The 230,686-nt window shown below is 30.0% G+C and carries 260 protein-coding genes, 3 tRNA genes and 2 pseudogenes (2 of these 265 only partly in view); 132 read left to right on the top strand and 133 right to left on the bottom strand.

The features are described 5' to 3' along the window. Positions 1–673: the 3' portion of a dihydropteroate synthase gene (gene folP / locus HA141_RS05230; protein WP_209117946.1), read on the top strand. 173 nt of this gene lie to the left of the window's left edge; only the last 673 of its 846 coding nucleotides appear in the window; its start codon lies beyond the left edge, outside the window; the stop codon is at positions 671–673. Between the two features lie 8 nt (positions 674–681). On the opposite strand, the gene HA141_RS05225 is transcribed toward folP, so the two are convergent. Beyond that, positions 682–4,692: a magnesium chelatase subunit H gene (locus tag HA141_RS05225; RefSeq protein ID WP_209117574.1), complete on the bottom strand. Its 4,011-nt coding sequence runs from the start codon at positions 4,690–4,692 to the stop codon at positions 682–684. Positions 4,693–4,794: 102 nt separating this feature from the next. Here HA141_RS05225 and dapB point away from each other — a divergent pair, with 102 nt between their 5' ends. Genes dapB through HA141_RS05195 form a run of 6 tightly spaced genes read left to right on the top strand, consistent with a single transcriptional unit; the run spans position 4,795 to position 8,819 of the window. Continuing rightward, the gene (gene dapB / locus HA141_RS05220) at positions 4,795–5,643 is read left to right on the top strand and encodes a 4-hydroxy-tetrahydrodipicolinate reductase (RefSeq protein WP_209117572.1); all 849 of its coding nucleotides are present in this window, start codon (positions 4,795–4,797) and stop codon (positions 5,641–5,643) included. Between the two features lies 1 nt (position 5,644). Beyond that, complete coding sequence (locus HA141_RS05215) at positions 5,645–6,286, top strand: hypothetical protein (protein WP_209117569.1); 642 nt, start codon at positions 5,645–5,647, stop codon at positions 6,284–6,286. Positions 6,287–6,305: 19 nt separating this feature from the next. Continuing rightward, positions 6,306–7,460: an FAD-dependent monooxygenase gene (locus tag HA141_RS05210; protein ID WP_209117567.1), complete on the top strand. Its 1,155-nt coding sequence runs from the start codon at positions 6,306–6,308 to the stop codon at positions 7,458–7,460. A 5-nt stretch (positions 7,461–7,465) separates the two neighbouring features. Beyond that, positions 7,466–7,657, top strand: a complete 192-nt coding sequence (locus HA141_RS05205; protein ID WP_209117565.1) for a DUF2949 domain-containing protein — start codon at positions 7,466–7,468, stop codon at positions 7,655–7,657. A 45-nt stretch (positions 7,658–7,702) separates the two neighbouring features. Beyond that, positions 7,703–8,227 carry a DUF3038 domain-containing protein gene (locus HA141_RS05200; protein WP_348535319.1) on the top strand — a complete coding sequence of 175 codons (525 nt, stop codon included), beginning with the start codon at positions 7,703–7,705 and terminating at the stop codon, positions 8,225–8,227. 4 nt (positions 8,228–8,231) lie between these two features. Continuing rightward, positions 8,232–8,819: a DUF4335 domain-containing protein gene (locus HA141_RS05195; RefSeq protein WP_209117563.1), complete on the top strand. Its 588-nt coding sequence runs from the start codon at positions 8,232–8,234 to the stop codon at positions 8,817–8,819. Positions 8,820–9,277: 458 nt separating this feature from the next. Here the strand turns inward: HA141_RS05195 and HA141_RS05190 are convergent, their stop codons facing one another. Both HA141_RS05190 and mfd read right to left on the bottom strand, forming a co-directional pair. Beyond that, positions 9,278–9,439: a hypothetical protein gene (locus HA141_RS05190; protein ID WP_209117561.1), complete on the bottom strand. Its 162-nt coding sequence runs from the start codon at positions 9,437–9,439 to the stop codon at positions 9,278–9,280. Between the two features lie 73 nt (positions 9,440–9,512). Beyond that, positions 9,513–13,025 (bottom strand): transcription-repair coupling factor, encoded by a 3,513-nt coding sequence (gene mfd, locus HA141_RS05185; protein WP_209117559.1) that lies wholly within the window; start codon positions 13,023–13,025, stop codon positions 9,513–9,515. Between the two features lie 74 nt (positions 13,026–13,099). Here mfd and HA141_RS05180 point away from each other — a divergent pair, with 74 nt between their 5' ends. Then, entirely contained in the window at positions 13,100–13,810 is a 711-nt protein-coding gene (locus tag HA141_RS05180) for a TerC family protein (protein WP_209117557.1), read from the top strand. Here the strand turns inward: HA141_RS05180 and fmt are convergent. The 10 genes from fmt to HA141_RS05130 all read right to left on the bottom strand — a co-directional run bounded on the left by fmt (position 13,807) and on the right by HA141_RS05130 (position 23,276). Continuing rightward, the gene (gene fmt / locus HA141_RS05175) at positions 13,807–14,793 is read right to left on the bottom strand and encodes a methionyl-tRNA formyltransferase (protein ID WP_209117555.1); all 987 of its coding nucleotides are present in this window, start codon (positions 14,791–14,793) and stop codon (positions 13,807–13,809) included. The two genes, HA141_RS05180 and fmt, sit on opposite strands and share 4 nt — an antisense overlap. Continuing rightward, entirely contained in the window at positions 14,790–16,142 is a 1,353-nt protein-coding gene (locus HA141_RS05170) for a TldD/PmbA family protein (protein WP_209117554.1), read from the bottom strand. Before HA141_RS05170 ends, fmt begins: the two co-directional genes overlap by 4 nt. A 3-nt stretch (positions 16,143–16,145) precedes the next feature. After that, positions 16,146–17,570, bottom strand: a complete 1,425-nt coding sequence (locus HA141_RS05165) for a TldD/PmbA family protein (protein WP_209117552.1) — start codon at positions 17,568–17,570, stop codon at positions 16,146–16,148. A gap of 31 nt (positions 17,571–17,601) precedes the next feature. Continuing rightward, positions 17,602–18,786, bottom strand: a complete 1,185-nt coding sequence (gene acsF, locus HA141_RS05160; protein WP_209117550.1) for a magnesium-protoporphyrin IX monomethyl ester (oxidative) cyclase — start codon at positions 18,784–18,786, stop codon at positions 17,602–17,604. An 80-nt stretch (positions 18,787–18,866) separates the two neighbouring features. Continuing rightward, positions 18,867–19,433, bottom strand: a complete 567-nt coding sequence (locus HA141_RS05155) for a DUF2996 domain-containing protein (protein ID WP_209117548.1) — start codon at positions 19,431–19,433, stop codon at positions 18,867–18,869. A gap of 59 nt (positions 19,434–19,492) precedes the next feature. After that, on the bottom strand, positions 19,493–19,756 hold the full coding sequence (locus HA141_RS09765) for a hypothetical protein (RefSeq protein WP_306822733.1): 264 nt from the start codon (positions 19,754–19,756) through the stop codon (positions 19,493–19,495). Positions 19,757–19,998: 242 nt separating this feature from the next. Further along, on the bottom strand, positions 19,999–22,221 hold the full coding sequence (locus HA141_RS05145) for an RNB domain-containing ribonuclease (RefSeq protein WP_209117543.1): 2,223 nt from the start codon (positions 22,219–22,221) through the stop codon (positions 19,999–20,001). Positions 22,222–22,293: 72 nt separating this feature from the next. Then, positions 22,294–22,605: a TMEM165/GDT1 family protein gene (locus tag HA141_RS05140; RefSeq protein ID WP_209117541.1), complete on the bottom strand. Its 312-nt coding sequence runs from the start codon at positions 22,603–22,605 to the stop codon at positions 22,294–22,296. Then, a complete protein-coding gene (locus tag HA141_RS05135; RefSeq protein ID WP_209117539.1) occupies positions 22,606–22,932 on the bottom strand; it encodes a TMEM165/GDT1 family protein in 327 nt (108 codons plus the stop codon). It lies immediately after the preceding gene. Beyond that, complete coding sequence (locus HA141_RS05130) at positions 22,929–23,276, bottom strand: YkgJ family cysteine cluster protein (RefSeq protein ID WP_209117537.1); 348 nt, start codon at positions 23,274–23,276, stop codon at positions 22,929–22,931. The genes HA141_RS05135 and HA141_RS05130 overlap by 4 nt, the downstream gene beginning before the upstream one ends. A 175-nt stretch (positions 23,277–23,451) precedes the next feature. On the opposite strand from HA141_RS05130, the gene HA141_RS05120 reads away from it, so the two are divergent. After that, positions 23,452–24,213 carry an HAD-IA family hydrolase gene (locus HA141_RS05120; RefSeq protein WP_209117535.1) on the top strand — a complete coding sequence of 254 codons (762 nt, stop codon included), beginning with the start codon at positions 23,452–23,454 and terminating at the stop codon, positions 24,211–24,213. Next, positions 24,200–24,526, top strand: coding sequence for a DUF565 domain-containing protein (locus HA141_RS05115; protein WP_209117533.1), 327 nt, complete (start codon positions 24,200–24,202; stop codon positions 24,524–24,526). Before HA141_RS05120 ends, HA141_RS05115 begins: the two co-directional genes overlap by 14 nt. A 3-nt stretch (positions 24,527–24,529) precedes the next feature. Here HA141_RS05115 and HA141_RS05110 read toward each other — a convergent pair whose 3' ends face one another. Next, positions 24,530–24,700 (bottom strand): 50S ribosomal protein L32, encoded by a 171-nt coding sequence (locus HA141_RS05110; RefSeq protein ID WP_209117531.1) that lies wholly within the window; start codon positions 24,698–24,700, stop codon positions 24,530–24,532. A 131-nt stretch (positions 24,701–24,831) separates the two neighbouring features. Here HA141_RS05110 and ftsH (HA141_RS05105) point away from each other — a divergent pair, with 131 nt between their 5' ends. Next, on the top strand, positions 24,832–26,586 hold the full coding sequence (gene ftsH, locus HA141_RS05105; protein ID WP_209117529.1) for an ATP-dependent zinc metalloprotease FtsH: 1,755 nt from the start codon (positions 24,832–24,834) through the stop codon (positions 26,584–26,586). Between the two features lie 806 nt (positions 26,587–27,392). Here ftsH (HA141_RS05105) and HA141_RS05100 read toward each other — a convergent pair. Continuing rightward, positions 27,393–27,977, bottom strand: coding sequence for a peroxiredoxin (locus tag HA141_RS05100; RefSeq protein WP_025881525.1), 585 nt, complete (start codon positions 27,975–27,977; stop codon positions 27,393–27,395). A 303-nt stretch (positions 27,978–28,280) separates the two neighbouring features. Between HA141_RS05100 and HA141_RS05095 the strand changes: the two genes are divergently transcribed. Then, positions 28,281–28,439, top strand: a complete 159-nt coding sequence (locus tag HA141_RS05095) for a hypothetical protein (RefSeq protein ID WP_209117527.1) — start codon at positions 28,281–28,283, stop codon at positions 28,437–28,439. Positions 28,440–28,445: 6 nt separating this feature from the next. Here the strand turns inward: HA141_RS05095 and HA141_RS05090 are convergent, their stop codons facing one another. Further along, on the bottom strand, positions 28,446–28,667 hold the full coding sequence (locus tag HA141_RS05090; RefSeq protein WP_209117525.1) for a hypothetical protein: 222 nt from the start codon (positions 28,665–28,667) through the stop codon (positions 28,446–28,448). A gap of 62 nt (positions 28,668–28,729) precedes the next feature. Further along, the gene (locus tag HA141_RS05085; RefSeq protein WP_209117522.1) at positions 28,730–28,900 is read right to left on the bottom strand and encodes a hypothetical protein; all 171 of its coding nucleotides are present in this window, start codon (positions 28,898–28,900) and stop codon (positions 28,730–28,732) included. Positions 28,901–29,092: 192 nt separating this feature from the next. Between HA141_RS05085 and HA141_RS05080 the strand changes: the two genes are divergently transcribed. Further along, entirely contained in the window at positions 29,093–29,269 is a 177-nt protein-coding gene (locus HA141_RS05080; protein WP_209117520.1) for a hypothetical protein, read from the top strand. A gap of 629 nt (positions 29,270–29,898) precedes the next feature. Here the strand turns inward: HA141_RS05080 and HA141_RS05075 are convergent. Beyond that, the gene (locus tag HA141_RS05075; protein WP_209117518.1) at positions 29,899–30,051 is read right to left on the bottom strand and encodes a hypothetical protein; all 153 of its coding nucleotides are present in this window, start codon (positions 30,049–30,051) and stop codon (positions 29,899–29,901) included. Positions 30,052–30,128: 77 nt separating this feature from the next. Between HA141_RS05075 and HA141_RS05070 the strand changes: the two genes are divergently transcribed. The 3 genes from HA141_RS05070 (at position 30,129) to HA141_RS05060 (ending at position 31,303) form a co-directional block, all read left to right on the top strand. Then, the gene (locus tag HA141_RS05070) at positions 30,129–30,494 is read left to right on the top strand and encodes a hypothetical protein (protein ID WP_209117516.1); all 366 of its coding nucleotides are present in this window, start codon (positions 30,129–30,131) and stop codon (positions 30,492–30,494) included. A 270-nt stretch (positions 30,495–30,764) separates the two neighbouring features. Further along, positions 30,765–30,917, top strand: a complete 153-nt coding sequence (locus tag HA141_RS05065; protein ID WP_209117514.1) for a hypothetical protein — start codon at positions 30,765–30,767, stop codon at positions 30,915–30,917. Continuing rightward, positions 30,914–31,303 (top strand): hypothetical protein, encoded by a 390-nt coding sequence (locus HA141_RS05060; protein WP_209117512.1) that lies wholly within the window; start codon positions 30,914–30,916, stop codon positions 31,301–31,303. The genes HA141_RS05065 and HA141_RS05060 overlap by 4 nt, the downstream gene beginning before the upstream one ends. Positions 31,304–31,326: 23 nt before the next feature. Here the strand turns inward: HA141_RS05060 and HA141_RS05055 are convergent, their stop codons facing one another. Continuing rightward, positions 31,327–31,476, bottom strand: a complete 150-nt coding sequence (locus tag HA141_RS05055) for a hypothetical protein (protein WP_209117510.1) — start codon at positions 31,474–31,476, stop codon at positions 31,327–31,329. Positions 31,477–31,707: 231 nt separating this feature from the next. On the opposite strand from HA141_RS05055, the gene HA141_RS09700 reads away from it, so the two are divergent. Beyond that, positions 31,708–31,839 carry a hypothetical protein gene (locus HA141_RS09700; protein WP_257472966.1) on the top strand — a complete coding sequence of 44 codons (132 nt, stop codon included), beginning with the start codon at positions 31,708–31,710 and terminating at the stop codon, positions 31,837–31,839. 257 nt (positions 31,840–32,096) lie between these two features. On the opposite strand, the pseudogene clpS reads toward HA141_RS09700, so the two are convergent. The 5 genes and pseudogenes from clpS to HA141_RS05025 form a co-directional block, all read right to left on the bottom strand. Continuing rightward, positions 32,097–32,383: pseudogene (gene clpS / locus HA141_RS05045) on the bottom strand (ATP-dependent Clp protease adapter ClpS). A 66-nt stretch (positions 32,384–32,449) separates the two neighbouring features. Continuing rightward, positions 32,450–32,523: transfer RNA gene (locus HA141_RS05040), tRNA-Met, on the bottom strand. Positions 32,524–32,552: 29 nt separating this feature from the next. Next, positions 32,553–33,035 carry a tRNA (cytidine(34)-2'-O)-methyltransferase gene (locus tag HA141_RS05035; protein WP_209117506.1) on the bottom strand — a complete coding sequence of 161 codons (483 nt, stop codon included), beginning with the start codon at positions 33,033–33,035 and terminating at the stop codon, positions 32,553–32,555. A 2-nt stretch (positions 33,036–33,037) separates the two neighbouring features. Next, positions 33,038–33,589, bottom strand: a complete 552-nt coding sequence (locus tag HA141_RS05030; protein ID WP_209117504.1) for a bifunctional adenosylcobinamide kinase/adenosylcobinamide-phosphate guanylyltransferase — start codon at positions 33,587–33,589, stop codon at positions 33,038–33,040. Between the two features lie 19 nt (positions 33,590–33,608). After that, entirely contained in the window at positions 33,609–33,920 is a 312-nt protein-coding gene (locus HA141_RS05025; RefSeq protein ID WP_209117502.1) for a fusion glycoprotein F0, read from the bottom strand. A gap of 111 nt (positions 33,921–34,031) precedes the next feature. On the opposite strand from HA141_RS05025, the gene HA141_RS05020 reads away from it, so the two are divergent. Next, the gene (locus tag HA141_RS05020) at positions 34,032–34,658 is read left to right on the top strand and encodes a cofactor assembly of complex C subunit B (RefSeq protein ID WP_209117500.1); all 627 of its coding nucleotides are present in this window, start codon (positions 34,032–34,034) and stop codon (positions 34,656–34,658) included. On the opposite strand, the gene lptC is transcribed toward HA141_RS05020, so the two are convergent. From lptC to rpmG, 5 genes are all read right to left on the bottom strand, one after another. Continuing rightward, on the bottom strand, positions 34,655–35,278 hold the full coding sequence (lptC, locus tag HA141_RS05015) for an LPS export ABC transporter periplasmic protein LptC (RefSeq protein ID WP_245157281.1): 624 nt from the start codon (positions 35,276–35,278) through the stop codon (positions 34,655–34,657). The two genes, HA141_RS05020 and lptC, sit on opposite strands and share 4 nt — an antisense overlap. Continuing rightward, positions 35,262–36,806 (bottom strand): methionine--tRNA ligase, encoded by a 1,545-nt coding sequence (metG, locus tag HA141_RS05010; protein ID WP_209117498.1) that lies wholly within the window; start codon positions 36,804–36,806, stop codon positions 35,262–35,264. Before metG ends, lptC begins: the two co-directional genes overlap by 17 nt. Before the next feature lie 67 nt (positions 36,807–36,873). Continuing rightward, the gene (locus HA141_RS05005) at positions 36,874–38,058 is read right to left on the bottom strand and encodes a ribonuclease catalytic domain-containing protein (RefSeq protein ID WP_209117496.1); all 1,185 of its coding nucleotides are present in this window, start codon (positions 38,056–38,058) and stop codon (positions 36,874–36,876) included. A 45-nt stretch (positions 38,059–38,103) separates the two neighbouring features. Then, entirely contained in the window at positions 38,104–38,325 is a 222-nt protein-coding gene (gene rpsR / locus HA141_RS05000) for a 30S ribosomal protein S18 (RefSeq protein ID WP_162514192.1), read from the bottom strand. Positions 38,326–38,352: 27 nt separating this feature from the next. Further along, the gene (gene rpmG, locus HA141_RS04995; RefSeq protein WP_002805540.1) at positions 38,353–38,547 is read right to left on the bottom strand and encodes a 50S ribosomal protein L33; all 195 of its coding nucleotides are present in this window, start codon (positions 38,545–38,547) and stop codon (positions 38,353–38,355) included. Positions 38,548–38,649: 102 nt separating this feature from the next. On the opposite strand from rpmG, the gene pheT reads away from it, so the two are divergent. Beyond that, on the top strand, positions 38,650–41,094 hold the full coding sequence (gene pheT / locus HA141_RS04990) for a phenylalanine--tRNA ligase subunit beta (RefSeq protein WP_209117494.1): 2,445 nt from the start codon (positions 38,650–38,652) through the stop codon (positions 41,092–41,094). 105 nt (positions 41,095–41,199) lie between these two features. After that, a complete protein-coding gene (locus HA141_RS04985) occupies positions 41,200–41,448 on the top strand; it encodes a hypothetical protein (protein WP_209117492.1) in 249 nt (82 codons plus the stop codon). A gap of 426 nt (positions 41,449–41,874) precedes the next feature. Here HA141_RS04985 and HA141_RS04980 read toward each other — a convergent pair whose 3' ends face one another. Further along, on the bottom strand, positions 41,875–42,885 hold the full coding sequence (locus tag HA141_RS04980; protein ID WP_209117490.1) for a molecular chaperone DnaJ: 1,011 nt from the start codon (positions 42,883–42,885) through the stop codon (positions 41,875–41,877). A 145-nt stretch (positions 42,886–43,030) separates the two neighbouring features. Here HA141_RS04980 and HA141_RS04975 point away from each other — a divergent pair, with 145 nt between their 5' ends. Further along, complete coding sequence (locus tag HA141_RS04975) at positions 43,031–43,207, top strand: hypothetical protein (RefSeq protein WP_209117488.1); 177 nt, start codon at positions 43,031–43,033, stop codon at positions 43,205–43,207. 3 nt (positions 43,208–43,210) lie between these two features. On the opposite strand, the gene HA141_RS04970 is transcribed toward HA141_RS04975, so the two are convergent. Beyond that, a complete protein-coding gene (locus tag HA141_RS04970; protein WP_209117486.1) occupies positions 43,211–44,041 on the bottom strand; it encodes a DUF4922 domain-containing protein in 831 nt (276 codons plus the stop codon). Positions 44,042–44,089: 48 nt separating this feature from the next. Next, positions 44,090–44,473 carry a DUF2237 family protein gene (locus tag HA141_RS04965; RefSeq protein WP_011862954.1) on the bottom strand — a complete coding sequence of 128 codons (384 nt, stop codon included), beginning with the start codon at positions 44,471–44,473 and terminating at the stop codon, positions 44,090–44,092. A gap of 99 nt (positions 44,474–44,572) precedes the next feature. Here HA141_RS04965 and HA141_RS04960 point away from each other — a divergent pair, with 99 nt between their 5' ends. Beyond that, positions 44,573–44,791: a hypothetical protein gene (locus tag HA141_RS04960; protein WP_209117484.1), complete on the top strand. Its 219-nt coding sequence runs from the start codon at positions 44,573–44,575 to the stop codon at positions 44,789–44,791. Between the two features lie 9 nt (positions 44,792–44,800). Here HA141_RS04960 and metH read toward each other — a convergent pair whose 3' ends face one another. Next, positions 44,801–48,367: a methionine synthase gene (gene metH, locus HA141_RS04955; protein ID WP_209117482.1), complete on the bottom strand. Its 3,567-nt coding sequence runs from the start codon at positions 48,365–48,367 to the stop codon at positions 44,801–44,803. A gap of 13 nt (positions 48,368–48,380) precedes the next feature. Beyond that, complete coding sequence (locus HA141_RS04950) at positions 48,381–49,295, bottom strand: branched-chain amino acid transaminase (protein ID WP_209117480.1); 915 nt, start codon at positions 49,293–49,295, stop codon at positions 48,381–48,383. Positions 49,296–49,366: 71 nt separating this feature from the next. Here HA141_RS04950 and cobN point away from each other — a divergent pair, with 71 nt between their 5' ends. Further along, positions 49,367–53,104 (top strand): cobaltochelatase subunit CobN, encoded by a 3,738-nt coding sequence (cobN, locus tag HA141_RS04945; RefSeq protein WP_209117478.1) that lies wholly within the window; start codon positions 49,367–49,369, stop codon positions 53,102–53,104. 1 nt (position 53,105) lies between these two features. Here the strand turns inward: cobN and HA141_RS04940 are convergent, their stop codons facing one another. The 4 genes from HA141_RS04940 to HA141_RS04925 form a co-directional block, all read right to left on the bottom strand. Continuing rightward, positions 53,106–53,753 (bottom strand): PHP domain-containing protein, encoded by a 648-nt coding sequence (locus HA141_RS04940; RefSeq protein WP_209117476.1) that lies wholly within the window; start codon positions 53,751–53,753, stop codon positions 53,106–53,108. Further along, positions 53,746–54,312: a protoporphyrinogen oxidase HemJ gene (gene hemJ, locus HA141_RS04935; protein WP_032518910.1), complete on the bottom strand. Its 567-nt coding sequence runs from the start codon at positions 54,310–54,312 to the stop codon at positions 53,746–53,748. Before hemJ ends, HA141_RS04940 begins: the two co-directional genes overlap by 8 nt. Before the next feature lie 88 nt (positions 54,313–54,400). After that, positions 54,401–56,359, bottom strand: a complete 1,959-nt coding sequence (gene uvrC, locus HA141_RS04930) for an excinuclease ABC subunit UvrC (protein WP_209117474.1) — start codon at positions 56,357–56,359, stop codon at positions 54,401–54,403. A 9-nt stretch (positions 56,360–56,368) separates the two neighbouring features. Further along, a complete protein-coding gene (locus tag HA141_RS04925) occupies positions 56,369–56,857 on the bottom strand; it encodes a flavin reductase family protein (protein WP_011818417.1) in 489 nt (162 codons plus the stop codon). Positions 56,858–56,916: 59 nt separating this feature from the next. On the opposite strand from HA141_RS04925, the gene coaD reads away from it, so the two are divergent. After that, positions 56,917–57,390, top strand: coding sequence for a pantetheine-phosphate adenylyltransferase (coaD, locus tag HA141_RS04920; protein WP_025938370.1), 474 nt, complete (start codon positions 56,917–56,919; stop codon positions 57,388–57,390). Positions 57,391–57,397: 7 nt separating this feature from the next. Here the strand turns inward: coaD and HA141_RS04915 are convergent, their stop codons facing one another. From HA141_RS04915 to dapF, 4 genes are read right to left on the bottom strand one after another with little or no spacing between them, the layout of a single operon-like run. Next, positions 57,398–58,615 (bottom strand): D-alanyl-D-alanine carboxypeptidase, encoded by a 1,218-nt coding sequence (locus HA141_RS04915; RefSeq protein WP_209117472.1) that lies wholly within the window; start codon positions 58,613–58,615, stop codon positions 57,398–57,400. A gap of 7 nt (positions 58,616–58,622) precedes the next feature. After that, positions 58,623–59,249 (bottom strand): DUF1995 family protein, encoded by a 627-nt coding sequence (locus tag HA141_RS04910; protein WP_209117470.1) that lies wholly within the window; start codon positions 59,247–59,249, stop codon positions 58,623–58,625. Then, positions 59,249–60,421, bottom strand: a complete 1,173-nt coding sequence (locus HA141_RS04905; protein WP_209117468.1) for a cysteine desulfurase family protein — start codon at positions 60,419–60,421, stop codon at positions 59,249–59,251. Before HA141_RS04905 ends, HA141_RS04910 begins: the two co-directional genes overlap by 1 nt. After that, positions 60,421–61,281, bottom strand: a complete 861-nt coding sequence (gene dapF, locus HA141_RS04900) for a diaminopimelate epimerase (RefSeq protein ID WP_209117466.1) — start codon at positions 61,279–61,281, stop codon at positions 60,421–60,423. Before dapF ends, HA141_RS04905 begins: the two co-directional genes overlap by 1 nt. A gap of 107 nt (positions 61,282–61,388) precedes the next feature. On the opposite strand from dapF, the gene leuS reads away from it, so the two are divergent. Next, positions 61,389–63,959 carry a leucine--tRNA ligase gene (gene leuS / locus HA141_RS04895; RefSeq protein WP_209117464.1) on the top strand — a complete coding sequence of 857 codons (2,571 nt, stop codon included), beginning with the start codon at positions 61,389–61,391 and terminating at the stop codon, positions 63,957–63,959. Here the strand turns inward: leuS and HA141_RS04890 are convergent. Continuing rightward, complete coding sequence (locus tag HA141_RS04890; protein ID WP_209117462.1) at positions 63,956–65,539, bottom strand: glucose-6-phosphate isomerase; 1,584 nt, start codon at positions 65,537–65,539, stop codon at positions 63,956–63,958. The two genes, leuS and HA141_RS04890, sit on opposite strands and share 4 nt — an antisense overlap. Before the next feature lie 176 nt (positions 65,540–65,715). On the opposite strand from HA141_RS04890, the gene purN reads away from it, so the two are divergent. Then, entirely contained in the window at positions 65,716–66,372 is a 657-nt protein-coding gene (gene purN, locus HA141_RS04885; protein ID WP_209117460.1) for a phosphoribosylglycinamide formyltransferase, read from the top strand. Here the strand turns inward: purN and argC are convergent. After that, a complete protein-coding gene (gene argC / locus HA141_RS04880) occupies positions 66,356–67,411 on the bottom strand; it encodes an N-acetyl-gamma-glutamyl-phosphate reductase (RefSeq protein WP_209117458.1) in 1,056 nt (351 codons plus the stop codon). The genes purN and argC overlap by 17 nt on opposite strands. An 88-nt stretch (positions 67,412–67,499) precedes the next feature. Between argC and ribBA the strand changes: the two genes are divergently transcribed. Then, positions 67,500–69,224 carry a bifunctional 3,4-dihydroxy-2-butanone-4-phosphate synthase/GTP cyclohydrolase II gene (gene ribBA, locus HA141_RS04875; protein ID WP_245157279.1) on the top strand — a complete coding sequence of 575 codons (1,725 nt, stop codon included), beginning with the start codon at positions 67,500–67,502 and terminating at the stop codon, positions 69,222–69,224. A gap of 4 nt (positions 69,225–69,228) precedes the next feature. On the opposite strand, the gene HA141_RS04870 is transcribed toward ribBA, so the two are convergent. The 5 genes from HA141_RS04870 to HA141_RS04850 form a co-directional block, all read right to left on the bottom strand. Further along, positions 69,229–69,666, bottom strand: coding sequence for a peptidylprolyl isomerase (locus HA141_RS04870; protein WP_209117456.1), 438 nt, complete (start codon positions 69,664–69,666; stop codon positions 69,229–69,231). Positions 69,667–69,703: 37 nt separating this feature from the next. Beyond that, complete coding sequence (locus HA141_RS04865; RefSeq protein WP_209117454.1) at positions 69,704–70,087, bottom strand: DUF3110 domain-containing protein; 384 nt, start codon at positions 70,085–70,087, stop codon at positions 69,704–69,706. 33 nt (positions 70,088–70,120) lie between these two features. Further along, positions 70,121–71,080: a DnaJ C-terminal domain-containing protein gene (locus HA141_RS04860; protein ID WP_209117451.1), complete on the bottom strand. Its 960-nt coding sequence runs from the start codon at positions 71,078–71,080 to the stop codon at positions 70,121–70,123. Continuing rightward, complete coding sequence (dnaK, locus tag HA141_RS04855) at positions 71,031–73,028, bottom strand: molecular chaperone DnaK (protein WP_209117449.1); 1,998 nt, start codon at positions 73,026–73,028, stop codon at positions 71,031–71,033. Before dnaK ends, HA141_RS04860 begins: the two co-directional genes overlap by 50 nt. Before the next feature lie 211 nt (positions 73,029–73,239). After that, positions 73,240–73,326: transfer RNA gene (locus tag HA141_RS04850), tRNA-Ser, on the bottom strand. 49 nt (positions 73,327–73,375) lie between these two features. On the opposite strand from HA141_RS04850, the gene HA141_RS04845 reads away from it, so the two are divergent. From HA141_RS04845 to psaK, 9 genes are all read left to right on the top strand, one after another. Beyond that, entirely contained in the window at positions 73,376–73,750 is a 375-nt protein-coding gene (locus HA141_RS04845; protein WP_245157278.1) for a 2Fe-2S iron-sulfur cluster-binding protein, read from the top strand. Between the two features lie 5 nt (positions 73,751–73,755). After that, entirely contained in the window at positions 73,756–74,604 is an 849-nt protein-coding gene (locus HA141_RS04840; protein ID WP_209117447.1) for an inositol monophosphatase family protein, read from the top strand. Positions 74,605–74,622: 18 nt separating this feature from the next. Continuing rightward, positions 74,623–75,774 carry an ATP phosphoribosyltransferase regulatory subunit gene (locus HA141_RS04835; protein ID WP_209117445.1) on the top strand — a complete coding sequence of 384 codons (1,152 nt, stop codon included), beginning with the start codon at positions 74,623–74,625 and terminating at the stop codon, positions 75,772–75,774. A 116-nt stretch (positions 75,775–75,890) separates the two neighbouring features. Continuing rightward, positions 75,891–77,795, top strand: a complete 1,905-nt coding sequence (gene htpG, locus HA141_RS04830; RefSeq protein ID WP_209117443.1) for a molecular chaperone HtpG — start codon at positions 75,891–75,893, stop codon at positions 77,793–77,795. A 40-nt stretch (positions 77,796–77,835) separates the two neighbouring features. Then, complete coding sequence (gene rpmB, locus HA141_RS04825; RefSeq protein ID WP_209117441.1) at positions 77,836–78,072, top strand: 50S ribosomal protein L28; 237 nt, start codon at positions 77,836–77,838, stop codon at positions 78,070–78,072. Between the two features lie 5 nt (positions 78,073–78,077). Then, entirely contained in the window at positions 78,078–78,611 is a 534-nt protein-coding gene (locus HA141_RS04820; protein ID WP_209117439.1) for a peroxiredoxin, read from the top strand. 4 nt (positions 78,612–78,615) lie between these two features. Beyond that, positions 78,616–78,918 carry a DUF2499 domain-containing protein gene (locus HA141_RS04815; RefSeq protein WP_209117437.1) on the top strand — a complete coding sequence of 101 codons (303 nt, stop codon included), beginning with the start codon at positions 78,616–78,618 and terminating at the stop codon, positions 78,916–78,918. Further along, on the top strand, positions 78,911–79,246 hold the full coding sequence (locus HA141_RS04810) for a DUF3593 domain-containing protein (protein ID WP_209117435.1): 336 nt from the start codon (positions 78,911–78,913) through the stop codon (positions 79,244–79,246). Before HA141_RS04815 ends, HA141_RS04810 begins: the two co-directional genes overlap by 8 nt. A gap of 66 nt (positions 79,247–79,312) precedes the next feature. After that, complete coding sequence (gene psaK, locus HA141_RS04805) at positions 79,313–79,573, top strand: photosystem I reaction center subunit PsaK (RefSeq protein ID WP_011818394.1); 261 nt, start codon at positions 79,313–79,315, stop codon at positions 79,571–79,573. A 19-nt stretch (positions 79,574–79,592) separates the two neighbouring features. On the opposite strand, the gene dxs is transcribed toward psaK, so the two are convergent. Beyond that, positions 79,593–81,482, bottom strand: a complete 1,890-nt coding sequence (dxs, locus tag HA141_RS04800) for a 1-deoxy-D-xylulose-5-phosphate synthase (RefSeq protein ID WP_209117433.1) — start codon at positions 81,480–81,482, stop codon at positions 79,593–79,595. Between the two features lie 116 nt (positions 81,483–81,598). On the opposite strand from dxs, the gene ilvA reads away from it, so the two are divergent. From ilvA to HA141_RS04785, 3 genes are all read left to right on the top strand, one after another. After that, on the top strand, positions 81,599–83,140 hold the full coding sequence (gene ilvA / locus HA141_RS04795; protein ID WP_209117431.1) for a threonine ammonia-lyase, biosynthetic: 1,542 nt from the start codon (positions 81,599–81,601) through the stop codon (positions 83,138–83,140). Between the two features lie 66 nt (positions 83,141–83,206). Beyond that, positions 83,207–83,713, top strand: a complete 507-nt coding sequence (gene scpB, locus HA141_RS04790) for an SMC-Scp complex subunit ScpB (RefSeq protein WP_209117936.1) — start codon at positions 83,207–83,209, stop codon at positions 83,711–83,713. 38 nt (positions 83,714–83,751) lie between these two features. Then, complete coding sequence (locus HA141_RS04785) at positions 83,752–84,030, top strand: YggT family protein (protein ID WP_209117428.1); 279 nt, start codon at positions 83,752–83,754, stop codon at positions 84,028–84,030. 2 nt (positions 84,031–84,032) lie between these two features. Here HA141_RS04785 and HA141_RS04780 read toward each other — a convergent pair whose 3' ends face one another. Further along, the gene (locus HA141_RS04780; protein ID WP_209117426.1) at positions 84,033–84,362 is read right to left on the bottom strand and encodes a nucleoside triphosphate pyrophosphohydrolase family protein; all 330 of its coding nucleotides are present in this window, start codon (positions 84,360–84,362) and stop codon (positions 84,033–84,035) included. A 61-nt stretch (positions 84,363–84,423) separates the two neighbouring features. Here HA141_RS04780 and pyk point away from each other — a divergent pair, with 61 nt between their 5' ends. Genes pyk through HA141_RS04755 form a run of 5 tightly spaced genes read left to right on the top strand, consistent with a single transcriptional unit; the run spans position 84,424 to position 89,986 of the window. After that, positions 84,424–86,217: a pyruvate kinase gene (gene pyk / locus HA141_RS04775; RefSeq protein WP_209117424.1), complete on the top strand. Its 1,794-nt coding sequence runs from the start codon at positions 84,424–84,426 to the stop codon at positions 86,215–86,217. Then, complete coding sequence (locus HA141_RS04770; protein WP_209117422.1) at positions 86,210–87,442, top strand: ABC transporter permease; 1,233 nt, start codon at positions 86,210–86,212, stop codon at positions 87,440–87,442. The genes pyk and HA141_RS04770 overlap by 8 nt, the downstream gene beginning before the upstream one ends. Before the next feature lie 48 nt (positions 87,443–87,490). Beyond that, positions 87,491–88,027 (top strand): biotin transporter BioY, encoded by a 537-nt coding sequence (locus tag HA141_RS04765; RefSeq protein ID WP_348535308.1) that lies wholly within the window; start codon positions 87,491–87,493, stop codon positions 88,025–88,027. Beyond that, the gene (lspA, locus tag HA141_RS04760; RefSeq protein WP_209117418.1) at positions 88,027–88,485 is read left to right on the top strand and encodes a signal peptidase II; all 459 of its coding nucleotides are present in this window, start codon (positions 88,027–88,029) and stop codon (positions 88,483–88,485) included. Before HA141_RS04765 ends, lspA begins: the two co-directional genes overlap by 1 nt. Before the next feature lies 1 nt (position 88,486). Next, positions 88,487–89,986, top strand: coding sequence for a GTP-binding protein (locus HA141_RS04755; protein WP_209117416.1), 1,500 nt, complete (start codon positions 88,487–88,489; stop codon positions 89,984–89,986). A gap of 133 nt (positions 89,987–90,119) precedes the next feature. Here the strand turns inward: HA141_RS04755 and HA141_RS04750 are convergent, their stop codons facing one another. Further along, positions 90,120–91,505, bottom strand: a complete 1,386-nt coding sequence (locus HA141_RS04750) for a pyridoxal phosphate-dependent decarboxylase family protein (RefSeq protein WP_209117414.1) — start codon at positions 91,503–91,505, stop codon at positions 90,120–90,122. Between the two features lie 43 nt (positions 91,506–91,548). Between HA141_RS04750 and HA141_RS04745 the strand changes: the two genes are divergently transcribed. Next, complete coding sequence (locus HA141_RS04745) at positions 91,549–92,064, top strand: nucleoside deaminase (protein WP_209117412.1); 516 nt, start codon at positions 91,549–91,551, stop codon at positions 92,062–92,064. Here HA141_RS04745 and HA141_RS04740 read toward each other — a convergent pair. Beyond that, positions 92,039–93,223 (bottom strand): annotated as a pseudogene (locus HA141_RS04740) (pyridoxal-phosphate-dependent aminotransferase family protein). The gene HA141_RS04745 and the pseudogene HA141_RS04740 sit on opposite strands and share 26 nt — an antisense overlap. Before the next feature lie 212 nt (positions 93,224–93,435). Between HA141_RS04740 and glnA the strand changes: the two are divergent. The 3 genes from glnA (at position 93,436) to HA141_RS04725 (ending at position 96,292) form a co-directional block, all read left to right on the top strand. Continuing rightward, on the top strand, positions 93,436–94,857 hold the full coding sequence (gene glnA, locus HA141_RS04735) for a type I glutamate--ammonia ligase (protein ID WP_011818380.1): 1,422 nt from the start codon (positions 93,436–93,438) through the stop codon (positions 94,855–94,857). A gap of 102 nt (positions 94,858–94,959) precedes the next feature. After that, entirely contained in the window at positions 94,960–96,015 is a 1,056-nt protein-coding gene (locus tag HA141_RS04730) for a class I SAM-dependent methyltransferase (protein WP_209117410.1), read from the top strand. Between the two features lie 13 nt (positions 96,016–96,028). Continuing rightward, on the top strand, positions 96,029–96,292 hold the full coding sequence (locus tag HA141_RS04725) for a DUF6439 family protein (protein ID WP_209110096.1): 264 nt from the start codon (positions 96,029–96,031) through the stop codon (positions 96,290–96,292). Here HA141_RS04725 and HA141_RS04720 read toward each other — a convergent pair. Together HA141_RS04720 and HA141_RS04715 are read right to left on the bottom strand one after the other, a co-directional pair. After that, positions 96,271–96,705, bottom strand: coding sequence for an ATP-binding protein (locus HA141_RS04720; RefSeq protein WP_209117408.1), 435 nt, complete (start codon positions 96,703–96,705; stop codon positions 96,271–96,273). The genes HA141_RS04725 and HA141_RS04720 overlap by 22 nt on opposite strands. A gap of 48 nt (positions 96,706–96,753) precedes the next feature. Next, positions 96,754–97,473 carry a GUN4 domain-containing protein gene (locus HA141_RS04715; protein WP_209117406.1) on the bottom strand — a complete coding sequence of 240 codons (720 nt, stop codon included), beginning with the start codon at positions 97,471–97,473 and terminating at the stop codon, positions 96,754–96,756. Positions 97,474–97,508: 35 nt separating this feature from the next. On the opposite strand from HA141_RS04715, the gene mnmH reads away from it, so the two are divergent. Genes mnmH through HA141_RS04700 form a run of 3 tightly spaced genes read left to right on the top strand, consistent with a single transcriptional unit; the run spans position 97,509 to position 100,020 of the window. Then, a complete protein-coding gene (gene mnmH, locus HA141_RS04710) occupies positions 97,509–98,549 on the top strand; it encodes a tRNA 2-selenouridine(34) synthase MnmH (RefSeq protein WP_209117404.1) in 1,041 nt (346 codons plus the stop codon). Positions 98,550–98,609: 60 nt separating this feature from the next. Beyond that, positions 98,610–98,963, top strand: a complete 354-nt coding sequence (psb28, locus tag HA141_RS04705; RefSeq protein WP_011862904.1) for a photosystem II reaction center protein Psb28 — start codon at positions 98,610–98,612, stop codon at positions 98,961–98,963. A gap of 13 nt (positions 98,964–98,976) precedes the next feature. After that, complete coding sequence (locus tag HA141_RS04700) at positions 98,977–100,020, top strand: AI-2E family transporter (protein WP_209117402.1); 1,044 nt, start codon at positions 98,977–98,979, stop codon at positions 100,018–100,020. Positions 100,021–100,224: 204 nt separating this feature from the next. On the opposite strand, the gene secF is transcribed toward HA141_RS04700, so the two are convergent. The 6 genes from secF to rsmA all read right to left on the bottom strand — a co-directional run bounded on the left by secF (position 100,225) and on the right by rsmA (position 105,895). Then, the gene (gene secF / locus HA141_RS04695; protein ID WP_209117400.1) at positions 100,225–101,139 is read right to left on the bottom strand and encodes a protein translocase subunit SecF; all 915 of its coding nucleotides are present in this window, start codon (positions 101,137–101,139) and stop codon (positions 100,225–100,227) included. 21 nt (positions 101,140–101,160) lie between these two features. Beyond that, positions 101,161–102,630 (bottom strand): protein translocase subunit SecD, encoded by a 1,470-nt coding sequence (gene secD, locus HA141_RS04690; protein WP_209117398.1) that lies wholly within the window; start codon positions 102,628–102,630, stop codon positions 101,161–101,163. Between the two features lie 3 nt (positions 102,631–102,633). Next, positions 102,634–103,617 carry a pyruvate dehydrogenase complex E1 component subunit beta gene (locus tag HA141_RS04685; protein WP_209117396.1) on the bottom strand — a complete coding sequence of 328 codons (984 nt, stop codon included), beginning with the start codon at positions 103,615–103,617 and terminating at the stop codon, positions 102,634–102,636. A gap of 179 nt (positions 103,618–103,796) precedes the next feature. Next, positions 103,797–104,099, bottom strand: a complete 303-nt coding sequence (locus HA141_RS04680) for a DUF3082 domain-containing protein (RefSeq protein ID WP_209117394.1) — start codon at positions 104,097–104,099, stop codon at positions 103,797–103,799. A 23-nt stretch (positions 104,100–104,122) separates the two neighbouring features. Then, on the bottom strand, positions 104,123–105,058 hold the full coding sequence (gene ispE, locus HA141_RS04675) for a 4-(cytidine 5'-diphospho)-2-C-methyl-D-erythritol kinase (protein ID WP_209117392.1): 936 nt from the start codon (positions 105,056–105,058) through the stop codon (positions 104,123–104,125). Positions 105,059–105,070: 12 nt separating this feature from the next. Next, a complete protein-coding gene (gene rsmA, locus HA141_RS04670; protein ID WP_209117390.1) occupies positions 105,071–105,895 on the bottom strand; it encodes a 16S rRNA (adenine(1518)-N(6)/adenine(1519)-N(6))-dimethyltransferase RsmA in 825 nt (274 codons plus the stop codon). A gap of 56 nt (positions 105,896–105,951) precedes the next feature. Between rsmA and HA141_RS04665 the strand changes: the two genes are divergently transcribed. From HA141_RS04665 to HA141_RS04645, 5 genes are all read left to right on the top strand, one after another. Next, complete coding sequence (locus tag HA141_RS04665; RefSeq protein ID WP_209117388.1) at positions 105,952–106,284, top strand: hypothetical protein; 333 nt, start codon at positions 105,952–105,954, stop codon at positions 106,282–106,284. A 19-nt stretch (positions 106,285–106,303) separates the two neighbouring features. Beyond that, positions 106,304–106,720 (top strand): 23S rRNA (pseudouridine(1915)-N(3))-methyltransferase RlmH, encoded by a 417-nt coding sequence (locus tag HA141_RS04660; RefSeq protein ID WP_209117386.1) that lies wholly within the window; start codon positions 106,304–106,306, stop codon positions 106,718–106,720. Between the two features lie 99 nt (positions 106,721–106,819). Next, entirely contained in the window at positions 106,820–107,236 is a 417-nt protein-coding gene (locus HA141_RS04655) for a LexA family protein (protein ID WP_209117384.1), read from the top strand. Further along, positions 107,233–108,519: a Y-family DNA polymerase gene (locus tag HA141_RS04650; RefSeq protein WP_209117382.1), complete on the top strand. Its 1,287-nt coding sequence runs from the start codon at positions 107,233–107,235 to the stop codon at positions 108,517–108,519. Before HA141_RS04655 ends, HA141_RS04650 begins: the two co-directional genes overlap by 4 nt. Positions 108,520–108,529: 10 nt before the next feature. Next, positions 108,530–108,997, top strand: a complete 468-nt coding sequence (locus HA141_RS04645; protein WP_209117380.1) for a serine hydroxymethyltransferase — start codon at positions 108,530–108,532, stop codon at positions 108,995–108,997. Between the two features lie 16 nt (positions 108,998–109,013). On the opposite strand, the gene dnaG is transcribed toward HA141_RS04645, so the two are convergent. After that, positions 109,014–111,047, bottom strand: coding sequence for a DNA primase (gene dnaG / locus HA141_RS04640; RefSeq protein ID WP_209117378.1), 2,034 nt, complete (start codon positions 111,045–111,047; stop codon positions 109,014–109,016). A 93-nt stretch (positions 111,048–111,140) separates the two neighbouring features. On the opposite strand from dnaG, the gene HA141_RS04635 reads away from it, so the two are divergent. The 5 genes from HA141_RS04635 to HA141_RS04615 are packed head-to-tail and all read left to right on the top strand — an operon-like array spanning position 111,141 to position 113,852. Continuing rightward, on the top strand, positions 111,141–112,031 hold the full coding sequence (locus HA141_RS04635) for a DMT family transporter (RefSeq protein ID WP_209117376.1): 891 nt from the start codon (positions 111,141–111,143) through the stop codon (positions 112,029–112,031). A 25-nt stretch (positions 112,032–112,056) separates the two neighbouring features. After that, a complete protein-coding gene (locus tag HA141_RS04630; RefSeq protein WP_209117373.1) occupies positions 112,057–112,413 on the top strand; it encodes a glycine zipper 2TM domain-containing protein in 357 nt (118 codons plus the stop codon). Beyond that, positions 112,414–113,091: a Holliday junction branch migration protein RuvA gene (ruvA, locus tag HA141_RS04625; RefSeq protein WP_209117371.1), complete on the top strand. Its 678-nt coding sequence runs from the start codon at positions 112,414–112,416 to the stop codon at positions 113,089–113,091. Positions 113,092–113,123: 32 nt separating this feature from the next. After that, the gene (gene rpsO / locus HA141_RS04620) at positions 113,124–113,393 is read left to right on the top strand and encodes a 30S ribosomal protein S15 (protein WP_209117369.1); all 270 of its coding nucleotides are present in this window, start codon (positions 113,124–113,126) and stop codon (positions 113,391–113,393) included. A gap of 9 nt (positions 113,394–113,402) precedes the next feature. After that, complete coding sequence (locus HA141_RS04615; RefSeq protein ID WP_209117367.1) at positions 113,403–113,852, top strand: PAM68 family protein; 450 nt, start codon at positions 113,403–113,405, stop codon at positions 113,850–113,852. 1 nt (position 113,853) lies between these two features. Here the strand turns inward: HA141_RS04615 and HA141_RS04610 are convergent, their stop codons facing one another. From HA141_RS04610 to HA141_RS04570, 9 genes are all read right to left on the bottom strand, one after another. Further along, the gene (locus HA141_RS04610) at positions 113,854–117,351 is read right to left on the bottom strand and encodes a DNA polymerase III subunit alpha (RefSeq protein WP_209117365.1); all 3,498 of its coding nucleotides are present in this window, start codon (positions 117,349–117,351) and stop codon (positions 113,854–113,856) included. Positions 117,352–117,435: 84 nt separating this feature from the next. Continuing rightward, complete coding sequence (gatA, locus tag HA141_RS04605; protein ID WP_209117362.1) at positions 117,436–118,884, bottom strand: Asp-tRNA(Asn)/Glu-tRNA(Gln) amidotransferase subunit GatA; 1,449 nt, start codon at positions 118,882–118,884, stop codon at positions 117,436–117,438. Between the two features lie 28 nt (positions 118,885–118,912). Further along, the gene (locus HA141_RS04600) at positions 118,913–119,128 is read right to left on the bottom strand and encodes a DUF1816 domain-containing protein (protein WP_209117360.1); all 216 of its coding nucleotides are present in this window, start codon (positions 119,126–119,128) and stop codon (positions 118,913–118,915) included. A gap of 143 nt (positions 119,129–119,271) precedes the next feature. Beyond that, positions 119,272–120,279: a 23S rRNA (guanosine(2251)-2'-O)-methyltransferase RlmB gene (gene rlmB, locus HA141_RS04595; protein ID WP_209117358.1), complete on the bottom strand. Its 1,008-nt coding sequence runs from the start codon at positions 120,277–120,279 to the stop codon at positions 119,272–119,274. A 4-nt stretch (positions 120,280–120,283) separates the two neighbouring features. Beyond that, entirely contained in the window at positions 120,284–120,682 is a 399-nt protein-coding gene (locus HA141_RS04590) for a ribonuclease III domain-containing protein (protein WP_209117356.1), read from the bottom strand. Next, the gene (locus tag HA141_RS04585) at positions 120,679–121,068 is read right to left on the bottom strand and encodes an STAS domain-containing protein (RefSeq protein ID WP_245157275.1); all 390 of its coding nucleotides are present in this window, start codon (positions 121,066–121,068) and stop codon (positions 120,679–120,681) included. The genes HA141_RS04590 and HA141_RS04585 overlap by 4 nt, the downstream gene beginning before the upstream one ends. Before the next feature lie 32 nt (positions 121,069–121,100). Further along, positions 121,101–122,240: a glutamine-hydrolyzing carbamoyl-phosphate synthase small subunit gene (gene carA, locus HA141_RS04580; protein WP_209117354.1), complete on the bottom strand. Its 1,140-nt coding sequence runs from the start codon at positions 122,238–122,240 to the stop codon at positions 121,101–121,103. Continuing rightward, positions 122,240–123,289, bottom strand: coding sequence for an anthranilate phosphoribosyltransferase (gene trpD, locus HA141_RS04575; protein ID WP_209117352.1), 1,050 nt, complete (start codon positions 123,287–123,289; stop codon positions 122,240–122,242). The genes carA and trpD overlap by 1 nt, the downstream gene beginning before the upstream one ends. 29 nt (positions 123,290–123,318) lie before the next feature. After that, complete coding sequence (locus HA141_RS04570; protein ID WP_209117350.1) at positions 123,319–123,615, bottom strand: DUF3288 family protein; 297 nt, start codon at positions 123,613–123,615, stop codon at positions 123,319–123,321. An 80-nt stretch (positions 123,616–123,695) separates the two neighbouring features. On the opposite strand from HA141_RS04570, the gene HA141_RS04565 reads away from it, so the two are divergent. The 3 genes from HA141_RS04565 to HA141_RS04555 all read left to right on the top strand — a co-directional run bounded on the left by HA141_RS04565 (position 123,696) and on the right by HA141_RS04555 (position 126,310). Next, the gene (locus HA141_RS04565) at positions 123,696–125,441 is read left to right on the top strand and encodes an ABC transporter ATP-binding protein (RefSeq protein ID WP_209117347.1); all 1,746 of its coding nucleotides are present in this window, start codon (positions 123,696–123,698) and stop codon (positions 125,439–125,441) included. Positions 125,442–125,479: 38 nt separating this feature from the next. Continuing rightward, positions 125,480–126,202, top strand: a complete 723-nt coding sequence (gene msrA / locus HA141_RS04560) for a peptide-methionine (S)-S-oxide reductase MsrA (RefSeq protein WP_209117344.1) — start codon at positions 125,480–125,482, stop codon at positions 126,200–126,202. Positions 126,203–126,236: 34 nt separating this feature from the next. Beyond that, a tRNA-Pro gene (locus HA141_RS04555) sits at positions 126,237–126,310 on the top strand. Here the strand turns inward: HA141_RS04555 and HA141_RS04550 are convergent. Both HA141_RS04550 and HA141_RS04545 read right to left on the bottom strand, forming a co-directional pair. Next, positions 126,311–126,463: a hypothetical protein gene (locus tag HA141_RS04550; RefSeq protein ID WP_209117341.1), complete on the bottom strand. Its 153-nt coding sequence runs from the start codon at positions 126,461–126,463 to the stop codon at positions 126,311–126,313. 55 nt (positions 126,464–126,518) lie between these two features. Then, positions 126,519–127,319, bottom strand: a complete 801-nt coding sequence (locus HA141_RS04545) for an undecaprenyl-diphosphate phosphatase (protein ID WP_209117338.1) — start codon at positions 127,317–127,319, stop codon at positions 126,519–126,521. Positions 127,320–127,400: 81 nt separating this feature from the next. On the opposite strand from HA141_RS04545, the gene HA141_RS04540 reads away from it, so the two are divergent. Then, positions 127,401–127,679 (top strand): hypothetical protein, encoded by a 279-nt coding sequence (locus HA141_RS04540; RefSeq protein WP_209117336.1) that lies wholly within the window; start codon positions 127,401–127,403, stop codon positions 127,677–127,679. 4 nt (positions 127,680–127,683) lie between these two features. Here the strand turns inward: HA141_RS04540 and HA141_RS09695 are convergent, their stop codons facing one another. From HA141_RS09695 to HA141_RS04520, 6 genes are all read right to left on the bottom strand, one after another. Then, entirely contained in the window at positions 127,684–127,818 is a 135-nt protein-coding gene (locus HA141_RS09695) for a hypothetical protein (protein WP_011818343.1), read from the bottom strand. A 64-nt stretch (positions 127,819–127,882) separates the two neighbouring features. Beyond that, positions 127,883–128,008 carry a hypothetical protein gene (locus HA141_RS09690; protein ID WP_257472844.1) on the bottom strand — a complete coding sequence of 42 codons (126 nt, stop codon included), beginning with the start codon at positions 128,006–128,008 and terminating at the stop codon, positions 127,883–127,885. A 97-nt stretch (positions 128,009–128,105) separates the two neighbouring features. After that, positions 128,106–128,333: a DUF1830 domain-containing protein gene (locus tag HA141_RS04535; RefSeq protein WP_209117334.1), complete on the bottom strand. Its 228-nt coding sequence runs from the start codon at positions 128,331–128,333 to the stop codon at positions 128,106–128,108. Positions 128,334–128,415: 82 nt separating this feature from the next. Then, positions 128,416–129,360 carry a kinase gene (locus tag HA141_RS04530; protein WP_209117332.1) on the bottom strand — a complete coding sequence of 315 codons (945 nt, stop codon included), beginning with the start codon at positions 129,358–129,360 and terminating at the stop codon, positions 128,416–128,418. Between the two features lie 9 nt (positions 129,361–129,369). After that, positions 129,370–130,164 (bottom strand): mannosyl-3-phosphoglycerate phosphatase-related protein YedP, encoded by a 795-nt coding sequence (gene yedP, locus HA141_RS04525; RefSeq protein ID WP_209117318.1) that lies wholly within the window; start codon positions 130,162–130,164, stop codon positions 129,370–129,372. Continuing rightward, positions 130,165–131,925, bottom strand: a complete 1,761-nt coding sequence (locus HA141_RS04520) for a sugar phosphorylase (protein WP_209117315.1) — start codon at positions 131,923–131,925, stop codon at positions 130,165–130,167. A 50-nt stretch (positions 131,926–131,975) separates the two neighbouring features. Between HA141_RS04520 and HA141_RS04515 the strand changes: the two genes are divergently transcribed. After that, on the top strand, positions 131,976–133,202 hold the full coding sequence (locus HA141_RS04515; protein WP_209117312.1) for a glycosyl transferase: 1,227 nt from the start codon (positions 131,976–131,978) through the stop codon (positions 133,200–133,202). Here the strand turns inward: HA141_RS04515 and ureC are convergent. Genes ureC through HA141_RS04495 form a run of 4 tightly spaced genes read right to left on the bottom strand, consistent with a single transcriptional unit; the run spans position 133,199 to position 136,491 of the window. Further along, entirely contained in the window at positions 133,199–134,908 is a 1,710-nt protein-coding gene (ureC, locus tag HA141_RS04510) for an urease subunit alpha (protein WP_209117310.1), read from the bottom strand. The genes HA141_RS04515 and ureC overlap by 4 nt on opposite strands. Positions 134,909–134,912: 4 nt before the next feature. Continuing rightward, on the bottom strand, positions 134,913–135,233 hold the full coding sequence (locus HA141_RS04505; protein WP_209117307.1) for an urease subunit beta: 321 nt from the start codon (positions 135,231–135,233) through the stop codon (positions 134,913–134,915). 2 nt (positions 135,234–135,235) lie between these two features. Beyond that, positions 135,236–135,538, bottom strand: coding sequence for an urease subunit gamma (locus HA141_RS04500; RefSeq protein ID WP_032518832.1), 303 nt, complete (start codon positions 135,536–135,538; stop codon positions 135,236–135,238). 50 nt (positions 135,539–135,588) lie between these two features. After that, entirely contained in the window at positions 135,589–136,491 is a 903-nt protein-coding gene (locus HA141_RS04495) for an urease accessory protein UreD (RefSeq protein WP_209117305.1), read from the bottom strand. Positions 136,492–136,539: 48 nt separating this feature from the next. Here HA141_RS04495 and ureE point away from each other — a divergent pair, with 48 nt between their 5' ends. The 8 genes from ureE (at position 136,540) to urtE (ending at position 143,513) form a co-directional block, all read left to right on the top strand. Beyond that, positions 136,540–136,989 carry an urease accessory protein UreE gene (ureE, locus tag HA141_RS04490; protein WP_209117303.1) on the top strand — a complete coding sequence of 150 codons (450 nt, stop codon included), beginning with the start codon at positions 136,540–136,542 and terminating at the stop codon, positions 136,987–136,989. Further along, complete coding sequence (locus HA141_RS04485; protein WP_209117301.1) at positions 136,982–137,668, top strand: urease accessory protein UreF; 687 nt, start codon at positions 136,982–136,984, stop codon at positions 137,666–137,668. Before ureE ends, HA141_RS04485 begins: the two co-directional genes overlap by 8 nt. Before the next feature lie 3 nt (positions 137,669–137,671). Continuing rightward, positions 137,672–138,283, top strand: coding sequence for an urease accessory protein UreG (gene ureG / locus HA141_RS04480; RefSeq protein WP_209117299.1), 612 nt, complete (start codon positions 137,672–137,674; stop codon positions 138,281–138,283). A 127-nt stretch (positions 138,284–138,410) separates the two neighbouring features. Further along, complete coding sequence (gene urtA, locus HA141_RS04475; protein ID WP_209117297.1) at positions 138,411–139,688, top strand: urea ABC transporter substrate-binding protein; 1,278 nt, start codon at positions 138,411–138,413, stop codon at positions 139,686–139,688. 85 nt (positions 139,689–139,773) lie between these two features. Next, positions 139,774–140,928, top strand: coding sequence for an urea ABC transporter permease subunit UrtB (gene urtB / locus HA141_RS04470; protein ID WP_209117295.1), 1,155 nt, complete (start codon positions 139,774–139,776; stop codon positions 140,926–140,928). Then, a complete protein-coding gene (gene urtC, locus HA141_RS04465) occupies positions 140,928–142,058 on the top strand; it encodes an urea ABC transporter permease subunit UrtC (protein WP_209117293.1) in 1,131 nt (376 codons plus the stop codon). The genes urtB and urtC overlap by 1 nt, the downstream gene beginning before the upstream one ends. Further along, a complete protein-coding gene (urtD, locus tag HA141_RS04460; protein ID WP_209117291.1) occupies positions 142,051–142,800 on the top strand; it encodes an urea ABC transporter ATP-binding protein UrtD in 750 nt (249 codons plus the stop codon). The genes urtC and urtD overlap by 8 nt, the downstream gene beginning before the upstream one ends. 2 nt (positions 142,801–142,802) lie before the next feature. Beyond that, positions 142,803–143,513 (top strand): urea ABC transporter ATP-binding subunit UrtE, encoded by a 711-nt coding sequence (urtE, locus tag HA141_RS04455; RefSeq protein WP_209117289.1) that lies wholly within the window; start codon positions 142,803–142,805, stop codon positions 143,511–143,513. A gap of 31 nt (positions 143,514–143,544) precedes the next feature. Here the strand turns inward: urtE and HA141_RS09645 are convergent, their stop codons facing one another. The 4 genes from HA141_RS09645 to HA141_RS04440 form a co-directional block, all read right to left on the bottom strand. Next, positions 143,545–143,724, bottom strand: a complete 180-nt coding sequence (locus HA141_RS09645) for a hypothetical protein (protein WP_219050200.1) — start codon at positions 143,722–143,724, stop codon at positions 143,545–143,547. Between the two features lie 255 nt (positions 143,725–143,979). After that, entirely contained in the window at positions 143,980–144,153 is a 174-nt protein-coding gene (locus HA141_RS04450) for a hypothetical protein (protein WP_209117287.1), read from the bottom strand. 399 nt (positions 144,154–144,552) lie between these two features. Beyond that, positions 144,553–144,867: a hypothetical protein gene (locus HA141_RS04445; RefSeq protein WP_209117283.1), complete on the bottom strand. Its 315-nt coding sequence runs from the start codon at positions 144,865–144,867 to the stop codon at positions 144,553–144,555. 126 nt (positions 144,868–144,993) lie between these two features. Further along, positions 144,994–145,392 carry a hypothetical protein gene (locus HA141_RS04440; RefSeq protein WP_209117281.1) on the bottom strand — a complete coding sequence of 133 codons (399 nt, stop codon included), beginning with the start codon at positions 145,390–145,392 and terminating at the stop codon, positions 144,994–144,996. 76 nt (positions 145,393–145,468) lie between these two features. On the opposite strand from HA141_RS04440, the gene HA141_RS04435 reads away from it, so the two are divergent. The 3 genes from HA141_RS04435 to HA141_RS04425 all read left to right on the top strand — a co-directional run bounded on the left by HA141_RS04435 (position 145,469) and on the right by HA141_RS04425 (position 146,520). Next, the gene (locus tag HA141_RS04435; protein ID WP_209117279.1) at positions 145,469–145,612 is read left to right on the top strand and encodes a hypothetical protein; all 144 of its coding nucleotides are present in this window, start codon (positions 145,469–145,471) and stop codon (positions 145,610–145,612) included. 93 nt (positions 145,613–145,705) lie between these two features. Then, a complete protein-coding gene (locus tag HA141_RS04430) occupies positions 145,706–146,002 on the top strand; it encodes a hypothetical protein (protein ID WP_012007619.1) in 297 nt (98 codons plus the stop codon). 335 nt (positions 146,003–146,337) lie between these two features. Further along, positions 146,338–146,520 carry a hypothetical protein gene (locus HA141_RS04425; protein WP_209117277.1) on the top strand — a complete coding sequence of 61 codons (183 nt, stop codon included), beginning with the start codon at positions 146,338–146,340 and terminating at the stop codon, positions 146,518–146,520. Positions 146,521–146,542: 22 nt separating this feature from the next. Here the strand turns inward: HA141_RS04425 and HA141_RS04420 are convergent, their stop codons facing one another. Then, complete coding sequence (locus HA141_RS04420) at positions 146,543–146,884, bottom strand: RNA-binding protein (RefSeq protein WP_209117275.1); 342 nt, start codon at positions 146,882–146,884, stop codon at positions 146,543–146,545. Positions 146,885–147,248: 364 nt separating this feature from the next. Between HA141_RS04420 and HA141_RS04415 the strand changes: the two genes are divergently transcribed. The 6 genes from HA141_RS04415 (at position 147,249) to HA141_RS04390 (ending at position 151,033) form a co-directional block, all read left to right on the top strand. Next, complete coding sequence (locus tag HA141_RS04415; protein WP_075507962.1) at positions 147,249–147,443, top strand: hypothetical protein; 195 nt, start codon at positions 147,249–147,251, stop codon at positions 147,441–147,443. A 157-nt stretch (positions 147,444–147,600) separates the two neighbouring features. Beyond that, positions 147,601–148,923, top strand: coding sequence for a Rieske 2Fe-2S domain-containing protein (locus tag HA141_RS04410; RefSeq protein WP_209117273.1), 1,323 nt, complete (start codon positions 147,601–147,603; stop codon positions 148,921–148,923). Between the two features lie 104 nt (positions 148,924–149,027). Further along, positions 149,028–149,816: an ABC transporter ATP-binding protein gene (locus HA141_RS04405; protein WP_209117271.1), complete on the top strand. Its 789-nt coding sequence runs from the start codon at positions 149,028–149,030 to the stop codon at positions 149,814–149,816. A 2-nt stretch (positions 149,817–149,818) separates the two neighbouring features. After that, on the top strand, positions 149,819–150,001 hold the full coding sequence (locus HA141_RS04400) for a hypothetical protein (RefSeq protein WP_209117269.1): 183 nt from the start codon (positions 149,819–149,821) through the stop codon (positions 149,999–150,001). Between the two features lie 149 nt (positions 150,002–150,150). Next, complete coding sequence (locus HA141_RS04395; RefSeq protein ID WP_025933439.1) at positions 150,151–150,738, top strand: Crp/Fnr family transcriptional regulator; 588 nt, start codon at positions 150,151–150,153, stop codon at positions 150,736–150,738. Positions 150,739–150,742: 4 nt separating this feature from the next. Next, positions 150,743–151,033 carry a hypothetical protein gene (locus tag HA141_RS04390; RefSeq protein ID WP_209117267.1) on the top strand — a complete coding sequence of 97 codons (291 nt, stop codon included), beginning with the start codon at positions 150,743–150,745 and terminating at the stop codon, positions 151,031–151,033. Here the strand turns inward: HA141_RS04390 and HA141_RS04385 are convergent. Next, complete coding sequence (locus HA141_RS04385) at positions 151,019–151,573, bottom strand: ferritin (RefSeq protein WP_209117265.1); 555 nt, start codon at positions 151,571–151,573, stop codon at positions 151,019–151,021. The two genes, HA141_RS04390 and HA141_RS04385, sit on opposite strands and share 15 nt — an antisense overlap. 242 nt (positions 151,574–151,815) lie before the next feature. Further along, complete coding sequence (locus HA141_RS04380; protein ID WP_209117262.1) at positions 151,816–152,874, bottom strand: ABC transporter ATP-binding protein; 1,059 nt, start codon at positions 152,872–152,874, stop codon at positions 151,816–151,818. Between the two features lie 95 nt (positions 152,875–152,969). Between HA141_RS04380 and nth the strand changes: the two genes are divergently transcribed. From nth to HA141_RS04365, 3 genes are read left to right on the top strand one after another with little or no spacing between them, the layout of a single operon-like run. After that, positions 152,970–153,623 carry an endonuclease III gene (gene nth / locus HA141_RS04375; RefSeq protein ID WP_209117260.1) on the top strand — a complete coding sequence of 218 codons (654 nt, stop codon included), beginning with the start codon at positions 152,970–152,972 and terminating at the stop codon, positions 153,621–153,623. 35 nt (positions 153,624–153,658) lie between these two features. Then, on the top strand, positions 153,659–154,318 hold the full coding sequence (locus HA141_RS04370) for an SDR family oxidoreductase (RefSeq protein WP_209117258.1): 660 nt from the start codon (positions 153,659–153,661) through the stop codon (positions 154,316–154,318). Positions 154,319–154,344: 26 nt separating this feature from the next. Further along, positions 154,345–154,533, top strand: a complete 189-nt coding sequence (locus HA141_RS04365; protein WP_209117256.1) for a hypothetical protein — start codon at positions 154,345–154,347, stop codon at positions 154,531–154,533. Between the two features lie 9 nt (positions 154,534–154,542). Here HA141_RS04365 and HA141_RS04360 read toward each other — a convergent pair whose 3' ends face one another. Continuing rightward, the gene (locus HA141_RS04360) at positions 154,543–155,154 is read right to left on the bottom strand and encodes a PCC domain-containing protein (protein WP_209117254.1); all 612 of its coding nucleotides are present in this window, start codon (positions 155,152–155,154) and stop codon (positions 154,543–154,545) included. Between the two features lie 184 nt (positions 155,155–155,338). Between HA141_RS04360 and pgsA the strand changes: the two genes are divergently transcribed. After that, positions 155,339–155,878 (top strand): CDP-diacylglycerol--glycerol-3-phosphate 3-phosphatidyltransferase, encoded by a 540-nt coding sequence (gene pgsA / locus HA141_RS04355; protein WP_209117251.1) that lies wholly within the window; start codon positions 155,339–155,341, stop codon positions 155,876–155,878. Here pgsA and HA141_RS04350 read toward each other — a convergent pair. Continuing rightward, positions 155,852–156,772, bottom strand: a complete 921-nt coding sequence (locus HA141_RS04350) for an NAD-dependent epimerase/dehydratase family protein (RefSeq protein ID WP_209117249.1) — start codon at positions 156,770–156,772, stop codon at positions 155,852–155,854. The two genes, pgsA and HA141_RS04350, sit on opposite strands and share 27 nt — an antisense overlap. Positions 156,773–156,864: 92 nt before the next feature. Here HA141_RS04350 and hisA point away from each other — a divergent pair, with 92 nt between their 5' ends. The 17 genes from hisA (at position 156,865) to fba (ending at position 172,765) form a co-directional block, all read left to right on the top strand. Continuing rightward, a complete protein-coding gene (hisA, locus tag HA141_RS04345) occupies positions 156,865–157,632 on the top strand; it encodes a 1-(5-phosphoribosyl)-5-[(5-phosphoribosylamino)methylideneamino]imidazole-4-carboxamide isomerase (RefSeq protein WP_209117247.1) in 768 nt (255 codons plus the stop codon). A gap of 79 nt (positions 157,633–157,711) precedes the next feature. Next, a complete protein-coding gene (locus tag HA141_RS04340) occupies positions 157,712–159,328 on the top strand; it encodes a DUF3685 domain-containing protein (protein ID WP_209117245.1) in 1,617 nt (538 codons plus the stop codon). A gap of 14 nt (positions 159,329–159,342) precedes the next feature. Next, positions 159,343–159,891, top strand: coding sequence for a thylakoid membrane photosystem I accumulation factor (locus tag HA141_RS04335; RefSeq protein ID WP_209117243.1), 549 nt, complete (start codon positions 159,343–159,345; stop codon positions 159,889–159,891). A gap of 8 nt (positions 159,892–159,899) precedes the next feature. Next, on the top strand, positions 159,900–161,069 hold the full coding sequence (locus HA141_RS04330; RefSeq protein WP_209117241.1) for a hypothetical protein: 1,170 nt from the start codon (positions 159,900–159,902) through the stop codon (positions 161,067–161,069). Beyond that, positions 161,066–162,121, top strand: a complete 1,056-nt coding sequence (locus HA141_RS04325) for a hypothetical protein (RefSeq protein WP_209117239.1) — start codon at positions 161,066–161,068, stop codon at positions 162,119–162,121. The genes HA141_RS04330 and HA141_RS04325 overlap by 4 nt, the downstream gene beginning before the upstream one ends. After that, positions 162,118–162,579: a Holliday junction resolvase RuvX gene (gene ruvX, locus HA141_RS04320; protein WP_209117237.1), complete on the top strand. Its 462-nt coding sequence runs from the start codon at positions 162,118–162,120 to the stop codon at positions 162,577–162,579. The genes HA141_RS04325 and ruvX overlap by 4 nt, the downstream gene beginning before the upstream one ends. Before the next feature lie 27 nt (positions 162,580–162,606). After that, positions 162,607–163,143, top strand: a complete 537-nt coding sequence (locus HA141_RS04315; RefSeq protein WP_209117235.1) for a DUF3727 domain-containing protein — start codon at positions 162,607–162,609, stop codon at positions 163,141–163,143. Between the two features lie 5 nt (positions 163,144–163,148). Further along, a complete protein-coding gene (locus tag HA141_RS04310; RefSeq protein ID WP_209117233.1) occupies positions 163,149–163,643 on the top strand; it encodes a YqeG family HAD IIIA-type phosphatase in 495 nt (164 codons plus the stop codon). Further along, positions 163,640–164,722: a glutamate 5-kinase gene (gene proB, locus HA141_RS04305; RefSeq protein ID WP_209117230.1), complete on the top strand. Its 1,083-nt coding sequence runs from the start codon at positions 163,640–163,642 to the stop codon at positions 164,720–164,722. Before HA141_RS04310 ends, proB begins: the two co-directional genes overlap by 4 nt. Before the next feature lie 20 nt (positions 164,723–164,742). Then, positions 164,743–165,777, top strand: a complete 1,035-nt coding sequence (lpxD, locus tag HA141_RS04300; protein ID WP_209117228.1) for a UDP-3-O-(3-hydroxymyristoyl)glucosamine N-acyltransferase — start codon at positions 164,743–164,745, stop codon at positions 165,775–165,777. A gap of 28 nt (positions 165,778–165,805) precedes the next feature. Then, positions 165,806–166,879 carry a 3-isopropylmalate dehydrogenase gene (gene leuB, locus HA141_RS04295; RefSeq protein WP_209117226.1) on the top strand — a complete coding sequence of 358 codons (1,074 nt, stop codon included), beginning with the start codon at positions 165,806–165,808 and terminating at the stop codon, positions 166,877–166,879. 89 nt (positions 166,880–166,968) lie between these two features. Continuing rightward, complete coding sequence (locus HA141_RS04290) at positions 166,969–167,865, top strand: phosphoribulokinase (RefSeq protein ID WP_209117224.1); 897 nt, start codon at positions 166,969–166,971, stop codon at positions 167,863–167,865. 142 nt (positions 167,866–168,007) lie between these two features. Continuing rightward, positions 168,008–168,889: an acetyl-CoA carboxylase, carboxyltransferase subunit beta gene (gene accD, locus HA141_RS04285; RefSeq protein ID WP_209117222.1), complete on the top strand. Its 882-nt coding sequence runs from the start codon at positions 168,008–168,010 to the stop codon at positions 168,887–168,889. 1 nt (position 168,890) lies between these two features. Then, positions 168,891–169,286 (top strand): hypothetical protein, encoded by a 396-nt coding sequence (locus HA141_RS04280; RefSeq protein WP_209117220.1) that lies wholly within the window; start codon positions 168,891–168,893, stop codon positions 169,284–169,286. Beyond that, the gene (locus tag HA141_RS04275) at positions 169,276–170,373 is read left to right on the top strand and encodes a Gfo/Idh/MocA family protein (RefSeq protein ID WP_209117218.1); all 1,098 of its coding nucleotides are present in this window, start codon (positions 169,276–169,278) and stop codon (positions 170,371–170,373) included. Before HA141_RS04280 ends, HA141_RS04275 begins: the two co-directional genes overlap by 11 nt. A gap of 103 nt (positions 170,374–170,476) precedes the next feature. Continuing rightward, complete coding sequence (locus tag HA141_RS04270) at positions 170,477–171,544, top strand: class I fructose-bisphosphate aldolase (RefSeq protein ID WP_209117216.1); 1,068 nt, start codon at positions 170,477–170,479, stop codon at positions 171,542–171,544. 147 nt (positions 171,545–171,691) lie between these two features. Then, the gene (gene fba / locus HA141_RS04265; RefSeq protein WP_025972053.1) at positions 171,692–172,765 is read left to right on the top strand and encodes a class II fructose-bisphosphate aldolase; all 1,074 of its coding nucleotides are present in this window, start codon (positions 171,692–171,694) and stop codon (positions 172,763–172,765) included. Positions 172,766–172,814: 49 nt separating this feature from the next. Here the strand turns inward: fba and purQ are convergent, their stop codons facing one another. The 5 genes from purQ to HA141_RS04240 form a co-directional block, all read right to left on the bottom strand. Next, positions 172,815–173,480 (bottom strand): phosphoribosylformylglycinamidine synthase subunit PurQ, encoded by a 666-nt coding sequence (purQ, locus tag HA141_RS04260; protein WP_209117214.1) that lies wholly within the window; start codon positions 173,478–173,480, stop codon positions 172,815–172,817. Between the two features lies 1 nt (position 173,481). Next, positions 173,482–173,736: a phosphoribosylformylglycinamidine synthase subunit PurS gene (purS, locus tag HA141_RS04255; RefSeq protein WP_209117212.1), complete on the bottom strand. Its 255-nt coding sequence runs from the start codon at positions 173,734–173,736 to the stop codon at positions 173,482–173,484. Positions 173,737–173,834: 98 nt separating this feature from the next. Beyond that, positions 173,835–173,999 (bottom strand): hypothetical protein, encoded by a 165-nt coding sequence (locus HA141_RS04250; protein WP_209117210.1) that lies wholly within the window; start codon positions 173,997–173,999, stop codon positions 173,835–173,837. 46 nt (positions 174,000–174,045) lie between these two features. Next, complete coding sequence (locus tag HA141_RS04245) at positions 174,046–175,110, bottom strand: GTP-binding protein (RefSeq protein WP_209117208.1); 1,065 nt, start codon at positions 175,108–175,110, stop codon at positions 174,046–174,048. Between the two features lie 6 nt (positions 175,111–175,116). Next, complete coding sequence (locus HA141_RS04240; protein WP_209117206.1) at positions 175,117–175,629, bottom strand: pentapeptide repeat-containing protein; 513 nt, start codon at positions 175,627–175,629, stop codon at positions 175,117–175,119. 63 nt (positions 175,630–175,692) lie between these two features. Here HA141_RS04240 and HA141_RS04235 point away from each other — a divergent pair, with 63 nt between their 5' ends. Genes HA141_RS04235 through ilvD form a run of 3 tightly spaced genes read left to right on the top strand, consistent with a single transcriptional unit; the run spans position 175,693 to position 178,327 of the window. Further along, on the top strand, positions 175,693–176,310 hold the full coding sequence (locus HA141_RS04235) for a uracil phosphoribosyltransferase (protein WP_209117203.1): 618 nt from the start codon (positions 175,693–175,695) through the stop codon (positions 176,308–176,310). Between the two features lie 29 nt (positions 176,311–176,339). Further along, entirely contained in the window at positions 176,340–176,630 is a 291-nt protein-coding gene (locus HA141_RS04230; RefSeq protein WP_011376338.1) for a hypothetical protein, read from the top strand. A 23-nt stretch (positions 176,631–176,653) separates the two neighbouring features. Continuing rightward, positions 176,654–178,327 carry a dihydroxy-acid dehydratase gene (gene ilvD / locus HA141_RS04225; RefSeq protein ID WP_209117201.1) on the top strand — a complete coding sequence of 558 codons (1,674 nt, stop codon included), beginning with the start codon at positions 176,654–176,656 and terminating at the stop codon, positions 178,325–178,327. A 21-nt stretch (positions 178,328–178,348) separates the two neighbouring features. Here ilvD and HA141_RS04220 read toward each other — a convergent pair whose 3' ends face one another. The 7 genes from HA141_RS04220 to glpX all read right to left on the bottom strand — a co-directional run bounded on the left by HA141_RS04220 (position 178,349) and on the right by glpX (position 185,299). Continuing rightward, the gene (locus HA141_RS04220) at positions 178,349–178,735 is read right to left on the bottom strand and encodes a coat-like protein (RefSeq protein ID WP_209117199.1); all 387 of its coding nucleotides are present in this window, start codon (positions 178,733–178,735) and stop codon (positions 178,349–178,351) included. After that, positions 178,725–179,273, bottom strand: coding sequence for a CIA30 family protein (locus HA141_RS04215; protein WP_209117197.1), 549 nt, complete (start codon positions 179,271–179,273; stop codon positions 178,725–178,727). The genes HA141_RS04220 and HA141_RS04215 overlap by 11 nt, the downstream gene beginning before the upstream one ends. A 30-nt stretch (positions 179,274–179,303) precedes the next feature. Then, positions 179,304–180,041, bottom strand: a complete 738-nt coding sequence (pgl, locus tag HA141_RS04210; protein ID WP_209117195.1) for a 6-phosphogluconolactonase — start codon at positions 180,039–180,041, stop codon at positions 179,304–179,306. Further along, on the bottom strand, positions 180,029–181,447 hold the full coding sequence (gndA, locus tag HA141_RS04205) for an NADP-dependent phosphogluconate dehydrogenase (protein WP_209117193.1): 1,419 nt from the start codon (positions 181,445–181,447) through the stop codon (positions 180,029–180,031). The genes pgl and gndA overlap by 13 nt, the downstream gene beginning before the upstream one ends. 97 nt (positions 181,448–181,544) lie before the next feature. Next, positions 181,545–182,840, bottom strand: coding sequence for a glucose-1-phosphate adenylyltransferase (locus tag HA141_RS04200; RefSeq protein ID WP_209117191.1), 1,296 nt, complete (start codon positions 182,838–182,840; stop codon positions 181,545–181,547). 128 nt (positions 182,841–182,968) lie between these two features. Beyond that, on the bottom strand, positions 182,969–184,279 hold the full coding sequence (locus HA141_RS04195; RefSeq protein ID WP_209117189.1) for a glutamyl-tRNA reductase: 1,311 nt from the start codon (positions 184,277–184,279) through the stop codon (positions 182,969–182,971). A gap of 18 nt (positions 184,280–184,297) precedes the next feature. Next, entirely contained in the window at positions 184,298–185,299 is a 1,002-nt protein-coding gene (gene glpX / locus HA141_RS04190; protein WP_209117187.1) for a class II fructose-bisphosphatase, read from the bottom strand. Between the two features lie 188 nt (positions 185,300–185,487). On the opposite strand from glpX, the gene rpe reads away from it, so the two are divergent. Continuing rightward, positions 185,488–186,243: a ribulose-phosphate 3-epimerase gene (rpe, locus tag HA141_RS04185; RefSeq protein ID WP_209117185.1), complete on the top strand. Its 756-nt coding sequence runs from the start codon at positions 185,488–185,490 to the stop codon at positions 186,241–186,243. A gap of 28 nt (positions 186,244–186,271) precedes the next feature. Here rpe and ccsB read toward each other — a convergent pair whose 3' ends face one another. From ccsB to HA141_RS04160, 5 genes are all read right to left on the bottom strand, one after another. Next, positions 186,272–187,201 carry a c-type cytochrome biogenesis protein CcsB gene (ccsB, locus tag HA141_RS04180; protein WP_209117183.1) on the bottom strand — a complete coding sequence of 310 codons (930 nt, stop codon included), beginning with the start codon at positions 187,199–187,201 and terminating at the stop codon, positions 186,272–186,274. Positions 187,202–187,313: 112 nt separating this feature from the next. Continuing rightward, on the bottom strand, positions 187,314–188,042 hold the full coding sequence (gene lptB / locus HA141_RS04175; protein WP_209117181.1) for an LPS export ABC transporter ATP-binding protein: 729 nt from the start codon (positions 188,040–188,042) through the stop codon (positions 187,314–187,316). 90 nt (positions 188,043–188,132) lie between these two features. Then, a complete protein-coding gene (locus HA141_RS04170) occupies positions 188,133–188,501 on the bottom strand; it encodes a DUF309 domain-containing protein (RefSeq protein ID WP_209117179.1) in 369 nt (122 codons plus the stop codon). 11 nt (positions 188,502–188,512) lie between these two features. Next, positions 188,513–190,309, bottom strand: coding sequence for a translational GTPase TypA (gene typA / locus HA141_RS04165; RefSeq protein WP_209117177.1), 1,797 nt, complete (start codon positions 190,307–190,309; stop codon positions 188,513–188,515). Between the two features lie 128 nt (positions 190,310–190,437). Then, positions 190,438–191,151 (bottom strand): M15 family metallopeptidase, encoded by a 714-nt coding sequence (locus HA141_RS04160; protein ID WP_209117175.1) that lies wholly within the window; start codon positions 191,149–191,151, stop codon positions 190,438–190,440. Positions 191,152–191,263: 112 nt separating this feature from the next. On the opposite strand from HA141_RS04160, the gene chlP reads away from it, so the two are divergent. Further along, positions 191,264–192,604 carry a geranylgeranyl reductase gene (gene chlP / locus HA141_RS04155; protein WP_209117173.1) on the top strand — a complete coding sequence of 447 codons (1,341 nt, stop codon included), beginning with the start codon at positions 191,264–191,266 and terminating at the stop codon, positions 192,602–192,604. Here chlP and glyS read toward each other — a convergent pair. Next, entirely contained in the window at positions 192,585–194,747 is a 2,163-nt protein-coding gene (gene glyS, locus HA141_RS04150) for a glycine--tRNA ligase subunit beta (protein WP_209117171.1), read from the bottom strand. The two genes, chlP and glyS, sit on opposite strands and share 20 nt — an antisense overlap. An 87-nt stretch (positions 194,748–194,834) precedes the next feature. Here glyS and HA141_RS04145 point away from each other — a divergent pair, with 87 nt between their 5' ends. Then, entirely contained in the window at positions 194,835–196,622 is a 1,788-nt protein-coding gene (locus tag HA141_RS04145) for an NADPH-dependent assimilatory sulfite reductase hemoprotein subunit (RefSeq protein ID WP_209117168.1), read from the top strand. 3 nt (positions 196,623–196,625) lie between these two features. Here HA141_RS04145 and HA141_RS04140 read toward each other — a convergent pair whose 3' ends face one another. From HA141_RS04140 to HA141_RS04090, 11 genes are all read right to left on the bottom strand, one after another. Then, positions 196,626–197,309, bottom strand: a complete 684-nt coding sequence (locus HA141_RS04140; RefSeq protein ID WP_209117166.1) for a M15 family metallopeptidase — start codon at positions 197,307–197,309, stop codon at positions 196,626–196,628. A gap of 57 nt (positions 197,310–197,366) precedes the next feature. Further along, complete coding sequence (recG, locus tag HA141_RS04135; protein WP_209117163.1) at positions 197,367–199,823, bottom strand: ATP-dependent DNA helicase RecG; 2,457 nt, start codon at positions 199,821–199,823, stop codon at positions 197,367–197,369. 22 nt (positions 199,824–199,845) lie between these two features. Next, positions 199,846–200,922 (bottom strand): adenylate cyclase, encoded by a 1,077-nt coding sequence (locus HA141_RS04130; protein ID WP_245157273.1) that lies wholly within the window; start codon positions 200,920–200,922, stop codon positions 199,846–199,848. A 13-nt stretch (positions 200,923–200,935) separates the two neighbouring features. Then, the gene (tsf, locus tag HA141_RS04125; RefSeq protein WP_209117159.1) at positions 200,936–201,592 is read right to left on the bottom strand and encodes a translation elongation factor Ts; all 657 of its coding nucleotides are present in this window, start codon (positions 201,590–201,592) and stop codon (positions 200,936–200,938) included. Positions 201,593–201,637: 45 nt separating this feature from the next. Next, a complete protein-coding gene (gene rpsB, locus HA141_RS04120; protein ID WP_011818259.1) occupies positions 201,638–202,342 on the bottom strand; it encodes a 30S ribosomal protein S2 in 705 nt (234 codons plus the stop codon). A 129-nt stretch (positions 202,343–202,471) separates the two neighbouring features. Further along, positions 202,472–203,383 (bottom strand): glycosyltransferase family 2 protein, encoded by a 912-nt coding sequence (locus HA141_RS04115; protein ID WP_209117157.1) that lies wholly within the window; start codon positions 203,381–203,383, stop codon positions 202,472–202,474. Positions 203,384–203,443: 60 nt separating this feature from the next. Then, a complete protein-coding gene (locus HA141_RS04110) occupies positions 203,444–203,593 on the bottom strand; it encodes a hypothetical protein (protein ID WP_209117154.1) in 150 nt (49 codons plus the stop codon). An 18-nt stretch (positions 203,594–203,611) separates the two neighbouring features. Then, positions 203,612–204,340, bottom strand: coding sequence for a DevA family ABC transporter ATP-binding protein (locus HA141_RS04105; RefSeq protein ID WP_209117152.1), 729 nt, complete (start codon positions 204,338–204,340; stop codon positions 203,612–203,614). Positions 204,341–204,353: 13 nt separating this feature from the next. Next, the gene (gene devC, locus HA141_RS04100) at positions 204,354–205,526 is read right to left on the bottom strand and encodes an ABC transporter permease DevC (RefSeq protein WP_209117150.1); all 1,173 of its coding nucleotides are present in this window, start codon (positions 205,524–205,526) and stop codon (positions 204,354–204,356) included. Further along, the gene (locus HA141_RS04095; protein ID WP_209117148.1) at positions 205,526–206,446 is read right to left on the bottom strand and encodes an HlyD family efflux transporter periplasmic adaptor subunit; all 921 of its coding nucleotides are present in this window, start codon (positions 206,444–206,446) and stop codon (positions 205,526–205,528) included. Before HA141_RS04095 ends, devC begins: the two co-directional genes overlap by 1 nt. Beyond that, positions 206,446–207,171 carry a phycocyanobilin:ferredoxin oxidoreductase gene (locus HA141_RS04090; RefSeq protein WP_209117146.1) on the bottom strand — a complete coding sequence of 242 codons (726 nt, stop codon included), beginning with the start codon at positions 207,169–207,171 and terminating at the stop codon, positions 206,446–206,448. The genes HA141_RS04095 and HA141_RS04090 overlap by 1 nt, the downstream gene beginning before the upstream one ends. A 41-nt stretch (positions 207,172–207,212) precedes the next feature. Here HA141_RS04090 and HA141_RS04085 point away from each other — a divergent pair, with 41 nt between their 5' ends. Both HA141_RS04085 and HA141_RS04080 read left to right on the top strand, forming a co-directional pair. After that, a complete protein-coding gene (locus HA141_RS04085; protein ID WP_209117143.1) occupies positions 207,213–208,475 on the top strand; it encodes a M16 family metallopeptidase in 1,263 nt (420 codons plus the stop codon). Then, positions 208,472–209,689 carry a M16 family metallopeptidase gene (locus tag HA141_RS04080; protein WP_209117141.1) on the top strand — a complete coding sequence of 406 codons (1,218 nt, stop codon included), beginning with the start codon at positions 208,472–208,474 and terminating at the stop codon, positions 209,687–209,689. Before HA141_RS04085 ends, HA141_RS04080 begins: the two co-directional genes overlap by 4 nt. A 2-nt stretch (positions 209,690–209,691) precedes the next feature. On the opposite strand, the gene HA141_RS04075 is transcribed toward HA141_RS04080, so the two are convergent. Next, positions 209,692–209,901 carry an NAD(P)H dehydrogenase assembly family protein gene (locus tag HA141_RS04075; protein ID WP_209117139.1) on the bottom strand — a complete coding sequence of 70 codons (210 nt, stop codon included), beginning with the start codon at positions 209,899–209,901 and terminating at the stop codon, positions 209,692–209,694. Between the two features lie 107 nt (positions 209,902–210,008). On the opposite strand from HA141_RS04075, the gene ftsH (HA141_RS04070) reads away from it, so the two are divergent. After that, the gene (gene ftsH, locus HA141_RS04070) at positions 210,009–211,922 is read left to right on the top strand and encodes an ATP-dependent zinc metalloprotease FtsH (RefSeq protein WP_209117137.1); all 1,914 of its coding nucleotides are present in this window, start codon (positions 210,009–210,011) and stop codon (positions 211,920–211,922) included. On the opposite strand, the gene clpP is transcribed toward ftsH (HA141_RS04070), so the two are convergent. Next, entirely contained in the window at positions 211,919–212,506 is a 588-nt protein-coding gene (gene clpP / locus HA141_RS04065; protein WP_348535318.1) for an ATP-dependent Clp endopeptidase proteolytic subunit ClpP, read from the bottom strand. The genes ftsH (HA141_RS04070) and clpP overlap by 4 nt on opposite strands. 32 nt (positions 212,507–212,538) lie before the next feature. Here clpP and psb29 point away from each other — a divergent pair, with 32 nt between their 5' ends. Then, positions 212,539–213,195, top strand: a complete 657-nt coding sequence (psb29, locus tag HA141_RS04060) for a photosystem II biogenesis protein Psp29 (RefSeq protein ID WP_209117133.1) — start codon at positions 212,539–212,541, stop codon at positions 213,193–213,195. A gap of 140 nt (positions 213,196–213,335) precedes the next feature. Here the strand turns inward: psb29 and petN are convergent, their stop codons facing one another. Then, a complete protein-coding gene (gene petN / locus HA141_RS04055) occupies positions 213,336–213,437 on the bottom strand; it encodes a cytochrome b6-f complex subunit PetN (protein ID WP_041710582.1) in 102 nt (33 codons plus the stop codon). 108 nt (positions 213,438–213,545) lie between these two features. Here petN and HA141_RS04050 point away from each other — a divergent pair, with 108 nt between their 5' ends. Next, complete coding sequence (locus tag HA141_RS04050) at positions 213,546–213,824, top strand: DUF2103 domain-containing protein (RefSeq protein WP_209117131.1); 279 nt, start codon at positions 213,546–213,548, stop codon at positions 213,822–213,824. A gap of 42 nt (positions 213,825–213,866) precedes the next feature. Further along, entirely contained in the window at positions 213,867–214,073 is a 207-nt protein-coding gene (locus HA141_RS04045) for a hypothetical protein (protein WP_209117129.1), read from the top strand. A 7-nt stretch (positions 214,074–214,080) separates the two neighbouring features. On the opposite strand, the gene HA141_RS04040 is transcribed toward HA141_RS04045, so the two are convergent. Next, a complete protein-coding gene (locus HA141_RS04040; RefSeq protein WP_245157272.1) occupies positions 214,081–214,272 on the bottom strand; it encodes a hypothetical protein in 192 nt (63 codons plus the stop codon). A 208-nt stretch (positions 214,273–214,480) separates the two neighbouring features. Between HA141_RS04040 and HA141_RS04035 the strand changes: the two genes are divergently transcribed. The 3 genes from HA141_RS04035 to HA141_RS04025 all read left to right on the top strand — a co-directional run bounded on the left by HA141_RS04035 (position 214,481) and on the right by HA141_RS04025 (position 215,560). Further along, complete coding sequence (locus tag HA141_RS04035) at positions 214,481–214,915, top strand: hypothetical protein (RefSeq protein WP_209117127.1); 435 nt, start codon at positions 214,481–214,483, stop codon at positions 214,913–214,915. 84 nt (positions 214,916–214,999) lie between these two features. Next, positions 215,000–215,176 carry a hypothetical protein gene (locus HA141_RS04030; RefSeq protein ID WP_209117125.1) on the top strand — a complete coding sequence of 59 codons (177 nt, stop codon included), beginning with the start codon at positions 215,000–215,002 and terminating at the stop codon, positions 215,174–215,176. A 33-nt stretch (positions 215,177–215,209) separates the two neighbouring features. Continuing rightward, positions 215,210–215,560 (top strand): alpha-2-macroglobulin, encoded by a 351-nt coding sequence (locus HA141_RS04025; RefSeq protein WP_209117122.1) that lies wholly within the window; start codon positions 215,210–215,212, stop codon positions 215,558–215,560. Positions 215,561–215,872: 312 nt separating this feature from the next. On the opposite strand, the gene HA141_RS04020 is transcribed toward HA141_RS04025, so the two are convergent. Then, positions 215,873–216,055 carry a hypothetical protein gene (locus HA141_RS04020; protein WP_209117120.1) on the bottom strand — a complete coding sequence of 61 codons (183 nt, stop codon included), beginning with the start codon at positions 216,053–216,055 and terminating at the stop codon, positions 215,873–215,875. Between the two features lie 139 nt (positions 216,056–216,194). Between HA141_RS04020 and HA141_RS04015 the strand changes: the two genes are divergently transcribed. Next, positions 216,195–216,389 (top strand): hypothetical protein, encoded by a 195-nt coding sequence (locus tag HA141_RS04015; RefSeq protein ID WP_209117118.1) that lies wholly within the window; start codon positions 216,195–216,197, stop codon positions 216,387–216,389. 14 nt (positions 216,390–216,403) lie between these two features. Here HA141_RS04015 and HA141_RS04010 read toward each other — a convergent pair whose 3' ends face one another. After that, positions 216,404–216,601, bottom strand: a complete 198-nt coding sequence (locus tag HA141_RS04010) for a hypothetical protein (protein ID WP_209117116.1) — start codon at positions 216,599–216,601, stop codon at positions 216,404–216,406. A 136-nt stretch (positions 216,602–216,737) separates the two neighbouring features. On the opposite strand from HA141_RS04010, the gene HA141_RS04005 reads away from it, so the two are divergent. Continuing rightward, positions 216,738–216,911: a hypothetical protein gene (locus tag HA141_RS04005; protein ID WP_209117114.1), complete on the top strand. Its 174-nt coding sequence runs from the start codon at positions 216,738–216,740 to the stop codon at positions 216,909–216,911. Between the two features lie 30 nt (positions 216,912–216,941). Here the strand turns inward: HA141_RS04005 and HA141_RS04000 are convergent, their stop codons facing one another. After that, the gene (locus HA141_RS04000; RefSeq protein ID WP_209117112.1) at positions 216,942–217,145 is read right to left on the bottom strand and encodes a hypothetical protein; all 204 of its coding nucleotides are present in this window, start codon (positions 217,143–217,145) and stop codon (positions 216,942–216,944) included. A gap of 238 nt (positions 217,146–217,383) precedes the next feature. On the opposite strand from HA141_RS04000, the gene HA141_RS03995 reads away from it, so the two are divergent. From HA141_RS03995 to HA141_RS03955, 9 genes are all read left to right on the top strand, one after another. Beyond that, the gene (locus tag HA141_RS03995) at positions 217,384–217,752 is read left to right on the top strand and encodes a CopG family transcriptional regulator (protein WP_209117110.1); all 369 of its coding nucleotides are present in this window, start codon (positions 217,384–217,386) and stop codon (positions 217,750–217,752) included. A gap of 130 nt (positions 217,753–217,882) precedes the next feature. Further along, positions 217,883–219,202: a DUF2130 domain-containing protein gene (locus tag HA141_RS03990; RefSeq protein WP_209117108.1), complete on the top strand. Its 1,320-nt coding sequence runs from the start codon at positions 217,883–217,885 to the stop codon at positions 219,200–219,202. A 97-nt stretch (positions 219,203–219,299) separates the two neighbouring features. Continuing rightward, a complete protein-coding gene (locus HA141_RS03985; protein WP_209117106.1) occupies positions 219,300–219,581 on the top strand; it encodes a translation initiation factor IF-2 N-terminal domain-containing protein in 282 nt (93 codons plus the stop codon). 84 nt (positions 219,582–219,665) lie between these two features. Next, entirely contained in the window at positions 219,666–220,079 is a 414-nt protein-coding gene (locus tag HA141_RS03980) for a competence protein ComC (protein WP_209117104.1), read from the top strand. Between the two features lie 35 nt (positions 220,080–220,114). Further along, positions 220,115–221,101 carry a ligase-associated DNA damage response exonuclease gene (locus HA141_RS03975; RefSeq protein WP_209117102.1) on the top strand — a complete coding sequence of 329 codons (987 nt, stop codon included), beginning with the start codon at positions 220,115–220,117 and terminating at the stop codon, positions 221,099–221,101. A 2-nt stretch (positions 221,102–221,103) separates the two neighbouring features. Next, positions 221,104–222,744: an ATP-dependent DNA ligase gene (locus tag HA141_RS03970; RefSeq protein WP_209117100.1), complete on the top strand. Its 1,641-nt coding sequence runs from the start codon at positions 221,104–221,106 to the stop codon at positions 222,742–222,744. Beyond that, positions 222,741–225,227: a ligase-associated DNA damage response DEXH box helicase gene (locus HA141_RS03965; RefSeq protein WP_209117098.1), complete on the top strand. Its 2,487-nt coding sequence runs from the start codon at positions 222,741–222,743 to the stop codon at positions 225,225–225,227. The genes HA141_RS03970 and HA141_RS03965 overlap by 4 nt, the downstream gene beginning before the upstream one ends. Continuing rightward, a complete protein-coding gene (gene pdeM / locus HA141_RS03960; RefSeq protein WP_209117095.1) occupies positions 225,228–225,878 on the top strand; it encodes a ligase-associated DNA damage response endonuclease PdeM in 651 nt (216 codons plus the stop codon). 204 nt (positions 225,879–226,082) lie between these two features. After that, positions 226,083–226,385: a hypothetical protein gene (locus HA141_RS03955; protein ID WP_209117093.1), complete on the top strand. Its 303-nt coding sequence runs from the start codon at positions 226,083–226,085 to the stop codon at positions 226,383–226,385. Positions 226,386–226,563: 178 nt separating this feature from the next. Here the strand turns inward: HA141_RS03955 and HA141_RS03950 are convergent, their stop codons facing one another. The 4 genes from HA141_RS03950 to pstC form a co-directional block, all read right to left on the bottom strand. Continuing rightward, positions 226,564–226,710, bottom strand: coding sequence for a hypothetical protein (locus HA141_RS03950; RefSeq protein WP_002808068.1), 147 nt, complete (start codon positions 226,708–226,710; stop codon positions 226,564–226,566). A 393-nt stretch (positions 226,711–227,103) separates the two neighbouring features. Continuing rightward, positions 227,104–227,913, bottom strand: coding sequence for a phosphate ABC transporter ATP-binding protein PstB (pstB, locus tag HA141_RS03945; RefSeq protein ID WP_209117091.1), 810 nt, complete (start codon positions 227,911–227,913; stop codon positions 227,104–227,106). After that, positions 227,914–228,807 carry a phosphate ABC transporter permease PstA gene (pstA, locus tag HA141_RS03940; protein ID WP_209117088.1) on the bottom strand — a complete coding sequence of 298 codons (894 nt, stop codon included), beginning with the start codon at positions 228,805–228,807 and terminating at the stop codon, positions 227,914–227,916. A gap of 6 nt (positions 228,808–228,813) precedes the next feature. Beyond that, positions 228,814–229,761: a phosphate ABC transporter permease subunit PstC gene (gene pstC / locus HA141_RS03935; RefSeq protein ID WP_209117086.1), complete on the bottom strand. Its 948-nt coding sequence runs from the start codon at positions 229,759–229,761 to the stop codon at positions 228,814–228,816. Between the two features lie 179 nt (positions 229,762–229,940). Here pstC and HA141_RS03930 point away from each other — a divergent pair, with 179 nt between their 5' ends. Continuing rightward, positions 229,941–230,147, top strand: coding sequence for a hypothetical protein (locus HA141_RS03930; protein WP_209117083.1), 207 nt, complete (start codon positions 229,941–229,943; stop codon positions 230,145–230,147). A gap of 18 nt (positions 230,148–230,165) precedes the next feature. On the opposite strand, the gene HA141_RS03925 is transcribed toward HA141_RS03930, so the two are convergent. Continuing rightward, entirely contained in the window at positions 230,166–230,507 is a 342-nt protein-coding gene (locus HA141_RS03925; RefSeq protein WP_348535307.1) for an ArsR/SmtB family transcription factor, read from the bottom strand. A gap of 94 nt (positions 230,508–230,601) precedes the next feature. On the opposite strand from HA141_RS03925, the gene HA141_RS03920 reads away from it, so the two are divergent. Continuing rightward, positions 230,602–230,686, top strand: the 5' portion of a protein-coding gene (locus HA141_RS03920; protein ID WP_209117927.1) for an ArsJ-associated glyceraldehyde-3-phosphate dehydrogenase. It continues 938 nt past the right edge of the window; only the first 85 of its 1,023 coding nucleotides appear in the window; the start codon lies at positions 230,602–230,604; the stop codon falls past the right edge of the window.

The raw sequence follows: 230,686 nt of genomic DNA, 5'->3' as shown, positions 1-230,686 counted from the left end.
TGATCTTGGTGCTCAAAGTACGAGACCTGGGGCTGAAGAAGTTGGGTCTAGTATAGAAATAAAAAGATTGATCCCATATCTAAAATTAATAAAATCTGAATTTCCAGATGTATTAATTTCTATTGATACTTTTAATTCTGAAGTGGCTTACGAAGCTCTTTTAAATGGTGCTAATTGGATAAATGATGTTACAGGAGGAAGAAGAGATATAAAAATTTTGGATGTTGTATCAAAATTCAACTGTCCGTTCGTCATAACTCATAGTCGTGGTAATAGTCAAAATATGAATCAACTCTCTAATTACCAGAACGTATTGACTGATGTTAAATACTCTCTTGATAATTTAATAAATAATGCTTTAGAAAAAAATATATCTAAAAGAAATATAATAGTGGATCCTGGAATTGGTTTTTCAAAGGATATCATTCATAATTTGGAAATCTTGAGAAACATAGAAGTATTTAAAAAATGGAATTTGCCAATTTTGATAGGTGCATCTAGGAAGAGATTTATAGGAGAAATTTTGAATGAGAAAAATCCAAAAGAAAGGGATATAGGAACACTTGCAATAAGTTGTCTTTGTTCTCAATTTAATATTGACATTGTGAGAGTTCACAATGTCAAACTAAATTATCAAGTCTTGAAAGTAGCTGATAGGATTTATAGAAAATAATAAATTTATTATTCTTTAACTCCTTCGATTTTATCTTCTACCTCTTGGTAAAGTTCTTTCAACTGTTCTATATTCTCATCTGAAGTTTCCCAATATCCTCTACCATTGACTTCTAGCAATGTTCCAACAATTCTTCTGAAACTATTAGGATTAAGATCCATTAATCTTTTCCTCATCTCTTCGTCATTTATAAATGTTTCATTAGTTTCTTCATATACAAAATTATCTACTTGACCGCTTGTCGCACTCCAACCAAGAGTGTAATTAAGTCTGTTAGAAAGTTCTCTAACTCCTTCGTAGCCAGATTTGAGCATACCTTCATACCACTTAGGATTTAAAAGTTTTGTTCTTGAGTCTAATCTGATAGTTTCTCCAAGTGTTCTAACTTGAGCATTAGAAGTGGTTGTATCCGCTATGTAGCTACTTGGTTCTTTCCCATCATCTCTTAATGTCTTGATCAATTTTGTTGGATCAGAATCAAAATAGTGACTTACATCTGTTAATGAAATCTCTGAAGAATCAAGGTTTTGAAATGTAACATCTGCTGTTTTCATTACTGACTCAAATACTTCTCGTTTTTGATTCATCTCACCTGGATTATCAGCATTAAAAGCATATGTTTTGCGAGATAAATACATTTCTTGCAATTCATTTTCTTCCTCCCATGTTGAATTTTCTACGGCTAAATTAACATTTGAACTGTAACTTCCACTTGCATTAGAGAATACTCTCGCTGAAGCTTCTCTGATAGATGTGCCTTCTTTTTCTGCTTGTTCTAGTGAATGTTTCCTTACAAAATTAGATTCCAATGGTTCATCAGCTTCAGCTGCTAATTTGACTGCCTGATCTATTAATGCCATTTGATTGATAAATAGATCTCTAAATACTCCTGAACAATTAACTACTACATCTATTCTTGGCCTACCTAATTCTTCTAAAGGTATTAATTCTAGTTTGTTAATTCTTCCAACAGAATCTGGTTTTGGTTTTACCCCAACAAACCATAAGATTTGTGCAAGTGATTCTCCGTAGGTTTTGATGTTATCAGTACCCCATAAAACACAAGCTATTGTTTCAGGCCATGTTCCTTGCTCTTCCTTTTGTCTTTCAATTAATTTGTCAACAACGGACTTCGCTGCAGCTACTGCTGCTGTAGTTGGAATTGATTGAGGATCAAGTGCATGGATATTTTTACCACTAGGTAATACACCTGGATTTCTTATGGGATCTCCTCCTGGTCCAGGTAAAACATAATTTCCATCTAGTGCTTTAATGAGGCTATCCATTTCTTTGTCTGCGCAGACCTGTTCCAGGCAGAAAAGTAAGTAGTCAAATAATTTATTTAATTCCTTCTGATTAACTTCATTAAATCCATTTAATCTACAGACTCTTAACCAAGGAGTAGGTAGATTTAGACCAAAAACTTTAAGTAAATCGAAAAGTTTGGATAAAAGTGATTTTTCTAAATAAACTCTGCCATCAATGATTTTTAAAGAGTTGACCATTGCAAAAATCGACTCTCTAGCTGTATTTATGATTTTTTCATTTAACTCTACAAATTTAAGTTCACCTTTGTTGTTGCCATCATAAATTTGTTCAATAGTTAGACCGATGGATTCTGCAAGTAATCCAGGAAGAGATCTTAATCCTTCTTGTTCTCTTTCTAAAGATGCAATATTTACAAGCGTAGCAACAGCTTCTTCTGCTGTTGGAGCTTCTCCAATAGTATGAAGACCGCAAGGTAACAATCTACTTTCTATCTCCATCAACTGTTTATAAACATTACCAACAAATAAATCTCTTTCATCTATCGATAGTTCTTCTACGTCTTTTGAAGGAAGCTCAACATCTTTGTCAAGGTTACATTGTTTAGAAGTCTCAACAATTGCATTAACAATTTGAATGCCCCTACTATTTTCTCTTAATTGTTGATATGAACCAACTAGTTCACTTAGTTCTTTAAGTCCTTTATAGAGTCCTGCATTTTCCGCTGGAGGAGTCAGATAACTAATAGTTGAAGCATATCCTCTTCTCTTTGCAATTGTTGCTTCAGATGGATTATTCGCAGCATAATAATACAAATTAGGCAATGATCCAATGAGAGAATCCGGATAACAAGTTTCACTCATGCCCATCTGCTTCCCAGGCATAAATTCAAGTGAACCGTGAGTTCCAAAATGAAGAACAGCATCAGCCCCCCAGATTTTTTCTACATACGTGTAATAAGCAGCAAAACCATGATGAGGACTAGCACTTCTTGAATAGAGTAATCTCATGGGATCACCTTCATAACCGAATGTAGGTTGAACTCCTATAAAAACATTTCCAAAATGTTTTCCATAGATAAGAAGGTTTTGTCCGTCACTATTAAGGTTCCCTGGAGGTTTACCCCAATTCTCTTCAAGTCTTTGAGAATATGGTGTGAACTCTTCGTATTCTTTTACTGACATCTTATGAGCAATATTTAACTCTGGAGAGCCATCCATCGCTTCAGGGTTGTTAATTACTTTTTCCATTAATTCTTTTGAATTACTTGGAAGTTCATCTATTTGATATCCTTTCGATTTCATTTCAAGAAGCACTCTATAAATTGAACCAAAAACATTCAAGTATGCTGCCGTACCAACATTTCCTTTGTCTGGTGGAAAACTAAATACTGTGATGGCTAATTTTTTATCCTTTCTTTGTTTAACTCTTAAAGTTGACCATTTTATTGCTCTTTCAGCTATTACATCAACTCGATCTTGGAGCGTATGCGCCTTACCTGTAGCATCATCACGACCTGAGAGAATAATAGGTTCAATAGCCCCATCAAGCTCTGGAATTGCAATCTGAAGTGCTACCTGAACAGGGTGTAATCCTAGATCACTATCTTCCCATTCTTGTGTGGTTTGGAAGACTAATGGAAGTGCAACCATATAGGGTCTGTTTAACCTTTTGAGGGCTTCAATAGCTTTAGGATGATCTTGTCTTGCTGGCCCACCAACTAGTGCAAATCCTGTTAGAGATACAACTCCATCTACTATAGGTTGATTGTTATTTATGGTATCAAAATAAAATTCATTAACTGGTTTAGAAAAATCAAGACCTCCACAGAAGATAGGTATTACCCTCGCGCCTCTGTATTCCAGTTCTTGAATAACAGCAACGTAATGAGCATCATCTCCCGTAACGATGTGACTCCTTTGAAGCACTAAGCCTATTGTCGGAGTTTTGTCATCTTTAGGATTTATATCTTTCCTATTATTTTCCCAATTTTGATATTCTTTAAGACTCTCAAACATACAAGGAGCAAGAGGATGCCAAATTCCTAAATCTGGAAATGTTTCAGGGTCTTGAATTTTGAATTCTTCTATTTGATCTTTTATGATCTCTGAAACAGCGTACTTCTCAGAAATCATTAACAAGAAGTTTTTTAAGTTCTCAGTGGTACCACCTAACCAGTACTGAAAACTCAGAATAAATGTTCTAGCATCTTGAGCTTTTTCTACTGGTAGATATTTAAGAATTGAAGGTAGTGTATTTAATAACTTCAACATTGAATCTTGGAAACTTGCTCCATCAGATTCTTTTTTCTTTTTTATTAAATCTCCAATAATACTTTTAGATTGACCAAGTTGGGCCATACTAAATGAACCTAGTTTATTTAATCTCATTACCTCTGGCATGGAGGGGAAAACAATTGATGCTTTAAGTTTGTCTTTAAAAGGAGAAACTGCATCAACTACTTTTTGAGCAAGGTCTTCAATGAAAATTAGCGAAGCAACAAATATATCTGCATTAGCTATATCTTCTTTAAAATCTTTAAAATTACTATCATTCCTAAGTTCTTCGATAAGATAGCCACTAAGGTCTATACCTATTGGCCCATTCATCTTATTTATTGACTTTGCAGCTTCCGTTAAGGAATTTTGGTATTGTGGCTCAAGGACAACATAAACTGCTTTTATTACAACTTTGTGTTTGTTATCCTCAACAGGAGATACTCTGCGGTTTGCTGAGCGGACCTGCGTAAACATTGATTTTCTTTAAGTATTTCTACCAGCCTACGAATGAAAAGACGTTATTGTGTGCAATATAAATAGCGTGTAACAACCTTTAAAAAAAAAATTTTTAAAAAAATGACTGAAAATTCTAAAAAACTTATACCAGTACTTGTATCCGGAGCTTTAGGCAGAATGGGAAGTGAAGTTGTTAATACTGTATTAAATTCTAAAGATTGTGAACTTGTTGCAGCAATCGACATAAACGAAAAGAACAATGGCGCAAATATTTCTGAATTACTGAAGGTAAAAAATTGTGATGTTTTTGTTTCAAATGATTTTGAAGGAACTTTATGCTCTGTTAGTCAAAATTATAGAAATGAAAAAATCAAACCTGTGCTTGTTGATTTTACTCATCCTGATTCTGTATATGAAAATACAAGATCAGCTATTGCATACGGTGTATCACCAGTAGTAGGAACTACAGGTTTAAGCCCTTCGCAAATACAAGATTTGTCTGTTTTTGCTCAGAAAGCATCGGTTGGTTGTGCAATAATTCCTAATTTTTCAGTAGGAATGGTTCTTCTTCAGCAGGCGGCATCTGTAGCTGCAAGGTTTTATGACAATATTGAACTAATAGAGATGCATCATAATCAAAAAGCTGATTCTCCTAGTGGGACATGTATAAAAACTGCAGAAATGATTGAAGAATATCCAAAGAAATTTAATCAGAATTTAGTAAAAGAGTCTGAGTCATTAAAAGGAGTACGGGGTGGGCTTAGAGATTCAGGAATCAATATACATTCTGTACGATTACCAGGATTACTTGCTCATCAGTTAGTAATTATGGGATCTCCAGGTGAAACTTACACTATTAAACATGACACTATTGATAGAAAGGCTTATATGCCAGGAGTTTTACAGGCTATTAAAAAAATTGGTAATTATGAAACTTTAGTTTACGGACTTGAAAAATTAATTTTTTAAAATGTTAATACCAATTAATTCAGGTCAAATTTCAAAACTTATTCCTGCAGTTGGTACAGGAAGTCAATTTAAGTACGCGTTGGGGAATCCGAGAAAAATTCTTCAAAGAGTAATAGTTTCTTCAATTGGTGGATTTATTACATTAATTATTAGTTCAACTGGAGATCAAACTAATAATTTCTGGTTATTCCTATGTGTAGGTTTCTTTTTGTATATCATATGGGGTCCAATTCTTGAATCAAGTAGAAAAAATTTGCAATTAAGAAAATACAAATTTTATTCTATATTTGATGGCTATATATCAGATATCTATAAAACAGAAAAAATTGAAAGTTCAAGAGAACAATCTAATAGGCAAGGTCGATTAGAAGTTATCGAAAACAAAAGGACTTGGTTAGTACTTGAATTAGAAGATGAAGATGGTTATTTGGAAAAATTAAGTTTTCCTATGGAAAATAAGCACAGTCAAATTAGGGTGGGTTCGAGTATAAGATGTCTAATAACATCTGATAACCGTAATTTTGACAGAGATTTTTATTTGACCGATGCTTGGCTTCCTGAAATTAACTTATGGGTTGGTGAGTACCCATATTTATTAAGACCAGCGTTTGAGGAAATTTGCTATATTTATTTGAATAGATAGTTGAAGCTTATACAATCTGATGAAAAATAAATTCAATTTTAAAATTGTTGGATCAGGCCCCACTGGTTTATTACTTTCAATTGCGCTTTCAAAATTTAATTGCAATATTTTTTTAACTGATTTATTAACAAAAGATAGATTAATTGATAAAGATAAAACTTATGCAATTACTCACTCAACAAGAATAATCTTATCTAAATTCAAACTTTGGGAAAAATTAGAACCATTTTTATTTGGCTTTGATACCCTTTCAATTTCAGATAGCGTAACTTCTGCTTTTACCAATTTATCAACCTCTGACTTAGATGATGATATAAGTTCTGCTGAAAATATTGGCTGGGTAGTTAAACATTCGGATCTCATGGATGTATTTTTTCAAGAGATTGATAATTATGAAAATATTTTTTTTATGACACCTCAGAGATTGTTACGTAAAAAAATATTATTTGACTATCAATTCTTTTCAACAGGAGCAAACTCACTTGATAAAAAATTCTTAGATTTTATTGATGTAAAAAAATCTTATAGTCAGTCTTGTTTAACTTTTAAAGTTTCTCTTAGAGGTCATTGTGAAAAGCGTGCTTATGAAATTTTTAGAAAAGAAGGCCCACTTGCATTATTACCTTTAGAAAAAAATTTATATCAAGTAATTTGGACTTCCAGTTCATTAAAGGCAATTGAAAGGTTAAATTCTGACAAGAATTTTTTAATGGATAATTTATCAACAATCTTGCCATATGAATTTAAGTTGGATCAAATAATTGGCGAATTTAATATTTTTCCTGTTTCATTATCCTTAAATTTACCAGTTTTAAATTTTAAAAAATTAGTTTTTGTAGGAGATGCATTTCATACATTTCATCCTGTTGGTGGTCAGGGTTTAAATACTTGCTGGAGAGATGTTAATACTATTTATGATCTTTTTAATAAAAATACTGCTATTACTAAAATGCAACTGACATTTTTTAAATTTAAGTATCTTTCAAGCAGGATTTTAGATATTATCGTCACTATTTTTATAACTGACTCATTGATATCGATTTTTGCTAATAAAAACATTTTTTCATTTCCTATAAGGAAATTTTCATTCTTACTTTTAAATAAATTTCTTTTTACAAGAAAATTAGTCCTAAATCAAATGACTAAATCTCTCATTTTCTCAAGTATTAAATAAAATTTATGAATAATTATGTATCTAGAGAAATGATAATTTATTTATTTAATGTATTAGGTTTAGATGAATCTACTATTGAACTTGGTATAAAATTATCTATTAAAAATAACACTCCATTACCAATATTATTATGGAGTTATGGAATGCTAACTATTGAAGAACTAGATAAGTTATATTCATTTTTATTTCAAAAATAGATTAATAATTCTGTTATGATTTATGTATGTTTTTATTAAAGAGCAATTACAGTTTTAACTAAAGGAAATCAGGTTTCAAGACAATCTATAGAGAAACTTGATTTATTTTTATTAATCCTAGAGACTATTGATTTAAATGGTATACAATCTCTGTACGCCATATCAAATAAACTTAATTTAAATAATGTTTTTCCGAATAAAGTTACTATTTGGAAATTAAGGAATAATAATCCTTTGAGAAAATCTTATGTTAATAACAATATAAAAATAAATGAATTTGATGCCTTAATAAAAATTACAGTTGAAATGTCAAGATATTTGTATCCTTTTATGAGAGAGTTACTTAATTCTAAAGAAGGTCCTAAAAAGAACACAGTTATCTGGGTTGAATTTAATAAAAGATTTATAGAGTTGATAAAAGAGAGATTTAATTCAGATAGTATGAGGGTAAAAAAGCTTCTTGATCAAGCTGGAAATGATGAAATTATTATAAAGTCTTTGCTTACTTTATCTTTTTGTATTTCTAATCAAGGTTATAAAAAGTTGAGGAATTTTCTATTCGACTTTTAATATTATGCAAAATAAATTATCATTTCATCAATCTTCAGTAAGTCTTGAAATAATCGGATTGCCAGATTATTCAAATAATGAAAATATCGATCAAATATCAATTATTTCTCAATGGAAATTAACCATAATTGATAAACCACTTATTGAAGGTAAAGTTGAGCATTTAGTGCCTATTATGAATGCTTTTTATATTTATTCAAATCTTTTAGTCAAAAATGAAATCCCATTATATGAGTCCAAATTAATTGATATAAAAGCTGACAATCTTTACATACATAATATTGTTCTTAAGAGTTCTAAACCAAATGTAAAGCCATTAATTTTAAAGATTGGTAATTCATTACTTACAGACACCATAAATTGTTTTGATCAGTTAAGAGAATCGCCAAAAGTAAGAATTAAAAATACTGAATTAAGTAATAATATTTCTAATAATTTAAGATTTCGATCAAATGACAAAATAAAATTTTTCAATTTCTTTTTACCGCCTCTTTTTGCAATTTGTTCTTTAATTCTAATTTCATCTTCTTTTATTTATTTTTATAATCCCATTGAAGTTCAAGAAAAAAATGAACTAATAAATCCAGAATAAAGATTCATTAGCATATTAAATACAAACACGATATTATAGATTAATTTCTTTCAGAGTAATTATTAATTTATTTTTTAGTTTTGATATATGGCAGATTTAAACATCCCAAATTTGAATATTAAGTCTGATAAATACATTTTTAAAAAAAAATTAAATTTAAGAAGAAAATCTAAAAGAAGACTATTTACAGAATCTTTCTTTTTGTTTATTTTGAGTGTTTTTTTAGTTTATATAAATTATTTAATTCCTAATAAAAATTTACTTCTGCAAAATTTACCCTCCACACTTAATAAATTTTTCTCATTAATAATTGATCTTTTCTCATATATTTATGAAATATTCTTGGTGGTATTTATTTTTGTCTCTTCTTTTACTGCTCTTATTTTAATGATAGGTTCTATTTATAGATTATTTAGGATCTCTAAGAGGAAGTCAAAACAAATAATTTATAAATAAACTCAAATAGGCTGCATTAGACCACCACTTCCAGAGTCAGAATCATCATCATCATTTTCTGTCTCTTCTCCAAATAGGGCATATATGCCAAGTAAAATTGACGAAACAATAATTGATAAAGGTAAAATAGTAGTTTGAATTCCGACGTCTATATATTCTCCCATAAAAACAAAAAAATTTTTTTAAACCTAACCGAAATCAAACTCTTTCGCGTGTTTTATACAATAATTTAATAATTTATTCTCTTTTAATAAGAAGTTCTTTATCGAAATTCTTTATTTCTCTTTCAAAAGATCCAAACCACAAGATTAGTTGATCAATTTGATTTTGAATTTCAGTTACTCCTAATCCCCTTATCGTTATGACTGATAATTGTTCTCCTTCATCAAAATTAAATTTATTTTGAACACTACTTGCTAAAGAATTTTTAAGAATTTTAAAAGTAGAATTTTTTAATTTGGTCTCTATCAAGATGTTTGGCTTTTTGAGTTTGATCTTACTAAAACCACATTTTTTTGCAAGAAGTTTTAGTCTCATGATCATAATTAAGGACTCGACTGGTTGAGGTAAGGTTCCATATCTATTAACCCAGTCCGTAGCTAATTCAGTTAATTCATTATTATTTGAACATTCAGTAGCAGATTTGTAAGCCTCAAGTTTCTCTACCCTATTTAATATCCATGTTGCAGGTATAAATGCATTTATTGGGAGATCTATTTGTGTATCGCTAACTTCAGGTATTTCTTGCCCACTTATTTCTGAAATAGCCTCATGGAGCATTTCTATGTATAAATCATATCCAATAGCATTAACCTTTCCACTTTGTTCTTCTCCAAGTAAACTTCCAACACCTCTTATTTCCATATCTTTCATTGCAAGTTCGTATCCACTTCCTAGTTCCGAAAAATCTTTTATCGCTTTCAATCTTTGTTTTGCAGCATTATTAATTTTATTTATATTTGGATAAAATAACCAAGCATGTGCTTGTACACCGCTTCTACCAACTCTTCCTCTAAGTTGGTAAAGTTGTGAAAGCCCAAATTTGTGAGAATCTTCAATAATTATTGTATTTACTTTAGGGATGTCTAATCCACTTTCAATTATTGTTGTGCATATCATTAGATCTACTTCTCCATTATTAAAGGCAATCATTGCATTTTCAAGCTCTGTTTCATTCATTTGTCCATGAGCAACAATAAATTTTAAGCTGGGAAACATATTTTTTAATTTGTTTACAGCTTGATCAATATCAGAAATTCTTGGAAGAACATAAAATATTTGACCTCCCCTATCAAGTTCTTGGTTAATTGCAGTTCTTATAACATCCATATCTATTTCAGATAAATATGTTTTTATTGATCTTCTTGATGGAGGTGGAGTATTTAGTAAACTCATTTGTCTCAGTCCAGATAAACTCATATAAAGAGTTCTTGGAATTGGAGTTGCCGAGAGAGTTAAAACATCTATGTTAGTTTTTATTTTTTTAATTTTTTCTTTTTGTCTTACTCCAAATCTTTGTTCTTCATCAATAACAAGTAGTCCTAAGTTTTTTATTTCGATTTCTTTGCCTAATATTTGGTGGGTAGCAACTACTAGATCAATTTTGTTATTTTTTAACCCTGCATAAATTTCCTTTCTCTCATTGGGAGTTTTGAATCTATTGAGTAATGAAACCTTTATTGGATAAGGTGAAAATCTATTATTTATTGTTCTCCAATGTTGCTGAGCTAAGATTGTTGTAGGTGCTAGTAATATTACCTGCTTGCCTGATGTAATTGCCTTGAATATGGCCCTAACAGCGACCTCTGTCTTACCAAATCCTACATCTCCACAAACTAACCTGTCCATTGGCTTATCGCTTTCCATATCAGATTTTATTTCTTTTACAGCAGTAATTTGATCTGGTGTTGGTTGATAAGGGAATGATTCCTCTAATTCATCTTGCCAAGGACCATCTTCTGGGTAAATGTGCCCCTTTAATTTTTCTCTTTTCGCATAAAGTTTTAAGATATCTACAGCAACTTTTTTGATTTGTTTCTTATTTCTATCTTTTATTCTTTCCCATTCTGTCCCTCCTAATTTATTTATTTTTGGTTTTATTTTTCCGCTTGATCTATATCTGTTAACACTACTGAGTTGATCAGCGGCAACACTTATCTTCCCATCTTGATACTGAATGACTAGATAATCTCTTGCGTCTCCAGTTATATTTATTTTTTCTATTTTTAAAAATTTTCCTATTCCATGATTTTTATGAACTATGAAATCACCTGGAGTAATCTTGTTAACATTTATATTTGAATTTACACTTATTTTTTTTCTTCTTATGAATACATTATTAAAAAGATATTGTTGTGAAAATAATTCTTTATCTGTTATGAGGACAACTTTCCACATAGGAAGATAAAAACCCTCAATTTCATAATTGTTCTTATTTTTTATAATTAAAGGGGTTGAGTTGTTAATTGACTTAAATGCTTCATCAATATCATCAGGATTTTTTAAGAAGTTTGTATTACATTCGTGCTCAAATAGTAAAGTCTTAGTTCTCAATGGCTGTGCTGATAATATCCATACTTTTTCTTTGTTTTTTATATTTTTATTTATATCATTTGATAATTTTCCTATATTTTTAGAGTATGAATTTAATCTTTTATCGTTTAATAAAAATCTATTTTCAATATTGTCCTTAGATTCAAATTCATATAATTTTATTAAATTAAAATTTTCTAGTGAATTTAATATTTCGTCTAACTTTAAATGCAAATTAGGTTTGGCCTCTAAATTAATATCATTATTTTTAAGGTTCTCATTTATTTCATAAGAACAATTATCAAAATTACTTTCTGAATCTAGATACCAATTATTAGCAAATTTTTTACAATCTTCTAATTCATCAATTACAAGAATTGTTTCCCTATTTATAAAATCTATTATATTTGATGGTTCTTTTTCAATTATTCCTAAATAACGATCAAGATTATTTTTTTTTATATCTTCTGAATTAAAAATACTATTCTTAGATAAATTATTTAACTTGTCTTTTATTAGCAAATCCAACCCAGCCTGTATTATTTCAATATTATTGATACTTTCTAATGTTTTCTGCGAATGGGGATCATATTCTCTTATCTTGTCAACTACATTATCAAAAAATTCTAATCTTACAGGAAACTCATTATTGACAGGATAAATATCTATTATTTCCCCTCTCCTACTCCAAAATCCTTCTGTTGAAGTTACATTTTCCTTTGTATAGCCCAGCAAAGTAAGTTTTTTTGCTAATTCTTGAATCTCGATTCGAACACCCTTTTGTAAATCTAACTTGTTTTCAATAAATAAGTTTTTATTTAATAGATGAGGTTGTAGTGATCTCTCTGTTGATATAACGATATTAAGTTCCTTTCTCTCTTTTTTTATTAATTTGGATAAAACTGTAAGCTGACTAAATTCAATCTCTTTGGATTTATTAATTGATGCGTATGGTAGATGTTCTGTTGGAGGATAATATAAAACTTTTTTATCATTTATACTTTCAAAATAACCAATCCATTTGTAGGCAATTTCTACATTAGGACAAATTAGTAATATATTTTTTTTCTCTTTTTTTGCAATACTATCTAGGATTATTGATTTTGCATATCTACTTGAACCAACAATATTTAATTCATTTTTTTTTGAAATTCTTTTTATTAATTCAGAAGTAATTTGTGAGTTCGAAATATAATCAACCAAAGTATTTAAACTCATTTATAGTTATCAATCTTGATTACAAATAACCGATCCATTATATTAGATTTTATACTGATTGTGAATAATATTCGATGGATTCAGCCGCAATAAATTCATTTATACCAACACTAGATCAGGTAGACAGTTGGTCCGAAATTTTTACACTTTTACCAATATTAATTGCTCTAGAATTATTATTGTCGGCTGATAATGCTGTCGCACTAGCTTCTCTTACTAAATCCCTCGACAGTACAGAATTAAGGTCAAGAGCCTTAAATATTGGCATAACAATATCTTTATTATTTAGAATTATTCTTATCATATTATCCAATGTTCTTCTAAAATTTATTCTTATTAGGGTTTTTGCTGGTTTTTATTTAATATACTTATTTTTCTCTAATGTTTTTTTAAATTCAGATATTGAAAACGCTGAAAACGGGTCAGATATTAATAAAAAAAATTTTAAGTTCTTAAGGGTTGTAGCGCTTCTTTCAATTACTGATTTTGCATTTTCCATTGACAGTATTACTACTGCAGTAGCTATCAGCGATCAATACATTTTAATTATTTTTGGAGCAGTAATTGGGGTATTGGCATTAAGATTTACCTCGGGGATTTTTCTAAAACTTCTCGATATATTTTCTAGATTAGAAACAGCCGGTTACGTAGCGATTTTAATTATTGGGATTAAGCTTTTACTAAATACTTTAATTAAAGAGACTATTCTTCCAGACTATTATTTTTATATTTTGATTATTTTTGCTTTTATTTGGGGATTCTCTAAAAAAGAATCTAGAACTTAGTCAGAGAGATATTCACCTACTTTTGGCTTTAACTGTTGTATCAATTGATTTTTGCTGGATATATTTTTGCCTTCAAGTTTTGCTTCTAACAAAATAATCGGATCAGTTTTAGTTGAAATTATTATTCCTTCATTTTCTATGACAGCAAGAATAATACCAGGCCTTGAATAATTGCTGATGAAAAGGGAATTTTCATTTTTAATTTTATCACTACTCAAAACTTTGATTTTAATTATTTTTAGGTTCTTACCTTTAAATGTTGTATTTGCTCGTGGGTATAAAGCTTTTATTTGTCGAGAAATTATAATTGCCTCATTACCCCAATCAACTTTAAAGTCTAATTTTTCAATCATTCTTGCGTATGTAACTTCTCTTCCAAGAGTATATTGTTTTGTTAATTGAGTATTAATTTTTTTTTTAATATTATCTTCAAGTAAAGATGTGGCATTTAAAAATAATTTTGCAGATAAATTACTAAGTTTTCCTGTAAGTGTATTTAAATTATCATTATCATCGATTTTAATTTTTTCTTCCAACAATAAGTCTCCAGTATCTAGTCCCTCATTCATTTTCATAATTCCTACTCCAGTAAATTCATCGCCTTTCATTAGGGACCATTGGATTGGAGCAGCACCACGCCATCTTGGCAGTAATGAAGCATGTGCATTCCAACAACCAAGTTTTGGAATTTCTAATATCTCTTTGGGTAAAATTTTCCCATAAGCAATAACAATAAACAAATCACAAGATAGTAATTTAAGTTCATTGATAAATTGTATATTACCCCTTATTTTTTCTGGAGTAAAAATTTTTATAGATTCTTGCTCGGCAAATCTTTTAACTGGTGAAGATATTAATTTACTTCCTCTAGATCTTTTCTTATCCGGTTGGCTAACTACTGCAATTACCTCGTGTTTAGATTTATTAAAAATATCAAGGCTCGCAAGAGAATATTCAGGTGTACCCCAGAATATAATTTTCACGCGTCGCCAGTTATTGACAATTCATCTACCCATATATGTGGAGAAATCCCACTGGTTGTTACCTCCTGTTTTGATTCGATATTTATGATATTTTTCAAAAGATATTTAATATCCCCAGCAACAGTTGCAGATTCAATTGAAATTTTTGTGCCGTTTTTATAAAGCCATCCATCAAATGGAAGTGAAAATGAGCCTTGACTTGCTCTGACACCTGCATGGATTGCATTTAGCTCTTCAATATAAACAAATTCTCCCTCATAAGTAGTGTGATCTAATGATGTTTTGAGATCAAAGTTTTCCTCTGATTTCTCAACTACTATCCAATCTGGAGATACTGAAACTTTTGATCCTAGTCCAGCGTGGCCTGTGGGGATTGTGTTAAATATTCTTGCAGTTGATTCAGAATGTATAAAATTTTCAATTTTCCCTCTGTTAATTAAACATAGTCTTTTGGTAGGGGTTCCCTCTCCATCAAATGGTGATGAAGAGATATTCTTTTCGTGAAGACCATCATCATAAATATTAAGTGCTTCTGTAGATAGCTTCTCTCCAATAGAATTTTTATTAGATAAACTCACTCCATCTAAAATGCTTCTAGCATTAAACATTGAACTAAAGGCATTTATGATAGTTAAAAATGACTCTGGGGAAAAACATATTAAATATTTATCAGTTTTAACAGATGAATAATTTAAATGAGAAATTGTTTTATTAGAAGCTTCTTTAATGCACAAATCTATATCTATATCTTCTACTCCATATCCAAGTTTTACGGAACCTGAGCTACGGGGTTTTTTATTGTTCTCTTCTGCTCTTGCATATAAATAAAGTGCAGCTTGACTTTTGGTATAACTCCGATAGGCACCATCACTATTTGCGTAAACTCTTTCATAAAAACTCTCAGATAGACCATTATATGGAACAGATTTTATAGATTCATGACTATCTAACAATTTTACTTCTGCTTCTCTTAAAAGCGTAAGTAATTTTTTAATTCCAACAGGATTTCTTTTTTTTGTGTCCTTAGCTTCAATAGGATCCTTGGCTAGTGGTGAGAATTCAGTACTTTCATTCTTGTTGCCAAAATCAGATGCAATATTTGCTTGATTAAGAGCCTTTTTAATACCAGATTCACTGATATCACTTGTTGTTGTAATACCAACTAAATTAGATTCGTTCCAAACTCTTAAAGTTAAAATTTGCTTTTGTGAAGCCTTAAGTTGTTTAGCCTCACCTTTATCTACTTGCACAGAATAATCATTAGAAAAGCTCGCACCATAATCCCATTTTTTAAGATTAAGGAAATCTGCAGCTTTAGAGATTTGAGTTGTAATTTCTCTTGAATTCATTACCTATCTTCCGCCTACTGTGATTGAATCAACCTTTATATGAGGTTGGCCAACAGTTACGTTGACACTCCCACTAATAGATCCACAGAATCCAGGAGCTAATTCGAGGTCATTTCCGCACATTGATATTTTTGGCATAACTTCTTTAGCTTCACCAATCAAAGTTGCTCCTTTTACTGGATTAGTTAATTTTCCATTTTTAATAAGATATCCTTCTTCTACCGCAAAATTAAATTGACCTGTAGCACCTACACTGCCACCACCCATTGATTTGCAGTAAAGACCATCACTAATACTATTGATTAAATCCTCTTTGGAGTGCTCACCTTTAGCTATATAGGTATTTCTCATTCTTGAAGCTGCAGCAAAAGAATAATTTTGTCTTCTTCCACTCCCTGTTCTTTTATGGCCAGTTCTTAATTCACCTGCCCTGTCTGAAATGAATTTTTTTAAAATTCCTTTTTTAATAAGAACTGATTTTTCTGGTTCCATGCCTTCATCATCTACTGATAATGAACCAAAGGATCCTTCAGATATCCCTTCATCAATTGCTGTTACAGATTCATGGGCAATTTTTTCATTTAATTTATTCTCAAATGGCGTTGTACCTCTCTCTATTTGAGTAGTTTCAAGTAAATGACCGCAGGCTTCGTGGAATATAACTCCCCCAAACTTATTAGCTAATACAACAGGCATTTGTCCCGCATCAACATAATCTGCATACAACATATTCATTGAACTTTCAAACACATCATTAGCTGCTTTTTCGTGATCCCATAATCTGAATTCATTAGGCATTCCTGAAGATCCAAATCTTCTACTTCCACTAGATTTGTATTGGGCATCACTAGCAATTACGTTTAGTCCAACTGTTTGATGCAACCTTATATCTGATGCATAGGTTCCATCGCTAGAGGCTATAATTACTTCTTGCAGATTTCTTGAGTAACTTGCTTTTCTAGTTATTATTTTATTATTCTGTTTTAATGACTTCGTACTGACTAATAGTTTTTCACTTATTTCATGAATTGATGGGACTTCATAAATCCATTTTTTTTTGGATAAAGTATAGTCCCTATGCCTATTTAAACCGTTAAATCCCCCCCTTTGTTTGTTGTCTGTAATGTCTAACATCTCTATAGCTTGAGATACTGATCTCATCAAGCCATGCTTTGTTAAATCATTTGTACTTACAAATCCATCCTTTTTTTCTTTAAAGATTCTTATACCAGCACCCTTTCCAAATGATGGACTTACACTTGTAATAAAGTCTTCTTCAGCTAACACACTTGAGTTGTCAGTATTCTCTATAAATATTTCAACAAAATCAGCACCAAGTCCAATCCCATAGAAAATAATCTCTTCTAATAAATCTTTATTGCAATTACCAAAAACGATTTCATTTGATTTGATTCGTGACGAAAGCATATGAGTCTATAAATCTTCTCTCTATTAAAGATTATCTAATCGAAGGTTGGAAATCTTTACTATCAAGAGGTTTTAATAAGTATAGTCTCAATAACTGGTAACCGTTTGATAAATATTTAGGTAATTTTTTAAAAGTTTTAGATACTGTATTTCCCTCACTGCTTGCAATATCGGAAAGAATCCTGTTATTCTCTACAATTTTATCTAATCTTCCATAAAAAGATTTATCATAAACATCTAGTACAACAGGAAAAACCCTAGCAGAAGTTTCATTTGTTTTGTTAATAACATATTGGTCGTAATCTCTAGCATCTAATCCTAAGGAAGTGTAGAAATCTTTTTTTATTCCTAAATCTCTTAGATACATAGTTGCAAAAACAGCTAATAAGAAGAATCTTGACCACAACCTATTAGTTAAAGGAAGGTTATTCAAGTAGTATCTAAATCTATGAAAATAATCAAAAATTGGATGATTTAGGGTGAAACTAAATTTAAAGATTTTTATATCGAGCTTATTACTTATTGATTGGACAGAACGAGGTTGTGCTTTAATCAAGGCATCAAAAAAGTCTCCGTGTCTGTTCTCATCTTGACACCAACGTTCAAAATAATTGAAAAGTGGAAAAATTTTGCTTTCTGGATTTTTTTCAAGATGTCTATAAATCGCTATGTATCTCCAATATCCAATTTTTTCCGATAAATATGTTGCGTAAAAAATACTTCTTGGATCAAAAAAAGTATATTCTTTGCTTTTGGTTAAGAAGCCAAGATCTAACTGTAACCCGAAATCACTCATCGATTTATTCAGGAAACCTGCATGCCTAGCTTCGTCTCTGGCCATATGGGCAAAACATTCGGCAAGAAGAGGGTTTTTGTCTTTAATCCTTTTGCTAAGTTCCTTATAGAGTAAAAATCCTGAAAATTCTGAAGTGCAACTTCCTTCTAGAAAATCTATAAAGAGTTCTCTCGTCTCAGGTTCTAATTTTTCTGCAGCACCTTCAAATTCACTATTTCTTACAAAATGATGCCTATTATAATCTTTCCTAAATTCCTCGCATATAGCCTCTAATTCCTCTTTATTAATTGAAAGATCCATATTGGCCATCGCGTCAAAGTCTGTTGTATAAAACCTTGGAGACAAAATTGTTTCCTTAGCAGGTACCTTTCCATTATTTATTTCTTTTTTATTTTTTGATTCAACAGTAGATTGAGCCATTTTTTATTTGGTTTATTAATACTATTATTTACTATGATTTGTATTTTCGAGGGAAAAGTTAACTTGGTGTTATTGTTTTTCTAGTTAACTCCTATTAACTTTTGTCCATTCAATCTTTGAAGAACTCGTGAAATAATTAATTTTAAGGTAATTCTTTTTTCGTCAATAAGAAAAGATTCAATAATACTTGGTTTTTGATTAGGTTTTGATAAAGAAATACTTTTTAATGAACTAATGTCATCCTTCTCAAAGGATAACCAAAAGTTACATGTATCTTTTATTTCACAATTTATTACCCAACATTTATCTCCAGCAATAGGTCTATTTGTGTTAGTGAGGTTAATATTGTTTATTTCTAATCCTCTTTGATTAATTTCCTCAGTAAGTGAAGGAATTAGGTGTATATTAATAAACTCTTGGAAAGGCTTTTTCTCTACTGGGAGTTCTTTTTTGGGTTTTGTTGTAGGTTCTTCGGGAGTATTAATTTCATTTTTTAGAACAACTTTAGTATCAGAATCAACATTATTTATATCCATATTGACAACTTCTTCTGATTTAGGTCCTTTTATTTCCTCAGAATTTGATTTAGTAGTGTTGTCAGATATTTCTTTATTTAATTCATTATTTTTGTTTAAATTTTCTTCCATAAAAAAAATAATTTATCCTATTATAAATTAAAAAAACATTTTTTAATTAATTTATTTTTCTACCAATCATTATCAGCATTATCCCAGTCATCTTTAATATCTTGATTTGAATAATTTCGATCTTTTTTTAAATTATTATCATTCATATTTTTAATTACTCTGTAATTGACAGAAATTGTTGGTTGAGTTTCTCTAATATCTCTTTGTGGTGGCATCTCAACGTTTGGTTCCATATCTTCATCATTACTATTAGATACAAAATCATCTTCCACATTTTCGTAATTATTTTTTCTGAAACCACTGCTAGTTATTGTTGTATTCAATAGAGTACTTATAAATAAACCAGAAAAAAATGAAATGCTGATTAATTTTCCTATTCTTACTTCTTGGAGAGTCCATTTAAAGTATCTAAATGAAGTCTTCTGATTATTATTTGTATATAATAAAATTTGAAAAATTACTATAAAAAAAAGAGTTAATAATAAATATTTTTTCTTATACATAATTCTTAAAAGTTATCTTAAATTTTTTTGGTTAATATTTTCATAATATATTTTATAAAAATTTATGTTAATTCTAAATCAATTTGATATTTAAGAATATCGACTTTTATAATTTTGACTTCTATTGCATCTCCAACTTTATATGATTTTTTAGATTTTCTTCCAATCAATAGATTTTGCCTTGATCTATATTCATACCAATCATTATTAAGAGTGCTGACATGTACTAAACCCTCTACATTTAGTTCTGATATCTCAACAAAGAAACCATATGTTTGTACTGATAATATAAACCCACTATAAATATTACCTAGAGATTTTTCTGCTTTTCTTACTTTTTTTATATTTATCATATTAGATTTATATTGGTTAACTTTGTACTTATTTTCATTAAGTTTATCTATTATAAAATTGTTAAATAATATTTCTAAATTCTTTGAAATTGATGAATTAAATATATCCCAATTTACTAAGTCTAATGAATTACTTTCCGATATATTGATCGCATTAATATTATTTTTCTTTGATTTCTTACCATTTATTATCATATTAAAAATACAGTACTGATTAATAAGATTAGAGAAGTCATATCCTGGAATTGTCCATGGAGAAATAAATAGTTTTTCTGATTCATCATTATTAGGATTTTTAGAAACCAAACTTATTTCGTTGTCCTTGAATTCATTAATTAGAAGTTTATGTAAGATTCTTTTTTTATCATCATCGCTACATAATTTAATTACTTGACTAAATGATAAATTGCCATCTTCATTAAGCTCTATTTCATTATCAATAAATTCTGAATATTTGATGATTTCATTTGCATTAACGTAATCTATTCCCTTTGAGATATATCCTGCGCTTTTTAAGCTATATTGATTTGAATGTTTGAACCATATTAAATTAGCTTCATATAGTATTGGTGAAAGGTATGTTTGGCAATCTTCTTTATTTAATGTTTGAAAATATTCTTTTGAATATTCAGCTGGATTGTGAATAAAAAATTCTTCTAATAGTTCTGTTTTGTTAATTGGAGCAGGAATTTCAACCTTACCCAACAACAGATGTTTTTGTCTGAATGAACATGATATTTCCAGTATTTTATCTAAATCTTCGATATATTCCTTTATAGGTTTTAATACCCGAGAGGTTATTCTTGTTTTACTTTTTCTAGATAGAAGGGCGTTAGTATGATCACTTGAAACAATAAGAGCACATTTCACTAAAGTAAGATGAAATGACCAATCAATTATTTCATTATCACTATTTAAATGCAAACAGAGGCTAATTGCTTCATTATTTTCATCAAATTTAAATTCAGAATCTTTTCTTATGGCTTCACTAAGGTAGTTTTGCCAATCATTTAATAAGGGAAATGATTCGAAGCCATTAAATAATATTTCTAGAGATTTTTTACTATTAAGATCTACCCTTTCTGCAACATTATTTGTATGTATCCATAACTTAGTACTTTTATTTTTTTCTTGCTCTATTTGAATCATTGGGAGCATCGGAGAATTATTAGAATTCCAACTTTTGAATAAATAAGAGTTTTTATCTGTGAGGTCTATCCTCTCCCTTTTTTCAATTTTTTTAGATTCAATATTTTTTAAATTGTATGATTTAACGATATTGCTTTTAGATAAAACAAAGTCTGTATCATTTTCCTCGTTATTGTTTAGTTTTAGTTCTTGTATCACATGACCTTGCCCTTCTTCTTGACCTATGGGAAATCTATCAATCTCAACTTTTACTATATTCTTATTGTCTGGTTTGAAAGTGTATTTTTTATTCTCTTCTGGAAGTTTTATTTTAGAAAGGATCCTATCGTCTATTGGGATAGCATATACATCATTGTTTATTGTTTCAACTTTAGAAAGAAGTATTTGATTTGATCTTTCAAGAATACAATCAACTATTCCCTCAGGTGATCTTCTTCTATAACCCTCTTTTATTATCCTTACAAAAACTTTATCTCCGTTCCATGCATAGTTAAGTAGATTTTCTTTGATGTAGATATCTTCTTTGTCTTTTCCCCTTACAGCAAAGCAATAGCCTTTGCTACTACATCTTATTTTAGCAACAAGATGATCACTATCTTTTATGAAGGTATATTCATCATCTTCATTTTTATTAATTATTTCAAGTTTTTCTAAAGCTGTTAAAGCAATACCTAATTTATCCTTATCAGATTTCTTTGTTATTTTTAATAATCTGCATAATTTTTTATATTCTAACCCTTCTGACTGATTAAGATTATCAATTATTGAAGAAGATGAGAACATGATCTAAATGAAATTATAAATTAAATTAGAGGTATACACTTTATTATTACACCTAATTATCCAAGCTTAAAACTAATTATTTTCTTTCTGATCTTTTATTTCTTTTTCGATGGTGAAAGAGTTGATAAAAAGCCTTATGCCAATTATAAAAAATGTAATAGAGGCTATTGACTTAAGAACTACTTCTGGTAAAAAACTTGAAATAGAACCGCCTGTTAAAGCTCCTAGTAAACTTGCAAACACAAGTGCTGAAGAAGATCCTAGAAAAACAGCTAATGGTTTATTTGAAGTTCCGCTTATAGTTAAAGTGGCAAGTTGAGTTTTGTCACCTAATTCGGCTATGAAAACGGTTAGAAATGTTGATAGTAATAAACTTAAAATCATTTATAAATAATTTTTGAATGTTTCATAAGCTAAAAAAATACTTATCAATATCATTAATGCTCCAGTAAATAAAGCAAATTTGCTAGGAGATATTTTTTTTGATACCCATTTACCAATAAGAACTCCTACTATACTAGAGCTTATTAATGCAAGAGAACTTCCAAGAAAAACAATTATTGGCTTGCCCGATTCAGCAGAAAGCATTAATGTGGCTATCTGAGTTTTATCGCCCAGTTCAGCAATAAAGATTGTTGTAAAAGTCGTTATAAATATAGAAAAAAAACTTTTTTCTATAATTTTTTCTTTTTCTTCTAATTTACTATTCATTTTGCTGAAACAGCAATTCTAAAAGTTTTCATCTCTTTACTTTGGTATCCATAATTTGATGAAATATGTTGTTTGCAGCAATCTATTAAAAATTTGTCGCCAGATTTCAAATATTCTTTAAATGCAGTCGAAAATTCATTTACTCGGCAAAAATGTGGCCTGGTTTCATAAATTAAGCATTTTTTATTATCTCTATCAAGGTTTTTACACCAACCGTCTTTGGCGGTCATCGAATTTATCAAAGCTATATCTTCTTTGTTAAGTTTGTCCGCCAAATCGCTTCTTTCGTTCAAGTCGAATTTACAACAAGCTCCACAATTTTCTATGCATGTCCATGATTTCATAATTTAATTCAATCTTGTAACGTATCAGTACAGTTTTGTCATTTATTTGTAAAAATAGTATCACAAAACATATTCATTATCATGGCAACACTTATTCCTTTAGCTGTAGTTGCGTTAGCAGGACCAGCAATTATTGCACTTGTATTTTACCGTAAATAAAAGAAATTCTTTTTTGGTGAAATATCTTGAGGGTGTTTATTGGGATTTAGATGGTACTATCGCAAATACAGAGTTAGAGGCTCATTTACCTGCTTTTAATAATGCTTTCAATGACCTTGGTATTAATTGGAATTGGGACACTAATAAATATATAAAGCTTTTGAAGATAAATGGAGGCAAAAATAGGATAGCTTATTATGCTAAATCGAATAATTATGATTTCTCAGAAGATTTAATTCTCAAAATTCATGAAAAAAAACAGTTTCATTATTTGGAAATTATAAAAAAAAATTGCGTTAGTTTTAAAACTGGTGTTTTTAGATTAATAAATGAACTACATAGAAAAAAAATAAGACAATTTATTGTTACTTCAAGTTCAAGAAATCAAGTTGATCTACTTGTTGAATACCTTTTTAATGGGTTCAATCCTTTTGAGTTTATTATTTCAAGTGAAGACGTTGAATTGAAGAAACCTAATCCATTACCTTATTTAAAGGCAATTCAATTAAGTGGTATAAACAAAAATAACTCAATTGTTTTCGAAGACTCAAATCCAGGATTGAAATCTTCCTTAGGAGCTAACTTACCTACCATTTTTGTTCCTTCAAATATCCCAATTGTTCTTGATGAAAATATTAGATTAGATTGTATTTTAGACAGTCTTGGAGATGAGAATAATGTGGCAAATGTAATTAAAGGCCCTAAACTAAAAAAATCATATGTTGACTGTAGCTTTCTAATTGATTATTTATTGTCTTTTAATAATGCAAAAAACTAATTTTTCAAGAATTACTTACAAGTTAAATAATTTATTTTTTGGGTTTCTAAGTGATACTTGGAGAACAAAATCTATTGGTCTAATTTCTGTTTTGACAGGTTATTTTTTGTTCGCCAATTTTCTAACAAAGTTTATATCTGAAGGTAAAAATGAGTTGATTATGGTTCCAATAATTATTGTTTTTATTGAAATCATTATAAGAATTAAGCCTTCCTCTAACTCAAATTTTTATTATGTATGGACCGTAGTTGATAAATTAAGGATAGGTGCAATTTATGCAATTGTACTTGAGGCATTTAAATTAGGATCTTAAAAGCTATTCTTCTTCTTCGTCTTCAATAGGGTAAACAAATCCTTGAGCTTTCCCAGTTAAAACTGATTTACCTAAAGATATAGCTTTTTGAGCTGCCATTGCTGCCTTCCCTTTCCAAACAGCGTGCCTTTGGTTCCTTTTGCTCTTTGATTTTTTCTTCTTTGGTACAGCCATTCTGTTTCTTTATTTCCATATATTAATATAACCCTTAACTGGTTATCTCCAAAACTTTTGAGTATATTTTGTTTATATACGTCAATTTTTCAAATAAGCATATATGCTTTATTAATCACTTGTAAAAATTAGTGTTTAGATCAAAATTCTCATATTCAAATTCTAAATCAAGTTATTCGGATCTTCTAAAGGATATAGAGACGGGAAAAATAGAATCAATATTTTTTTATCCGAGACAGAGAGAAATTGATGTTTTGTATAAAAATGGCGATAAAATTAAAATTCCTATCCTTTACAACGATCAATTAATCATTGAAAAGGCTACTGAAAATAAAGTTGATCTCACTATAAATAACAGTAGAAAAGATGCTTCAGCTGCTAACAAGTTCGCTTCAACAAGTCTTTTCCTGATTTTTATATTAGCTATAGTCTTAATCTTGAGAAGTACATCGAAATTGGCTTCCAGAGCCTTTGGTTTTTCTAAAAATCAAGCTAAATTTGTAACTATTGATGATGTAGAAACGAGATTCGATGATGTAGCTGGTGTTCCTGAAGCAGCTGAGGAATTAAAAGAAGTAATAACTTTCTTGAAAGAACCAAAAAAATTTGAAAATCTTGGAGCAAAAGTTCCTAAGGGAGTTCTTTTAATTGGTCCACCAGGAACGGGTAAAACATTATTGGCTAAAGCAATTGCCGGTGAATCAGGAGTCCCTTTTCTCTCAATATCGGCATCAGAGTTTGTAGAACTTTTTGTTGGTGTTGGAGCAAGTCGTGTGCGGGATCTATTCTCTAAGGCTAAGGAAAAATCTCCTTGTATAATTTTTATCGATGAAATTGATTCTATTGGTAGGCAAAGAGGGTCTGGTATTGGAGGTGGTAATGATGAGAGAGAACAAACTCTCAATCAACTTTTAACTGAATTAGATGGTTTTGCTGATAATTCCGGGATTATTGTTTTAGCTGCAACAAATAGACCAGATATTTTGGATGCAGCATTATTAAGACCAGGTAGATTTGATAGAAAAATTGAAGTAATGCTTCCAGATTTAGACGGAAGAAAAAAAATTCTTTCAGTTCACTCACTTTCCAAACCACTTTCAAGCGAAGTTGACTTAGGATATTGGGCTTCTAGAACAGTTGGATTTTCGGGAGCAGATCTTGCAAATTTAATGAATGAGAGTGCTATTCACTGTGCAAGAGATGAATCTAAAATAATCAGTGATCTTCATATAGAAAATGCTCTTGATAAAATTACCATTGGCCTGAGAAGTTCATTAATAACTTCTCCTAATATGAAAAAAATTATTGCTTATAACGAAGTAGGCAGAGCGATTGTATCTGCTGTGAAAAATGGAATTGAATCAGTTGATAAGATTACGATTTTACCTAGATCAGGATCTTTAGGAGGATATACAAAAATTTCCCCTGACGAAGATGTAATTTCTAGTGGCTTGATTTCAAAAAAATTATTATTTTCAAAGATTGAAATTGCTCTAGCTGGAAGAGCAGCAGAAACTATAGTTTTTGGTGAAAGTGAAATTACACAATGCTCCTTAAATGATATCTCTTATGCGACAAATATTGTAAGGGAAATGGTTACGAAATATGGATTTTCAATTATTGGTCCAATTTCAATGGATTCTGGCAATAATGAAATGTTTTTAGGAGATGGATTATTTAGAAGAAAGCCCCTCATCGCAGAAAATACTAGTTCTAGAATAGATAATGAAATCATAAATATTTCTAAAATTTCATTAAATAATTCAATAAAAATATTGAAAAATAATAGAGCTTTACTTGATAAATTAGTTGATATACTTTTAGATAAAGAAACTATAGATAAAAAAGTTTTTAAATTAACAACTTATAAATTGTTGAAAGTTTGATTTAATTGTTTTAAATTAAAAAAAAATTTAATATTTTCTTGATAATTAAAAACAATACAACGAAATTATTAGTTACATTTTCATTTTTACTTATTCTTCCATTTGTACAAAAACAATGGTTTAATTTGTATTCATTAAATATAAAAGATATTTCCTTTTATTCAATCCTTTACTATTTGAGCGGCATTATATGTCCATCTTTGGTGTGTTTAAACTCTTTAAAAAACTATACAAACTATAATTTTAACAAGAATAAACTTCATACTAAAAATATAATCAAAGGAAAAAAATTATTATTCTTAGTAGCAATAAATTTAATATTTCTCTCTTACTTTATAGCTGATTATTTATATATAAATTTTGATCTTATATTTAATTTATTTCTTGGAGGAATTAATGTACCAAAACTGGAAATTCTACAGTTAAGTCTTTTCATTTTTTTAATTTCTATTTCATTAATTTTTAAGAAATCTAGGTTTTTATTAAAAAAAATAATATTGGTAAATTTTATTTTGATTTCTCTTTATCTTTGGCATTTTCAAATTAATAATATTAGCGTTGATGATCAGTTTCATATTTATAGATATTTTGGTTTAAATGACTTAAATTTGATTAATCTATTTATCTTAGTCGCCATAGAAATTTCTTTTTTTTCGTGGTCTTTTCTATCATATAAAACTAATTTAAGCGATTGGATGGTCCCTAAACCTCAAAAAGGGGATGTTATCCCCTTTTTGAATATGTTTATTTTTTATATTTTTATAATTATTTACTACTCGATACTTACTTGAATGTTTCTAACCCTTCTATAGCGCAGAAAAATATTCCTTACTACCTTTGGGGTCCTCTAACATTGTTTTCTCCCCTGGAGTCCAGTTTGCTGGACATACTTCATCTGGGTTTGCTGCAACGTATTGATAACCTTGGAGAATCCTTAGTGTTTCATCAACATTTCTGCCTACTGGTGCTTTGTTAACAGTCGTATGCATAACTACTCCTTCGGGATTGATTAGGAATAAACCTCTATCTGCCTCTCCATCATCATTAAGAACATTGTACGCTTGGCAAATTTCTCTTTTTAAATCAGAAACTAACGGATAGTTAATATCACCTATTCCACCTTCATTTCTTGGGGTTTGTATCCAAGCCAAATGACAGTGTTTACTATCAACTGATACTCCAAGTATTTCCGTATTAAGTGCCGAGAAATCTTGGTATCTATCACTAAATGCAGTAATTTCAGTTGGACATACAAATGTAAAATCTAGTGGGTAAAAGAATAAAACAACCCATTTACCTCTTAGACCTGAAAGTGTAATCTCCTTAAACTCTTGATCATATACTGCTGTAGCACTAAAGTCTGGTGCTTCTTGGCCAACTCTTAAGCTCATGAAAAAATTTGTCCTTATTTAAATTATTTATGGTCTGAAAGACCGTAATAAGTATTATAATTTTATTAATAATGAATTAGCAAGTTTTTTTTTAATTCAATGAAATGGCATTATTCCTTTACTAAGAAATTTACAATTTTGAATCATAATAAACTTTTAAAAAATCTCAAAAAGGAGTTAATTAAATATCCCATTAACAGGCTTGACAATAATAAATCGAATTAAATGAAATTCAATTTTATTTAAGATTCCTTTAAATTCAACTCTCTATAATTAGTAAAATTCTTATCAATATTTTTAATTATGGCTAAATATATAGAAAGACTTAAGGATAAAGTTAAAATAAAAAAATTTGATTCTAATCAACCAATTGGAGCTTGGATTTTCGTAATAGTATTGAATATAGTTGGTTTTGCCGGTTATTTTTACTTAAAGGCAAATCATATACAACTAGGTAGTTAAAAAAATTTATTTTATTTCCTTTTTAATTGAGCGACAAAAATTATTTAGTCTTTCATTTCTCGTTAAGTCGGGTAAAGTCCATATTGACTCTGTTTCAGGTATTGGATCTTTGCTCCATTCTTTAAATTCTTCCATTATTGAAGCATGATTCAATTTTGAAGTAAATTTTTTTCGTTTTTTAAAATATTTTCTTATTACTGTTAGATTTGCCTCAATATATTCCCTCATAATAAATAACTATACTTACATTAATTTACCATCTAGCAAGTTCTGTTTAAAGAAAAAATTTATTATACGTTTTGTACTGCTTGAAAAAGTCCAAACGAATAACCCCCTATTAAAATCCAGCCAAGTACACTTGATATTATTGTGGATCTTCTATTGTGTCTTCTAATAGCTGATTCAATCATTTCATTAACTTCATCTCTATTAAGATATTCATTCCTATGGTTTTTTTTCATTTTTTTTCTTTTACAATAAACGAATTTATAAGAAAGTGAGCTTTAGATTTTTTCGGCAGCGAGATTTTTCTATTTAATTATTTTTATAAATGTTTTTTATTTAGCATTTAATATATTATAAAATTTTAAGAGTAATTTTTAAAACTTTAAGATAAAGTATTTGAATTTAAGTATCATATTTTTATACAAACAATGAATATTAATGATAAATCTGTTTTGGAAATGCTTAATAAACTTATTGCTATGAATAGGCTTAATAAAACTCAAATTCTTCAAATGGTTAATTTAGTTTCAATATCAAATGATATCAATGATTTAAAAGATAATTTAAAATGGGAAAATTCAAAATCATTTCATCAAGATATTTAAAATATGTAATCGCTTTATCAGAAAATTATGAATTCTTTAAATTTAAAGTATAGATAAATAATAGTTACATGAATTAATTAACAGTTTCTATAAAAAAATAATTAAAATAAGTTTTCAAATAAATTTTTGATAATAAGTTTTCTTGTATGAAACTTTCTCTTGATTACTATAATTAAGTGTTTTATTATCCTTGCTAATTGATTTAATTAATATTGTAGAAGTAATGATGATCATTAATATGATTATTAAATCTCCAACTGTAATGCCTCTCTCCTTAAGATTCATAATAGGGTATATATGTTGTTTAAATATAACCTTTTTTTTTTAAATAAATTAATTAATATAGTTTTACAAACATGCTAAAAATATATATTAAGGAAATATAAAATAAATATAAAAAATATAAGACTATAACCATTTGAGTCATATAAAAAATATAGATGAATAATTTATATGGATTTCAAAAAAAAGATTAGTAGTTCTAGCACTCCTAATTTTTTCTCTAAAGAGATGATTATCACAAAAAAATCTCTTAATGAAAATCAACTCAAATTTACTTATCAAAAACAGCTAATCTCAGATCTAGATTATAAGCACAAAGAATGGTCAAAATCTATTGACCGCGAGTTTTAAAAGCTTTCGTTGATTATATTTAGAAGTTTATTTCTTTTATTTGTATTTTTCTCTTCCCAATGAAGTGTTACTTCATCATTAATTATAGGTTTTGCTTCATAAGCCAGGTACCAAAGAATAAATCCGGCAGGAAATATTAAAATATGCATAGCAAAAATTAGTTGACTTAAATCAAATATAGTGCAACACTTGTAATGCGCAAGTGTGACACTAATTTTTTAATATTATGCCCTCTCCGAGGAAAAGAATTGGTTTTTTACCAAGTGAAGAAATTCATGAAATTATAGAAAAATTGTGCGCAGCTAATGAATTTAGTCAGTCAAAAGTCACAGGTTTATTGGTCGAAGAGGCTTTGAGGTCTCGAGGAGTATTGAATGAATCTTTTAGCTCAAATAGTCAAGAAAAAAATGAATTTACAAATCTTTTCTTTAGAAAAGAAAAATTATCAAAAAATAATAAATCTATAGGTAATTGTGACGACTATGCAGTTAATAAAAAAATATTATCTGATGATATCAAAATGATGCATGAATTTATTGAGTTTAAGTACTTTAAAAAAGTCATGAAGCAAAATAACAATATTTTAGAATAAATAGTGTCACACTTCTATTGTATAGACCATATTTTTTTAATAATATTTAGAAATTAAGCAATAATAAATATTTGAGAAACTATTGCTAATCAACTTACTTAAAGAGGTATCGTAAAATAAATTGAATCTTTAAAATTCAGCGGACTAAATCCTCGTGGAGATATGAACCTTAGCCCGCTTCAAAAAAATAGCAATAAAAAAATATAAATACAATAAAGTATGTAAATTTACTTTTGATCTAAAATTGCAATATTAAAACTCTAAATCTTAATGGCAGTAACTGAATTAAATGAAGACACACAGGATCAAATTTTTGATCTTCTTGAAAATCTTCAACAAATGGAGAAACTTAAAAATAAAGATATACGAATTTTGCTTGATAAGATAGTTAAAAAATATGGAGGAAAAGTATTAAATAAATGAAAAGCTTACTAATTCCACTCCTAGCTTTTCTTACTTTACCAAATGTTGTATTTAGTTCCCATTTGTATAATCAAAGAGAACTTATAGTCACTACAGAAAGTACAGAGGAATCTATTGAGTTAGCAAAATACCTAAATAAAAATGGTGTAGTTAAATATTCAGCATATTGGTGTCCTAATTGCCTTAATCAAAGTGAACTATTTGGTAAGCAAGCTTATAATGAACTTAATGTAGTTGAATGTGCAAGAGATGGTATAAATAGTAAAACTCAAATATGCATTGATAAAAAAATTCAAGGGTTTCCTACATGGGAAATAAATGGAAAACTAATTTTAGGTGTACTTTCACTAAAAGAATTATCAAAGTTGACTGGATTTAAGTATTAAGAAACAAGTTAAAAGTTATTTGATTAAATATTAAAAGTTAATTCATGAATCCCTTTCGTACACCCTCCTGTTGGATAATTTACTACTTTTTTTGATATTAATCCAATACTAATGGAAACTATTCCAATACATAATAAAGCTCTGGATCTTTTGCTTACCATTAGATATTTCATTAATTATCTATAATAAATTAAAAAAGTAATTATAGTATTAATTCATAGATTTTTTTGATTTAAGAGGAAATAACAAGTATCGCTAAATCTATTTTTTTTTTTTTTCAAATATACTTATGAATTTAATATAACTTAAATATCTTTAAACAATAAATTCTTATTACCTTCTTTCAGTTTTTATAGTTTTTATTTGACAGTCTTTTTATAATTAATATGAGACTATCCTTTTTTATGGAAGATAAAGGAATTAATGTAACTCAAGGAATGGCTTTGCTACTTTTGAAGCCACTAAATTTACCCGCTAATTATGTCTTAAATCTGATAATTTACATAACAAATCCTAGTAATAATATTGGTTATTAAGATTCTTTCCGAACTGGTTTTGCTCTCCTCCAACCTTGAGTGATTAACTAGTTCCATTTATATCTAGCTGTATCAACTTTGAATTCTTCTTTGTTTGACATAAGGGGTGGTTCTTTTCCTAAAACATTATTAATTCTTAAAGAGTCAATAATCATATATTCAAAAATTCATCTTTATTTTGCTAATTCTTTGAAAATCTTTTAACCCTTGAAAGGTTCAAATTTGTAACCAAAAAATTTCTGCCAATCTAATTATTTTTATGTTTTCTCGATCGGAGCCTTTTTAATCCTTTTCTGAATAGTTGCTCATGATACAACTCTGCCTGTTCAAGATTACCTCTCCAAACTTCCGCCGATCCTGTCTTGTCAATTTTGATGGTATGATCCCACGCCTTTTTTCGACTCATGCCTGGGATAATTGTCAGAAGGCAGTTCGCGACATGTTGAAAAGTATTAAAACTATCATCAAGAACTATTACTCTAGCTTCTGGATATTTTGCTTTAGATTTCTTTTTATCTAAGACTGTACTGAGTGGATTAAACATTACTTTCTGTACTAGTTTAAGTCAATTAAAAATTTCACCTAAATTCTTCAATCAAAAGTATTAAAATGTCTCGAGCGTGACTTGAACACGCGACCTGCGGGCTATGAATCCGCCGCTCTAACCAGCTGAGCTACCGAGACATGGGAATATTGTAAGGCATTGGTTGTACTTAATTAGTATATTGAAAATTTATTTGTTTATGGGCCTCATATATAGCGATACCGCATGCTACGGAAAGATTTAGACTCCTAACACCTTTTTGATCATTGTTTCTAGTTTGTAAATTTGGCATAAATATTGATATTAAAATGTCACTTTTATCAATAATGCAATCTGGTAATCCCGAATCTTCCCTCCCAAAAAGTAAAATATCATCTTTATGAAATCTAAAATCCTTTAGATATATCCCATTTTTTTTACTAAAAGAGATTATTCTTTTTTTTTCTTTCGATGCAAGGAATTTGTCAAAATTCCCATACTTATTAACAGTAACTAGAGGCCAATAATCTAATCCTGCTCTTTTTAAATATTTATCTTCTAGTTTAAAACCTAAGGGCTCTATGAGATTTAAAGGTATATTAAATGCAGCACATGACCTGGCAATATTACCAGTATTTTGAGGGATTCTAGGTTCAAAAAGAGCGACTTCCAATTTTAAGTAGGTATTTCCATGCTTATTTCATCTATTTTGATTGCTCTACCGTTTATTGTCAGCCAATTATCTTTTGATATTTTAGTTATTCTCTTTTGAAGCTCGCCGATTCTTTCAATATAGGTATTACCAATTTTATATTCAGAGACCAGACTCCAACCTACTTGTTCGCCAACAATAAATGTTATACTTTTTCTTTTCATTAAAAGATTTATAAGTAAATTCATCTTCGTTGACCATTCATTATTTTCTTTCCCAATACTTTCCATAACAAATCCGCCAATAGAATCTATTAATAATGGGCCATCTTCCTTACTTAATACATTTAATAGATCTGTAGTTTCTATTAATTTCCAATCATTGGGCCTTCTTTTTCTATGTGAATTAATTTTTTCTTGCCATTCTTTATCATCAATATTTTTTTCAGATAAGGCAATATATGATATTTGTTTTACTTTTTTTGCTAAGTGTTCTGCGAATTCACTTTTGCCACTCTTTGTTCCTCCAGTAATAAAAATAATGTTAGATATATTATCTCTGATAATTAAATCCACGGAATATTTAAAATTTCTATTATTTAGAGAAATACCACCATGTTGCGAGGGGAATAATTGTGGCAGCAATTAACAGACCAATAACTATATATGTAGCAGTTGAACTCTCAGTATCTTTTGATCTCATAGTGTTAAAGTTTGGATCCACTACAGGGTTGTCAATGGATGAAGGTTGACTTTTCTCGTAATTTATAATTGTCTTCTGTTGAGTAATACCAAAAAATTTGTTCATACCATTAATTTCTTTTGCGTATGTATTCGAGGGAATAAGAATAAAAATTAAGCCAACAAAAACAAGCGAAAGTATATATTTATTGATGTTTAAGTTCATTTTGGGGGGTTTTGGTTAATTATATATTAAAAACAATATGTTTGAGTCATTTTAAATGTACTAAACAATATAATATTTGCATAATTTAAATAGAATTAACATATTTAATATATGGAATTCAATGGGAAATCATTAATATTAATCGGTGCAATACTCTTTATTTTTCAGATAGCAAATTTCATTTCAATTGAAATAATTACTCCTGAGCTTGAAAGAGCTCAAGTATTAGCTGCAATAGGTTCATTAATTATTATTTTGATAGGTTTTTTATTTAAACAATTCGAACCTTTAGCTGGTGAGAAAGCTGATTTAAAAGGAGAAAATAAGTTTTTCTTCGATAGAAACATGCCAGATGAAGTTATTCATGAACTTGCTTGGGGCTCTGAAGCGATATTAACTTCTACAGCAGCAGCAACAATATTAATACATAATGATGGCACAAATATATTAAGAAGAGGAATTACTTCAAGTAATGAGTTTAAACCTGGAGAAACTTGTCTGAGATCAATAAAAGATATGAAATTAATATCTTTGGCTAACACTAAATTTTATCCTGGAAGAGATGAATTTTTTAATTTTTGTGCTGATATTCCATCTATCTTAGTTGTACCTATAAATAATAAGGCTTTTATATTAATAGGAGGCTGGAGCACTAAATGTTTTACTAAGTCGGATGAAAAATGGATATATAACTGGTCGAAAAAAATTAATAATATTCTTTCAAAAAATAAAATTTAAAAATAAATTATTGATTTAACTTTTTTATCTTTTGCTTTAAAACTTACTGATTCAGTATTTAAGTTGTAGTAGGCATTTTCTGAATTTATTTCATATTTATTATCGTTATTTTCATCTTTTACTATATATTTTACTGGATTGAAAAATTCAATTATGTTATCTGAACCCAATATGGCTTTTCCTGAATTTAAGATAATATTTTTGTTTTCAAATCTTATATTACCCTTTAATAGATATTTAGTCTTTTCTATATTCCAAATAAAATTATCAGCATATAAAATATCCTCATCTTTTTTAAGAGTTTTTAATTTAACGTTTCCTTTTAATTCCAAGAGTTTATTGTTGTTTGATAATGTGGATTCTTCTGAACTAATAATATATTTAGTTTTTTCCCCATTAAAAATATTTATGATAGGTTTTTTTAATTCGAATTTTAATTCAACATTGTCGTAACTTGAATTTGGACTTGTAATTGAATATATTTTATCTCCTCTTTTAGAGAAAATATTCATATTTAAACTGTCTACTTTTTGTATTAGTTTATTTTCATCATTTATATTTTGAGTACAACCAAGTATAAAAAATGGTATGAAAAATATTAATCTATAAATGTTGCTCATACTCAAGCTTATTTATTATTGGACTGGGTTTAGGAAGACTAGAGTTGCAAACTAATAATCCCCAATTTAATTGTTTTTTCCAAGGAATTTCTTCTCTGTATATAGAACCTAGTTGTTCATTAATTTTTGAAGATAAATCGGGCAATAAAGGTAGTAATAATAATCCTATTATTCGGGTACTTTCTAAGACGTTATAAATAATTTCTTTAACTAGAGGTAGATTCTCTTTCTCTTTTATTAATAGCCATGGTTGATTATCATTCAAATACAAATTTGTATTAATTGCTAGGTTAAGTACTTCATTAGCTGCTAGATCTAATTTGTAGTTATCAAAGTTATAAATATAGTTTTCGACTGCAATTTTGGTAGAGTTCTCTAATTGATTTTCACTTAAAATTTTTTCATTATTTGGCACTTTATTATCAAACCATTTTCTAGACATAGATGATGTTCTATTTAATAAATTACCAATTGTATTAGCTAAGTCATTATTGATAATGTCAACAAATCTTTTATCTTGAAAATCTCCATCATTTCCTAGTGATATGTCTTTGATGAGGTACCACCTTACAGGATCATTTCCATAATTTTTAAGCAATAAATCAGGGTCGAGTACATTTCCTAAGCTTTTACCCATTTTTTGTCCTTCTCTTGTAAGAAACCCATGCCCAAAAACTTTTTTAGGGACTTTCATTTTCGCAGAAATGAGCATTGCGGGCCAATATACAGCATGGAATCTCAGAATATCTTTACCAATTAAATGAATATCAGCTGGCCATCCTCCATTAATTGATTTGTCCAATGAATTTTCTGTCGCATCAGAACTGATGGCACTTACATATCCAAGTAAAGCATCAAACCATACATAAAAGGTATGATTATCGTAATCAGGGACAGTTATTCCCCATGTGACATTTGTTCTTGAAATTGAAAAATCCTTTAAACCTCTAGAGACGAAATTTATAATTTCATTCTTTCTTTCTATTGGCTCTATAAAAGAAGGTTCGTTGATTAATTTCTCAATTTCTTTTTGATATTTCGATAGCCTAAAAAAAAGATTCTCTTCATTTTTCCATTCTAGATTTTTTTGATGTATTGGGCACTTGTATGTTGATGAGTTTTCTGGATTATCTTTAAATTCCTCACAACCTACACAATACCAACCTTTTTGAACTCCCATGTAGATGTCATCAGATTCTTTTACTCTTTCATAAAATTCATTAACAACAAATTCATGATCTTTTGAGCTTGTCCTTATAAATTTATCAAAAGATATATTCCATTTTTTCCAATTAACATTAAAAACTTCTGAGATTTCATCACAATGTGATTTTGGTTTAATACCCTTTTCATTAGCTGTTCTTTGTATTTTTAAACCATGTTCATCTACACCAGTGATGAAAATAACATCTTCACCTATAAGCCTTTTGTACCTAGCTATTGAGTCACAAATTATTGTTGTATATACACTTCCTAAATGAGGTTTATCATTAACATAGTATAAAGGGGTAGTAATGACAAAAGTCATAAAGTTTTTTTATTAATTCTAACAGATATTTTTAAACTAATAACAACCTATTATATTTATAATATTATTAATAAATAAACTCTAAAAGATTACTATCATTTATATTATATTTAACTTTATAAATTTTATTACTATATATTTCTATTGATACAAAAAGTGTAATAAGTATTTCTAGTGAATAATCTGGGAAATAAACCAAAGCAATATTTCTTTTATGATTAATCCACTTAACGAATATTATTTTATAAAAAGGTTTATTTGCATTCTTAAAAAATATTGATAAATACTTAAATTTATTATTTTTAAAAATATTATTATTCTCTAACTGTCTATTCTTCGAATAATCAATAATCTTAGAGACTGAATTTGTACTTAAAAGTTCGTAATTATTAATTTTATTATATACTTGTCTTTGAATAATTAAATCAAGGTATCTTCTTAATGGTGAAGTACATTGTACATACATTTTAAGGCCTAATGATTCATGGACCCCGGGCTTAGTTGTTATATAGCTTCTTCCCATATATTGCTTTAATATTATATATTTAATTTCACTATCGTTGTATCTATTAAGTATTTCAGATGGGTTACAATTTAATTTCTGAATCCTAAATGCAGCCGCTAAATTATATTTATCTATAAATAAACTTGTTACATAACCCATTAATATCATTGATTCAGCAACTATAATTTGTGATATTGTTTTCTCTAATTTATTTAGTACAACTTTATCCTTATGTAATTTAACTTTACTATTAGGACTTTCAAAAATAATTGCTCCTTGTTTCTTTCTAAATGTAATACTTTTTTCTAATAAATTTTTAATCTCAATTAATTCTATTTCTTCTTTAGGTTCTAATTCTAATATTTCATTTGCATCTTCATATGTTAATTGATATTTTGGTTTTATTATTGCTTCAGTTATTTCATAATTATTTATTGATCCATCGTCACTGAATTCTATTGCTGCACTAATAGTTTCCGAAATTTTATTTTGAGCGAGGTTTGCCTTTTCAAGAATATCTTTAGGTAGCATTGGGACATATTGATCAATTAAATATAAACTGCTATTCTTCTTTCTTGCATCTAGATCAACATTGGAGTCATGCAAAAAGAGTTTGCAAGGATTACTAATATGTATCCATAAATTTTTTATATCTCCTTCTTTTATTTCTAATGAAATAGCATCATCAACCTCATGTGGATCATCAGAGTCAATAATATATGTTTTTAAATTAGTTAAATCTTTCAAATAATTGAGAAATTTATTATAGTGCCAACTATATTCAATATGTAATTAACCTTCAGGATTTACGAAGGGTAAAAGAGCAACAATTCTGGCTCTTTTTACAGCTAATGTAAGATCTCTTTGTTGCTTAGAGGTTAAACCTGTCATCCTTCTTGGTAGGATTTTTCCCCTCTCAGTTATGAATTTCTTTAGTAGATCTACATCCTTATAGTCAATAGGATCTCCAGGTTTGATAGGTGATAATTGTTTTTTAAAAATTGAGTTAGGCATGATTTAATTTGATGTGATTTGATTTAACTACTTTATTTCTTTGTGAATTGTCATTCTGTTTAAATGAGGATTAAACTTTTTAAGTTCTAATCTTTCGGTTGTATTTCTACGATTCTTTTCAGTAGTATATCTTGAAACACCATTTGATCTCTTAGGATCTGTGCTTGTCCTAGCTTCAGTACATTCCAGGGTCACTACAACTCTTGTCCCTTTTTTAGCCATTTTAATTAATACTTTATTGTATAATTTTCTATTGTACATCTTCAACAAACTTTTTTGAAGATATACTCATTTCTTTTTTCATCATAGATTAAAAAAATATTTATGAAAGTTTCTCATAATTGGTTGAAAAATTTAGTAGAAATTTCTTCTACTCCTTTAGATCTGTCTGAGAAATTGTCAATTGGTGGATTTGAGGTTGAATCATTAGAAGATTGTTCCGAAAATGTAAATGGTGTTGTTTTAGGTAAGGTCTTATCTGTTTTAAAACACGAAGGATCTGACAAACTCTCAATTTGCCAAGTCGATATTGGTATTTCAAAGAATTTACAAATTATCTGTGGTGCTCGCAATATTAAGCCAAATATTTATGTTTATGTTGCTACTGTCGGTACAAAATTAAAAGCAGTTGATTTAACTATTAAAAGAAGTGAAATTAGAGGTGTTATGAGTGAAGGAATGATATGCTCTCTGCAGGAACTAGGATTAGAAGACTCAAGCGAAGGGATAGAGATCATTGATGAAGGTTTAGCTATAAAATATGAATTGGGCACTCCAGGGTCTGAATTACTTCAATTAAATGATTTTATATATGATTTAGCTATTACTGCTAATAGACCAGACGGAATGTCTGTTGTGGGTATAGCCCGCGAAATTTCAGCCCTTTTAGAATCCACGTTACATTTTCCAAAAATAAACAGTAAATACAATATTCATTTACTTAAAGGGAATAAACTTTGCCAAGAAGCCATAACATCTGATTGCATTTATACAATAAGTTGTATTGATGGAGTAAATGGAGATATATTATCGCCAAAATGGCTTAAAGACCGTATAGAAAAATCAGGAATAAAGTCGATTAATCTTCTAGTTGACATAACAAACTATATTCTTTTAGAACAAGGACAACCTTTGCATGCATTTGATAAAGAAAAACTATCAAAATTAATTGGAAAAGAAGTTTCTCCAGAAGACTTCTCTGTACGTAAAGCCATAGATAACGAAAGCCTTGTATGTTTAGATGGTAAAAAATATGAATTAAATGAAAATATTACAGTAGTTACTTGTTGCGATAAACCTGTCGCTATTGCTGGGGTTATAGGTGGTTTAGAGACTTCCGTAACCAATACTACCTCTTCTATTTATCTTGAAGGCGCTGTTTTTAATCCAGTTACTATACGAAAATCATCAAAAGCAGTTGGAATAAGAACAGAATCTAGCAGCAGATATGAAAAAGGCATTTCATCAAAAAATACAATAAGTGCAGTTACCAGAGCAATTAATCTTTTAGAAGAATATTATTCTATTAAGTTACCAATCATAAATACTTCGAATTTAAAAAATGATGAGGATGTTTTTATTAAATTAAGGAGAAATCGAATACATAAAATTCTTGGTCCATTAATCATCAACGATCAATTTGATAAAAGAAATTTAACTGATACTGAAATAGTTGATAAATTAACACTTATAGGTTGTACTTTAAAGAGTAAAGAATATGGCTGGGATGTAGCGGTTATTCCTAATAGATCACAAGATTTAATAAGAGAGATAGATTTAATTGAGGAAATTGCGAGATTAATAGGTTATGACAGATTCGACTTGAACCTTCCTAATCCAATTAATCCTGGAAAATTGTCGTCAGAACAGTTGGCATTGAGAAAAGTAAAAAATGGTTTTACAGAAAATGGTTTTAACGAAGTACTTAGCTACTCTCTTGTTCCAGAAGATAAAGAAACACTTATAAAGATTTCTAATCCATTGTTATTAGAAACTAGCTGCCTAAGAGATAATATCTGGAAAGAACATTTGAAAATTGTAAACCGTAATATAAAAGCTGGACAAACTAGTTGTTTTTTATTTGAAATAGGAAATATTTTTCACAAGAATACTGAGTTCATTCAAGAGGAAGTGCTGAATGGTGCAATTTATGGCGATAGAAAATTTGGAAAATGGGTAAATTCGGGAAAGAGTAATGATCTTAATTATTATCAGGCTAGAGGAAAGTTAAAGGAGGCCTTATCTTGTTTGAATATAAAAATTGTTGATAAACCAACCGATTCAATAGATTTTCTACATCCGGGAAGAACTGCAAAATTAATTATTGAAGGGAAAGATGCAGGTTATTTTGGTGAAATTCATCCCGAATTAATACTAGAGAAGAAGTCATTAAAAAAAGTTTATTTATTTAGCATAAACGTAGTAAATCTTTTGGGAGCTAGTACAAGAAAAAATAATTGGATTCCAATATTTAAGCAATACCCAATTGTTCCGAAAATAGAAAGGGATATTAATTTTGTTTTCAATAAGAAATTTTTAATTAGCGATATAACATCACAAATTAGAAAAACAGGAAAAAATCTCCTAGAAGATGTAATTTTAATTGATATTTTTGAAGATTATAAACTTGGTAATGATCATGTAAGTTATACATTTAGATTAACTTATAGAGATAAAGATAAAACGTTATTGGAATCAGATATTACATCAATACATTCAAATATCATTTCTAATGTAGAAAAATGTTTTAAAACTAAATTGAGGAATTAATTGTATACTTAATCTTATATGAGACTAGAAACTAGTCTACTTATAATTCTTATATAAGATAAATAATAATCCTATAAAACTAATTAATGTTGTATTATTAAGTACATGATAAATATACTGTCACTTTTATTATCTTCAGTGCTTTGGGTACAGGTTCCCCAATGGTCAGACGATTGGTCAAAATGTTCTGTTGATGTTCCAGACGCTTCATGTCATTGGTATATAACTGCACCTGATAACACTTTTGGAGAAGGGTTTGATTGGGCTAGTGCCCCTTGGTTTGACGCAAATGGATTAAGCGATGTCCCTAGCATTGATAAACAAACTGCTATGCAAAAGCTCCAAACCAAGTAGTACTGTCTTTAAGGCAGTACGGAGGCACATAAAAAGCCGTTATAGCAAGGCTTTCTAGTCCTTATTAATTTATTGGACATTTAAAGGACATAATTTATTGATTTATTATTCAATTTTTAATTTTTCCCAGGCATTAAGCATAAGCAGTTTGGACATGATTCATTCAAATCGATTAATTTATTTATCTTACTTATCTATTTTGAGACTATATAGTAGACTAATAATAAGTCTTATTTAAGAATTGCTATACAAAGAAATTTTTATTTTTTAAAAAAAAATTTTGTCTTAATTTCATTAATACATATTTTTTGCTTACATAAATTTGAATAAAAATAATTTATTAAAATTAGAAATTTTTGCTTAACAGCTATCTTATATGAGACTATTAATTAGACTTGTAATTAGTCTTATATGGGAATTACTATACTAGTCTCTATATAGATTTTTTAGCAATTGATACGCTTCATTTAATTTTCTCATTTGATCTGTTGATCCTCCAGCATCTGGATGTGTCTCTAAGGCTATTGATTTATAGGCCTCCCTAATTTTACGGAATGTATGAGCTGATCCTGCTGATGTTGATAAATTCAATAATTTAAGTGCTCCATGTACTGTCATTGTTGAGTCCAAAGTTTCAAATGAATTTGATCTATTATTTCGCTTAAATCTACTTACAAACCTTCTCATAAGTGTTGGTATTCTATTTATCAGATCTGATGTTGCAAAAGGGTCTTCTAAAACGCCAATCATTAATAAAACAATTTCAAGTGATGGATTTTTCTTTATCCAAAATGGGCATAATTCTGACATTAATTTATTGGCTGCACTCCAAGTAAAGGGTAGATTTTCAGTCCCATCAAGATTTGGCCATATATCCCTTTCAAACCAATCTATTGAAGCTTCTACTACATGGTCATTAGGAACTGATCCATATAGTGTTTTCCAATGACTAATTAACTCAATTCGACATTTTATTAATTCAGTTTCTTTGATTGTATTAATTTGTATATCATTAATATTCTCCTTTAATTTTTCACTATTAATACTTCTTCTTAGATTCTTTACTTTTTTTTCAACGAAATTGGGAAGGCTTATATTTGAGTTGGCTGTTTCTTTATATTGATTGTTATTTGTAGATCTTTTATTTAAAGATATCTCATTAACTTCTTTTTTTACGTCTGATTTAATTAATACCAATGCAGTATCTTCATCAATATTTAAATTTTCATTAGTATTCTTATCGTTAAAGTCTATTTCTTGCTGTTGGTTTTTAGGTAGTAAATCATCTTCTTGAAGAAGTTCTTTAAGTATCTTTTCTATTACAGGTCCTCTTGCTCTAAATCCCCACTCTTTTCGTAATTGATCAAACCTGGAAATTAGTTCCTCAGGTAAATCAATTGAAATTCTTTTTGTATTTGAATTTTCAGGACTATTCAATAATATTTTCTTGAAGAGTATGGAATTTATTTAATTTTATTCAAAAAATATTGAAAGTCCATAAGGAATATTGTTTTTAAATTAAAACCAATTTATTTTTCTGTCACAAGTCAATTAAGTATCTTTTTATAATAAAAATAAAAAAATGTTTAATTGTTCCAAGTCATCTAAAGAAAAAAAGAGTTTTTATCAACACAAGAAATTAGAAATGCTCAACTATATTAAGGATTCACTTGAACGTAAAATTGCATCAGTAACAGCATCTATAGAAGTTCTAGAAAACCAAATAAGCAGGGATAAGGAAGTTGAGGTAACTAATTAGTATTCAAACAAAACTTTCTAGAAGTTTTTCAGGGCCAAATTTCTTTAAATAATTAATATTTGAATTTTCAGTTACTAGTAGATATCCTGCAAATCCTAAACCGTTAATACTGAAACCATGAATATGATCATTTTTTCTTTTTATAATAGCGATCCATTTATTAGTTATTAAAATATTGTAGGGACATATCGGTTTCTTATCACTAATAGGATCCCCAAGTCCCAATTTCTTGCATAATTCTAAGTAAAACTCAAAAAGACATGATGGATTTTCTAAAAAATTAAATTTGGATACAATAATATTTTTTTTAAGCTTACTATCTAGATCTTGATAAGAGTTCATCTCTAAAAACCACTTTTCTCTAGGGCATGATATCTCACCTTTAGATCTACGCAGAAGTTGAAAATGCCTGTGAGGTTGACTTGCTCCCGCAATTGGAGAACTATTGAAAAACCATAATCCACTAGTATCATTATTAACTTGTTGGATCGCTCTCCAATCTTTAATATCTAACCATCCATTTTGAGGTTTCCATTTATTTGTAATAAGTAAAATATGACCTTTTTGTACAGGGTACTTATTTAATATTAGTTGATGATTATCACCAATTTTATCAATTTCTAGTATCTTTTCCCAAGGACAAAACGGATTTTGCTTAGGACCATAAATTTTTTTTTTAATAAATTTTGAAGTATCGAGTTTCCTAATTATGAAGTCGTCTTTTTCATATAAATCTCTTGTAATTATATCAGTTTTGAGAGGATATAAAGATTCATCATCAATTGATAATCGAGTTTGTTCTAATGCTTTTTTCCAATATATTTCTAAACTCATTAAAAAAAATTTATCATAACCATTTTAAAAAAAAAAATAAACTTGTAATTACTTTTTATTAAATTGATATTCTTTCAATTTTTCAAGAGGTACTGATTCTAAAACTACAATATTAGTTGATTCTAATATGACTTTTGGTGCAAGACCGTCTAATAATGCTTGCTTCCACCTATCAAGACAAATACACCAATGATCACCATCCTTTAGTCCTGGGAAGGAATAAATAGGCATAGGAGTAATTAAATCATTACCTTGTGATTTACTATATTTCAGGAAATTATCATCCATCACACAACATATGGAATGATTCCCACCATCATTCTTGTCATAGTTGCAAAATCCATCCCTGAACCACCCTGTCATAGGTGCGCAACTACAAATCTCAATTTTTTCTCCAAGGACATTTAACTGATTTTGATTATTTATGTTCATAGATTTTTTTAATAATAATAAAACACCAACATTTCTTTAAAAAAGGTTGACGAGTATAGGGGGTAAGGAGGTAATAATTCTAATAAGGTTTTTTTCATTATGGATTGGGACTTTACTGAAAACATAGCATTTAAAGCTCTTTATGAAGCTTTTAAAGATAGTGATGAAACTTCCGCATTAGAATTTTTATCTAGTGATGGCGCTTCATATTATCTTGAGTTAACACAGGACGCGGCAGGTGAGGGACTTGATTTAGGTGAAAATGAAACGATGGAAGAACTTCAAGAAGAAATTATTGAGTATTTAGAAAACAACTAAAGATTTAGATTAAGCGCTGAAATATTTAGCTTTTGAGTGCAGTGAAATGATAGCTGTAGTACTTTGTTCTGGATGAAGTTGTTCAGATTCATCCATGGTCAAGCTTATTCTTTTTGCATCCAACAATGATAATTGTATGTTTGAATCAGATACTTTTGGACATGCAGGATAACCAAATGAATATCTAGCTCCTCTATATTTTTGAGCTAGTATTTCTCTATTTTTGTCTGGTTCTTCAGTCCTAAAACCACATTCAATACGAATTAATGCATGGACATACTCAGCTAGAGCTTCTGCTAATTGCACTGTAAGTCCATGGAATAATAAATAATCGCTATATTTATCTTCTTTAAATAATTTTTGAGAATATTCACTGGCAATATCGCCCATCGTTACTGCCTGCATAGGAAATATATCTATCGGTTTATCCTTTTTCAAATCACAATAAAAATCAGCTATGCATAAATTATTCCCAGATTTTTGTCTTGGGAAATTAAATTCGGAAATTTTATTTAATGATTTATCATCAAATAAGAAAATACTATTATCTTTTCTACCGCATCTGAAATATCCATAAACTGCTTTGGGTGAAATAAGTTTTTTTTCTACAATTGTCTCTAACCATCTATCTAGCAATGGTTTAGCATATGAATCCAAATAGTTATTGTATTCATCTACGCTTTGGTTTTTTCCTTTTTTTATTTGCCATTGTCCGCTAAAAAGAGCTTTTGTATCTAAATAAAAAATTAACTTATTTAAATCTATATCAATCTCGTTCAAGACTTTCGTTCCCAAGAAAGGAGCTTGAATTGGTTCTTCTTCATTTATAAATTTAGATCTTATAAAATTTTCTTTTAAATTTAATTTAGAAGTCTCTATATCTATAGATATTGATTTTTTAACAGCTTGAGAGTTGGACTTTGATGAGGCTAAATTAATATCTATTCCCTCATTATTGATGAATCCCTCTGTATTTGACCAATTTCCCTTTTTTTTATTGTCCATATATTCATTCATGAATTTAAGATCAGTGAACGCATCTTTTCCGTATAAAATTTTCCCTTTATATATTTTGCTGCAGTCCTCATTTACAAATTTTGGGGTTAAGGCTGCACCTCCTAATATTACTGGTACACTAATATCTTCATTGTTAAAAGCTTCTAAATTATCTTTCATAAAAGCAGTTGATTTAACAAGTAATCCGCTCATAGCGATGCAATCTGCATTGTGCTTTTTTTGTGCATCTATAATTGCTGAAACATCTTGCTTTATTCCAAGATTTATTACGTCATAACCATTATTTGTAAGTATTATGTCAACCAAATTTTTTCCTATATCATGAACATCGCCTTTGACTGTTGCAATTAAGAGTTTTCCATTTGATATGTTTTCTTCCACAGTTTCCATATGTGGTTCTAAAATTGAAACGGCAAATTTCATTGTTTCGGCGGATTGGAGTACAAATGGCAATTGCATTTGACCTGAGCCAAATAAATCACCAACAACTTTCATCCCATCTAGTAGAAAGGTATTAATTATTTCTAGAGGTTTATATTTTTTTAAAGCTTTATTTAGTTGATCCTCTAAACCTATTTTTTCTCCATCAATAATATGATTTTTTAGGCTTTCTTCCAGAGTTAGGTTTTTATTTTCTGAAGATGCTTTTTTGAAATCTTGAATAGATAAATCTTGAAAAGCTTTTGTTAATTCTACTAATGGATCATAAATACAAATATCATCTTCAAATTTTCTTTTGTCATATATCAAATCTAAGCAAAGCTTTTTGGTTTCTTCAGAAATTTTTGATAATGGCAAAATTTTATTTGGTGCGATGATAGCAGAATCCAATCCTGCTTTAATGCATTCATCTAAAAATATTGAATTTAGATTAATTCTGGATAATGGTGAAAGACCAAAACTAATGTTTGATATCCCAAGTATGATGTGAATCTCAGGAAAATTTTCACGAATTTTTGATATAGCAGTAATTGTTTCTTTAGCATTTAATCTATCTTCTTCTATCCCAGTAGATATTGGAAGAGCTAATGGATCAAAAAAGAGCTCATAATCAGACAAACCGCATTCCCTGGTTCTATTAATTGCTCGTTTAGCAATGTCATATTTTTTATCTGCATTCCTTGCCATTCCATCTTCATCAATAGTTCCTACAACAAGACCTGAACCATACCCCAAGGCTAAATTTAGAACTTGATCAAACCTTTCATTACCGTCTTCGTAATTGGTTGAATTTATAATACATTTACCACCCGCTGACTTTAATCCACTTTCCATTTTGTCAGCATCTGTAGAGTCAATCATTAATGGTAAATTTATATTGGTAACAAGTCTTGATGTTATTTCTTTCATATCTTTCACTCCGTCTCTCCCTACATAATCAACATTCACATCAAGAACGTGTGCATTTTCTTTTTGTTGTTGCTTGGCAATTGATACTAGTCCATCCCAATCATCGTTATTTAACAACTCCCTTACCTTTTTAGATCCACTTGCATTTAATCTTTCGCCTACAATCAAAATAGAATTGTCTTGTTTGTACGGTACAGAATTATATATTGATGATGCAGAAGGAATATAGCCACTTAAATTGTTCTTACCATTTTTATTTGGCATTTCGTTATCAATAATTTCATCTATTATTGAAGAAAGATATTTAATATGTTCGGGTGTTGTCCCACAACATCCACCTATTAATTGAACATTAAAGTCATATATAAAATTCATTAACTGCATCTTTAATTCTATTGGCTTTAATCTGTAATGAGCAACACCGCCAATATTTTCAGGAAGTCCTGCGTTGGGAATACAGCTTATAGCGAAGGGAGAATTTTCAGATAAATATTTAATATGTTCTTTCATTTGTTCTGGACCAGTAGCACAATTTAGTCCAAGGATATCTATATTAAACGGCTCTAATATTGTTAATGCAGAGGCAATGTCAGATCCAACAAGCATAGTACCTGTTGTTTCCATTGTTATAGATACCATTATAGGTATATCTATATTTTTACTATCAAGTACTTCTTTAGAAGCTAATAAGGCAGATTTTATTTGCAATACATCTTGACAAGTTTCAATTAAAAGTAGATCAACTCCTCCATCCGTAAGACCATATATCTGTTCTTTATATGATTCCTTTAATTCATCAAAATTTATATGCCCTAATGTGGGTAATTTAGTGGTTGGTCCAATTGAACCAGCAACAAATCTTGGCTTATCAACTGATGCATATTTTGCAGCAGCTTTTTTTGCTATTAGTGCAGCATTTTTATTTATCTCATAGGCCTTATTCTTAATATCATATTCATCAAGAACTATTGATGAGGCACCAAAAGTATTAGTTTCTATAACATGACAACCTGCTTCTAAGAATGAATTATGGACCTTTTCAACTATCTTTGGTGAGGATAAAACAAGGTTTTCATTACAACCCTCTAATTCTTTTCCTCCAAAGTCGTCTGCTGTAAGATTTAAGTTCTGAAATGATGTTCCAGTACCTCCGTCAAAAATTATTAATGGCTTTTCATCTCTATTTAGATAGGTTCTGAAAGATTCCATTTTTAGGTGAAAATTATTTTAGAGAAATTCTTGTCACCCAATTATCATAGTCTTGAGAACGACCTTCTGTTATTTCTATAAGCTTACTTTTTAATTTATTCATTATTGGTTTGTCACCATTTAATTCACTTGATTCAATTTTTTTAACTGGTGTAATTTTTGCTGCTGTACCAGTTAGAAAAACTTCATCTGCTATTAATAATTCTGTTTTATCAACAGGCCTTTCAATTACATTTATTCCAAATGATTTTGCTAATTCAATTACACTAGCTCTAGTAATACCCTCAAGAATATCTTGATCAACACCAGGAGTGATTAAGTCTCCATTCCTTACAATAAATAAATTCATACCACTAGCTTCGCTTACCTTACCACTTGAATTTAATAGCAGAGCTTCATCAAAACCCGATAAACTAGCTTCTGTTTTAGCTAATGAACTAGTAATATAAGCTCCACTTATTTTTCCTCTCAATGGGAGAGATCTATCTTCTTGTCTAGTCCAACTACTCATTCTACATGAAACCCCATCTGGGGATAGATAATCTCCTAGTTCAATACAATACATAAAGAAATCTGTTTCAATATTGTGTAACCTTGGAGCTATACCTAAATCGCTTGTATATACGAATGGTCTAATATAAATAGGTTTTTGTGGCTTATTTCTTTTTATAACTTCCTCTAAGGCTTTAAAAATATATTCTTCAGATATATCAGTTAAGAGTAATTTTGCACTTTGAGATAATCTTTTTATGTGTTTATCAGTTCTAAATAAAAGGAATTCTTCTTTATTTGTAGGGTTAGGTATCGCTCGCATTCCTCCAAATGCAGCCGTACCATAATGTAGTGCATGAGTAGCTATTGATATTTTTGCTTCTTTAAATGGAATACATTTACCTTCGAACCAGGCGTATGGAAGAAATTCATGCATATTCAATTTATTTAATTAAGGTAAACTTGTTTTATCCTACTTACTTATTCTAAACCTTATTTATATATAAAATGCACAGGATATTAAATGTAGCAGGAAATGAAAAGAATAATGATGATTTAATTGAGCAACCAGCGGCAGATTTTATTTTTATAACAAGTGTAAAAGCTGATTTAAATCTCATATCAAAATTATTGTTAGAAAAAGAATTTGCTTCATTAAAAAATAATATAAGAGCTTTAGAAATTTCTAATTTAAATTCATCAGCTCAAATAGATAATTATTTATTAAAAACAATTAATTATGCAAAAGTTGTCATACTAAGAATTTTTGGCGATAAAGGTACATGGAACTATGGAATTGAACAACTTTTAAATTGGCAAGCAGTCAATAAAAAAAGGAAGTTAGTAATCCTATCTGGTACCGTTGATCAGGAAGTGTCCTTAAGTGAAATAAGTAGTATAGATAAAAATATTGCATTAAATATTTCTAGATTACTGAGATCGGGAGGAATGGAGAATTATAGAAAATTTCTTAATTGTTTAAATTATCTAAAGGTAAATGAAACATTAATTCCTGATGAGTTTTTGAATATTAGTTTTTATCCAGATCCTTATTTATATGATTGGAAAATTGAAAAAGGAGAAAAGATTGGAATAATATCCTATAAATCACTTTTTTTGGCTAATGAAATTGAAGTAAACGAAAAACTTAACTTGCAGTTACGAAGATGCGGACTATCGCCTAAAACGTTATTTATTTCAACACTAAAAGATCATATTATTCAAAAGAAATTAATAGAAATTTTTAAAAAGGAAGATATTAAATTAATAATTACCACAACTTCATTTTCTTCATCTCAAATCAAAAATAACGAATTAATTGAAAATTCTACAAATATTTTTACTTCTCTTAAAATTCCAATTTTACAGCTTCTCTCTTCAAATAGATCAAGAAAAAATTGGTTAAATTCATCCATTGGAATGAATTCATCTGATTTATTGATGCAAATAATTATTCCTGAATTTGATGGAAGGATTACTACCTGTCCTTCAGCATTTAAAGAAATAATTTCTAAAAAAAATACACTCTACAGTGAAATAACCAGTTACAAAGCTGATCAAGTAGGTATTAAATGGATTTCAAAATTCGCAACAAATTATGTGAAACTTCAACAACTTAATAATTTTGAAAAAAAAATCTGTTTAATAATAAGTAATTATCCAGTAAAGAATGGAAGAATCGGTAATGGTGTTGGTCTTAATACACCATCTTCGATAATAAATATTCTTAACTGGTTAAAAGAAGAAGGTTATGATCTTGGATCTTGTAATTACCCTCAAGATTCTTCGGTATTAATGTCAATACTTATAAAAACTAGAACTAATGATATTGAATCTCAAAATAATAAACCATTAGATTACTTACCACTTAGTGAATATTTAAAATATTGGAATTATTTAGAACTTGAACCAAAAAATATTATTGTTAACCGTTGGGGCAAACCATCAGAAGCGATCGATCTTGATAATGAAGGCTTCTCAATAAATGGTATTAGATTTGGAAAAATAACATTATTGATTCAACCTCAACGAGGTTATGACTCTTTCACTGATAGAGATATTCATTCTCCCGATCTTCCACCTCCCCATAGATATTTAGCACAATATTTTTGGATTGAAAAAGTTTTTAACGCAAATGCTATTTGCCATATTGGTAAACATGGGACTGTTGAATGGTTACCTGGCAAATCTATAGGTCTCAGTAATAAATGTTTTCCAAATATTATTTGTCCAGCAATTCCAAACATATATCCTTTTATCGTAAATGATCCTGGGGAAGGATCCCAAGCTAAAAGAAGAACTGCTGCAACAATTATTGATCATTTAACCCCTCCTTTGGATAGGTCAGAATTATATGGAAAATATTCAATATTAGAAAATTATTTAGACGAATATTTTGAAGCAAAATTATTAAATTCTAATCGGATTGAAATTATAGAAAAATCCATTTTTGAATTAATTAAAAAAGATTTTAACGAAATCACTTTAAATAATAAAAATAATCAAATTGAAGAGATTGATTCTTTTCTTTGCAAAATTAAAGAATCTCAAATTAGGACAGGTTTGCATATTTTTGGTAATAGGCAGAATGACATTAATGAAATAAATTTATTCTTGTGTGTCGCTAGAGTGCCAAATGCCAATAGAATTGGGATTGTTCAATATATAGCAAAACATTTAAAACTAGATTTGGATCCTTGGACGAATATATATGATCAAAAGTTAAGTGAAAAGGATAAAAAAATATTATTGACTTTTTCCAACAAAAACATTTTAAACTTTAGAATGGCTATTGATTTTTTGGAACAACAAGCAAAGTATTTAATATATTTGTTTTTTTACAAAAAGAATATCAATATAAAAAATCTTGAGAAATATAAAAATCAGAAAATAATAGACTATTTCTTTAATGAAAAAAAACATAATAAGTATTTTTTATTATTAAAAAAAGAGATTCTATATCCAATCATTAATTCTTCATATAATGAGAAATTATCATTTATTAATTCGTTAAATGGACAATATGTAAAAAGTGGTCCATCTGGAGCCCCTACGAGAGGTAAAACTGAAGCTTTACCCACTGGTAAAAATTTCTTTTCAGTTGATTCGAGAGGACTGCCAACTGAATCAGCATGGAGTGTTGGTTGTCAATCCGCCTCACAAATACTTGATTTATACAAACAAGATAATGGAGAAGATTTAAAAAATATAGCAATATCTGTATGGGCAACATCCACAATGAGAAATGGTGGTGAAGACATTTGTCAAATACTATATTTATTAGGAGTACAGCCTATTTGGGATGGGCCCTCTAGAAGAGTAGTAGATCTAGAAATCATTCCTTTATCTGTTCTCGAAAGACCAAGGGTTGATGTTACTTTAAGGATTTCAGGAATGTTTAGAGATGCATTTCCACAGTTAGTAAAATTAACTTCTAAAGCAATAAATCTTGTTTCTAATCTTAATGAGGATGATAAATTTAACCCTCTTGCTGGGGCATCAAGGGATGGTGATTCAATTAATCGTATATTTGGTTCAGCGCCAGGTTCATATGGAGCTGGACTACAAGAACTAATTTCTAATTCTAATTGGGAAAATATTGATGATTTTGGAGAATCTTTTCTTAATTGGAGTAAGTGGATTTACAGTGATAATCTTGAACCTATAGAGGATAAAAAATCATTAGAAAATGCTCTTAAAAATGTTCAGTTAGTTGTTCATAACCAAGATAATAAGGAACATGATATTTTAGATTCTGATGATTATTATCAGTTTCAGGGTGGCTTATCTTCAGCAGTAAAAAAATTGAGCGGTAAATTTCCTGAAATGTATCATGGTGATTTATCAAAATTTGGATTATCCAAAATTTCAAAATTACAAGATGAAATTAATAAAGTTGTTATATCAAGAATACTTAACCCTAAATGGATAAATGGAATGAAGGATAATGGTTATAAAGGAGCGTTTGAATTTTCAGCTACACTAGATTACTTATATGCTTTTGATGCTTCTACTGAAGTAGTCTCAGATTGGTGTTATGATGAAGTTTATAAATCATGGTTATGTGATCTGGATCTTAGGAATTTCTTTCTAGAGAATAATCCATGGGCTTTAAGAGATATTGCACAAAGATTTCTTGAAATTGTAAATAGAAAAATGTGGAATAATTCTTCATCAGATGTCATTGAAAATTTAAAGAACATAATTATTAATACTGATTCAATAATTGAAAAAAATGAATTCTAAATTATCTACCTAATAGCGAAAGTCCATGACTATCTGTTCCGCATGTTTTTAGCATTGAATATTTATCTGCTAATTTATCTATTTCTGAACATACAAATAAACTAGGATTCCATACTTCATTAAGTTCATAATCGTACCAAACCTCTATTCCATCAATACCTTGTATTTTGGCCTCTGGAATTAATTTATAAAAGGGAATCCTGTATCTCGCTGGATGTGCAAGAAATGATAAACCACCAGCTAAATTTATTGATTTTATAACTGATTTAATATTTAAATCATTACCTATTGGAGACTCTCCAAGGATGTAGGGATTTAGGTATTTACTTTTTATATCTATTCCCAATCCAATTACATGTACTAAACATCCTAAAATCAAACAATTAATTTCTATTCCCGAAATTAATGTAAAGGAATCTTTAGGATAATTTTTGAGTATATTATTTTTTTTTATATATTCATGAGCTTTAATTGTATGATGATCGGTTATTGATAAAAATTTCAAGTTATTTTTATAAGCTTGATCTAAAAGTTCATATGGTTCTAAACTTCCATCACTAAATTTTGTATGACAGTGAAAATTAATATTATTAGGACAACTATTTTTATTAATATTGGAAGTTAATTTTACTAAGTCTTCCCTATTCATTACTTAATGAATTCTCATTTTTCTTTCTAATCTTTGCATATAATTGAATTGAAGCCAACATGAAAATAATTAGTCCAACTACGCTCCATGTAGCAATACTAGTTGGAAAATTATTTTTAAAAATAACTAAAAGTACAATTATAAATAATAATAAAGTAGGCAATTCATTTAATAATCTAAGGTTTTTTGCTGAAATGGTTGAAGTACCATTTTGTAATGAATACATTATTTTATAACAATAAGAATGATAAATTACTAATCCCAAAACAAAAGAAATTTTAATTTGCAACCACTTCTCACTTAACCAACTTGGTTGCATAATAACCATGCAAATAGCCATACTTAAAGCTAATATCATCCCGGGTGTTGTAATTATATTCGCCAGCCTTTTTTCCATCAAGGTGTATTGTTTATTAAAGGCAATTTTTAATTCATTATCCATATTTTTAGATTCTTCATGATATATAAAAAGTCTTACTAAATAAAAAAGTCCCGCAAACCAAACGATTACACCAATAATGTGAAGTGATTTAAACCAGAGATATGCTTCAGCTGCCAAATTACTAGATTAATTTAAAAATATATGTTTTTAATATAGTTATATTTAACAATATCAAGAAATCTATTTTTCAAAATTTAATTAATATTTATAACTCGTTAAAATATTCATATATATCATTAACTGAATTTTTTCCAAGTCCTTTAACTTTTGATAAATCCTCCTTACTAGCTATTCTTATCGCGTCTATTGATTTGAAATGCTCAAGCAATTCTCTTATTCTTGATGGTCCTAATCCACTGATTTGGGACAATTGAGATCTATTCATTCTTTTAGATCTTTTGTCTCTATGAAAAGATAATGCAAATCTATGTGCTTCATCTCTTACCCTTCTTAATAGAAGAACTCCTTTTTGATTTTCATCAGTATCAAGAGACTTAGTAAATCCTGGAATAAATATTTCTTCATTTTTTTTTGCCAATGAACATATAGTTACTTCTTCCTCAAGATTTAATTCTTTTAATGCTTTAATAGCTGCATTTAACTGTCCTTTTCCTCCATCAATCATTATTAAATCAGGCCAATCTGATAGAAGTTCATTGTCTAATTTACTGTTCGTTTTATCATTTAATATTGAAAAATCCCCTCCGCTTTCTTTAAATCTTGACCATTTTTTAAACCTTCTTTGTATTACTTCATATATCGAAGCAAAATCATCACTATGTCCTATAAAAACGTTTGGATCTTTAATTTTATATTTCCTATAATGCTGTTTAGAAGGAACCCCATCAATAAAAACTACTTGTGATGCTACAGGGTCACTACCTTGAATATGGCTTATATCATAGCCTTCAATTCTTTTAGGTTGTTCGCTTAATTCAAGTATTTGGGCAAGATCCTCAATTGATGATTCATTATCTTGTATCCCATTTAATATTCTATCTAATTCCAATTTCGCATTTTTTAAAACCATTTCTACAGTTTCATGTTTTTTATTTCTTTTTGGGATTAGGATTTTTACTTTCTTTTTTCTTAGCTCCGTTAACCAATCCTCTATGGTTGCTTGTTTTGGAAGGTTATATTGAATAAGAATTTCTGATGGTATTTCTACAGGTTCAACATTCATATAATGCTCTTCTAATATCTTTTGTAAAATAAGATTTTCATCTTCATTATTTAATTTTTGACTATAGCCAATTCTCCCAATGAGCTTACCTGATCTCATTTGGAAAATTTGTATACTAGCTACATTTTTTTCTGAAACTATTCCAAAGATATCTCTATTAATTGAAGAATCTGGTATTGATATTTTTTGTGATTCAGTTAATAATTTTAAACCTGAAATTTGGTCTCTTATTTTTGCTGCATTCTCATAATCTAAATCATTTGAAAATTGCAGCATTTTTTGTTGTAAAAATATTTCTAAGTCATCATTTCTTCCCTGAAATATCATAGATACTTGTTTCATTATTTTTTTATAATCGTCAGATGATATAACTTCTTGGCAAACACCTGGACATCTTCCTATTGAATAATTCAAACAAGTTCTATCTTTATAGACTGGCCTTGGTCTTTGTCTAAGTGGAAATATTTTTTTTATCGTAAATAATGTTCTCCTTAATAATCCGACATCAACATAAGGTCCATAATATCTATCTAAATTATTTCTATTTCTTCTTCTTCTTGTAATAAATATTCGAGGATATTTTTCACTCCAAGTTATACAAAGATATGGATATTTCTTATCATCCTTTAAAAGAATATTAAAATATGGTTTGTTTGTTTTAATTAAATTTGACTCTAAATTTAATGCTTCATATTCGCTATCTGTGACTATTATTTCTATTTCAGTTATTTGACGAACCATCAAACTTAATCGGGGAGTTAAATCTGAATAATTATTGAAATAACTACTTACTCTACTGCGTAGTTTTTTAGATTTACCGATATAAAGTAAGTTATTATCAATATCTTTAAAAAGATAACAACCAGATGACTTTGGAATTTCGGATAATCTTGATTTTAATAACTCCTTATTATTAATTAATTTATATTCAATTTTAAAATTATATTTGTTATTTATTTTTTCGATAGAGGAATTACTCATTTATAGTGGTTAACCTCCATAATTCCAGCCAGTTGAAGATAAATTTAGTGAGTCAACATCATTATTCAGATAAGCAGATTGCACCTCTCCTACAAAAACGGTATGGTCTCCATGCATAACACTTCCAACAACATTACATTCAACACCACCAACACTATCAACTAAAATAGGCAATCCAAGCTCACCTAAATTAAATTCAACAGATTCAAATCTACCTCCTAATGCTTTTTGAGGTTTAAAGAAAACAGCCGCTAGATCCTTTTGATCACTTTTGAGCACATTTAATGAGAACTTATTGGTTGACTTTATTATTTCATGACTAGAACCCTCTGCTCTAACAGCCATAACAACTAATGGTGGGGTGAAAGAACCTTGAGTCACCCAACTTGCAGTAAATCCATTCACTTCATTTTTATCCTCGTCTCTAACGCCACAAATAAATAATCCGTGAGGTATTTTTCTTAATAAGATTTTTTTTGCTTCTAGATTTAATGTCATAATTGATTTAACTAATAATATTATTTTAACTAAATTTCTTATTCGATCATAATAAATTCATGAAAATTCTTTATCCAGGTACATTTGATCCTTTAACAAATGGGCATCTTGATTTAATAGAAAGGGCTGAAAAAATATTTGGCAATCTAGTAGTTGCTGTTTTAGAAAATACCTCTAAAACACCAACATTTAATCTTGAAAGAAGAATAATACAAATAAAAAATTCTCTTTCTCATTTACCTAATATTGAAGTTATTTCTTATTCTGGTCTAACTGTTGATTGTGCAAATGATCTAAAAGCTAATCTTATTCTCAGAGGCTTAAGAGCAATGAGTGATTTTGAGTATGAACTACAGATTGCTCATACAAATAAATCACTTAATAATGATATTGAAACTATATTTTTATCGACAAATACAAATTATAGTTTTCTTAGTAGTTCTTTAGTAAAAGAAGTTGCAAAATTTGGTGGTGAAATTAATCACATGGTACCCCCCTCTGTTGAGAAGGATTTAAAAGACTATTTTAAATAATATTTTTTTAACAGGATCTCAAGTAATAAAGATCACGTAATAAATTAAAAGCTTTTTCTTTATCAATTTTATTAGAATTTTGGATAATGCTAATAATTATTGGCTTATCATTTTTATATAAAAAGCCAGATAATGCAAAGACATTCGAAAGAGTCCCAGTTTTGCCAAAAAACTTTCCAGACAATTCACTATTTACAAATCTTTTGGCTAACGTTCCTCTCACTCCCGTAATTGAAAGTGTAGATTGATAAGCATTAAAATCATTAGAATATCTCATTTTATCTAAAAACAATACAACTAACTTTGTTGTAATTTTATTTTTTCGAGACAAACCACTAGCATCTGCAAAGTATGCATTAGTTACTGGGAGGCCTTTATTTTCAAGCCATCTTTTCAATTTTATATAGTTATTATCGTTCCATGTATTTGAGGCATTTTTAAAAAGAGATTCAGCCGTAAAATTATGGCTTTCAGAATTTGTTAGAGTTAATAATGAAAGAATTGGAGTTGAATATACTTTATTTATCTCTTTAATATTTTTTAAATAAAAAGTTTTTTCTGAATCAAAAAAATCTATATTTATTTTTGAATTTGGAAATTTATTTTTTAAATAATTTTCAATAAAATTTTTTAATGCATAAATATCATAATATTTATTGTAATTACTTTCTATTGCAAGAGATGTAATTGGAGATCCATATTCGTAAAGTTTATCAGTATTTGTCCAACCATTAGGCCAATATAATTTTGAATCAATTTCTACAATTTTAAAGTTAATAATTTTATTTTCTTTAACATTTGAAATTAGTTCGATTATATGTTCATAATTAAGATCTGGATCACCTTGACCGTGTAAATAATAATCGCTTTTATTTTTATATAAGGAAGTTTTTAAATTATTATTTAATTTATATTTACTTAAAACATAAGCTGATGAGAATAATTTTTGGTTAGATGCCGGCAACCTTGGAACATCCTCATTGTAGGAACTTATTATTTCTCCATTATTATTAATAATTGATACACTAAAAGAATCATCAAGCGTTTGATTCAATAAAGCATCATAAGAAGGACATATTTTGTTTTTATTAATTATTCCCGGGAAATTAAAATAAATACTATTTAAAATAGTTATTTTCTGTTTTGTTAGTAAATATCTTATTAAGAATGGAGATGTTACTAATATAAGAACAATAAAGAAAAAAGAATATATTTTTTTTATCACAATCAATCTATAAATTTACAAAAATAGATTCATTGTCGGGTTTAATTTCAAATTCTTTTTTAAAAAAATACCTTTTATTTTCTTCTTTGAAAAGCAACCAGTTATTTGGATAAATATGCATAAGAGCAGCTTTATTTAAAGGCTGCAGAAAATAAATATTTTTCCATGTTTTGACAAAGTGTTTACGTCGCTCTCTAATAACACTTCCTATACCAATATTCGCATCTTCAAATTTTGGATTTAATGAATAATGCGTACCTTGATAATTATCAGACATTGGTTCAAATGAATCGAAATCATATGGCTGAGGTAGTATCGATATCATTACACTATCAATATTATTTATATTATTTGATTCATTAAATGATTTAAAAGTAAAGATTTTATCTTTGATATCGGGATAGTCTCTTTGAGCCAATGCCACAGCACCTTGATCAGCAAATGTTATGAATACATTATTATTTTTAGACAATATCTTGTAGATAGTTATTCCAATTCTGTTAAACTTCAACCCTTCAAAATTAAATTCTATAGTAAATCTTTTATTTGAATCTAATAAACTTGGAATAATTGCATCCTCCATATTCTTAAGAGATTCATTTAAATCTTTAGGTAGTCTGTAATTGGTTTCCATTAAAATTTGTCAATACATATTTGAATAAGTTCTAAAAATTTATCTATTTCTGACTTATTATTTATTGAACCTAAAGTAACACGAATATTTGAATATAGTTCATCATCTTTTAAACCAATATTTTTAAGTGTTGAGCTAGGTTTCCCAGATGAGCTTGAACAAGCACTGCCACTACTTATGGCTATTTTATTTTCTGACATGAAATTAACAATCTTATAGGCCTTTATAGGCTCAAATAGTTTATTTAATAGTAAAAAAGAAATATGACTGGGAAGTCTATGGTTAATACTACCCGTAATCTTTATATGATTATTATCTTTAATTTTTTGAAAAAAATAATTTTTAAGTTTATTAATATTATTAGAAGGAAATTCAGTTATGTAATCATATAATTTTATTTTTCCTTCAATATTCTTTAATGATTCATACATTCCAGCGATTAATGGCAAAGCTTGTGTACCTTGTCTAATTGAAAATTCCTGAGTAACTGATATGTCATTATTTTTTAAAATTTGTCTAGACTTTTCTTTTGTTAAAAGAATACCGATCCCTTTTGGACCTCCAAATTTATGAGCGGATAAACTTAAAAAATCACATTTAAGATCTTTCCAACTGAATATTCCATTACTTAATATTTGAGTTCCATCTAAATGAAACATTATATTTAATTCTTCACATTTGGAACCAATAAATTGGACAGGTTGTATTGTCCCAATTTCACTTTGACCCCAAATAATTGATACAAGCTTAGTATAATTGTTTAAAAATTTTTTGATATCAGAAATATTTAAAATTCCATCATTATTTACCGGCCATTCGTAAATAGTCCAATTTTGTTTTCTTAGTTTATTAGCACAAATAGTTGTTGCTTGATGTTCAACATTTGAAATAACAACCCTACCATTTTTAAATTTCTCATAGATATTATTAAATACAATATTTGTCGATTCCGAAGAACCAGAGGTAAAAATTATATCCTCTGGATCTGCTTCAAATATATAAGCAATTTTAGATCTAATTTTTTCAAGATAAGTAGAGCATTTTATCCCTAGCTCATATGTAGATGAAGGGTTATGCCAATAATTCCTATAAGTTGAATTAATTATATTTAAAACATTCTCAGATAACGGAGTTGTGGATGCATTATCTAAATAGATAAAATTATTTTCCATTAATTTACTAACATTGATCCTGAGAAAACCTTTTTAGCATTACCGGTCATCATTACTTCACAATCGTCTTTTGACCAATCAATTTTAAGATTACCTCCTGGTAAGGTTACTATGGTTTGTGAACTACAAAGGCCTAATTTATAAGCTGCCACATGGATAGCACAGGCACCTGTTCCACAAGCTAAGGTTGGACCTGCACCCCTTTCCCATACTTTTACTTTGATATTATCTCTATTTAAAATTTGACAAAAATGCACATTAGTTTTTTCAGGAAATAATTCATTTTTTTCAAATATAGGACCAAGTCTGGAAAGAACAATTGACTCTATGTCTTTTACAAAGAATATTAAATGAGGATTTCCCATTCCAACGGCATAACCCATATTATTAAAATCTTTCTCAATAAATTCGTGTGAAGGAATTGAATTTATTTTTTTTTCAATTGTTGTTGGAATATTTTCACATTCTAAAATTGGAACTCCCATTTTTACTGTAATTTCATCATTTATATATTTTGCAATTTTTAAACCTGCTTTAGTCTCAATTTTATATTCTATATTTTTATTTTTCATTGAATCATTTACGTGGAGATACTCAACTAAACACCTAATTCCGTTTCCACACATTTGTGCTTCAGAACCATCAGAATTAAAAATTATCATTTTTGCATAATTATCTTCATTAGGTTCTTCTATAAAAATCACACCATCTGCTCCAACACCAAATTGCCTGTTGCAAATTTTTTTTATATCAAATATTTTATTTGTCTTGTAATTTTTATAGAATTCATTTCCTCTAGAATCTATTATTACGAAATCATTTCCGTTACCTTGATATTTTTCAAAAGTTATATTTTTCATTTGTAATTCATATATTTTAAATTTTAATTATAAATTATTCCTTTTAACAATCTATTTCTATTTTATACAATGGATATTAAAATAATAATTTAACAAATAAAAATTAAGTGATTTCTCCAGATAAACAATATGAGGCTGATACCAATTTATATAATCCATCTGAAATAGAAAAAAAATGGCAGTCAATATGGACAGAAAACAATTTATACAAAACCGATGAATTAACTGAGAATAGCGATAAATTTTATGCCTTATCAATGTTTCCCTACCCTTCTGGTAATCTTCATATGGGACATGTTAGGAATTATGTTATTACAGACTTAATAGCTCGATTCCAAAGGTTTAAGGGTAAATCTGTCTTACATCCAATGGGTTGGGACGCTTTTGGTTTGCCTGCTGAAAATGCTGCGATTGAAAGAGGAATTAGTCCAAGTGTCTGGACTAAAAAAAATATTTCTCATATGAAGTCACAATTAAAGCTTTTGGGACTATCAGTTGATTGGGATAGGGAATTTGCAACATGTGATGAAAATTATTATATTTGGACTCAATATCTATTTTTAGAGTTATACAAGGCAGGGCTTGTATATCAAAAAGAATCAGAAGTTAATTGGGATCCTATAGATAATACAGTCCTAGCGAATGAACAAGTTGATTCAGATGGTAAATCTTGGAGATCTGGGGCTGTAGTTGAAAAAAAATTATTAAAGCAATGGTTTTTAAGAATTACTAATTATGCAGATGAGTTATTGAAGGATTTAGAAAAATTAGATAACTGGCCAGAAAGAGTAAAAATAATGCAAGATAATTGGATTGGAAAGTCAATTGGTACAAATATTAATTTCAATATCAATACCAATCCAGAAGAGAAAATTACTGTATTTACAACAAGACCAGATACTTTATTTGGAGTTACTTATTTAGCAATTTCTGTTAATCATCCATTAGTAAAAAATATTTCTGATCAAGAAACAATACGAGATATAGAAAATCTAAAACAATATTTGAAAAATAATAAAAATAATGAACTTGAAAAATTTGGAATAAAAATTAACTTAACAGCAATAAATCCAGTTAATTCTGAACCTATTCCTATTTGGGTGGCAAGTTATGTTCTCGATGAATACGGTACAGGTGCTGTTATGGGCGTGCCTGCTCATGATCTAAGAGATTTTGAATTTGCTAAGAAAAATAATATTGATATTAAACAGGTAATAATAAAGGATAAAAGTGAACAAAATAAAGAGCTTGAAGAAGCTTATGTAGAAAAAGGATATCTTGTTAATTCAAATCAATACAATGGCATAGAAAATACTATTGCTAAAATAAAAATTCCAGAGGAGGGAGTAAATAATGGATGGGCTGAAAATAAGATTCAATATCGTCTAAGAGATTGGTTAATCTCTAGACAAAGATATTGGGGATGTCCGATACCCATAGTAAATTGCAAAAAATGTGGATCTGTTCCATTAAAGCAATCGGAATTACCTGTTTCCTTACCAAAAGATATAGAAATCTCGGCTAACAAGATTAATGCTTTAGGTGATAATAATAATTGGATAAATACTACATGTCCAAAATGTGGAATAGCGGCAAGAAAAGAAACTGATACTATGGACACTTTCATGTGTTCATCATGGTATTTTTTAAGATATCCATCTTCAAAATGTTCTAATAAGCCATTTGAAAAGATTGAAATCAATAAGTGGTTGCCTGTAGATCAATATGTTGGAGGGGTAGAGCATGCAATATTGCACTTGTTATATGCAAGATTTTTCACTAAAGCCTTGAGGGATAATGAACTATTTGAAATAGATGAACCTTTCAAAAAACTATTAACGCAAGGAATGGTTCAGGCGGCAGCCTATAAAAACAATAAAACTGGTAAATATGTTTCTCCTTCCGATATTATTGACTTATCAAATCCTACAGATCCAATTGACAATTCTAAACTTGAAGTTCTTTTCGAGAAGATGTCTAAGTCTAAATATAATGGAATAGACCCTGAATCAGTAATTAAAAAATATGGAGCAGATACAGCAAGAATGTTTATATTATTTAAAGCACCACCAGAAAAAGATTTGGAATGGGGAGATACAGATGTTGAAGGACAATTTAGATTTCTAAGCAGGATTTGGAAGCTTTATATAAATTGTGCAAAAGATATAAATAGTAAATCTAATTCCTATCCAGATAAAGAAAAAAGTTTAATAAAGTCAATGAATATCGCTATAAAAGAAATTTCAAATGACATATTAAATAACCAATTTAATACTGCGATTTCAGAACTAATGAAGTTTTATAATTCATTATCAAATTCCATTAATGACGTAAACAATAATTTAAAAATTGATGCTTTAAAAACATTTTGTATTTTGTTGGCTCCATTTGCACCTCATATTGCAGAAGAAATATGGCATCTTATAGGATTTAAAAAATCTGTACATTTAGAACACTGGCCTTCATTTAATGCCGAGGCACTAAAAGAAGATTCATATGAACTAGTAATACAAGTGAATGGAAAAGTTAGAGACAAAGTAAATATTAATAATGATATGAGTGATGATCAAATTAAAGAATTGACTCTTAAAAGACCTAACATTTTAAAATGGACTCAAGATAAGGAAATAAGAAAAATAATTATTGTTAAAGGAAAAATTATGAATATTGTTGTTTAAGAATTTATTTTTTGAATAACTAATGAATTTGGATTTGACCAATCCCCCTTAACTAGATAATTATCATTACCGAAACACATTTCACGGAGTATAAAAAATATGGGTTCACTAACTGAATTATCAAATAATGATGTTATGTCATTTATAGAATATTCTCCACCTTCATCTAATAAATTACTTACTTTTTGTTGATACTCAATAATATTTGCAGCTGCTTTCTTTCCAGCTTCAACTCCAGGTTGATCATATGCATTTATATTTATCAATTCAGCGTAGAAGGATACAGCCCTCTCAAATAAAGCGATTAAGGCCCCTAGTGAAAAACAATTTAACTTTTCTAAAGTAATAGTGATACTTTGTCTGTCTTCACTAGAGAGTGCGGATCTGGTTCCTTGCAAAAAACCAGAAAGATATTCCTTTGGATTCTCTTTTTCATCAAAAATATTAGTAGATGGAGAATCTAATAATTCAATAAAAATACAAAAGAAATTATCAATACCATCTCTCAGTTGCTGAACATAAGCATGCTGATCTGTAGATCCTTTATTACCAAAAACGGAAATACCTTGATTAACTACTTCACCATTCCTATTAAATTTCTTTCCTAATGATTCCATTACTAATTGCTGAAGATATTTACTAAATACCTGTAACCTATCTCTATATGGTAATACGACCATATCTCTCTTCCCAACGCCATCCCCAGTTAAATACCAAGCAGATGACAATAATGCTGCGGGATTATTTTTAAAATCACTTATACGCGTGGCCTCATCCATTAATGATGCACCTCTAATGAAATCAAATATATTTTCATTAATAAGAGCTAATGGAAGTAATCCCACAGAGCTTGTAATACTTGTTCTTCCTCCAACCCAATCTTGCAAATTAAATATTTTCAACCAATTTTCAGAAGTGGCCTTTTTAAATAATTTACTATCTTTCATCGTTATAGCTATAGCATTAGAATTCCATTCAAGAGCATTATTTTCACAATGACTTTTAATAATTTCCATAGCAATTCTAGGTTCAGGCGTACCACCTGATTTGCTTACTACTACAAATAATGTTGTGGATAATTTTTCAGATAACTCTTCTAACTTTTCGCTAATTAAAAAGGGATCAACATTATCGATATAAGAAAATTTTAAGCCTCTAGAGCACTTCTGCAGTGACTCTGTAATAAGTAATGGTCCTAAACCACTTCCACCAATTCCTATCCATAGAACATCAGTATAGTTCTGTTGATTCTTATTCTTAATATCTCCATTTAAAATTTGTTTCCCAAATTCAGAGATTGAATCAATATCTGCGCTAATTTCCTCACCTATTTTTGAAGATGGTGAAATTGATGGATTTCTAAGCCAATAATGTCCAACTTGTCTATTTTCATCAATATTTGAGATTGCACCATTTTCTAATTCTTTTATTGATGAAAATACATCTACAAATTTCTCTTCTAAATTTTTTATTTCTTCATTTGTGAAATTAATTTTGCTTATGTCTAACCAAATATTTAATTTTTTATCAAACCAAAGATAATTACAAAATTTATCCCATGAGTTTAAATCTCCATTCATATTATATATTTGTTTCCTTTAGTTATTTACTAATTATATCTATACGCATAGTACATAGATTTGATTCATTTAAAATTGTTTAAATTTATATTTTCAAATAAATATGTTTTTGAATATAAATAATTAAATGAGAGGGTTTATTTTATTTCATATGAATTTATCATTGGATAAAAACCTTGGATAAATCATTTAATTACATAATTTCGCCTGAGATATCTGAATTTAGAAAATTTTCACCAAAATTAAAAATAGGTGTACTTGCTTCTGGAAGAGGAACTAACTTTCAGGAGTTAATTAATCTCTCAGAAAAAGGCGAATTAGATATAGATATAACAGTTCTCATTACTAACAAAGATGATGCAGGTTGTATAAAAAGAGCTAAAAGTGTAAAAATACCTCACAAAATAATAAGGGACAATGACTTTCCGAATAAAGAGCTATTTGAATTAGAAATTGTAAATAATTTAATTAATCACGATGTTGAACTTGTTGTTATGGCAGGGTGGATGAAGATTGTCACTCCATTTTTTATTAATAAATTCAAGAACAAGATTATAAATATTCACCCTTCATTACTTCCTGCATATAAAGGTGGTTCTGCGATAAAGGATTCTATATTAAATGGTTCAAAAATAACTGGTTGTTCAGTACATTTTGTTGAAGAGGAGGTAGATAGTGGATCATTGATAATGCAAGCTGCATTGTCAATTCTGAAAGAAGACAATATTGAAACACTTACAAAAAAAATACAGATACTTGAGCATAAAATTTTACCTCTTTCAATCTCTCATGCTGGTTTTTTGATAAGGAGTAATTCTATGGAAAATTATTAGTTAAATCAAGACCGTCATCCATTGAAAATCCACTCATAATATTTAAATTTTGAATTGCTTGCCCAGTCTGTCCCTTTAACAGATTATCAATCACAGATAAAATAATAATTCTTCCATTTCGAATATCTACTTTAACAGAAAGAAAAATTTTGTTTGTATTTTTAACCCATTTTGTTGAAGGGTATGTATCTACAGGTAAAACCTTAATATTTTTAAAATTTCTATAATAATTATCCAAAAGAATTCTGCAATCATCAGAAGTTAAACCAGGATCTCTTAATCTCCCATATATAGTCGAATGCATACCCCTTGTAATTGGAACCAAATGAGGTGTAAATAGCACTTCAATTTTATTTCCAGAAACTAAAGATGCTAGCTGCTCGATCTCTGAGGTATGTCTATGGTTTATCAATCCATATGCAGATAGACCCTCTCCACATTCTGATAAGAGTAGCTTTTGATTTGGTTCTCTGCCTCCTCCCGAGGTTCCGCTTTTAGAATCAATAACTATACCTTCATTATCTATAATTCCTTGCGATAGGTAAGGAACTAATGGAATAAGAGCAGATGTTGGATAACATCCTGGACATGCAATTAACCTTCCTTTTGAAATAGATTCTTTATTTATTTCAGGAAGACCGTAGACTGCTTCTTTACATAAATCATCATCATTTCTTTTATAAATAGCAGCTTCTTTTGTATATACTTTTTTCCATTCATCTAAGGACTTATATCTGTAATCAGCTGATAAATCAATAACTTTAACTCCTCTATCTAATAATTTCCTTGTCAATGTTGAAGATAGGCCACTTGGTAAGCAAAGCAAAGCAATATCTGCATTTTTTGAAATATTATCTACTGAAATTTCTTCTATATGAGGATCATTATCAAGATAAATAAAAGGGAAATTATCATTCCACTTTGATCCAGATGTTTTATTACCTCCTAAAAACGTAATTTTGTATTTTTTATTTTTCTTTAAAAGATTTACCGCTTGAATACCGCCGTAACCAGTAGCACCTACTATTGCAACATTCATTTCTTTGAATTGGCAGACTTTGAGATAGGATTATAAAGTGTTGAATTTAAGGTAACTAAAACACTATTTTTCTATATTGATAGGAATAATGAAAGAAACAAGTCCCAAATCAAATAATGGAACAATTTTGGATATAAATGATTCTTTTAAAATTGAATTTGATCCTATCAGTGATGCCTTGGCAGCTATAAGAAATGGTGAGTGCATAATTGTTGTAGATGATGAAAGAAGAGAAAATGAAGGGGATTTAATTTGTGCTGCACAGTTTGCAACTCCACAGCAAATTAATTTTATGGCGACCGAGGGACGTGGCCTTATATGCTTGGCTATGCAGGGTGAAAAACTTGACTCTTTAGATTTACCATTGATGGTAGATAGAAATACAGATGAAAATCAAACAGCTTTTACTATATCAATTGATGCTGGACCAGAAAATAATGTTACTACTGGAATTTCCGCTGAAGATAGGGCAAAAACTATTCAAGTTGCAATAAACCCTAATACAAAACCTGATGATTTAAGGAGGCCAGGACATATTTTTCCATTAAGAGCCAAAAAAGGTGGTGTATTAAAAAGGGCAGGTCATACTGAAGCGGCAGTTGATATTGCTGCAATGTCAGGTCTTTATCCCGCTGGAGTTATTTGTGAAATACAAAATCCTGACGGTTCCATGTCAAGACTTCCACAACTTAAAGAATATGCAAAACAGTGGGGAATGAAATTAATATCCATAGCTGATTTAATAAGTTATCGGTTTCAAACTGAGAGATTTGTATTTAGAAAATCTGATGCTGTTCTTCCAAGTATTTTTGGTAATTTCAAAGCTTATGGATATGTTAATGAACTTGATGGTTCAGAGCATGTTGCATTAGTTAAACAAAAATCATCAAAACTTAGCGAACCTGTACTAGTAAGAATGCATTCAGAGTGCTTAACTGGTGATGCTTTTGGATCATTACGTTGTGATTGTAGACCTCAGTTAGAGGCTGCTTTATCAAGGATAGAAAAAGAGGAAGAGGGAGTTGTTGTTTACTTAAGACAAGAAGGTAGAGGAATTGGTCTAATAAATAAATTAAAAGCTTATAGTTTGCAGGATGGTGGATTAGACACTGTAGAAGCTAATGAAAAATTGGGTTTTCCAGCTGATCTAAGAAACTATGGAGTTGGAGCACAGATATTAACCGATCTAGGGATAAAAAAACTAAAATTACTTACAAACAATCCTAGAAAAATTGCTGGATTAGGTGGTTATGGAATAGAAGTTATTGAGAGAGTTCCATTAGTAATTTGTCCAAACGATAATAATGCAGAATATTTAAGTGTTAAAAAAACGAAGCTAGGCCACATGATTGATGAAGATAATTCTAATTCCAGAAATATCGATCCATTTATATCAATTTTTCTTGACGGAAAATATAAATCTATTGATCTAGTTCCAATAAAAAATAACGTTATTAAATTCTGTAATGATATGAACGTTAATATTAAACTAGAAAGTACTCCAAGATTATTGGCTTTTTGGAATCGACCAAAATTAGTCTGGCGAATCTTACATGATCAGAATAGAACCAATTCCAACATTACTGATGAAGAAATAAAGAAAATAGAATTATTTATTCAGTTTTTATCCAATTATAAAAATAGTTCAAATATTGGAATTATTGTTTCTAGAAACATTGAACAAGCACTACACCCAAAAAATAGTATCAAATTAATCAATACTAAATTTACTATTAATAATGAAATCTTATATTCATCTACAAGAAAATTTAATCTAGATAAAGAGACATTTAGTATTGTTTTTGAAAGCTAAATTACTACTTTAGGGTCGCTTTAATAATTTTTGAACCATTAGTAAGCTTTAACACTACATCCATATCATCTGTCCTACCAAAAACAGTATGAACTCCATCGAGATGAGGCTGTGGTTCATAAACTATAAAAAATTGACTACCACCTGTATCTTTTCCTGCATGAGCCATAGAAAGTGAACCTTTAAGATGCTTATTGGAATTGATTTCACATTTAATATTATATCCAGGGCCTCCAGTTCCAGGAATCCCAGATACTCCATCACGAGTATTTGGACATCCACCCTGAGCCATAAATCCAGGAATAACTCTATGAAATGTTAGACCATCATAAAAACCATCACCAATCAACTTAGTGAAGTTTTTAACTGTATTAGGTGCATCGTCAGAGAAAAATTCAATATTAATGTTTCCAACTTCTGTCTCAAATAATGCAGTTGTCATGTTTTATTTGTTTAATAATTTATTGATATCTTAATAGCTAAAGTAACTTTTCAAGGTTATCTTTAATGGTATTTATATCAATGTTATCTTTTTTACTATTTTTGTCTTTCTCCCAATTTTCAACTTCTAGGTTTTTCTGAGGCGGAGAAATTAATAACCTATCTTCTGCTGTTTTAGGTACAAAATTTTTTTCTACTAATTTGCATTCATAATCTAATTTAATACAGAAATCTTTTATTTCCTCTATGTTGATCATTTCAACTGTTGGCAATGGAAAATCTTGAGCTTCTAGTAGACCACAATATCTTGTTGCATCATCCTTATCTTCAAACATAAGAACAATGGTCCTTCCTTTAAGCTCGATTGAATGAATTCCTTCCTTATCTGTTCCTGAATTATATAAAAGAACAAATATGTTCATAAGTTTCGATTTTTCTATTTATATATTATTTGATTAAGAATCAGAAAGTGATAATTCTTGTAATCTTGTATATAAAGCAATTTCTTCATCATTAATATCAGCAGGTATCACAACCAAGATTTCAACATATTGATCACCTACATTATCGTCGAAAGTTAAACCTCTACCTTTCAAACGTAACATTCTTCCTGTAGATGATTTTGGAGGTACTTGAAGTGTGACATTCCCATCAAGAGTAGGAACCTCTACAGCACAACCAAGAAGAGCATCATGAGGAAATAATTCTAATTTATAAAGAACTCTTAAACCATCTATTCTTAAGCCACTTTCCGTTTGAACTTTTAATTGTAGATAATGATCCTTACCTCCTCTTGCTATATTTTCAAGTCTTAATCGCCATCCATCTCCAGCGAATGGAGGTGTATCAACTTCTACTACAGTTTCATCTTCAAGCTCAATTAAAATTGAAGCTCCATTTAAGGCCTCATCAGGAGTTAATTCAATAACTGTTTCAATATCTTGGTGGAGTTTAACTGGAGGCGGTTCTTCTGGAGAGGTAGCAGGGTATTGATAATTGTTAAATTCATCATTATTTGTTTTTATCGATTCATCCTCTAATGATTCATAATCATATTCATCGAAATTCTTTGGAGAGTATTCATATCCAAATAATGAATCAAGATAATCTTGAAAATCAGGAAATCCTGTCTTGAATTTAATATTTTCGAAATCATCATTGATATTTTCATCCGAACTATAATTCCTTTTTTTAGGATCGCGTAAGTATTCGTAAGCTTGATTAATTAATTTAAACCTTTCTTCTGCATTAAGATCATTTTTATTTAAATCGGGATGCCACTTTCTTGCTTCTCTTCGAAAGGCCTTTTTAAGTTCAATATCATCGAAATCATGGGATAAACCCAAAATCGACAAATAGTCTTTTTTAGAGGAAGTAGTCATTGTCCCATGGATCATCGTCCCTAGAATTACCATACCTCGAATTTCTATAATTTCTATTCATTTGATTATCCCAAGGATCATCATCCCAATATTCATCTGAAAAAAGTTCATCCTTTAATGATCCAAATGTATTTTTAATACTTTGTAAAGGATTATTATCATTTTTCCTTTCTGATGCGAATTTTCTGTTTAAACCAAATAAAGCTTCTTGGAGAGCACTTACTGAAATTTCTAATTCTTGAGGATCATCATCATTCATATAATCCTCAACATCTTGTATGGCTTGTTCAACAGCTCTTTGTTGTCTTTCGGCTCCATAAGGTCCAAACTCTAAAGAGGCATCTCTAAGCCTTCTCTCAGCTTGCGCAATAAGAGTTAAAGCACTATTTTTTCTATCAATGACAGATCTCTTCTTTCTATCATCATTAGCCTTTGATTTTGCTTCTTCAATTATAGAATTTATCTCTTGTTCATTTAAATTAGAACCTCCAGAAATTGAAACTGTTTGCTTTCTTCCAGTTGTTCTATCAGTTGCACTAACTTCAAGAAGACCATTAGCATCGATATCAAATGCCACTTGAACCTGTGGTATGCCTCTTGGCGCTGGTGGAATACCTGATAATCTAAATTTACCAAGTGATTTATTTTCAGAAGCTAATGGCCTTTCACCTTGCCTTACCTGAACAACAACAGAAGATTGATTAGCTTCTGATGTACTAAAAACATCAGATTGTCTTACTGGTATTGGTGTATTACGAGGTATAAGTACCTTCATAAGACCTCCAATAGTTTCTAAACCTAAAGATAAAGGAGTAACGTCATTAAGCAATAGATCTTGCAAATCACCACTAATTATTCCGGATTGTATTGCGGCTCCAATTGCTACGACTTCGTCTGGATTTACTGATTGACAAGGATCGTTAGGAACAAGAGTCTTGACTAATTGTTGAACCATAGGGATTCTAGTACTGCCCCCTACAAGAACCACCTCATCTATATCTTCTGCGTTCCATCCGGAATCTTCTAAGGCGATTTGTACAGGCTCTAATAATCTATCTAAAAGATCTTGAGATAATGATTCAAATATTTTTCTATCTAAGATCTCTTCAATATGTAGTGGACCCTCTTTAGTAGTGGTAATAAAAGGTAATGATATTTTTGTTTTTAATAATCCTGATAATTCACATTTAGCTTTTTCAGCAGCCTCAGTTAATCTCTGCAATGCTTGTCGGTCTCTTCTTAGATCAATATCATGCATAGCAAGAAATTTTTCAGCAAGCCAATCTACTATTTTTGTGTCAAAATTGTTTCCTCCAAGTTGGGTATCTCCACAAGTAGCTTTAACATCAAATACACCATTGGAAATTTTTAATAATGAAACATCAAATGTTCCTCCCCCTAAATCAAAAACAAGAACATTATTTGAGGAACTTTTTTCAAAGCCATAAGCTAGTGCAGCAGCAGTAGGTTCATTTAGAATTCTATCAACTTTGATACCAGCCAATATTGCTGAATCCTTTGTAGCTTGTCTTTGAGATTCATTAAAATAGGCAGGGACAGTAATTACAGCGGAATCAACAGTATCTCCAAGATATGTTTCAGCATCATTTATTAATTTTCTAATTAATGAGCTGACTAACTCTTCAGGAGCATACTCTCTTTCTGTATTTGGACTAAGAACCCTAACACTCCCAGTATCATTAGCTTTTACATTATAAGGAACAGAAATACTTGTATCATCCAATTCGTCCCATTCGCTACCAATAAATCTCTTTAAGTTATAAAAGGTATTTTTTGGATTTAAAACAAGTTGTCTTCTTGCTTGGTCACCTATTACTATTTCTTTATCCTTTGTAAAACCAATTATTGAAGGTGTAGTTCTAGATCCTTCAGAATTTGCAATAACAATCGGACGGCCAGCCTCTATAACTCCAACAACAGAGTTAGTAGTACCTAAATCAATTCCAACTATTTGCCCCATGTTTTTAGATCTCTAAATTAAAGCAAAATTTACTAATAATTTAATTAATTTTTTTCATAGATATTTACATATAATAGTAAAAATCAAATTTTTTCAACTTAATTTAAATAAATAAGTTTATATGACCTGTCAAAATGATCACTTTTTTATTGTAAAAATCCTCTACAAATAAAATTGTTGGTGAAATTAACCAATATCAATTAAAATAAAACGGAGAGAGAGGGATTCGAACCCTCGATAAAGTTGCCCCTATACAGCATTTCCAGTGCTGCGCCTTCAACCACTCGGCCACCTCTCCCAAGGATCCTATATTAACTCTTTATCATCCCATTTTTGAGGAAAGTTATTTGAATAAGACTTTTACAGTCACTATAAAAAATATAGAAACCGGAAAGGTATACAAAGAGCAGGTTAATTCTGATGAATATATTCTTAATGAATTTGAAAAGAAAGGTTTTAAGCTCCCATTTTCATGTAGAAATGGTTGCTGTACAAGTTGTGCAGTTAAAATAAAGTCTGGTAACCTGCATCAACCTGAAGCTATGGGCGTATCTCAAGCCGTAAAAGACAAAGGTTATGCTCTTCTTTGTGTCGCTAAAGCAACTTCAGATCTAGAGGTTGAAACTACTTACGAAGATGAAGTTTACGATTTACAATTTGGACAATATTTTGGGAGAGGAAATACAAGAGTTGCCCCACCTTGGGAATTTGAGGAAGATTAATTACCATGTCTGAATTAAGTGAAATTGATGTACTGGAAGATCAAATAAGCTTATCCAGCTTATATGAAATAGCCAAACAATCTGCTCAGATTGGTAATGATATTCTTAAAATTAATTACAATAGAATACAAAAAATATCAACAAAGGGTAGAAAAGGTGATCTTGTAACCAATGTAGATTTGGAAGTTGAAAATAAAATAAAGGAATATTTAGTAGAAAAGACACCTAATATATCTATCAATGCAGAGGAATCAGGGAAATTAAATAAATCATCTGATTTAACATGGTGTGTAGACCCACTAGACGGTACAACCAATTATTCCCATGGATATCCATTTTTTGGAACTTCTATTGGTCTTGTATATAAAAATACGCCAATTATAGGTGCTATATCAGTACCTTATTTAAATGAACTATATTCAGCCTGTATCGGTTTAGGTTCGTTTTGCAATGATATTGAAATTAAAGTATCTAGTCCTCATAATCTTTCTGATAGTTTACTTGTGACTGGTTTTTCTTATGACAGATTTGAGACGGAGGATAATAATTATGCTGAATTTTGTTACTTAACACATAAAACTAGGGGAGTTAGAAGAGGTGGAGCAGCAGCAGTTGATCTAGCATTTGTTGCTGCAGGAAAGGTAGATGGATATTGGGAGAGAGGATTAGAGGAATGGGACCTAGCGGCCGGTGCTATTATTGTTAAAGAAGCAGGCGGGATTATTTCAGATTATCCATCGGGCGAATTTAATTTGAGTTCTGGTAGAATTCTGGCCTGTTCTCCCAGCCTTGAAAATGAAATAAAAAATGAACTAGATAAAGTTTGTCCATTAAAAAAAAATCTTTACACCTAAAAATTTTAAAAAACTAAAATGACAGATATAAAAGAAATTAAATTAGTAGACGTAAAAAACAACGCAAATATAATAAACAAATTAAATGATATTTATAAAATATGGGGTTATGAAGAAGTCTCTCCTTCGTTTATAAACACTTTAGAGACAATAAAAGGCCGAGGTGTTATTGATGAAAATGAGGTCATTGGAATTGTAAGTAATAATTCATTATGTCTTAGGCCAGAAATGACAACATCTATTGTCAAGTTATCATCTACTAGGTTAATAAATAAGAAAAGACCTATAAGATTGTTTACTAATGGAATTGTCTTTAACAAGAAATTAAATAATAAAAATTCATATAAATTGCAAGAAAAGCTGCAAAGTGGAATTGAATTAATTGGATATGATACAAAATATCCAGAAATTGAAGTTATTAATATATTGTTTGATGCAATAGATAATATTAATTTGAAGGATGGTTGTGATTTATGTCTACTAGTTAGTACCACAAAAATAATGGACTTGATCCTGAATAAATATAAGAATAATAATTTTGAAGAAATTAAGAAAAGTCTTGTAAATTTTGATCAAGAGAGATTATCTAAATTAGGAATTGATGAAGATGAAAAATATATACTTAAAGATTTGTTATTTACACGAGGTGAACCGATTACAATATTAAAAAAATTGAAAGGGATATATGGCACTAGTAAAAATCTTGATGACCTAAATTGTTTATTTGAAACATTATCAAAAATATCCAACAAATATGGTGTCAAATTACAACTTGATCCCACTTTTCAACCTCACTTGAATTTATATGAAGGGATAGTTTTTCAACTCATTGGAGATGATAGTAAAAATAAAAGCGTGATAGCAAAAGGGGGAAGATATGATGAATTAGTAAGATTCTTTAGTCCTAATGAAAAAATCTTAAATGGTATTGGATTTACAATTTCAATTGACATTTTAAGAAATTTAATTAAAGAAGAAAACATTGATAAAAAAAAGATTTTATTAATGTTTAAAGATTCCTATTTGTTAGAAAAAGGTATGTATGAACAAAAAGAACAACAGAAAAGAGGAAATATTGCCATATTACATTTAAATCCATGTGATGACTTGGCTGAAGCCAATCAAATAATGGAAGAAAATAATTGTAGTGAGATTTTGTGGGTTAAATAAAACCTTTTAAAATTTATTTAACTTTTAAATTCATATATTGTTCGGACAATACTCCTAATTAAACTTGATTAACTAGTTTTTAAGAAATAGGATTTATATGTTTGATTTTTTTTTAAATGGAAAAAGGCGAAATTCGTATTAATACCGAAAATATATTCCCAATTATCAAGAAGGCAGTATATTCTGACCATGAAATCTTTTTAAGAGAACTTGTTAGTAATGGTGTCGACGCAATTAGTAAAAGAAGGATGGCTTCTATGGCAGGTGATTGCGAAAATAATGAGGAAGCTCAAGTAAAAATAACAATTAACCGTGAAAAAAATATGTTAACAATTTCTGATAATGGAATTGGTATGAATGATGAAGAAATTAAGAAATACATAAACCAAGTTGCATTTTCTAGTGCAGAAGAATTTCTAACAAAATATAAAAAAGATAATGATGAATTCATAGGTCACTTTGGACTAGGTTTTTATTCAAGTTTCATGGTCGCAGATAGAGTTGATATATTAACTAAATCAGCAATTGGTGAATCAAAAGCTTTTAAATGGTCGTGTGATGGATCGCCAAATTTCACGTTAGAAGAATCAGAAAGAGAGACTATTGGTACTGATGTGATACTTCACCTACTTGAAGATGAAAAAGAGTTTATTGAGCCTGAAAGGATTAAATCACTAATAAAAAAATATTGTGACTTTATGCCAATAGATGTATTACTCGAAGGTGAGACAATTAATAAGAAAAATCCTCCTTGGAGAAAACAACCAAGTGAATTAAAAGATGAAGATTATATTGAGTTATATAAATACCTTTATCCTTTCCAGGGAGATCCTCTTTTATGGATTCACCTTAATACAGATTATCCTTATGACATACAAGGGATATTGTATTTTCCAAAATTGTCAGGTAGAGCTGATTGGGAAAAGGGAGAAATAAAACTATTTTGCAATCAAGTATTCGTAAGCGATTCAATTAAAGAGATAGTACCAAAATACCTTTTACCTCTAAGAGGAGTTATTGACTCTACAGATATACCTTTAAATGTTAGTAGAAGTGCATTACAAACAGATAGAAAAGTAAGGTCAATATCATCATTTATCTCAAAAAAAATAGCTAATAAACTGAAGGATTTGATAAAAAATTCTCCAGAATTTTATGCAGAAATTTGGGATTCCATTTCTGCTTTTATTAAAATAGGTGCTATAGAAGATGAAAAATTTGCTGATTTAGTCGATAGCAGTATAATTTTCGAAACAATAATAAATTCTGAGAAAGACGTAACTAAAGATATTGAAAATAAATCCCTCATTAAGTCTAATGATAAATATTTCACAACTCTTGCAAATTACAAAGAACGAAATAAATTAACTGATTCTAAAAAAATAATCTACTGTTCAGATTTGATTTCACAGTCAAGTGCATTAAATATCTGTTTATCTGATAGTAAGGAAGTTATTAAATCAGATCCCTTAATTGACGCACAATTTCTTCCATGGTTGGAAAGTAAAAATGAAGATTATCAATTCCAAAGAGTAGATTCAGAAATAAATGAACTAGAAGATAAAGAATCTAAAGAAATTGTTGATAAGGATGGCAAATCAAATACAGATAATCTTAGAGATACGATAGTTAAGGCCCTTAACAATGAGAAAGTAACAGTTAAAGTGCAGTCTCTATCAAGTAAAGATGCTCCACCTGCGATGATCTTGCTTCCAGAACAAATGAGAAGAATTAATGATATGGGTGCTTACATGGAACAAAAGATGCCAGGCTTACCTGAATATCATGTGCTCTTAATTAACAAAGAACATCCACTTATTAATGGTCTTAACAAAATTACAGGCAGCAAAATAATTATTGATAAAAAAGATCCTATTGAAAATCCATTGGCATCTAAAATTGCTATTCATGTATACGATATGGCTAAACTTTCTGTAGGTGGATTAGATCAAGAACAAATTATTAATTTACAAAATAATAATGCCGAATTAATTTCAGAATTACTTAATTCAACAAATTGAGTCATATGTTAAAATTTTTAAAGATATAACTCAAAAAAATATGTCAAGAGTTTGTGAACTAACTGGTGCTAAAGCTAATAATGGGATGGCAGTGAGTCACTCTCATATTCGTACAAAAAAATTGCAGCAAGTTAATCTCCAAAAAAGGAAACTATGGTGGGAAGAGGGCAAAAAATGGGTAAATATAAAAATAAGTACCAAAGCCCTAAAGTCTATACAAAAAGTAGGCCTAGATAAATTTGCTAAATCAAATGGAGTTGATTTAAATAAATTCTAAATTTGATGAGTAATTTAGTTGCAAGTATATTAATACCACTTATTCTCTTATTTAATTGTAATTCAGCCTTCTCTTTTGATTTTGCTCCAGAAATTGGCGATATGGCTCCAAACTTTCAATTAGAAGGTTTTAATAAAAACATAAAAACAAAATCAACTTGGGAATTAAGTGATTTTCAAGGTAAGTGGCTTGTTATGTATTTTTATCCTAAAGATTTTACAGCAGGCTGCACTCTTGAAGCTAAAGGTTTTTCAGAATTAAAAAAAGATTTTTCAAAAAATAATGCAGAAATTGTTGGCATAAGTGCTGACAATCAAGATTCTCATGAAAGTTTCTGCAGCGAGAAATCCATAAACTACACTTTATTATCTGATCCTGACGGAATTATTAGTAATAAATATGGTTCATGGATTCCTCCATTCTCAGATAGAAATACTTTTTTGATTTCTCCTAATGGGAAAATTTCTTATAGATGGATTAGTGTTTTACCTATAAATCATGCTAAAGAAGTTCTCAACGTTTTAAAGAAAAAAATATAAAATTTTGCACGAATTATCATTTGGAACTTGGTTAATACATATCTCATCAGTAATAGAATGGATTTTTGCCATATTAGTCATAAACAAAATTTCTACATATAAAAAATATAATTTATTTTTTTGGTTAAGTCTCGCTATGGTCCCAAACTTAATAGGTGCTATGTGTGCGATCACCTGGCATATCTATGACAACCAAGAAATTCTTTACGGTCTAGTATCACTTCAAGGAATATTTACATTTATAGGAAATTCAACATTGGCCATAGCTGCAATAATAATTTTTAAAGGAAAAGAGACTTATGAATGATTTATTTTTCAAAAGTATAGAAAAATTAGGTTCAATTGATAACACATTATTGTTTTCAATATCAATAATTCCATATGCAATATTTTTGTTTTACTTATATAAAATCAAATCTGTTAATATTTTTGTAAAAACAGGATTCTCCTTAACTGTTTTATTCGTATTAATAACTATACTGGTATCTATCTTCACACTAAATTATTACGATAAAACCCTTGTTGAGGTTGACTTCCTGCATGGCTTTGCAGAATCCTTCCTAACTCTAAGTGATTTTGTTATTTTGTTTGGATTTATAAAGTTGTTAAATAGTTTAGAAGTAAAAAACTCTTAAGACCTTTTACAATTTTGTGTTTTTTAGGCAAAAGTATTAGAGAATATATGAAAATAACGAATTTTTATGTTTACTACATTATTTGCAGCTGCAGATCCAGCAACTTTTTCTTGGTCTCCAAAGTGTGCCGTCGTAATGATTGCATGTAATGTTTTTGCTTATGCAATCGCTAGAGCAACAATAAGAAAACCTAATGAAGGTTTTGAAATACCTAATTCAAAATTCTATGGTGGTTTAAGTCACGCATCAGTTGTAGGTGCTAATTGCCTAGGTCATATATTCGGAATTGGAGCAATCTTAGGATTAGCCTCAAGAGGTGTTTTATAAATATTTATTTATTAAATTATTAATTAACTAACTTAAATTTCTTAACAATTTTATCTGCCATCTGATCAGGCATAAGTCCTAGTTTTACTTTACTCTGATCAGGTGAAGCATGATCAACTAAAACATCAGGTATACCTATTCTGTATACAGGAATGTTTATTTCATTATCGTTAAATAATTCAACTATTGCGGAACCAAATCCACCTATTAAGGTTCCTTCTTCCATTGTTACAACATTTTTAATCCTACTTGCTAAAGGCAAAATAAGATTTTTATCGAGAGGTTTAACAAATCTTGCATTAACAATGCATGCATTAATATTCATATTTTTTAAGATCTTTGCTGTTTCGATTGCTGATGCGACCATTGAACCATAAGCAATAATTAAAATATCTTCTCCTTCTTCAAGTATTTCAGCTTCGCCTATATTCAAAGGTTCCCAACCCTCATCCATTACAGCCACTCCTAATCCAGAGCCTCTTGGTATTCTTAAAGCTGTAGGACCATTATGGTTTATTGAAGTTATTAACATTCTCTGTAATTCAGACTCATCCTTTGGAGCCATCAATACAAAATTAGGTATAGATCTCATATAACTGATATCATACTGACCTTGGTGAGTAGGACCGTCAGCTCCGACTATCCCAGCTCTATCAAGTACAAATGATACAGGTAAATTTTGTATCCCTACATCATGAATTAATTGGTCGAAAGCACGTTGAAGAAAAGTACTATAAATAGCTACAACAGGTTTAAGACCATCGCAAGACATTCCTGCCGCAAGAGTAACTGCATGTTGTTCTGCTATTCCTACATCGATGTATTGATCAGGGATATTTTTTTGCAATATATCTAATCCCGTACCTGTAGCCATTGCAGCTGTAATACCAACAACTTTGCTATCTTGCTCACAAATTTTTAATAAGGTTTGACCAAATATTTTGCTATAACTAACAGGTTTAGGTTTCTTTGATGGAATAGACTTCCCAGTTGTAAGATCAAATGCAGACTGTGCATGATATCCAACCTGATCGGCTTCTGCATATGGATAACCCTTCCCTTTTGTTGTGACAACATGAACAAGTACAGGTCTTTTAAGTTTATGCGCAGCGTTAAAGGTCTTAACTAAATTACTAATATCATGACCATCAATTGGACCCATATATGTAAATCCAAGTTCTTCAAAAACAGCTCCAACCTTAGGCACAGATAATCGTCTAACGCTTCCTTTAATATTTTTGAGTTCTTCTGGGATATCCTTACCAATTAAGGGAATATTTTTTACACTTTCTTGAACACTATCGGACAAAAATTGCAATGGTGGACTTACTCTTACCTTATTTAAGTAAGATGAAAGGGCTCCAACCGGAGGTGAAATAGACATGTCATTATCGTTCAATACTACAACTAAAGGGGTATTTGGTAAGTGACCTGCATGATTTATAGCTTCTAATGCCATTCCTCCAGTTAGTGCTCCATCTCCAATAACAGCGACACATTTATAATTTTCACCTTTTCTATCTCTTGCTATTGCCATTCCTAAAGCAGCAGAAATAGAAGTGCTTGCATGTCCAGCACCAAAATGATCAAATTTACTTTCACTTCTTTTTAGATATCCAGCAACTCCATTTTGTTGCCTTAGAGAATCAAATTGACTGAAACGTCCTGTAATTAATTTATGAGGGTAACCTTGATGTCCTACATCCCAAACAACTTTGTCAAAATCAAGATCAAGAGTTTGATATAAAGCCAATGTCAACTCAACAACACCTAGTCCAGGACCAAGATGTCCTCCACTAGTGGATACTACCTGAAGATGCCTTTCTCTAATTTGACAAGCAATTTCCTCTAATTGTGAAACTGTTAAGCCATGAAGTTGATTTGGATGACTTAACTCACTTAAAAGCATTTAACAAAAATTGGTATCTGTATAATCTAAAACGCCGAGGTGCAAAATGAGTATTTTTTTTGAAATAGATCATGTAATGTTTTATTAGATTAATAATTAATGCTAAAAATATATGTATGAATGATTATTTTGAAAAAATACTTCGAGCTGAAGTCTATGAAGTTGCAAAAAAAACACCTCTTGAGAAAGCTCATAATTTAAGTAATACACTTAATAATGATGTTTTTCTAAAAAGAGAAGATCTTCAGGATGTATTTTCATTCAAAATAAGAGGTGCATATAACAAAATGAGTAAGCTTACTAATTCACAGCTTGCTCGGGGAGTAATTACTTCTAGTGCTGGTAATCATGCTCAAGGGGTTGCACTTAGTGCCCTTAAGTTAAATTGCCAAGCAACCATATTAATGCCCATTACCACACCTCTAGTAAAAGTTAATGCAGTAAAAAATTTAAAAGCAAAAGTTATATTATTTGGTGATAATTATGATGAAACATACAAAGAGGCAATAAGAATTAGCCAAGAAAGAAATTTATGTTTTATTCATCCTTTTGACGATCCAGAAGTAATCGCAGGACAAGGAACTATAGCTGTAGAACTTGAACAGCAGCTTAAGGAAAAACCTTATGCGATTTATATTGCTGTTGGTGGTGGAGGATTAATATCAGGAATTTCTCTATATATAAAAAAAATATGGCCTGAAGTAAAAATAATAGGTGTAGAGCCTGAAGATGCAGACGCCATGACAAAATCATTGGAAGAATCAAAAATTGTGGAATTATCTTCTGTTGGTCAATTTGCAGATGGAGTGGCGGTTAAAAAAATTGGTAAAAATACTTTTGATATTGGCAGAAAATATATAGATAAGATGATTACCGTTAATACTGATGAAATATGTGCTGCTATAAAAGATGTTTTTGAGGATACTAGATCAATACTAGAACCCGCAGGAGCATTATCAATTGCAGGGATGAAAAAAGATATTTTAAATTCGAATCATTCAAATAGAAAAATGGTTGCGATTGCATGTGGTGCAAATATGAATTTTGAGCGGCTTAGATTTGTCGCAGAAAGAGCAGAACTTGGTGAGTGTAAAGAAGTAATGATGGCTGTTGAAATCCCAGAACGTCCAGGAAGTTTAATTGATTTTTGTAAGTTACTTGATAATAGAAATTTAACTGAATTTAGCTACAGGATGTCGAATTCAAAGAATGCCCAGATCTTTGTGGGAGTTCAAGTCTATGGATTAAATGATAAAAAAAATCTTTTAAATTTATTTAGAAATTCTGAGTACTCATTTATTGACATAAGTGATGATGAATTATCTAAAAATCATCTAAGACATATGGTAGGTGGAAGATTACCAAAGAATTTTAAAGAAATGGATAATAGTAACTTTGTTGAGCTTTTATACAGATTTGAGTTTCCTGAAAGACCTGGCGCATTAATAAACTTCTTAAATAATATGAAATCTAATTGGTCTATAAGCGTGTTTCACTATAGGAATTATGGAGCTGATGTTGGGAAAATTGTTATTGGAGTTTTAATCGATAAAAATGAGATTTTAGAGTGGAACAAATTTGTAAATATTCTAGGCTATAAATTTTGGGATGAAACTCAAAACGATACATATAAATTATTCCTTGGTGCATCAGATTAAATTTAAGCTAAATTAGGAAAGATTTCGGTAATTAAAATCAATCAATCTGATCTAAATACCAAGCCAATATCTGATATAGATTTAGTTACTAAAGTTGAAGCTGTTCTATATTTGAAAGGCAGGCCAATAACCAAAAAGGACCTTTCAGAAATTACTAATTCTGATATAAACTCAATAAATGATGCAATTAAAGATCTAAAAAATAAATACTCTGATCCCAACTCAGCTATTGAATTAAATGCAATTAATAACAGTTTTTCTCTCGAACTAAAATCTAGTCTTAATGATTTCGTCGATGATTTACTTCCTTCTGATTTGAAAACATCCGAATTAAGGACATTGGCTACTATTGCGATCAAAAAAAAGATCCTACAATCGGATCTTATACTTATAAGGGGTTCAGGTGCATATGATCATATTAAAGAATTATTAGAAAAGAAATTTATCGTCAAACGAAAACAAAAAGATGGTAGATCATATTGGTTATCATTATCAGAAAAGTTTTTTCAAACTTTTGCTGTAAGTAATGAATATCTCTCAAAAATAGGAAGCAGTAATAATAAGCAGCAATAATAAGTAAATGTTAGGATATATTAAATTACGACAAGATAATGTTATCTGAGATTTTTGCAGTTTTAGGCCAAACTTTATCAATTTATTCTTTCATATTGATAATAAGAATTTTACTTACATGGTTTCCAGGTATTGATTGGAGTAACGGCGTTTTATCAGCATTAACTTCTATCACAGATCCTTATTTAAACATTTTTAGAGGTATTATCCCTCCAATAGGCGGATTTGATATTTCATCCTTATTAGCTTTTTTGCTTTTAAATGTTATACAAAATTTAATTACAAATCTCCAATATGCAAGCATAGGTTATAGCTGAACTTATCTATCATCTCCAGAACCTCTTATCTTTCCCTTAGCAGATCTTAATTGTAATTTTTCAAGGTTTTGTAATGCAACATCCTCTAAATTGAAATTTAATTCTGTACAAAGATTTGATATGTACCACAAAACATCTCCTAACTCTTTTTTAATACCTAATTTTGATTCGTTATCAAATATTCCGTTTTTATCTCTTATAACCTTTTTCACTTTTTCTGCAACTTCTCCAGCCTCTCCAACCAATCCAAGAGTTGGATAAATATTATTTGAGCCTAAATCTGGATATTGTGCTGTTTCTCTCGCTTTTCTCTGATAAGTTTCAAAATCCATGACTTAAATAACTAACTTTGGGTATGGTAAATTTATTTATATCTAGCAATATTATCTATATATGTCGAATATTGATTTAAAAAGAAGAACAAAAATAGTAGCGACTATTGGTCCTGCAACTCAATCTGAAAAGATAATTACAGATTTAATTAAAGCTGGAGTAACAACATTCAGATTAAATTTCTCACATGGAGATCATAAAGATCATGCTGAGAGAATAAAAACCATAAGGGAAGTATCAAAAAAGTTAGATATAGATATTGGAATATTGCAAGACCTTCAAGGACCTAAAATACGATTAGGGCGCTTTAAAGATGGGCCAGTAAAAGTTAAAAAAGGCGATAAATTTACACTTACATCAAATGAAGTCGAATGTACAAATTCTATTGCAAATGTAACCTACAACAAACTTTCTCAAGAAGTTAGCGAAGGGAAAAGAATACTTTTAGATGATGGAAAAATAGAAATGATTGTAGAAAAAGTTGATACAAAAGCTAATAATTTGGAGTGCAAGGTTACTGTAGGAGGGGTTCTTTCAAACAATAAAGGTGTTAATTTTCCAGATGTTCAATTATCAGTAAAAGCATTAACAGAAAAAGATAAAGAGGATTTAAAATTCGGCTTATCTGAAGGAGTTGATTGGATCGCCCTTAGTTTCGTAAGAAACCCATCCGATATAAATGAAATAAAAGATTTAATAAACGAAAATGGCCATTCAACTCCTGTAGTCGCAAAAATAGAGAAATTTGAAGCAATTGATCAAATTGATACTTTATTACCTTTATGTGATGGGGTTATGGTTGCAAGAGGTGATTTGGGAGTAGAAATGCCTGCTGAAGAAGTCCCACTTTTACAAAAGGAATTAATTAGAAAAGCTAATTCTTTAGGTATCCCAATAATTACAGCGACCCAAATGCTTGATTCTATGGCTTCGAATCCAAGACCTACCAGGGCCGAAGTTAGCGATGTTGCTAATGCAATATTGGATGGAACAGATGCAGTGATGCTTTCAAACGAAACTGCAGTTGGTGATTATCCTGTAGAGGCTGTAGAAACAATGGCGACTATAGCTAGAAGAATTGAAAGGGATTATCCACTTAAAGCTATAGAGAGTCACTTACCTAGTACTATACCAAATGCTATTAGTGCAGCTGTAAGTAATATAGCTAGACAACTTGATGCAGGAGCAATAATCCCTTTGACAAAATCAGGTTCTACTGCTCGAAATGTAAGCAAATTCAGACCACCAACACCTATCTTGGCAACTACTACAGAGAGGGCTGTAGCAAGAAGATTGCAACTCGTTTGGGGAGTTACTCCCATAGTTGTTAAGAATGATGAAAGAACAGCAAAAACTTTCAGTTTAGCTATGCAAATTGCTCAGGAGATGGGAATTCTAATTCAAGGAGATTTAGTAGTTCAAACTGCAGGGACATTAACTGGTATTAGTGGCTCTACTGATTTAATAAAAGTAGGTTTAGTTAGGAAGATTGTTTCAAGAGGAATTTCAATTGGGGAAATTGGTGTTACGGGTAAAGCAAGAATAATAAAAAATAATCTTGATATGTCCTTAATTTGTCCCGGTGAAATATTATTTGTCCCAGAGGAATTAATGGAAAATATTCCACTTAGTAAAAATATTGCGGGTATTGTTACTAACCAAAATGTAAATGATGTTTACGCATTGTTTAATAAAAATAACGTAAAGATATCTACAGTATGTAATTTAGATAATTTAGCTAATCATCAAATTAGTAATGGCGACCTTATTACATTGCAGCTTAATGAAGGCGTTATATACATGGGGCAAATTGAAGAAGATGATGAAGCATTAGATAAATATAAATATGTCTAGGAATATCTCTATAAAAGAAGCTTTAGGAATGGCTACAAAAACATTAGTATCGAACAAATTGAGAAGTTCGTTAACAATGCTTGGGATCATAATAGGCAATGCATCAGTTATTACACTTGTTGGACTTGGAAGAGGTGCTCAAACATTAGCTAAAAACCAACTAAGTAATTTAGGTGCGAATGTTCTATTCATTGTTCCTGGAAATAATGACACAAGAAGAAGAGGTATTTCATTTCCTAAAAACTTAGTTTTAGATGATGCAGTAGCAATAAGTAATCAAGTCCCAACAGTTAAAAAAGTTGCTCCTCAAATCTCTGCTAACGAAATAGTGCAATCGAACTCAAAAAGCCTAAATATATCAATAGCAGGAGTTACTCCGGAATTTCTTGATGTGAGGAGCTTTGAAGTAGATAAGGGAAGATTTATATCAAAAAGTGATGTGAATAGTGCAAGAAGTTATGTAGTAATTGGTCCTGATCTGAAAGACGAGTTTTTCAAAGATAAATCATCATCACTAGGCAGAAAAATCAGAATTAAAGATCATACATATGAAATTATCGGAATATTAAAACCAAAAGGTGCAGTATTTGGAAGTAATCAAGACAAAAATGCATATATTCCATTAACCACGATGGTAAATAGGATTACTGGGAAGGATCCTACATATGGAGTAAGTTTAAGCTTCATAAGTGTGGAAGCAATAAATAAAAATGCAACCAGTGCCGCTAAATTTCAAATAACTAACCTATTAAGGCAAAGACATAAAATAATAAGAGATGATGACTTTGCAGTTAGATCACAAGAAGATGCATTAAATATAGTAACTAACATTACAAGTGGGCTAACGTTTTTATTAGCAGGTATTGGCGCAGTCTCCTTAGTTGTTGGAGGCATAGGAATAATGAATATTATGCTCGTTTCTGTTAGCGAAAGGACTGAAGAAATTGGTCTTAGAAAAGCGATAGGAGCTAAACAGTCAGATATATTAATTCAATTTTTAATTGAGGCATTGATTTTATCTACTATTGGAGGATTAATAGGAACAACAACGGGATTGTCAGGTGTTTTTCTTTTATCTCTAATAACACCACTGCCTGCATCTGTAGGAATCACTACAACTTTTTCCACTATGATCATTTCAGGATCAATAGGATTAATATTTGGCGTATTACCAGCAAAAAGAGCTTCTAAATTAGATCCAATTGTTGCATTGAGAAGTTTATAAATAGAAATTTTATTCATGCTCAATTTTTATAAATTAATTGAGATACTAGTGAGTCTTCAATCTCTAGTAATAACGACAATGTTACCTATTTATATTCCTCTACCTTTTATATATAAATCTAGTAATAACTTTGAGTTGCCTATCACATGGCAAATTCCAACCGTAATTTTATTAACACTTATATTCCATAAAAAAGTTGTTTTCAGAGCATTTTCTATATATATAATTTTGGGGTTATTTATATTTCCTGTCTTTCATCAAGGAGGTTCAATGGGTTATTTGCTCACTCCAAATTTTGGTTATTTATTAGGTTATTATCCATTAATCAAAATAATTGATAATTTAAACACTAGAAATAAAATAAACGTTAGAAGTTTTTTAAAAAACGGATTTATAGCAATAGTTGCTATGCATTTAACTGGAATATTCTACAACTTCGTACTAGTAATATTGTACAGTCAATTTAATTTATTTTTATATAATTTAGGGAAATACTCATTAGGTAAAATTGGATATCATTTTTTAATGCTTTTTCCACTTTTATTACTTATTAAACCTATAGAACGTTTAAAACATAACAAATAATGATTAAGAAAATACAAACAAAATTATATTTTTTTTCATTAAGTATTTTTATTGTTCTAATAGATCAGTTTACGAAATATTTAATATTTTATAATTATAAAATTTTTTTAAATAAAGATTTTCTTTTATTCAAATTTGACTTTGTAAAAAATTACGGAGCAGCATTTAATATATTAAGTGGTAGTAGAGTATTTTTATCTTTAATAAGTATTTTTTTCTCTATATTAATTATTTATTTAATGTTTAGGAAGAATACTTTAAACTCAATAGATCTATATTCTTATAGCTTTATTCTTGGAGGAACTATTGGTAATGGTATAGATAGGATATATAGAGGCTTTGTAGTTGATTTTATAAATTTAAATATTATAAATTTTCCAGTATTTAATATTGCTGATATATCTATTAATATTGGTTTCATTATTTTACTGTATAACATTTTTAAAAATAATCGATAAAATGAATTACTTGAAATTAAAGTACATAAAGTATGTAGTATTGATATTATTTCTTTATATTATATTTTCTATATTTGTAAGAATAGTAAATATTTATACTCTTTTATTTTTAATTATAATTATTTATACTTTTTATAATATTGATAAAAAATTATTTAAAAAAATAGTTTATAAAGTTATATATAAAAATAAAAAAAATACACTTTCATTCAAAAATGCATATGGGGCTGCCAAGATAAGTTTGGAAGGAGTCGAGAAAATTAACAAAAAAATTAGCGATAAAGTAAAAGCTGAATTGTTAAATTACCAAAAAAATAAACTAGAGTCCCAATTAAAAACAGGAGATTATAAAGTTACTCTTTTTGGAGCAGGTTCCTCAGGAAAAACATCTATAGCAAGATCCTTATTGAAAAATATTGTAGGAGAAACCTCAGCAAAAATAGGTACAACTAAGCAAATTAATAGCTATAAAATTCGTATACCGATTTTAAAAAGAAACATTAATATTGTAGATACTCCTGGTTTATTCGAACCATCTAAATTAGGAGAAGAAAGAGAAAAAGCAACAATAATACAAGCATCAAATTCTGACTTAGTTCTTTTTGTGTTAGATCAGGACATAAATAAATACGAAAACTATTTAATTAAAGAATTATTGAAATTAAGGAAAAAAATAATAATAGTTCTAAATAAATGTGATTTGAGGTCTAGAGATGAAAATAACCTTATCAAAGAAAATATAATTTCCATAACATCCGCTAGAAAAAATAAAATTTCAGTCGTACAAACAATTGCGGTCCCTCAAAAATCTACCTATACAAAATCTGATTCTTTAAATTTAATCCCTGAGGTAGGAAGTTTATTTAGAGAAATAATTGAAACCCTCGATAATAATGGTGAAGAGTTATTGGCTGATAATATTCTTTTTCGCTCAAATAAGTTAGGTATTAAAAGTAAAAATTTCGTACAAGAACAAAGATATTTAATGTCCAATAAAGTTATTAAAAAATATATGTGGATAACAGGAGGGGTAATACTAGTTAATCCACTACCAGCTATTGATTTTCTTACTACTACGTCCGTAAACCTTCAAATGATAATGGAGTTATCAAAAATATATGAAATAAAACTTACAAAAAAAGATGCAAAAGATTTGGCGACTTCATTGCTAAGCGCATTGGCTAAACAAGGAATATTAAAAGGGGGTCTCGCCATTCTTTCTCCTGCTTTAGCTACAAGCTTTACTAAAATAATATTATCTAAATCTATCCAATCAGTTACAGCAGGCTGGTTAATAAGAATAGTAGGACTAAGTTTGATTGAATATTTTAAAAATGGTCAAGATTGGGGTGATGGAGGAATTCAAGAAGTAGTAGATAAGATCTATAGAATAAGTAAAAGAGAGGATATTTTAAATAATTTCGTAAAAGAAGCTATTTCAAAAATTGAAATGAAAAAATATTTTAAATCAAATAAAAGTTTACCTCCATTTACTAATTAATATTGGATAATTGATCATTTAGATAAGTTCTGAAATCAAAGATAGTTATTAATAGTAAATAAGCAATGCAAATAGCTATAGAGATAAACCCCGTTACTATTGCAATAATTTTTGGTCTTCCCATATTCATTAGTTAAGCATCAAGAAGTCTCAAAAGTTCTTCAATATGAGAATCCTTGGTATTGTAATTTCCCATGACAACCCTTAAAAAATATCTACCTTTAAATTTTGGTCTAGAAAGCATAAAATTATTATTAATTAGTTCATTTACTTTAGTTTGAGTCCATGCATCAGAGTCTTTTTTCTCAAGTTTATTTGGTAAGAATGAAACAATATGAAGAGGACCTGAATATATATCAAAATTATTTTTACTAATATTTTTTACAAAAAATTCTTTTCTTTTAATTGATGATTTTAATATATTTTCTATTCCTTTGAGACCTAAAAAACGTAACCCAAGCCATAGTTTGATAACCTCTGCAGGTCTAGAACCTTGTATGCCTATTTCTCCTCTATTTATAATATTTTCTTTAGATGATATATACGGTAGTCCAGTATTAAAAGTATTTTCTAAAGTACTCATATTTGAAACCAATAACAAAGATGAAGTCTTTGTTATACCAATAATTTTTTGTGGATTTATCGTTATCGAATTAGCCTGATTAATATTATTTAGACCTTCTATTGGAATAGAAGTTATAGCAAAAATCCCTCCAATTGAACCATCAATATGTAACCATATGTTTCTTTGTTTACAGATTTCACTTATTTCTTTAATAGGATCAATGGCTCCTCTTACAGTTGTCCCAAGAGTGGCAACAATAGCAAATATTTTTTTATTTTCTGTTGAACATTTATCAAAAGAGTTTCTCAGATCGTTTATATCCATTCGACCATGATTATCAGTTTTAATCCTGACTAGATTCCTAGTATCAAGACCCATTACTTTTATACATTTAACGAAAGAAGAATGAGCATCTTCACTAACAAGTAATACAGAATTAGGATTTGTAGCTAATCCAGCATTATTTCTAGCTGCAATAAGTGCATTCAGATTACTTAATGTACCTCCGCTAGCAGCTATACCTCCTGAGGAATCATTAAACCCTATTTTCTTGGCAAACCATTTGCATAATGATTCCTCAAGCAAGGTTACACTTGGTGATAATTCGTATGCAAGAAGATTATTATTTAAACCAGCAGCAATCAAATCTCCCAAAATAGAGAAAATTAAAGGTGGGGGATCAAGGTGAGCTAGTGAGCCAGGATGAACAGGATTATATGAATAATTCAAAAGAGATTCAATCTCAGAAAATAAATCTTCCTCAGAGTTACCATCATCCGAAGGCATAATACAATTGAAACTCTCATCAAAAGGTAAAGGACCATTTTTATGAGCTTTAGAGAACCAGTCACAAAGAATTTGAGTTGTTTTATTTAGCAGAGTAATTAAGTTATCGTTATTCCCTGAATACGAAGGAAAGTATATATCTTTTTTATTAATTAAATCTTCAGTCATCAGATAAGATATCTATTAATAAGTTTATTCTTAATATTTGTAAATGAGGTATATTTTTGAAAATGTAAATAGTAATTATGATGAACAGAAAGGAATAAATACTTTAAAATACACCAAATGGATGAGTTCTATTTTAAGAAGATCAGAAGAAATTGGAAAAGTTGAATTACCAATCTGTTCAATAATTTTAGATGAGAGAGGAAGATGTATTGGAAGAGGGGTTAACAGGAGAAATATAAATAATGATCCATTGGGTCATGCTGAAATTATGGCATTAAGGCAGGCATCTCTAATAAAAAATGATTGGAGATTTAATGAATGTATTATCATCACAAATTTAGAACCATGTACTATGTGTGCATCGGCACTTATACAGGCAAGGATGGGTAAAGTTGTTTTTGGGGCCTACGATAAAAAAAGAGGTGGATTGGGCGGCTCAATTGACTTATCGAAGCATAAAAGTTCCCATCACAAAATGGAAATAGTAGGAGGTATTTTAGAAGACGAATGCAGTAAGAATTTACAATTATGGTTTAAAAAGTTGAGGACTCAAAAATAGAATATTTTTTTAATTCAGTATCAAATAGGTTTAATAATCTATCTACATTCTCCTCACTTGAGTTAAAGCCCATTAATCCTATGCGCCAAACCTTACCAGACAATTCTCCAAGTCCATTTCCTATTTCTATTCCAAAGTTTCTTAAAAGATGATTTCTAAAACCATCTCCATCTACTGCAGATGGGATCTTAACTGTTGTAAGGGTTGGCAATCGATAATCCTCTGATACATGTAATTCCATGCCTAGACTTTCTAATCCTTTCCAAAGTTTCTTTGCATTAGTATTATGCCTATACCAAACATTCTCTAAACCTTCATTTGCAATTAATCGTAAACCTTCTCGAATAGCAAAATTCATATTTACAGGGGCCGTATGATGATAAACGCGATCAGAACCCCAATATTTATTTAAAAGAGATAAATCTAAATACCAGTTTGGGACTTTTGTTTTTCTTGAACTTAGTTTATCTTCAGCTCTCTTATTCATTGTAAAAGGACTTAGTCCAGGCGGACAGCTTAATCCTTTCTGGCTACAACTATACGCTAAATCTATTTTCCATTCATCTATCAATAGTTCAAGAGCCCCAAGGGAAGTAACTGCGTCAACTAAAAACAAGCAGTTATTTTTTCTACATACTTCACCAATTCCATTAAGAGGTTGTAAAACCCCACTTGATGTTTCAGCATGGACGATAGCAAAAATTGCTGGTTTTTTAGTTTCTATTTCATACTTGATTTCTTCATAAGAAAAAGATTCACCCCAAGGTTTTTCCATAACAGATACATCTGCTTTATATCTTGTTGCCATATCAACAAGTCTGTCTCCAAAATATCCTTTTTTAGCGATAAGAATTTTTTCTCCTTCCTCTATAAAATTAGCTATTGATGCTTCCATAGCTGCACTTCCAGTACCACTCATTGGAAGAGTCAGACGATTATTACATTGCCAGGTATATCTAAGAAGTTGTTGAACGTCAGACATCAATGAAATATATGCTTCATCTAAGTGGCCAATAGGATTCAAAGAAAGAGCGCTTAAGACTTATGGATGTGCGTTTGAAGGACCAGGACCTAATAAAAGTCTAGAGGGAACATAAGTCTTTGAGAAATGAGATAAATTCTCTTCATTTAAAGCCGAAATAAGTTTTGCTTCCGTCAAAGCATTACATTTAATTACTTTTAAATTAAACTAATATCTCCACATAAGCGATATTTATTTAAAGAAATTAATTCAATTTAAATATTTAAGTAAACAATTATTAAACTTATGACTTGAAACACTAAAAGAAGACATCAAGTCTTAAAAAAGTTACCCTTGATACATAACAAGAATCATCGAGTTATTAATTTCATATAAGGTATCACAAAACTATGTCTAAATCCCCTCAAGATGTTTTAAGTCAAATTAAAGACGAAGGAATTGAACTCATCGATTTAAAATTCACTGATATTCATGGAAAATGGCAACATTTAACCCTTACATCAGACATGATAGAGGAGGATTCTTTTACAGAAGGTTTGGCATTTGATGGCTCATCAATAAGAGGTTGGAAAGCAATTAATGCCTCGGATATGTCAATGGTTCCCGATGCAAGTACAGCTTGGATAGATCCTTTTTATAAACATAAAACTTTAAGTATGATTTGCTCTATTCAAGAGCCAAGAAGCGGGGAACCTTATGATAGGTGTCCAAGAGCATTAGCTCAAAAGGCTTTAAAATATTTAGACTCGACTGGTATAGCAGATACTGCATTTTTTGGACCAGAACCAGAATTCTTTTTATTTGATGATGTTAGATATGACTCTAAAGAAGGAGGTTGTTTTTATAGTGTAGATACTATTGAAGCTCCATGGAATACAGGGAGAATTGAAGAAGGGGGAAACCTAGGATACAAAATACAATATAAAGAAGGATATTTTCCAGTAGCTCCAAATGATACTGCGCAAGATATCAGATCTGAGATGCTACTTCTTATGGGTGAATTAGGTATCCCCACCGAAAAACATCACCATGAAGTTGCTGGTGCAGGCCAACACGAGCTTGGAATGAAATTTGATTCGTTAATAAACGCTGCTGATAACGTTATGACTTATAAATACGTTGTCAGAAATGTTGCAAAAAAATATGGAAAAACAGCAACATTTATGCCAAAACCTGTTTTTAACGACAACGGAACAGGAATGCATGTTCACCAAAGTTTATGGAAGAGTGGACAGCCACTATTCTTTGGTGAAGGATCATATGCAAATTTATCTCAAACAGCAAGATGGTACATCGGAGGCATACTTAAACATGCGCCATCATTCTTAGCATTTACTAACCCAACTACTAATAGTTATAAACGATTGGTTCCAGGATTCGAAGCACCTGTAAATCTAGTTTATTCTGAGGGTAATAGATCAGCTGCGGTAAGAATACCCTTAACAGGACCAAGCCCCAAAGCTAAGAGATTAGAATTCAGATCAGGTGACGCACTTGCAAATCCTTACTTAGCATTCTCTGTAATGATGCTTGCTGGTATTGATGGAATTAAAAATCAAATTGACCCTGGTGATGGAGTAGATGTAGATTTATTTGAACTTCCAGCTGATGAACTTGCAAAAATAGATACTGTACCTTCATCTCTAAATGATTCACTTAATGCGCTAAAAGCAGATAAGGATTATCTATTAGCTGGTGGAGTATTTACTGAAGATTTTATTGATAACTTTATCGATATAAAATACGAAGAGGTACAACAACTAAGACAAAGGCCTCATCCACATGAATTCTTCATGTATTACGATGCATAAATAAAAGAAAACAATAGTTTAAATTAATCAATTTGAGAAATATCACAAAATATTCTCAAATTGATTTTTTTTTTGTTGGAATATATATATATAAATCGAAAAATGGCTAGGGAATCAATTTCAAAAATTGCATATAAAACGCTACAACAAAGTAAAAGCATTGCAGGTTTCGCTCACAAGCAGATTAGTTCAAGATTGATGAACTTTATTCTTCCCGATTCTAAACTTGAAAATTTTAATATAGACAGAGATCTTCTTATGCAAATCCAAAATTCAATGGATTTATTAAGAGAAGAAGATTGGAATGATGCTGAAAAAAATATATATCCAAAAAAATTATTGTTTGACGAACCATGGCTTAGATATCTAACTCAATATCCTAAAATTTGGCTTGATATGCCTAATACATGGGATAGACGCAGAAAACAAAACTTTGATGATCTTCCAAAATCAATTGATAAAGATAATTATCCTCAATATTACTTGAGAAATTTTCATCATCAAACAGATGGTTATTTATCAGATTTTTCAGCTAGCATTTATGACCTACAAGTTGAGATACTTTTCAATGGCAGTGCCGACTCAATGAGGAGAAGAATAATTAAGCCAATAAAAGAAGGACTTGAAATTTTTAGAGATAGAAAAAAAAGTTCTATAAAAATACTTGATGTGGCTACAGGATCAGGAAGAACATTAAAACAATTAAGAGCAGCATTTCCTAAAGAAAAAATTACAGGCATTGATTTATCTGATTCATACTTAAAAGAGGCAAGTAGATATATTTCAGATTTAGATGGAGATTTAATTCAGTTGATAAAAGGTAATGCTGAGGAATTACCTTTTGAAAATGATAGTTTTCAATGCATTTCTTGTGTTTACCTATTTCATGAATTACCCAGAACAATTAGAGCTAAAGTATTAAATGAATTTTTTAGAGTTCTTGAACCCGGCGGAATATTAGTATTAGCTGATTCAATTCAAATAAGTGATTCACCTGACTTTACATCCGTAATGGAAAGCTTCTATAAATCTTTTCATGAGCCTTTTTATTGTGATTACATAAAAGAGGATATAGATTCTAAAATTGAGGATGTAGGGTTTAAAGATGTAAAATCAAATTCCTTTTTTATGACCAAAATATGGTCTGCTGTAAAGTAAAAAAAAAACTTCTATGACCTATTGGGATAAAGATACTATTCAGCTTGTTCAAAGTCTTAATGACAAATTAAAGATTGATCATTCTAAATGGCATAAAGATAAAGGAAATAAATATAAACGAGCTGCAGAACTAATTTCGGCTGGATTATGCCATTTAATTATATCTTGCAATGACAAGGAAACTATTGAGTATATAGAAGAAAGTGTTAAATGGTTAAAAGAAATAAACGTAGATCAACCTTGCCCTAGTAAGAATCACCTTTTTAAAGCCAACTGAAGCCTATTACCTTTACTACTCCATCTAATATCATCAAAACATTCATTAATAATGTATAGGCCACGGCCGTTTACGCTAGTTATTTTTTTTGGTAATTTGTATTCTCTTTTTTTTATTTCTAAACCATTCCCTTGATCTTGAATTTGCCAAACACACCAATTAGGAGTAATTATTCTTCTTACTCTGATATTTTTTTTAGGATCTAATTTATTTCCATGTTTTACAGCGTTAACTAGAGCTTCATGTAAACCAAGTTTTATAAGATAGCTTGATTGAGAATTTTTAATAGGTTCTAATAATTGATCGACAAATTCATTTAACTGTAATGATGATTCGAATTCGTAGTTTGACCAGTTAATTTTTGGTCTTTTAAAAAATCTTATTAAAATATTTTTGCCCCGGAATAAGGACATAATAATATTTTTACACTGTCTTAATTTTAACTTATTAAATACCTAAATTTAAAGAATATTATTGTGTCTCTTTGAAATAGCAGGATGCCGTAGGATGGAGTCCATAAGTCTTACTCCTCTTAGTTGGTTTATTAAAGGCATATGTCCATCAGGCGCATCCAATGACCAGCAAAAAGATCCAGGATATCTAGTCCATAAGCCCTCTTTTTTCCAACCTATTTTCGGCCACATTAATTCATATTTTTTCCCTACTGATTTTAATATCTTTGCTTGAATTGAAAATCCAAATCTACCAGTAGAATAAATAGTCCATAATCTATCCATTGTTTCTAGATCTTTTCCTGACATATTTTTAACTTCACTGTAGAAAACATATCCACGTTTTTCAGCTAATTTTCCAGCTAATTTTCTTAAGTAGGAACTTGTTAATCTATCTGCATCTTCAAATTTTTGCTCAACTAACATCAATTGCAAATCTTCATAATTAATATCAATATCTGAATATGTATTAAACCAATTATTGAATTTAGAGTTTTCAAAGAATTCTGGCTTAAATTTTTTTAAAACTTGCAATATCCAACCACCAGCCCAGTCATCTCCCTCTCTATCAAACATATCAAACAGTGATGGGCCAAGATTAAAAATATTTTCGACTTCAGATTCTATTTGAATTAATGAATTTATTCTTTTTCTTTGATTGGAATCTACAAATTTTTTTATAAGTTCTAATGTAGCATTACTATAGTTATCTTGTTCTTTGTTATTCATTTTAAAAAATTCAATCTAAAAAGTAAAAACTATCCATGTATTTCAAAAGAAAAGAACTAGAGAAATTTAGATGTTTTAAAGGACCACTTATAGATGTTAGGAGCCCGAGTGAATATTATAAAGGACACATGCCTAATTCTATTAATATTCCTCTATTTGATGATGATGAGAGATCTATAATTGGTACAATTTACAAAAAAGAAGGTAGAAAAAAAGCAGTCATAGAGGGATTAAAATTTTTTGAAAAAAAAATTGAATTACTTCTTGATAATTTATTCAAGAGTATTGATTCTCATCCAACTATTCCTAATAAAAATAATGAATTATTTATCAGGATATATTGCTCTAGAGGAGGAATGCGTTCACAAAGTATTGGATGGTTATTAGATAAATTTAAATTAAATATAGTTACACTTAATGGCGGATACAAAGTATATAGAAGATGGGTATTAGATAGTTTTTCAAATAAGTTGAATTTAGTAGTTATTGGCGGGAAAACAGGAACAGGGAAGACAAGATTATTATCATTACTTGATAAATATAAATATCAAACTATTGATCTTGAAGGATTTGCTTGTCATAGAGGAAGTACATTTGGAGGTTTAGGAATGAAAAAACAACCTTCAAATGAACAATTTGAAAATATAATTGCAGAAAAGTTAAATTATTTTAAATGTTCTAATAATATTTTTGTAGAAGCTGAAAGTGCAAATATAGGTAAATGTAAAATTCCTCATGAATTCTTCAATCAGATGAAAAACTCTAGGAGGATTGAAATTATAAGGAGTGAATCTAACAGGTTAGATGAGTTAATAGATACTTATAGTGTATTTAAAAAAGAGGAACTCCAAGAATCAGTACTAAGGATAAAAAAAAGACTAGGACCGCAAAGAACAAAAATAGCTCTTGAATCAATTCATAATGAGAAATGGGACTTAGTTTGCAGATCAGTTTTAGATTATTACGATAAGTGTTATGAATATGAAAAGGTTGGCAAAACTAATATAGAGATAATAGATTTAACTGATAAAAAATATGATGAAAGTATCCTAGAGTTAATAAATAATGTTTTATAAAATAACTACAAACGAATATGAAAAATATTTCCTAAGATAAAAAATTATTAACCGAATATTATGACGACAAATAAAACTGCAAAAATACAATTTTATGAGGGAACTGATGAACCAGTAGTGCCTGAAATAAGACTAACTAGGAGTAAAGATGGTACCACCGGTCAAGCATTATTTTTGTTTGAAAAACCTCAGGCATTATCTTCAATTACAGACGGTGAAATCACAGGTATGCGGATGATAGATTCCGAAGGTGAAATATTAACTAGAGAAGTTAAAGTAAAGTTTGTTGATGGAGAACCAATATTTTTAGAAGCGGTTTATATTTGGAAGAACACACCAGACTTTGACAGATTTATGAGATTTGCAAATAGTTATGCCAAATCAAATGGATTAGGATATTCTGAAAAGAAGTAGAAAATCATGAAAATTGAATAGTTCATCATATTTCAAGTTAGTAGTAATATTAATCACTTTATTAATAGTATGGACTTTAAGGGATTTTCTCCTACTAATAATTTGTTCTTTAGTAATTTCAAATATTGTATGTAATTTATCTAATCAAATCCAAAAAGGTTTGAAAATTCCTCGATCGATTTCTTTGTTTCTTGTCTTAGCCGTCATATCAGTAATAATATTTACTATTTTTATTCTTGTATTACCTCCGTTTATAAAAGAATTCAATGAAATACTAGTTGACATTCCAAATGGTTTATCAAAAATAAATACATTGATCAATACAAATCTGAACAAATTTAATAGCTTATTTTATGGCGAACAATCAGAAAATGTTATAGACATATTCAGTTTAATAAATAATGTAGTTACCATTCCAGATGTCTCAACTATTGCAAAAGCTATTCAAGAAAGTTTTAAGAATTTAATTAGTATTGCGGGGAATCTAGGTTCAGGTCTTTTGAGATTAATATTCGTATTAGCAGTGAGTTTGATGATTTCTATTGAACCAAAACAATATAAAGAAAATATACTTCTATTAATACCAAAAAATTACCGTAATAAATTCAGAAATATTCTGGAAAAATGCAATATTGCATTAGCAAATTGGACCTTTTCTATGGTTATAAGCTCATTATCAGTAGGTTTATTATCATTAATAGTTTTATCTATATTAGATGTCAAATACGTAGTCTCGAATGCTTTAATAGCAATGGTTCTTAATATAATTCCGAATATAGGTCCAGTTATTAGTGGTATATTTCCAATCTCAATTGCACTACTAGATAATTTTTGGAAACCACTGGCAGTTTTAGGATCATATGTAATCATTCAAAATATTGAAAGCTATATCATAATGCCATCTATAATGAAGAAAAAAGCAAACCTACTTCCTGGTTTGACATTAATATCACAATTTGGATTTACCTTCATTTTTGGTCCATTAGGCTTAATACTATCTCTTCCATTAGCAGTAGTAATACAGGTTTTAATCAAAGAATCATTTAAAGATATTTAAAAACTACTTAATTAATTTTTTATATAAATATGGGTATGAAAAAAGTATAAAGATAGCTAAGGGATGTTTACCAATAGCAAAATATAGAGAACTAAAAGTAAAATGATCAAATAATATTCTTAGCTCAGTAGAAAGATCTATTAAAACTAAAGAAAATAAAATTATCAAATAGTAATTCAATTTCATAAAACAAGAAGCTTAAGCTCAATCTTTAAGCAACAAAGATGGAGCCAATAAAATACTTGAATAACTTCCAACTATAATTCCTAATGATAAAGCCAAGGAAAACCAAAATAGCGAGTAAGATCCAAACAAAATTATGCTTAATAAAGGAATAAGTGTTGTAATACTTGTAAAGGTTGTTCGCCTAAAAGATTCGTTTACTGATAATTGAATAGTTTCGTTATAGCCATCTTTATTTGATTTTAAATTCTCACGAATTCTATCAAAAATAACAACAGTATCATTTACAGAATAACCAGCAATAGTTAACAATGATACAGCAAATAGACTATTTACCTCGACAGATAATATGATTCCTAACCAGGAGAATATACCGAAAACAATTAATAAATCATGGAATAAAGCTAATAATGCAAATAATGCATATTTTTTATCAAATCTAATGGTTATATATAAAGATATTGCAAATAAAGAAACCAACAATGAAGTAACACAATTAGTAAGTAATCTTTTCCCAAGCTTTGGACCTATTAATCTTGAATCCTTACTCTCATAATTCAGAGGTCCAATAATATTATCAAGATTAGCAATAAGATTATTTGATTCTTCGATACTTAAATAAGGTGTTCTTATTGAAATTAATTTATTATTATTTTGGAATTGTAATTTAATATTATTTAAAAGATTTTTATTTTTAGAGTTCTTTCTTAAATTTTCCAAAACTGAATCAGGAGAAAAATTAGAACATTCTGCTTCACAAACTCTTTCTATCCTTAGTTCATTTCCCCCAACAAAATCCATCCCTAAATTTATAGGTTTCTTATAAGAAGTATTAAAAGTAGAATATAAAATTCCTAGAAGACTCATCAAAATAAGAACAGTTGAAAAACCAATTATCCTCTTTTTATTTTTTATTAGCTCAAGATTGTATTTCATGGGAATTTATAAATAAAAAATTTAATTTGAAAAATTATTCCTTGGCAGATAAAGATCTTTTTGTCTCAAAGATTGATATGTTGTAAAAAATCGCAAAATAGTTTTAGAACAATTTAATGATGTAAACAAGCTTATCAAGACTCCAATACCTAATGTTGCTGCAAAACCCTTAACAAAATTTGTTCCTAATAAAAACAATACAAAACAACTTAGAAGAGTTGTAATATGGCCATCAACTATGGATGAATTAGCTCTTTGAAAACCGCTATCAATAGATCTTGTAAGAGTATTACCATCATATAATTCTTCTCTAATTCTCTCAAATATTAGAATATTTGCATCAACAGCCATACCAATGCTAAGTATAAGACCAGATATTCCAGGTAAAGTCAAAGTTACAGGAATCAATGAATATAGGGCTAAATTAAAGAAACCATAAAGTACTAGAGATAGAACTGAAACGAAACCTAAAATTCTATAATTAAAAATCATAAATATACCAACAAAAATTAATCCACTAATAGCTGCATAAAGACTTTTTAAAATATTTTTAGATCCCAACAGAGCACCTATTGTGTTAGTTTCTACTATTTCAATTGGCAATGGCAATGAACCTCCTTTGAGTTGAACTTCTAATTCTCTAGCATTTTCAGCACTAAAATTACCGCTTATTGTTGCTGATCCACCTGTAATCCCAGTATTAGCAAACTGATTACCAACACTTGCTTCACTGATTGATTCGCCATCTAGAATGATAGCCAATAGTTGATTAGTGCCAGCAATTGACTTTGTAATTTCTGCAAACTTTTCACCTCCTGAATTACTAAAAGTTAATAAAACTTCCCAATTGCTATTTGTTTGTTCTTGTCTCCTTCCAGCGTTAATAAGATCCTTACCAGATAAATCTGTTTTAATAAATAAATTTGTAATTTCATTATCAACATATTTTTTGATTTCAATTAACTTCCTATATAAATCATTACTAGTAGATGAGTAATTCAATTCTTGCTCTATATCTTTAAGATCATCTTGAATAACTTTTAATAAATTATCATCATTTTGATTTTTTTCTGCAAAGGAATATTGTTCAATTAATTCTTTAATACTCAATCTTTGTAGTTGCAGAGTTTTTAAATCTTTTGATGTTCCTTGTTTTTGGGTTCTAAATTCTAATAAAGCAGTCTTACCTAATACCCTTGAAGCAACTAATGGATTTTGCTCTCCTGGTAATTCTAAAATCAATTGATCTCCACCAAGGGTTTGCAAATTAGACTCAGAAACTCCTAAATTGTTAACGCGCTTATCTATAACCGAATTAACTGCTTCAAGTTCATCCCTTGTTACCTTACCTTCCTCTTTAATAATTTGTAGTGTAAGTTGAGAACCCCCTTGTAAATCCAATCCCAACTGTAAGGGATAATTTATTAATAAATAAACAGATAAAGTAAGTAGAAATATAATAAAAAAAAGCCAACCTTGCCTTCTTTTCATTGTCTATATACTCCCACTAATTAAGTCTTCAACTTTTTCAACTATTTGATGTGGTTGGATTATTGTTAAATTCTCAAGATTTCCATTATAAGGAGTAGGAATATCCTGACTAGATAATCTAATTGGTCGGGCATCAAGATCATCAAAACACTCTTCTGTTATCAAGGCAATTAATTCTGCACCAATACCTCCAGTCTTCATACATTCTTCAACAATAATTACTTTATTTGTTTTTTTTATTGATTTTGAGATGGTTTCCATATCAAATGGTTTTAAACTTATTAAATCTATTAACTCAACATCTATTCCTTTTTTTTCTAATTCTTCAACAGCCTTAAGGCAGTGATGTCTCATTCTTGAATAGGTCAATAAAGTAATATCTTTCCCTTCTTTTACAACGTCAGCCTGATCTAAAGCGCAAGTATAATCACCCTCAGGTAATTCTTCAGATAAGTTGTATAGAAGAACATGTTCAAAAAATAGAACCGGATTATCATCTCTTATAGCTGCTTTCATTAAACCTTTAGCATTTGTGGGTGTACTACATGCAACAATCTTTATGCCAGGAACTGCATGAAAATATGCTTCAAGTCTTTGACTGTGCTCAGCACCAAGTTGACGACCAACTCCTCCAGGTCCTCGAACTACTGCTGGTATTTTATAATTTCCGCCACTTGTATATCTAAGCATACCCATATTATTTGATATCTGATTAAAAGCTAAAAGCAAAAAACCCATATTCATTCCTTCTACTATTGGTCTTAAGCCAGTCATTGCTGCACCCACAGCCATACCTGTAAAACTATTCTCTGCAATTGGTGTATCTAAGACTCTTAACTCACCATATTTTTCATATAAATCCTTAGTTACCTTATATGATCCTCCATATTGACCAACATCTTCCCCCATAACGCAAACATTTACATCATTTGCCATTTCTTCATCAATTGCCTCTTTCAAAGCATTAAATAATAATGTTCCAGCCACAATTAATTACCTAATTAATCACATATATAATCCTACCACTTTGAATAATTCAACCTCCTTCAGCGAAGGTTATGAGTAGTAATATTGATAAAATCATTCCAGGTGAAAGCAAAAGGACTAAAAGGCCTAAGTCATGTAGAGACATTCAAAGAAAGTGTTTTCTTAATAATATTGGCAATTCAATTTTTCTTCAGAAAAAAACTGCGAATAAATACAATAAAAAGTCCTATCCCTATAAAAGCAAAAGAGAAAGTTAGCAAAAATGATAATCCAATTATTAAGGTATTAATACTAGAAGAGATATTTTGGACTATTTCAGAAGTATTAGATGGTTTATGTACTGAAAAATAAATTGCAATTTTATTACTTAAAAAATAAAAAAAAATAAATAATAAAAAACTTGTTAATGATCCTACAATAAAATTTAATGGTCCTTTTTCGGGAATGTTTTTTTCAATATTCTCCTTACTATTATCAGCCACAATAAAATTTTGTATAAAAAAATTTAAATGAATGTTATTCCTTTTTCAAGGAAAGTGCAAACCCATGAATCGTAACCTTTATTTCTAAACAATTTATAATTTGCAGTTAATGCTTTTTTAGCAGTCTCTATATCTTTAAAGAGTGCAAAGCATGTAGGACCTGATCCACTCATTGAAAATGTGAGACAAGTTTCTAATTTAGAAAGTAAATATAATGCCTGCTTTACAGAATCATTTCCATTTTCAACAACTAACTGCAAATCATTTTTAATAGATAAATGTTGATTATCAAAATTTAAGTTATTTAAACCATTATCTCTTAAATTTTTTCTTATTTTCTCAATCATTTCTCTATCAGTAAGATATTGATCACAATATCTATTACTATATTTTTTATAAGTTTCAGCTGTAGATACTGATACATTTGGATTTTTTAAAAGAATTACTCCATATTCAAAGTTTGAATCTAATTTCTCCAAAATTTCTCCTCTTCCAAAACATAATTGAATACCACCATTTATAAAAAAGGGAATATCTGATCCCAAAGTTGATGCTAATGAACATAATGTTTCTTGATCTAAGTTCAAATCCCATAACTTATTAAGACCAATTAATGTTGCTGCTGCATTACTGGATCCACCAGCTAATCCTGCGCCAATTGGAATATTTTTTCTTAAAAATATATTCGCACCGTAATCTATATTTGATTTTTTCCTTAATAGATTTGCCGATTTAATAATTAAGTTATCATCAGATAAGCTTAAATCATTACAATCAGAATCAAGTTTAATTAAACCTTCATTATTAATTTCAAATTCTAAATAATCAGCAAGATCGATATTTTGCATAATCATTGCTAACTCATGAAATCCATCCTCTCTTTTACCAATAACTTCAAGGTGCAAATTTATTTTGGCAGGAGATTTTATATTAATTTTCGTTTTAGCTAAATCTTGCATATACTTAAATTTTTATTTTTTAATTTTAATACAATTTTCTGCAAGCTTAATCCATTGGTCAATTGAAATATCTTGTGGTCTTAAATTAAAACAAACTTTTGAAGATTCAGATAATTCATTTATCTCTTCATTTGAAAGTATTGAATTAAGAGTATTTCTAAGCATTTTTCTTCTTGAATTAAATGAAATTCGAAGAAGTTTATCTATATATTTTTCTAGACTAATATCTAATCTTAAATCATTTTTAATTGGTTCGAAAACTACTAAAGAAGAATAAACTTTTGGAGGCGGACTAAATGATGAAGGGGGTACATCACATATTTTTTTTATTTTTGATAAAAGTTGCATTCTTATACTAAGCGCACCAGCATTGGAACTACCTTCTTTTGACAAAATCCTATCTACAACGTCTTTCTGCATTAAAAATATTATTTTTTCGTAACTATAGTTTCTTATAATGCCCAATCTACCTATGAAAATATCCAATATTGGGCCAGTTATATTGTAAGGAATATTTGCAATCACTTTTGTAATCTTCTTATTAACTGAATCTAAATTTACAGAAAGAATATCTCCCTGCTGAAGTGAAAACTTATCATTATTATTGAATTTATCATTTAATAAATTTATTAAATCTTTATCTAATTCAATTGCATGTAATTTTTTAATTTCTGAATCTAATAACTTAGATGTTAAAGCTCCTTTACCAGGACCAATTTCTAAAATAAAGTCATTTTCATTAAGAACTGCAATTTCTTTAATTTTTTCTAATATTTTTTTATTTACCAACCAGTGTTGTCCAAATCTTTTTTTTTGATGATAGTTTTTAGAATTCATCTAAAAGATAAATAATATGTTTAAATTAAATATGAATTTATTTAATACTTTATATCATGAGCTTATCAAAAAAAGATTTAGATAAACTCAATAAATTTAAAAAAAATAAAAATTTAAATAACGAAAGTAAAAATATAAATAATTTTGCAAATATTATTAATAATGATAATTTAATCACTAATCCACTTAATTCAGAAGATCCCAATAAAATTTTTTATTCGTTAATTGATAATTCAGAATCTTTAGAAGAGACCTCTAACGTTAATAATTCACTAAGAAAAAGTGAGATTAATCAAATTAATATGAATTCTAAAAAAGATAATTTTTCCAAGAAATTAACAACCGAAGAGGAACTATATGATGAATTTAATTATCTTCTTGATGAATAACTAGTTTTAATATTTACTTATGCTTCAGAGTAATAGATTGGCAATTTACGCTATCGGAAAAATAAAGAAACTTTGGATTAGAGATGGAATTAATCAATACAAAAAAAGAATGCCTGAACTTATCATTAATGAGTTAAAAACTTTTAATTTAAATAATCTTAGATCCAATAACAATATTATTATCTCCCTTAGTGAAGAAGGGAAACAGTTTAATTCAGTTGAACTATGTTCCTTACTCTTGAATTTTAAAAATAAAAAAATTAATTTCTTAATCGGTGATACTGATGGAGTTAGTTCAGATATAAAAGAAAAATCAGATCTTGTATTAAGCTTGTCTCCTTTAACTTTTCCTCATGAATTAGCTAGATTAATCCTAATCGAGCAAATCTATAGAGCTATTTCTATATCTAACAACTCCCCTTACCATCGTTCTTAAAAAGATTAGATTCAATCTAAAATTAATCTATAAAAGTTTAATAACTAACTATTTTTTGATTTTTTGCTATATAGTACATATATACTATTAGCTTAAATCTTGGATTATTTAGATTCGACTACTAAAAAATTTAAAATCCCCTTATTAACTGATTCCGTATCAGCAGGGTTTCCTTCTCCTGCAGATGACTATACAGAAGAAAATATTGATTTAAACGAACATTTAATATCTAATCCGTTTAGCACTTTTTTTCTTAGAGTTAAAGGTGACTCAATGATAAATGCAGGAATTAAAGATAAAGATTTAATAATAGTAGACAAGAGCTTAACAGCCAGGCCAGGGAATATCATCATTGCAATGATAGACGGAGAATTTACAATAAAAAGATTATCTATAAAAAATAATGAATTATATTTAAAAGCAGAAAATCATAATTATCCTGATTTTAGATTTAAAAACCATATTGATGTACAGATATGGGGAGTTGTTATTTATTCAATACATAGCTATTTATGAGAACTTCAAATATTGATGCAATAGCTCTTATAGATGCTAATAATTTTTACGCGTCATGTGAGCAAAATATTAACCCTCATTTGAGAAATAAACCAGTAGTAATTTTATCTAATAATGACGGATGTATCATTGCGAGAAGTCCTGAAGCGCGAGCTTTAAAAATTAAAATGGGAACTCCGTATTTTAAGGTCAAAGAAAGATTAAATAAATTAGATGTAGCGGTCTTAAGCTCAAACTACTCGCTTTATGGTGATATGAGCAGAAGACTAATGAATTTACTGAAAAACTACTGTGAACAGATAGAAATTTATTCTATTGACGAAGCATTTATCTCTATTTCTAGACCTAATGACGAAAATCTATATCCTTGGGCAAGAAGCATAAGATCATTAATATATCAGAATCTAGGGATTACCATAACAGTAGGAATAGGAGAAAATAAAGTAAGAGCAAAAATTGCTAATAAACTAGCTAAAAATATTGATTATTCAGCTGGAATATTTGATTTAACTAGAACCGAAAATGAGAATAATTATTTGAAAAGAATTAGTATAGATAAGATATGGGGAGTCGGGAAACAAACCTCTAATTGGTTACAAAGTAAAGGTATTAAAAATGCGAGAGAATTAAGAGATATGGAAGAAAATGAAATCACTAAGAAATTAGGCATCGTAGGGAAAAGACTGCAATTAGAACTGAAAGGCCATAGATGCCTGCCTATAGAAAAAAACAAGAAATCAAAAAAAGAAATTCAGATGAGCAGGAGTTTCGGCACGCCTATCACAAAATTAGAAGACTTAACTCAAGCACTGGCAACTCACGCAATAAAAGCGTCTGAAAAAATGAGAAGTCAGAATTTGCAATCATCTAATATTAGAGTATTTGCTAGAACCAGTAAATATTCAAGTCAAAATTATCAAAGAAGTGCTCATAGAAAACTTATAAATGCAACAGATGACACAAACAATATTTTAAAAATAGTAGTTGAATTATCTAAAGAAATTTATAATCCCGAATATAAATTCTCAAAAGCTGGAGTTTTAATGCAGGATTTAACAAATAGCGAATATTTACAGCAATCAGTTATCAATTACAAATCTCATAAAGACCTAAAAAAATCAAAAAATCTTATGAGAACAATTGATTTATTAAATAAAAGATTTAAGAACAATGCAATTACATGGGCCATTACAAAAAATCCACAAAGTTGGATGATGAATAAGAATTTCTTAAGTCGCTCATCTACAACTGATATAGAACAGATACCAACTATAGTGAAATAAACAAAATAAAATGGAATTTATAATATTTTTGAGCAAATTAGATAAAGAGATTCTTGACTTAGTAGTAAAAGCAAACTACGTAGTTGAAGAAAATAAAATTGAATGTCTCTTAAACAAAGAAATAAAAGGACTACATAATTTTGAAGAAAAAAAAATAATAATATGTACTGAAAATGCAAAAAGGAAAACGAGTTATAGAAATAAAAAACAACTACTAAGCAAAGATAACTTCAAAACAGAAAGGGCAATAAGAAAAGCATTAAGACATGAAGTAACTCATGTGATACAAAGATGTAACAACAATAAAACAATAGGGGATATAAAAAAATTAGAAAGTAAATTGCATCAAAGTAAGAGAAAAGCATTAGAGTTTTCTACTTCAAATTTTTCTGGGAATTATGCAAAAGAAGTAGAAGCTTATGTTCTTGAAGACAAACCCAAAAAGGTAAAAAGAATGATTAAAAAATACTGCCTATAAATTTAAAGAAAACATATTAACTAGCGGCGAAATTGCCACAACGTTGCTTATCTAAAAAGTTTATATGTTCTCTCTCTAAGTAATATAATTCCTGAAATTTAATAGCATCTGAGTTTAAATCCTTAAAAAGATCATCTATCTCTTTATTTGTATTTGATGAGCCTGAAGAAGGACTATCGATTAGAATAGATATACAATTTTCTAAAGTTTTTAATCTTTGAGATCCCCAAGATTCGATCAAGTGTCTACATCTTTTTAGAGAATTATATTTCTCAAGAAGTGATAATGTTCCAAGTAAATTGTCTTTAGGATTACTCAGCAATGTTAAGAACAATTCATTTGGATTAATAAAAATATTAATTTTATTTGATGATTCAGGAGAATTAAGAACTACGTAGTCAGGCAGAAGTGAAATTAAATTAACAGAAGAAAAATCTTTTTGAAGAATTTGACTATTTGTTTGTTTTAAATCATTTAAGTAGTTTAAACCTAAAATATTTTGTTCAATTTTTGAAATAGCTTCCCATAAACTTTGAATATAAGAAGTATTAAAACCATTAATTTCTCTTTTGAGAAATTCATCACGAATAAATAGCCTGAGATCAGGACAGTGTAAATAATAAAAAATTATTTCCGATTCATTTTTTTCTCTTCGAGAGATTTCATTTGGTTGTTCAAATTTTTTTGATCTACCATGCCAACGAAATCCCTTAACTTGATTTCTTAAATCCTGTTCAAACTGTATTGCTAGCCTAGCTTGTCCCTTACTTAATTGTTCGGAAACTTTTTGTAAATAATGAGTTCTAGTTGATGATTGAGGTAATTTACTCAACAATTTTACCAATGAAAATATAACACTCTGGAAAACTTCAGATTTAGTTAAATCCTTATCTTTAAAAATCTGATCAATCTCCCAATCAATCCAAAAGGATGAATTATCAATTAAATTGAAATAATCTTCAGGGGTATGACTATTCAAATATTCATCAGGATCTTTAAAATGACTTAGTTGAAGTATCTTTAGATTAATTTGATCATGGAGAGATAAGCTTTCGACTTCTTTTATTACTCTTTTTGTAGCTGAAATTCCTGCACTATCAGAATCAAAATTCAAAATTATATTTTTATTATCTGTGCATCTACATAGTTGAGAAATTTGATACTTATTTAATGCGGTACCGAGAGAAGCCACAGAATTAGAAATACCCTTTGAGTGAAGAGAAATAACATCAAAGTAGCCTTCAACAATAATAGCTTTATCATTTTTTCTAATATTGCTTGAAGCTTTTTCAAATGCAAACAACATTTTTCCCTTTTCAAATATCTCTGATTCTGGTGAATTAAGATATTTGGGTTCTTGGTCATCAAGAGATCTTCCTCCAAAAGCAACTACTCTTCCCTGCATATCATGTATTGGAACAATTAATCTATTTCTAAAACGATCATATATCTTGTCAGATTTATCTTTAGAAATTGCAAGACCTGAAGCTAATATTAAATTAATAGGAAACTTTTCTACCTTTGATAGATAGTCAAATAAGTTATTCCATGAATTTGGGGCAAAACCTAATTCAAAATCATCAATAATCTTGTCACTAAAGTTTCTCTTTGATGTTAAATATTTCATAGCTTCAAAACCAGAAGAATTATTTAATTGAGACTTGAACCAATTTTTAGTGACTCTTAAAATTTTATAAAGCTCTTCCTTTCTAGATAATTGTTTTTTATAAGCTTCAACTTGGGGACCCTCAAGATTTTCAACATTAATATTATTTTTTTTAGCGAGAGAAAGTACAACATCTGAAAAATTTGCCCGTGTAAATTCCATTAAAAATTTAATAGAGTTTCCACCAGCACCACAAGAAAAACAATAATAGAATTGTTTAGTTGGTGATACAGTCATAGATGGCTTAGTATCATCATGAAAAGGACAAATTCCAACAAATTCCTTGCCTTTTTTCTTAAGAACAATATGTTCAGATATAACATCAACAATATCTGCCTTTTCCTTAACCTCTTGAATAGTTCTTGGGTGTATAGAATGAACCATTGAGATTTTTATCAAAAAATAAATAATGATTTATTTGTTATAGGTCAAAATCAAATAAGAATCTACTTAATTTCACAATAAAAATATTTTTAAATGATAAATATTACCGTATTAGAAAAAAAATTTAATTCACTGAATAAGTTTAATTTGGTATTTGCTTCATTCTTCTTTAGTTTGATGACATTGTGTGTAAAAAATATTGATAAAAGGATACCTATTTATGAGTTGGTTTTATTCAGATCATTGTTAAGTTTAATTATTACATTATTTATAATTAATCTAAAAAATATAAATCCTTGGGGCAAAAATAGACCTTTACTTATCTTAAGAGGTGTTTTAGGAACTTTAGCTTTAGTTTGTATTTTTTATGCGATAAGAAATATGCCCCTTAGTATATCTACTGTCATTCAGTACACATATCCTATATTTATATCTATATTTGCTGGCATATTTATAAACGAAAAAATAACTAGGAATATAATTTTTGCCTTAATTATTGGCTGGATTGGAATATTAATAATATTAAATCCAAGTCAGTTATCAAATATAAACGTTGAAATTGAAAATGTTTCGATTTCAATAGCATTTATTGGAGCTATATGCACTGCATTAGCTTACGTTACAGTTAAGAAACTTTCATTTACTGAAGATGTTTATGTAATTATTCAATATTTTCCACTTATTTCTTTTATAACTTTATTGCCAATTGTATTAATGAACTGGGTTACCCCTAATTGGAATGAATTAGTATGGATAATTGGAATTGGCTTATTTACTCAATTAGGTCAGACTTTCTTAACTATAGGATTAAAAAATTTACCTGCTACCGAAGCCTCAACAATTAACTATTTGCAAGTTTTATTCGGCTCAATTTGGGGAATTTTGTTTTTTAGTGAAATAATAAACATAAACTTTTTAATAGGGGCCACACTAGTTTTATTAGGAACTATTATATCCACTACCAAAATAATCAAAAAGACATAGAATAATATAAGAATAATAAAAAACGGTGAAATTTTTCTATTTAGCTTTATTATTTTGTTTTTCTCCTATTGTTCAAGTTAATGCAACAACTCCTAAGTCAGTAACCTGTACAAGAACTGAATATAGAGAGGAATATATTCCTGGGACAAAATCAAGCCCAGGATACGTAAAAAGTTATGAAATGGATGTTGAAATACCCTGTGGAGGTCAACGCCAAGTGGAAAAAATTGATGACAATGACTGTAGTGAAGGTACAGTTATTGGGGGTCTTCTTGGTGCTGGAATAGCACTTTCCTCCAGTAGAGGAAAAGATAGATTTTGGGCAGTGCCTGCTGGTGGTACAGCAGGGGCACTAATTGGATGTCAGGTGGATGGTGGTTAATTGATTAGCTGGATAAATGGAGAGTTTGTTGAATTATGGCAAACAAATCAAAAATTTTTTGTTTTAATAAATTGTCAAGGAATAGGATACGAAATACAAATATTAGAAACCTTTTTTCTCAAATTAAAATCAAATCAGATAACTAATAAAAATATTACTCTTTGGATAAAACATATTAAGAAAGAAGATTCAGATTTACTATTTGGTTTTACATCAAAGGATCAAAAGAATTTTTTTATTGAAATTTTAAGTATTCGAGGTGTTGGATCTCAAATTGGAATGGCGATATTAAATAAATTTTCCATTAGTGAAGTTTTCAATGCAATAAAAACTCAAAACAAAAAATTAATCTGTTCCGTGCCTGGTATAGGGCAAAAAATGAGTGATCGGCTAATTTTAGAATTAAAAAGTAAATTTAAAAGTGAAATACAATTTGAAGAAGAAAAAGGAAAAGATGAATTTGAGATTATGGATCCCGAAATTAATAAAATGATGGAGGACCTGCAGTTAACTCTTCAATCATTAAATTACAAAAATAAAGAAATAAAAACTATCTTACCCATTCTTATTAAAGAAGTCGATATCCTAGATAAAAAAGAAAATAGTTTATCATTTGAAAATTTATTGAAATTAGCTATGGATTATCTAGATAAAGATATTAGTAATTTATCTATGTGACGTAGTATTATGGATTAAGGAAAATAAATTTTATGTCATTAGATACAGCTGAAAAACAGGAGCTTATTGAAACTCATCAGGTTCATCCAACTGATACAGGATCAGTTGAAGTTCAAGTAGCAATGCTTTCTAAAAGAATATCGAAATTAAGTGACCACCTTCAAGGAAACATTCATGATTTTGCTTCTAGGCAAGGATTATTAAAAATGATTGGTAAAAGGAAAAGATTACTAACCTATATAAAAGACAAAAACGTTCAGAAATATCAAGATCTAGTAAAGAAAATTGGAATCAGAGGATGATTTCAATTAATGAAAAGAAAGCAATCCAAAAAAAAGACACAAAATAAAAAGAAAAAAGTTTTTTCTGAGAAAGATGCGTTTGCTAATTTAGAAAAAACATCTAATACTTTAACTACCAAAAAGAAAATATCTAATGGGATACCTAAATATGTTGCTGATAGAATGGCGAGAAGAATTTTTTTTACAGCAGGCATACCAACAATATTAGGAATGTCGGTTTTTGTTGTTAGCTACATTATCGTTACAAGAAATATTGCTGAAATACCTCCTTCCTCAACAATTGCTGTTTCAGCTTTGTTTTTCTTATTAGGTCTCGCAGGATTAAGTTTTGGAATATTATCAGCTAGTTGGGATAAAGAGCCTGGATCTTTTTTCGGTATTGAAAATATTCCATTGAATATAGAACGAGCAAAAGCAGCCTTTAAACCTGCAACTCAAAATTTTGAAGATAATGGTTAATCTAGGATACTAAAGATTTCAAATTAACTTGAAATGATTTATTTTCTAATAGTTTGCATGCTCCCTGAATATCTCCAATACAAAATTGTTCCCCAAATTTAACGTAGGTAACGCTATTTTTACTTCTTACTGCAGCTAAAACTGGAATCTTTATTCCACATCTACCTTTATCTGGTTTAAATTTAATTAAACAGTCTCTCAAAGTATTTTGTACTCTTACATCTGATGCTTGAGAACTTTCAAGATTAATAATAAGCAATTTGAGGTTATCTATTTCTCTACAATCATCAATTATTAATTGAGTCTTATCACTCTTTTTATCAATTGTTGCCCACAATAATAATCTAGTATCAGTCAAAAGAAATTCTGATAATCTTACATAGGTTTTTGGAAAAACTACTGCTTCGCAACTTCCAGAAAGATCTTCTAGCTGGACTATAGCCATCCTATCTCCTTTTCTAGTTGTGATTTGCTTCAAATCAGGAATCATGCCAACTAAAGATACTTTGGTTCTATCTTTGGTTTCTTCTAACTGCGAAATGCTTATGGGAGAAATAAGTTTAGCTGGCTTAGTTAAATGTTTTAGAGGATGATCAGATAAATAAAAGCCTAAGAGCTGCTTTTCTAACTTTAACTTTTCAATAAGTGAATAATCATCAACCTTAGCTAATTGTGAATCTGAAAAAGCAATATTAGAAAATTCTTCTTTAGAGTCAAATAAATTTCCTTGCCCGGATAATCTATCACGATTTCTTGAAGAGGCCCACTCAACAACGTGTTCGAGATCTGACAATAACTGAGCTCTATTATTATCATTTGAAAACTCATCTAGTGCTCCACAATGAATTAAGGATTCAAGACTTCTTTTGTTAAGAACACTAGAAGGTAAACGATCGCACAAATCCGATAATGACTTAAAGATTCCAAAACTATTTCGGTTTTCAATTATATTTCTTATTGCGGAATCTCCTAAATTCTTAATTGCAGATAACCCAAATATAATCTGATTATTTTTAATAGTGAAATCAACCCCTGAAAAATTAATGCTTGGTGAAATAACTTCTATTCCCATCGAATAACAATTGGAAATATATCTTTGCATCTTGTCGCTAGAGCCTGCATTTACACTTAAAAGGGCTGCCATATATGCAACAGGAAAATGGGCTTTTAAAAATGCAGTTTGATAAGTTACAGCCCCATAAGCCGTTGAATGACTTTTGTTAAAACAATATTCTGCGAATAAAACCATTTGATCAAAAAGATCATTTGCTAATTTTTCATTTACACCTTTCTTCATAGAACCTTCTACAAAAATACTTCTATGCTTAACCATTTCAGATACTTTCTTTTTCCCCATTGCCCTTCGAAGTAAATCGGCATCACCTAAAGAATAACCTGCCAGGTCTTGTGCAATTTTCATAATTTGTTCTTGGTAAACCATAATTCCATAGGTTTCAGTGAGAATTGACTCAATAAGAGGATGAGGGAAATCGACCTTTTCATTCCCATTTTTTCGATTTATAAATTTAGGAATAAGGCCTGCATCAAGAGGACCAGGTCTATAAAGAGCAAGTATTGACGAAATATCCTCAAGAGAGTTAGGTTTGAAATCCTTAACAACCTGTTTCATACCAGAAGATTCAAGTTGAAAAATACCTTCAAGATCTCCTCTCCCAATAAGCTCAAAGGTTTTCCCATCATTTTGAGGTAACTCATCAATATTTATTTTCTTCCCAGTAGATTGATTAATAATAGAAACTGTCTTTTCAATCATCGTAAGATTCTTAAGCCCCAAGAAATCCATTTTCAATAATCCAAGTGATTCGATATCATCCATAGAATATTGGGTTATTATTTGTCCTTCATTGTTTCTTTGAAGAGGTACAAGTTCGTCAAGCGGATCTGATGCGATAACAACTCCAGCAGCATGGACTCCATATGTTTTATTAGTTCCTTCAATTCTCAAAGCTAAATCAACCCATTTTTTTACTCTATTATCATTAATATATTTGTCTCTAAACTCTTGGCTAGGAGAATTCCTATCAATCATTTCATTTAGTTTATAAGGTTTCCCTCTTACAACTGGTATTAACTTAGCCAATTTATCAGCCTCACCATAAGATATGTCTAGAACTCTTGCAACATCTTTTAAAACAGCCTTAGAGGTCATTTTATTGAAAGTAATTATTTGCGCAACCTTATCCTCTCCATAACGATTAGTAACATAATCAATAACTTCGTTTCTCCTATCAATACAAAAGTCGGTATCAATATCTGGCATGGACTTTCTCGCTGGATTTAAAAATCTCTCAAACAACAATCCGTGCTCAACTGGATCTATATTTGTGATTTGAAGGGCATAAGCTACTAATGATCCTGCCGCAGAACCTCTACCTGGTCCTACTGGGATAGAGTTATCTCTAGCAAATTTGATGTAGTCCCAAACTACCAAAAAATAATCTGGGAAACCCATATCTTTTATGATTTTTAATTCGGCAGTTAGTCTATTTCTATAGTTCTCATCAACTTCTGTAAGATCATTTTTTTTAAGTCTTTTTAAAAGACCTTGGTTAGATAATTGTGTTAGGAAAGAAAATGAATCTGTATCTTCATTGAGAGGGAATTTTGGCATTCTGTAATTACCAAACAAATCAAATACTTCAACTTTTTGGGAAATTTCTACTGTATTATTTACTGCCTCATTAATTGATTCATCATCAATATGATCCTTAAAAAGTTCAAGCATTTCATTTTCACTTTTAATGTATTCTGTGCCTGTATATCTCAATCTTTTTTCATCACTTATTAGTTTTCCGGTTAATACACAAAGCAACGCATCATGTGCTTCAACATCCATATTTGACAAGTAGTGCGCGTCGTTAGTAGCGATGACTTTTATTTGGTGTTTCTTACCAATTTTTATCAATTCAACGTTAACAATTCTATCCTCAATAGAGCCGTGATCTTGTATTTCTAAATAAAAATCATCTGCAAATAAATTTTTATACCAAAGAGCTATATTCTCTGCTACGTCTAATCTACCTTTGAGGATAGCTTGAGGTATCTCTCCACCAAGACAAGCTGTAGAAACAATAAGACCATCACTATATTTACTTAAAAGAGATTTATCAATACATGGTCTAGAAAAAATGCCACGACCTCTCATCCCATTTAAATGACTAATTGTTGTTAACTTAACTAAATTCTTATAACCAGTATAATTTTTTGCTAACACCACCAAATGATATCTTTTTTCTTTTTTAGGTTGAGGATCATCAATAGAACCATTAATCACATACATTTCATTACCAATTATTGGTTTTATGCCTTTCTCTTTACACCTCTTGACTAAATCGAGAACACCATACATAACTCCATGATCAGTAAGAGCTATAGATTCCATTCCAAGTTCAGAAGCTCTTTCTACAATTTTTGAAATTTGACTGGCTCCATCAAGTAAGCTGTAGTCACTATGATTATGAAGCGGAACAAAACCCATATTCAAATAATTTATATATATAAGATAGAGAAAATTTCAGAAAGATCTATACTTTGTGATTACAAATTAATTATTAATACAAATTTAGAATACTGGTCTGTTCTTAATTACCTGCGCATCAATTTCGAAAATATTTGCGGCATTCAATATCCGATTCTCCTCTAACACATTTCCAATTAATTGAAGTCCTATTGGTAAACCTTTAGTATCAAAACCACAAGGAATACTTATAGCTGGTAGTCCTGCCAAATTAGCAGGAACAGTTAATAGATCAGACAGATACATAGAAAGAGGATCATTGGCAAAATCACCCTTTAAAAAAGCGGTAGTTGGGCATGTCGGAGTTAATAAAATATCTACTTTTTTGAAAGCATTATCAAAGTCTTTTCTAATTAATGTTCTAACTTGTTGTGCTTTCTTGTAATAAGCGTCATTGTATCCAGCAGACAAAGCATAAGTTCCTATTAAAATTCTTCTTTGCACTTCATCACCAAATCCTTCAGCTCTGCTTTTTGAAGTCATATCGAGAAGATTAGAACATTCATTCGATCTATAACCATATTTAACTCCATCGTATCTAGCCAAATTTGCAGATGCTTCAGATGGTGCAATTACATAATATGTGGCAATTCCATCGTTAAATCTAGGACATTCAACTTCAATAATGTCGGCTCCTAAAGTTTGAAATCTTTCAACAGCAGATAGAACTGAATCTTTAACTTCTAAATTTAAGCCGGGATGTTCAAAGCATTCTTTAATGATCCCAATTTTTAAATTCTTTATAGATTTATTTAAATCATTCAGATAATTTGGTACCGGTTTATCAAGACATGTTGAATCTAAGGGATCTTTACCAGATATTGAATAAAGAATTTCAGCGGCATCAGAGACAGTATTTGTAATTGGGCCAATTTGATCGAGAGAGCTAGCAAATGCTACTAATCCCCATCTACTTACTCTGCCATAGGTAGGCTTGAGCCCAACAACTCCACAAAAAGAGGCTGGTTGTCTTATTGAACCTCCAGTATCAGAGCCTATAGCAGCGGCAGATAATCCAGCAGCAACTGAAGCAGCACTGCCTCCTGAACTACCACCAGGAACTCTATTAATATCCCAAGGATTCGAAGTAACTCCAAAGAAAGAAGTCTCTGTTGAACTACCCATTGCAAATTCGTCCAAATTTGTTTTACCTAAACAAATACCTCCTGAAGACCATAATTTACTTGATGCTGTAGATTCATAAGGTGCAACAAAGCTTTCGAGCATTTTACTTGCACAAGTAGTTAGGACTCCCTTAGTGCAAATATTATCCTTAATTGCTATCGGGATTCCTGCAAGAGGAGGAAGTATTTCTCCATTTTGAATTAATTTATCTATATATTCAGCTTGTATGATTGCATTATCTTTTGTAGTACATATATAAGAATTAATTTTGGGGTCTTTGGAATCGATTTTTAAAAAAAAATCATTAATTAATTCTTTAACAGAAGCATTTTTATTATTAATTTCCTTTCTTAAAGAATTAAAATTCATTTCTCAACTTTTTATCAAAATATAATTATCAAAAGGTTAATGGTTCATCTTTTTTGCAACGAACTAGACTATGTTTAATTTCAGTAGAGCCTTCATCAGTAAGGTCTTTCATAAATGAAGACATATTATCTTTTAAGCTTTTTTTTGTAAGAAAAGGACCATACCAGTAGGTGGTATTAGGATTTTCTGTCTCAATTTTAGCCCACCAAGCTAATCCAAGTTTGTTTCCAAAATTTCTAATCAATTTTTTAGATCTTTGTAGATCGTAAATTCTTGTTAAATTCTATACAATTTTGTAGTTAAAATTCAATAAATTTCTATTAATTATATAAATGTATTGAAACAACCATATTTTAATGAGTATAAAAAGTAGTAACTTTTAAAAATTTATTTACAGGTTAAGTGAAATATTGAAATTGCAGCAGCGACTGAGGCGTTTAAACTTGATGTTTTACCTTTAAGAGGAATGCTTAATAGAAAATCACATTTTTTTTGAGTAAGTAAAGAAATTCCTTTATCTTCAGCTCCTACTATTAATACTAAAGGGGGTTTTTCATTAAACTTTGAAAGCGATAATTTAGCATCTCCAGATAATCCTACAACAAGAAAGCCTTTTTGCTTTAGCTGTTCAAGTGCCCTATTTAAATTAACAACTCTACTTACTGGTAAGTGTTCCAAGGCTCCTGCTGCTACTTTGGCAACTGTTCCAGTTAAGCCTGCAGATCTTCTTTGAGGAATGATAATACCATTGCAATTAAAGGCCTCTGCTGATCTAATAATTGCACCAAGATTATGTGGGTCAGTAATACCATCTATGGCAAGAATAATAGGATTTGAAGTTTCCTTTTTAGAAAAATCAATTAAATTTTCTAGTGATATTGTTTTAGAACATGCCAACTGCAATGCAATACCTTGATGTGAAGCACCACATGTCAATTGTGAAAGTCTGCTCCAAGAAACTTCTTCGATAAGGACACCTCTAGATTTAAAATCCTTGAGTAAAATGTAAAACTTCTCTGAAGAAAAGATTTCTGAAGTACACCAAATCCTATTAATATATCTTTCATTAGTAAGGGCTTCAAAAACAGAATGCTTTCCCCATATCCAATCATCAAAATTTCTTTTATTTGCTGTCCCTTCAAAAATATCGGAAGCTTTATAAGGCGATTCAGAAATATATTTGGGTATTGGCTTTCTATTGCTTAAAGATGAATAATTACTTTTATTTTTATAACTTACATTTATATTATTAGTGCTCTTTTCAGAAGAATTTTTCAAAAATTTGTTATTTCTTTTTGAAGAATTTTTATTTTTAGAGTAAAAATCAGAATTAGAATTTTTCTTGTTTGGTTTACTATTTTTTCCAGAAAAATTATTTTTAGATGAGTATTTCATTAATTCATTTAATTTTAATTTCAAGATACTTAAAAAGGGTTGATAATCTTTGAGGATCTTTTAGAAATAGCCAACCAATAAGAGTTTCAAAACCAGTTGCTCTTGAGTATATGGTCGGGTCTGACGATTTTGGGTATCTCTTAGTTTTATTTCTAGCACGTCTAATTAAATCGATTTCATTTGCATTCAATAAATGTTCAATTTGACTTAAAGAATTTGATTGAGATTTTGCTTTTACTTCGTTTACAACTGATAAATGGAGTTCTTTTGATTTCAAAGGAAAATGAACATATCTTAGTCTTTGATGAAGTTCCCATACTGAATCACCCAGCCAAGCAAGTTGAATAACACCTATTTCTTCAGGATTACCATATGGAACCAAGTTTTGAATCCAATAATTCAATTTTTTAAATAAGTTAAGGCATCTTCAAGACACGACTTTAAATTTAGAAAGTCGCCCAAACGAACAAGTTTAATTGTTTGAGCAACTCTAGAATTACCAACAATTGAAAAACCTAATTTTAACTTTTTACATTCTTTAGCCGTCTGAACAAGAGCTCCAAGTCCCGATGAATCTAGAAAATCAATTTTTGTAAGATCAATAACGAATGGATACTCATTTTTTAAATTATTACTAACAAAATTTTTAAATTGTTTTTCTGAGAAGGCATCAAGTTGGCCTTTAAAAGTAAAAACAATAATATTTGTTCTTAAATCAATGTTTCCTCTAAGAGAAACCGTTAACTTCTGAAAATCTTCTATTTTTAATTCCTCCAATAAATGTATCAAATGTAATTATCAAATCAAAAGAAAACAATATGTCAACATCTTTCTAACATTAGAGAAACAAATTTTTTAAATAAATAATCTGAATCATGAGGTCCAGGTCCTGCTTCCGGATGAAATTGAACACTAAATATAGGCTTATTATTAACTTCTAAACCAGCAACTGTGTTGTCATTAAGATTATGATGAGTAATTTTGACTATATCCTTTGAGAGAGAATTTGGGTCAATAGCGAAGCCATGATTCTGGCTAGTTATCTCAATTTTATTATTCTTGCCACAAGGATGATTTAAACCACGATGTCCAAATTGAAGTTTATAAGTTGCCCCCCCTAAAGCTAATCCAAATATTTGATGACCAAGGCAAATTCCGAACATAGGTATTTCACCATATTCAATAAGTGATCTTGCTAAATCTATTCCTTCATTAACGGAGGAGGGGTCACCTGGACCATTTGAGAAGAATATTCCATCAGGTTTATTAGATAAAACATCTTTTAAAGAGGATCGATAAGGTAAAACTAAAATTTCGCAACCATGAGAAACTAGTCTATTCAAAATTGATTTTTTTATTCCAAAATCAATTGCTACTATTTTTAACTTTTTAGTCTTTTCTAAATATTTTTTTCTAATATCAAAAGTTGTTTCTGAGGGTTTTTGCCATAAATATTGTTGCTTTGTAGTAACTTCTTTTGATAAATTTAATCCTTCCATTTTTGGAATTTCAGATATCTTTTTTAAACAATTTTCAACAGTTTTATCTTCAGAGGTTAAAATTCCGTTCATCGAACCATTAGATCTTAAAATCTTTACAAGGGCCCTCGTATCAATTCCATAAAGTCCTATTATGTTTTTCTCAACTAACCATTGATTAAAATCCTTTAGAGATCTCCAATTGCTATTGTTAGACGAATAATTTCTAACAATTATTCCTTTAACGTTAATACTAGATTCTGAATCTTCAAGATTAATACCAGTATTTCCAATTTCTGGATAAGTGAATGTTAAAATTTGTCCATAATAACTTGGATCAGTAATAACCTCTTGATATCCGGTCATTCCTGTATTAAAAACTATTTCACCAAAAGCAGTACCAGAAGCTCCAAAAGAAAATCCCGGAAATACAATACCATTACTTAAAACTAATTTTGCATTTTTCTTATATGGATTAATCATCAATTTGTAATTAATTCATCAGATGATAAAAAATGTTTTAAAAGTAAAAAATTGTTCCAGGGATCTCCTTGATTAATTGCAAATAAAGCTCTATTAAAGCCTTTATGAAGATCATCCTCAATTCCGGCTACCCAGAGAACTAATGCAGTATTCAGAGCAACAACTTCTTTATGAGATTCTTCCCCAGTACCATTTAAAACAGACTTTAATATATCCTCGTTAGAATTATTATTAGAAACTACAAGCTTATCGTTTGAAATATTTTCATAGTTAAAATCTGAAATATTTATTTTTGAGCATCGTAATTCACCATTCTCAACAAATACTAATTTATTTTCACCCTGAAGAGACGCCTCATCAAGGGCTCCACAACCATGTACTACTATTGCTCTATTCATGCCCATTTTTAATAGTGCACTACCCATGGGCATCAAAAGATCCTCTGAAGCAACGCCCAATACTTGCGCATTTGGTCTTAAAGGATTTACCAATGGTCCAAGTTGATTGAATACAGTCCTTATACCAAGAGCCTTTCTTAATGGAGCAAGTTTGATTAAAGATTTATGCCAAACAGGTGCAAACAAAAAAGTTATTCCAATTTCATTTACTGCAGAAACTACTTTTTCTAATGAACAGTTTAAATTCAAACCAAGATTCAACAAAACATCAGCAGAGCCAACTTTTCCGCTAGCACTTTTATTGCCGTGTTTGGCAATTTTTACCCCACAAGATGCAGATACAAAGGCTACTGCTGTAGAAATATTAAAAGTATTAGCACCATCTCCACCAGTTCCACAAGTATCTACCATGTTTAAATTTGGTCTTTCTACAGGCAATTCACAAACATTTAAGAGTTCCTCAGCCATAGAAGACAATTCTACACCTGTGCATCCTTTAGCTCTCAAAGCGCTCAGAAATGCTCCTGTTTGAACATCAGATATTTCATCATTAAGCCATCTTTGCATTAATGATCTAGAATTTTTTTCATCAAGATTAGAACCTTCTAGCAAAATATTTAGAATTTCTACGTTTGATAGATTAGATGACATTTAATAAATAAAAATTATTTAGATAGAATTTAATTTGAGGTATCAAAACCTGACCCAACTAAATCTTTATTTGTATTAGAAGGCCTAAAGCTTTTTGACCAAATTTTCTTTGTATTTGAAAAAAGTTCATTTTTAGTAATTTTCCAAAATTTTAAAATTTTTTCAATATCGTTTTTTATTTCAATTTCACCAGGGAAACCGTTATAACGATTTATCAATCTAGCTAAATTAATAAAGTCAAGATCTTCTGGTATTTCTTTACTGATAAGAGAATCTACAATATTCTTGTCTGTTTCATGTAAGGGATGAGTTTGTTCGTTACTCATAGAAAAAAGATGAATCATTTCTAAAATTAGCTCACATATTTAAAAATGAAACATTATCTTAATCATATTGGCAAAATAAAATGAAAAATTTAAAGTTAAAAGTTATATCTAAATACCTAAAACCATACAAAAAAGAATTTTTATTGGGAGCTTTAGCCCTTTTAATAGTAAATATATTGAGCGTTGTAATACCACTTCAAGTAAAAAATATAATTGATCAATTACAAAATAATTTCTCTTCAGAATTTGTTATTTCTAAATCATTATTTTTAATATTTTTAGCAACTTGTATGGGATTAATTAGACTATTTTCAAGACAAATTGTCTTTGGTATAGGTAGAAAGGTTGAAGTGAATCTTCGTCAAAAATTATTCGATCATTTACTAGTTCAAGACCCAGAATGGATCCAAAAAAAAGGAAGCGGAGATATTATTAGTAGAGCTACAAGTGATGTCGAGAACATAAGGCGGCTTTTAGGTTTTACTGTTTTAAGTTTATGCAACATTGTCTTGGCTTATTCTTTTACAATTCCGTCAATGTTTTCAATAAATAAAACATTAACTATATCTACGTTAATGATCTTTCCATTTATTCTTGGAATTGTGAGCTTATTCGGAGGAAGAATGGTTAAACAAAGAAAAGTTCAACAAGAATCATTATCCAAACTTAGTGATTTAATTCAAGAAGATCTTTCAGGCATAAGTGCAATAAAAATTTATGCACAAGAAAATGCAGAAAAAAAAGAATTTAGTTTATATAATAATGCTTATCGAAATGCAGCGATAAAACTTGCAAGAACTGCGAGTACACTATTCCCATTGTTACAAGGTATTTCATCAATATCATTATTAATTTTACTAGGATTGGGTACATATCAATTGGAGAGTGGATTTATTTCAATAGGTGGTTTAGTAGCTTTAATCCTTTTTGTAGAAAGGCTCGTTTTCCCAACAGCTCTTTTAGGTTTCACAATAAACACTTTTCAACTCGGTCAGGTAAGTTTAGATCGGGTAGAAGAAATATTTCAGAATAAACCAAATATTAAAGATGGTTCAAACAGTAGATTCTTAAAGAAAAAAGTAGAAGGGTTATTAGAGGCAAGAAACTTAACCATAAAATATCCCGGATCGATATTTAATTCACTAGAAAATCTCAATTTTAAAATTTTTCCTGGAGAACTAATTGCGATAGTTGGCCCTGTAGGTTGTGGCAAAACCACATTAGCGAAGTCTCTTGGAAGAACTATTGAAATTCCAGGGGGTCAATTATTTTTAGATGAAATTGATATAAAAAATATTAAATTAGAAGATCTTAGAAAAAATATTGCAATAGTTCCACAAGAAGCATTTTTATTTACTTCTACAATCTCAGAAAACCTTCGTTTTGGGAAACCTAAAGCTTCTAGGGAATTAATTAAAGAAAGTGCTGTAAAGGCTGGTTTAATCGATGATATAAATAATTTTCCTCAAAAGTTTAAAACAATTGTTGGTGAAAGAGGTATCACACTTAGCGGTGGACAGAGACAAAGAACAGCACTTGGAAGAGCATTACTTGTAAATTCACCCGTCGTTATTCTTGATGACGCATTAGCAAGCGTAGACAATAAAACAGCAGCAAGAATAATTGATGAAATGCGAAAAAGAAGTAAAAAAACTATTTTGATGATTAGTCATCAATTATCTGTGGCTGCAACTTGCGACAGGGTTTTAGTTATGGATAAAGGAGAAATAGTTCAAGAAGGTCATCATCAAGATTTAGTAAAGGAGAATGGTCTATATAAAAAACTATGGGATAGAGAGCTAGCCACTAATATTATTAAAAGCTAGAATTAATTTTTTTTCTTATGATAAAAAAAATTTAAATTATGTTTGAATTTCTAAAAAAAATTATGAATAATGAAAAGCTCATTTTAATTAATGATGGTAATTTATTCCATAGAATATTAAAGTCAGATATTAGAAAAGATCCTAATTCACAAGAAGATGAAATAATATTCGGGTGTGGTTGTTTTTGGGGAGCTGAAAAATGTTTTTGGAAACTTCCAGGAGTTGTAACAACCTCAGTTGGGTATGCTGGTGGTAGTAAAAGTAACCCAACTTATTATGAAGTATGTTCAGGTTTAACTGGTCATGCAGAAGTTGTTAGAGTTATTTGGGATAAAAGTAAAATAGATATAAGTGATCTACTAAAAATGTTTTGGGAATGTCATAACCCTACACAAAAAGATAGACAAGGTAATGATATTGGTTCGCAGTATAGGTCAGCGATATATTATAAAAATGAAAATAATAAGAAAATTATATTAGCTAGTAAAGAGCAATATCAAAAAGAATTAAATAAAAAAAACCTTGGTTTTATTGAAACAGAAATAAAAAAAATTAATAATTATTTTTATGCTGAAGATTACCATCAACAATATCTTGCATCAGAAGGAAGCAGGCAGTATTGCTCTGCTTCACCTACAAAAGTTAAGTTGGGAATTTTTACTGGAAGTAACTTTAAATTAAAAGATTATGTATGGGAAAACTTTAATTGGGAGGTAGAAAAGTGTGTATTGAGATCTGATAACAAACCTGTTAAAGAATAACATTTAAATACCTCTTATCTTTATAGTAATAATACGGGGCGTAGCGCAGTTTGGTAGCGCACCACTTTGGGGTAGTGGGGGTCGTGGGTTCAAATCCCGCCGTTCCGATCATTTATCATCATCACTTATAAGAGATTTATATAACTTATAAGAGCTTATCCCTACGGCAACGAAAGTAAAAGATGAGAAAAAAAATAAAACTAAAATCGTAAGATTCGAAACTTCAACTTCACCAAGATGGAACGATGTAAAAATATGCATTTGTTATTTTTTTTTAAACATTAACATAATTACAAAAAGTTTTTTTTACAACCATTCACAAATTTAAAAGGATTACAACAGCAAATACAACCCTGTAAATAATAAATATTTTTAAACCATTAGAAGATAAATATTTTAATAGGAAATCGATAGCAAATAAAGAAGAAAAAAATGTTGAAAAAAGACCAAAAATTAGAGGAATAAAAGTAAATGAAGATAATTGATTGAACGAAGAAATAAACTCGACGATCGCGGCAAGAGATATAGATGGTATACCCAAAAGAAAAGAAAATTTTGCAGCATCCCCTCTTTTCCATCCTGATATTAGAGCTGTAGAAATAGTTACACCTGATCTTGAAAAACCTGGAATAATAGCAAAAGCTTGGGAGCAACCAATTAAAAAACTATCTGAATATTTATGATTGTTTAGACTTATGGAACCTTTTTTCGAAATATCTGCTTTATACATAAACATTGCCATAAAAAGAGATACTAATGCAATTGATAAATTTGAACGAAATACTTTATCAAAAAAATATGGGAAAAATAATTTTATGCTCCCACCAAGAACAACAATTGGGATAGTGCTAAAAAATATAGACCTAAATAAACTTACATTTATGAAATAATCAGAAATATTTTTAGAAGTTTGACTTTTTAATTTAAGAATATCGTTCCTAAAATACCAAATCAGAGCAAAAACACTTCCTAATTGAATAATTGCAGACAAGGAGGGTCCAGGATCATTGAGACCTAAAAGAAAAGATATTACTTTCAAGTGAGCAGTACTACTTACTGGAATAAATTCTGTTAAACCTTGAATAATGCCATATAAAATAAATTCTAAATATTCCAAAACTTATAAATCTTCCTAATTTATTAATAGCAAATTACAAAATACAATTTACATTTAATAGGTAAAAGATAATATAAATCAATGAAAAAAAATTCTATTTTATTATTATTATTTCTTGTTTCTCCATTTTTTTTTCCTGGCACATTAAAAGCTAATTATTGGTTAATAATTGGTACATATAGACAGGGACCAGGAGGTAGGCCAGAAGTAAGCGGAATAACAAGTCCATCATTACACTCAATTCCAATGAAAGACTTGGATGCATGTAATGAGGCAGGTGAAAAAATAACTAATGAAATATATAAACCTGTTTGGCAATTTGATAGTAAATGGACTTGTGTATTTGGAGGTGATAATTAAAAAATTATCTTTTAACATCGTGCGCACAGCCATCGCCTTTATAATTTTCACTTTCGTAAAAATCATTTTTTGTGCCAAAGTAAACGGTGAGTAAAACAAATGGCAAACTTAATATAAACAAAATAGTTGTTAAATCCATAATTAAATAGTCAAATTAATAAGGTTATAAAAATCTAAATAACCACCTCTTAACTAAACTCAACCTAATAATCGGTTGGACCTTTTATCCCAAGATAAAAGAAGGCTCCTAAACCAACTAGAAGTAAAACCCCAGCAATGGCCGCTGATGGCACAAAGCCGCCTATTGCAAATGAAGAAAAATAAGTCATTACAAAAACTAAAACTAAAACTAGTTTGATAATATCAATAAAAAATTGGTATTTGTAAAAAATTTTGACTCTAAGACAATTAAGAAGTTAAGTTTTATTAGGCCACTAAAGTTGAATCTTCATTCTCTGATGAAACTCTTATTCTCTCTTCCAACTTAGGACCGTAAAGTTCATTTCCCCATATTTCAACTCTCGAATCGTTTGGAGCCATAAAAGTAAGAATATCAGTTGGGAATAAAACCCTCTCCAGAAAAAAGTTTGATGGACCAATACACCTCAAGACGACCATTCTACTCCCTTCGTTTTTGTAAGAAAACTCAACCATTCTAAAACAACAAAAATAATATCAATTAAACACTATTACTAGCAATCAAAAATGTATAAAAAATAACTGAAAAAAAGAAATTTTATAAATTTAATCCCACCTCAACTAAATTTCTCCCTTTATCAATTAATAACAACGCATAGGAATTAATATCATCGAAACTTTCATGAGGAAGAGAAATGTTAAGCATCCTCAAGAAATTAGATAATTTTTCTTCTTGAAGGGCATTTCCTTTCTGTAGAAGCATTTCTTTTTCTTGATTTGTCTTCCAAATATTCATGTATTCAAACTCCAGTGGCTTTAAGTGCCAAATATTATCTATCAAATTCCAAACATCTAAATATTTATATAAGTTTTCTTGAATAATATATCTATAAGAAGATTCATGAGGACTAAACATTGCTGAATTTATATGCTGATAATTAATATCGCTGGCAAAAGGCTTTATTCCCAAAAACCACCCTTCAATAATTAATAGATCAGGATTATCTGATCTCCAATGGGATCTATCGCCCAAGCCATTTCTTAATGATTTATCGAATACAGGAACATTCAATTCTCCATTTAATTTCCAATTAAATAGTTTCTCTTGCATTAATTTTACTGAATGGCTACCAGGAAAACCTCTTGACACATTCCAGGGATTATTCTTAATTGCCAATTTCATTTCATCAGATGGTAAATAAAAATCATCAATTGAAATAACAGCAATTTTAAAATTTAATTTTAAAGATATTGCTTCAAGCCATTTACCCAAAGTTGTTTTGCCTGTTCCAGGTAGAGCTGAGATCCCAATTATTTTTCGATCAGAAAAATTATTTTGAAATTTATAAGCCTGAGATAAAAGAGGTAAAGCCAAACCCCAAATCCAATCATCATTTACTTTATTACTCCAATATTGATCAATTGAAAAAATATTTTTTTGATTATTCCAATAATTAAACCAATCGGTCAGTGATTCCCAACCAATATCACAAATTAATTTTTCAAATTTATTAAGAGGGAAATTAATATCTAAGTCTTTCACGTTTCTATATTATTTATCTAAGTTATTTATTAATTTATTAATTTCATTTTTCCAACCATATCCGTTTGGTTCAGACGCTAAAGTAAATTCAAAATCTTTTAATTGATTTATTAAATTTAAATTAGGTCCATCTTTTCCTGGTATCACGATTTTAATATCTGAGTTTAAAAGTAGAGGCAAATCATTTGGAGAATCACCTAAACCTATAATTTGAATATTTTGAATGTTTGAATATTTTTTAAGAGCATTTATTGCTTTTCCTTTATTAGAATTTTTAGATAATAGGTGACTCATTCTATTTCCCTTAAAAATATCTACTTGAAACTTTTTACTGCAGATATTAATTTTCTCTTCTAAAAAAGTTGGTGGATTTAAAAAAGGCATACTCCAATGTCTATCGCGCATTAAGTTCAAGGAATTACCTTTTAAGCCTGTAAGCTGAGTTGCTTCTTGATCAGTGAGATTATTAAGAGGAATAAGTTCATAGTCAATTTCTTTAGAAATAAAATTTAAGATTTCCTCAAGATATTTGTATTTTTTTCCTAGAATAATTTCCCCATTAACCTTTTCGAGAGATTCACCATATATTGCTGCACCATTTTCAACAATATAAGGATCAGTTAAATTAAGCTCCTCTCTAATAACTTTTACTTCTGATGCTGTCTTACTTGTACAAAGAATTACAGGTATGGATAATTTTTGTAATTTTTTTATAGTTTCTTTAGCAGGTGTTAAGTCATACGAATGATCCATTAAAGTTCCATCAACATCACTCACGACCCAAAGAGAAGAATCTTCAATCATTTATAAAACACCAAGCCAAATAACTTGAAAAGGATCAAGAATTATATTTTTCCAATTGTATTTAGTAGATGTTAAAAAGTCTCTCATATTTAAATCATTGTCAATTATTTCTGGCAGATCATTATCATGTAATTGGAAATTAATTTTATTTTCAGTCACATTATGGATTGTAAAAACAGATTGTGGACCATTACCTCTTTTGATGACAACAATATCGCTTCTACCTTTAGACAAACATTTCATTTCGGAATTAGGATGAAATTGCTTTAAAGTTGATCTGATATCCATAGCATTACGAAGATATTTTAAGTTTTTATTAGCATTAGATTCAGGATTATTTAAAACAGATAAAAGATTGTCTGATTTAAATTTTTCTCTATTGAGGTCTCTTCTTTGACCTGTCATAGAAAAACTTTTAATATCATTTTCAGAAGCAAGTAAAGCTGGCAAATAAAAAGCAGGAACTCCCTTTAAAGCCAATACTAATAATTGAGTCAAAATAAACCTCTTAAATTGGTATCGATTAGGATCTCTACCTGAATCTTCCATAGCACTCCACCAACTAATATTTAATTCATATGGTTTATCCTCACCATTTGATAAACGTCTATGGCTTACTAGTCCCCCTCTTCTCTCACAATTAATCAATAATTCTTTAATTCTCCGCTCATTCATTAAACCCTCTAGAGCTCTTAACCCTACACCATCATGTGATGCAGTGAAATTAAAAAGAGTAGTATCATGCGGTAACTTTGGCCAATCATAAATCCATGAATTTAAGATGTCAGCTCTTGAAGTAATAATTGCTTCTAGTAAAAGAGGAGGCAATGGAAAATTATATGCCATGTGGGCCTCATCTTCTGGAATAAGATAAGACAAATTTTCCTTTTGAGGAACATTGGTTTCTGTTATTAAAACCCCGTCATCAAGAAGATTATTTAAAAGAACTCTTAAAATTTTCACAATCGAATGGGCTTTTGGCAAATGTAAACATGTTGTTCCTGATTCTTTCCAAATAAAACCTACAGCATCTAGTCTGAACCATTTAATTCCATTAGATAAATAAGTAATAATTAAATTTAAAAACTCAAGATTCATTTTTGGATTTTGCCAATTCAAATCGATTTGGTCTGGGCCAAAAGTTGTCCAAACTTGTTTAGGACCATCTTCAGTATTTATTTGAGAGAACAAAGATGAACTTCTTGGTCTAACAACATTTGACCAGTCAAGATTTTGTTCGGGTGAAAAAACTTTTGATATTCCTGATTCTTGAGATTTAATAAATTCTTGAACCCATGGGTGAGATGATGAAACATGGTTTAATACCAAATCAGCCATTAAATCATGATTTTTTGAAATACTTTTAAGATCATCCCAACTACCAAATTTATCTTCTAATGATTCAAAACTAGAGACAGCAAAACCTCCATCACTTGTGGATTTAAGAAAAGGAAGAATATGTACAACCTTAGAAAGACTACCAAAATAATTGATTAATAAATCTCGAAGAGTAATTAATGTTGCCTCTCCATTTTTATAAATGCTATCTGCATAAGTTATTAAAACTGAATAAGATTCATCCCATCTTTCCTTATTACTTATTTCTTCATAAGCAGATTTCTCTGAGAAATCATCTAAAATCTGTAATAATTGATTTGAAATTAATTTAATCTCTTCTGTAGTATTATCTGAATAAATTGTTTTCAACAATTTATAAAGTTTTAATCTATCTAATTTTTTCTCTGAGTCAATTTGCTTCACTTTGAAAAAATCATTGAAGTATTAACACTATTCTGCACATCAATTAGAAAATGGACTTTCAACAAGGGTTAATCACAACAATACATGAATATGGTGTTACAAGAAATTTACTTAAAGAATTAAACAAAAGTCTAAAAAAAAGATCAACTAGCATTTTAATACCTTGCCTATATGAAGAGTTTGAGCGTCCAGCATTAAAAGACATAAGAGAAGTTTTAAAAGACCTTACAGGCTTAAATGAGTTAGTTATTGCTCTCTCTGCAAAAACTATTGAGCAAGTTGAAGCAGCAAAATCATTTTTTGACTCAATGCCATTTCCAGTTCACGTTCAATGGACTAATTCTCCCTCTGTAATAGAACTATTAAAAAGCCAAGAAAAAAATGGCTTAGAACTTTTAGGAACTCCAGGCAAAGGGTGGGCTGTCTGGCAAGGCATAGGCGTTGCGACGAGAAAATCAGAAGTTGTCGCTCTTTTTGACGCTGATATTAGAACTTTTAGTCCTTTGTATCCCTCAAGAATGATACTTCCACTTCTAGATGAATCATATGGAATATCATATGTAAAGGCTTTTTACAGCAGATTATCCTTAGAAACCAATCAATTGCAAGGTAGAGCGACAAGATTATTTGTGGGTCCCTTATTGGCAAGTCTTGAACAATTAGTGGGGAAGGGTCCCTTTTTACAATATCTTCAATCATTTAGATATCCATTAGCTGGTGAGTTTGCTTTCACTAAAGACCTTGCTATGAATTTACGAATTCCTTGTGACTGGGGTTTAGAAATAGGTTTATTATCAGAAGTTTACAGGAACGTAAGAACCTCCAAAATAGCCCAAGTTGACCTAGGTTTGTTTGATCATAAACATAAGAATATTGGTGATTCATCTAAAGAAGGATTGCAAAAAATGTGTACAGAAATACTTTCAAGTGTTTTAAGAGGTCTTATGGAGCATCAAGCAGAGACCTTGACAAGTACTCAACTAGCGACCTTAGAAGTTCTGTACAAACGAGTTGGGGAAGATCGAGTGAAACAATTTGGATTAGATTCAGCAGTTAATCAACTGCCATACGATAGGCATGAAGAAGAATTATCAGTTCAAAAATTTGCCAAACTATTGAGACCTGCTACTGAAGATTACTTAGCTTGCCCTACTACACAGCAGCTACCAAGTTGGTCAAGAGTTCTATCTTGTGAGAACAAACTACAAGAAGATTTGGCAATTGCTGGTTCACAAGATATAAAGACAACAAAAAAAGAATTAATTAAAAACTTCTAAAGTAAAAAGTACCTTTGAGCCATTGGGACTTTATCAAGAGGTTCACAAGTAAGAAGTTCCCCATCAGAAAAAACTTCATAAGTTTGAGGATTAACTGAAATATTTGGTAGTTTATTATTAAGTTTTAAGTTTAATTTATTAATACTTCTAGTATTTTCTACTGCAATACATTTCTTTTGTAAGCCTAATTTATTTGGAATATTTTGATCAATTGAATTTTTACTTAAAAAGGTAAAAGAGCTCTTAATTAGAGATTGTCCAAAACTTGCAAACATTGGTCGACCATGTACAGGACCTGGAGTAGGAATTGAAGCATTTGCATCACCCATTTGTGACCAAACTATAGATCCTCCTTTAACAACTAATTCTGGCTTTACCGCAAAAAAAGAAGGTTTCCACAATACCAAATCCGCAATTTTACCCTTTTCTATAGAGCCAACATATTTATTGATCCCGTGGGCTATTGCAGGATTAATTGTGACTTTAGAAATATACCTCTTTACTCTGTAATTATCGTTTCTATCAGAATCTTGCGATAGCGGCCCCCTTTGGACTTTCATTTTATGAGCGGTTTGAAAAGTTCTTGTAATAACTTCACCAACTCTTCCCATAGCTTGAGAATCACTAGCAATAATCGAAAAGGCGCCAATATCATGCAAGATATCCTCAGCTGCAATAGTCTCTCTTCTGATCCTTGATTCGGCAAATGCAATATCTTCTGGGATTTTAGAATCTAAATGATGACAAACCATTAACATGTCAAGATGTTCTTCTAATGTGTTTCTCGTATAGGGTCTTGTTGGATTAGTACTACTTGGAAGAACATTTTTTTCTCCACAAATTTTAATAATGTCTGGAGCATGACCTCCACCTGCTCCTTCGGTATGAAAAGTATGAATAGTTCTTCCTGCAATAGCGTTGATAGTATCTTCAACAAAGCCTGCCTCATTTAAAGTATCAGTATGAATACATACTTGTACGTCAAATTTATCTGCAACATTAAGACAAGAATTTATTGTAGAGGGAGTAGTCCCCCAATCCTCATGAAGCTTCAATCCACATGCACCAGCTTCAACTTGATCAATAAGATTGCACTCGTTTGTTGAGTTTCCTTTTCCAAAAAAACCTAAATTCATTGGAAATGCTTCTGCAGATTGAAGCATTCTTGAAATATGAAAAGAACCAGGAGTGCAAGTAGTTGCATTTGTTCCAGTGGCAGGACCAGTGCCTCCTCCCAACATGGTTGTAATTCCCGAGGCTATTGCAGTATCAATTTGTTGGGGACAGATAAAGTGAATGTGCGTATCTATTGAACCTGCAGTAAGGATATGGCCTTCTCCAGCTATTACTTCTGTTGATGCACCAATAACAATATCAACATTATCCTGGATATCAGGATTACCAGCCTTACCAATTTCAAAAATCATTCCATCTTTTATACCCACATCAGCCTTAACTATTCCCCACCAATCTACTATCAAGGCATTAGTTATTACAGTATCTACAGCTCCATCAGCTCTTCTTACTTGAGACTGTCCCATCCCATCTCGAATAACTTTACCTCCACCGAATTTAACTTCATCTCCGTATGTAGTTAAATCCTTTTCTACTTCTATAAAAAGTTCTGTATCTGCAAGCCTTACTCTATCTCCGGTAGTGGGTCCATAAGTTTGCGCATAAGTATTTCTGTCAATTTTATAGGACATAATTTTAAGTATCTAAAGAACCGTTAACCAATGAATTAAAACCATGTGCAATTCTTAAACCTGTATATGGAACTAATTTGACATCAGTTGTATCTCCAGGTTCAAATCTAATTGCTGTCCCTGCAGGAATGTCAAGACGCATACCAAGTGTTATTTCTCGATCAAAAATTAAAGCCTTATTAGCTTCAAAAAAATGATAATGAGAACCAATTTGTACTGGCCTATCTCCAGAATTAGAAACTTTTACTGTTTTAACTTCCTTACCAAGATTTAATTCGATTTCACCTTGTGCAGGAATTATTTCGCCAGGAATTAAATTACTCATAACTAGTTAATCGGATTGTGAATAGTAACTAACTTTGTCCCATCAGGGAAAACTGCTTCTATTTGGACTTCATCAACCATTTCAGGAATTCCCTCCATAACTTGTGATTTTGAAAGCCAAGTAGTTCCCTCTGACATTAATTGACTTACACTTTTTCCATCTCGAGCTCCTTCAAGAACTTGAAAACTCAAAAAAGCTATTGTTTCAGGATAATTAAGCTTAAGACCTCGACCAAGTCTTCTTTCAGCTAAGAGGGCAGCAGAAAAAATCAATAATTTATCCTTTTCTTGAGGTGAAAGATGCATAATAAAAAATTAATCTATAAATTCTTAAAAAAGGTTCTTTCTGAACATAATTAATAATTCATAGAATCTTGTAAAGGCCATACACCTTGATATTTTGGCTCACAAAATCCACTAACAGACCTAATTTGTTTCCAAATACAAAAAAAACATTTCCTAGCTTCTTGAGAAGAACTACCAAGGAATCTTACAGAGATTCCATTTTCAAGGATTCCAATAGATAAATTATTATCAGTTTTATTGAAAATCTTTTTTATTTTTGCCACAAGATTATTTATTTTTGAAGGAGAAAAATCTTTTTCGCAAATCCAAATTAAGGATCCAAAAACAGGCATGTAATCCATACCTGACTTGGCCACATAACTTCCCTTAGATAATTCAATTTGATCAACATATTCCCAATCATCATATAAATCATTATTTCTCATAATTTCTAATTTAGACCTAAAAATTCCACTCTCAATAGATTCTCCGGAAGAAGATCTTCCAAGTCTTATTAAATCAGTAAACAAAAAACTTGAAGTTTCTGAAATAGATACTTTAAAATTTTGCTCATATAAACCATTTGCAAAGATAATTGTTTCTTGGGGGAGATATTCCAAATGAGAATTATCAAGAATATTTATGAGATTTTTTTGCTTTGAAAAAGTTCCTTTTGGATTGATTTTAGAAATCCCAACTGATCCATATACTTTCTGAGCTGAAGAAGTAGTTAACAATACTTTAGTGTTTTTTTCAAGTTTCACCTCAAACTCAAGTAAATCACCTCCAACCAATCCCCCTGCCGTATGAAGAACAGGTAAAATGCATCTGCCCTCCTGATCATGAGTAGACTTTAATAACTTGTAAGGAGAAGTTGATTTAGATTTAAAGATTGTTTTATCAACATTTCCTAAACTTGCTTTATTATTGAAAAAATTTAAGAAACAATTACCTTCCCAAGAAGTTTTAATCATAAATTGTTTTCTTTAATTACTAAATTAAAGTAACCAAAAAATTTGATTATGAGAATGAATAAACAAATAGTTGTTACTGATTGGATTAAGGAAAAACCTCAAATAGGTTCATTTTTAAAACTTACCCTAAGTTCAGATGAAAGAAGAATCTTACGAGGTAAAAGATTAACTGATTGTGATCAAGAAATAATTTTACAATTACCTAGAGAGGGAAAATTAAATGATGGAGATATTCTTTCAACTAATGTATCCAATTTTTTTGTAGAGATAATTGCCAAAACAGAAAATTTAATTGAAATAAGTTCCAATTCTAAAATTGAACTTATTAAAACTGCTTATCATCTAGGAAATAGGCATGTAGAAGTAGAAATTGAAGAAAATATTCTTCTAACAAAAGGTGATTACGTAATTGAAAATATGCTTAAAAATTTTAATGTTGACTTCATAAATACCCAGAAAAAATTTTTTCCGGAAAGAGGTGCCCACAGTCATGATTAAAAGTCACTTATTAAAGTATTTATTAATAAGCCCCAACTTACCAGTTGGAGGATTTTGTTATTCCGAGGGATTGGAGAGTTACTTAAATAATAAAAATTTGAAAGATTCAAATTCAGTAAAAGAATTAATCATAAATGAACTTAAAATTGGTCAGATTAAACTAGATGCAAAACTATTATTAGATTTTTTTGATATTTTCTATGAGCTAAACCAAGGCGTAAATTTAAAAAGTAATTTGCATAAGCTATTGAGTTTGGATAAATGGATCCTCTCATCAAAAGACTCGGTCGAAATGAGAGAACAACAAAATCAAATGGCAAAATCTCTCTTTGATTTAAGCAAAGAATTTGGATTTGAATATCTATATAAAAAAAATAAAAAAAATTCATGGCCTTTAGCGTGGAGTTGGGCTTGTTATTGTTTTGAAATTGCGAAGTTAGAAATGGTTGAGAATTTTTTCTATGCGTGGAGTGCAAACCAACTTAGTGCAGCATTAAGAATTATTCCTATTGGTTCAACAAAAGCACAATTAATTCAAAGAGATTTATTAACAATAATTTCAAAAGTTTCTAAAGAAATTATGGACAAAAAAATTGATGACCTCTATTTTGGCAATGTAGGTTTAGCTATGGCCCAACAAAAACATAATGACCTTTATACAAAACTTTTTAGAAATTAATTTATGAGCAGCAAATTAAGAGTAGGAGTAGCTGGGCCTGTAGGTTCAGGAAAAACTGCATTAGTAGAGACTCTTTGCTTAGGCTTGAAAAAAAATTATGAGATCGCAGTTGTCACCAATGATATTTACACCAAAGAAGATGCTAACTTTCTAATAAATAAAAAAGTTTTAGAAGAGGGAAGGATTATTGGTGTAGAAACAGGAGGTTGTCCTCATACAGCGATAAGAGAAGATTGTTCTTTAAATAAAAATGCAGTGGTAGATTTAGAAAACAAATATAATCCTTTAGATTTTGTTTTTGTAGAGAGTGGAGGTGATAATTTAGCATCTAGTTTTAGTCCAGAACTTGTAGATTTATCAATATATGTGATTGATGTATCTGCTGGAGACAAAATTCCTAGAAAAGGGGGGCCAGGGATAACAAGGTCAGATTTATTATTAATAAACAAAATTGACTTAGCAGATATGGTTGGTGCAGATTTAAATATTATGAAAAGTGATACTGAATTTATGAGAAAAGGAAAACCATGGTTTTTTACCAACCTAAGTAAAGGTATTGGAGTTGAAGAAATAACTCATTTTTTAGAGTCACATATACCCAACAATCGAAACTAGAAAAATAATTATTTATATATATTGGATTCAACAAAAAGTTACGACTGATACAAAACGAATCCCCACTCGTTAATAACTTTTACTTTATCCCCCTAATGAGGGTCAATTACCTAATTTATCCTAATTCATGAGAATTTCAAGGCGTATTTTGGCAGGATTAGCTACTGCCTCACTTGCTGTCACAGCAACTTCATGCGGTGGAGGTGGAACCTCCGGAAGTTTCGACGACACAGTAACCGTTGGTATTTTGCATTCTTTATCTGGAACAATGGCAATTTCTGAATCAACCCTTGTTGATACTGAAAAAATGGCCATTGAAGAGATAAACGCTGCTGGAGGTGTAACAGTTGGCGGTAAAAGCTACAAAATAGAATACATAGTAGAAGATGGTGCATCTGACTGGCCTACTTTTGCTGAAAAATCTAAGAAACTTATAGACCAAGACGGAGTTCCTGTCGTATTTGGTGGATGGACATCTGCTAGTAGAAAGGCAATGTTACCAGTCTACGAATCAAAGGATGCTTTCCTTTACTACCCAATTCAATATGAAGCTCAAGAATGTTCTAACAACATTTTCTATACAGGAGCCACACCAAACCAACAGTCAGAACCAGCTACAGATTTCATGTATAAGCGTTCTCCCGCAGCTGGTGGAGATTTCTTCCTTGTAGGTTCTGATTATGTTTTCCCAAGAACTTCCAACACAATTACAAAAGCTCAAGTAAAACAATTAGGAGGTAAAGTTGTTGGTGAAGATTACCTTCCATTAGGAAATACTGAAGTTGCTCCAATTATCTCAAAAATAAAAAAGGCGCTTCCTGAAGGTGGAATAATCATTAATACACTCAATGGTGACCAAAACGTTGCATTCTTCAAACAGATTCAAGACGCAGGTATCACTCCTTCAAGTGGTTACTACGTAATGAATTACTCTATTGCTGAAGAAGAGATTAGTACAATTGGTCCTGAGTTCCTTGAAGGTCACTACGGCGCTTGGAACTATATGATGTCAATTGATACTCCTGCATCTAAGAAATTTGCTAAGAGTTTCAAGAAGAGATGGGGAGCAGATCGAGTTGTAGCTGACCCTCAAGAATCAGCATATAACATGGTTTATCTATGGAAGCAGGCAGTTGAAGATGCTGGCACATTTGACGATAATGCAGTAAGGGAAGCTTTGGTTGGACAAAAATTTGATGCGCCACAAGGACCGGTCGAAGTGATGCCTAATCACCACTTATCTCAAACAGTGAGAATTGGCCAGATTAATGCCGAGGGTGGATTTACAATTCTCGAAGAGACAGGAGTTGTTCTACCTCAAGCATGGAACCAAAAACATCCAAGTTCAAAAGGATTTGCATGCGATTGGACAGATCCTTCAAAAGGAGAAAAGTATAAGCTTTAATCTAATTAAAACCTATACTTCAAAATAAAAGGAGGTTGTTAATACCTCCTTTTATTTTATATATTCAAATATTTTCTTTTTTAAATTGGAGTTACTTCTCGATAGTCTTTTTAATGGTGTTGCGATCGGATCTGTACTACTTGTTGCTGCATTAGGTCTTGCAATTGTTTTTGGTCTTATGGGTGTAATTAATCTTGCCCATGGAGAACTTATGATGCTTGGGGCTTATACAACATACGTAACACAATTAATTTTCAAATTACCTATATTAAAACCTTTTTACAATTCGTACATAATAGTTTCTATTTTCCTTGCTTTTATTGTTAGTGGAGTTGTAGGTATTCTTCTTGAAAAAACTATAATAAGAAAGCTTTATGGAAGTCCACTAGAAACACTTCTCGCTACATGGGGAGTAAGCTTAATTCTTCAACAATTTGTAAGAAGTGTACCTTTATCTTATGGGACTGGTCTAGTTATAAGTCTGATAATTGGTTTATTCTTACCAACAACCTTTCCTTCGAAAATAAAAGAATCAATAAACTTCAAATATTTTAAATTTAGTACTTGGATATTAGCAGCTTTAACTGGGGTCCTTACAGGTGGCATAATCTCATCCTCTGTCAGCAAACTTAGTAGAGCAAGCGCTCGAAATGTTGATGTAACAGCACCCTCATGGATGAGAGGTCAAGTAGAAATTATTGGTACTGCATTTCCTAAAACAAGATTGATGATAATTGTCATTACTCTTATCTCTGTTATTGCAATAACATTATTTCTTAATCAAAGTGCTTGGGGGATGCGTATAAGAGCAGTTACTCAGAACCGACAAATGAGTGATTGCCTTGGTATATCTACTGAAAAGGTGGATATAATTACTTTTGGAATTGGATCTGGCCTAGCAGGAGTAGCTGGGGTAGCAGTATCTCTTTTGGGTTCTGTAGGACCAAATGTGGGCGGAAACTATATTGTTGGTTGTTTTATGGTTGTAGTGCTGGGAGGAGTAGGAAATTTATTAGGAACAGTATTTGCTTCATTTGGAATAGGAATAATGACTGATTTAATTGGTGCTGGAAGACTCTTATCAATATGGCCAGATATGCCTTTACCTTTATCAAACACAATCAACTTTTTTGCAACCACTAGTATGGCAAGAGTAATGATATTTGCACTTATTGTTATATTCTTACAATTTAAACCTACAGGTTTATTTCCCCAAAAAGGAAGGATGGTTGAAAACTAATGTCCTTTAGTAAAATTAAATTTGATAAAAAAATAGTATTATCATTTTGGGTAATATTAATAGCTCTAATTATTGCAGCACCAACCTTACTCCCTGTATTTAGACTAAATCTTCTTGGTAGATACTTATCTTTGTCCATAGTTGCTCTTGGTGTCGATCTTATTTGGGGATATACAGGTTTACTAAGCCTTGGACAAGGTATATTTTTTGCATTAGGTGGATATTGTGCCGCAATGTATTTGCAAATAACCAGCTCTACTGAATTCCCAAATAATATTCCTGAATTTTTTGCCTTATATGGTGTTGAAAAATTGCCTTTTTTCTGGGAACCGTTTAGATCGCCAATTTTCACCTTCTTCGCTATCTGGATAATTCCAGCATTGGTTGCGGGTTTAATTGGATTTCTTGTTTTCAGAAATAGAATCAAAGGGGTTTATTTTTCTATACTTACTCAAGCTTCCCTTCTTGTATTCTTTAACTTCTTTAATGGACAACAAAAACTTATAAATGGAACAAATGGATTAAAAACAGATGTAACACAACTATTTGGTCAGATGGTAGGTTCTGAATCCATGCAAAGAATATTCTTTTGGATAACCGCCATACTAGTAATAGCCGCATGGTTTTTTGCAAAGTGGGTAGTTAAAGGAAGATTTGGAAATATTCTTATAGGAATACGAGATGATGAACCAAGAGTTAGGTTTACAGGATATAACCCAGTTATATTTAAGACGATAATATTTTCTATTGCTGGAGGTCTTGCTGGAATTTCGGGAGCTTTATATACTGTTCAGTCTGGAATAGTATCACCACAATTTATGACAGTTCCCTTTTCTATAGAAATGGTTATATGGGTTGCTGTTGGAGGTAGAGGAACCTTATTGGGAGCGATACTAGGAGCAGTTTTCATCAACTATGCAAAAAGTCTAGTAAGTGAAGCTTTACCTGCTAGCTGGATGTTTATCCAAGGAGGATTATTTATCTTAGTTGTAACAGCTCTGCCTGAGGGAGTTTTAGGATGGATTCAAGGAGATGGTCCTAGGAATCTTCTTCAAAGATTTGGTTTGAAAAGGAAGATTGAAACCTATCCAAGCTTAGAAGTTAACAATAAGGAGGGAAATAATGAATAATACAGATCTTCTAAATTTAATAGATATTACTGTTAGTTTTGAGGGTTTTTTAGCTCTCAACAAACTTAATTTAAATTTAAAGAAAGGAGAATTAAGAGCTGTAATAGGACCAAACGGGGCAGGTAAAACAACATTTCTTGATGTAATAACTGGAAAGGTTAAGCCAACAAAAGGTAAAGTAATTTTCAAAGGAAAATCTTTAGTAGGTAGAAAGGAGCATAAGATTGCTCGACTTGGAGTGGGAAGAAAATTCCAAAGTCCAAGAGTCTTTGAAAATCTAACAGTTAAAGAAAATCTTGAAATATCTGTGTCAACTCCTAAAAGCCCCTTAAACCTCATAAATAAAAGTATTAAGGATGAGCAGCTTAATGAGATTGAACGTCTTATGAAGATTGTCAATTTAGCTCAAAAAGTTGAATCTAAAGCTGGTTCTTTATCACATGGCCAAAAACAATGGCTCGAGATAGCCATGTTAGTAGGACAGAAGCCAGATTTAATGTTAGTTGATGAACCTGTTGCTGGTTTAACTGATGAAGAAACTGATCTTACGGCTGATTTATTAAAATCATTATCAGGAGAAAATACTGTAGTGGTAATAGATCACGATATGGAATTTATAAGAAGACTTGATAGTAATGTTTCAGTATTAAATCAAGGCACAGTATTATGCGAAGGAACAATGGAAACTATACAAAAGGATCAAAAAGTTATTGATGTTTATCTAGGAAGGCCTGAGGATTAGTTATGACAAACTTACTGGAAATCAAATCATTGAATACATATTATGGCGAAAGTCATATTCTCAGAGATGTAGATTTGAATGTTAAATCAGGAGAAATGGTTTGTTTGATTGGAAGAAATGGAGTTGGCAAAACAACTTTATTGAAATCACTTATTGGTTTGTTAAAACAAAAAAAAGGCGATATTTTTTTGATTGGCGAAAATATCAATAGAAAAGCACCTCATCAGAGGGCGAGGAAAGGAATGGCTTACGTTCCTCAAGGGAGAGAAATTATTCCATATCTATCAGTTGAAGAGAATCTTATGTTAGGAATGGAGTCGCTGCCAGGTGGATTATCTAAGAACAAGAAGATAGATCCATTTATTTATGATCTCTTCCCAATCCTAAAAGATTTTCTACAAAGGAAAGGAGGAGATCTCAGTGGTGGACAACAACAGCAACTAGCTATTGCAAGAGCATTGCTGGGAAAACCCCAACTACTATTACTTGACGAACCAACGGAAGGTATTCAGCCAAATATAGTTTTAGACATAGAAAATGCAATCAATCAGATAATTAGAGATACAGGAATTGGTGTTTTATTAGTAGAACAACACTTGCATTTTGTAAGACAAGCCAATAGATATTATGCGATGCAACGCGGAGGTATTGTTGCAAGCGGAAATACTAGTGAGTTGAGTCAAGCAGTTATAGATAAGTTCTTAAGTGTTTAAAGAAATTATCCAGATTACTCAAAACTTTTATTCATTTTTCGCACCTTATTAGGTCAATACTGTTTGGATGTTCATTTATATACTTATTAAATTCCATTGCTAGTGTTCTAGCCTCGTAAGCGTCAGAAGCATAAAAACAATTTTCTAATCTTATATTTTGAAAATCACGGTAATGTACTGTATATGGCTTCAACATATTATTTTTTTTCATTTAATTTGCTAAAAAGCAATCGTTCTACATATCAACCATGCATATATTCAAAAATAAAAAGTACATCTTTTGTTGTTATCAAAATATATTCACTTAATTTATGTATTTAAAAATACTTTATAAAGAAAAAGAAATTAATCTATTTTTTTTTATTTTTAGAGTCTTGCTTTTTACCTTCTATTAAAAAAACAAATTTAGATAAAATAAATCCAAAAACTGGAACCCAAAACCTTTTATAAAAATATTCCATAAAAATTAAGCAGCCAATGATTGGTCATCTCTAGTTTCATTTTTATTTATAAGCTTCAAATCTATAGAATTAAATAAATGTTGCATAAGAAGAAAATCAAGTTCCCCTTTTAACAAATTAACATCGGATGAAAGTAGATCATCAACAAAATCATCAAAAGTATCTGAAAGTGTATTCACATTTAAATTTTATTTTTGTCATTATCGTCTCATTAAAAATAAAAGTCAACCAAACTTGAATATAAATTTTTGATATTTTAAAAATTAATGAATAAAGACTAAAAATTTAAATAATAAATATAAATAAGCAAAATAATAGATTTAATATCAAGCTTAAGGTCTTTGAGTTAAATTTCATTTATCTTGCTTTTCTTATTTTTATCTCTCTTGATTAGCATTATCAAAACGACCAAACACATATTTGCTAAACAGAAGTTTAAATAATTCATCATCAAACCAATTATTTTATTTATAGCAAGATTATTGATGTGCCAATTCAAAAAGAATCACTTAAATAATTTTTAGTGGCAATACATTTTTGATGGTAATCAAAGTTGATATTATAAATCGGATATAAAATTATTTTTTAATTAGCTCGAAGTATCCATTTTTATTTAATAAGTATTTATCAAACCAAAGGCTTAATAGATTGTCTAATCCTATTCCACTCATTTTATTTATTTGAGAAGTCTTATAGTCTGAAAGTGCAAGCAATAAATACGGAAAAATCATATCAGAAACCCCTTTTGGCAGTTTTTCTAAAGGTACTCCATGCGCTCTATCCCATAAAATTTGCATATCCTGAGAGAACAAAGAACTCCAATAATTAAAATTACAATATAACTTGTCTGGAGGGAGTAGATTTACAGAAAAAACGGGGAGAGATGAATTCATAGGAATCAATATTTATGGATAAATTTAATTTAGGTTTTTGAAATGGTAATAAATAATTTCTAATACGAAAATACCCTATAAATGCAAATCAAATTTAGCGCACAGTACAGCACTAAGCAACACTTCTTATGTATCATATTTCTCTATCATTTCCTGAAATTTAAGGAATGATAAAAACTTTTTATAAGTTTTCAAGTCAAAAACCTCGTTATTTACTTCATTTAAATGAGTAGAATTACGTAGATTTAGACGATTTAATAATTTAGTATCGATTGAAGGATCTGATTTATCTACAAAGTCAGCAGAATTATCAGATAAGTTTTGTGAATGAGCTTCAGAAAGGCGAAATGATTGGGTTACTTTACCATTATTTTTATTAAATATGCCCCTTATAGAAAGTGCTTCCTCTACCAAAATACTTATTATTTTTGAATTACTTAAATTGTTCTCGATGCTCAGCTTATCAATTATTCTCATAACATCTTCTCTAGGGATAAAACCAACTCTTTTTTTCTTGGTAGGCATTTATAAATTAATTAAAGTTCAGCACTTGACTGTAGTAAGTGTTGCACTATATTCATTATAAGTCAATTAATTGCTAATGATTTTACCAACAACTTTACTTTTAGGAGCCCTTGGATATCTTTTCTACACCTCAAAAAAAGAACTTTTAATAGATCACCTTGACCCTAAAGAAAAAGAAAATGATGATTTGTATAAAGATTTAGAAGATCTATTTATTTAAAATTTTTCACTTCATAATAAAAAACTTTATTTCTTGACTAAATATATACAAAACCTTAAACATAATTAAAATAAAAATAAAGATATAAAATAAATGACTGTTCATCAAGATTACGAAATAAAAATCAATTTAAATGAATTGATTGAGAAGAGAATTCCATGTTGTGATTTACTTCATCCAGATCATTGTCTAACTGAAAAACAAGTCTCTGAAATTGCGCATGATATTCGTATGGATTTAAATTTGCATGATCTTTACAAGCAAGTGGATCAACACATCATGAATTATGTAAATGCAGCTGGTATTGATAACAAAGACCATTGGGTTGAACCTCATCTTCCTGATTTGGAGAGAGATTTAAAAGAAGAAGTTGGTATAGAATTTGATTGATTTTTTCCCTACAAAAGAAATTAATAAATATATTTTTTTTCTAAATCATATATTAATTTATAAATACTTTTAGCTGATCTCTTTCTTTTTTTTAAAATTCTAAAAACTATAAATCCAATCAATGCTGCAAAAATAGGTGTGAAAATAATAATTTCATTATTCATAACCATCAAACAGAAGCATATTATTAAAATTATTAAAAAGTTTGCGCCAATAAAATAGGTACTTTATACAAATATCTTTCACTATAAAAAATTAAGATTTCTCATAGAAAAGTAAAAAAATTAAAATTTTTTGTAAATTATGTAGATATAAATTTTAATTCAATAAAGATAATGATTAATTATTTTGCTTTAACAGTAACTGAGATGGGGATCAGCAAGATAGAGTTGGCAGTTATTGGCGCGGTAATTTTAATATTTCCAGTTTTATTTGTTTATGCATCTAAAAACCTTGATGCTAAGGGGGTTTTTGAATGGATGATGGAGAAACCCAATGATTGGATAGGTAAAAAATAAGACTTTAACAATTTACATTTTTCTAGTTGAATTTTAAATTTTCTAATTTACTAATAGCAAAATCATAAACTTGGCAATTATTTTCTAAATCATTAACTATTGAATTTTTTAGTAGAGAATAATCTATAAACTTATTGAGTTTATTATTTTTAAATTCCTTATTAGTCTCTCCGATAGCAAATGCCAAAGCTCCATCATAAGAAATCCCGAATTTGGTAGTGTTGCAATAAGTTCTAGTGAACTTATTAGAAATCTTTTTAGTATACTTTTCAAGAGTTTTAGAGGAAGTATCTAATGAGTAAACTGGACTATTAAATAGAAGGAGCAAAGTTAAAATGAATATCGTAAAAACTCTTTTGATCATAAAATTTCAAAAATTACAGGATTAATATAGTTTAGAATTTAACTTTGCGGACTAAGTTTTATTAAAAATATAGAAATTAAAAATTGTTGAACATAGCAGCTATTTCATATTTTTGAAGATAAAAACTCTCTAAATGAGTACTTTAAAGTTTGAATTTTTTTTGGTAGTTTTTTTAAAAAACGCCTAAATGCTTTTGGCATAGCAAAATCCCTATCAATAATTAATAGATAACAAATAATACTTGTGTATTCAATAAATAATTATCCAAAAATAAGTAAATTAATTATTAAATATATGAATTGAGCTATGGAAATGTATTTGAACATGAATTATTGTTTAATTAAGTCTTAAATACAAATTAAATATGGCTCTACCAGAACTTATATACGCTCCTATAGATGGGGGAACTATACATAGATATGAGATTAGTGGTGGCAAGAGAAAATTCTTAAGATTTATAGGTTGTTATTTAGGCCAGTGTAATTTCCACAAAAATATTGATGATGCTATTGATTACATAAAAAGTTTGAAAGAATCACAAAAGATACAAAAAACATGAAATAAAGATACATAAATAAGACAGGTAATCAATATTTTTCAATAACTACATAATTATTGCTACAAATAATAGAGAATTTTCCTTTTATAAGAAATTGATTATTTACTTGGGTTATAGTTCCGAAAGATAAACAGTCAATTAAAAAAGAAATTAATTTATGGATAACAGACAAATTAATTTTTTTAAATCAAAAGACTTTAATACCGTCCTTAAGCCATTTAAAAAAGGAACGGTAGTAAAAATTGACTCATTAGATATTAGAGAAAATCAAAATGAATTAAAAATAGGTTTATTTGGTTGGTATGCAATTTGTCCTTCAAAAGAATTAAAAAAAAATAAGCTGAATTATTTTTCACTCTATAATGAGCCTCTTGTTCTTTATAGAGATGAAAATCAAAACGTTAGGTGCATTAAAAATATTTGTCCACATAGGGGAGCCTCTTTTTTTGGAGGAACACTATTAGATGGAGTTATAACCTGTCCATATCATGGAGCTAAATTCTCATCTGTTGGAAGTTGCCAAAATCTAGATAGAATAACATGTAGACATATAGTTGATAATAACTACGATAACTACGCCAAAAGAATTCACTTATCTCAATACAAAGCTTTAGAAAAGAATGGATATATTTTTGTACATTACTCTAAAAAATCCGACACCGATTTAAACAATATTAGTGAAGACTCACCAATAAGTAACTACGATTTAACTAATAATGGTTTTTCAGAAAAAGATTATGTATTTGAAGAAGCATTAGTCGACTTTAAATGTGATTGGTCAAGGATCATTGAAAATCACTTAGATATCCTTCATCTATTTTGGGTTCACGGCGATACAATTCCTGATAAAGATGTTAATAAAAATGTACTAGTTAGTTTCAACCAGAAAATTAATGTTACACCTAAATATATTGAAAGTATTTATTACTATAAGAACAACCCCAAAAATGAATTTATCCGGATAAAGTACATCCCACCTGGACGGATATTAATTTATAAAGGCGATCCTTCTGCAGCTAGATATTTACAAGTTTTAGATCATATTCCACTAGGAGATAACAAAGCAAGAGTGATAGTTAGGCACTATAGGAAATTTCTACAAAATAAACTACTTAACAACCTCTTATTATTTAAAGAGAATCAAAGAAAGATTTTTTATAAGATATTTGATGAGGATTATATGATTTTAAAAACGCAAACATATAATCACAATATGGGATATGTAAGTAAAGATGAAATAAAATTATTGGGAGAAGATAGAATAATAAATTACTTTTGGAAATGGTATAAGAAATCTGAAGATAAAGATGAACCTTGGAGAAATATTAATAAAACTCAAAATCTAAATGTATACGACAAAATTATAATGAGATATCCCCCTGAGGTAAAGAAATTAGAAATCATAAATAATATAAATATTATAAGAAAAACATTTATACGATTTGCTGCTCCGCTTATATTTTTTATGTTAATAATATAATTTATGAAGAAAGTAAATAGACCTTCATGGTTGAATTGGCTTTATCTTTTGATATTTATTTTAAGCTCAATTCAATTAATTATATTTTGGAGCAATAAGTTCTAGTGGTTAATAACTTTTGGTTTGAGGCAAAAAATATAAATTGTTTTAAAAATGGTTTTAAAGTAATTAAAGATTTAAATTTAAAGATAGCGTATTCAGAGAATGTAATATTAATTGGACCTAATGGTTCAGGTAAATCATCCTTAATTGAAATAATTAATAGAAACATATACCCAGTAGTAGCTAATGAATCGAAACTCAAGATATTTGACAAAGAACTTATAAATTTATGGGAACTAAGAAATAAAATAAGCACAGTAAATAATGATATAAAAAATAGAATAAATCCAAATTTACAAGTTTCTGATTTAATTTTAAGTGGACTATATGGAAAATATTGTTACGTACAAAATAAATCTGAAAGAGATTCTTATAAGGTGGAAAAAATCATGAAGAAAATGAATATTTCTAATTTATCTAAAAAGAATTTTTCCTATTTATCTGATGGAGAAAAACAAATTTCCCTCATTGCAAGGTCATTAATCAAAAAACCGGAAATCTTAATCTTAGATGAACCAATTGCAAATTTAGATTATAAATCAAAGTTTTTTGTAATTGATAAGATTAATAAATTATCAAAAATAAATACTAATATTTTTTGCGTCACTCATGATATTTCAACTATTACAAAAATTTATGACCGAGTCATAATGCTAAAAGATGGCAAAATTATCGCTGATGGAGATCAAAATAAGGTTATAAATAGTGAAAATCTTAATAAGTTATTTGGTATTCAAGTAGAGGTAACAAATAATAATGGACTTTGGAATATAAACAGATTATCTAAATAATAATGATAATAATAGCTATAGCTATAGCAAGAAAAACTAATTTTTTACTTTTGAAAAATGAAGAGGATTTATTTTTAAATGAAGAAGATCCACATTTAGAACATACAATCTTACCTCCTAAAGATCGGTCTGAGACGAATGAAGAACTTCCACAATTAAAACAAACTCTATTTACGCTCATCTAAAATAAAATATTTAGCAATTATATCTAAATTATATTCCTAAATTCTATGTAAAGAAAAATATCAGAAATCTGATGATAATGAGAATCTATTGCAATAAGTAAATTAATAGTGCATAATTGATAATAATTCTCATTATCAAATTTTTATTAATGAATTTCCATAGTTATGGAGAATCTCCGTCGAAATCAGTAAGGATAATAACTGGGCAATCCGTTTTAATAGACCCTTCATCTAGACCAAAAGGCACATGCCTAGAAGTTGAAAGTGGAATTGCAAGAGTTTATTGCCCTTGTGAAGAAACTGAAGGTATGACACTCGCATTTTTACAATCAGGAGATCAGTTAAGAACGGATCTTTTATGTAGCGAAGGTGTCTGTGTTGAAGCACTAACAGATTTGTCTTTTCACAGCAATGTAAATATTGATGAGAATATTGGCTTCGATGCAGTAAATGAATGGACTTTGCAACTCCTTAGGATTAGACACTTAGGAAATGCAGAACAGCGATTACAAGCGTTGTTTTCAATACTAGTAAATCGTCTTGGTAGAAGATGTGGTCAATGGTGTGAATTACCTTTTAGGTTAACTCATGAAAGGATTGGTGAATTAATCGGTTCTACACGAGTAACATCAACAAGATTAATTTCTAAATTAAGATCATCTGAGTTATTAATAGCTCCTATTGGAACCCAAACAGTCAGTGTTGCTCCTTCTTTTATTGAAACATCCCCGCTATAAAAATATGAAGGAATCACAATCACTTACTAACAACTTGTTAATGGAAGTTGAAATTTTATCGAATAGACTCAGAAATATCAAGCAATCATACAAAACTACAGAAAATAAAGCATTGAAGGGAAGATTATTTTCTGAAAACAAAAATATTTTTAAAAGAGTTAATGAGATTTATAGAATAGCTGAGCTCTTAAATAAAAATAATACTGAGCAAATTAACTTTTCTAAGTTACTCGTTGAAATAACGAAAAGAACATTGACTGAAAATAAATTTGAAAGTAATCTATTTTTTCTTTAAATCACTATCTATCAATAAGATTGCAGATGGTTGATTAGAAGCAAACTTTACTTTACCAAGTATGTTTGCGAATTCATCTTCTGATTTTGTTTGAGCCTCAATGATTGGATCTAAAAATACGTTAGTTCTTGTATCTGAAATTCTTTCTGAAATAGAATAAAGTTGTTGCAGAGATGAGGTTAAATCAGCCTCCATGTTGAAAGAATAAGAAATCACATCCTCTATTGAATCCCATGCTTGAACTGGTGAAGGAATTTCATCTAATTTTACGCTTTCTCCTCTTGCAATTAAATAATCTGCAAATTTCTGAGCGTGTTCCATTTCACCTTGTGATTCACTTAGAAAATGAGAAGCAAATCCATTTAAATCACGTTCTTGAAACCAGAGGTATATGGAAAAATATTGAACATTGGCATATCTTTCCATTGTTAAATGTTCAAAAATATTATCTAATAAACTTTTGTCAATTGGTTGCGCGACAGCTCTTCCAGATGGACCAAAATTAATTAATTTCTTTAACTTAAGGTTATTTTCTTTCATTGCTCAATAAGAAACTACTTAAATAATACAACATTTTGTATAAATTAGTAATTAATTAATCCTTTAAATTAAATTAAATAATATGATAATGAAAATCAATCTCAATATTATAAATGAATTTACAGTACAGTTTTTCTGAACTGCTATTAACTAATAAAATATATAAAAGTAAAAAAAAGAAATGTAAAAAGAAAAAATGCTCTAATTGGAAGGGGGGCAAGTGTAATTGCCTATAAAAAAATCTATATATATTCCTTATATGCTCCGGGATATAAAAAATAATAACTATTTTTATTAATAGAAAGAAAACATTTATCACCATTATTAAAGAGATTATTAATATCAGTTCTAACTCTTAATATGTTTCCATTAATAGATACTTTATATATAAGAAATTCTCCAAGAAATTCTTTAGATATAATAATCGCATCACCAAATTCTGCTTTTTTAATTGAAATAAATTTAGGGGAAATTGACATACTTTTGATACTTATATTTTTCAAATACTCTGAACAATTTATTTCACCTAAACAAGAACTATATGAATTACCATATTTTTGGAGATTAATAATATTATTGCCCAAAATAAAACTACTAACAAATATGGTCTTGGGATTATTTAGAAGGTTAATTGGTGTATCAATTTGATGTATTTTTCCATCATTCATAACGGCGACTTTATCGCAAATTGACATCGCTTCTTCGGGATCATGAGTAACCATTAACCCGCTTGCATTACAACCTTTAAGAATGTTAGGGAGTTCACTTCTTAATTTTAGTTTGACATGCATATCAAGACTACAAAACGGTTCATCTAATAAAATAAAATTTGTCCCTGGAGCAAGAGCTCTCGCAATTGCGAGTCTTTGTTTTTGGCCTCCAGAAAGTTCATGTGGGTACCTTCCAACAAAACTATCAAGACCAACTACATTTAATAAATAATCAACTCTAGATCTGTCTTTTTTGTTTTTCAAACCAAAAATTACATTTTCCAAAACAGTTAAGTGAGGAAAAAGTGCATAGTCTTGAAAAACCATTCCAATATTTCTTTTCTCAGGACTAAGAATTTTTTTCCTACTTGAAATTTCCTTATCATTTAGAGAAATACTGCCTCTAGAGGGATATTCGAACCCCGCGATTAATCTTAAAAGAGTAGTTTTTCCGCAACCAGAAGGACCAAGCAACCCTAACAATTCGCCATTTTCAATTTTCAGGTTAATATCGTTTAATATCCAATTTGAACATTCTCGCTTATCATATTTATGATGCAAATCATCAATTATTAACGCATCATTTTTCACTAAGTTCTTCTTATTCAAATATATTAAGTTAGCAGAAAATATTCACCTAAAATATCCCTTGTATAATTTTATACACCATTTAATTTTCAAATTTAATGAGAAAGTCTGAAAGAGCAGAAATAATACGCAAGGAACTCAAAAAGCTATATCCATCGCCTCCAATACCCCTTGATCATACAAATGCATATACACTTCTAGTCGCCGTAGTTTTAAGTGCTCAATCAACAGATAAGAAGGTTAATGAATTAACAAAAAACTTATTTAAAGTTGCAGATAATCCAGAAAAGATGATGCAGCTAGGTATTAATGGCATTTACGAATACATAAAATTTTTAGGTCTATCTAATCAAAAATCAAAGAACATATATAACTTATCTAAATTATTGATTGAGAAACATAATGGAACGATCCCGGATTCTTTTGAGAAGCTTGAATCTCTTCCCGGGGTAGGACATAAAACAGCATCAGTTGTAATGTCTCAAGTGTTCAAAATACCCTCATTCCCAGTAGATACCCACATACACAGGTTGGCACAAAGATGGGGGCTATCAAATGGAGATAGCGTAGTTCAAACAGAAAAAGACCTAAAAAAAATATTTCCTGTTAATGATTGGAATACCTTACATTTGCAAATAATCTTTTATGGCAGAGAATACTGTACAGCAAGAGGCTGTGATGGAACAAAATGTTATTTATGTCGCACTCTTTATCCCAAAAGAAAAAAGAAATTTATATGTAAAAAGCCTTAAGAAATTTATATAATATTTAAATTAGTTTTTTAATCATGAAAATAGCAATTACTGGTGCATCGGGAAAAACAGGTTATAGAATCTCAGAAGAAGCATTTAAAAGAGGATATAAAGTAAGGCAAATCATCAGAAAGAATTCAAAAGTTTCAGCAGGACTAGAGAGTATAGAAACAATTAGGGTTTCATTAGACAATAAAGGAGAGCTTGATAAAGCTTTAAAAAATATTGATGCTTTGATAATTGCGACTGGAGCGAGAGCATCATTGGATTTAACTGGTCCTGCAAAGGTTGATGCATTAGGTGTATACAGGCAATTAGAAAGTTGCAAAAGAGTTGGTATTAAAAGAGTCATTTTAGTTAGTTCCCTGTGTACTGGTAAATTATTTCACCCATTAAACTTATTTGGTTTAATTCTTATTTGGAAGAAATTAGGTGAAAACTTTCTACGAAATTCAAATTTCGAATGGACTATTATTAGACCTGGAGGATTAAAGGAAAATGAAGATATTAAATCAGAAAATATAAATTATTCAAAGGAGGATACTCAAATTAATGGATCAATCCCAAGAAGATTAGTTGCGCAATGTTGTATAGATTCTTTAAAAAACAAAGAATCCATAAATAAATTAATAGAAGTTACAAGTTCGAATGATAATAAAAAGATATCTTTTAAAAAAGCTATGCAAATGATTTAAAAGATGTAAATATATAAATTAAAACTATGAAAATAAATCCCAAAATTGACGCATTACAATTAATGCTTACTGATTTAAGAACTAGAAATGAGCCAATAAGACATAAAGCTGCATTTAAAGGCTGTCAACCAGAATTTCAAAGTCTTGTATCAAGATTAATAAAGCAGTTAGAGGACGAATTATTTGCTGAAAAGCTTACTAATCGTGATAGTTAAAAATATAGATTACTTAAATGAAATTAAGTTATCCAATTTTGCTTGTTCTGAAAGTTCATCATATCCTCCAAAAAATTTATTATCCAAAAATATTTGAGGGAAAGTATTATGACTACTTTGAGCCATTATTTTTTGAAAGCTCTCATCGTTGTCTATTAAAGTAACTTCATGAGGGATAGATAAAGAATTAAGCAACCTAATTGCTCTTTTAGACCAAGGACAATCCTTTAAAATATATGCTTTTACACGTGATTCATTTTTTAATAAATCATTATTTGAGATATTAATAATTTTTTGTTCATAAGAAAGTAATAATATATCAGTACCTTTTTTTACAATACATCCCTCCTCAACATGCCCGCCAAAGACATTACATCCCTCATCTGCAAAACTCAAATGTAAATGAACATCTCCTTTATTAAAATGTCCAGTTAAAGAAACTATCTCTAGATTTCCCTCAAATTTATTTATTTCTTGATTTCCTGGGCATTGAATACAAACTGTTCTAAGATTACCAACCACTCCAGATACATACCCGTATAAATTATTCGATAAAGAATAATCTTTAATTGAATTTATCAAATCAGATTCTGGAGATAGCTTTAGGCTATGAGGCTGCATTAGATATATGGAATAATTTTGTAATATAAAACATCATCATTCATATATAGAAGTTGAGTTTATAATTTTTAGGATTCAGATTTAAATTGAATTTTAGTATCTAATATTAAAAACCATTTAAAACTTTTACTAAAAATTTAAGCTTGTTGAGAGTGTAATATATTTTTTATATACAAAAACTAATTTGTCATTAAAAAAAAATCCTAAAAATTTGGCATTGAATATTCCCAACTTATTATCGATATTTCGCCTTTTCCTTGTATTTCCATTAATACTTTTTTTAGAAATTAATAGACCTTTTTATGTATTTATATTGATTATTATTGGAGGTTTAACTGATTATTTTGACGGGTTAATTGCAAGGAAATTTAATCTTAAAACCAGATTAGGAGCTATCCTTGATCCCTTAAGCGATAAAGTATTCTATTTAATTCCATTAACCTTCATTTGTAAGAATAATTTGATACCCTTCTGGTCTTTGTCATTAATTTTATTAAGAGAATTAATTATCTCTAGCCTGAGGAACTCTACAAAAGACGGTTTACCAGCATCTATGTTAGGTAAATATAAAACATTTTTCTTTTTTATTTCAGTAATTACCTTCTTTACACCATTAAAAATTAGCTTATTGAATAATTTGGCTTTAATTTTTTATTGGTTAGGATTCATCCTGACTTTTGTGACTTTATTAGGCTATTTAAGAATTAAAAAGAATATTATCTGAATTTTCGTCAAACTCCACACTCTTTTTATTATTAAAATCTTTCACAAAACTATCCTTTAAACCATTAAATAAATCAAAAGTTGGCACCCACTCTAAATCACGTTTTATCTTAGATATATCAGTCTGATAATGATTTAATCTAATTGGAAATCCCTTTCGAGATTTAGGATCTAATTTTAGATAATCAAATGTTCTTAAAGAAATCTCATTTTGGTTTAATCCAAGAACGTTCGCACAGAAATAAATTAAACCCTTTATTGTTACTCCTTTTTCACCTGAACAGTTGTAAATATTATTTTTGGAATTTTCAAAATTTATGCACCTAATCATTACATCAGTTAAATCAGAAACATGGCCTAGCTGAGTAATTAAAGACCCGTCACCTGGGATTGGTATAGATTTTTTAGTAAATAACCTTTCAAAAAACCAATTTTCAATTTTATTATAATTTCCTGGACCATAAATATAAGTAGGTCTAAAACTTGTAAAAGGAATTTTTTGGGTTTTTAACCAATTTTCTGTCTCATACTTTCCCTTGTGCCTACTATCTGGATCAATTGGATCAACTTCGGATAAGGGTAGTTCACAATTATCTTTATAGACACCTGCAGAGCTGACATATACATATCTTTGGAAAGAGTTATCTAAATTTTCTATAAGAAGTTTGGTTTGTTCTAACTCTCGTCCAGAGATATCATAAACAACATCATACTTTTTATTTCTTATCTTTACGATATCGTCTGAATTATTTCTATCACCCTTAATTAAATTTGTTTTTTCAGGATTACTTTTATTACCTCTCGTGAAAATATCAATATCATAATTATTACTTAATAACTTTCCAACCAAAGACTTGCCAACAAATCTAGTGCCACCCATTACAAGAATTTTCATATTCAAAAAATATTTAACTGAAGTAGTAATCTTAAATAGAATTACATATTGAATAGTACTACTTATAAGTAATTAATGAAAAGGATGATTCTATGGACCTAATACCTGCAATTGATTTAATGAATGGTAAATGTGTAAGGCTTTTTAAAGGCGACTTTAATAAAAGAAAAGACTTCACTAAAGAGCCTCATGAGCAAGCTAAATTTTGGGAAAGCGAAGGGGCAAAATATATACATATAGTTGATTTGGATGCTGCAAAAACTGGATCCCCAACAAACGATAAATCAATAAAAAAGATTGCAAAAACAGTTAACATACCTATTCAAATAGGAGGTGGAATAAGGTCTCAAGAAAGGATAGAACAACTATTTTCTTATGGTATTGAGAAAGTTATCTTGGGAACCTCTGCAATAGAAAATAAAGACCTAGTTAAAGAGTTATCAAATAAATTTCCTGGAAGGATAATTGTTGGGATAGATGCAAAAGATGGAAAAGTTAGTACAAGGGGTTGGCTTGAGCAATCTAATGTTTTCGCCACAGATCTAGTAAAAGAATTTTCTTCATTTAAAATTGCTAGTTTTATTGTTACAGATATAAATACAGATGGTACGTTAGAAGGGACAAATGAAGAATTCATAAAAAGCATACTTGAAATTACAGATATTCCAGTAATAGCCTCAGGAGGTGTTGGCTCAATTTCTGATTTATTATCGTTAGTAAAATTTGAAAACTCTGGACTCTTTGGAGTAATTGTAGGTAAAGCTCTATATGAAAATAAATTCACGATAAACGAAGCGAATAATGTATTGTCATCAGACAGATTAAATGACTTTGATTTAAACAGAAATTACTATGCTTAAAAGAGTATAAAAATCAATTTAAGGCTGGTGTTTGCAGTAATTGTTAGTTAATTTTGTATAAGAGATAAGAAATGTAATCTTGGAATTAATTTCAAAAAAATCGATATTGATTATTGCTCCAAGCTTAATAGCAGAGTCTTTATCGCTTAAGTTAACATCACTAGACCAAAATTTAGACATTAATTTTAATAATGGAACAGGTGATAGAACTCCGGATTTAGTTATTTGGAATGTTCTTAATTTCCAATCAGAAGATCTTATAAGATTAGAATTATTAAAATTAAGAGAAAGATATGATGAGTCAAAGTTTCTTATAATTCTCTCTGGCGAACTTGTTTATGAAACAAATACCCCTCCATCGTTAAATGCTGAAGGTTTTCTTTTAAATCCTAGTGCAGAAAAAGTTCTTGAATCTATTAATACCATTTTAAATGGAGGAAGGGTATTTGATATTGAAAATAATTCCCGAGTTCAATCAAACAAAAATAAGCCTCTCTCTTTTAGTCAAAAAATTCTAACTTCAGGTCTTAAACAAATAGATTCTGAAATAAATTATATATTTAAATATGTCAACTCTAATTCAACACCCGAATTTTATAAATTCATTTTAAAAGGAAGATTAAGAGAACTTATTACTGCAAAATCTTTTCTAATTTTCTTATGGGGTAACTCATTAGAACTTTATACAGAGGCAGTTTACACTGAAAATAACATTAATCTTGAAAATAATAACACTGTATTCATAAAAGATAAAAACACTACAGAAATATGGAATTTAATTTTAGATAGACTAAAAGCAAGGTATAGCTCAACTAACTTACAGGTTGAATTTAATAATTCATCAATAATTCTCTCAGGAATAAAGAAAGAATTCATTTCAAGACTAATTTGCAAAATGTTAGAGGAGTTAAATAATTTAGTAAAAAATATTAAGGAAAACTATAAAGAGAAAGATTTTAAAGATGATTTAAATTCTCTTATAAAAGAACTTAAAGTTAATACAATTTCAAATATCACAGACAGCTATTATCGATTAAAAAAAGGAGGCGAATCTATTTCAATAAATGATTTTATTTATAGTGAAGTAAGTTGCGAAGAGATAGATAGAGAATCACATGAAGCAATAATGTTTATTGAGCCAATTATTAAAAATGAAGCTATTGATTATGATGGGAAATTACTCCCTCTATATGAAACAGAATCGTTTTTGATCCTTGAAAATATAATTTCAAATTGGACAATAAGGAACTGTAATTTATTAGCTTCTGAAATCTTTAATATTTGTTCTTCTTGGCCTGAATTAAGGACTGTACTTATAAATCCCGAATTACAATCGACAAGAAATTTTGAAAGATTTAGAAATAATATTAATAACTACAATCGCTGGCATGACTATATTTATATGCCTATCTACTTGTATGAGAGTAAACGAGAATATATTGATATTATCGATAAAAAATTTACCCGATACTTTAAGAATGAAAATAGGGAGAAAGAATTAGAGAATCTAGAATGGCTACAAAAACAAGTTACATTGTTAGTTGAGATAAGAGATGCAATAGCGCCGCAGTTAGAAGTTGCTGTAAGATATATCGGTAATCTTTTCGTAACTTTCCTTACAAAGGTCGTTGGCAAAGCTATCGGTTTAGTTGGTAAAGGAATCCTTCAAGGATTAGGAAGATCAAGTTCAAAGTAAGTTTTTAAACTTTAATGAAAATAATTCAATGGATCCTAATAGCATTAATTTTCTTAAGTCCATATAAAGCAAATGCCTCTAGAAATTCTGATAGTTACGATGGGAACATCTTTCCTATATACGCAGGCAATGGAGCTATTGTCCCACCCCAGACAACTCTTCAGGAATCATTAAAAAATAAAAGAGTCGCAGTTTTATTTTTTTACCTTGACGATAGCTCAGATAGTAAAGCTATGGCTCCGATAATATCTGGCTTAGATTTGATATGGAGAAATAATATAGATATCATTGCTCTAACTACTGATGAATTACAAAATAAAGAAAAGTCTGATCTTAGAAATGAACCTAATTATTATTGGAACGGATTAATTCCACAAACCATTATTTTAAATAGTGATGGTGAAGTTAAATATGATAAAAATGGAATGATTAATATCGATGAATTAAACAAAGTTATAGGAGAACTAAAAGGAATTGATATAGAAGATACGACATTTTCTGTAGAAAGTTTTAATGAATATAACAGTATCATTTCTGAAAAAAAAGATAAAAACAAAAATTAATTAAAAAAATGATATTAATAAATATCCTCTTAGTTCTTTTAATTTTTTTAATTCTTTCAGATTTATATATTAAAAACTCATCCAAAACAAAGTTAAATCTTGAACCTATAAATTACAAAATCAAAAAAAAGGATGGTTTAAACGAATTAGTTATTGATTTAAAAATAACTAATAAAAGTAAAACGAAAGAGACGATGGTATCAAATATAAATTTTGAATTAGATTTTTTTAAAAGTAAAGGTAACGAATATTGCCAAAATTTGAATTATCAAGAAGATATTTATATATATGAAAATAATAAAATTAAGAATTTAAATAATTACTGGCCAACAACAATTATCAAGTCAAATTCAGAATTATTCGTAAGAATCATATATAAATTTAATAATAATAATTTTAGGAAAAAAATAAAATATCTATGGTTAAAAGTATTTTGGGAGAACTATGGACATTTTGGCATTTTCAAAAAAAAGGATTGTTTGTTAATTAATTTAGATGGTCAAAAACAAAGACCAAAAGAAGTTTATGAAATTCAAATTAATAATAAATACAAGGCCTTTGCTATTAAAACTGATTTACTTGGTTGTTTTGATGATCCAGTAAATACTGTGATTGAATACTGTAAAGAAATTGTAGAAAAAAATGATATTTTAACAATCGGAGAGAGTCCACTTGCGATTATGCAAAATAGATATATTTCCCCACAGAATTTAGAATATACTTTATTTTCGAAAGCTTTATGTTATTTTTTTCATCCTACAAGCAGTCTTGCAACAGCCTGTGGCATGCAATTATTAATTAATAGAATTGGTGTCACAAGAATAACCCTCGCATTAATTATTGGATTTCTATTTAAATTAGTTGGAATTAATGGGATTTTTTATAGATTAACTGGTTCAGAATCCTCTCTGATTGACGATATAAGCGGTACAGTCACACCTTACGACAAAAGTATAGTTATGGGTCCTCTCAATGCGGATTTATTTTGTAAAGAGGTCTCGAAATATCTAAATATAGATGTTGCTGTAGTCGATGTTAACGACCTTGGAGGTGTAAAAGTCTTAGCTAGTTCAAATAAAACAGTAAATAAAATACTCAAAAGAAACTTAAAATCTAATCCAGCTGGCAACGGAGATGAAAAAACCCCTATAGTGTTAATAAGAGAACTAATTAAATGAAAAAAGGTACCTCCTATTCTTTTCAATCTAAAAAAGGAATGGAAGTAACTTTTGAAGAACTCCATATAAGGCACATAAACCTTTTAATAGATATTAAAAATAAGGAATTGAATAAATGGTTTTTAAAGATGGCAATTATAAATACTTTTGATGACTTAAAAATTTTTTTAAATAACCTTAAGAAGAATAAAAACAAATGCATAATTGCTATTTCTGGAAAAGAAATTATAGGTTATTTGAATATTTTTCCTTTAAACAAAAAAGAGACTTGCTTAAAAATATCTAAGCCTAAGTTAATTAAAAGCAAGTGTTCTTTTACAGATAAACAATTAACTTTAGGATTAATAAAAAAATCTATCTCAATAAAAGACATCAAAACTTCAAGTTGGATAATTAACTCTGATATTAACAATTTAGACCTCATATCAACCTCAAGAGAATCAGGATTTCAACCTATAGGGGAGATAATACTTTGGGATGGTTGTGATCAAAATGAATCTTTAAAGCAAAATACCCATGGCTATGAATTAATTAATGAATTCCAAAACATTAATAAAAAAAATATATTGAAAATAGTGAATTTCATAAGATCAAATCAATCTCCCTTAATAAGAAATATTTTAGATTTTGATCAAGACGACATTCTTAAAAGAAATGACTCTAAAAGTGGCGCCTTATTTTATGAAAATTCAGTTTTATGTACAATTTTAAAAGATATAAATTATCAAGAAAAAGAAATTTATACTTTAACCATAAGCAGATATTGGGATAAAAGATTCAACTCAACTTTAAAACAATTTATAAAAAGATTTTTTGAACAAACTTCTGTTTCATATTTAAAAACCTATAAAGAAAATTCTCAATTAAATCTTTTTCTCGAAGAATGTAATCTCAAAGAAAAAAATCAAGAGATAATTCTTATTAGGAACACAATAGTTAAGAATGAAGCCAAACAAATAAATAAATTAAATCAATCTTTAGAATCAATCTTTGAAAAATTAAGTCCTCAGGGTAATCCATATCCATCTCCTTTTCCATTAAAAACAAAGTGAAATTTTGCAAGCCCAAACAAAAATCAATTTTGAGTTTGGATGTAGGTATAAAAAGAATAGGATTAGCTTATTGTGATCCCCTATGTATAACATCAAATATACTTCCAGCAGTAAAAAGATTTGATAATAATCAAGAGATTAAAATCATTAGAAATCATATAGATAAATTAAATTTGACTGGTTTTATTGTGGGTATTCCACTTGATGAGGAAGGTCAAATGACCACTCAAGCTATTGACTGTAAAAATTACGGCCAATTACTTTCAAATGAATTAAAGCTTCCATTTTCTTACGTTAATGAACATAGTTCAACCTGGGAATCTTCAAATAGATTTGGAATAAAAAAAGATAAATCTGGATTGATTGATAGTTTTTCAGCAAAAATAATACTTGAACAATGGATCGAAGAAGGTCCTGAGTTAGAAGAATTAGCTGGTAAAAGTCAGATAAAATATTAAGATTATAGAGGATAGATATTTTTTTAAATGAAAGAAATCAACTCAAATGATAATTATGATGCACAGACATTAATATTAAATGACTCAAATGGAAATGAACTATTTTGTTATCTTGAACAATTAGTAAGTGTTGAAGGACAAGAATATGCTTTATTAACACCAGTGGATACTCCAGTAAGTCTTTTCAAGATAAATGAAAAAGATGAACATGAACTAATTGAGAAAATAGATAAAAATGAACAAATACTAAAAAATGCTGAAGCTGTTCTTCAAGAACATGATTTAAGACTTATCAGATCAGCCGTTACATTAACAGTATCAGGAGAACTTGAAGAACCAATTTACGACGAATTAGAGGAAGATTATGTCGATGATGATAGCGAGAGTTATGAGTTACTTGTTAACTTTAATCTTTTTGACCAAGAATATGGCTTATATATTCCACTAGATCCTTTTTTTATTGTTGGTAAATTAAAAGACAAAGGTGCCTTATTAGTTGAAGATGATGAGTTCGATAAAATTCAACCTTTGATTGAAACTGAGCTTGAAAAATGTAGTTCTTAAAATAAATGAGATCTATCCTAAAAGTAAATTGGGATTCAAAGTTACCAATATATGCAATATCTCAATCTGATTTGCAAAAAAAAGGAATTAATTCTTTATTGCTAGACGTGGATGGGACTCTAGTAAATAGAAAGTCAAACATGATCCCAACAGCTGTAAAAAATTGGATAAATGAATCTAAAAAAATTTTCTCCCTATATCTAATAAGTAATAATCCATCAAAAAAAAGAATCGCAAAAATAGCGAATGAATTAAATTTAAGGTACAAACACAATGCATCAAAACCAAGAAAAAAAGTAACTTTGTCTGCAATCCAAGAAATTGGCATTGAGTCAAAAAATATAGCCATTATTGGTGACAGAATTTTTACAGATATTATTGTCGGCAATAGATGTAATATAAAAACAATATTAGTTAAGCGATTGAATATAGATGGATTGCCTATAAAATTTAATTTAACTTTGACAATAGAAAAATTAATTTCTTATTTTATAAAATGAAAACTTGGGTTATAAAAATTGGTACTAGTATTTTAAGAGGCACTGAGGAAACATCTACAGAAGAAGTAATTGAAACCCTTTCTAAATCTTTTACAAATTTTCTATCTAAAGGAAACAATTTAATTTTAGTAACTAGTGGAGCCGTCGGATTAGGTTGCCAAAAATTAAATATTAAAACGAGACCAAATGATTTAAGTACCCTTCAAGCTACTGCTGCAGTAGGTCAAGTTAATTTAATGTCCTTGTACGATAAAGTATTTAATAAATTAGGTCACAATATCGCTCAAATTTTAATAACTAAAGCTGATTTCAATTCACGAGAATCCTTTAATAACGCTTCAAAAACTTTAAAAAAATTAATCGATTTGAATGTTATTCCAATAGTAAATGAAAATGATACAGTAGCAAATGAAGAGCTTAAATATGGAGATAATGATACCCTTTCTGCTTTAGTTGCCTTAGCTACAAATGCTAACAAGCTTATTTTATTAACTGATATTGAAAATCTTTACTCAAAAGATCCACGTAATAATAAAGATGCGCAACCTATTAAAGAAGTTCATAATAGTCAATTAAAAGCCATTAAAGATAGAAATATTCAAAACTCGAATAATGAATGGGGGACAGGAGGAATTTCTACAAAATTAATTTCTGCAGAAATAGCAACAAAAGGAGGAGTTGAAGTCCAACTAGTTGATGGAACTAATAAAAATAACTTAATTGAAGTTTTTAATGATAATAAAATTGGAACTTTATTTTATCCTGTAGAAAAACCTATAAGAAACAAAAAAAGTTGGCTCTCACATGCAATACAAACAGTAGGGAAAATAACTTTAGATGATGGAGCTTCTTTTGCAATTAAAAAAAAAGGTGCCTCACTTTTAGCGGTTGGTGTCAAGAATGTAGAAGGGAACTTTACTGTTAATCAGGCAGTTAAAATCGTAAATACAAATAATAAAGAAGTTGCAAAAGGTTTAGTATCAATAAGTAGCGACAAATTAAGAAGTATCTTAAATAATAAAGAAAATAACAACTCCTCGATAATTGTCGTTCACAGAGATGTTCTTGCTCTCTCTTAGAAAAAAATTAAAACTGAAAAATGCTTTTAAGTGATTTAATTGATCTAGTAAAAAAAGGAAATTCAAATTTTATTAGTGCCAATATTTTTGAAGATTTAAATATAGATGATGCTGCCTCATTAGATTCTGCAGTTAACCATCAAATAACTTTTTTAGAAGAAAATAATATACTTAAAGAAAAATTAAATCAAACTAAAGCATCCGCAATAATAACTACTAACAACAATGAAATTATTAGCGTCCTAAAGAAACTAAAGATATCAAATATAATCGTTAAAAATCCAAGAATTGCATTTGCAGAAGTGTTGAATTGTTTATATAAAACTATCAATTTCAAACCAGGAATTCACTCTTCAGCTGTTATTGATAAAACAGCAATAATTGGAGCAGATTGCCATATTGGACCTAATGTCTATATTGGAGAAAATACTGTAATTGGTCTCAATAATCATATTCTTCCTGGATCATCAATTTTAGGCAATGTTCGAATAGGAGATAACAATGTAATTCATCCAAATTGCGTTATTTATGAAAATACAACTCTAAAAAATAATTGTGTAATTAATTCAAATTCTGTTATTGGATCAGAGGGATTTGGTTTTATTCCTAAAAATGGCAAATGGGTAAAGATGCCTCAAAAAGGTGGTGTAAAAATAATGAGTTTTGTAGAAATTGGAACGAATTGTTGTATTGATAGACCGGCAGTAGGATTTACTTTTATTGATGAAGGAACAAAGTTAGATAATTTAGTACAAATAGGTCATGGAGTTAAAATTGGCAAGAATTGCGCATTTGCAGCTCAAGTTGGTATTGCTGGAGGAGCAAATATTGGAGATGGTGTTATTTTAGCAGGACAAGTAGGAGTCAATAATAGAGTAAAAGTTGGGAATAACGTCATAGCGAGTTCAAAATGCGGGATCCATTGCGACATAGAAGATGGCAAGGTAATTAGTGGTTTCCCTGCGATTGAAAATAAACTATGGCTAAGGAGTTCAAGTATATTTAAAAAATTACCAGAATTAGCAAAAAAACTTAGACAATTAGACAAACAATAATTTATTGTTCTATTAAACCAAAATTTAAATGAAAAAATATAAGATTGTTTTATTGTCAGGTGACGGAATTGGACCAGAGATTTCAGCAGTTTCAAAAAAAGTTTTAAAAAAGCTTTCAAAAAATCATAATTTCGATATTGAGATTATTGACAAATTATTTGGGGGGATAGCTTATGAAAAATATGGGACTCCTGCTCCAGATGAGACACTAGATCAATGCAAAAAAAGTGATGCTGTACTTTTAGCATGTGTTGGAGATATTAAATATGACTCTCTTGCAAGAGAATTAAGACCAGAAAGTGGTTTACTAAAGTTAAGATCTACCCTAAACCTTTTCGCAAATATAAGACCTGTCAAATTAAGAAAATCTCTTTTAGATGCAAGTACATTAAAAAAAGATATCGTTGAGAATGTAGATCTTATTGTTGTAAGAGAATTAATAGGTGGTATTTATTTTGGAAAACCAAGAGGACATATAACAAATACAAAAATCCCAAAAGCTTTCAATACGATGGTTTATGATTCGGCGGAAGTAGAAAGAATAACTGAAATAGCAATAAAAATTGCTAACCAAAGAAATAAAAAAATATGTTCTGTTGATAAATCTAACGTTCTTGAAGTTAGTCAATTGTGGAGAGATACAGTTTTAAAAATTACCTCAAAAGATAAGAATATATCTCTAAGCAATATGTACGTAGATAATGCAGCAATGCAATTAGTTAGAGACCCTGGTCAATTTGATGTGATTTTAACAAGTAATTTATTTGGTGACATATTAAGCGATTTAGCCGCAATGTTAACTGGTTCTATTGGGATGCTTCCATCTGCTTCTCTAAACAATAATGGTCCTGGAGTTTTTGAACCTGTTCATGGTTCGGCACCTGATATAGCTGGTAAAAACATTGCAAATCCTATTGCGATGCTTTTATCCGCTTCCATGATGTTAAAAATTGGATTAAATGAAGAAGAAGCCGCAGAAGATTTAGAAACTGCTATTGATAAAGTTTTATCAAACGGATTTAGAACAGCCGATTTAGCTGATGGTTCCTCTGAAGTTCTATCATGCAGTGAAATCGGAGATAAAATAATAGATGAAATTTAAAAAAAAATTAATAAATAAAAAAATATTTTTAAGTAAAACATAAAGTTGGCATATGACCTGTCAGAATCATTAAATATTGTTTTTAAAAAATGTCAAAACGTCATCCAGTAGTCGCTGTAACAGGATCTTCAGGAGCAGGAACAAGTACAGTAAAAAGAGCCTTTGAGCATATTTTTGCAAGAGAAGATATTGTTCCCGCAGTTGTAGAAGGTGATAGTTACCACAGGTTTGAAAGAATGCCTATGAAAAAAGCTATGGCAGATGCTCTCTCAAAAGGTGAAAATTTCTCTCACTTTGGTCCAGAGGCTAATCTTTTTGACAAGCTAGAAGAACTTTTTAAAATCTATGGTGAAACAGGTGGAGGAAAGAAAAGATATTATTTACATAGTCTTGAAGAAGCAGAAGAACATAATACAAGACTTGGGACATCCTTAGAACCTGGGCAATTTACTCCATGGGAAGATATTCCTGAGGGAACAGACGTTCTTTTTTATGAAGGTTTGCATGGCGGGGTAGATGGTGAGGGATACAATGTAGCATCTTATGCTGATTTACTTGTTGGTGTTGTCCCTATAACAAATTTAGAGTGGATTCAAAAAATCCATAGAGATAATGCAGAAAGAGGTTACTCAGCGGAAACCATTGTGGATACTATTTTGAGAAGAATGCCTGATTATATAAATCACATTTGCCCACAATTCAGCAAAACCGATATTAATTTCCAAAGAATTCCCACAATTGACACTTCCAACCCTTTCATATGCAGGAATATCCCAACTCCTGACGAGAGCTTTGTCATCATACATTTCAGAAAAGGAGCAAGAGAGAAATGGGGGATTGATTTTCAATACTTGCTTGGAATGATTAACGATTCATTTATGTCAAGTCCAACAAGTATCGTCGTAAATGGCGGAAAAATGGGTTTCGCAATGGAACTAATTCTTACTCCAATAATTCATAAAATGATTGAGGAGAAAAATAAATAATAATTAATTTTCGATTATCAACTAAAATCATTATATTTTTTTTACTTTGAGGAGTTTCTAATCTAGAAGATCTCAAATTTTTATATATCTTTCTTGATAAAAGTACCTTATTTAGATTTAAATAGAAAAAACAGGTAACGTTGTGTCATTAATCGACTGGTTTGCCGCAAGGCGTAAAGATCAATTTGTTGGGAAAGTTTCGCAAGATACTGATGAGGGAGATGGCTTGTGGGTTAAATGTTCAGAATGTTCGCAAGTAGCCTATAGAAAAGATCTAATTTCAAATTTCAATGTTTGTAGTAATTGTGGACATCACAACAGGATTAATAGCGATGAAAGGATAAATATAATTGCAGACAAAAATTCATTCAAAGAGTTTGATAGTTCACTAAGTCCTACAGATCCTTTAGGTTTTAAAGATAGAAGGTCATATGCTGATCGAATTAAAGAAAGTCAAGCAGGCACAGGTTTAAGAGATGGAGTCGTAACAGGTATCTGCTCTGTAAATTCAATGCCTTTAGCATTAGCTGTTATGGATTTTAGATTTATGGGAGGATCCATGGGTTCAGTCGTTGGTGAAAAAATCACAAGGATAATTGAAAAAGCAACTTTAGAAAATTTTCCAATTCTTATTGTTTGCGCATCAGGAGGAGCAAGGATGCAAGAAGGCATGTTAAGTCTCATGCAAATGGCAAAAATATCTGGAGCACTAAAAAAGCATAAAGAAAAAAATCTTCTTTATATGCCTTTATTAACTCATCCAACTACTGGGGGAGTAACAGCAAGCTTTGCAATGTTAGGTGATTTAATTTTGGCGGAACCTAAAGCTCTGATTGGATTTGCTGGAAGAAGGGTTATAGAACAAACATTAAGAGAAAAATTACCCGATAATTTTCAAACGGCTGAATATCTTCTTGAGCATGGTTTTGTTGATGTAATAGTAAAAAGGAAAGATCTCAAGGATACTCTGACTAAAATTTTGAAAATTCATGGTGTAAAAGAACTTGCAAAAGCAAATACGTAATATGAGAATTATTTCAAATTTCTTTTATTTTACTTTAAGCCTTTTATTTTTTATTTTAAATTTTGCTTCCTGTTCATATGCTATAGGAAATGTTGACTGGGTACTACTAAAAGAGAATAATGAAGGGAAAGAATGGCTTGATAAAGGTAGTATTAAGCCACTTTCAAATGGTGAAATAAGTGTCTTAACAAAGTTCTTTAAAAATCCAACTAATTCTGATAAAGATGGAGAGTTATCACTTTATGTAATGAGAATTAATTGCGATGAAAAAAAGTTTAAAGATACTTCCATAAATGGAATACCTCAATTCAATTCAAAATGGCAAACTTCTAATAATGATGAACTCATAGATGTTGTTATTGAAAATAGCTGTTCAGAGTTTATTAATGAATATTAAAAATAAAAAATTAAAAATAGCAATCGCTGGACTAGGGTTTGGTAAAAAAGTTCATTTAGAGGCATTAAAAGAGTCTGATTATTTAAATCCTGTAGCTATTTATCATTACGAGAAAAAGCAAAAATCAATTCTAGAAAAAGAAACGGGCTTAGATTTTTTTTATAATTGGGATGACTTAATTAAATCTCCGGAAATTGATGGAATTATAATTGCTACCCCTCCTGAATCAAGATTTAAATTAGCAAAACAAGCTCTTGAGAATAATAAAAATTTGCTTCTAGAAAAACCCGTTTCGATATCCTCCTCAGAAATTGAAGAGCTTCAGAGAATATCATTGATTAATAATTTAAGCGTATGTGTTGATTTTGAATATAGAGCAGTACCTCTTTTCCTTCAGACAAAAAAGATTGTTGATGAAAATATCTTAGGAGATATATATTTAGTCAAATTAGATTGGTTAATGGGCAGTAGATCTGACCCCAAAAGATTCTGGAATTGGTATTCGTTGGAAGAAAAAGGTGGTGGAGTTATTGGCGCATTAGGTACTCATGCATTCGATATGTTGAATTGGTTTTTTGGAGAAGCAATAAACGTGTCTGGTAAGTTAGCAACATCAATAAGAAAAAGACCTTTACCTAATTCATCTGATTTAAATGATGTTACGAGTGAAGATGTATGTTTAGCCAATATAGAAATATCAAACTACAGCTCCAATCTTATTCCATGTCAGGTATCTTTATCATCGATTTCTAAAAACGGTAGAGGATTTAGTTTAGAAATATATGGAAGCGAAGGTTCACTTATTCTTAAAAGCGAAAACCAAAAAGATTATGTACATGGTTTTAATTTGAAATATTCAAACAACGAAAATAAATTACAAAATCTAACTGCAGATTCAAGTTTTAATTTTGAAAAAACATGGACTGATGGGAGAATAGCTCCAGTTTTGAGAATTCAAAATTTATGGGCTCAGAGCATAATTAATAGAACACCTGTAATCCCTGGCTTATGTGAGGGACTTGCTAGTCATAAAGTTTGCGAAGCCATAAGAGAATCTTCGAAAAGTGGATTAAGTATCAAAATTTAAAGCTATACATTTATAAGTAGCAATTATCACCCGATAAAGTATTGGATTGATTTTATTTTTTTTTCATATTCTGGAAAAATCAATTGAACTGAATTATTAAAGAATGGCTTTAAATTATTACAAAAATGAGCTTAAAGAAAATGCTAAATTACTAGCCTCTAAAGGAAAAGGGATATTAGCGGTAGATGAATCCACTAAAACAGTAGGTAAAAGACTCGCTGGAATTGGAGTTGAGAATACTGAAGAGAATAGGAAGGCATATAGAGGAATGCTTTTTACTACAGAAGGGCTTGGCAAATATATAAGTGGAGCAATCCTCTTCGAAGAAACTCTTTATCAGAATCACCAAGATGGTGAGTCAATGGTTAAGAAACTAAATGATTTAGGTATTATTCCTGGCATAAAGGTCGATAAAGGCCTAAATCCTCTTCCGGGAGCAGGAGATGTAGAAACTTTTTGCTCTGGCTTAGATGGGTTAGTTGAAAGAGCAGCAAAATATTATGAACAAGGAGCAAGATTTGCAAAGTGGAGAGCAGTTCTTCAAATTACAAATGATGGTTGTCCTTCAAAACTATCAATTCAAGAGAATGCTTGGGGATTAGCAAGGTATGCAAGATCAGTTCAAGAATCTGGTTTGGTACCAATTATTGAACCTGAAATCTTAATGGACGGCGATCATACTATTGAAAAAACTGCTGAAGTCCAAGAAGAGGTAATAAAGCAGGTTTATATTTCCTGCCAGGAAAATGGAGTTTTTCTAGAAGGCACTCTATTAAAACCTTCTATGACTGTTAATGGGGCAAATTGTCCAACAAAGGCTGATCCTGTGAAAGTCGCTGAAATGACAATCAGAACTATGGAAAGATGCGTTCCTGCATCTGTTCCAGGAATAGTTTTCTTATCAGGAGGGTTAAGTGAAGAAGCTGCTTCTATTTATTTAAATAATATGAACACTCTTTACAGGAAAGCTTTATGGAATGTTTCATTCTCCTATGGAAGAGCATTACAGCACTCATGCTTAAAGGCTTGGAAAGGGAGCGACGTTGAAGGGGGTCAAAAGGCTTTAATAGCAAGAGCCCAAGCAAACTCTGAAGCTTCAAAAGGTGCCTATGTAGCAGGATCTCAACCTTCATCCGATGAGCAATTGTTTGTAGCAGGCTACACTTATTAACTAAAAAATTCTAGAAATATACTCTGGGTCATAAAATTAGTTTCTTTTATTTAGTATTTTGTATATCTAATGACGTGACATTTGATACCTCTTTATACTAAACTCTCGGAAACATATGTTTTACATAGCATCTAACTTATTTTAATTATGGCCCTCGTTCCACTACGACTACTTTTAGATCATGCTGCTGAGAATGGTTACGGTATTCCAGCTTTCAATGTTAATAATCTTGAGCAAGTTCAAGCAATCATGGAAGCAGCATATGAAACTGATAGTCCAGTAATCCTCCAAGCTTCAAGAGGGGCAAGAAATTATGCAGGAGAAATTTTCTTACGTCATCTAATCCTTGCCGCTACAGAAACATATCCAAATATTCCAGTGGTTATGCACCAAGACCATGGTAATGAGCCATCAACATGCTATTCAGCAGCAATAAATGGTTTCACATCAGTAATGATGGATGGTTCTCTAGAGGCAGATGCAAAAACACCCGCTAGTTACGAATATAATGTTGCAGTTACTAAAAAAGTAGTGGATTTTGCCCATTCAGTTGGAGTTAGTGTTGAAGGAGAATTAGGTTGCTTAGGTTCATTAGAAACAGGGAAAGGTGAAGCAGAAGATGGTCATGGATTTGAAGGTGAACTTTCTACCGATATGCTTTTGACTGATCCTGAAGAAGCTGCAGATTTTGTTGCTAAAACAAAAGTTGATGCATTAGCTATTGCTATAGGTACAAGTCATGGTGCTTATAAATTCACAAGGAAGCCTACAGGAGAAGTTCTTGCAATAAGCAGAATTGCTGAAATTCATAAAGCACTTCCAAATACCCATCTTGTAATGCATGGATCTAGTTCAGTTCCTCAAGAATGGTTGGATATCATTAACAAATATGGTGGTGAAATTCCTCAAACATATGGTGTTCCTGTTGAAGAAATTCAAGAGGGTATAAGAAATGGAGTTAGGAAAGTCAACATTGATACTGATAACAGACTTGCTTTCACTGCCGCGGTTAGAGAGGCAGCATTTGCTGATAAGGCAAACTTTGATCCAAGACATTTCAACAAACCTGCTAGAAAATACATGAAGCAAGTTTGTCTTGATAGATACAAGCAGTTCTGGTGCGAAGGTCAAGCGAGTAAGATCAAACAAAACAGCACTAATTATTTTGCTGATCTTTACGCAAAAGGTGATTTAGATCCAAAAGTAAAAGCTGCTGTTTAATTTCTTCCCAAATTAATTAAAAAAGATCTCCAAAATTGGAGGTCTTTTTTTATTTCAATATTAATGATTTTAATGTAAAGAGACCATCAGTCCCACCAATTGTTTCGTCACATGCTCGCTCTGGATGAGGCATTAAACCTAGAACATTTCCCTTTTCATTGGTTATGCCTGCAATATCGAATGAGGATCCATTAGGATTATTTTTATATCTCAAAGCGATTAATTCATTATCTACAAGTTTTTTTAAAGTATCAGAATCACAATGATATCTTCCTTCCCCATGCGCTATTGGCAACTTAATAGTTTGTTTTTCATCTCTACTATTAAACCAACCTCCTTTTGAAGAAACGATATCCAGTTCAACGTCATCACAGATAAAATTTAGATTTTTATTCGCAACTAGAGCACCGGGCAAAAAACCTGATTCTGTCAAAATTTGAAACCCATTACAAATTCCTAAAACTCTTTTCCCGCTTTTAACAAACTCATCCAAGGCATTTATTAATGGAGAGAATCTCGCAATTGCTCCGCATCTTAGATAATCACCATAGCTAAATCCTCCAGGTAAAACTATTGCATCTACGTCACTTAAATCTGAAGACTCATGCCATAAGTATTTAGTTCTTATGTCTAAACAACCTTCCAATGCCCATGAAACATCACGATCACAATTAGAACCGGGGAAGACAACGATTCCTACAATAAAATTTTCCATCTTATAATTTTTCTAGTGAATATTCATAATCTTCAATAACAGTATTTGCGAATAACCTATCACACAATAAATCAATTTTTTCTCTTACATCGTTTTCACCATTACCTTCTATTTTTACTTCAATCATTTTTCCTATACGTAATGATTTTATTCCCTCGGCTCCAAGTTTTATAGATGCAGATTTGGTAGCTTCTCCTGCGGGGTCTAAAACTGAGGGTCTTAGTCTAACAAAAACTTTTACAGCAAATTGGTCCAATTAAAAATTAATTTCTACTAGAAGATTAGTTTAAATTTTAATAAAAAGTACCATTGATTAATAAACAAATATTTTTACCTTAAGGGTTTTCTGAGTTATTAAACTTTTATGAAGCCTCTGCCAAAACAAACTAAGCAAGTTCTTCTTGAATTTTCATGTGTTTTGAAATTTCCTGCCCCTCCACATTTTGAACATTTTATTTTATCAATTGATGTAATGTCTTCAGAGATTAATTGTTTTAAAGCAATTTTTGGATTTTTCATCTTGGACTATCTACTGATGTAAGTATCCCGATAGGTAACTATAAAGTCAAATTGCTATTTTTGGGTCACTTAAAATCTTAAATTTCTCTTTAATTTTTCTATTGAAAGTTTTTACAGATTTTTCATCAAAGGAAATTATTACTAATTCAAGCCCAGCATTATCATTTGGTCTCCAACAATTATCTGGAGCTTCTTCAAACCAAGTATTAATTTTCTTCCCAACAATTTGTATTTGTAAAGGCAATGATTTGTTTGGTATCCAAATACGTCCTTTTATCCGAAGAATGTTTAATTCATCCAAGATTTTTGACATCTCCTTTTCAAAGTCATTTTTTTCAAGGAAATAATTTAATTTAAATGAATCTGATACAAGCTCAACATGATTATGGTCATGTTCTTCAGTTAAAAATTTTTTATAAGTCTCTTTTTTAAAATTGAAATCAAATAGATAATTTAAATCAATCTTACCATTCTTGGATTTAAGGACTGGTGTAGATGAGTTTAGACTTCCTTGAATTTTATTTTTTACAACGTCAAACTGATCATCATTTAAGATATCTGATCTAGAGACTAAAACGATATCAGAAACTTCTAGTTGCTCCTCAAAAAGTTCATCTATAGTGGCGTTGTGATCAATTTTATCTGTTTCATTATATTGTTTTGTTATTTTATTTAAATCATTAATTGGTGAACCATTGAGCATTGATTGTCCATTAACGATACCAACAACAACATCAAGGTAGATGGAAGACCTAAGCTCAGGCCAATTAAGTGCTTGAATTAAGGGAATTGGTAGTGCTAGGCCACTTGTTTCGATAATTATTGATTCGAGAGAAGGATTAGAATCTAGGAGAGCTTTTATTGATGGAACGAAATCATCTTGAACTGTACAACATAAACATCCATTGTTTAATTCGATTACGCAGTCGACTTCAGTTTCATCACATGTATCACAACTTTTAATCAAATCACCGTCAATTCCAACATCACCAAATTCATTAATTATTAAACCAAATTTTTTATTACTCTCTTTTAATAGGTATCTTAGAAAAGTTGTTTTACCTGAACCAAGAAATCCCGAAACAACTATAACTGGTATTTTCTTTTTCACCTTTGATTAACAACCTAAGCTATATTCAGTACTCTCTCCTGTAGAACTATTTGTGCCATTAGCTATCGCACATAATTGTTTTTGTTGTGTACGACTAAGAACAGCATCAGTAAAATCTGCACCATCTATTTTTGCTCCTTCAAAATTACTCTCCATTAATAAAGCATTTGTAAAATTAACATCCGAAAGATCTGCATCTGTAAAGTCTGTTGCATAAGCTAGTGCATCCCTTAAATTGGCTCCAGTAAACTTTGAGTTTTGCAATTTACTATTATTGAACACCGCTCCCTCTAAATTACTTTCACTGAAATTAAACCCATTCAAATCAAACTTAACGTATTCGTTACCGCTTAAATCTTGACCATGCATATCTGGCTCTAAATTAAGGTCTTGTTGGTTTCTAATCTCAGGAGGTCTTTTAGCCCATGCAGAATTTACAGAACTAAAAAATAAAATCCCAACGAATAACAAAGTAATTAATGCATTCTTTAGTGAGGGAAAAACAATTGATTTAATCATAATAAGACTGTATTTTAGAACTTAAGTATTTAAAGTTTGTAAGAGTATCTTAAAGGAAAATATATGGCAATGTCACTAAAGGTTATTGTTCCTCCTCATCCATTAATAAAACATTGGCTTTCAATATTGCGAGAAAAAAACACTCCAAATATTTTGTACTCAACAGGATATGAGCAATTAGGGAAATGGCTTACATATGAAGCATTACGTAATTGGCTGCCATATAAAAAAGAAATAGTGAATACTGAGATTGGGAACGCAGATGGATTTTTTATTAATAATGATTATCCAATAAAAGTGCTCGCAATGTTGCCCGAAGGGTTATCTCTTTGGTTTGGATCTAAAGAAGTAATTCCTAATTCAACCCTGGCATTAGGAGAACTTCCTAAAACTATTGAATCAAATGAAGGAGTTATTTTTTATTCGGAACAAATAACGACAAAATCAGCAACATTAGAAACTTTAATTAAATTAAAGGAATTAGGTGTTGAATCAAATAGGATTCTTTTAATAACTGCTATTTGCTCAAATAAAGGGTTAAATGAAATTGCGAAACTATTCCCTAATCAGGTAATTTACACTTCTTGCATAGATGAGGAAGACGAAATAACACAATTATTAACACCAGGTATTGGGAATCCTTTATCGCGATTAAGTACTATATTTAAAGATAAGAACTAATATAGAATATAGGAGTAAATATTTTGCCAATGTCTGAATACAGAGATTCGTCTTCAAATAATCTTTTATCATTAATAAGCGGTGCTTTTATTGGAGCAGCAGGTCTAGCTTGGTGGTTAATATCCGAAGCAGATAAAAGAAAGGAGGAAAAAAAACAAAAAGCAATGATGTATTCCTCCAGAATTCAAGACGGCTCTGAAGCGATTGATTCAAATGAAAATATAAATGAAGTTGAAGGAGAAAATCTAGAGAAGAAAGTTGAGCAACTTAATTCTGCAATTGCTGATGTGAGGAAGCAACTTGAAGAGTTGGGGCAATAGAATAAAAAAGGTTCACAAATAATATGAATAAACTCAGATCATCTGCAATAACCCAAGGTGTGCAAAGATCCCCTAACAGATCGATGTTAAGAGCTGTTGGATTTAATGATGAGGACTTTAATAAACCTATTATTGGAGTAGCAAATGGATACAGCACCATAACACCATGCAATATAGGTTTAAATAAGTTAGCTCTAAAAGCTGAAGAGTCAATAAAAAGATCAGGTGGAATGCCGCAGATGTTTGGGACTATAACAGTAAGCGATGGCATATCTATGGGAACAGAGGGTATGAAATATTCCCTGGTTTCAAGAGAAGTTATCGCTGATTCGATTGAAACAGCATGCAATGCTCAGAGTATGGATGGAGTACTTGCTATAGGTGGATGTGACAAGAATATGCCGGGCGCCATGATTGCGATTGCAAGAATGAATATTCCCTCAATTTTCATTTATGGAGGGACAATAAAGCCTGGAAAATTGCATGGAGAAGATCTAACTGTTGTTAGTGCATTTGAAGCTGTTGGACAATTAACATCAGGCAAAATTAATGAAGAAAGGCTAATCCAAGTTGAAAAAAATTGTATTCCTGGTGCTGGTAGCTGTGGAGGAATGTTTACAGCTAATACAATGTCGGCGGTTATTGAAGTACTAGGGTTAAGTCTTCCTCACAGTTCCACTATGGCTGCTGAAGATCTTGAAAAAGAACTAAGTGCAGATAAAAGTGCGGAGATATTAGTCTCTGCAATCGAAAAAGATATAAGACCTCTAGACCTAATGACTAAGAAAGCATTTGAAAATGCAATATCAGTAATTATGGCAATTGGCGGATCAACAAATGCGGTCTTGCATATCTTAGCTATTGCGAATACTGCAGGAATAGATATCGACATTAATGATTTTGAGAGAATCAGACAAAAAGTGCCCGTTATTTGTGACCTTAAACCGAGTGGTAAATATGTGACAGTGGATCTTCATAAGGCAGGTGGGATACCACAAGTAATGAAAATACTTTTGAATGCAGGATTAATTCATGGCGATTGCAAAAATATTGAAGGCAAAACCATCTCAGAATACTTACAGCAGATTCCAGATAAGCCTCTAAAAAATCAAAATGTCATAAGAGATATAGATGACCCTCTTTATAAAAAAGGACATCTATCGATATTAAAAGGTAACTTAGCGAGCGAAGGTTCTGTAGCCAAAATTAGCGGAGTAAAAAACCCTGTATTAACAGGTCCAGCAAAGATTTTTGAAAGTGAAGAGGATTGTTTAAAATCGATATTAAATAACGATATCAAAGCTGGTGATGTTGTTGTTATTAGAAACGAAGGTCCTGTAGGAGGTCCAGGCATGAGAGAAATGTTAGCTCCGACATCCGCGATTGTTGGTCAGGGGCTTGGAGAGAAGGTAGCTTTAATTACCGATGGCAGATTTAGCGGTGGTACTTATGGTCTTGTTGTGGGTCACATAGCTCCAGAGGCTGCTGTTGGAGGAAATATTGCTCTAATAAAAGAAGGTGATTTAATAACAGTTGATGCTGTTAAACAACTAATTGAAGTTGATTTATCTGACGAAGAATTAGAAAAAAGAAAAAAAGATTGGGTAAAACCCATACAAAAATACAAAAGAGGAATTCTTTCAAAATATTCGAGAATCGTAAGCACATCAAGTTTAGGGGCTGTTACTGATTTATAAATCAGCTCAAAGTTTATTTTCTTAATTAATAAAACTTTTTATCCTATTTGCTAAATTTTCCAATCTAGAGCTGTATCTTGGTGAGTTGCATTTTTTTCCATTATTGCTATCCATCCATAATGTTTTAACTCCACACCATAATATTGGTTCATCAGGGAAATTAAGCTTAGAGATTACTAAAACCAACTCTTTATTTGATTTAAAAAGTTCTAATTCAAGATCATAAATTTCTAATCTTTTACCTTCTTTATCTCGACATAAGATATTAACTGTTAAATCAATATCTTCTTCTTCGAATTCGTATTCACCATTTATTTTCACGACAGAATGAACAAAAGGTTTATTTGTTAAATCTGCAGACTTAGCGATTAAGCTCTCTATATTTTTAGGTGGATTTTCAAATAACACTTATTGATTTAATTAAAACTTTTATAGAACCCTGTCTAAACTCATTATTAAGTAATCCATCATCACCGAACTTAGAGTGAAGTAGTTGCAATCTTTTAATTTTAGATGGCTTAAATTTAAATGGGAAACGTACTTTATTAGCTCTTACTGAGGGTTTTAGCTCACCAAAAGGAATTTGAACATTTGTTGTTCCAAATTTTTTTGTTGGGAATGATTTAATCCACCTGAGACCGCCTGGAATAAATTCAGTTAGTCCTAGCAAAGCGTCTTCACAGGCGACAGCAAATTTAAAAGTTCTTCCTTGTCCATCAATATTTAATTCAAAGGATGAATACTCAGATACATCTAAAGAAGGTTTATATATAGACGATCTACAACTAACAAATCCTCCTGATTTCTCGACAATATTACCCTTTAATATCAAACCAGAATTTGAAATTTCACAAAACGCTGAACTTGATCCACCCATAACTGTATCATTTAATGTTTTCCAACCATTGAACTCCCTTTTCTGGAATAAAAATTTTTTCTTACTCATTTAATAATTCTAATTATTTTTAAACTTTAACTAAATTTCTAATTCTTTTGCTGATTCTTGATCACAAAATATTGAAATTTGATTAATAGATTTTATTAATTTTGATGGTGTTCTATCAAGAGGCTCTTTTTCATCTAATAACCTCTCAAGAGCAATTCTTTTATTGGCCCCACTAACCAAAAATACTATCTTTGATGAGGCTGAAAGGACCTTTGGAGTTAAGGAAATTCTCTTTAATCCTTTACCTTCATTAAAAATCACAAAATCATCTTCATTATTATTTTTTTGATAAGGGAATAGTGAAGCTGTATGACCATCGTCTCCAAGACCTAATAAAGTTAAATCAAATAAGGGAGGGTTTGATCCACATTTTTCAAATAATTTGGAAATAAATTGATTTTTTGTAGTTTCATCATCAGCATTTAAATCATTGAAAATTTCATAAAAAAAAGCTTTAGATCCAAAATTAGTTAACAATGAATTTTTCAACATTAATGTGTTACTTAATTCTGAATTTGGATCAACACATCTTTCATCTCCTAAAAAGACATCAACCATATCCCATCTAAGATCACAATTAGATAAGAGCTGATAGACAGCTTTAGGAGTTGAACCTCCACTAACACAAAATTTGAATCTATCTTTCTTTTTTAAAGTAAAAATAATTTGACTTTCAATAAACTTGAAAACCGCTGTTGATAGTTCTAACTTGTCTTTGTAAATGTTGAGTGTATATCCATTTTTAACCTTTTGAATCATTTCATCCATTCAGTATGAAAACTACCTTCTCTATCAATTCTTTCATATGTATGAGAGCCAAAACAGTCTCTCATTGCCTGGACAAGATTCTGCGGAAGTCTATTGGTTCTATAACTATTCAAATAATCTAAAGTACTGGATAGACATGGAACTGGTATACCTGCTTTTGTGGATAAAGAAACTACATTAGCTAAATTATCTAATCTTGTAGCAATTTCATTATTAAACCAATCATCAAAAATTAAATTTTTCAGATTAGGGTCTTTGTTATAAGCATCTTGAATTTTACCTAATAATTTTGATCTAATTATGCAACCACCCTTCCAGATTTGAGCAATTGATGGCATATTCAAACCGTAATTATAGACTGAAGATGCTTCTCTTAAAATATCCATACCTTGAGCATAGCTAGCAATTGTGGCAAGGACTACAGCATCAAGTAAAGGTTTCATTCCATCTGATATATTTCCTAAATCAAAATCCTCTATCTCTTTATTTGGAATAGTTTTTTCAATCTCACTACGTTGCTCTTTTAAGGAACTCATTACTCTTGCATTTAAAGATGCATAAATAGTTGGAACTGATACCCCCAGTTCTAAAGCACTTACAACAGTCCATAACCCAGTACCTTTCTGGCCAGCTTTATCTAATATTTTCTCCACAACATCATCTCCGGTTATCTCATCTTTTGTATTTAGACAAATCTCTGTTATTTCAACAAGGTAAGAAGCTAATTCATCAGTATTGTTCCAAATGCCAAATACCTCTGACATCTGCTGTCCATTCATACCTTTAACTCTCTTCATAAGGTCATAAGCTTCTGCGAGTATTTGCTCAATTCCATATTCAATTCCGTTATGAACAGTTTTTACAAAATGACCTGAGCCTCCTGGTCCAACATATGCAACACATGAGCCGTCTTCAACCTTAGCCGCCATCTTAGTTAATAAGCTTTCTATTGCATCATATGAAGCCTTAGTGCCACCAGGCATCATACTTGGCCCTTCTAGGGCCCCTTTGGCACCACCTGAGACACCCATCCCAATGTATCCAAAACTTTTACTTTCGAGAGTATTTACCCTTCTTTCTGTATCTTTAAATTGAGAATTGCCGCCATCTATTAATAAATCTCCTTCCTCAAGAAATCCAGAAATATTATCTATAACAGCATCTGTTGCAGGTCCAGCTTTAACCATCATTAAAATTCTTCTAGGTCTCTCTAGCTTATTGACAAATTCTTGAAGAGTTTCAGCTCCTTCTATATTCTTCCCAAAACCCCTACCTTGTAAAAATTCTTCAGTTTTTGAGTAAGTTCTATTAAAAACCACACTAGAAAATCCATTTCTCTCTGCGTTAAGAACTAAATTTTCGCCCATAACACCAAGACCTATTAAACCAAAATGTGCCTTGGACATAAAAAATTAAAAAAACTCAATAAATATAGTGTGCCTGCAACTCAACAAAATTGCTCAAAAAATAATACTTATGTCAGCGAAAAATGATCGAAAAGATTTAAATAACGGTTCCGTTTGCAATAGTTGCATTTTTAACTACTACAACAATTCCATTTCTTATATAGAAACCTAATTCTGGTTTATCTGCTTCTTCTACTCGATCTTTATTAATAATCACGACATTATCACCAATCCTTGTATTCTTATCAAGAATTGCTCTTTTTACAGTAGTTCCTTCACCTACTCCAAGAGGTGTTCCGCCTCCTTTTCTTAATTCAATCCTCTCTTCAGGCGATTCAAAGAAATCAGCACCCATAACAAGAGTGTCCTCGAGTACCGAATCACTTTCAATCCTACTTCTTACGCCTAAAACACAATGTAAAATACTGCATGACTTTAAGATTGTACCTTCACAGACAATTGAATCAGTAATTTGAGCATCTACAAGTTTAGAAGGTGGGAGGAATCTAGGTCTTGTATAAATTGGAAATTTTTCATCATAAAAACTAAATGGAGGTTTTGGCTGCTCAGTCAATGCAAGGTTTGACTCAAAAAATGCACCAATGGTTCCTATATCTTCCCAATAATCATCGAATACATAACTTTTAAGTGTATCACCCCTATTAAGTGCTTCAGGAATAATGTCCTTACCAAAATCGGTATAACTAGGGAATTTATTTAGAAGATCAAAAAGAGTATTTCTGCTAAAAACGTAAATACCCATAGAGGCTAAGTAAGGCTTATCTTTAGCTGACTCCTTACTTAATCCAAATTTTGAAGTATCTACTGCCATTGCCTTCAGCTTCTCTCCAGTAGGTTTTTCACTAAATTCTTTTATATTTCCTAAATCATCTGTTCTCATCAGGCCAAAACCTTCTGCTTGAGCTTCATCAACAGGTAAAGCTGCGACAGTTAAGTCGGCTCCATTTTCTCTATGATGTTGAACAAATAAACTGTAGTCCATCCTATATAGTTGATCACCTGACAATATTAGATACTCGTCAACATCCCATTCTTGAAATAACCATTGGTATTTTCTAACTGCATCAGCAGTACCTTCAAACCACTTTGGACTATCAGGAGTCTGTTGAGCGGCCAAAACCTCAACAAAGCCTTGACCAAAAGGGCCATTCAAATTATATGTTCTTCCTATATGTCTATTTAGAGATGCACTATTGAACTGAGTCAATACGTACATTTTTTCTATACCTGAATTAATACAATTACTAATTGGGATATCTATCAAACGATACTTACCTGCCAATGGGACAGCAGGTTTCGCCCTCATTTTTGTTAGAGGGTAAAGTCTAGAACCTTTTCCTCCTCCGAGGATGATGGCCAACACACGCTTCATTCAATCTAATGGAGGTATATACAACTATTTAAAGTAACTGATTATGGGCAGATTTAGAAATAGGAATGGTCAGTTTACAAAGGTATTTCGATAAATTACTAGAAAAACTTAATATAAATAATGAAAATTTAGTTATTTCTATCCTCTTCTACAAGAGAAAACAATTTTTCAACAATTTTTAAAGAAGCTTGTCTTTCTTCTCTTGATTGAGGACTTCTCAACTTAGTAACAGGTGTGTGAAGTATTTTATTTATAATTCCTTTAGTCAAAGCTTCCACAACTTTTCTTTCTCTAGCAGAAAAATCAGGCCCCATCCTACTTAGTGCTTTTTGCAATTCCTCTTTTCTAATTAACTCCAAATCTGATCTAAGTTTATTAATTACTGGAACAGCCTCTAAACTTGCCCACCATTCAAGAAAAATGATTCTTTCTTCTTCTACTAAAGATTCTGCTTCCTTTGCAATTTTCTGTCTAAATTCCTGATTTCTTGAAACAACCTCCTGTAAGTCATCTACATCGAATGATTGTACAAATTTATTTTGTTTAACATCATTAGATATATTTCTTGGTACACCAATATCAATAAATTTGAGTTTATTTTTTAAATTTAATTTATCAATTTTAGCGAGATCAATTATTGGCTCTTCGGATGCCGTACTAGTAAAAACAAGAGAAGATATTATTATATTTTCATCTAATTCGTTGAACCCTTTACAAACAATATCTAGGTCGGGAAAGTCTGCCGCAAGATTTAATGCTCTATCAATATTTCTATTTACAAGAATAAGTTTATGACATCCTTTTGACTTCAAGTGAGTTATTAAGAGCCTACTCATTCGTCCAGCCCCAACTACAAGAACCTTCTCTGATTCCAAACTCACAAGAGTATCAAAACCCTTTTCCTGACCAAGTTTTAATTGAGCAAGTTCTACAGCTGCTGAACTGATTGATACAGCACCAGTTCCTAAATTTGTTTCAGATCTAACCTTTTTACCTGTACTAACAGATTGGGTTAATAATCTATTAAGAATAGGGCCAGTAGATTGATTCTCTTGGCCTAATCTCATCATTTTTTTTACCTGCGAAAGGATTTGCCCTTCGCCTAAAACGAGACTATCGAGACCTGCAGAGACTTTCATTAAATGTAAAACTGCATCTTCTTGTCTAAAGCAAAAAAGATGAGGATTTAAATCTTCAAAAATAATTCCGGAATAATCTGAAATAAATTCTTTAATTGATGAAATACCGGTATTTTTATCCTTTACTAGCGCATATATTTCTAGCCTATTGCAAGTACTTAAAATTGACACCTCTAAAACATCAGAGAAAGCTTTTAATGCTTCCAATGATTCTGTTATAGATTGGTCAGGAATACTTAACTTCTCACGCACTTCGACAGGTGCCGTGCGATGACTTAGTCCGACGACAACAATATGCATAAAACTAAAAGTGAATTTTTAAAGGCTGATACTCTTAGCACCATCTTTGATATGGACAGTATTTGTGAATCTTGCAGTACTATCTAATGTACTTATTACTAGACTGCTTGTTCTAACACAATCGCTTTCAAATTTAACTCCGTCAAATAATAATCCATCAGTTATTCCACTTCCAGCAAATACAACATTTTCTCCGGATGCCAATTCGTTAGCTTCATAGATTTTATCTATATCAGTTATGCCCATTTCATTTAGACGTTTTATATTCCCTTCTTTTGTGTAATCAGCCCATTCAGAAGTTTGAGCAATTGCTGGATCATAAACTAGTTGTCCTTGAAAATGTCCTCCAAGAGCTCTCATTGCAGCAGCGGAAATAACACCTTCCGGAGCTGCACCTATACCCATCAAACAATGTGTTCCAGTTCCTGCAAAACCACATGCTATAGCAGCTTGAACATCACCATCAGAAATCGGTTGTACTTTTGCACCACATCCACGAATCTCTTTAATTAAATCTTTATGCCTTGTTCTATCCATTACAACAACAGTAAGTTCTTCAATAGAGAGATCCAAGCAATCACTAAGAATTTTCAAGTTTTCAGTAGCCGAATTTCTAATATCTACTTTCCCTTTGGCTGCTGGAGGGGCCGCTAATTTGTTCATGTAGAAATCTGGGGCATTAAAGAGACCTCCTGTATCTGAAGCCGCCAGAACAGCCATGGAACCTCTTTGATTATTTGCACAAAGATTGGTTCCTTCACAAGGATCTACTGCAAAGTCAACCCCTGGTCCGCTTCCGCTCCCAACCTCTTCACCTATATAAAGCATAGGTGCTTCATCTCTTTCACCTTCTCCGATAACAATTTTCCCTTTCATTTCAATTTTGCCCATTCGCAATCTCATTGCTTCGACAGCTGCAGCATCAGCTTCATCTTTTTGACCAAGTCCTGTTAGTTTTGCTGAAGCAATTGCTGCTTGCTCGACAACTTCGAGAATTTCTTGAATTAAAGTTTGATTCACAATTAAATTTTTGAGGATTTTCTAAAAGGTTTTGAGTATGATCTCATAAAAAGTGTCATTTTTTATGGGAATTATTACGCTAATAAGCTTTTCTTAACTCTTTACAGCTGTTACTTTATCAGGCCATGAATTGAAATTAGGAATAAACAACTAAATATAGTATCTTTATTAAATATTTTAAAAATTAAATGACTGAGTCAAATCAAACAAATTTAGCTGGGGTTAATAGACCAATTCAAATAATTCCTTCAGTTTTACCAGCAGATTGGGCAAATATGGGTGCATGTGTGAAAGAGCTCGAGGAAGCTGGGGTAGATAGAATTCAATTTGATGTAATGGATGGGAATTTTGTACCAAATCTTACATTCGGTCCTGAAATGATTGCTGCATGCAGGAAATATTGCAATGTCCCCTTTGAAACTCAATTAATGGTAAGCCAATACAATTGTGAAACCATGCTTGAATCTTATGTAAACGCTACAAAAGGGGCGAATGGTGAACCAGGAGTAGTAATAGCTCATGCTGAAGCAAATATTCATTTGCATAGAGTTCTTGGAAGAATAAGAGACCTAGGAGGATCTCCTTCTGTTGCATTAAACCCTCATACTCCTTTTGAAATGATTAAAAACATTATGGATATGGTTGATCATGTTTTGGTTATGACAGTTAATCCAGGCTTTGGTGGACAAGCTTATATACCAACAATGCTTAATAAAATCAGAGAAATAAGAAACTTTGTTATTGAAAAAAACTTAAATGTAGATATTGAAGTTGATGGAGGCATTAAAGCAAATTGGACTATTTCACAATGTGCAGATGCTGGTGCGAATTGTTTTATTGCTGGTAGTGGAATGTTTGCTTACCCAACATTAAAAGAGGGATGTGATGACTTGAGAAAAGTTGCGCAAGAAGCACAAAAAGGTAATGTTCTTTCAGAGCCCTAAAAATTAATATTTATGGGTAATTTTTTTATCACCCAAATATCCAGCCATAACTATGTAAGCCTATTCCTAAGAAATTAACTCCTAAATAACATACTAAAACCACTAAAAAGCCTGTTGATGCTAATAATGCTGGTTTGCGTCCTTGCCAACCCTTGCTAATTCTCATATGCAGATAAGCGGCATAAAACAACCATGAGATAAATGCCCATGTTTCTTTTGGATCCCAACTCCACCATGTACCCCAGGCCTCGTTAGCCCAGACTGCACCTGAAATTAAACCGAGAGTCAAAAGAACAAATCCTATTAATATAGAACGATAACTTAATGTATCTAATTCTTCTGAATGAGAGAATTCAGTAGGTTCAACTAAACCATTAAAAGAATAGTTATTAGAAAGTTTGAACCCCCCTATACCTGTAGAACTACTTCTGATTTGAAGCGGCTTATTTTTATTAATAAATAAAACAGAAAACGAGAGCAAAGAACCTATTATTAATGCCGCATAACTAAGCATTACGACGCTGACATGCATTATTAACCAACTAGATCTTAAGGCTGGAACCAAGTTGGATGATAATTTCAAATCGTCAGGTAAAACAAAACAAGCAAAAGCAACTGTCAATAACTCAATTGGTATTGCAATTGAGGGAATTATTGGAAATTGATATTCCCTTTCAACCAATAGTTGTCCCAATGTGATCCCCCAAGTAAGGAAATAAAGAGATTCATACAAATTGCTGATAGGAAAGTGCCCAGAAATTGACCACCTAAAAAGTAATTGTAATGTTATTAATAGGTTCACTAAAATCGTAATAAATCTTACAATTGAAGAAGATTTTTTTTTAAAAACTGCACCTAAAGATATTGGTAAGTTAATTAATAAAAAATAAAAGACTAATAGACCTAAAACTGAAACCGGGTCATATATAAAATTTTTAAAAAGATTATCTAGTATCATTTCTAGAAATTTATCCGATTTTAATATTCAACGATAAATAAATTATAATTAAATCATTTTTATATGAGTAAATCTTTAATAATAAAGTTTAAATTGATTTAGAAAAAGGCTTTCAAAGTTTAAAATTATCTCCTAGATAATACTTCTTGACTATTGGATTATCAGCCAATTCCCTTGATGATCCATAAGCTAAAATTTTTCCTTCACTTAATACATATGACTTATTAGTTATTAAAAGGGTTTCCCTTACATTATGATCTGTAATAAGAATACCTACCCCATAACCACTTAATTTAAGAATTAGTTTCTTTAAATCATTAACAGCCAAAGGATCTATTCCAGCAAAAGGTTCGTCTAGTAGTAAATATCTAGGCCCTTTTCTACCCACAGTTAGAGCTCTCGCTATCTCACACCTCCTTCTCTCACCACCTGAAAGTTGATAACCATAATTATCTACAAATTTATTCAAATTAAATTCATTAATTAATTGTTCTCTCCTGTTTCTTATTGCAGCAGAAGTATAAGATGAATTTTGCAGAGCCAAATCAATATTTTCCTTAACAGTAAGATCTCTAAAGATACTTGCCTCTTGAGTTAGATAGCCCAAACCAAGTCTCGATCTAATCGGCAATGGTAGATTAGTTATATTTTTGTGATTCATCAAAATTTTACCTTTGTCAGGCTTTATATTCCCCACAGCAAGATTAAAAGTAGTAGTTTTCCCCGCCCCATTAGGTCCCATCAATCCTACAACTTCTCCTGGATTAACAGTTATTGAAACATCATTTACGATTAACCTACCTTGAATCGTTAGAGATACATTTTGGATTTTTAAGTTCATATTCCTAAGACCAAAAAAATTAACTTATTTCCTTAAAAAAAGAATGCGATAAATACAAATATATATTTGTAAAAAATAAAATCATATTAGCTAAAGAGATTTCAAAAAAGGCTTGTCATTCTCACTTAATATCTCTTTGTATTGTAATTTTCTCAATAAATCTTCCAAACATCGGCAAAAGGATTCGAGATCTATACCCAAATTAATCTTGGTTCTGGTTTTTATTCTACCTAAACCCTCGCCCAGCAAGATAGTAGCTCCATTTAAATTCCCCTTACTTAAGTGAAACTGTGATACAGATACTTGTAAAATGCCTTGGATAACTTGCCTTTCGTCACCATCAACAGAATTCCAAATTTCTTCAAAAGCATCATGGGCCTCATACCATTCGTGATTGTTAAAAAGATTTAAAGCAGTAAAAAGTGCATCTTGAAAATTTTTTGTACTTTCTTCATTCATGAAATTAATAATTAATTCTTTTTCTTCTTATTTATTTTTCTCATTCTTATGGAATCGGGTGTTACCTCTAGCATTTCATCAGGACCAATATATTCAAGTGCTCTTTCAAGGGTAATATCAACAGGTGACTGCAAAGTATCTAGTTCTTCTGCCCCTGCAGACCTCATATTAGTCAATTGCTTAGTTTTACATATATTTAACTCTAGATCTTGAGGTCTGTTATTTTCTCCAATTATCATTCCTTTGTAAACTTTAACTCCAGGTTTAATAAAATAGACTCCTCTATCTTCAGCATTCTTTAAAGCATAAAACGTTGCTACACCTTCTTCAAACGCAATCAGAACTCCATTTCTTCTGGTTTCAAAGTCTCCAGCTTTAGGTTTATATTCATAAAATGAATGACTCATAATGCCCTCGCCTCTCGTAATGCGCACGAATTCTCCACGGAATCCAATTAATCCTCTTGATGGAACGAGAAATTCTAGTTGAGTCCTCCCATCTGAACTTGTCTGCATATTTTTCATCTCAGCTTTTCTCGATCCAAGTTTCTCAATACATGAACCAACAGAAACTTCAGGCACATCTAAAACTAAGGTTTCTATAGGCTCGCATTCAACATTATCAATTTCTCTAAATATTACTTGAGGTTGTGATATTTGAAACTCAAACCCTTCTCTTCGCATGGTTTCAATCAAAATTCCTAAGTGTAATTCTCCCCTCCCTGATACTGAAAATCTGTCAGGAGAATCAGTTTCTTCAACCCTAAGAGCAACATTAGTTAAGAGTTCTCTCTCCAATCTATTTTTCAACTGTCTGCTAGTAACAAATTTTCCTTCTTTACCAGCAAATGGAGAATCATTTACAACAAAAGTCATATTTAAAGTAGGCTCATCAACCTTGATTAATGGCAAAGGATGAGGTGAATCAGGGCATGCTATGGTCTCACCAATATTGACATCATCAAAACCAGAAACCGCAACGATATCACCAGCAAATGCTTCATTAATATCAATTCTTTGTAATCCTTCAAATCCTAATAATTTACTTACCTTCCCCTTTATAGTTTTTCCATTTTCCTTAATTAAACTGGCTTGTTGACCATTTTTTATAGTGCCATTATGAATTTTTCCAATAACAATCCTACCTAAGAAGTCAGAATAATCCAAAGTAGTTATTTGTAGCTGAAGAGGCTTATTTAAGTCACCTACTGGAGGTGGAACATGTCTGATAATAGCTTCAAAAAGAGGCATCATATTATCACTATTTGACTCCATCTCTTCTTTTGCGAAGCCAGATAGGCCGCTACCAAAAAGATAAGGGAAATCACATTGATCATCATCTGCTCCCAATTCTAAAAATAAATCAAGGACCTTATCAATTGCTAATTCTGGAACTACTCTTGGTCTATCAATTTTATTTACAAAGACTATAGGCCTAAGTCCTTTTTCTAATGCTTTTTTTAAAACAAATCTTGTTTGAGGCATAGGTCCCTCGTTCGCATCAACAATAAGAAGGCAACCATCAACCATCCCCAAAACCCTTTCGACTTCTCCCCCAAAATCAGCATGTCCAGGTGTGTCTATAATATTAATCCTGGTTTCTTTGTAGTTAACTGCTGTATTTTTTGAGAGTATTGTTATGCCTCTTTCTCTTTCAAGATCATTCGAATCCATTACACATGTAGGAATAACTTCATTGTCTCTAAATATTCCTGATTGAGATAACAATGCATCTACAAGAGTTGTCTTCCCATGATCTACATGGGCAATAATTGCAACATTCCTAATTTCTTTTATCGAAGATGACATTTATAAAATTTATATAAGTTGTAGATGGACTTTATTAAGGCTAACTCAAAGAATGCTTTTTATGAGAATTTTCTATCCAAGACTTTGAAAAACATAATCATATCGAATAATTTAATTATCAATTAGATTTACAAATTTCTATTTGAACTTTCAAAAATTTTTAAAGCTTCAATTGATCCCTCATATCTCCAATGCCAAGGTTCATAATCTATGAATTTATTATCCTTGTTAAAGGATAACTTAAAGTGAAACTTAGCTGCATTCTTTTTTAACCATCTAAAGGCTTTAGTATTTTCGAATTCAGTTTCAAAGTCTGTTTCTCTTTTAGTAGCATCACCAATGTCAATTGCAAAACCAGTACTATGTTCAGAATATCCCGGAGGTGCTGAAACTCTAGCTCTCTCTACAGCTTCTTGATTTCTAATTGATTTTAAAGAGTAAAAGATATCTTTTTGCAAATTTATTGATCTATAACCACTTAAGAAGACCAAATATATCCCTTCCTTTTTTGCTTCTTCTCTCATTTGTAATAGAGAATCACGCATATCAAGATGAACTTCAATATTGGGCTCAATTAAAACTAGTTTCTCCCTTGGGATTTCTTCATAGGGTAGGTGTCCCAAAACTCTATGGTCCTGATTTCTCTCAACCTGAAAAATGAGATTACGAAGAGTTCCTGCTTCTAAATTCCTAAACCATCGCAATGCAGCTATAGAAAAAATAAGTAATAGAAATGGAAAAAATATTAATAATTTTTTTAAAAATACTGAAGTAGGTTTTTTTAAGTATGTTCTTTTGGCAAGCGGTATATCAAATTGATCGATATCGTTGTTTTGTTCCAATATTGAAATGTGTATTTGGAAAAGATATTTCGATATTAACTATTATTTTAAGAAATGCACTTTTATAAGCAAAAAAGATGTAGCTTTTATATACACTATTATTTTTTTTCATATGTTGAGGGTAGCTGTTATTGGAGGAGGCCCAAGTGGTTCGTGTGCTGCAGAAATACTTGCTAAAGCTGGAATAAAGACGTGGCTATTCGAGAGGAAATTAGATAATGCAAAACCATGTGGAGGAGCTATTCCACTTTGCATGGTAGAAGAATTTGATTTACCTGAATCAATTATTGACAGAAAAGTAAGACATATGAGAATGATATCTCCATCAAATAGAGAGGTAGATATTAGCTTAGATAGAGTTTACGGTAAAAGCGATAATGAGTTTATTGGGATGTGTAGAAGAGAAGTTATGGACGCTTTTATGCGTAATAGAGCATCAGATCTTGGGGCCACACTAATAAATGGATTAGTTACTTCTATTGATACAGGCGACAATAATCAAGGACCATACAAATTATCATATTCAGATTTTACTAATGGAGACAAAAAAGGAGATCTCAAAGAGCTTACTGTTGACCTTTTAATCGGAGCGGATGGGGCTAATAGTAGAGTTGCAAAAGCAATGGATGCAGGAGATTACAAAGTTGCTATTGCATTCCAAGAAAGAATTAAATTACCTAAAGAGGAGATGACTTACTACGAAGATCTTGCCGAAATGTACGTCGGAACAGATGTTTCTCCTGATTTTTATGGATGGGTGTTCCCAAAATATGATCATGTTGCTGTTGGCACTGGAACAATGCAAAAGAATCAATCATTAATTAAAGGACTTCAAGAGGGAGTAAGAAATAGAGCAAAGAAAAGACTTGTTAATGGCGAGGTTATTAAGGTAGAGGCACATCCTATTCCAGAGCATCCAAGACCAAGAAGGGTAGTTGGGAGAATGGCATTAGTTGGTGATGCAGCAGGTTATGTTACAAAAAGTTCCGGAGAGGGTATTTATTTTGCTGCAAAGAGTGGGAGAATGTGTGCTGAGGAAATTGTTGAGGCATCAAAAAACGGTCAAGTAATTCCATCAGAAAAAGATTTAAAAAACTATCTTAAAAAATGGGATAAAAAATATGGCACAACTTATAAAGTTCTAGAAATTCTTCAAAATATTTTCTATAGAAACGACTCCGCAAGAGAAGCCTTTGTTGAGATGTGTGATGACATGGATGTACAAAGACTTACTTTTGATAGTTACTTATACAAAAGAGTTGTCTCAATGAAACCATTACAGCAACTTAAAATCACAATGCTTACACTTGGTTCGATTTTAAGGGGGAAAGCTTTAGCACCTCTAAAATATAAACCAGTTGATAGTGCTGTTAGGGATAATAAAGAGGTAGAAAAAATGCTTGAAAATTATTCAATAAAGGGAGGCATTAAAGTTAAGAGTTCAAAAGTGTAAAGTCAACGATCTTTAAAGAATAATTTCTTATTAAGCTCAACAAATTTAGTCTATTATTTCTTATTTTCACATCCTCTGTCATTATTAAAACACCTTTTTCATTATCAAATAAATCCTCAATAGTATTAATATGAATCTCGAATAAATTTAGAAGTTCCAAATAATTTGAATAACCTTTTGAAAAATTCTTTTCTAATTCTCTAATAAATTCAAAAACTTTCATTTCACAATCTTTTTCGAAAAGTTTTGTATTAACGTAATTTCTTGTTGAGAGAACGTCTGTTGAAAGAGTACTGCTATTAGCTAATTTACTAACCCTAGTAATTACCTTCTGAATTTCAATAAAAGATTCCTTTTCTTTAAAATTGACAATTGATTTAATCCTATTTTTAAGATCAACAATATTCAATATTCTTTCTTGAGAAAGTTCATCAGAAGAGCAAACTGCCTTTATTAATTCTTTACCTAGTGATATTTCTTCAAGATGACTTTCAATTCTTTGAACTAAAAATTCATTTAAATCATTTAAAACTTTCTCTTTTGAAAAGTTTAAATTAGGGAAGGAGATTTTCCAAGAATCAATTAGTTCTTTAAATAGATTATCTAAAGGAAAATCAAATTCATAATTCCAAATTATTTTAATCACTCCATTCAAATTTCTTCTTAAAGCATATGGATCAGATGATCCACTTGGACGCTTACCAGAAATAAAAATACTAATTAAAGTTTCAATCTTATCTGCGATAGAAACTATTGCGCCATATTTTGTAGAGGGTAAAGCATCCTTATAAAAGGAAGGTAAATAATGTTCAGCTACCGCCAAACAAACATCCTTACAAAATCCTTCATTTTTAAGATATTTACCGCCCATTATTCCTTGCAACTCAGGGAATTCAAAAACAATTTCGCTACACAAGTCGTTTTTACAATATCTAGCAGCTTCTATTAATTTTTTATCATCTAATGACTTATCGTTTAAAAATATGAGAATTTTTTTAGTAACTTCCTCTATTCTCTCAACTCTTTGAAAAATATTTCCAAATCCTTTCAAATAAGAAACAGATTTAAGTTTTTCATTTCTTTGTATTGAGGCAACTTTTTTATCACTTTCTACAAAAAACTTTGCATCTGAAAACCTCGCCTTTAGGACTTTCTCATTACCTTTGGCAATATTGCTATTTGACTCTTCAAGACCATTTGAAATAACAAAAAAATTAGTACTAATATTTTTTTCAGAACTTAAATCAAGTTTTGAAAAAGTATTATTTTTTAATAAGAGAGGTACATATCTCTGATGACTTTTCATAACTGTTGAAAGAACTTCAACAGGAAGATCTAGAAATTCTTCACTAAATTTACCAATAATCAAGTCTGGCCATTCAACTAAATCAGTTAGTTCATTAAGTAATTCTTCAGAGAGGTCAGCATCAAGAGTTAGTGATTTAGACGCCTCATTTATTAAACTTCTAATTTTTTCTTTTCTTTCTTTTCGCTTAACTAATACCCTATTTTGTCTCAATAATTCAAAAAAATCATCAGGATTCTGAACTTCAAAAACTTCATTTATTAGTCTATGGCTTTTTGATTTGTTACTTATTTCGACTTTTGGATCACATTCATCAAAGGCGAAATCAAGGATATCATCATTGTAAATAGAAGTAATCCACCGAATAGGTCTTGAAAATTTTATATTCCCTGCACCCCACTTCATAAATCGAGGTCCTTGAAGACTCTTAACTATTTTAGGAATAATTGAAGACAAAGAAATTCTTGTTGATTTTCCTTGCTCAATTTTTGTTCCAAAAACAAAATTGCCCTTCTCTGTATTTTTTATTTCAAGATTGTCTACATCAATACCTAAACTCTTTGCAAATCCTAAAGCAGCATTAGTAGGAGATCCATTTAAAAAAGCCGAACTTGCATTAGGTCCTTTTCTCACTACTATCTTATCTTCTGCGTAATCGACTAAGCCTTCGATAAGAAGAACTATCCTTCTCGGTGTAGAGGTAACAACTATATTGTTGTATTTGATTAATTTTTTATCCAATTCAAATTCTATAAGAGATCTAAATTGATCTAGAACAGAGTGAGAAAATTTTGCTGGTAACTCTTCGGTTCCTATCTCAAGTAAATATTTAGACAAGAAAAAATTATGACTTCTATTACTATAATTTACTACCAGTTAAATAAGCTTTTCGCTAATGTATAAAAAGAGATATGTTTTGGTCCTTTGATCAAGGTTGAGAAAGTAAAAAAGAAAAAAAATTCTGCCAAAGAAGAAACAGTTTGTTTGGCAAATGGATTAGAAGTTTCTAAATTTGAAAATTTTAAAAAAAGTAGCCAATTCCTTAAGGAACCACTTGCAACGGAATTAATCAATGAGAGCGATCATTTCACTAATGATGCAGTGCAGTTGTTGAAGTTTCATGGTAGTTATCAACAAGATAATAGGGAAAATAGAAAGCCTGGCAAAAGTAAAGATTGGCAAATGATGCTTAGGTTAAGAAATCCAGGCGGTGAAGTCCCTGGGAAATTATTTTTAGCATTAGATGAATTATCTGACAAATTAGGTAATGGGACACTTAGGGCCACTACAAGACAAGCCTTTCAAATGCATGGAATTAGAAAAGAGAACCTAAAGGAAGTAATTAAAACAATAGTTAATTCAATGGGCTCAACATTAGCTGCATGTGGAGACATAAATAGAAACGTTATGGCCCCCGCGGCCCCATTTGATTCGCCAGACTATAATATTGCAAGAGCATTGGCAAAAAAAGTTGCAGATCTTCTCACCCCAATGGCTGGCCAAGGCACTTTTTTAGAGCTTTGGGCTGATGGAGATTTAGAGTACACCATAAAGCCTGACAAGGATATTGAAGCAATTAGGAAACTCCAATTCAAAGATAATGTTTTTAGTGGGATAAAAGATGAGCCTCTATATGGTTCAACTTATTTACCAAGAAAATTCAAATGTGCTGTTACAGTTCCTGGGGACAATTCTGTTGATCTTCTTACCAATGACATAGGAATAGTTGCCTTTACCTCTAAAGATGGAAACTTAGAAGGCTGCAACTTCTATGTTGGAGGTGGTATGGGTCGCACACATAATAATGAAGAGACCTTTGCAAGAATTGCAGATCCACTTGGATATGTTGAAGAACCTGATGTTTATGAATTAATACAAAGCATTGTGGCTATTCAAAGAGATTATGGTGATAGAAAATCAAGAAAAAATTCAAGAATGAAATATCTTCTTCATAGAAAAGGTATTAAATGGTTCAAAAAGATACTTTCTGATAAGTATTTCAAAAAAGAAATAAAAAAAATTAGAAAAGAACCTGATAAGGTTCTTATTGATTACCTTGGTTGGCATAAACAAAATAAAACCTCCCAATTCGTAGGCTTACCATTATTATCAGGGAGATTATCTGGAGAGAAGAAGAATACCATCACAAGTATTGTTAAAAAATATAATTTAGATTTAAGACTCACACCTAATCAAGATATTTTACTTTGTAATATCGCCAATAAAAACAAAGGTGAAATTCAAAAATCTCTATCAAAAATTGGATACGAAAATTTAGAAAACATTAATGAAATACAAAGGCATGCTTTAGCTTGTCCTGCTTTACCACTTTGTGGTCTTGCTATGACTGAAGCCGAAAGAATATTACCTGATGTATTAAAAAGGATTGAAAATTTACTATTAGATCTAAAAATACCAAAGACAATATTATTCAGAATGACAGGATGTCCGAATGGATGTACAAGGCCTTATATGGCCGAATTAGCACTTGTTGGAAGTGGGCAAAACAAATACCAATTATGGTTGGGGGGAAGTAAAAATCTGCAAAGGCTTGCTAAACCATTTTTACAAAGAATGGAACTTAACGATTTAGAAAAAACTCTTCAACCATTATTTGATAATTGGAAGAGTAATTTGGATTTGGATTTCGGAGATTTTATAAATACTCAAGATAAAAATTATATATTGAATTTACTAAATGAAAATCAATAGAATTTAAATTTTTCCATAAAGGGCATTTGCTTTTTTATTTTTCCAAGCCCATAATTGATCACCATAACTAAAATGCCACCATTCATTAGGATGTTGAGCAAATCCGAATTTAGTCATAATTTCCCTTAATAAATTTCTTCTACTATTCCAAATAATTGCTTCTTCATTCTTTATGTTTGCATAAAAATAAGGATTTGAGGTCTCATCCATTTGATCAACCATGCCTCCCAATTCAACAAGATTTCCTTCTTTATCTGATAAACAAACATCCAATGCACCCCCAGTTGAATGAGGGGGAGGACACCTAGTGTCATAAGAAGGATATGCCCAAAATTTTTCAACTTTTTTTAAAATGGATGGATAAGATTTTATATTTTCAAAAGAAATATCAATATCGGATTTTTCACACTCTAATAAAAATGCTCTTTTAAACATAAATTCCTGGACTTCTAAAGGTCGCCAACTGTCATAAATTAAAAGGTTAAAACTACTCTTTGATATAAAATAATCATTTACTTTTACTAATCTATTAACGACCTCCTCTCTTAATTTCCAAATAGAATTTTTATCTTTGTAAGGTGCTCCTAAATGAGAGTAAGGGTGGGGATCTAAAAACTTTAGGCAGCTAGGAATTGCTATTAATTTATCTCCATTATCTTTAATTGGTATTTTATTCCAAATTTTCAATTGAAATTTGCAATTGATTTATAGTCGCATAAATATCAAAAATTACAATGATATTTTTCAATTTAAGAAATCATGAATGAATTTATTATCAGAATTTTCAATAAGTATATTCCTTAAAACAATATTTTCTTTTAAATCAGGATCATCACTAACAATCTTAATAGCCTCTTCACGAGCCTTATCAATAAGAAATTTGTTGTTAGGTAAATTGTCCAGTACAAAATCAGGCAATCCGGATTGTCTATATCCTAAAATCTGGCCAGGTCCTCTAAGCTCCAAGTCTTTTTCAGCAATATAAAAGCCATCATTAGATTTTTGCAAAACACAAAGTCGTTTATTTCCTAAACCATTTTTATCGGGGGTTACCAGATAACAAAAAGATTTTGTTGATCCTCTACCAACTCTCCCTCTTAATTGATGTAGTTGGGACAATCCAAATCTGTCCGAATTATAAATAATCATAATGGAGGCGTTAGGCACATCAATGCCAACTTCAATTACTGTAGTTGAAACCAATATATTAATTTCATTCTTTAAAAAAGAATTAATTACTTCATTCTTTTCTTGTGAACTTAATTTGCCATGTAATAATCCAACTTTTTTGTTAAAAAAGACCTTTTCTGATAAATGTTTGAATATTTTCTTTGCAGAGCTTAAATTCATTTTTTCTGAATCTTCTATAAGTGGCAAAATCACATAAGCTTGTTTTCCCTTATTGATCTCATCTTCAACAATCTTGAATAAGTTAGTTAAATCATCTTCTGAAATTATTTTTGTTGTTACTGGAACTCGCCCAGGAGGGAGTTCTGTAATTTGACTCACATCTAAATCTCCATAAATAGAAAGCGCAAGAGTTCTTGGAATTGGTGTGGCTGTCATTGATAACAAGTTAGTATTTTCTCCTTTATTTAGTAATCTATTTCTTTGAGTTACTCCAAATCTATGTTGTTCATCAATTACGACCATGCCTAATGCATTAAAGATGACTTTATCCTCAAATAATGCATGAGTACCTACAAGGATATCAACTAATCCATTTTTCAAATTAGAGAAGATTTCTTTTCTCTTTTTTTGAGGAGTATTCCCAGTAAGTAGTTCAACAGAAACTAAAAGGGGATTCAAATATTTTAATAAATTTTTATAGTGCTGTTCTGCCAATACCTCAGTTGGGACCATAAATGCACCTTGCAGGTTTTTTTCAATGACAAGTAAAAGAGACGCTATTGCAATAATGGTTTTACCGCTTCCCACATCTCCCTGAAGCAATCTAGACATTGGTACGGGATTAGATAAATCTTTCTTAATTTCATTTAAAACATTTTCTTGAGATTTCGTTAATTCAAAAGGAAAATTATTTAAAAATTCTTTTAATAAAGATTTTTTTTGAAGTAATTGTTGGGTAATTACATTCTTATTCGTCTTTCTTTTTCTAAGTAGGAACTTTATTTGAAGTAGGAATAACTCATCAAAAACCAAACGTTTTTTTGACTCAATAAGTGCCTGTTGAGTTGGTGGAAAATGAATATTAATCAACGACTCTCCTTTTGATAATAAAGATAATGAATCGAGTTGCTTTTTATCTAAAATTTCTGGATATTGCTTTGCATAAATTAGTACCTTTTTCATAAGTTTTATAAAACTCATATTTGATAATGCTTCACCTAATGAATACAAGGGTAATATTTTGCCTGAAAAATTAAAATTATCATTGTTATCCTTAAGAATCTCAATCTGCGGATCTACAAAAGTTTTGCCATACTCTGTCAATTTAACCTTACCGGAAATTGCTAATTTGGTGCCAAGAGTATACAAAGATTTTTGAGATGTGAAGAAGGAGTAAGATCTAAATCTTCTTCCTAAAAAAAATTTTGTAACCTTTATTGAAGACGTTTCATCAAAAACTACAATATTCATTATTGATAAATTACTATTTTTTTTACTTTTATGAATATAAAATCTTTTAACCTTAGCAATGCACGTGTATAAATTTTCTGGTTTTAAATTTATTATCTTGACTCTATTCGTATAGTCTAGATATGTTCGTGGGAAATAATTAACTAGATCTTTTATATGAAATATCCCTAATTCATTAAGCTTATTTTTATAAACTTTGCCTACATTTTTTACTAATGAAATATCTGAATCAAAAGACAAACTTGAATCTGCTTTTTTCAGAAAAACATTATTGGAAATATTATTAGAACTTTCTATTTCTAGAGTTTTACCTAGTTTATAAAGATTTTTTCTTGTATCTATAATTAACCTTTTTCTTTGTTTTTCGTCTAATTTATTATATTCATTATATTTTTTAGAAAATTCATAAAATATCCTTAAATATTCATCTGAGAGATTTAGATTATCTAGTTTTTTTAATGATTCATGCAAATAATCATTAAAATATTTTTCTCTTCCTAAGGTATTAATAAATTTATTTTCAGTCTCAATAGTAAGAGACTTTTGAAGTGGTCTTATCCAATCTTTAATTAATTTATTATTATTCCCACTAATAGTCACATTTGAAAAAAGAGTTATTTTTTCACCGTATTTTATTCAAAGCTATTTCTTTTTGCCTCCAATATGTCTCTTTTTTAATCAAACGCTGAAATTGATTTTTTAGCTCATTTATTTTGTTCCTTTGAATAGAAAGATTTAGATTTTCAAACTCTAACTCAACAGTAGATATATTGAAGAAAATAATGCTTGGAAAATTATTGCCGATTAATGATGACTGATTTAAGTTTAATTCGAAATTAATAACAAAAGGATATGGATGTTTTATCATAAAATTTTTGCCCACTAAGTAATCAAAGGAATCTTTAGATATCATCTTTTTTATGATATTTGCCTTGAATAATTCTTGGTTAACATTATACGAAAGATTCAATAGTAAATTTTCCAAAGACTTGTCTATTAAATCAAAATTATTAAGAATCTGATTTTTTGGTAAATTATCCATTTGATTGATATTTTCTTTTTCTTGATGTCTTATTTTTTCCACCTTTTCTTCTCCTATTAATTCAATTAAGGAGGAAATAAATTGTTTTTCAACTCCTGAATTTTCAAAAAAATTGTTATGAGATAAATAATTATTATGTTGGTTATTATCTAAATCAAGTGATACGAATCTCTCATAATTATGAGCTTGATAATATTCAGAAGTATTTGAAAAGTCTTCAGTAATCTCAAACTGAGTGGGTTCTTTTAATTGAAAACCATCTTCATATTGAAATTTTTCTTTTTGATCATCCTTTATTTTTGTGGAACTATCAAAAATAGTAAAATTAATTTCCTTATTTATATTTTTTTCAATTTGATTTATCTTTAATTGTTCTACTGTTAAAAAGGGCAAATTTGTAAATATTAATTTAGTTATTTTTTTTTCAAAAAGACTATAGAATTCATTTTCATTTAAGAAATTATCATTAATTGTTGGATAATTATATATTTGATTAAGGCCTTTTTCTACAGAAATGAAAAGTAGATCTCTTACAAGATTAAGATAAAGGTCATATTCCCTATAGATATTTCTAGTTAATATTCTTTTTTGTATATCTGCTCTCTCTAATTGAGAATTAATTTTATCTATATCTATGTAATTGTTGAAATTATTCAAATCATTCAAGTGACTAGTTTTTTTGCATTGATGCGACCTCTTCAGCAAAGTCCATCTGATTTTTTTCGATACCTTCACCTAATGTATATCTTGTAAAGCGTCTTACTTTGATATTTTCCCCAATTTTTGCAGCTGCCTGTTTAACAAGATCCTCAACTGTTAGAGAACTATCTTTAATGTAGGGTTGTGAAAGCAAAACAAGCTCATTAAGTCTTTTTGTTATTCTCCCTTCAACTATTTTTTCTTTAATTTGTTCTGGTTTTCCAGATAAATCATCCCTACCCATTTCAATCTGCTTTTCTTTCTCAACAACATCTTCTGGTATTTCATCAATTGATACATACTCAACATTTGGGCATGCTGCTACTTGCATTGAGACATCCTTCAACAGAGATTGGAATATATCACCTCTAGCAACGAAATCAGTTTCACAATTCAACTCTAGTAAAACTCCGACTCTTGATCCAGTATGAATATAACTACCAATCGACCCTTCGGCCGCTACTCTTCCTGATTTCTTTTCGGCACTAGCTATGCCTTTCTTTCTTAACCATTCCAAAGCTTTATCTAGATTTCCTTCAGTTTCGTTAAGTGCTTTTTTGCAGTCCATCATTCCTGCGCCAGTTTTGTCTCTAAGATCTTTTACAAGTTTTGCTGTAATGTTTCCCATTTGAAGTAATAAAAAATAGTGAATAAGTAAGTTTTAAATTGGAATTTAATTTTTTCTTTCGGCATTAGAGCCCTTTCTACCCTCATTTATGGCATCTGCAAGTCTTCCTAAAATAAGTTGCACAGATCTAACGGCATCATCGTTACAAGGAATTGGAACTTCACACAAATCCGGATCGCAATTTGTATCCAACATTGATACTAATGAGATATCTAATTTTCTAGCTTCTAATACTGCATTAGATTCTCTTCTCTGATCAACCAATACAACTACATCTGGTAATCTTCTCATACCCTTAAGTCCACCTAAGTATTTTTGTAATCTTTCAAGTTCTCTCCTTAATACTGCAGCTTCTTTTTTAGGTCTCATTGCTATTGAACCACTACTTTCCATTCTTTCTAGATCCTTTAATCTCTCAATCCTAGCTTTCATTGTTGTCCAATTAGTCAACATCCCTCCAAGCCATCTTTGATTTACATATGCAGCTCCACAGCGTGTAGCCTCCTGAGCGACTACATCTGATGCTTGTTTTTTTGTACCGACAAATAGGAAACGTTTACCGCTTTTTGCAGCGTTTCTCGTCCACTTATATGCATTGTTCATACACAATGCTGTTTTTACAAGATCAATAATATGAACACCATTTCTCGCGCAATATATATATTTAGACATCTTGGGATTCCAACGTCTAGTTTGATGCCCGAAATGAGCACCAGCTTCCATCATTTCTGATAGTGATACAACAGCCATAATTTAAAAAGGGTTTCGGGTTAGCCTCCATCTGACGGGGAATTAATATTAATAATTCACCCGAAACTGTCAGATGTGTGAAATTTATTTCAATTATTCTAGCAAGTGATGTGTATTTCTAAAAGTTTTTTATCTTGTTTTGGTTAACTGTTTAATGTAAATCATATTTAGTGGGATCCTTAATATCTCAAGTGCAAGTCTATTTCTTCTTATATTTACTAGGAATCTTAATAAAGGAAGGATTCTATCAACACTGATTAGTCCTCCCAAGCAAAGAATTTGCCAGAGTAAATAATGTAGAGGAGTTAATTGAATCATAAATCTAACCCTTAAATTTGGGTGTTTCTTATAAAACACTAAAGCCATTTTTGCTCTCTCTTTTTCTTGAGTTATTAATGAATCTATTTGTTCGCAATTAAATGGCGGATGCCAATGAAAACCTACTGCATTAGGGCATTTAATTAATTTTGTCCCAATTTTTTTTAATCTTTCTCCAAGTTCTAAATCCTCCCAACCGTAAAGACTAAATGAAGTATCAAATAACCCCACACTTAAAATCAATTCTTTTGATATCGCTACATTACCAGTAGCAAAGTATGCAAAAGAAGTGTCCATTATTTTATGTTTTTCACTCTGGGGATTTAGAAAATTAGATGTATTGACTACCGATCCATAGGTAAAACATTTTTTATCATTTTTTCTCCAAGAGGCAAGTAATTTTTCTACGTGGCAATTTATAAAATTGTCTAAAACAATAAGATCACTATCAATGAATATAAGAATTTCATATTTTGATTTAATTACTCCAAGATTTCTTCCAAGTGCAGGCCCTCCATGTTCTTGCTCAAAAAGAATAACGTGCGGAAGATTAGCTTTGTTTTTATTTATCCATGAGGTTGTTCCATCAGTTGATCCATCATCAACTACTATTACTTCATAATTACTGATATTTGTATTTAAATTTTGATTCTCAAGCGCAAATAGACATTTCTCTAATATAGGCAACCTATTGTAAGTCGGTATAACAATACTTACATTCATGATTAAGTCTTATATATGCATAATATATTGAACTCTAAAAGAAAAAATAAAAGATATTCCCTAATCAGCTGCACCGCCATTATTTGCTGTGCCTGTAACGTTCCCACCATCAGGTCTTCCATCAGTTCTTAATTTCCTTTTTTTGAATTTTCTAGCATAGGCTCTATTACGTTCCTGCTTTTCTTTTTTTAGATTCCTTCTCTTAGCCATAAAATTTTTAACTTTTAATTATATTAGCTCACTATGAGCACTATATATTTTACCATCTTCCATATTTAATATCCTATCAGCCATATCAGAAATTCTTGGATCATGCGTCACCATAAGGACAGAACAATTTTGGTCTTTTGCTAGTTTCCTTAAAAGCGTTACTATTTCTCTTCCTGTGACGCTGTCTAAAGCAGAAGTGGGCTCATCAGCTAATAAAAGTTTTGGGTTAGCAGATAAAGCTCTAGCAATTGCTACTCTTTGTTTCTGCCCACCAGATAAGTCATTTGGTAACTTTTTATGATGTTCTTCTAATCCTACTGCTGACAACCAATCCCGTGCTATTTCACGCCTTTGCAAATATGTTAAACCTTTTATTAAATCTGCGCCCATCTGGACATTTTGTTCTGCTGTTAAACATCTCAGAAGATTGTGACCTTGAAAAATCATTCCAATACTTCTTCTAAGAATCTGACGTGTTTTCCTTGATGCTCCATTTAACTGATTATTTAGGACAGTTAAATCTCCACTTTGACAGGTTCTCAAGGCACCAATTAATGTTAAAAGAGTCGTTTTACCACATCCAGAAGGTCCTTTCAAAAGGACTAACTCTCCTTTATCAATATTTAAATTAACGTCATTAAGAACTTGTTTTTTATTCTCATTTTTTCCATAAAAGTGACTCAAATTATTTATTGAGACTGTTTTAAGGTTTTTAACATTATTTTTTGATTTATTAGCTTTAACCATTTATCTTTAATTGCTAAAAAATTTCGGCAGGATCAGCGTCAACTAATTTACGCATCGCTACAGCGGCAGACCCCATGCACATAACTAAAACCAAAATAAAAATTAGGATAGTTTTCTCTGCATCCATAATTATTGGCAGTTTAGTAGAATTTCTTATTACTGAGTAAAGTATTTGACCAGAGAAATAAGCAGGCAAGTATCCAAATAACGCTAACAAAAACCCTTCTCTGGCTACGACAAAGAAAAGAGATTTCAATCTATAACCCATGGCCAATAAAGTCGCATACTCCGGAAGGTGGTCAGTAACGTCACTATAAAGAATTTGATAAACGACAACACACCCTACAACGAAACCCATCAAAGCTCCCAAACTAAATATAAAACCTATAGCAGTACTATTTTTCCAATAATTCTTTTCAAATTCTATAAATTGATTTTTTGTAAGAACTCGAACATCATTAGGGAGTGAGTTGTTTAAAATTTTTGAAATCAATTCAGGATCAGATCCTTTTTTAAGCTTAACTAAACCAATTTCTATGCTCCCAGGAGGATTTGCAGGAAAAAGCCTTAAGAAGGTTTCTCGGCTAGTTATCAAATTACCATCTGCACCAAAAGATGGTCCCAACGCCACTAGACCTTCAACAATTACTCTTTTCCCAGCCACTTCTGTTTCAACTTTTTGATTTGATAAAAACCATTCTTCAATTGGTCCAAATTCAGGTCTAGAAAGTTTGTCAAACAAAACTCTTGATGGATTCCTTAATTTATAAGCTTTCTTTGAGAATCCCTCATCTAAAAGAAGTGAATCATTTGGATTAAAACCTAGAGCGAGTATAGATCTTGTCTTAAGATTTTCGGGATTTCTCCAAAGTAAATAATTTAGATTGACGGGAGCAGTTTTTTCAACATCTTCCACTGCGAGAGTTTGAATCAATCTTCTTTTTGGGAATCCACTCATACTTATAGAACTTTTTGATCTAGGACTAATCAAAACCAGATCAGCATCTAAAAGTTTATGAATAGTTACGCTCGTATCAAATAAACCATCCCTAAAACCTAACTGCATAAACATTAAAATGCCTGCAAAACTTATTCCAGCAATAGCAACTGCCAATCTTAATGGTTGCCTAGTTAACAATAACCAAGCTAATGGGATTTTTCTAAATTTTAAAAAAGAAAAATTCATTAGGGAATAAATTTTGCAATCACTTTCATTCCTGCATAATTTTGTACAGTATCTATAGAGTCTTGATCTAGCTTCACCAGAACCTCGATAATGCGTGAATCAGCATCACCCGTTGGATCAGTAGAAAAAACTTTTCTTTGTTTAACCTGAGGACTTATCCTAATTACCTTCCCTTTGAGATTTTTTTGAAAACCTCCATTCTCACTGCTCAATTGGACATTCTGAGAGATGAAGACTCTATCGATATCAGATTCATAAACCTCTATTATAGCTTCCATCTTTTGACTGGAACCAATATCTAGTATCCCTTCATTCATTGGCCTCTCACCTACTCTCGTATTTATCCCAAGTATAAAACCATCAATTGGGCTCCTTAATTTTGAATTAAAAAGATCTATCTTGATATTTTTTTGATCCCCTACAAGGTTTATTTTTTGTTTTTGCAACTTTAATAATTCATCTTTTCTTTGCGAAAACTGTACAAATGAATATGCATCTTTGCTCAAAGCCAGTTCATACCTTTGAATTTGATCTTTCTTTAGGGCAATTTCATCGTTAATTGTATTAATAAGTTCTTCATTCCTTTGTAGATCAGAAATCAACTTTTCTCTATTTTCAAAAATTGCCAAAATATCATCTTTATTTACGAAATCTCCCTCATTTACTAAAATTTCAACTATTCGAGGAGACGAGCCAAATTGACTTATCGGAGCTGCTAGTTGCCTAATCTCTCCAGAAGGCGAAAGTCTCCCCAGCGCGGCAACAGCTGTTACAGTTGGAATGAAATCTGCATTAATTTCCTCTTTTAATTTGGATTTAGATTTACTATTGCTAGAACTAGAACAGGCAATAAGTCCAATAGATAAAGGTACAAACAATAATAGATAAACAATTAAATTTTTGAATATTTTTAATTTCATTAAAAATCGAAGAGTACTTTTTTGATATAGTTATTGACCCATTTTTCATCAAAATATTTTAAAAGAACCATACTAGTCTTCTCATTTTTCATTTGTTGCACACAATAATTCTTTTGGTAATCTACTCTCTCTTTAATAATTTCTTCTTTAAATTCAGGTGTGGCTTTCTTACTTAATTTGATCAAAATAGAAAGGTATTGATCAACAACTCTGCAAAAATCATTTTTTTCAGATTTACTTTTTAGAGATGCAAAAAATACATTCTTAGAAAAAATCTCCCCCCAGTTAGGGATTTCTCTTAATGATGTGAAGGAGCTTTTATCAACTTCATTGAGAAGTTCTTCATATTTCAAACCTTGATTTTTAGATGCAGGAGATAAATCAACAATTGCAGCAGACACAACATCATTTATTTTTACTAAATCCATTCCGAAAATTGGGATATCAAATTTAGGATCAGGGAAAAAAACGCAGTGTAAAATTTTAAGATTTTTAGAAAATTCCGCTACTTCTATATGTAATTTTCTAAAACCTTTTGCTTTATGAAATTCGTTTTCAATAATCAGCTCCCTACCAATTTCGTTCGATACTATATTATTAAGATTTGGATCTACCTTTAAAGTCTGAAGGTTATCAAGCATTGACCTATGCTCTCTAATATTTTGTAATAAGTCCAAAATAAGAGGGTCCGTTAATTTAGTTTTAGTTAAAGATTCAGACAACAAGAGTAAAAAGAACCAAAATAGAGTTTAAAGAGAAAATTTAAATGAATGTAGGAGAAGTTAACTACTATATCCATTCAAGCAAAACTAGATGTGTATTTGTGGATAATAAAGATTTGCCACTTATAAGCATTGATATTTGGTGCAAAGCAGGTTCTTCCTTTGAGGAAGTTGATAAAAATGGCACTGCTCATTTTCTAGAACATATGATTTTTAAGGGCACTAACAAACTTATGCCAGGTGAATTTGATCATAAAATTGAATCACTAGGAGGATTAAGTAATGCCTCAACAGGTTATGACGATGTTCATTACCATGTGCTTATTCCACCAATTAACTTTAAAGAATCGTTAGCGCTTTTGACAAATATTGTTGTTTCTCCAAATTTTAATACCGATGAATTTAAAAAAGAAAAAGGGGTAGTAATTGATGAAATAAAACAACAAAATGATCAGCCGGAAGAAAAATTATTTAATTACTTTTTAAAAAGGGTTTGGCAAGGTTCTAGTTATGGCAACTCGATACTAGGTACTGAACAAAGTATTAATAGATTAGATATTAATGATCTAAGGAAATTTCATCTCAAACACTATAATTGCGAAAATATTTGTGTGGCAATTGCGGGCAATCTTTCAGGAGATATTTATAATATTTTTGAAAAAAGTGATCTTTCTGGAATAAATAAAAATCCAACCCTTAAGGATACAAATTCAATCAATTTAGAAAATAACCCTCCCCTTAAAATTAGGAATGGTAGAGAGGAAATTAAATTTAAAAATTTGGAATTTTCAAGAATATTTATGACATGGTTTATCCCAAATCTAAGAGACCAAAAAAATATTATTGGACTAGAAATCCTTGCATCAATACTCTCTGTGGGAAGAAACAGCAGATTAGTTAAAATTTTAAAAGAAAAAAATAATCTTGTTGAATCTGTATATGTTGATGTAAATCCTGGTGAACTTGGCGGGTTATTCATCTTAGAAGCAAGTTGTGAAAGTAAAGATACTTATTTAGTAGAAGACAAAATTAATAAAACAATTGATGAAATCACATTAGACAATATTTTAACTTTGGAGGAAATAAGAAAAGCAGTAAATATTGTAAAAAGCAATTATCTTTTTAATTTAGAAACATCCACACAACTTTCTTCATTCTTTGGGAATGAACTTCTTTGGGGGAGAGAATCATCAATCAACAAGTTAGAAAGCTATTTAAAATATTGGAATGATTTAAGTAATTTCAAAGAAATTACCAACATTATCCGCGGAGATAAATTCACCCTAATTGCACAACCTAGTAAATGATTAAAAGATATTTTTTAAATAATAAAAAAAGAAATTTTTCAATTGCTTCAATATGGATTAAAGGTGGCAGCGATATGGATGTTATTAATAAAAAAGGTATTAACAAGATTCTTTCTTCATTACTTACTCGAGGATGTGATGGTTTTGATAATTTTGAGCTATCAGAATATATTGAATCCTATGGTGCAGAGTTAAATCAGGAAGTATTTGAAGATGGTATCTCTATAAGCATCAAATCCCTAAATGAACATTTCAGCAAATTACTCCCTTTATTGGACTTAATAATTAATAAGCCAACTTTATCTGAAATTGAATTTCAAAAAGTGAAAAATTCCACTATTAATTTGATTAAAAAAGATAGAGAAAATCCATTCAATATATGTTTCGAGAAATGGAAAAAAATTGTTTATTCAAATCATCCTTATGCTTTTAATACAATTGGTAATGCAAATGATGTCGCAAAAATAACCTACAACGATATTTTATGTGAGTTTAAAAATTTTAATGAAAGAGAAAAGTATATAATTTCGAACAACTTAGAAATAAACGGAGAAACTTTGGACAAATCAGATCAAACTATTCAATTAGAAAAGTCAGGGGCTATAAGTAATCATTCAGAGTCTCTAAATAGATTTGATTACATAAGCAATGATTCAAACCAAACAATAATAATTATAGGAAATCAAACCTGCTCTTGTAAAAGTATAGAATACTTGCCACTTAAGGTTTTTGAGTCACATTTATCCTATGGAATGAGCGCTGCTTTATTTAAACTTTTCAGAGAAAAAAATGGCATCACTTACGATCTAGGAGTTTTTAATCCTGTCAGAAATGGGAATGCTCCTTTTTTAGTTTATTTATCAGTATCAAATAAAAATGCAATTTTGGCTTTTGAACTTTTATCGTCGTTATGGAAAAATTTACTTTTAAACAAGCTAATGGATTCTGAAATTCTTTTAGCTAAAGAAAAATTAAAGGGTTCTTTCCTTTTAGGCAATCAATCTTTAGATGAAATCTTACAACGAGAGATTCAATTGATTAGCTATGGAATACAACCTATTTCGAAAATTGATTTTAATTCTAAGATAGATGAAATATCTGCATTAGATATTTTTAATTTGATAAATAAGTATTTTTCAAAACCTTATTTGAGTATTTCTGGAAATAAAAAAAATATTTCTGAAATTAAAAAAAGATGGCAGAAATACTTTTAATATTAAACTTTTTCAATCTTATCAATATCTATTAAAAAGGAACCTCTTCTAAACATTACTTCAACAGTTTCAGGAGATTTTATTGATAAGATTTCCCCAACTTCATCAATTGCGACTAGATCAGGAGGTCTTAGCATTGGCATATTATCAGAAGTCTTTAGGAAAGAGACTGGGGCAATCAACTTAACCTTATCTTTGATCACAAATTTCATAAATAAATCTAATAGTAACAAGAGTAATATAAGCACAAAGTTAAAGAAAATATCAACGAAATGCATTGATTCAGTCTAGAATCTATTAATTAACTTTTAACAAATTAATGAATCCAAAAATCAAAACATTAATTTTATGGGCATTACCTATAGTTTTAGTAATAGGGCTTTCTTACCAATTCTTATCATCTAGTAATGTTGATTCACTTAAATCAAATGGAACAACCGTTGCTCCTAGAAATTCTGCGGTAGCTAGAGTTAGTTATGGAAGATTTTTAGATTACATTAACTCAGGAAGGGTAACATCAGTCGATATTTATGATGGCGGTAGAAATGCAGTAGTAGAGACAATAGATTCAGACTTAGACAATAAAGTTCAAAGATTAAGAGTTGATCTCCCAGGCCTTACTCCTGAACTGATAAATAATTTAAAAAATGAGGGAATCAGTTTTGATGTACATCCTGTTAAGACTGCACCAGCTGGATTAGGAATTTTGGGTAATTTACTTTTCCCAGCCATTTTAATAGGCGGTTTAATTTTATTAGCTAGAAGATCAAGTGGCATGCCAGGAGGTCCTGGGCAAGCCATGCAGTTTGGAAAGACAAAGGCAAGATTTGCAATGGAAGCAGAAACGGGAGTAGTTTTTGATGATGTAGCAGGAGTTAACGAAGCTAAACAGGATTTGCAGGAAGTTGTTACTTTTTTAAAAAAGCCAGAAAAATTTACTTCTGTCGGGGCAAGAATTCCTAAGGGAGTCCTATTAGTTGGCCCCCCAGGTACTGGTAAAACACTTTTAGCTAAAGCGATAGCAGGTGAAGCAGGTGTTCCATTTTTTTCTTTATCAGGCTCTGAATTTGTTGAGATGTTTGTTGGTGTTGGTGCAAGTAGAGTAAGAGACCTTTTTAAGAGAGCCAAAGAAAATAGTCCTTGTTTAATATTTATTGACGAAATTGATGCTGTTGGAAGACAAAGAGGCGCAGGTATTGGAGGAGGTAATGATGAGAGGGAACAGACTCTAAACCAATTACTCACCGAAATGGATGGATTCGAAGGTAACAGCGGTATCATTATAATTGCAGCGACAAACAGACCTGATGTTTTAGATTCAGCTTTAATGAGACCTGGTAGATTCGACAGGCAAGTAACGGTAGATGCTCCAGATATTAAAGGTAGATTATCTATACTTGAAGTTCATGCAAGAAATAAAAAGCTCCAAGAAGATCTAACACTCGAAAGTATCGCAAGAAGAACTCCTGGATTTACCGGAGCAGATTTAGCAAATTTACTAAATGAAGCAGCGATCCTAACTGCAAGGAGAAGAAAAGACTCGATTAGTATTTCTGAAATTGATGATTCTGTTGATAGGATTGTAGCCGGAATGGAGGGATCACCATTAACAGATGGGAGAAGTAAAAGATTAATTGCGTACCATGAAGTTGGTCATGCTCTTATCGGTTCACTAGTTAAAGCTCATGATCCTGTTCAAAAAGTAACTGTCATCCCTAGAGGTCAAGCTAAAGGTTTAACTTGGTTTACTCCAGACGATGAGCAAACCCTAGTTAGTAGAGCACAACTAAAAGCCAGAATAATGGGTGCATTAGGAGGAAGAGCAGCTGAGGATGTTGTTTTTGGAGAAGGCGAAATTACAACAGGTGCCGGTGGTGATTTTCAACAAGTTGCTTCAATGGCACGTCAAATGGTTACTAGATTTGGAATGAGCAATTTAGGGCCTATAGCTTTAGAAACAGGAAATCAAGAAGTTTTTGTTGGTAGAGATTTAATGACTAGAAGTGAAGTTTCTGATTCTATATCAAAACAAATCGATGAAAGTGTAAGAGTGATGGTAAAGGAATGTTATAAAGAAACTTATTCTATAGTCAGCAAAAATAGAGAGGCAATGGATAAAATTGTCGATTTATTAATAGAAAAAGAGACATTAGATGGTGATGAATTTGTGAGCATACTTTCTCAATTCACTGACATCCCTAAAAAAGAGAGAACTCCACAACTTTTAAACTAAATTTTAGGTTTCTTATCTAAAACCAAATCTATTAATCCATAATCAACTGCCTCTTTTGGAGACATGTAGAAATCTCTATCAGTATCTGCTTTTATGGTTTCATAATCTTTACCGGTTCTTTCTGATAATTCGGTATTAAGACGTTCTTTTAAAAATAAAATTTCATCTGCTTGAATTCTTATGTCACTTGCTTGGCCTCTAGCGCCACCAAGCGGTTGATGAATCATTATTCTTGAATGTCTAAGGCTACTTCTTTTACCTTTAGTACCTGCAGCTAACAAAAATGCACCCATACTTGCGGCTAAACCCACACAAACAGTATGGATATCAGGTTTAACATGTTGCATTGTATCAAATATACCTAAGCCATCGTATACAGATCCTCCTGGAGAATGGATATACATATAAATATCTTTATCTGGATCTTCTGCTTCAAGGAAAAGCAATTGAGCGACAATTCTATTAGCAGTTTCGCTAGTAACTTGTTCTCCCAAAAAGATTATTCTCTCTCTTAAAAGTCTCGAATAAATATCAAAGACTCTTTCAGTGCCACCAGAATCTTCTAAAACTAAAGGGATCATAATAATATTTATCTGTTTATTAGATATTAACGATATTGAGTCAACATACGCTAACCTTATTAAGGTTTACATATAAAAAATTGAAAGAAAAATTGACTGTTTCAGATAGCAAGAAGTTATTCCATGAACAATTTCCTTACATTATTCCAGCTTTATACAAAAGAATAGTTGATGAGATTCTTGTTGAACTAAATCTTTTAAATCATCAGAGTGAATTTTCACAAGATTATCTCTTTTGTATTGGTCTCACAGAAACTTTCAAAGAATTATTGAAAGGATACGAGCCTGAGAAACATTTAGATCTTCTTTTTGATTCCTTATGTAGTTCTTCAAATTTTGAAGGTAAGAAAATTAAAGAAATATCGCAAAAATCTCAATTAGAATTTAAAGATAAATCATCAGAAGAAATATTAAAATTGCTAAAAGAAAAGTATGATACTAAACTTTATCCCTCAAGGATATTGATCTTGGGAATGTATATACTAATCTCAGAATCCCACGATTTAAAAGGGAAAAATGAAACTGAAATTAATAAGGCAATCATAAATATTTTTGAAAGTTTAAACCTACCTACTAATAAAGTAGAAAAAGATATTGGAATCTACAAAAGTAGTATCTCCAAATTGAAACAAGCAAAAGAATTAATTGAAGAACTAAGATTAAAGGATAAGAAAAAAGACATAAAAAGATAGAAACTATTGCTTCAATCTTCTTTTATCTTTCCAAGAAATATAAGTTATATAAGTTACAGCAAATGTTATGAAAATAAGCAAAGTGAAAGATGTATATATTAGAAATTTACTTAAAAAAGATTCATATTTTAAAAGTGAAATCATATATCAATAGAGCCATCACCATTTCTACCCCAAACAACCATAGCAATTGAAAAAGTAAAAATTGCAGCTAATGCGGCCCATCCGAGTTGAAAGATCATTAGATTTAAAGCATTTAACCAAATATAACAGAATTTCAAATATTTTTAATCATTTCTTAGCTAAATTTAAAGTCTCAGAAACACAATTTCATAATATAGAATAACAAAATGGGCAGGTTAGTATTAAACCATAGTACGAACATAGATGGTTTAATTCCTATATTGAGAAAATTAGCTCTTAACACAAATATCAAGACAATAACTCCTGCCGTGATATCCCAAGCAAGAGGAAGATCATCAAAATTGACTATAAGATTATCGGTTAAAACTATTAACGGATATAAAGCCATTGCAAGAAAGGGGAAAACAGCTCAAGAAGTTTTTATTTCAACAGACTTAAGTAAAGATGAATTAAAAGAAATTATAGACATTTATAATGGTAATTAGATTTAATCTTTATTCAAAGTTACTAAAGTATCCAGAAAATCAATGAAATTAGCAATAAATTTGTGTTTATTTTTATTCGTTTTAGTCATATCCGGCGATAAATCCTTCTCTTTAACTGATTACCAAATAAAAAGATTTTGTAAGAATGAGAAGAGGCACTTAACTTGCATAAAAAATTTGCGAAAGAAAAGATTCGATCTAAATAATGGTAAATTAATTGAAGTACCAGTAATACCTTTCAAGAGATAAATATATCTTAAATTTCAAATTCTGATTCAAAAAGATTAAAAGAATTTTTATAATTTGTCAGAAGTCCTTCTGAATCTTCATTAAATCCCTGTTGATCATAAGCTTCTTTTAAAACATCATATAAGTAGACAACTTCATTGAAAGCAGTCATGTATTCTTTTTGTATATCTTCATCATCTATATCATAGATTTTTGCCAAAACTAGTTCAACATTTTTTTTTGATGAATATATTTTTTTCTCGAAATCTTTATTTAACTTCCTTCTTTTTTTTTGCCATCTACAAATTTTTTTAAATACAAATTTACAATACTCAAATTCATAGATAAATTAAATTAAAACTTATAAAATAAAATATAGTTTCCAAATCAAAATAAACCTTTTATATTTCAATTAGATATTTGATGATATGAGTAAACAAGGAAAAAATAATCCCAAAGAGATCAGAAACCAAAATTATGAAACCAAGAAAATGAATACCTCTGAAAACTCAAATAAAAAGAAAGATAGAGATCTTCCATGGTGGGTAGAGCTGTTATTTGTGCAGATTGGTTTACCAGATAAGTTACTAATAAAAATATTAAAAGCCAAAAGAGAATCTAAAGAATTAATTAAAAATGAAAAAAAGTTAATAATATTATTTTTGTTTGGAATTACTTCATTGGCATATTTTTATCCAGTTATTAAACATGCAAAAAATAAATTAGATTGTGAAGCTATTGCTAAAAATTATATTATTAAAAATAAAAATTCAATAGGGCTTAAGCTTAATAAAAGAGAATTAAAAATGTTATCAACAAATTTTTGCTATGGTGGTGAAGAAATCGATAAATTTAAAGATTAAAAAAATTTTTACTCATTTCCTAATAATACCCTTCAAAATATTATAATAACCAATCAAAGTTTAATTAAATTTAGATTTTATCCTATGACTGATATAAGACAAAAGAAAGACAATGTAAAAATGCATTTAAAAGATCTTAGGCAAAATTTAAAGCAAATGCATTTAGCCGTTACAGAAGAATTATTATTACCTCATCCAGATGAAGTAAAAACATTAATGAATAAAATGGATCAATTATTAAAATTGATAGAATCAAAATAAACTATAAACTTATAATTATCAATAGATAAACAAATGAAAAGAATTAAACAATTTACAAAATTATTTTTTCTTTTAGTTTTCTTAACTTCTTGTAAAATATCCCAAAATAATGAAAATCCCATAATCAATTCTGATGGGAAAAGTAATAATAATAACAATTTAGAAAAAAAGAAAATGGAAATAAAGTTTTCCTGTGGAGAAGATGGAATTTCAGAATACCTAGATGATGGTTGGGTTATTTTAAAAGAAGATTCTCAAGAAAAAATTTGTACATGGAAATCTGTTCCTGCCACAAAAGATTGTGATATGGAAAAAGATAAAGGATGTAAATTAACAAAGCCAGATAAGATAGGAGTAGAGAAAACTTATTTATTAGAAAAATAGCTTTTACTTATGACTCAAAAATCAGAATATTTATCAGATTTAATTTTTAAGAAATTAAAGAACTATAAGAAAAAAGAAATCTATTTAGAAAAAGACAATTTAAGAAAATTTATTTTTTCACTTATAAACGGTAAATGAATCGAAAGAGAAACATGAAAGGGATGGTATTATAAAAAAAAATTTAAATTTTTGACTTTGTATAATCTTTCTTCTCTAACAATTATTCTAATAATTATCTTTATAATAAGCCTTTATTTTTTATATAAGATTACTTCTAATGAAAAAAATTAAACAAAAATATTGATAAGTCTTTTAGATTGTTGGATCCTCTCGAAGTAGTAAGATATTTTGCTCACTTAAACCATTATTGATCCATTCCTTGTATTCTTCAAAAACACATTTTCTATCAGTACTATCTAATAAATTAATCCTTTTTTTTGCATTTTCTAAAGCCTCATTTATAGACAATTCGTAATCTTTGTGATTCTCTTTCATACTTTTATTTTTAATATTAATAAAAATAATTACTCACTCTGTATTAAAAATAACAATAATTAGCTTTCATTTGATAAGAGTATCAAGCAATACGGAACATTTTTTTATATATTTGTGATAATTTAATTTTTATAAAACTATGTCATACGAAGCTGGCAGTAAGGAATGCAGACATTTAATTGAAGCTAAAGAGAGTCTTTTATCAGCGATGGATGCTTTAAGCAATATAAATTCAACTGATTTATTACAAATCCAAATCAAAGAAATTTACAACAAATTAGAAAAGATGCACGATAATCGTAAAGAAATAGAATCCGCAACTAATTATTTATAATTATTCTATTTATTTCAATATTGGCTTGTTATCTTTTTTAATTCCTTATCTGATAATAAATCGAATAAAGCATCAAGTTGTGCATGAACTTCTTTTGCTTCATTTAAGTCTGGTAACAAATCATCTTTGATAAGCATTTGATGCATCTCTCTAAGTTCTAACCTTATGTATCTTAGGTGTGAACTTACTTCCTCTCTTTTAGTTGCACTCATACTTGCTTCTTACTAAAAATATTATACAATATTGAGTTTTTATAAAACTTTAATAAATTTAATTAGATAAAAAATATAAGAGATTTGATTATTCATCAAAAGCTTTTTAAAGTTTATATGTAGTATTATATATTTGATGAAAAACAAACAATCAAAAAAGAATAAGAAGAATTCAATTAAAAAGAATCAAGAAATAGGTCAAACTAAAAATTCTGCAAAACTAGTGCTTTTTATATTTGGAATAGGTCCAATAATTGGCATAACAATATTTTTATACAGCAAGGGATTTTTTAATTCACCAAACATGTGAATTTTGAGTATCGGAATTATTTTTAAAAAATTACTGAAATTTTTTTAATGAAAAAATCCTAAATTCAACCATTTTTCTTGCATTTTCAGGATTGGAGACTAAAAAAGGATGTTCAGATAAATGTTCAAATACTTTATCAATCTTTAATCGTAAATCATCGCAATTAATTCTTTTCCATTCCTCATCAAATGACATTGCGAAGCTGTCGGCATTATCGTAAAGTTTATCTTTCATGGAATTAGAATTTAGATAAAAAAGATCTTGAATTTTTGTCCTAAGTTGAAAGCGTAATTATTTGAAGCGTCTAAAAATAACTTAATTACTAATAAATTACAAATAAAGAAACTACTTTCTATGAAGGCTAATAAAAATTATACGTTCTTTCATGGCTTAAATTTACACTTATTACTATGTCCCAAAATCTGATTTAATTTGACAGAAGTGTTACAATAACGACATAATATATTTTTCAATGGATAATAAAGTAAAAAGAATAGGATATCTCCCTAGAAAAAGGGTACTAGAAATTATTGATGAAATATCCAAAAGTGAATCTATAAGTAGATCTAAAGTTGTTGGAATATTGGTTGAGGAAGCATTGGATGCGAGAGGGATTGCAAATTTTGGATTTGGCAATGTTAGTAAATCAAATCTATTTAAATCTGACACTTTAAAAGAGATACAAAATAAGAATATGCATTTAAAAGATGCAGAAGATGAATTTGTTGATGATAGTGGTTACACAGTTTCTTCTAACAAAACAATAGATCGCTCAATATCATCTGCAGATATTGAATTAGCAAATAAAATTAATATTCTCAAAGAATCTGGACTAATATAACTTCCATTAAGAATTTATCTTCTTTTTTAATGCATAACATCCAATCATTGTTTATTCTAAGTCAAGAATAATATTCTTTTTAAATAATTCGAATATTAAATCCTTTCTAATATTAATTTGTAATTAAAAAATGAAAGATATTAAATGTCCCTCATGCGGCAAAACTTTCCGAATTGAACCAAGCAGCTTTCAAGAAATACTTGATCAGATAAAAGACAAAGAATTTAATAAACAAATAAAAGAAAGACTTCTTTTAGCTGAAGAAGATAATAAAAAAGCTTTGGAAATTTTAAAGCGAGAGTCGAAAATACAGTTAATAGAGCAAAAAATTATTAAAGAAAATGAGATCAAAACTCTTGAATCTAAACTAAATATCGCTGAAGAGAAGAAAACGAATGCTCTAAATGAATTAAGAAGTCAAGCAACAAATAAAATTAATTCTCTAAACAATGAGTTAAACAAATTAAAGGATGAAATTAAAAACCAGACTTTAATTTCAGAATTATCTTTAAAAAATAAAATTAAAAATGCAGTTTCTAATTTAGAGAAAGAAAACTTATCATTAACGAATTCCATTGAAAGGATGAGTCTTGAACAATCAATTAATGAAAAATTAATTGAAGAAAAGTTTAAAAGCAAAATTAGTGAAAGGGACCTAACTATTAAAGAGTTAAGAGAAATGAAATCTAAATTATCTACAAAGATGGTAGGGGAAACCTTGGAAATCCATTGTGAAACACAATTTAATCTTAATCGTGCTTCTGCATTTAAAAACTCATATTTCGAAAAGGATAATGACGCCACTTCAGGAAGTAAAGGGGACTATATATTTAGAGAATTTGATGAAAATAAAACAGAAGTCGTATCAATAATGTTTGAGATGAAGAACGAAAGTTTAAATGGAACTAATAAAAGAAAAAACGAAGATTTTTTAAAAGAATTGGATAAAGATAGAAGGCAAAAATCTTGTGAGTACGCAGTACTCGTCTCTCTATTAGAACAAGATAGTGAACTATATAATTCAGGCATAGTAGATGTTTCTCATAGATTTCCAAAGATGTATGTCATAAGACCTCAATTTTTCTTGCCGATAATTTCTCTTCTAAGAAATGCATCTATGGAAACCTTAAAATACAAAACACAAATTGATTTAATGAAACGCGAGAATTACGACATAACTAATTTTGAAAGTACTCTTGAGCAATTTAAAAATGCCGTTGGAAAAAATGTTTCACTGGCCCAAGATAGATTTAATGATGCAATTTCAGAAATTGATAAATCAATAACCCATTTACAAAAAACTAAAGAGGCTTTAATTCTCTCGAAAAAACATCTTTTATCCGCTGACAGCAAATCTCAAGATTTAACAGTAAAGAAATTAACTAGAAATAACCCAACCATGCAAAAAAAATTTAATGATTTAAATAATGTCGAAGATGAAGTAGCCTAATTAAAAAAAGTTTTTAAAATTAATAATAATTAAAAATACATTTAATTTCTAATTTATAAATATACTATAAATAAATAATTTCATAGAAAAGAAAATAATGTCTATCAACACTCCTATTTTCAGTATTGCCAAAGATCTTAATGTCGAAAGTAATAGAATATTAATAGCCTGCAAGAAACTTGGAATCAATGCAAAAGGTGCTACAAAAAGATTAAATAAAGAAGAATTAGAAAAAATTAAAAGTTATTTTGAAACGGGCAAAAATGTGTCAGATGAAGTGATCAATTTAAATAAAGTTAAAACTAAAAATAGTTCTAAAAAAATTGTAGAAAAGGTAAAGATAAAATACTTTACTAACAGACTTATTCGTAAATCTTAAATAAAAATTATTTTTTTATTTACTTAAATGAAATAAGCCACAGAAGAAAAAAATAATAATTTATTATAAGTAAAAATACTTAAAATGAGCATAAGAAAAATTTTGAATTCTCTTGAAAAATCCTGGGAAAGAGATGATATTCTTTTAAATATAAAGAAGGGATTAGAGACAGATGAGATAGTTAATGAATTTCTTATGAAAAACGAAAGACAAATTAAAGAATTAAATTCTTTATTAAGGCCAGAAGATATTGAATTATTAAATCAAGTAGAAAAACTCTCAACTTGCGAATTTAAATTAATAAATGAGATTAAAAATTTAAATTACCTAGAAAACAATGAAAATCATCAAATTATCAACAAAAAAAAGATTGTGCCATCTAATAGAGTTTCTTTCAACAAAATTAGTTCATTCATGATTAATTGGAGTAACAAATTTGTAGTTATTGCTTTACTAACAATTTCAGCCATAGCTTTATCAAAACAAGCGTGGGCATAATTAGCTAAATTAACTTCATTGTAAGAGATGTAGTTTTGAGAACTAAACAAGAATATTTAATTAGATATAAAGATGGAAGTCTTTATTGTGAACTTGCTGATATTTGGATTGATCCAAGCAAGCCAGTAAAAAAGGCATTAATAACTCATGCTCATTTTGATCACTTTACATTTGGCTGTGAAGAATACATTTCTACTAGGGAAACTGCGATACTTCTTAAAGAAAGAGTTGGAGATAATATCAAAATTAAGACTTTTGAATATGGAGAGGAATTTAAGATAAATGGCATTAATATTTCTTTTCATCCATCCGGTCACATTCTTGGATCTAGTCAAATAAGGTTTATTTTTGCTGAAGAAAAATGGCTAATTTCAGGTGACTTTAAGCTTCAAAAAGATCAGACTTGCAAACAATATGAAATAGTAAAAACTGATTATTTAATAAGCGAATGTACTTTTGGTTTGCCAATATTTAAGTGGGATGAATCAAATAAAATAGCAAATGATATTTCAAAATGGATAACTAATTCACCAGAAAAAACTTCTTTACTTTTCTGCTATTCACTTGGAAAAGCTCAGAGATTGTTAAACGAAATTAGTCAAACAAATTTTAAAGGCAATATTTATTCCCATGGCAGTATTCACAAAATGAACAATAGTTATAGGGAACTTGGAATTGATATTAAAGATACTATAAAAATTGAAAATAAAAAAAAGATAGATGAACTTAAAGGGAGTCTAATATTATTACCGCCATCTTTAAGTAAGGGTTCTTATTTAAAAAATTTCAAAAACATTCAAACAGCTTTCGCGAGTGGATGGATGTCAATAAGAGCTCTAAGAAAAAGATCAGGATATGATAAAGGATTCGCAATCTCTGATCATGCGGATTGGGATGGAATTCTGGAAGTAGTAAAAAAGTCTGAAGCAAAAAATGTATTTTTTCATCATGGAGATAGTGAAGCCTTAAGTAAATATTTAGTTGAAAAGGAATCAATAAATCTCCTTTTATTAGATAAATAAATATGAGCTTAAAAAAGTTTTCAGAATTATTTGGCGATCTAGATTCAATTAATAGTACAAATGATAAAATTGAAATTTTAAAGAATTATTTTTTATCTAATGATCCAATAGATAATTCATGGGCAATATATTTACTAACTGGAAAAAGTAATAAGAGATTTATTAGTGGAAGATATTTAAAAAATCTTTTTTCTCAAATATATGAATATCCTCAATGGTTAATTGATACATGTTATTTAAAAGTTGGTGATTCTGCTGAGGTAATAACGTTATTACTTAAAAATAAAAATAATTCTAGAAAAAAGAAATTATCAAATATAAGTCTCAATGAATTACTAAGTGAAACAATACCTGCATTATCAAAACTTAATGAGGACGAGAAAAATTTAGAAATTAAAAATCTTTGGGAAACATTACCAAAAGATAACCATCTAATTTTTAATAAAATTCTTACAGGCACTTTTAGAGTAGGAGTCTCTATCGGATTAATCACAAAATCAATATCAAAACTAATTAATATTGAGGAAGAGATTATTTCTCATAGGTTGATGGGTGATTTTAAACCTTCAATTGATTCATATAAATTTTTAATTAACAAGAAAATCAATCTTAAAGAGTTAAATTCCAAACCATTTCCATTTCTTCTAGCAAATACTATTGAAGATAAAATCTTCAAAAATTCAATAAATGATTTTCAATTTGAATGGAAATACGACGGTATAAGGATGCAATTAATTAAAAGATCTGGCAATGTTTCGTTATGGACAAGAGGGCAAGAATTAGTAAATGAATCATTCCCAGAATTAGTAGAGAAGATGTCACATATAAAAGATGATTTTGTTCTTGATGGGGAATTATTAGTTTGGAATTATAAAGAACAAATTGCCTTTGATTTTTCTTTACTTCAAAAAAGAATAAATAGAAAGTCTCCTTCTAGATCAATCCAAATAAAATATCCAATTATTTTTATTGCTTATGATCTTTTAGAGATTAATGGGAGAGATATAAGAGAAATTAAATTAGAAAATAGAAGAATTGAGTTAGAAAAATATTTTTCAAAATGGCAAATTAAAACTGAGAATAATATCTCTGATATTTTCAAAATATGTGATTTAATCTTTCCTAAAGATTGGCCTGATGCTTTAACTTATAAAGAAAAATCTCGAGAAAATAATACTGAAGGATTAATAATTAAGAAAAAGACTTCTATATACTCCTCTGGTAGAAAGAAAGGTTTTTGGTGGAAATATAAAGTTGATCCTATGCAACTGGATGCTGTTCTAATTTACGCTAAGAGCGGTAGTGGCAGAAGAGCTGGTCTGTATACAGATTACAGTTTTGCATTATGGAAAGACAAAGAATTAATTAAATTTGCAAGTGCATATTCTGGTTTAACGAATATTGAGATTAAAGAGCTAGATAAATGGATAAGAAAAAATACCATAGAAAAATTTGGTCCTGTTCGATCGTTAAAACCAGAAATGGTATTCGAAATATCTTTTGAGAAAATACAAATTTCTAAACGTCATAAGTCAGGCATAGCAGTACGATTTCCAAGAATAACAAAATGGAGAAAAGATAAAAAAATTAATGATGCAGATAGCCTAGAGAATGCTTATGAACTAATGAAAAAAAAATCATGAAAAATATTACGGAAAATAATAAGCAAAATTATTTAATTTCTAAAATTAAACAGTTTTTCTCCACAAATGGATGGGAGCCACTACCCTATCAGATCGAATCTTGGGCAGCATTTTTAAATGGAGAGAGTGGAATAATACAAGTTCCTACTGGATGCGGCAAAACTTATGCTGCATTAATGGGACCTCTATCAAAGATAAAAGATCCCAAAAATAATAAAAGTGTGAATATATTATTAATAACCCCTTTAAAAGCACTAAGTAGAGATCTAAAAAACTCTATACAATTAGCAGCTTTGCATTTTAATAAAGAAATCACTGTTGAAATTAGGAACGGGGATACAACCCCATATGAAAAGAAAAAGCAACTAGCTAAACCACCTAATATTCTTATTACCACTCCAGAGTCTTTATCTCTTTTAATTTCTAATAAAGAATCTAATAATCTGTTCAAGGAGTTGTCATCAATAATTATTGATGAATGGCATGAATTGATGGGTAGTAAAAGAGGAAACCAGTGCGAGTTATCTTTAAGTTGGCTAAGAGGTAATATAAAAAATTTACAAATTTGGGCAATGTCTGCAACTATTGGAAATATTGAAGAAGCAGCCAGAGCAATAGTTGGGATGAGCGCTATTAAACCCAAAATTATAAGTTCAAATATTCAAAAAGAGATAGAAATTATAAGTGTTTTACCAGAGGAAGAAACTACCTTTCCATGGAGTGGGCATCTTGGGATTAGAAGTCATTCTTCACTATTAAAAATCCTAGATAAAAATAAAAGCACCTTATTATTCACCAATACGAGAAATCAATCTGAAAGATGGTATCAATGTCTTAAATTTTTTCTCCCAGAGATGGAAGACAAAATTGCACTTCATCACGGTTCCCTGGATAAAGAAGATAGAAAAAGAGTTGAAGAAGGGGTTAAGGACGGATTGATAAAATGGGTAGTCTGCACCAGCTCTTTAGATTTGGGAGTTGACTTCCAACCTGTAGATCAAATAGTTCAAATTGGTAGTGCAAAGAATTTAGCCAGACTTATCCAAAGAGCGGGAAGAAGTGCTCATAGACCAGGTGGAAAATCGAAAATAATTTTTATGCCTACTAATTCTTTAGAGTTATTAGAGATTAGTGCAATGAGAAGAATAATAAAAAGTGGTATATCTGAGGAAATTAGACTTCCTGAATTATCTTATGATGTGCTTCTACAACATCTAATAAGTTTGGCATGTGGAAATGGCTTTGATCCGAAAATTGAGAAAGAAAGAATTAAAAATTGCTGGAGTTATAGAAACTTTAAAGATCAAGATTGGAATTGGTGTCTTGACTTTTTAGAATATGGAGGAAAATGTCTTAAAGCATACCCAAAATATAAAAAGATAGTTAAAGAAGAATCACAAATTAATAATGAAAACTTTAAGTATTTTGTAAAAGACAAATCTTTAATAAGAATGCATAAGTTCAATATTGGGACAATTACGAGTGACAAATTTGTGAATGTCAAATATATGAAAGGTAGATCTTTGGGTAATTTAGAGGAAAATTTTGCTTCAAAATTAAATCCCGGGGATACATTTTACTTTGCCGGTAAAATGCTTCAATTTGTAAGAATAAGAGATATGATTTTGTACGTTAAAAAATCAACAAAAAAAAGTTCTCTAATTCCTGCATGGGTTGGAGGTCAAATGGCAATTTCTGATCTACTTTGTGAGAGTTTGAGAAAAGAAATAGATATATGCAACGAACTAGAAAATTATGATTACTTAAATCCTGAACTAAATTCATTACGCCCAATATTCCAGAAACAAAAAGTTCTTTCAAATATTCCAAAGAAAGATGAATTCCTCATAGAAATATATAAAACCAAGGATTTATCAAATCTTTTTGTTTTTACACTTGATGGCAAATTTGTAAATGAAGGAATTGCATTTCTATGGGCTTTAAGATTAGCAAAATTAAAACAATCTACATTTACTATTGCTGCTAATGATTTTGGATTCAGCTTAACTACTTCAGAAGATTATGATTTTTCCATAATTAAAAAAGAAGCTGATTATTTTTTGGATAACAAAAAATTAGAAGAAGATCTAGAAAATGCAATTAATTTTTCAGAATTAACAAAACGTAGATTTAAAAATATTGCCCAGATAAGTGGACTAGTAAATCAAAATAATCCAACCAAAACAAAAACTTCCTCCCAACTTCAAATAAGTTCTAGTCTTTTCTACGATGTCTTTTCTAAATATGAAGAAGGCCATCTTTTGATTAAACAATCGCATCAAGAAGTTAGAGAATATCAATTAGAAAATAAAAGAATATCTAGATCATTAGAAAGATTAAAAAATTTAAAAATTCTATTAAACGAGATAAAAACTCCAACTCCTTTTGCTTTCCCTTTATTAGTTGAAAGACTTAAAAATACTTTAAGCAATGAACCAATAGAAAAAAGAGTAGAAAAACTTATAAAAAAATATAGTGATTAAATGAAAAAAAGTTCTTTTAAATTTAGTTGGGAAGATACATTATTAGAGATGCTTCCTTCAAGAGCTTTATTTCTACCAGAAACAAAAGAATTATTAATATGCGATATTCATCTTGGGAAAGCTGAGTATTTTCAGCAAAATGGTATACCACTTACTAATAATTCAGATAAAAATAATTTCGCAAGAATAAAAAAAATAGTAAAAAGATATAATCCTGAGAAGTTAATAATATTGGGAGATTTATTCCACAGCAAATATTCAATAGATAAATCTCTTCAAAAAAAAGTTGAGGACCTTCCTGAACTACTAAAAACTAACGTTGAACTAGTCCTAGGAAATCACGATGTAGGTTGTGATATTAAAAATATAAAAATTTTTGACATTAAAAAGACTAAAAATATTACTTTCAGCCATGAACCAGTTAATTTAGAAAACAATAAAACCTTGAATATTTGCGGACATTATCATCCAAAAGTTTACTTAAAAAACAATGGAGATAAATTATCTTTTAGATGTTTTGCAATGGATATAAATAAAAATGTTTTATATTTACCTGCTTTTGGAGACTTAACAGGAGGTTATCCTTGCAAAAAGTCATTTAGAAAATGGGCAGTTGTTTCTGAAGAAGAAATTATCCAAATTAAATCTTAAGAAAAATTCTACTAAAGTGAACTATTTTTTTCATTTAGATATACCAATTTATACTTAACAGTCTCATTTAGATTTTTTATCGAATAAATTGATTCAATAATACATCTCTCAAATAACAATAGATTATTAAAAATTTATAAAGCTAATGCCCCTTCCTTTAGCAGACAATCCACGTTATAAAAAAAATAAACACTTTTTATAGAAATGAAAAAATTAATAGCCTTGATTTTGTTTCCATTTCTTTTAATCCCATTTGAAGCAAAAGCAAATGAGAATTTTTCCGTTGAGATAGAGGCCCTTACGCTCGTAATGGAGCAATATAAAGAAAATACTGAATCAAGGAATGGAGTAGATATAAAAGATAAAAAGCCAATTTACATGGCTCTTAAGCAAGACGAATGCAATGCCACTGTTGAAGTTACAGAAAAAACAGGAATAGAGGTTGTAAATACTGAATCTTTTGATGTAAATGTCTGCTTGAAAGAAATCTATAAAGTAATCAACTAAATAAGTAGGCTATAAAATATTAAAAAAAAAAATTAAAGAGGTCTTTTACTTAAAGAAGGTAAGACCTCGAGACCTAACAGAAAACTTTGGAACGGGTTCTGTATACCCAATTAATAACTTCAACAGAATTGAAGAGGTGTAATTAAAAGTACAAAACCTAAAAATTTTTTTTAAATAATTATTTCTTCTTTGATAGTGTTTGCGATTCTTCTCTAGACATTAAAGCTTCTATTTGAGCAAGAACTTTTTGAAGTTCATCCGTTTTTGTAAGAGAAGCTTCTGCCACTTCTCTTAATTTTTCTAACTGTTCTTTAGTTTTATCCATGATAAATAAATTAGAAATTAACCACTTTTAAAAATGGTTTTAATACAGATTTTTCACTCCCACACAGGTTCATATTCTCTCTTTTTTTTATAAAGTCAAATAAATTTCCTTTTTTGAAGGTTTTATGAGGACTTCCAATTAATTCTTTATTTATTATTGAAAACATAAGATTACCTGAAATAGAAAGACTTTCAAATTATGAAGTAAATACAGGCAAACCTATTGTTGCAGTAGTTATTAGAGCCCCTGCAAAAATCAAGAAAGGTAGAAAAGGAAAGTTTTTCAACTGTAGAAATGCTAATTCGAAATAACTATATAGGTATTTATACTGTTTGTCTACCCCTTACCTTTCTAAAAGGTAAAAATCTTTCTTTTATAAGTAAAAATTAAACATTAACCAAATTTACCAGATATGTATTCCTGAGTAGTTTTTTCTTTTGGAGAGTTAAAAATTTTCTTTGTCGAATTAAATTCAGCAAGATAACCAACCTTTCCTCCATCACCATCTTCATATTCAATAGCATTAAAAAATGCAGTCATATCACTAACTCTTAAAGCCTGCTGCATATTATGTGTAACGATAATTATTGTGTAATTCTTCTTAAGTTCATGCATTGTCTCTTCTATTTTCAAAGTAGAAATAGGATCCAAAGCTGAGCATGGTTCATCCATGAGAATTATTTCAGGTTCAATTGCGATGGTCCTTGCTATACATAGTCTTTGTTGTTGTCCACCAGATAACGAGTAACCACTATCATTCAATTTATCCTTACATTCGTCCCATAAAGCTGCTTTTCTAAGTGAACTTTCCACTAATTCATCCATATTTCCAGTAAAACCATTAATTCTTGCTCCAAATGCAATATTTTCGTAGATAGATTTAGGAAAAGGATTAGGTTGTTGAAAGACCATTCCTATTCTTCTTCTTACTTCAACTGGATCTACTCTTTTATCGTAAATATTAGTTCCATCAAAGAGGACTGTTCCTTTCAGTGAACAATTAGGAATTAAATCGTTCATCCTATTTAATGATCTAAGAACAGTTGATTTACCACAACCTGAAGGTCCAATAAGAGAGGTTATATTTCCTTTTTTAAAGTTACAAAATACATTTCTTACAGCTTCGAAAGTTCCATAACTAATAGAGACATTCTCTAGAGATAAAATGATATTCTTTGGTGTTTTTTTATTAGTTTTAATCATTTATACTCGCTTGGTTTTCTCAGTAAAAGCGGCCAATATCCTTGAAAATATATTTACTGATAGTATCGATAAAACAAGAATAAAGGAAGCTGCCCAGGCTAATTTATTCTGAGCATCGTATGGTTCTAAAGCAAAATTGTATATTAATACCGCCAAAGAACCCATCTCATAAAACAAGTCTCCAAAGCCTGTTATGTAGTAGTAAGAGAATAAAGCCGTAAAAATCAAAGGTGCTGTTTCACCTGCAGCTCTTGCGATTCCAAGTACAACGCCAGTAGCAATAGACCTAAATGCAGAGGGCAAAGTAACTTTCAATATAGTTGTATACATACTTGCTCCAACTCCAAGAGAAGCATATCTCAACTCATTAGGAACAAGCTTTAAACCTTCATCAGTCGTCTTTATCACAGAAGGCAACATCAATATTGAAAGCGCCATTCCTCCAGCCAAACCGCTATACATACTTCCAAATAAGATCTTTGTTGAAACAATTAAGGCATAAATAAATACACCGGCAATTATTGAGGGGACTCCCGCTAAAACATTTACCCCGAATCTGATAAACCTTGAAAAAGCACCGCTTTTAGAGTATTCAGCTAAATATATGCCACCACCAACACCTACTGGTATAGCGATAATTGAAGCAATGGTAGTTATTATTAATGTGCCTATTAATGCAGGGTTAATACCTCCTGCATCTAAATCATCTCCAGGAGGATTTGGTTCTAAAGTAAATAGTTCTAGTGTGATTTGAGATCCACCTTTGTAAAGGATATAAGTCACTAGAAAAATCAAAGGAAGTATTGCTATCAATGCACAAATTACTGATAAAGAAGTAAAGAATTTATCTCCTATATTTCTTGATAATCTTTTCTGATAATAAAGTGAATTCATAATTACCTAATATTTGAGACTAAATTTCTTAACTAGCCATTGCGCAAAGATATTGACCACCAAAGAAAGGATCATCAGTACAAAAGCCGCATAAAAAAGTGATGAAACCTGACTACCATCAGCTTCACCAAACTGGTTTGCAAGCATGGAGGAAATGGTATATCCAGGAGATAATAGAGACCAACTAAATGCATTAGAATTTCCAATAATCATTGTTACAGCCATGGTTTCACCCATTGCTCTACCTAAAGCCAATAGAACTCCTGCCATAATTCCTGATAATGCTGCCGGCAAAATCACTGAAAATATTGTTTTCCATCTACTTGCTCCAATTCCATATGCTGCATTTCTCAGCTTTTTAGGTACCTGATTAAGTGAATCCCTTGCAATGGAGGTCACTATTGGCAAAAGCATTACTACTAAAATCAATATTGCTAACAAAGAATTCCTGCCTGTTGGTTCTGTACTGAATAATGGTATCCAACCAAAGAAATTGTGTAAAAAGACAAAAAAGGCTCTAAAAAAAGGTTCCATAACAAATATTGCCCAAAGTCCTAATACAACTGATGGAATTGCTGCTAATAATTCAACAAAAGAACCTATTATTTCTCTAAAAACTTTAGGTACAAAGTCCTCGGTAATAAATATTGCAGTACCAACTCCTAGAGGAATAGTTATTAATAACGAAAGAAATGAAGTTACTAATGTGCCATATATTGCAGTAAAAGCTCCGTATTCATCTTTTACTGGATTCCATTCAGAGGTTACTAAAAACTTCAAGCCATACCTTGAAAAAGATTCAAATGACTGAAAAAAGACTACTAAAATAATTCCTAAAAGTATTATTGCTACGAAACTAGACAAGACTAGAGAAGTATTCTTGAAAATAATATCTATATTTTTTTCGATACCGAATCTTTTACGATTCTTGAAAAGAGTTAATTTCTCTTCCATTAAAAAAAGAATATCTCTATAAATCTACTACTAAATGTTGTAAAAGACTTTAAGAGGGGTTAAAGGTATAAGAAAGTCATGAAAAGTAAACATCCTTAAAGTTAATTTTTTCAAAAATTTTTCTCTTTAACTTTACTTAACCATAGGTGAATATTATTAACTAAATAGAAACTGAGGGGATGATTAATTACAGGGAATTCATTGCTCAAATCAAATATAAAGAAGTAATATCTTCCCCTGTATATTTTATTCCTGTTTTGCTTCTATCCATAATGATTATTATTGAAGGTTTTCACATCTTTAATCACAAACAAAATTGCAAAACTAAAGCTGAGTGGATGGAACAATCAGGAATGACTTATGACAGGGAATCAGAAGTTAATTAATAAAATCTAAAATATAATTTATTCGCAGCAACGTTTTCTATTTGAGGAATAATCTGTCAAAGAAAATATCCATTCCTTGATCAATAAGAGAGATTCTTTATTTAGGCTGTAGTACACCCATCTACCTTCTTGTCGGTCTGTGATAAGACCAGCCTCCTTCAATATTTTTATGTGATATGAAATTCTTGATTGAGATAAATTAGTTAATTTCATAATATCGCATACACAAACTTCTCCATCCATCATTAGGTCAATTATTTCTAGCCTAAAAGGATCAGAAAATGAAACCATCAACTTAGATATATTTTCTTTTTTTACTTTGCTACTCTCTTTTAACAATTTTAAAGTAATTAAATCCACTTAAATATAGCTCAAGTAAAAAAGATTTCATTAAAAAAAATATTGATACATCAAAATATTTTGATGTATAATTTATCTAGGAGATTTCATAGTGATGAAAATTGGAATTAATGGTTTTGGAAGAATTGGTAGATTAGTTTTCAGAGCATTATGGGATAGAGCTGATATAGAAATAACTC

The organism is Prochlorococcus marinus XMU1402, from assembly GCF_017696205.1.
Classification (GTDB): domain Bacteria; phylum Cyanobacteriota; class Cyanobacteriia; order PCC-6307; family Cyanobiaceae; genus Prochlorococcus_A; species Prochlorococcus_A marinus_AC.
This window is presented reverse-complemented; position numbering and strand designations above follow the sequence as displayed.

Coding starts and splice junctions, on each gene's coding strand:
- HA141_RS04660 (WP_209117386.1), top strand. CDS start 106,304: ATGCTTCAGAGTAATAGATTGGCAATTTACGCTATCGGAAAAATAAAG.
- HA141_RS04325 (WP_209117239.1), top strand. CDS start 161,066: ATGAAAAAAGGTACCTCCTATTCTTTTCAATCTAAAAAAGGAATGGAA.
- HA141_RS05140 (WP_209117541.1), bottom strand. CDS start 22,605: ATGATTTTAAGTTTATTACTATCAACATTTCTAACCGTTTTCATAGCC.
- HA141_RS05190 (WP_209117561.1), bottom strand. CDS start 9,439: ATGGGAGAATATATAGACGTCGGAATTCAAACTACTATTTTACCTTTA.
- HA141_RS05225 (WP_209117574.1), bottom strand. CDS start 4,692: ATGTTTACGCAGGTCCGCTCAGCAAACCGCAGAGTATCTCCTGTTGAG.
- HA141_RS04315 (WP_209117235.1), top strand. CDS start 162,607: ATGAAAGAAATCAACTCAAATGATAATTATGATGCACAGACATTAATA.
- HA141_RS09645 (WP_219050200.1), bottom strand. CDS start 143,724: ATGAAAAAAAATAATATGTTGAAGCCATATACAGTACATTACCGTGAT.
- HA141_RS05145 (WP_209117543.1), bottom strand. CDS start 22,221: ATGTTCTCATCTTCTTCAATAATTGATAATCTTAATCAGTCAGAAGGG.
- HA141_RS04360 (WP_209117254.1), bottom strand. CDS start 155,154: ATGCAGCCTCATAGCCTAAAGCTATCTCCAGAATCTGATTTGATAAAT.
- HA141_RS05095 (WP_209117527.1), top strand. CDS start 28,281: ATGGCTAAATATATAGAAAGACTTAAGGATAAAGTTAAAATAAAAAAA.
- HA141_RS04045 (WP_209117129.1), top strand. CDS start 213,867: ATGAAATTAGCAATAAATTTGTGTTTATTTTTATTCGTTTTAGTCATA.
- HA141_RS05025 (WP_209117502.1), bottom strand. CDS start 33,920: ATGAACTTAAACATCAATAAATATATACTTTCGCTTGTTTTTGTTGGC.
- pyk (WP_209117424.1), top strand. CDS start 84,424: ATGTCGAATATTGATTTAAAAAGAAGAACAAAAATAGTAGCGACTATT.
- purQ (WP_209117214.1), bottom strand. CDS start 173,480: ATGGAAAATTTTATTGTAGGAATCGTTGTCTTCCCCGGTTCTAATTGT.
- HA141_RS04925 (WP_011818417.1), bottom strand. CDS start 56,857: ATGACATTAAATCTAGAAGCAAAAAAAATCTTATTAAGAAAAATACCT.
- HA141_RS04870 (WP_209117456.1), bottom strand. CDS start 69,666: ATGACAACTGCATTATTTGAGACAGAAGTTGGAAACATTAATATTGAA.
- HA141_RS04970 (WP_209117486.1), bottom strand. CDS start 44,041: ATGAGTTTAGAAATATATTGGAAAAAAGCATTAGAACAAACTCGATTA.
- lptB (WP_209117181.1), bottom strand. CDS start 188,042: ATGAACTTAAAAATCCAAAATGTATCTCTAACGATTCAAGGTAGGTTA.
- mfd (WP_209117559.1), bottom strand. CDS start 13,025: ATGAGTTTAAATACTTTGGTTGATTATATTTCGAACTCACAAATTACT.
- HA141_RS04905 (WP_209117468.1), bottom strand. CDS start 60,421: ATGGAAAATAATTTTATCTATTTAGATAATGCATCCACAACTCCGTTA.
- rpsB (WP_011818259.1), bottom strand. CDS start 202,342: ATGGCTGTTGTATCACTATCAGAAATGATGGAAGCTGGTGCTCATTTC.
- coaD (WP_025938370.1), top strand. CDS start 56,917: ATGAAAATTCTTTATCCAGGTACATTTGATCCTTTAACAAATGGGCAT.
- HA141_RS04200 (WP_209117191.1), bottom strand. CDS start 182,840: ATGAAGCGTGTGTTGGCCATCATCCTCGGAGGAGGAAAAGGTTCTAGA.
- HA141_RS04235 (WP_209117203.1), top strand. CDS start 175,693: ATGGCAATGTCACTAAAGGTTATTGTTCCTCCTCATCCATTAATAAAA.
- HA141_RS04725 (WP_209110096.1), top strand. CDS start 96,029: ATGACCTATTGGGATAAAGATACTATTCAGCTTGTTCAAAGTCTTAAT.
- pstC (WP_209117086.1), bottom strand. CDS start 229,761: ATGGAAGAGAAATTAACTCTTTTCAAGAATCGTAAAAGATTCGGTATC.
- argC (WP_209117458.1), bottom strand. CDS start 67,411: ATGAATGTTGCAATAGTAGGTGCTACTGGTTACGGCGGTATTCAAGCG.
- rpmB (WP_209117441.1), top strand. CDS start 77,836: ATGTCAAGAGTTTGTGAACTAACTGGTGCTAAAGCTAATAATGGGATG.
- ccsB (WP_209117183.1), bottom strand. CDS start 187,201: ATGATACTAGATAATCTTTTTAAAAATTTTATATATGACCCGGTTTCA.
- HA141_RS05070 (WP_209117516.1), top strand. CDS start 30,129: ATGCCCTCTCCGAGGAAAAGAATTGGTTTTTTACCAAGTGAAGAAATT.
- HA141_RS04410 (WP_209117273.1), top strand. CDS start 147,601: ATGGATAACAGACAAATTAATTTTTTTAAATCAAAAGACTTTAATACC.
- HA141_RS04910 (WP_209117470.1), bottom strand. CDS start 59,249: ATGGAAACCAATTACAGACTACCTAAAGATTTAAATGAATCTCTTAAG.
- HA141_RS04115 (WP_209117157.1), bottom strand. CDS start 203,383: ATGAATGTAAGTATTGTTATACCGACTTACAATAGGTTGCCTATATTA.
- yedP (WP_209117318.1), bottom strand. CDS start 130,164: ATGATTGAAGATTCTTCTCTTTGGGTCGTGAGTGATGTTGATGGAACT.
- rsmA (WP_209117390.1), bottom strand. CDS start 105,895: ATGAATTCTAAAAACTATCATCAAAAAAAAAGATTTGGACAACACTGG.
- HA141_RS04720 (WP_209117408.1), bottom strand. CDS start 96,705: ATGTCCTTATTCCGGGGCAAAAATATTTTAATAAGATTTTTTAAAAGA.
- HA141_RS04020 (WP_209117120.1), bottom strand. CDS start 216,055: ATGAAAGAGAATCACAAAGATTACGAATTGTCTATAAATGAGGCTTTA.
- petN (WP_041710582.1), bottom strand. CDS start 213,437: ATGATCTTTCAACTCGGATGGGCCGCATTAGCTGCAATTTTTACTTTT.
- HA141_RS04085 (WP_209117143.1), top strand. CDS start 207,213: ATGAATGTAGGAGAAGTTAACTACTATATCCATTCAAGCAAAACTAGA.
- HA141_RS04610 (WP_209117365.1), bottom strand. CDS start 117,351: ATGGGTTTTGTTCCGCTTCATAATCATAGTGACTACAGCTTACTTGAT.
- ilvD (WP_209117201.1), top strand. CDS start 176,654: ATGAATAAACTCAGATCATCTGCAATAACCCAAGGTGTGCAAAGATCC.
- HA141_RS04430 (WP_012007619.1), top strand. CDS start 145,706: ATGACTGTTCATCAAGATTACGAAATAAAAATCAATTTAAATGAATTG.
- HA141_RS05210 (WP_209117567.1), top strand. CDS start 6,306: ATGAAAAATAAATTCAATTTTAAAATTGTTGGATCAGGCCCCACTGGT.
- ribBA (WP_245157279.1), top strand. CDS start 67,500: ATGAAAGAAACAAGTCCCAAATCAAATAATGGAACAATTTTGGATATA.
- HA141_RS05110 (WP_209117531.1), bottom strand. CDS start 24,700: ATGGCTGTACCAAAGAAGAAAAAATCAAAGAGCAAAAGGAACCAAAGG.
- cobN (WP_209117478.1), top strand. CDS start 49,367: ATGCACAGGATATTAAATGTAGCAGGAAATGAAAAGAATAATGATGAT.
- rpmG (WP_002805540.1), bottom strand. CDS start 38,547: ATGGCTAAAAAAGGGACAAGAGTTGTAGTGACCCTGGAATGTACTGAA.
- leuB (WP_209117226.1), top strand. CDS start 165,806: ATGAAAAAATATAAGATTGTTTTATTGTCAGGTGACGGAATTGGACCA.
- trpD (WP_209117352.1), bottom strand. CDS start 123,289: ATGTCATCTAATCTATCAAACGTAGAAATTCTAAATATTTTGCTAGAA.
- HA141_RS04890 (WP_209117462.1), bottom strand. CDS start 65,539: ATGAATGGAGATTTAAACTCATGGGATAAATTTTGTAATTATCTTTGG.
- HA141_RS03995 (WP_209117110.1), top strand. CDS start 217,384: ATGGATAATAAAGTAAAAAGAATAGGATATCTCCCTAGAAAAAGGGTA.
- HA141_RS04335 (WP_209117243.1), top strand. CDS start 159,343: ATGAAAATAATTCAATGGATCCTAATAGCATTAATTTTCTTAAGTCCA.
- HA141_RS04030 (WP_209117125.1), top strand. CDS start 215,000: ATGACTGATATAAGACAAAAGAAAGACAATGTAAAAATGCATTTAAAA.
- typA (WP_209117177.1), bottom strand. CDS start 190,309: ATGTCATCTTCGATAAAAGAAATTAGGAATGTTGCAATTATTGCCCAT.
- HA141_RS03990 (WP_209117108.1), top strand. CDS start 217,883: ATGAAAGATATTAAATGTCCCTCATGCGGCAAAACTTTCCGAATTGAA.
- ureG (WP_209117299.1), top strand. CDS start 137,672: ATGAGCAGCAAATTAAGAGTAGGAGTAGCTGGGCCTGTAGGTTCAGGA.
- HA141_RS05115 (WP_209117533.1), top strand. CDS start 24,200: ATGCAAAAAACTAATTTTTCAAGAATTACTTACAAGTTAAATAATTTA.
- HA141_RS04230 (WP_011376338.1), top strand. CDS start 176,340: ATGTCTGAATACAGAGATTCGTCTTCAAATAATCTTTTATCATTAATA.
- ureE (WP_209117303.1), top strand. CDS start 136,540: ATGAGAATGAATAAACAAATAGTTGTTACTGATTGGATTAAGGAAAAA.
- pgl (WP_209117195.1), bottom strand. CDS start 180,041: ATGGATGAAATGATTCAAAAGGTTAAAAATGGATATACACTCAACATT.
- HA141_RS04010 (WP_209117116.1), bottom strand. CDS start 216,601: ATGAGTGCAACTAAAAGAGAGGAAGTAAGTTCACACCTAAGATACATA.
- HA141_RS04280 (WP_209117220.1), top strand. CDS start 168,891: ATGAGAATTATTTCAAATTTCTTTTATTTTACTTTAAGCCTTTTATTT.
- HA141_RS04240 (WP_209117206.1), bottom strand. CDS start 175,629: ATGATTAAATCAATTGTTTTTCCCTCACTAAAGAATGCATTAATTACT.
- urtA (WP_209117297.1), top strand. CDS start 138,411: ATGAGAATTTCAAGGCGTATTTTGGCAGGATTAGCTACTGCCTCACTT.
- HA141_RS04105 (WP_209117152.1), bottom strand. CDS start 204,340: ATGGTTAAAGCTAATAAATCAAAAAATAATGTTAAAAACCTTAAAACA.
- HA141_RS04445 (WP_209117283.1), bottom strand. CDS start 144,867: ATGAATTCATCTCTCCCCGTTTTTTCTGTAAATCTACTCCCTCCAGAC.
- pheT (WP_209117494.1), top strand. CDS start 38,650: ATGAAAGTTTCTCATAATTGGTTGAAAAATTTAGTAGAAATTTCTTCT.
- nth (WP_209117260.1), top strand. CDS start 152,970: ATGAGAAAGTCTGAAAGAGCAGAAATAATACGCAAGGAACTCAAAAAG.
- HA141_RS05065 (WP_209117514.1), top strand. CDS start 30,765: ATGGCAGTAACTGAATTAAATGAAGACACACAGGATCAAATTTTTGAT.
- HA141_RS04570 (WP_209117350.1), bottom strand. CDS start 123,615: ATGAGTAACGAACAAACTCATCCCTTACATGAAACAGACAAGAATATT.
- HA141_RS04865 (WP_209117454.1), bottom strand. CDS start 70,087: ATGAACATATTTGTTCTTTTATATAATTCAGGAACAGATAAGGAAGGA.
- HA141_RS04810 (WP_209117435.1), top strand. CDS start 78,911: ATGAATGATTTATTTTTCAAAAGTATAGAAAAATTAGGTTCAATTGAT.
- HA141_RS03955 (WP_209117093.1), top strand. CDS start 226,083: ATGAAAAAATTAATAGCCTTGATTTTGTTTCCATTTCTTTTAATCCCA.
- HA141_RS04395 (WP_025933439.1), top strand. CDS start 150,151: ATGAATTTCCATAGTTATGGAGAATCTCCGTCGAAATCAGTAAGGATA.
- HA141_RS04985 (WP_209117492.1), top strand. CDS start 41,200: ATGATAAATATACTGTCACTTTTATTATCTTCAGTGCTTTGGGTACAG.
- lpxD (WP_209117228.1), top strand. CDS start 164,743: ATGCTTTTAAGTGATTTAATTGATCTAGTAAAAAAAGGAAATTCAAAT.
- HA141_RS04075 (WP_209117139.1), bottom strand. CDS start 209,901: ATGAAATTTGTGATCAAAGATAAGGTTAAGTTGATTGCCCCAGTCTCT.
- HA141_RS04290 (WP_209117224.1), top strand. CDS start 166,969: ATGTCAAAACGTCATCCAGTAGTCGCTGTAACAGGATCTTCAGGAGCA.
- HA141_RS05080 (WP_209117520.1), top strand. CDS start 29,093: ATGAATATTAATGATAAATCTGTTTTGGAAATGCTTAATAAACTTATT.
- lspA (WP_209117418.1), top strand. CDS start 88,027: ATGATTAAGAAAATACAAACAAAATTATATTTTTTTTCATTAAGTATT.
- HA141_RS04965 (WP_011862954.1), bottom strand. CDS start 44,473: ATGAACATAAATAATCAAAATCAGTTAAATGTCCTTGGAGAAAAAATT.
- HA141_RS04415 (WP_075507962.1), top strand. CDS start 147,249: ATGGCTCTACCAGAACTTATATACGCTCCTATAGATGGGGGAACTATA.
- lptC (WP_245157281.1), bottom strand. CDS start 35,278: ATGAGCAACATTTATAGATTAATATTTTTCATACCATTTTTTATACTT.
- HA141_RS04195 (WP_209117189.1), bottom strand. CDS start 184,279: ATGCATATTGTTGTCGTCGGACTAAGTCATCGCACGGCACCTGTCGAA.
- psb28 (WP_011862904.1), top strand. CDS start 98,610: ATGACGACAAATAAAACTGCAAAAATACAATTTTATGAGGGAACTGAT.
- dnaK (WP_209117449.1), bottom strand. CDS start 73,028: ATGGGGCAAATAGTTGGAATTGATTTAGGTACTACTAACTCTGTTGTT.
- HA141_RS03970 (WP_209117100.1), top strand. CDS start 221,104: ATGAGCTTAAAAAAGTTTTCAGAATTATTTGGCGATCTAGATTCAATT.
- HA141_RS05135 (WP_209117539.1), bottom strand. CDS start 22,932: ATGAATAGTAAATTAGAAGAAAAAGAAAAAATTATAGAAAAAAGTTTT.
- HA141_RS04095 (WP_209117148.1), bottom strand. CDS start 206,446: ATGAAATTAAAAATATTCAAAAATTTAATTGTTTATCTATTATTGTTT.
- metG (WP_209117498.1), bottom strand. CDS start 36,806: ATGACTTTTGTCATTACTACCCCTTTATACTATGTTAATGATAAACCT.
- HA141_RS04505 (WP_209117307.1), bottom strand. CDS start 135,233: ATGAGTAATTTAATTCCTGGCGAAATAATTCCTGCACAAGGTGAAATC.
- HA141_RS04975 (WP_209117488.1), top strand. CDS start 43,031: ATGTTTAATTGTTCCAAGTCATCTAAAGAAAAAAAGAGTTTTTATCAA.
- HA141_RS04540 (WP_209117336.1), top strand. CDS start 127,401: ATGAAAAAAAATTCTATTTTATTATTATTATTTCTTGTTTCTCCATTT.
- ilvA (WP_209117431.1), top strand. CDS start 81,599: ATGAATGATTATTTTGAAAAAATACTTCGAGCTGAAGTCTATGAAGTT.
- HA141_RS09695 (WP_011818343.1), bottom strand. CDS start 127,818: ATGGATTTAACAACTATTTTGTTTATATTAAGTTTGCCATTTGTTTTA.
- HA141_RS04535 (WP_209117334.1), bottom strand. CDS start 128,333: ATGGTTGAGTTTTCTTACAAAAACGAAGGGAGTAGAATGGTCGTCTTG.
- dxs (WP_209117433.1), bottom strand. CDS start 81,482: ATGCTTTTAAGTGAGTTAAGTCATCCAAATCAACTTCATGGCTTAACA.
- HA141_RS04565 (WP_209117347.1), top strand. CDS start 123,696: ATGAAAAATTTAAAGTTAAAAGTTATATCTAAATACCTAAAACCATAC.
- HA141_RS04015 (WP_209117118.1), top strand. CDS start 216,195: ATGTCATACGAAGCTGGCAGTAAGGAATGCAGACATTTAATTGAAGCT.
- HA141_RS04390 (WP_209117267.1), top strand. CDS start 150,743: ATGAAGGAATCACAATCACTTACTAACAACTTGTTAATGGAAGTTGAA.
- hisA (WP_209117247.1), top strand. CDS start 156,865: ATGGACCTAATACCTGCAATTGATTTAATGAATGGTAAATGTGTAAGG.
- HA141_RS03965 (WP_209117098.1), top strand. CDS start 222,741: ATGAAAAATATTACGGAAAATAATAAGCAAAATTATTTAATTTCTAAA.
- HA141_RS04745 (WP_209117412.1), top strand. CDS start 91,549: ATGAGGTATATTTTTGAAAATGTAAATAGTAATTATGATGAACAGAAA.
- mnmH (WP_209117404.1), top strand. CDS start 97,509: ATGTATTTCAAAAGAAAAGAACTAGAGAAATTTAGATGTTTTAAAGGA.
- HA141_RS04820 (WP_209117439.1), top strand. CDS start 78,078: ATGAGTAATTTAGTTGCAAGTATATTAATACCACTTATTCTCTTATTT.
- rpe (WP_209117185.1), top strand. CDS start 185,488: ATGACTGAGTCAAATCAAACAAATTTAGCTGGGGTTAATAGACCAATT.
- dapB (WP_209117572.1), top strand. CDS start 4,795: ATGACTGAAAATTCTAAAAAACTTATACCAGTACTTGTATCCGGAGCT.
- HA141_RS04275 (WP_209117218.1), top strand. CDS start 169,276: ATGAATATTAAAAATAAAAAATTAAAAATAGCAATCGCTGGACTAGGG.
- metH (WP_209117482.1), bottom strand. CDS start 48,367: ATGGAATCTTTCAGAACCTATCTAAATAGAGATGAAAAGCCATTAATA.
- HA141_RS04425 (WP_209117277.1), top strand. CDS start 146,338: ATGATTAATTATTTTGCTTTAACAGTAACTGAGATGGGGATCAGCAAG.
- HA141_RS04365 (WP_209117256.1), top strand. CDS start 154,345: ATGAAAATAAATCCCAAAATTGACGCATTACAATTAATGCTTACTGAT.
- tsf (WP_209117159.1), bottom strand. CDS start 201,592: ATGGGAAACATTACAGCAAAACTTGTAAAAGATCTTAGAGACAAAACT.
- ureC (WP_209117310.1), bottom strand. CDS start 134,908: ATGTCCTATAAAATTGACAGAAATACTTATGCGCAAACTTATGGACCC.
- glnA (WP_011818380.1), top strand. CDS start 93,436: ATGTCTAAATCCCCTCAAGATGTTTTAAGTCAAATTAAAGACGAAGGA.
- psaK (WP_011818394.1), top strand. CDS start 79,313: ATGTTTACTACATTATTTGCAGCTGCAGATCCAGCAACTTTTTCTTGG.
- HA141_RS09690 (WP_257472844.1), bottom strand. CDS start 128,008: ATGACTTATTTTTCTTCATTTGCAATAGGCGGCTTTGTGCCATCAGCG.
- secD (WP_209117398.1), bottom strand. CDS start 102,630: ATGAAAAGAAGGCAAGGTTGGCTTTTTTTTATTATATTTCTACTTACT.
- HA141_RS05085 (WP_209117522.1), bottom strand. CDS start 28,900: ATGAAAAAAAACCATAGGAATGAATATCTTAATAGAGATGAAGTTAAT.
- HA141_RS04500 (WP_032518832.1), bottom strand. CDS start 135,538: ATGCATCTTTCACCTCAAGAAAAGGATAAATTATTGATTTTTTCTGCT.
- HA141_RS04770 (WP_209117422.1), top strand. CDS start 86,210: ATGTCTAGGAATATCTCTATAAAAGAAGCTTTAGGAATGGCTACAAAA.
- HA141_RS05075 (WP_209117518.1), bottom strand. CDS start 30,051: ATGCATATTTTAATATTTCCTGCCGGATTTATTCTTTGGTACCTGGCT.
- ftsH (WP_209117137.1), top strand. CDS start 210,009: ATGAATCCAAAAATCAAAACATTAATTTTATGGGCATTACCTATAGTT.
- dnaG (WP_209117378.1), bottom strand. CDS start 111,047: ATGGTTCATTCTATACACCCAAGAACTATTCAAGAGGTTAAGGAAAAG.
- HA141_RS04645 (WP_209117380.1), top strand. CDS start 108,530: ATGGAATTTATAATATTTTTGAGCAAATTAGATAAAGAGATTCTTGAC.
- HA141_RS04665 (WP_209117388.1), top strand. CDS start 105,952: ATGAGCTTATCAAAAAAAGATTTAGATAAACTCAATAAATTTAAAAAA.
- HA141_RS05055 (WP_209117510.1), bottom strand. CDS start 31,476: ATGAAATATCTAATGGTAAGCAAAAGATCCAGAGCTTTATTATGTATT.
- rlmB (WP_209117358.1), bottom strand. CDS start 120,279: ATGAAATACTCATCTAAAAATAATTTTTCTGGAAAAAATAGTAAACCA.
- HA141_RS04025 (WP_209117122.1), top strand. CDS start 215,210: ATGAAAAGAATTAAACAATTTACAAAATTATTTTTTCTTTTAGTTTTC.
- HA141_RS04330 (WP_209117241.1), top strand. CDS start 159,900: ATGATATTAATAAATATCCTCTTAGTTCTTTTAATTTTTTTAATTCTT.
- HA141_RS09700 (WP_257472966.1), top strand. CDS start 31,708: ATGGAAGATAAAGGAATTAATGTAACTCAAGGAATGGCTTTGCTACTT.
- HA141_RS04495 (WP_209117305.1), bottom strand. CDS start 136,491: ATGATTAAAACTTCTTGGGAAGGTAATTGTTTCTTAAATTTTTTCAAT.
- HA141_RS05170 (WP_209117554.1), bottom strand. CDS start 16,142: ATGAATTCAAGAGAAATTACAACTCAAATCTCTAAAGCTGCAGATTTC.
- HA141_RS04755 (WP_209117416.1), top strand. CDS start 88,487: ATGAATTACTTGAAATTAAAGTACATAAAGTATGTAGTATTGATATTA.
- fba (WP_025972053.1), top strand. CDS start 171,692: ATGGCCCTCGTTCCACTACGACTACTTTTAGATCATGCTGCTGAGAAT.
- gatA (WP_209117362.1), bottom strand. CDS start 118,884: ATGAATTTTAATTCTTTAAGAAAGGAAATTAATAATAAAAATGCTTCT.
- HA141_RS04400 (WP_209117269.1), top strand. CDS start 149,819: ATGATAATAATAGCTATAGCTATAGCAAGAAAAACTAATTTTTTACTT.
- HA141_RS04840 (WP_209117447.1), top strand. CDS start 73,756: ATGTCTGAATTAAGTGAAATTGATGTACTGGAAGATCAAATAAGCTTA.
- HA141_RS03985 (WP_209117106.1), top strand. CDS start 219,300: ATGTCTATCAACACTCCTATTTTCAGTATTGCCAAAGATCTTAATGTC.
- HA141_RS04835 (WP_209117445.1), top strand. CDS start 74,623: ATGACAGATATAAAAGAAATTAAATTAGTAGACGTAAAAAACAACGCA.
- HA141_RS04730 (WP_209117410.1), top strand. CDS start 94,960: ATGGCTAGGGAATCAATTTCAAAAATTGCATATAAAACGCTACAACAA.
- HA141_RS04080 (WP_209117141.1), top strand. CDS start 208,472: ATGATTAAAAGATATTTTTTAAATAATAAAAAAAGAAATTTTTCAATT.
- HA141_RS05090 (WP_209117525.1), bottom strand. CDS start 28,667: ATGAGGGAATATATTGAGGCAAATCTAACAGTAATAAGAAAATATTTT.
- carA (WP_209117354.1), bottom strand. CDS start 122,240: ATGATTAATCCATATAAGAAAAATGCAAAATTAGTTTTAAGTAATGGT.
- HA141_RS04715 (WP_209117406.1), bottom strand. CDS start 97,473: ATGAATAACAAAGAACAAGATAACTATAGTAATGCTACATTAGAACTT.
- HA141_RS05165 (WP_209117552.1), bottom strand. CDS start 17,570: ATGCTTTCGTCACGAATCAAATCAAATGAAATCGTTTTTGGTAATTGC.
- HA141_RS04000 (WP_209117112.1), bottom strand. CDS start 217,145: ATGAAAGATAAACTTTACGATAATGCCGACAGCTTCGCAATGTCATTT.
- urtC (WP_209117293.1), top strand. CDS start 140,928: ATGTCCTTTAGTAAAATTAAATTTGATAAAAAAATAGTATTATCATTT.
- HA141_RS04005 (WP_209117114.1), top strand. CDS start 216,738: ATGAAAAACAAACAATCAAAAAAGAATAAGAAGAATTCAATTAAAAAG.
- HA141_RS04270 (WP_209117216.1), top strand. CDS start 170,477: ATGGCTTTAAATTATTACAAAAATGAGCTTAAAGAAAATGCTAAATTA.
- htpG (WP_209117443.1), top strand. CDS start 75,891: ATGGAAAAAGGCGAAATTCGTATTAATACCGAAAATATATTCCCAATT.
- HA141_RS04440 (WP_209117281.1), bottom strand. CDS start 145,392: ATGCCTACCAAGAAAAAAAGAGTTGGTTTTATCCCTAGAGAAGATGTT.
- HA141_RS04615 (WP_209117367.1), top strand. CDS start 113,403: ATGAAAAGAAAGCAATCCAAAAAAAAGACACAAAATAAAAAGAAAAAA.
- dapF (WP_209117466.1), bottom strand. CDS start 61,281: ATGAAAAATATAACTTTTGAAAAATATCAAGGTAACGGAAATGATTTC.
- HA141_RS05205 (WP_209117565.1), top strand. CDS start 7,466: ATGAATAATTATGTATCTAGAGAAATGATAATTTATTTATTTAATGTA.
- HA141_RS04420 (WP_209117275.1), bottom strand. CDS start 146,884: ATGATCAAAAGAGTTTTTACGATATTCATTTTAACTTTGCTCCTTCTA.
- urtE (WP_209117289.1), top strand. CDS start 142,803: ATGACAAACTTACTGGAAATCAAATCATTGAATACATATTATGGCGAA.
- HA141_RS05215 (WP_209117569.1), top strand. CDS start 5,645: ATGTTAATACCAATTAATTCAGGTCAAATTTCAAAACTTATTCCTGCA.
- secF (WP_209117400.1), bottom strand. CDS start 101,139: ATGAAATACAATCTTGAGCTAATAAAAAATAAAAAGAGGATAATTGGT.
- HA141_RS05155 (WP_209117548.1), bottom strand. CDS start 19,433: ATGGAAGAAAATTTAAACAAAAATAATGAATTAAATAAAGAAATATCT.
- HA141_RS04750 (WP_209117414.1), bottom strand. CDS start 91,505: ATGACTGAAGATTTAATTAATAAAAAAGATATATACTTTCCTTCGTAT.
- HA141_RS04635 (WP_209117376.1), top strand. CDS start 111,141: ATGATAAATATTACCGTATTAGAAAAAAAATTTAATTCACTGAATAAG.
- HA141_RS04250 (WP_209117210.1), bottom strand. CDS start 173,999: ATGAAAAATCCAAAAATTGCTTTAAAACAATTAATCTCTGAAGACATT.
- urtD (WP_209117291.1), top strand. CDS start 142,051: ATGAATAATACAGATCTTCTAAATTTAATAGATATTACTGTTAGTTTT.
- HA141_RS04035 (WP_209117127.1), top strand. CDS start 214,481: ATGAGTAAACAAGGAAAAAATAATCCCAAAGAGATCAGAAACCAAAAT.
- HA141_RS03980 (WP_209117104.1), top strand. CDS start 219,666: ATGAGCATAAGAAAAATTTTGAATTCTCTTGAAAAATCCTGGGAAAGA.
- HA141_RS04370 (WP_209117258.1), top strand. CDS start 153,659: ATGAAAATAGCAATTACTGGTGCATCGGGAAAAACAGGTTATAGAATC.
- HA141_RS05180 (WP_209117557.1), top strand. CDS start 13,100: ATGGATTCAGCCGCAATAAATTCATTTATACCAACACTAGATCAGGTA.
- HA141_RS05060 (WP_209117512.1), top strand. CDS start 30,914: ATGAAAAGCTTACTAATTCCACTCCTAGCTTTTCTTACTTTACCAAAT.
- HA141_RS04960 (WP_209117484.1), top strand. CDS start 44,573: ATGGATTGGGACTTTACTGAAAACATAGCATTTAAAGCTCTTTATGAA.
- HA141_RS03930 (WP_209117083.1), top strand. CDS start 229,941: ATGATTAATTACAGGGAATTCATTGCTCAAATCAAATATAAAGAAGTA.
- HA141_RS05100 (WP_025881525.1), bottom strand. CDS start 27,977: ATGAGCTTAAGAGTTGGCCAAGAAGCACCAGACTTTAGTGCTACAGCA.
- gndA (WP_209117193.1), bottom strand. CDS start 181,447: ATGTCCAAGGCACATTTTGGTTTAATAGGTCTTGGTGTTATGGGCGAA.
- msrA (WP_209117344.1), top strand. CDS start 125,480: ATGTTTGAATTTCTAAAAAAAATTATGAATAATGAAAAGCTCATTTTA.
- rpsR (WP_162514192.1), bottom strand. CDS start 38,325: ATGCCTAACTCAATTTTTAAAAAACAATTATCACCTATCAAACCTGGA.
- HA141_RS04950 (WP_209117480.1), bottom strand. CDS start 49,295: ATGCATGAATTTCTTCCATACGCCTGGTTCGAAGGTAAATGTATTCCA.
- HA141_RS04110 (WP_209117154.1), bottom strand. CDS start 203,593: ATGGCTAAGAGAAGGAATCTAAAAAAAGAAAAGCAGGAACGTAATAGA.
- HA141_RS04550 (WP_209117341.1), bottom strand. CDS start 126,463: ATGCATATTTTTACATCGTTCCATCTTGGTGAAGTTGAAGTTTCGAAT.
- HA141_RS04385 (WP_209117265.1), bottom strand. CDS start 151,573: ATGAAAGAAAATAACCTTAAGTTAAAGAAATTAATTAATTTTGGTCCA.
- HA141_RS04050 (WP_209117131.1), top strand. CDS start 213,546: ATGGGCAGGTTAGTATTAAACCATAGTACGAACATAGATGGTTTAATT.
- proB (WP_209117230.1), top strand. CDS start 163,640: ATGAAAACTTGGGTTATAAAAATTGGTACTAGTATTTTAAGAGGCACT.
- HA141_RS04785 (WP_209117428.1), top strand. CDS start 83,752: ATGTTATCTGAGATTTTTGCAGTTTTAGGCCAAACTTTATCAATTTAT.
- ispE (WP_209117392.1), bottom strand. CDS start 105,058: ATGCAAGATTTAGCTAAAACGAAAATTAATATAAAATCTCCTGCCAAA.
- pstB (WP_209117091.1), bottom strand. CDS start 227,913: ATGATTAAAACTAATAAAAAAACACCAAAGAATATCATTTTATCTCTA.
- HA141_RS05130 (WP_209117537.1), bottom strand. CDS start 23,276: ATGAAATCATGGACATGCATAGAAAATTGTGGAGCTTGTTGTAAATTC.
- HA141_RS04650 (WP_209117382.1), top strand. CDS start 107,233: ATGAGAACTTCAAATATTGATGCAATAGCTCTTATAGATGCTAATAAT.
- HA141_RS04860 (WP_209117451.1), bottom strand. CDS start 71,080: ATGGTAATTCTAGGGACGATGATCCATGGGACAATGACTACTTCCTCT.
- HA141_RS04435 (WP_209117279.1), top strand. CDS start 145,469: ATGATTTTACCAACAACTTTACTTTTAGGAGCCCTTGGATATCTTTTC.
- devC (WP_209117150.1), bottom strand. CDS start 205,526: ATGAATTTTTCTTTTTTAAAATTTAGAAAAATCCCATTAGCTTGGTTA.
- HA141_RS04780 (WP_209117426.1), bottom strand. CDS start 84,362: ATGGATTTTGAAACTTATCAGAGAAAAGCGAGAGAAACAGCACAATAT.
- HA141_RS04215 (WP_209117197.1), bottom strand. CDS start 179,273: ATGAGTAAGAAAAAATTTTTATTCCAGAAAAGGGAGTTCAATGGTTGG.
- HA141_RS05195 (WP_209117563.1), top strand. CDS start 8,232: ATGCAAAATAAATTATCATTTCATCAATCTTCAGTAAGTCTTGAAATA.
- chlP (WP_209117173.1), top strand. CDS start 191,264: ATGTTGAGGGTAGCTGTTATTGGAGGAGGCCCAAGTGGTTCGTGTGCT.
- rpsO (WP_209117369.1), top strand. CDS start 113,124: ATGTCATTAGATACAGCTGAAAAACAGGAGCTTATTGAAACTCATCAG.
- HA141_RS04310 (WP_209117233.1), top strand. CDS start 163,149: ATGAGATCTATCCTAAAAGTAAATTGGGATTCAAAGTTACCAATATAT.
- HA141_RS04350 (WP_209117249.1), bottom strand. CDS start 156,772: ATGAAAATTCTTGTAATGGGTGGCACTAGATTTGTTGGCAAGTCTTTG.
- HA141_RS04940 (WP_209117476.1), bottom strand. CDS start 53,753: ATGAATAGGGAAGACTTAGTAAAATTAACTTCCAATATTAATAAAAAT.
- HA141_RS03950 (WP_002808068.1), bottom strand. CDS start 226,710: ATGGATAAAACTAAAGAACAGTTAGAAAAATTAAGAGAAGTGGCAGAA.
- pstA (WP_209117088.1), bottom strand. CDS start 228,807: ATGAATTCACTTTATTATCAGAAAAGATTATCAAGAAATATAGGAGAT.
- pdeM (WP_209117095.1), top strand. CDS start 225,228: ATGAAAAAAAGTTCTTTTAAATTTAGTTGGGAAGATACATTATTAGAG.
- HA141_RS05020 (WP_209117500.1), top strand. CDS start 34,032: ATGGAATTCAATGGGAAATCATTAATATTAATCGGTGCAATACTCTTT.
- acsF (WP_209117550.1), bottom strand. CDS start 18,786: ATGGCTCAATCTACTGTTGAATCAAAAAATAAAAAAGAAATAAATAAT.
- HA141_RS04170 (WP_209117179.1), bottom strand. CDS start 188,501: ATGAATGAAGAAAGTACAAAAAATTTTCAAGATGCACTTTTTACTGCT.
- HA141_RS04485 (WP_209117301.1), top strand. CDS start 136,982: ATGATTAAAAGTCACTTATTAAAGTATTTATTAATAAGCCCCAACTTA.
- HA141_RS04515 (WP_209117312.1), top strand. CDS start 131,976: ATGGACTTTCAACAAGGGTTAATCACAACAATACATGAATATGGTGTT.
- uvrC (WP_209117474.1), bottom strand. CDS start 56,359: ATGAGTAATTCCTCTATCGAAAAAATAAATAACAAATATAATTTTAAA.